The 208,444-nt window shown below is 65.8% G+C and carries 147 protein-coding genes; 57 read left to right on the forward strand and 90 right to left on the reverse strand.

Going from position 1 to position 208,444, the window contains the following annotated elements:
* Nucleotides 1-565 precede the first annotated feature (565 nt).
* From R2834_11290 to uxaC, 8 genes are all read right to left on the reverse strand, one after another.
* On the reverse strand, nucleotides 566-1,459 hold the full coding sequence (locus R2834_11290) for an alpha/beta hydrolase (protein ID MEZ4700906.1): 894 nt from the start codon (nucleotides 1,457-1,459) through the stop codon (nucleotides 566-568).
* A gap of 66 nt (nucleotides 1,460-1,525) precedes the next feature.
* Nucleotides 1,526-2,554, reverse strand: coding sequence for a sugar kinase (locus tag R2834_11295; GenBank protein ID MEZ4700907.1), 1,029 nt, complete (start codon nucleotides 2,552-2,554; stop codon nucleotides 1,526-1,528).
* 36 nt (nucleotides 2,555-2,590) lie between these two features.
* Nucleotides 2,591-3,235: a bifunctional 4-hydroxy-2-oxoglutarate aldolase/2-dehydro-3-deoxy-phosphogluconate aldolase gene (gene eda / locus R2834_11300; GenBank protein MEZ4700908.1), complete on the reverse strand. Its 645-nt coding sequence runs from the start codon at nucleotides 3,233-3,235 to the stop codon at nucleotides 2,591-2,593.
* Nucleotides 3,236-3,706: 471 nt separating this feature from the next.
* Nucleotides 3,707-5,188, reverse strand: a complete 1,482-nt coding sequence (locus tag R2834_11305; protein ID MEZ4700909.1) for a tagaturonate reductase — start codon at nucleotides 5,186-5,188, stop codon at nucleotides 3,707-3,709.
* A gap of 32 nt (nucleotides 5,189-5,220) precedes the next feature.
* Entirely contained in the window at nucleotides 5,221-6,516 is a 1,296-nt protein-coding gene (locus R2834_11310) for a TRAP transporter large permease (protein ID MEZ4700910.1), read from the reverse strand.
* 7 nt (nucleotides 6,517-6,523) lie between these two features.
* Nucleotides 6,524-7,057, reverse strand: a complete 534-nt coding sequence (locus tag R2834_11315) for a TRAP transporter small permease (protein ID MEZ4700911.1) — start codon at nucleotides 7,055-7,057, stop codon at nucleotides 6,524-6,526.
* Between the two features lie 115 nt (nucleotides 7,058-7,172).
* On the reverse strand, nucleotides 7,173-8,159 hold the full coding sequence (locus R2834_11320) for a TRAP transporter substrate-binding protein (protein ID MEZ4700912.1): 987 nt from the start codon (nucleotides 8,157-8,159) through the stop codon (nucleotides 7,173-7,175).
* A 128-nt stretch (nucleotides 8,160-8,287) separates the two neighbouring features.
* Nucleotides 8,288-9,700, reverse strand: a complete 1,413-nt coding sequence (gene uxaC / locus R2834_11325) for a glucuronate isomerase (GenBank protein MEZ4700913.1) — start codon at nucleotides 9,698-9,700, stop codon at nucleotides 8,288-8,290.
* A gap of 155 nt (nucleotides 9,701-9,855) precedes the next feature.
* Here uxaC and R2834_11330 point away from each other — a divergent pair, with 155 nt between their 5' ends.
* The 8 genes from R2834_11330 to R2834_11365 all read left to right on the forward strand — a co-directional run bounded on the left by R2834_11330 (nucleotide 9,856) and on the right by R2834_11365 (nucleotide 16,440).
* A complete protein-coding gene (locus R2834_11330; GenBank protein MEZ4700914.1) occupies nucleotides 9,856-11,205 on the forward strand; it encodes a DUF1080 domain-containing protein in 1,350 nt (449 codons plus the stop codon).
* Nucleotides 11,206-11,209: 4 nt separating this feature from the next.
* Nucleotides 11,210-12,304, forward strand: a complete 1,095-nt coding sequence (locus R2834_11335) for a hypothetical protein (GenBank protein MEZ4700915.1) — start codon at nucleotides 11,210-11,212, stop codon at nucleotides 12,302-12,304.
* Nucleotides 12,282-13,214, forward strand: a complete 933-nt coding sequence (locus R2834_11340; GenBank protein ID MEZ4700916.1) for a hypothetical protein — start codon at nucleotides 12,282-12,284, stop codon at nucleotides 13,212-13,214. Before R2834_11335 ends, R2834_11340 begins: the two co-directional genes overlap by 23 nt.
* A 97-nt stretch (nucleotides 13,215-13,311) precedes the next feature.
* Nucleotides 13,312-13,545, forward strand: a complete 234-nt coding sequence (locus R2834_11345; protein MEZ4700917.1) for a hypothetical protein — start codon at nucleotides 13,312-13,314, stop codon at nucleotides 13,543-13,545.
* 1,046 nt (nucleotides 13,546-14,591) lie between these two features.
* Nucleotides 14,592-14,891, forward strand: a complete 300-nt coding sequence (locus R2834_11350) for a hypothetical protein (protein MEZ4700918.1) — start codon at nucleotides 14,592-14,594, stop codon at nucleotides 14,889-14,891.
* A gap of 104 nt (nucleotides 14,892-14,995) precedes the next feature.
* Nucleotides 14,996-15,337: a sulfatase-like hydrolase/transferase gene (locus R2834_11355; GenBank protein MEZ4700919.1), complete on the forward strand. Its 342-nt coding sequence runs from the start codon at nucleotides 14,996-14,998 to the stop codon at nucleotides 15,335-15,337.
* Nucleotides 15,310-15,969 carry a sulfatase-like hydrolase/transferase gene (locus R2834_11360; protein MEZ4700920.1) on the forward strand — a complete coding sequence of 220 codons (660 nt, stop codon included), beginning with the start codon at nucleotides 15,310-15,312 and terminating at the stop codon, nucleotides 15,967-15,969. The genes R2834_11355 and R2834_11360 overlap by 28 nt, the downstream gene beginning before the upstream one ends.
* Nucleotides 15,970-16,074: 105 nt before the next feature.
* Nucleotides 16,075-16,440, forward strand: coding sequence for a hypothetical protein (locus R2834_11365; GenBank protein ID MEZ4700921.1), 366 nt, complete (start codon nucleotides 16,075-16,077; stop codon nucleotides 16,438-16,440).
* A gap of 6 nt (nucleotides 16,441-16,446) precedes the next feature.
* Here R2834_11365 and asnB read toward each other — a convergent pair whose 3' ends face one another.
* From asnB to R2834_11400, 7 genes are read right to left on the reverse strand one after another with little or no spacing between them, the layout of a single operon-like run.
* Complete coding sequence (gene asnB, locus R2834_11370) at nucleotides 16,447-18,468, reverse strand: asparagine synthase (glutamine-hydrolyzing) (protein ID MEZ4700922.1); 2,022 nt, start codon at nucleotides 18,466-18,468, stop codon at nucleotides 16,447-16,449.
* A gap of 49 nt (nucleotides 18,469-18,517) precedes the next feature.
* On the reverse strand, nucleotides 18,518-19,609 hold the full coding sequence (locus R2834_11375; GenBank protein ID MEZ4700923.1) for a hypothetical protein: 1,092 nt from the start codon (nucleotides 19,607-19,609) through the stop codon (nucleotides 18,518-18,520).
* The gene (locus R2834_11380; protein MEZ4700924.1) at nucleotides 19,603-19,725 is read right to left on the reverse strand and encodes a hypothetical protein; all 123 of its coding nucleotides are present in this window, start codon (nucleotides 19,723-19,725) and stop codon (nucleotides 19,603-19,605) included. Before R2834_11380 ends, R2834_11375 begins: the two co-directional genes overlap by 7 nt.
* Nucleotides 19,722-21,173 carry a sodium:solute symporter family protein gene (locus tag R2834_11385; GenBank protein MEZ4700925.1) on the reverse strand — a complete coding sequence of 484 codons (1,452 nt, stop codon included), beginning with the start codon at nucleotides 21,171-21,173 and terminating at the stop codon, nucleotides 19,722-19,724. Before R2834_11385 ends, R2834_11380 begins: the two co-directional genes overlap by 4 nt.
* A gap of 18 nt (nucleotides 21,174-21,191) precedes the next feature.
* Complete coding sequence (locus tag R2834_11390; protein MEZ4700926.1) at nucleotides 21,192-21,671, reverse strand: hypothetical protein; 480 nt, start codon at nucleotides 21,669-21,671, stop codon at nucleotides 21,192-21,194.
* Nucleotides 21,664-21,999 (reverse strand): P-II family nitrogen regulator, encoded by a 336-nt coding sequence (locus tag R2834_11395; GenBank protein MEZ4700927.1) that lies wholly within the window; start codon nucleotides 21,997-21,999, stop codon nucleotides 21,664-21,666. The genes R2834_11390 and R2834_11395 overlap by 8 nt, the downstream gene beginning before the upstream one ends.
* 21 nt (nucleotides 22,000-22,020) lie before the next feature.
* Nucleotides 22,021-23,367, reverse strand: a complete 1,347-nt coding sequence (locus R2834_11400) for a hypothetical protein (protein MEZ4700928.1) — start codon at nucleotides 23,365-23,367, stop codon at nucleotides 22,021-22,023.
* Between the two features lie 601 nt (nucleotides 23,368-23,968).
* Here R2834_11400 and R2834_11405 point away from each other — a divergent pair.
* The 3 genes from R2834_11405 to pckA all read left to right on the forward strand — a co-directional run bounded on the left by R2834_11405 (nucleotide 23,969) and on the right by pckA (nucleotide 28,812).
* Nucleotides 23,969-25,111, forward strand: a complete 1,143-nt coding sequence (locus R2834_11405) for a DUF2911 domain-containing protein (GenBank protein ID MEZ4700929.1) — start codon at nucleotides 23,969-23,971, stop codon at nucleotides 25,109-25,111.
* A 33-nt stretch (nucleotides 25,112-25,144) separates the two neighbouring features.
* Nucleotides 25,145-26,617 (forward strand): hypothetical protein, encoded by a 1,473-nt coding sequence (locus tag R2834_11410; protein MEZ4700930.1) that lies wholly within the window; start codon nucleotides 25,145-25,147, stop codon nucleotides 26,615-26,617.
* Between the two features lie 584 nt (nucleotides 26,618-27,201).
* On the forward strand, nucleotides 27,202-28,812 hold the full coding sequence (gene pckA / locus R2834_11415; protein MEZ4700931.1) for a phosphoenolpyruvate carboxykinase (ATP): 1,611 nt from the start codon (nucleotides 27,202-27,204) through the stop codon (nucleotides 28,810-28,812).
* A 101-nt stretch (nucleotides 28,813-28,913) separates the two neighbouring features.
* Here pckA and R2834_11420 read toward each other — a convergent pair whose 3' ends face one another.
* Both R2834_11420 and R2834_11425 read right to left on the reverse strand, forming a co-directional pair.
* On the reverse strand, nucleotides 28,914-30,029 hold the full coding sequence (locus R2834_11420; GenBank protein MEZ4700932.1) for a DUF3500 domain-containing protein: 1,116 nt from the start codon (nucleotides 30,027-30,029) through the stop codon (nucleotides 28,914-28,916).
* 83 nt (nucleotides 30,030-30,112) lie between these two features.
* Nucleotides 30,113-33,487 carry an FG-GAP-like repeat-containing protein gene (locus R2834_11425; protein MEZ4700933.1) on the reverse strand — a complete coding sequence of 1,125 codons (3,375 nt, stop codon included), beginning with the start codon at nucleotides 33,485-33,487 and terminating at the stop codon, nucleotides 30,113-30,115.
* A 368-nt stretch (nucleotides 33,488-33,855) separates the two neighbouring features.
* On the opposite strand from R2834_11425, the gene R2834_11430 reads away from it, so the two are divergent.
* Both R2834_11430 and R2834_11435 read left to right on the forward strand, forming a co-directional pair.
* The gene (locus R2834_11430) at nucleotides 33,856-34,344 is read left to right on the forward strand and encodes a thioredoxin fold domain-containing protein (GenBank protein ID MEZ4700934.1); all 489 of its coding nucleotides are present in this window, start codon (nucleotides 33,856-33,858) and stop codon (nucleotides 34,342-34,344) included.
* Nucleotides 34,341-36,578 (forward strand): TonB-dependent receptor, encoded by a 2,238-nt coding sequence (locus R2834_11435; protein MEZ4700935.1) that lies wholly within the window; start codon nucleotides 34,341-34,343, stop codon nucleotides 36,576-36,578. Before R2834_11430 ends, R2834_11435 begins: the two co-directional genes overlap by 4 nt.
* Before the next feature lie 11 nt (nucleotides 36,579-36,589).
* Here the strand turns inward: R2834_11435 and R2834_11440 are convergent, their stop codons facing one another.
* Complete coding sequence (locus R2834_11440) at nucleotides 36,590-39,922, reverse strand: UTP--glucose-1-phosphate uridylyltransferase (protein ID MEZ4700936.1); 3,333 nt, start codon at nucleotides 39,920-39,922, stop codon at nucleotides 36,590-36,592.
* Nucleotides 39,919-40,791: a sugar phosphate nucleotidyltransferase gene (locus R2834_11445; GenBank protein MEZ4700937.1), complete on the reverse strand. Its 873-nt coding sequence runs from the start codon at nucleotides 40,789-40,791 to the stop codon at nucleotides 39,919-39,921. Before R2834_11445 ends, R2834_11440 begins: the two co-directional genes overlap by 4 nt.
* A gap of 310 nt (nucleotides 40,792-41,101) precedes the next feature.
* Here R2834_11445 and R2834_11450 point away from each other — a divergent pair, with 310 nt between their 5' ends.
* Nucleotides 41,102-42,427 carry an asparagine synthase-related protein gene (locus R2834_11450; protein MEZ4700938.1) on the forward strand — a complete coding sequence of 442 codons (1,326 nt, stop codon included), beginning with the start codon at nucleotides 41,102-41,104 and terminating at the stop codon, nucleotides 42,425-42,427.
* A complete protein-coding gene (locus R2834_11455; protein ID MEZ4700939.1) occupies nucleotides 42,411-43,358 on the forward strand; it encodes a radical SAM protein in 948 nt (315 codons plus the stop codon). The genes R2834_11450 and R2834_11455 overlap by 17 nt, the downstream gene beginning before the upstream one ends.
* A gap of 27 nt (nucleotides 43,359-43,385) precedes the next feature.
* Here the strand turns inward: R2834_11455 and R2834_11460 are convergent, their stop codons facing one another.
* The 3 genes from R2834_11460 to R2834_11470 all read right to left on the reverse strand — a co-directional run bounded on the left by R2834_11460 (nucleotide 43,386) and on the right by R2834_11470 (nucleotide 49,601).
* Nucleotides 43,386-44,903: a T9SS type A sorting domain-containing protein gene (locus R2834_11460; protein ID MEZ4700940.1), complete on the reverse strand. Its 1,518-nt coding sequence runs from the start codon at nucleotides 44,901-44,903 to the stop codon at nucleotides 43,386-43,388.
* 76 nt (nucleotides 44,904-44,979) lie between these two features.
* On the reverse strand, nucleotides 44,980-46,686 hold the full coding sequence (locus R2834_11465) for a T9SS type A sorting domain-containing protein (GenBank protein MEZ4700941.1): 1,707 nt from the start codon (nucleotides 46,684-46,686) through the stop codon (nucleotides 44,980-44,982).
* 68 nt (nucleotides 46,687-46,754) lie between these two features.
* Nucleotides 46,755-49,601, reverse strand: a complete 2,847-nt coding sequence (locus R2834_11470; GenBank protein MEZ4700942.1) for a TonB-dependent receptor — start codon at nucleotides 49,599-49,601, stop codon at nucleotides 46,755-46,757.
* 491 nt (nucleotides 49,602-50,092) lie between these two features.
* Between R2834_11470 and R2834_11475 the strand changes: the two genes are divergently transcribed.
* A complete protein-coding gene (locus R2834_11475; GenBank protein ID MEZ4700943.1) occupies nucleotides 50,093-51,565 on the forward strand; it encodes a tryptophan 7-halogenase in 1,473 nt (490 codons plus the stop codon).
* Nucleotides 51,566-51,721: 156 nt separating this feature from the next.
* Here R2834_11475 and R2834_11480 read toward each other — a convergent pair whose 3' ends face one another.
* The 14 genes from R2834_11480 to R2834_11545 form a co-directional block, all read right to left on the reverse strand.
* Nucleotides 51,722-53,854 (reverse strand): YCF48-related protein, encoded by a 2,133-nt coding sequence (locus tag R2834_11480; GenBank protein MEZ4700944.1) that lies wholly within the window; start codon nucleotides 53,852-53,854, stop codon nucleotides 51,722-51,724.
* A gap of 199 nt (nucleotides 53,855-54,053) precedes the next feature.
* The gene (locus R2834_11485) at nucleotides 54,054-54,893 is read right to left on the reverse strand and encodes a polysaccharide deacetylase family protein (GenBank protein ID MEZ4700945.1); all 840 of its coding nucleotides are present in this window, start codon (nucleotides 54,891-54,893) and stop codon (nucleotides 54,054-54,056) included.
* A gap of 11 nt (nucleotides 54,894-54,904) precedes the next feature.
* Nucleotides 54,905-55,270, reverse strand: coding sequence for a hypothetical protein (locus R2834_11490; GenBank protein MEZ4700946.1), 366 nt, complete (start codon nucleotides 55,268-55,270; stop codon nucleotides 54,905-54,907).
* Nucleotides 55,267-55,539 (reverse strand): DUF2164 domain-containing protein, encoded by a 273-nt coding sequence (locus R2834_11495; GenBank protein MEZ4700947.1) that lies wholly within the window; start codon nucleotides 55,537-55,539, stop codon nucleotides 55,267-55,269. Before R2834_11495 ends, R2834_11490 begins: the two co-directional genes overlap by 4 nt.
* A 10-nt stretch (nucleotides 55,540-55,549) precedes the next feature.
* Nucleotides 55,550-56,071: a signal peptidase II gene (lspA, locus tag R2834_11500; GenBank protein ID MEZ4700948.1), complete on the reverse strand. Its 522-nt coding sequence runs from the start codon at nucleotides 56,069-56,071 to the stop codon at nucleotides 55,550-55,552.
* A gap of 46 nt (nucleotides 56,072-56,117) precedes the next feature.
* Complete coding sequence (locus R2834_11505) at nucleotides 56,118-57,041, reverse strand: sugar phosphate isomerase/epimerase family protein (protein ID MEZ4700949.1); 924 nt, start codon at nucleotides 57,039-57,041, stop codon at nucleotides 56,118-56,120.
* A gap of 207 nt (nucleotides 57,042-57,248) precedes the next feature.
* Complete coding sequence (locus R2834_11510; protein MEZ4700950.1) at nucleotides 57,249-57,638, reverse strand: tautomerase family protein; 390 nt, start codon at nucleotides 57,636-57,638, stop codon at nucleotides 57,249-57,251.
* A 42-nt stretch (nucleotides 57,639-57,680) separates the two neighbouring features.
* The gene (locus tag R2834_11515) at nucleotides 57,681-58,535 is read right to left on the reverse strand and encodes an alpha/beta hydrolase (protein ID MEZ4700951.1); all 855 of its coding nucleotides are present in this window, start codon (nucleotides 58,533-58,535) and stop codon (nucleotides 57,681-57,683) included.
* Nucleotides 58,536-58,659: 124 nt separating this feature from the next.
* Nucleotides 58,660-59,094, reverse strand: coding sequence for a hypothetical protein (locus R2834_11520; protein MEZ4700952.1), 435 nt, complete (start codon nucleotides 59,092-59,094; stop codon nucleotides 58,660-58,662).
* Nucleotides 59,095-59,120: 26 nt separating this feature from the next.
* The gene (locus tag R2834_11525; protein ID MEZ4700953.1) at nucleotides 59,121-59,636 is read right to left on the reverse strand and encodes a DinB family protein; all 516 of its coding nucleotides are present in this window, start codon (nucleotides 59,634-59,636) and stop codon (nucleotides 59,121-59,123) included.
* A gap of 34 nt (nucleotides 59,637-59,670) precedes the next feature.
* Nucleotides 59,671-60,882 (reverse strand): serine hydrolase, encoded by a 1,212-nt coding sequence (locus R2834_11530; protein ID MEZ4700954.1) that lies wholly within the window; start codon nucleotides 60,880-60,882, stop codon nucleotides 59,671-59,673.
* 140 nt (nucleotides 60,883-61,022) lie between these two features.
* Nucleotides 61,023-61,685, reverse strand: a complete 663-nt coding sequence (locus R2834_11535; GenBank protein ID MEZ4700955.1) for an HAD family phosphatase — start codon at nucleotides 61,683-61,685, stop codon at nucleotides 61,023-61,025.
* Between the two features lie 75 nt (nucleotides 61,686-61,760).
* Complete coding sequence (locus tag R2834_11540; GenBank protein MEZ4700956.1) at nucleotides 61,761-62,912, reverse strand: MFS transporter; 1,152 nt, start codon at nucleotides 62,910-62,912, stop codon at nucleotides 61,761-61,763.
* 868 nt (nucleotides 62,913-63,780) lie between these two features.
* The gene (locus tag R2834_11545; protein ID MEZ4700957.1) at nucleotides 63,781-64,038 is read right to left on the reverse strand and encodes a hypothetical protein; all 258 of its coding nucleotides are present in this window, start codon (nucleotides 64,036-64,038) and stop codon (nucleotides 63,781-63,783) included.
* 258 nt (nucleotides 64,039-64,296) lie between these two features.
* Here R2834_11545 and R2834_11550 point away from each other — a divergent pair, with 258 nt between their 5' ends.
* Both R2834_11550 and R2834_11555 read left to right on the forward strand, forming a co-directional pair.
* Nucleotides 64,297-67,008 carry a PQQ-binding-like beta-propeller repeat protein gene (locus tag R2834_11550; protein ID MEZ4700958.1) on the forward strand — a complete coding sequence of 904 codons (2,712 nt, stop codon included), beginning with the start codon at nucleotides 64,297-64,299 and terminating at the stop codon, nucleotides 67,006-67,008.
* A gap of 18 nt (nucleotides 67,009-67,026) precedes the next feature.
* Entirely contained in the window at nucleotides 67,027-68,061 is a 1,035-nt protein-coding gene (locus tag R2834_11555; GenBank protein MEZ4700959.1) for a DUF6588 family protein, read from the forward strand.
* Between the two features lie 6 nt (nucleotides 68,062-68,067).
* Here the strand turns inward: R2834_11555 and R2834_11560 are convergent, their stop codons facing one another.
* The 3 genes from R2834_11560 to R2834_11570 all read right to left on the reverse strand — a co-directional run bounded on the left by R2834_11560 (nucleotide 68,068) and on the right by R2834_11570 (nucleotide 71,274).
* Nucleotides 68,068-68,622 carry a hypothetical protein gene (locus tag R2834_11560; protein MEZ4700960.1) on the reverse strand — a complete coding sequence of 185 codons (555 nt, stop codon included), beginning with the start codon at nucleotides 68,620-68,622 and terminating at the stop codon, nucleotides 68,068-68,070.
* A gap of 226 nt (nucleotides 68,623-68,848) precedes the next feature.
* A complete protein-coding gene (locus R2834_11565) occupies nucleotides 68,849-69,925 on the reverse strand; it encodes a hypothetical protein (GenBank protein ID MEZ4700961.1) in 1,077 nt (358 codons plus the stop codon).
* Nucleotides 69,926-69,972: 47 nt separating this feature from the next.
* Nucleotides 69,973-71,274, reverse strand: coding sequence for a CsgG/HfaB family protein (locus tag R2834_11570; GenBank protein ID MEZ4700962.1), 1,302 nt, complete (start codon nucleotides 71,272-71,274; stop codon nucleotides 69,973-69,975).
* Nucleotides 71,275-71,680: 406 nt separating this feature from the next.
* Between R2834_11570 and R2834_11575 the strand changes: the two genes are divergently transcribed.
* On the forward strand, nucleotides 71,681-72,925 hold the full coding sequence (locus R2834_11575; protein ID MEZ4700963.1) for an HDOD domain-containing protein: 1,245 nt from the start codon (nucleotides 71,681-71,683) through the stop codon (nucleotides 72,923-72,925).
* Nucleotides 72,926-73,229: 304 nt separating this feature from the next.
* Complete coding sequence (locus R2834_11580; protein MEZ4700964.1) at nucleotides 73,230-75,293, forward strand: FlgD immunoglobulin-like domain containing protein; 2,064 nt, start codon at nucleotides 73,230-73,232, stop codon at nucleotides 75,291-75,293.
* Here R2834_11580 and rmuC read toward each other — a convergent pair.
* The 4 genes from rmuC to R2834_11600 form a co-directional block, all read right to left on the reverse strand.
* Nucleotides 75,265-76,842: a DNA recombination protein RmuC gene (gene rmuC / locus R2834_11585; protein ID MEZ4700965.1), complete on the reverse strand. Its 1,578-nt coding sequence runs from the start codon at nucleotides 76,840-76,842 to the stop codon at nucleotides 75,265-75,267. The genes R2834_11580 and rmuC overlap by 29 nt on opposite strands.
* An 81-nt stretch (nucleotides 76,843-76,923) precedes the next feature.
* Nucleotides 76,924-77,769, reverse strand: a complete 846-nt coding sequence (locus tag R2834_11590; protein MEZ4700966.1) for a molybdopterin cofactor-binding domain-containing protein — start codon at nucleotides 77,767-77,769, stop codon at nucleotides 76,924-76,926.
* Nucleotides 77,770-77,919: 150 nt separating this feature from the next.
* Nucleotides 77,920-78,453, reverse strand: coding sequence for a hypothetical protein (locus R2834_11595; protein ID MEZ4700967.1), 534 nt, complete (start codon nucleotides 78,451-78,453; stop codon nucleotides 77,920-77,922).
* A 93-nt stretch (nucleotides 78,454-78,546) separates the two neighbouring features.
* Nucleotides 78,547-80,244, reverse strand: a complete 1,698-nt coding sequence (locus tag R2834_11600) for an NAD-binding protein (protein ID MEZ4700968.1) — start codon at nucleotides 80,242-80,244, stop codon at nucleotides 78,547-78,549.
* Nucleotides 80,245-80,508: 264 nt separating this feature from the next.
* On the opposite strand from R2834_11600, the gene R2834_11605 reads away from it, so the two are divergent.
* Together R2834_11605 and iolB are read left to right on the forward strand one after the other, a co-directional pair.
* Nucleotides 80,509-81,480 carry a class II fructose-bisphosphate aldolase gene (locus tag R2834_11605; protein MEZ4700969.1) on the forward strand — a complete coding sequence of 324 codons (972 nt, stop codon included), beginning with the start codon at nucleotides 80,509-80,511 and terminating at the stop codon, nucleotides 81,478-81,480.
* Nucleotides 81,455-82,327, forward strand: a complete 873-nt coding sequence (gene iolB / locus R2834_11610) for a 5-deoxy-glucuronate isomerase (protein ID MEZ4700970.1) — start codon at nucleotides 81,455-81,457, stop codon at nucleotides 82,325-82,327. Before R2834_11605 ends, iolB begins: the two co-directional genes overlap by 26 nt.
* 34 nt (nucleotides 82,328-82,361) lie before the next feature.
* Here the strand turns inward: iolB and R2834_11615 are convergent, their stop codons facing one another.
* A complete protein-coding gene (locus R2834_11615) occupies nucleotides 82,362-82,739 on the reverse strand; it encodes a four helix bundle protein (protein ID MEZ4700971.1) in 378 nt (125 codons plus the stop codon).
* 155 nt (nucleotides 82,740-82,894) lie between these two features.
* Between R2834_11615 and iolC the strand changes: the two genes are divergently transcribed.
* The 5 genes from iolC (at nucleotide 82,895) to R2834_11640 (ending at nucleotide 89,569) form a co-directional block, all read left to right on the forward strand.
* On the forward strand, nucleotides 82,895-83,911 hold the full coding sequence (gene iolC / locus R2834_11620) for a 5-dehydro-2-deoxygluconokinase (protein MEZ4700972.1): 1,017 nt from the start codon (nucleotides 82,895-82,897) through the stop codon (nucleotides 83,909-83,911).
* Nucleotides 83,912-84,037: 126 nt separating this feature from the next.
* Nucleotides 84,038-84,961 carry a universal stress protein gene (locus R2834_11625; protein ID MEZ4700973.1) on the forward strand — a complete coding sequence of 308 codons (924 nt, stop codon included), beginning with the start codon at nucleotides 84,038-84,040 and terminating at the stop codon, nucleotides 84,959-84,961.
* A 285-nt stretch (nucleotides 84,962-85,246) separates the two neighbouring features.
* On the forward strand, nucleotides 85,247-87,106 hold the full coding sequence (gene iolD / locus R2834_11630) for a 3D-(3,5/4)-trihydroxycyclohexane-1,2-dione acylhydrolase (decyclizing) (protein MEZ4700974.1): 1,860 nt from the start codon (nucleotides 85,247-85,249) through the stop codon (nucleotides 87,104-87,106).
* A 58-nt stretch (nucleotides 87,107-87,164) separates the two neighbouring features.
* A complete protein-coding gene (locus R2834_11635) occupies nucleotides 87,165-88,181 on the forward strand; it encodes a Gfo/Idh/MocA family oxidoreductase (GenBank protein MEZ4700975.1) in 1,017 nt (338 codons plus the stop codon).
* Between the two features lie 359 nt (nucleotides 88,182-88,540).
* Nucleotides 88,541-89,569, forward strand: a complete 1,029-nt coding sequence (locus tag R2834_11640) for a hypothetical protein (protein MEZ4700976.1) — start codon at nucleotides 88,541-88,543, stop codon at nucleotides 89,567-89,569.
* 10 nt (nucleotides 89,570-89,579) lie between these two features.
* Here the strand turns inward: R2834_11640 and R2834_11645 are convergent, their stop codons facing one another.
* From R2834_11645 to nhaA, 13 genes are all read right to left on the reverse strand, one after another.
* Entirely contained in the window at nucleotides 89,580-90,602 is a 1,023-nt protein-coding gene (locus R2834_11645; protein MEZ4700977.1) for a radical SAM protein, read from the reverse strand.
* Nucleotides 90,577-91,023, reverse strand: coding sequence for a PH domain-containing protein (locus R2834_11650; GenBank protein MEZ4700978.1), 447 nt, complete (start codon nucleotides 91,021-91,023; stop codon nucleotides 90,577-90,579). Before R2834_11650 ends, R2834_11645 begins: the two co-directional genes overlap by 26 nt.
* 127 nt (nucleotides 91,024-91,150) lie before the next feature.
* Nucleotides 91,151-92,176: a phosphotransferase gene (locus R2834_11655; protein MEZ4700979.1), complete on the reverse strand. Its 1,026-nt coding sequence runs from the start codon at nucleotides 92,174-92,176 to the stop codon at nucleotides 91,151-91,153.
* Nucleotides 92,173-92,973, reverse strand: a complete 801-nt coding sequence (locus R2834_11660; GenBank protein ID MEZ4700980.1) for a 5'-methylthioadenosine phosphorylase — start codon at nucleotides 92,971-92,973, stop codon at nucleotides 92,173-92,175. Before R2834_11660 ends, R2834_11655 begins: the two co-directional genes overlap by 4 nt.
* 65 nt (nucleotides 92,974-93,038) lie before the next feature.
* Complete coding sequence (locus R2834_11665; GenBank protein MEZ4700981.1) at nucleotides 93,039-93,716, reverse strand: hypothetical protein; 678 nt, start codon at nucleotides 93,714-93,716, stop codon at nucleotides 93,039-93,041.
* A gap of 24 nt (nucleotides 93,717-93,740) precedes the next feature.
* On the reverse strand, nucleotides 93,741-94,370 hold the full coding sequence (locus R2834_11670) for a hypothetical protein (GenBank protein MEZ4700982.1): 630 nt from the start codon (nucleotides 94,368-94,370) through the stop codon (nucleotides 93,741-93,743).
* 127 nt (nucleotides 94,371-94,497) lie between these two features.
* A complete protein-coding gene (locus tag R2834_11675) occupies nucleotides 94,498-95,238 on the reverse strand; it encodes an ABC transporter ATP-binding protein (protein MEZ4700983.1) in 741 nt (246 codons plus the stop codon).
* Nucleotides 95,239-95,513: 275 nt separating this feature from the next.
* A complete protein-coding gene (locus R2834_11680; protein MEZ4700984.1) occupies nucleotides 95,514-96,299 on the reverse strand; it encodes a hypothetical protein in 786 nt (261 codons plus the stop codon).
* Nucleotides 96,289-97,149 carry an ABC transporter permease subunit gene (locus R2834_11685; protein ID MEZ4700985.1) on the reverse strand — a complete coding sequence of 287 codons (861 nt, stop codon included), beginning with the start codon at nucleotides 97,147-97,149 and terminating at the stop codon, nucleotides 96,289-96,291. The genes R2834_11680 and R2834_11685 overlap by 11 nt, the downstream gene beginning before the upstream one ends.
* Nucleotides 97,139-98,350, reverse strand: coding sequence for an ABC transporter substrate-binding protein (locus R2834_11690; protein ID MEZ4700986.1), 1,212 nt, complete (start codon nucleotides 98,348-98,350; stop codon nucleotides 97,139-97,141). The genes R2834_11685 and R2834_11690 overlap by 11 nt, the downstream gene beginning before the upstream one ends.
* Nucleotides 98,351-98,411: 61 nt before the next feature.
* On the reverse strand, nucleotides 98,412-101,414 hold the full coding sequence (locus tag R2834_11695) for a TonB-dependent receptor (GenBank protein MEZ4700987.1): 3,003 nt from the start codon (nucleotides 101,412-101,414) through the stop codon (nucleotides 98,412-98,414).
* Between the two features lie 307 nt (nucleotides 101,415-101,721).
* The gene (locus R2834_11700; GenBank protein ID MEZ4700988.1) at nucleotides 101,722-102,327 is read right to left on the reverse strand and encodes a globin; all 606 of its coding nucleotides are present in this window, start codon (nucleotides 102,325-102,327) and stop codon (nucleotides 101,722-101,724) included.
* A 191-nt stretch (nucleotides 102,328-102,518) separates the two neighbouring features.
* A complete protein-coding gene (nhaA, locus tag R2834_11705; protein MEZ4700989.1) occupies nucleotides 102,519-103,862 on the reverse strand; it encodes a Na+/H+ antiporter NhaA in 1,344 nt (447 codons plus the stop codon).
* Nucleotides 103,863-104,349: 487 nt separating this feature from the next.
* Between nhaA and R2834_11710 the strand changes: the two genes are divergently transcribed.
* Nucleotides 104,350-105,999, forward strand: coding sequence for an alkaline phosphatase family protein (locus tag R2834_11710; protein ID MEZ4700990.1), 1,650 nt, complete (start codon nucleotides 104,350-104,352; stop codon nucleotides 105,997-105,999).
* 105 nt (nucleotides 106,000-106,104) lie between these two features.
* Here the strand turns inward: R2834_11710 and R2834_11715 are convergent, their stop codons facing one another.
* Nucleotides 106,105-106,962 (reverse strand): HDOD domain-containing protein, encoded by an 858-nt coding sequence (locus tag R2834_11715; protein MEZ4700991.1) that lies wholly within the window; start codon nucleotides 106,960-106,962, stop codon nucleotides 106,105-106,107.
* A gap of 204 nt (nucleotides 106,963-107,166) precedes the next feature.
* Between R2834_11715 and R2834_11720 the strand changes: the two genes are divergently transcribed.
* The 5 genes from R2834_11720 to R2834_11740 all read left to right on the forward strand — a co-directional run bounded on the left by R2834_11720 (nucleotide 107,167) and on the right by R2834_11740 (nucleotide 111,695).
* Nucleotides 107,167-107,790 carry an outer membrane beta-barrel protein gene (locus R2834_11720; GenBank protein MEZ4700992.1) on the forward strand — a complete coding sequence of 208 codons (624 nt, stop codon included), beginning with the start codon at nucleotides 107,167-107,169 and terminating at the stop codon, nucleotides 107,788-107,790.
* 66 nt (nucleotides 107,791-107,856) lie between these two features.
* Nucleotides 107,857-108,699 (forward strand): sugar-binding protein, encoded by an 843-nt coding sequence (locus R2834_11725; protein ID MEZ4700993.1) that lies wholly within the window; start codon nucleotides 107,857-107,859, stop codon nucleotides 108,697-108,699.
* A 111-nt stretch (nucleotides 108,700-108,810) separates the two neighbouring features.
* On the forward strand, nucleotides 108,811-109,590 hold the full coding sequence (locus R2834_11730; protein ID MEZ4700994.1) for an NIPSNAP family protein: 780 nt from the start codon (nucleotides 108,811-108,813) through the stop codon (nucleotides 109,588-109,590).
* Nucleotides 109,591-109,748: 158 nt separating this feature from the next.
* Nucleotides 109,749-110,801: a DUF1080 domain-containing protein gene (locus tag R2834_11735; GenBank protein MEZ4700995.1), complete on the forward strand. Its 1,053-nt coding sequence runs from the start codon at nucleotides 109,749-109,751 to the stop codon at nucleotides 110,799-110,801.
* 93 nt (nucleotides 110,802-110,894) lie between these two features.
* Entirely contained in the window at nucleotides 110,895-111,695 is an 801-nt protein-coding gene (locus R2834_11740) for a polysaccharide deacetylase family protein (GenBank protein ID MEZ4700996.1), read from the forward strand.
* Between the two features lie 9 nt (nucleotides 111,696-111,704).
* On the opposite strand, the gene R2834_11745 is transcribed toward R2834_11740, so the two are convergent.
* The 6 genes from R2834_11745 to R2834_11770 all read right to left on the reverse strand — a co-directional run bounded on the left by R2834_11745 (nucleotide 111,705) and on the right by R2834_11770 (nucleotide 131,024).
* Nucleotides 111,705-113,549 carry an ATP-binding protein gene (locus R2834_11745; GenBank protein MEZ4700997.1) on the reverse strand — a complete coding sequence of 615 codons (1,845 nt, stop codon included), beginning with the start codon at nucleotides 113,547-113,549 and terminating at the stop codon, nucleotides 111,705-111,707.
* Nucleotides 113,550-113,785: 236 nt separating this feature from the next.
* Complete coding sequence (locus R2834_11750) at nucleotides 113,786-115,699, reverse strand: hypothetical protein (protein MEZ4700998.1); 1,914 nt, start codon at nucleotides 115,697-115,699, stop codon at nucleotides 113,786-113,788.
* Nucleotides 115,700-117,116: 1,417 nt separating this feature from the next.
* Entirely contained in the window at nucleotides 117,117-121,448 is a 4,332-nt protein-coding gene (locus R2834_11755; GenBank protein MEZ4700999.1) for a hypothetical protein, read from the reverse strand.
* Nucleotides 121,449-121,750: 302 nt separating this feature from the next.
* Nucleotides 121,751-125,119: a hypothetical protein gene (locus R2834_11760; GenBank protein MEZ4701000.1), complete on the reverse strand. Its 3,369-nt coding sequence runs from the start codon at nucleotides 125,117-125,119 to the stop codon at nucleotides 121,751-121,753.
* Nucleotides 125,116-128,538 carry a DUF6603 domain-containing protein gene (locus R2834_11765; GenBank protein MEZ4701001.1) on the reverse strand — a complete coding sequence of 1,141 codons (3,423 nt, stop codon included), beginning with the start codon at nucleotides 128,536-128,538 and terminating at the stop codon, nucleotides 125,116-125,118. Before R2834_11765 ends, R2834_11760 begins: the two co-directional genes overlap by 4 nt.
* The gene (locus R2834_11770) at nucleotides 128,535-131,024 is read right to left on the reverse strand and encodes a M64 family metallopeptidase (protein ID MEZ4701002.1); all 2,490 of its coding nucleotides are present in this window, start codon (nucleotides 131,022-131,024) and stop codon (nucleotides 128,535-128,537) included. The genes R2834_11765 and R2834_11770 overlap by 4 nt, the downstream gene beginning before the upstream one ends.
* A 519-nt stretch (nucleotides 131,025-131,543) precedes the next feature.
* Here R2834_11770 and R2834_11775 point away from each other — a divergent pair.
* From R2834_11775 to hrpB, 4 genes are all read left to right on the forward strand, one after another.
* Nucleotides 131,544-134,306 (forward strand): bifunctional acetate--CoA ligase family protein/GNAT family N-acetyltransferase, encoded by a 2,763-nt coding sequence (locus R2834_11775; GenBank protein MEZ4701003.1) that lies wholly within the window; start codon nucleotides 131,544-131,546, stop codon nucleotides 134,304-134,306.
* Nucleotides 134,307-134,375: 69 nt separating this feature from the next.
* Nucleotides 134,376-135,416 carry an acetoin utilization protein AcuC gene (locus R2834_11780; protein ID MEZ4701004.1) on the forward strand — a complete coding sequence of 347 codons (1,041 nt, stop codon included), beginning with the start codon at nucleotides 134,376-134,378 and terminating at the stop codon, nucleotides 135,414-135,416.
* Between the two features lie 131 nt (nucleotides 135,417-135,547).
* Nucleotides 135,548-136,354, forward strand: coding sequence for a hypothetical protein (locus R2834_11785; GenBank protein MEZ4701005.1), 807 nt, complete (start codon nucleotides 135,548-135,550; stop codon nucleotides 136,352-136,354).
* A 48-nt stretch (nucleotides 136,355-136,402) separates the two neighbouring features.
* Entirely contained in the window at nucleotides 136,403-138,916 is a 2,514-nt protein-coding gene (hrpB, locus tag R2834_11790; GenBank protein MEZ4701006.1) for an ATP-dependent helicase HrpB, read from the forward strand.
* A 167-nt stretch (nucleotides 138,917-139,083) separates the two neighbouring features.
* On the opposite strand, the gene R2834_11795 is transcribed toward hrpB, so the two are convergent.
* The gene (locus R2834_11795; protein ID MEZ4701007.1) at nucleotides 139,084-139,461 is read right to left on the reverse strand and encodes a hypothetical protein; all 378 of its coding nucleotides are present in this window, start codon (nucleotides 139,459-139,461) and stop codon (nucleotides 139,084-139,086) included.
* A 123-nt stretch (nucleotides 139,462-139,584) separates the two neighbouring features.
* On the opposite strand from R2834_11795, the gene R2834_11800 reads away from it, so the two are divergent.
* Complete coding sequence (locus tag R2834_11800) at nucleotides 139,585-141,093, forward strand: DASS family sodium-coupled anion symporter (GenBank protein MEZ4701008.1); 1,509 nt, start codon at nucleotides 139,585-139,587, stop codon at nucleotides 141,091-141,093.
* Between the two features lie 56 nt (nucleotides 141,094-141,149).
* Nucleotides 141,150-142,097 (forward strand): sugar phosphate isomerase/epimerase family protein, encoded by a 948-nt coding sequence (locus tag R2834_11805; protein MEZ4701009.1) that lies wholly within the window; start codon nucleotides 141,150-141,152, stop codon nucleotides 142,095-142,097.
* 4 nt (nucleotides 142,098-142,101) lie between these two features.
* Here R2834_11805 and R2834_11810 read toward each other — a convergent pair whose 3' ends face one another.
* The 8 genes from R2834_11810 to R2834_11845 form a co-directional block, all read right to left on the reverse strand.
* Entirely contained in the window at nucleotides 142,102-144,366 is a 2,265-nt protein-coding gene (locus tag R2834_11810; protein MEZ4701010.1) for an FHA domain-containing protein, read from the reverse strand.
* Between the two features lie 30 nt (nucleotides 144,367-144,396).
* A complete protein-coding gene (locus tag R2834_11815; protein ID MEZ4701011.1) occupies nucleotides 144,397-145,221 on the reverse strand; it encodes an FHA domain-containing protein in 825 nt (274 codons plus the stop codon).
* A gap of 19 nt (nucleotides 145,222-145,240) precedes the next feature.
* Nucleotides 145,241-146,800, reverse strand: a complete 1,560-nt coding sequence (locus R2834_11820) for a cytochrome c3 family protein (protein ID MEZ4701012.1) — start codon at nucleotides 146,798-146,800, stop codon at nucleotides 145,241-145,243.
* Between the two features lie 118 nt (nucleotides 146,801-146,918).
* Entirely contained in the window at nucleotides 146,919-147,782 is an 864-nt protein-coding gene (locus R2834_11825; GenBank protein ID MEZ4701013.1) for a hypothetical protein, read from the reverse strand.
* A complete protein-coding gene (locus R2834_11830; GenBank protein MEZ4701014.1) occupies nucleotides 147,779-149,410 on the reverse strand; it encodes a cyclic nucleotide-binding domain-containing protein in 1,632 nt (543 codons plus the stop codon). Before R2834_11830 ends, R2834_11825 begins: the two co-directional genes overlap by 4 nt.
* Entirely contained in the window at nucleotides 149,403-151,514 is a 2,112-nt protein-coding gene (locus R2834_11835) for a multiheme c-type cytochrome (protein ID MEZ4701015.1), read from the reverse strand. Before R2834_11835 ends, R2834_11830 begins: the two co-directional genes overlap by 8 nt.
* The gene (locus tag R2834_11840; GenBank protein ID MEZ4701016.1) at nucleotides 151,511-152,974 is read right to left on the reverse strand and encodes a hypothetical protein; all 1,464 of its coding nucleotides are present in this window, start codon (nucleotides 152,972-152,974) and stop codon (nucleotides 151,511-151,513) included. The genes R2834_11835 and R2834_11840 overlap by 4 nt, the downstream gene beginning before the upstream one ends.
* 42 nt (nucleotides 152,975-153,016) lie before the next feature.
* Entirely contained in the window at nucleotides 153,017-154,846 is a 1,830-nt protein-coding gene (locus R2834_11845) for a multiheme c-type cytochrome (GenBank protein ID MEZ4701017.1), read from the reverse strand.
* A gap of 603 nt (nucleotides 154,847-155,449) precedes the next feature.
* Here R2834_11845 and R2834_11850 point away from each other — a divergent pair.
* The 4 genes from R2834_11850 to R2834_11865 all read left to right on the forward strand — a co-directional run bounded on the left by R2834_11850 (nucleotide 155,450) and on the right by R2834_11865 (nucleotide 161,507).
* Entirely contained in the window at nucleotides 155,450-157,390 is a 1,941-nt protein-coding gene (locus R2834_11850; protein ID MEZ4701018.1) for a protein kinase, read from the forward strand.
* Between the two features lie 26 nt (nucleotides 157,391-157,416).
* On the forward strand, nucleotides 157,417-158,394 hold the full coding sequence (locus R2834_11855; GenBank protein MEZ4701019.1) for a hypothetical protein: 978 nt from the start codon (nucleotides 157,417-157,419) through the stop codon (nucleotides 158,392-158,394).
* A gap of 74 nt (nucleotides 158,395-158,468) precedes the next feature.
* Nucleotides 158,469-159,065 carry a hypothetical protein gene (locus tag R2834_11860; GenBank protein MEZ4701020.1) on the forward strand — a complete coding sequence of 199 codons (597 nt, stop codon included), beginning with the start codon at nucleotides 158,469-158,471 and terminating at the stop codon, nucleotides 159,063-159,065.
* Between the two features lie 42 nt (nucleotides 159,066-159,107).
* The gene (locus tag R2834_11865; protein MEZ4701021.1) at nucleotides 159,108-161,507 is read left to right on the forward strand and encodes a T9SS type A sorting domain-containing protein; all 2,400 of its coding nucleotides are present in this window, start codon (nucleotides 159,108-159,110) and stop codon (nucleotides 161,505-161,507) included.
* A gap of 15 nt (nucleotides 161,508-161,522) precedes the next feature.
* Here R2834_11865 and R2834_11870 read toward each other — a convergent pair whose 3' ends face one another.
* On the reverse strand, nucleotides 161,523-163,847 hold the full coding sequence (locus tag R2834_11870) for a TonB family protein (protein MEZ4701022.1): 2,325 nt from the start codon (nucleotides 163,845-163,847) through the stop codon (nucleotides 161,523-161,525).
* 421 nt (nucleotides 163,848-164,268) lie between these two features.
* On the opposite strand from R2834_11870, the gene R2834_11875 reads away from it, so the two are divergent.
* Both R2834_11875 and R2834_11880 read left to right on the forward strand, forming a co-directional pair.
* Nucleotides 164,269-165,537, forward strand: a complete 1,269-nt coding sequence (locus tag R2834_11875; protein ID MEZ4701023.1) for a DUF362 domain-containing protein — start codon at nucleotides 164,269-164,271, stop codon at nucleotides 165,535-165,537.
* A 223-nt stretch (nucleotides 165,538-165,760) separates the two neighbouring features.
* A complete protein-coding gene (locus R2834_11880; protein MEZ4701024.1) occupies nucleotides 165,761-167,137 on the forward strand; it encodes an SLC13 family permease in 1,377 nt (458 codons plus the stop codon).
* Nucleotides 167,138-167,205: 68 nt separating this feature from the next.
* On the opposite strand, the gene R2834_11885 is transcribed toward R2834_11880, so the two are convergent.
* The 3 genes from R2834_11885 to R2834_11895 all read right to left on the reverse strand — a co-directional run bounded on the left by R2834_11885 (nucleotide 167,206) and on the right by R2834_11895 (nucleotide 174,594).
* On the reverse strand, nucleotides 167,206-171,036 hold the full coding sequence (locus R2834_11885) for a DUF6807 family protein (protein MEZ4701025.1): 3,831 nt from the start codon (nucleotides 171,034-171,036) through the stop codon (nucleotides 167,206-167,208).
* 75 nt (nucleotides 171,037-171,111) lie between these two features.
* Entirely contained in the window at nucleotides 171,112-173,838 is a 2,727-nt protein-coding gene (locus R2834_11890; protein ID MEZ4701026.1) for a serine/threonine-protein kinase, read from the reverse strand.
* A 180-nt stretch (nucleotides 173,839-174,018) separates the two neighbouring features.
* Nucleotides 174,019-174,594, reverse strand: coding sequence for an ECF-type sigma factor (locus R2834_11895; GenBank protein ID MEZ4701027.1), 576 nt, complete (start codon nucleotides 174,592-174,594; stop codon nucleotides 174,019-174,021).
* A 195-nt stretch (nucleotides 174,595-174,789) separates the two neighbouring features.
* Here R2834_11895 and R2834_11900 point away from each other — a divergent pair, with 195 nt between their 5' ends.
* From R2834_11900 to R2834_11915, 4 genes are all read left to right on the forward strand, one after another.
* The gene (locus R2834_11900; protein MEZ4701028.1) at nucleotides 174,790-176,319 is read left to right on the forward strand and encodes a T9SS type A sorting domain-containing protein; all 1,530 of its coding nucleotides are present in this window, start codon (nucleotides 174,790-174,792) and stop codon (nucleotides 176,317-176,319) included.
* Nucleotides 176,320-176,383: 64 nt separating this feature from the next.
* Nucleotides 176,384-178,411, forward strand: coding sequence for a right-handed parallel beta-helix repeat-containing protein (locus tag R2834_11905; GenBank protein MEZ4701029.1), 2,028 nt, complete (start codon nucleotides 176,384-176,386; stop codon nucleotides 178,409-178,411).
* A gap of 103 nt (nucleotides 178,412-178,514) precedes the next feature.
* Complete coding sequence (locus tag R2834_11910) at nucleotides 178,515-180,557, forward strand: T9SS type A sorting domain-containing protein (GenBank protein ID MEZ4701030.1); 2,043 nt, start codon at nucleotides 178,515-178,517, stop codon at nucleotides 180,555-180,557.
* 141 nt (nucleotides 180,558-180,698) lie between these two features.
* Nucleotides 180,699-181,439, forward strand: a complete 741-nt coding sequence (locus R2834_11915; GenBank protein ID MEZ4701031.1) for a hypothetical protein — start codon at nucleotides 180,699-180,701, stop codon at nucleotides 181,437-181,439.
* Nucleotides 181,440-181,452: 13 nt separating this feature from the next.
* On the opposite strand, the gene R2834_11920 is transcribed toward R2834_11915, so the two are convergent.
* Nucleotides 181,453-181,770: a multidrug efflux SMR transporter gene (locus R2834_11920; protein ID MEZ4701032.1), complete on the reverse strand. Its 318-nt coding sequence runs from the start codon at nucleotides 181,768-181,770 to the stop codon at nucleotides 181,453-181,455.
* A 363-nt stretch (nucleotides 181,771-182,133) separates the two neighbouring features.
* On the opposite strand from R2834_11920, the gene R2834_11925 reads away from it, so the two are divergent.
* Together R2834_11925 and R2834_11930 are read left to right on the forward strand one after the other, a co-directional pair.
* Nucleotides 182,134-182,709, forward strand: a complete 576-nt coding sequence (locus R2834_11925; protein MEZ4701033.1) for an ECF-type sigma factor — start codon at nucleotides 182,134-182,136, stop codon at nucleotides 182,707-182,709.
* 98 nt (nucleotides 182,710-182,807) lie between these two features.
* Nucleotides 182,808-185,249 (forward strand): serine/threonine-protein kinase, encoded by a 2,442-nt coding sequence (locus tag R2834_11930; GenBank protein MEZ4701034.1) that lies wholly within the window; start codon nucleotides 182,808-182,810, stop codon nucleotides 185,247-185,249.
* A 27-nt stretch (nucleotides 185,250-185,276) separates the two neighbouring features.
* On the opposite strand, the gene R2834_11935 is transcribed toward R2834_11930, so the two are convergent.
* Complete coding sequence (locus R2834_11935) at nucleotides 185,277-187,661, reverse strand: choice-of-anchor B family protein (GenBank protein ID MEZ4701035.1); 2,385 nt, start codon at nucleotides 187,659-187,661, stop codon at nucleotides 185,277-185,279.
* Between the two features lie 345 nt (nucleotides 187,662-188,006).
* Between R2834_11935 and R2834_11940 the strand changes: the two genes are divergently transcribed.
* Nucleotides 188,007-188,462 carry a DinB family protein gene (locus R2834_11940; GenBank protein ID MEZ4701036.1) on the forward strand — a complete coding sequence of 152 codons (456 nt, stop codon included), beginning with the start codon at nucleotides 188,007-188,009 and terminating at the stop codon, nucleotides 188,460-188,462.
* A gap of 9 nt (nucleotides 188,463-188,471) precedes the next feature.
* Here the strand turns inward: R2834_11940 and R2834_11945 are convergent, their stop codons facing one another.
* The gene (locus R2834_11945) at nucleotides 188,472-189,842 is read right to left on the reverse strand and encodes a Gfo/Idh/MocA family oxidoreductase (GenBank protein ID MEZ4701037.1); all 1,371 of its coding nucleotides are present in this window, start codon (nucleotides 189,840-189,842) and stop codon (nucleotides 188,472-188,474) included.
* Between R2834_11945 and R2834_11950 the strand changes: the two genes are divergently transcribed.
* Nucleotides 189,828-190,259 (forward strand): GIY-YIG nuclease family protein, encoded by a 432-nt coding sequence (locus R2834_11950; protein ID MEZ4701038.1) that lies wholly within the window; start codon nucleotides 189,828-189,830, stop codon nucleotides 190,257-190,259. The genes R2834_11945 and R2834_11950 overlap by 15 nt on opposite strands.
* 327 nt (nucleotides 190,260-190,586) lie before the next feature.
* On the opposite strand, the gene R2834_11955 is transcribed toward R2834_11950, so the two are convergent.
* From R2834_11955 to R2834_11965, 3 genes are all read right to left on the reverse strand, one after another.
* Nucleotides 190,587-191,411 (reverse strand): NYN domain-containing protein, encoded by an 825-nt coding sequence (locus tag R2834_11955; GenBank protein MEZ4701039.1) that lies wholly within the window; start codon nucleotides 191,409-191,411, stop codon nucleotides 190,587-190,589.
* 118 nt (nucleotides 191,412-191,529) lie between these two features.
* Nucleotides 191,530-192,087, reverse strand: coding sequence for a hypothetical protein (locus R2834_11960; GenBank protein MEZ4701040.1), 558 nt, complete (start codon nucleotides 192,085-192,087; stop codon nucleotides 191,530-191,532).
* 99 nt (nucleotides 192,088-192,186) lie between these two features.
* Nucleotides 192,187-193,461 carry a T9SS type A sorting domain-containing protein gene (locus R2834_11965; protein ID MEZ4701041.1) on the reverse strand — a complete coding sequence of 425 codons (1,275 nt, stop codon included), beginning with the start codon at nucleotides 193,459-193,461 and terminating at the stop codon, nucleotides 192,187-192,189.
* Nucleotides 193,462-193,610: 149 nt separating this feature from the next.
* Here R2834_11965 and R2834_11970 point away from each other — a divergent pair, with 149 nt between their 5' ends.
* Nucleotides 193,611-195,047: an aminopeptidase P N-terminal domain-containing protein gene (locus R2834_11970; GenBank protein MEZ4701042.1), complete on the forward strand. Its 1,437-nt coding sequence runs from the start codon at nucleotides 193,611-193,613 to the stop codon at nucleotides 195,045-195,047.
* Between the two features lie 4 nt (nucleotides 195,048-195,051).
* Here the strand turns inward: R2834_11970 and R2834_11975 are convergent, their stop codons facing one another.
* From R2834_11975 to R2834_11985, 3 genes are all read right to left on the reverse strand, one after another.
* Nucleotides 195,052-195,603, reverse strand: coding sequence for a tail fiber protein (locus tag R2834_11975; GenBank protein ID MEZ4701043.1), 552 nt, complete (start codon nucleotides 195,601-195,603; stop codon nucleotides 195,052-195,054).
* Nucleotides 195,604-195,638: 35 nt separating this feature from the next.
* A complete protein-coding gene (locus tag R2834_11980; protein MEZ4701044.1) occupies nucleotides 195,639-196,892 on the reverse strand; it encodes a T9SS type A sorting domain-containing protein in 1,254 nt (417 codons plus the stop codon).
* 190 nt (nucleotides 196,893-197,082) lie between these two features.
* Nucleotides 197,083-198,684: a S8 family serine peptidase gene (locus R2834_11985; protein ID MEZ4701045.1), complete on the reverse strand. Its 1,602-nt coding sequence runs from the start codon at nucleotides 198,682-198,684 to the stop codon at nucleotides 197,083-197,085.
* Between the two features lie 284 nt (nucleotides 198,685-198,968).
* Between R2834_11985 and R2834_11990 the strand changes: the two genes are divergently transcribed.
* Entirely contained in the window at nucleotides 198,969-200,006 is a 1,038-nt protein-coding gene (locus tag R2834_11990) for an LLM class flavin-dependent oxidoreductase (protein ID MEZ4701046.1), read from the forward strand.
* Between the two features lie 56 nt (nucleotides 200,007-200,062).
* Here R2834_11990 and R2834_11995 read toward each other — a convergent pair whose 3' ends face one another.
* Nucleotides 200,063-201,817, reverse strand: coding sequence for a sodium:solute symporter (locus tag R2834_11995; GenBank protein ID MEZ4701047.1), 1,755 nt, complete (start codon nucleotides 201,815-201,817; stop codon nucleotides 200,063-200,065).
* A 304-nt stretch (nucleotides 201,818-202,121) separates the two neighbouring features.
* Nucleotides 202,122-203,123, reverse strand: coding sequence for a DUF1593 domain-containing protein (locus tag R2834_12000; protein ID MEZ4701048.1), 1,002 nt, complete (start codon nucleotides 203,121-203,123; stop codon nucleotides 202,122-202,124).
* 127 nt (nucleotides 203,124-203,250) lie between these two features.
* Between R2834_12000 and R2834_12005 the strand changes: the two genes are divergently transcribed.
* Nucleotides 203,251-206,472 (forward strand): GDSL-type esterase/lipase family protein, encoded by a 3,222-nt coding sequence (locus R2834_12005; protein ID MEZ4701049.1) that lies wholly within the window; start codon nucleotides 203,251-203,253, stop codon nucleotides 206,470-206,472.
* Between the two features lie 90 nt (nucleotides 206,473-206,562).
* Nucleotides 206,563-207,012: a GatB/YqeY domain-containing protein gene (locus R2834_12010; GenBank protein MEZ4701050.1), complete on the forward strand. Its 450-nt coding sequence runs from the start codon at nucleotides 206,563-206,565 to the stop codon at nucleotides 207,010-207,012.
* A 113-nt stretch (nucleotides 207,013-207,125) separates the two neighbouring features.
* On the opposite strand, the gene R2834_12015 is transcribed toward R2834_12010, so the two are convergent.
* Together R2834_12015 and R2834_12020 are read right to left on the reverse strand one after the other, a co-directional pair.
* The gene (locus R2834_12015; GenBank protein MEZ4701051.1) at nucleotides 207,126-207,653 is read right to left on the reverse strand and encodes a DinB family protein; all 528 of its coding nucleotides are present in this window, start codon (nucleotides 207,651-207,653) and stop codon (nucleotides 207,126-207,128) included.
* A 121-nt stretch (nucleotides 207,654-207,774) separates the two neighbouring features.
* Nucleotides 207,775-208,444, reverse strand: a 670-nt coding sequence (locus R2834_12020; GenBank protein ID MEZ4701052.1) for a PP2C family protein-serine/threonine phosphatase, incomplete at its 5' end; no start/stop codon positions are given.

A 208,444-nucleotide genomic window follows, 5' to 3' on the forward strand; every position in this document is an offset into this window, starting at 1 on the left:
CCGAACACGGGCGTTTCTATCGGAAGTCACAGTGTTTTCGTCGCTAGTTCTTAACGAGCCGGTTGGTCACCAGCTTGTTGTCACCAGGGGGTGGACTCGGCATCCGTTCGCCCTAGGTGGTGAAGCGAAATCGGCTGCGTGGGGATCGGGTGCAATCCCGTATGTGAAGACGCGTCGCCTGGAAACGACACGCTCTTTATCTCAAACACATGCGCACTGGCCGCTCGGAAGCAAGGGTAGATGCGAGCAAAAACCAGTCGCGCAGGCATAGGTAGCCATTTTACAAATAATTAGCAACCGAATCTGCAACTTCGCAGGGCAATTATTGTCGCCCCGCCACAGTCCTGTCGCCAATCAGGCACAAAGCGCTTTTCCACCGGATGCCGTTCCATCGCGCATACGAGCGGAAAGAGGTAAACAGAATTTAGTTAAGCGGATGTTAAGTGCACACAATAAAACCGCTTCCGGAGCCCTGTAGCTCGCCCAGTCGTCAAAAGCGGCACCTGAACGGTTAATACGGTATGACGAACCGCACCCTCCGGCACGGGAAAGCCGCGGGATGCCCCTAGAAGCCCATGAGCCGCAACCAGTCGGCGCAGCGCGCCGGCCACGTGGCCAGGATGGGGTCGTTCGGCGCCAGGCCGAAGCCGTGGGGCCCCTTCGCGTAGACGTGCATCTCCGCCGGCACGCCGGCGCGACGGAGCGCCTCGTAAAACGCCAGGCTGTTCTCGACCGGCACCGCGGTATCGGTGGTCGTGTGCATCAAAAAGGTGGGCGGTGTTTCCGCCGTAACCTGCCACTCGCTCGACATTTCCGCCACAAGCGCGGGATCGGGGTCCTCGCCGAGCAGGTTGCGCCGCGACCCCCGGTGCGTCATCGGCTCGATCATGGTGATGACCGGGTACACGAGGATCATGAAGTCGGGGCGCGCGCTCTGGGTGTCGATGGCGTCGGTCTTGATCTCGTCGTCCCAGTCGAAGTGGACACCCGTGCTCGAGGCGAGGTGGCCGCCGGCCGAAAATCCGATGATGCCCACCTTCGCGGGATCGACCCCCCACTCGCCGGCCCGGGCGCGGACCGTCCGGATGGCGCGCTGCGCGTCGCGCAGCGGCGTCGGATGCGCATACCCGGGCGCGTGCCGGTACCGGACGACAAACGCCGCAATGCCGAGGCTGTTGAGCCACTCGGCCACCTGCCGGCCCTCGTGATCCACCGCCAGATGCCCGTAGCCGCCACCCGGCAGCACGACGACCCCCGTCCCGGTGCCGCCCCCCGCCGGCAGATAGACGGTCATCGACGGCTTGTCCGCCTCCGCGTCTCCGAGCGCACCCGGTGCCCCGTTAGCCCACAGATAGAAAAACGCGGTGGAGTCGGGCGATGCCGCCGCATCGCGATGCGACATGAAGAGGGCAACAGCCAGGATGATGACGGCATCCCACCGGATCGCGCAGTTTTTCACAACATCACCTCGTACGATTTTCAGGATACCTTAAACCTCGAACCTTAATCCTAAAACCCTTCCCCCCTACCGCTCGACGCGCCCGGAGCCCGACCCCCTGGCCAGTTTCCTGACCTCGTCGGCGCTGACGAGATTAAAATCGCCCGGGATGGTCTGTTTCAGACAGGACGCCGCGACAGCGAACTCGAGCGCGTCGCGGGTATCCGACTCCGTCAGCAGCCCGTAGATCAGGCCGCTCGCAAAACTGTCGCCCCCGCCGACGCGGTCGACGATCTGGATATCGTACCGCTTGGAGCGCTGGGGCGTCTTGCAGTCCCGGTCGTCGAGCATCATCGCGCTCCATCCGTTGTGAGACGCCGAGAAGCTCTCGCGCAGGGTGATGGCCACGGTGCTGAAGCCGTAGGTATCCTTGAGCGTCCTGGCGACGCGCTCGTAGCCGGCCTCGTCGATCGCGCCGGCTTCCACGTCCGTATGCCCTGCCTTGAGCCCGAGGCTGCGTTCCGCATCTTCCTCGTTCGCGATGCAGACGTCGACATAATCCATCAGCGGCACCATCACGGCCTGCGCCTCCTCCGTCGTCCACAGCTTGGCGCGGAAGTTCAGGTCGCAGCTGATCGTCACCCCGGCCGCGCGGGCCGCCTTGCAGGCGGCGACGATGCACGCCTGGGCTTTTTTGCCCAGCGCCGGCGTGATGCCCGTCCAGTGAAACCAGCGGGCGCCGGCAAACACGCGGTCCCAATCCACCTCCCCCGGCTCCATCTCGCTCACGGCCGAATGCGCCCGGTCGTAGATGACTTTCGACGGGCGCTGGCTGGCGCCGGTCTCCAGAAAATAGACGCCCACCCGCTCGCCGCCGCGGACGATAAAATCGTCCTTCACGCCGAACCGGCGCAGGTGGTTCACCGCCGACTGCCCGATCTCGTGCTTCGGCAGTTTGGTGACGTAGTAGCTCTCCAGCCCGAAGCCGGCGAGCGCGGCGGAGACGTTCGCTTCGCCCCCGCCGTACACGGCCTCAAAGGTGTCCGCCTGCACGAACCGGGTGAACCCCGGTGTGGTGAGACGGAGCATGATTTCTCCAAAGGTGACGACTTTCATCACGGGTTACGGGTTACGGGTTGCAGGTTGCGGGCTTCAGGAGCGGGCGCGGGCGATGGTGTCCAGCAGGACCCTGGCGTTTTCCGTCAGCACGGCGTAACGGCCTTCGGCGATGGCCTTGGTGTCCAGCAGGGCGCTCCCGATGCCGACGGCGCAAGCGCCGGCCTTCAGCCAGTCGCCGGCGTTCGTCAGCGTCACGCCGCCGGTGGGCATGAGCTGGAGATGCGGCATCGGGGCCTTGACGGCCTTAAAAAACGGCATTCCGAGGACGTCCGCCGGAAACACCTTCACGACGTCCGCGCCGGCCTCGTGGGCGGCGAGGATCTCCGTGGGCGTAAAACACCCCGGCATCGCAGGCAGATCGTACCGGTGGGCGGTCTCGACGATCTCCGGCTTGAACACCGGGCAAACGACGTAGCGCGCGCCGGCGTTGATCGCCATCCGCGCCGTCATCGCATCCAGGACGGAGCCGACGCCGAGCACAATCTCGTCCCCCATCGCGCGGGCGGTCGACTCGATGATTTCGAGGGCGCGCGGCACGGTCATCGTCACTTCGATGGCCGACATCCCGCCCTCCTTGAGGGCTTCGATGATATACTTCAACCGGTCCGGGTTGTCGGCGCGAACGACGGCGACAGCGCCTTCGGCCACGATGCGTTGTACGATAGCAGAACGAGACATGGGGCGTTAGTGCAAATTGTAAAATGAAAAAGGCAAAATACGCTGTATTTCGATCAAGACCATGGCCGTCGGCCGGGTTTGGTGACCGTTATATGAGCCGTAGGTCGGGTTTGGTGACCGTCATGTGAGCCGTAGGTCGGGTTAGGTGACCGTCGCGTGAGCGCAGTAGGTCGGGTTAGGTGACCGTCGCGTGAGCGCAGTAGGTCGGGTGGTGACCGTCGCGTGAGCGCGGCGAACCCGACGGTCACCGTTGACATCCCATAACCCGACGGTCACCGTAACCCGGCATCCCCACATAACCCGACGGTCACCGTAACCCGACATCCCACATAACCCGACGGTCACCGTAACCCGACATCCCCACATAACCCGACGGTCACCGTAACCCGACATCCCCACATAACCCGGCGTTCACCGTAACCCGACACCCCCACATAACCCAATGGCGCAACCCCACACCACGAACCCGAATCACGCCAGCGATTCCATAACCGCGCGCGGACCAACCTCCTCGATCTTAACGAGAAATCCGGCGACCGTCTCGGAAAAGCCGGCGAATTGATTCAAGTCCATCCCCCAGAACGCGTCGTGGCCGGCGACGCGGCGCACGAGCGCCTCCAGATCGCCGGCATCCTGCCAGAGCGCATGGAAGTAGCCGGCCTGGGCGTCGTTGATCGGGTAGTCCGACCCGTTGCGCGTTCCGTACCGGGTGCCGTCCCGCTCTCCTGTGGCCCGCATGAAAAGCAGGTAGGCCGCAAACCCGAAGCAGATCCGCCGGGGGAGCGCCCCGCGCTTCTCGTAGTAGCGTTGTAGCGAGGGCACAAGCCGCATCCGCCATTTGGACGTCGACTGGAACGTGATGTCGATCAGCTGGTGGCGGAGGTACGGATTGCTGAACCGGTCGATGACGTCGCGCGCAAACGCGTCGCCCCCGTCCACGTCGAGGCTCGGGACGATTTCTTCCATCATGACGTCGTGCACGAAGCCGCGAACCACGGGGTCGTCCATCATCTCCACGACGGTCGAGAAGCCGGCCAGAAACGCCGCCGGCACGCTGACGGTATGCCCGCCATTCAGGATGCGCACCTTGCGCTCCCGAAACGGGGTGATGTCGTCGGTGAGGACGACGCCCGGATCGGCGGCGGCAAACCGAAGGCGGGGTCGCGCCTCTGCCGGCGCCTCGATGGCCCAGAGCCGATACACCTCGGCGCTGGTGAGCATGGCATCCCGATATCCCAGGCGCGCCTCCACCTCCCCGTGCGCGGCCCCGCGAGGGATGCCGGGCGCGATCCGATCCACCAGCGTATTGCAAAACGGCACGGCCCGTTCGACCCAGTCCGCAAAACTCGTCCCGAGCCCCCACCGCTCCGCCAGTTGCAGCACGATGGCCTTGAGCGTGGCGCCATTCTGCTCGATCAGCTCGCACGGCAGCACGACGAGGCCCCGGTCACGGTCGAAGTCGAATGCACGGCCGCGTTCGTACAAAAATGCGGTGAGTTTTCCCGGGAAGGAGCGGGGAGCCATGGGGCCAGGTCGGTCGTCGGGGTCGAACACGATGCCTACTTCCGTCGTGTTCGATATCACGAGGTCGAGCGCCGGATTGTGGGCGCACGCCAGCACATCCACCCAGTGTTCGGAGGCCGACAGCGCGCGGCTGATGGACGAGACGACGGTAAACGTCTCGACCGGCCGGCCGTCCTGCAGCCCCTGCACCCGCAGGGTATAGAGCCCGCCCTGTTCGCCGAGCGTCTCCGAGCGGCCGCTGGGCGTGGTGCCCACCATGACAACCCGCCCGTCATACTGGCCGCTCCGGTTCGCCGCGTCGATAAAATAGTCGGCGAAGGCGCGCAAAAAACTGCCCGTCCCGAATTGCAGGACGCGTTCCGGCAGCGCCAGCAGCGCCGGCGGCGGAATCAGCAGGTACTGCCGATCCCCAAAGGCTGGGTCGGACAACAGGCGGGGGGTCAGTACAGGTAACTCCATGATCAGAATCCAAACAGCGAGGGCAACCAGAGGCTGATCGCCGGAATGTACGTCACGAGCAGCAGGGCCACGACCATGGCGACGAACATGGGCAGCAACGGCCTGATCACCTTTGCGATCGTCGTCTGCGCCACGCCGACGCCCACGAACAGCACGCTGCCCACGGGCGGGGTGCAGAGGCCCACGCAGAGGTTGAGCACCATGATGATCCCGAAGTGGATGGGGTCGATCCCGATACGGGTGGCGATGGGCAGGAATATCGGCGTAAAGATGAGCACGGCCGGCGTCATGTCCATGAAGGTGCCCACCGCCAGCAAGATCATATTGATGATCAGGAGGATGATCACCGGGTTGTCGGTCAGGGCGACCAGCGAGGCCGTCACATTCTGGGGGATGTTTTCGAACGCCATGATCCACGACATCCCGATCGACGTCCCGATGAGCAGCATCACGATGCCCGTCGTCGCGGCGCTATCCACAAAGATCTTTGGGAGATCGGACACGCTGATTTCCCGATACGCGAAGCCCAGCACGAGGGCGTAGAGCACCGCGACCGCCGCCGCTTCCGTGGCCGTGAACACGCCGCCGATGATGCCGCCGATGACGACCACGATGAGCAGCAGACTGGGCAGGGCTTCCCACAACTTGCGGAACACCATCGCGATGGGCGTGCGCTCGGAGACCGGGTATTTCTTGCGGACCGCAAACACGGCCGCGACGAGCATCAGCCCGAGCCCCACCAGGATGCCCGGCAGGTAGCCGGCCAGAAACAGCGCCGCGATCGACACCCCGCCGCTCGCCAGCGAGTAGACGATGAGCACGTTGCTCGGCGGAATCAGCAAGCCGGTTGTGGCCGATGTGATGTTGATCGCCGCGCTGAATTCACGATCGTAGCCCTCCTCCTCCATCCGGGGCCCCAGCACCCCACCGATGGCCGACACCGCCGCCACGGCCGATCCGGAGATGGCCCCGAACAGCATGGCGGCAACGATATTGACGTGCGCGAGTCCGCCCGGCAGCGTACCGAGGAGCGCCTTGGCAAAATCGATCAGCCGGCGCGCCAGACCGCCCCGGTTCATGAGCTGGCCGGCGAGGACAAAAAACGGAATCGCCAGCAGCGCGAAGCTGTTCAGCCCCGTCGCCATGCGCTGCGCCATCGTCGTGAGCGAGGGATCGGTCTGGATCGCCATCAGCATCGTGGCGACCGTCGACAGCCCGATCGAGTAGGCGATCGGCACGCCGAGCCCCAGCAGGATCACAAACGTGAGCGACAGCACGAGCACTTCCGTCCATTCCATGGCGGTTTCAGTCTACGTTCAGGGATGACGGATCCACGGCCGACTCCGGCGCCAGCGGCGGCTTGCCCGACAGCGCGCGGAAGGTGTCCACCAGCGCGAGCACGGTATAAAAGGCGATGAGCAGCCCGCTCAGCGGGAGCACGAGGTAGATGTAGCCGAGGGGCATCGGCAGCGCGGCCGCCATCTGCCCCAGAAAGAGGGTCACCCACACCAGCCGTGCGCCGCCGTAGATCATGACGGCGACCACGAACAGGAGCACCAGGCTGTAAATGAGCACGTCCAGGTACAGCCGCGAGGCGCCTTTCAACTTCGTGGGCAGCAGATCCACCGCGAGATGCATGTGCCGGCCCGACGCGTAGGCCGCCCCCAGCAACCCCACCCAGATCAGCAGAAACCGGGCGAGCTCCTCCGTGAACGAACTGGGCGCCCCGAGCACGTAGCGCGAAAACACCTGCCAGAGCACATCGACGACCAGGAGGCCCAGCAGGGCGACGAGGAGGCCGGCGAGCACCCGGTCTATGGCGAGTTTGAGTTTCTGCATGGTGCGTGGGTGGGTATGGGGGTGTGGGAGTACGGGGGTGTGGAGATGTGGGGGGTGAGAGTAGAGGTACCTTTTTACTCCCAAACTCCCATACTCTAATACTCCCACACCGCTATCACGGCGTGGCCTGGATGCGTTTAATGAGATCGTAGACGACGGGCTCCTGCCGGAACGATTCGTAGATCGGCTGCACGGATTCCACGAACGGCGCCTTGTCGGGCCGGATGATTTCGACGCCGTTTTTGGCCAGCTCGGCCAGGGCCTCGTCGCTGGCTTCCTGCCAGAGCTTTTTCTGGTACTGCGCCGATTCGTCGGCCGCCGCCTGGAGCCAGGCCTGCTCCTGCGGCGTGAGCGTCTCCCAGACGATCGTGCTGATCAGCAGCACATCGGGGATGGTGGTGTGCTCATCGAGCGAATAATACTTGCAGACCTCGTAGTGGCGGGCGGTGAAAAACGAGGGGGGATTGTTCTCGGCGCCGTCGACGACGCCTTGCTGCAGGGCGGTGTAGAGCTCCCCCCACGAGATGGGCGTGGCCGATCCGCCCATGGCGTTCACCATGTCGACCTGCGTCTTGCTTTCGAGCGTGCGCACCTTCAGGCCGGCCAGATCCGCCGGCGACGCGATGGCGCGCGGCTTGGTGTAGAAGCTACGGCTGCCGGCGTCGTAGTAGGCGAGTCCGCGGAGCCAGTACGTCTGGCTCGCCAGCAGCAGCTCCTTGCCAATCTCGCCCTCCAGGACGCGGAAGTGGTGGTCCCGGTCGCGAAACAGATAGGGCACACTGAAGGCCTTGTATTCGGGGGCAAAACTCTCCAGCACCGCCGCGGTCACCTTCGTCATGCCGAGGCTCCCGAGCTGCAGGAGTTCGAGCAGTTCGCGTTCGGTGCCGAGCTGCTGGCTCGGGTAGATGTCGATGCGCATCTTGCCGTCCGACAGCGCGGCCACCCGTTCCGCCATGAACTCCATCCCCTTGTGGACGGGATGCGAGGGATCGAGCCCGTGCCCCAGCTTGACCACCGTGACATCGCTCTGGACCCCGCATCCGAGCAGACCGGCGAACAGAAAAAAGAGCAGCAGGCGTGGCACGAGGAGCGCGCGTGGCATCGTGTCGAGGTGGGATGATGGGTTGGGGCTGAAGTTTAATCGTTTAAGGGGTAAGGTTCAATGTTCGAGGCGCTCTTAAGCTAAGTTCCGTCTCCCGAGCCTTGAACCTTGACCCCCAAACCTTGAACCTACAATCGATACGTCTCCTTCACCAGATCGTAGGCCAGGGCGCGGGCGATGCGGCGGGCGTCGGACAGGTCGATGATGTGGCGGGCGACCTGGTCGGCGAGGACGTTGGCGTCGACGCGCCGGCTGAGGTCGTGCCGGGCCGGGATGGAGGGGAAGGCGCGGGTGTCGTCGTTGAAGCCGGCGGTATTGTAGTAGCCGGCGGTTTCGGTGACGAGCTGGCGGTAGCGCGTCATGCCCTCGATGCTGTCGTAGAACCACCACGCCGGCCCGAGGCGCAGCGCCGGGTAGTGGCCGGCGAGCGGGGCGAGTTCGCGGGAATAGGTGGTCTCGTCGAGCGTAAAGAGCACGACGGTGAGGCGGGGGTCGCTGCCATAGGCGTTGAGGAGCGCGTGCAGGTTGCGCGTGTATTCGGTCGCGACCGGGATGTCGCACCCCTTGTCCGGCCCGAAACGGTCAGCCACGGCCTGGTGGTGGTTGCGAAAGGATCCGGGGTGGATCTGCATGACCATGCCGTCTTCGATGCTCATCCGGGCCATCTCCATGAGCATGTGCGCCTGGAAGTGGTAGGCGTCGGTCTCGTCGGCCTGGCCGGCGAGCGCCTTCTGGAAGAGCCGCTCCGCCTCGGCGGGCGTCAGCGCGTGGGTATAGGGCTCGACGACGGCATGATCGGTCGACACCGCCCCCATTTCCTTGAAAAACGCCCGTCGTTCTTCCAGCGCCCGGATGAATGCCGGATAGCCGCCGATCTCGAACCCGCACGCGCCGGCGAGCAGTTCGATCTGCGCCCGCCAGTCGGGCGCGGCGATGCGCATCACCGCGTCGGGGCGAAAGCACGGAATGACCCGGGCGTTCCAGTCCGAATCCCGGATCGCCCGATGGTGGCGCAGGTCGTCCGACGCGGCGTCGGTGGTCGTGAGCACCTCGATATTGAACCGGTCGAACAGCGCGCGCGGCCGGAACGCCGGCGTGCGGAGCTGGTCGGCGATCTGATCGTAGATCGCCATCGCCGAGTCGCTGTCGAGCTTGTGCCGCACGCCAAAGACGTGGTACAACTCGTGGTTGAGCCAGGCGCCCGTCGGGGTGCCGGCAAAGAGGTACGCATGATCCGCGAACCGCTGCCAGATCGCCCGCGGGTTGGTCTCGACCGGCGTCCCGTCGCGCGTGGGGACGCCGAGATCTTCCATCCGTACGCCGCGCGAGTACAGCATCCGGAAGATGTAGTGATCGGGGACGATGATCAGCGACGCCGGCTCGGGGAACGGCTCGTCCTCCGCCAGGATACGCGGATCGACATGCCCGTGAGGCCCTACGATGGGGAGGTCACGTACCTCCGCGTAGAGCTCTCTCGCGATGGCGCGGCGCGTCGGATCGGGATCGAAGAACCGGTCTTCGTGCAATATCAAGGGCGACATGACGTTGGGGATTGTACGTTCCACAGAGTACTTTAGGCCACAGAGTACTTTAGGCCACAGAGTACTTTAGGCCACAGCGTACTTTAGGCGATGGAGTACTTTAGGCGATCAGCCTGTAAACTAGGGCACATCCAGCACATAAAACCCTCGGAACGATGCGCTTTCTTTTAATCTTGACCGCCCTCGCCCTTTTCAGCGACGCGTCCGCGCAGGACGCCGGCTGGACGTCCCTGTTCAACGGACGCGACCTCGACAACTGGGTCCAGCGGAACGGCACCGCAACCTACCGGATCGAGGACGGCGCCATCGTCGGGGTGTCGGTCCAGAACACACCCAACAGCTTCCTCTGCACGCGGGAGACGTACGGCGACTTCATCCTCGAATTCGAGGTGCAGATCGATCCGCTCCTCAACTCCGGCGTGCAGATCCGCAGCGAGAGCTACGAGGCCTACCAGAACGGGCGCGTCCACGGCTACCAGATCGAGCTCGACCCCAGCCCGCGCGCCTGGACGGCCGGCATCTACGACGAGGCGCGCCGCGGCTGGCTGTACAGCCTCACCCGCAACGAACCGGCGCAGCGCGCCTTCAAGCAGGGCACCTGGAACGCCATCCGCATCGAAGCCATCGGTTCGACGATCCGGACCTGGATCAACGGCGTCCAGGCGGCGCACGTCGTGGACGACCTGACGCCGGCGGGGTTCATCGCCCTCCAGGTCCACCAGATCGGGAGCGCCGAGCAGGCCGGCAAGACGATCCGCTGGCGCAACATCCGCATCAAAACCGACCACCTCGCCGCCGCCTCGTGGCCTTCCGACCCGACGGTGCCGGCGTTCAGCTATCTCGCCAACACCCTCACCGACGACGAGGCGCGCAAGGGATGGCGGCTGCTCTGGGACGGCGAGACGACGGCCGGCTGGCGCAGCGCCGGCGGCGACGCGTTCCCGGCGGCGGGCTGGGCGTTCGATGACGGGATCCTGCGGACCACCGGCGGCGGGGGCGACCTCGTCACCGACGCTGTGTTTACCTCCTTCGAACTCGAATTCGACTTCCGGCTCGACGCGCCGGCCGCGAACAGCGGCGTCAAGTATGCCTATGGGGCGTACGAAAGCCCGGACGGCCCCGCCCAACTCGGCCTCGAATACCAGCTCATCGACGACCGCGGCTACGCGGCGGCGCACGACGGCATCCCGCCCTACGGAACGCTCGCGTCGCTGTACGACATCATCCCGGCGGGCAACGTGTCGCTCCCGGGCGGGGGCCGGCGGTTCAACGGCGTCGGCCAGTGGAACCGCGCCCGCATCGTCGTCGACGGCGACCATGGCGAGCACTGGCTGAACAATGAGCTCATCGTGGCGTTCGACCGCGACTCACCCCTGTTCGACGCCCTCGTGGGCCGCAGCAAGTTTGCGCCCTACGCCGATTTCGGCAAAAAGCCGGGCCGCATCCTGCTGCAGGATCACGGCGATCCCGCGTCGTTCCGGTCCATCAAGATCCGCGAATGGTAAACGGATGCACGTAGTAACCCCGCGATATAGCACCTGGCGATCCGGCGCGTTCTGCCTCGCCCTCCTCCTGCTCACCCACACCGCATTCTCCCAGTCCATCCACCGCTTCGATTTCGGGCCTGAGGCCTCGGAGATCGAGCCCGGCCACACCCTCGTCACGCCGGCGAGCGTCTTCGACGCCGGCCGGGGGTTCGGGTGGAGCACGCCGCCGGCCGCCGCCTTCGCGCGCCCCGACCTGTACCTGTCGCGCTCCGTCGCCACCCAGGACGGCGTGTCGGGCAACGACCTCGCGTTCGACGTCCGCGCCGCCGCCGGGGACTGGTGGGTCACCCTGTGGATGGAGGCCGGCCTGGAGGACTCGTCGACCGTGCGCATCGCGATCAACGACGAGGAGCGGCCCGCCGGCTGGCTCGCCGTGCATCCCCAGGCCGAGCCGCGTTCGGAGATCCAGGCCATCTACCGCGTCTTCCACGACCGCGTCACGCTCGACACCGACCGGTTCCGGCTGCGGCTGACGGCCGGCCAGGACTCGGTGCGCCTCCTCGCCCTCACGCTCGTCCCGGTCCAAGCGTCGACGACGCCGGAGCTGGCCGCGCGTCTCGCGGAGGCCGGCCGCTATCCGGCGAACGCGCCCATCGAGGCGCTGCTCTTCGACCTCCAGGCGCACCTGGCGACCACCCCGAATGACGCGTGGGCCGCCCAAGCGCTCATCGCATTGCAGCAGCTCTACACGGCCGAGCAACTGATCGACCTCCTCGGGTGGACGTGGGCCGACGAGATGACCGGCCTGGGCCTGAACGGTAATATCAGGCCGCGATGCCGCTCGACGCCGTCACGCCCGTCACCTCGCCCGAGGACTCGCCGCTGTTCGAGCGCGCCCGCTGGCAACGCGTCGGTCATTTACTGGCTCGCCCGGGAGCGCGGCGGGCGGCACGAAAGGGTCCGCAGCGCCGAGGACCTCGCGCTGCCGTACCGGCGCCACTCGACGACGGCGGCCTGCTCGCCATGTACAACGGGCGAGCGCATCGCGCGGACCGATGCGTGCGACGACCTGCCTATACCAATCTGGCGCCGGCATGGGCCGTCGCGCAGGTCGTGAAGCCCGCTGCCGGCTGACGGACCTCGCCCACTGGTGTCGCGGAGCGGCAGGACGAGACCGGGAACTGGGCGGCAAGCTGGATGACGACATCGAGATGCTGCGGTGGTGGGCGCCGCCGGTCCAGGCCGGCGACACGCTCACGCCAGGGCTGGAAGCGTCTGGCCGAGGCCGGTGCGTGGCAGAGCGGCCAGGTCGAGAATGGCTACGAGCCGCGTGCGCGACGTCGAGCATGCCCTCGGAACTCATCGCCGACACGGCCCCGCAGCTCGCGCTCTTCGACGACGACCCTGCACCGCGACCGCCTCCGCCCGACCGTCACGCTGTTCGACTCGTTCTGGACCGACGCAGCGACGCCGGCGCCGTTTCTTCCGGTCGGCCTGGTTCAGCGCCTCCGAAGTCGATACCTGGAGCCCAGAAACCGGGATGTGGAGATGAATACGCGGGCCGCAAAGGCCCTGCGCTACCACGCCTACCTCACCCGGATACGACCGCGATCCGCCTGCTCCACGAATGGTCGACGAGCTGGGTCAACGCGGCGATGCGCACCGACAAGGGCAAGCCGGCCGGACTCATCCCCGCCTCCGTCCGTTTCCCGGACGAGGCGATCAACGGCGACGGCGCGACCTGGCACGAGGCCGGCATGTTGTGGGATTATTACGACCGGCGCCACAGCGCCGGCAGCATGATGCTCGACCAGCTGTATTTCACCTACACCCTGACCCGCGACGATCGCATGCTGGCCCCGATGAAGGCCGCGCTCGATCTGGTGGCCCGCCATCGAAACGAGCCGGCGGCGGACCAGCTGCCGGCGGGCACAGCGCGCCTGGGCCGCCGCCGTGTTGCGCGCGTCGAGCGCCTTCTGGAGCGTGGTCGAGACGTGGCGCCTGCAGACCGGCGATACGACCCATGACGCGTTGATCCTCGCCTACGGTACCCCTATGTACCCGGTACCGCATCACCGGCGACGCGCGTCATCTCGTGGCCGGCCTGATCGATGTGTTTCCGATGTGGTTCGTTTCAACACGCCGCTGCTCACCGACCAGGCGCTCCACACCGACCGCGTCTACGTCGCCAGGCCGAACACCCCCGGCGCGGCGCATCTGGCTGCAATGTTGACCGGCGACGGCACGCCCGGAGGGATGACGCCCTACCCCGTCGTCGCCTATTCCCAGCTGAACAAGACCACGGCGGCCCTGGTGACGGACAGCGCCGCGCGCTCGGCGTCGATCTTCACGAACTGACGACCGAACGTGAACTCGTCGAGTTTCGCCTCTGGCACCTGTCGCCGGGCGACTACCGGCTGCGGTGGCTGAGCGCGACAAGGAACTCCGGGACCCGACCTCCACTGCCGCCCGACGCGGCCAGCGCCTCCCTGCTATCCATCCCGGGGCAGACGCTGACGCGGATAGAAATCGAGCCAAAAAACTGACCTGCCGGCCGGCTCATCCTGTGATTCGTAGGCCGTTCGGATCCATGCGATCAACCCGCATCGACCTCGCCGGCGTCGGTGAGCTTCACCTTGTAGTTGCACATCTGCCCTGCCGGCAGCGCCTGAAGCTGCTCGGTGGGGCCGATGCCCTTTCATATTGAGGCCGACTTCCACACGGGTGTTCGTGGCCGGGCCGATCATCGCAAACTGCTTTTGCGCCGGTAGCCACGTACGTCTTTTTCGGCGCCTCCTCGTAATCCTGGTGTCGCGCAGCGTCTCGAGCAGGCGGTCGTGGATGGGCCGGAGCGCCGCTTTCGGCCCAGTATAGAGGCCATCGAGTACGTCGTCCGTCGAAAGTCCCGGCGCCGGGGTGACGCCTCGCCCATCGGACTGGCGCGCGACGTGACGAGCAGATTTGCGTCGCCGTGCCCCATGCCCAGCGCCGTTTTGAGCATCGCGACCAGTTCACCGTGTTTGGTCAGGCCGCTCGCCTGGACGATGGCCTTGAGTTCTTCGAGCGACTCTACCGCTTCTGCTGGAGGCTGGCCAGCTGGGTGGCCACGGCCTTGTCGAGATCTGGCATGCGCGTAGGGTCCTGCGTGACAAAACTGTTTCGCCATGTGGACGAACTGATCTTACGCACTCTTGGCCACCGGTCATTCGATGCAGGATAAAGGGATACAGGATCCCATAACCAGCTAAGGGCCGTGGGACGATCCTGCATCGTGCATCCCGTATCCTGATATCGCTTCGATCGCTTTTTACCGTCGTGCCTAACGTCAGCATTTAAGTTCGTTTCGCGCCGGACGGCCACCCCTCCTACCCACCACTGGTCTGACGACTAGCCCCCCACCGAGCATGAACAAGCTCATCGAAGCGATCACCGCCTTCCTCGTGCGGCCCTTCCGCCCCGACCCGACCATCGTATTGCATGAAGTAAACAGCGCGCGCAGCAGCATGGGTCTTCCCGAGCTCGCCACGCTGCCCGCCGGCTCGAAGGGCAACGCCAAAGACTGCCCCCTGGCCGTGGCACTCGGCGGGTTCGTCGGCGTCGACGGCATCTGCTTCGAATCGCCTTCGATGGCCGACCGCGTCGCCCGCGTGCGGTGGACCGGCGTGCGCCATATGAGCGCCAGCCGGCACGTCGTCACCTCCTAACATCCCCAGCACTTCGTACGCGATTCGATCTCGGCGCCTACGGCCGCCTCGCCGCCTGATCCGGGTTGCATTTCGTTACGCCGGCAGGCTAACATACGGCTCGATTGTCCGGGTCCCTTCGGTCCGAGCCCCATGCGCACCTCCTCGCCGTCTACCTCCCGCTCTGTCTCCTCGCCGCCTGCGCGCCCGCGCCGGAACCGCCCCCGAATATCGTCCTCATCCTGGCCGATGACCTGGGATACGGCGACCCGGGCGTGTACAACCCGGCGTCCAAAATCCCCACCCCGAACATCGACCGGCTCGCCGCCGAGGGCATCCGGTTCACCGACGCCCACTCCCCCTCCGCGGTATGCACCCCCACCCGGTACGGCATCCTTACGGGCCGCTACAGCTGGCGATCCTGTCTGAAAAAAGCGGCGTGCTCAACGGCTATTCGTCCAACCTGATCGACACCGCGCGCACGACGCTCGCTTCGATGCTGCAGGACCGGGGCTATACGACGGCCGCCGTCGGTAAATGGCACCTGGGTCTGGGGACGCAAGAACCGGTCGATTACAGCCAACCGCTGGCCCCCGGTCCGCTCGCCCACGGGTTCGATTACTTCTTCGGGATCCCGGCGTCGCTGGACATGGAGCCCTACGTCTTTATCGCGGACGACCGGGTCCTCGCGGCCCCGACCGATTCGGTGGGGCCGAGCGGGTATCAATACGGCGGCCCGTACTGGCGCGCCGGCGCCATCGCGCCCGGCTTCCGGCACATCGACGTCCATCCCCGGCTGACCGAAGAGGCCGTCGCCTTCATCGAAGCGCAGACCGGCGACCCATTTTTCCTCTACCTTCCCTCGCTTCCCCCATACCCCGTGGCTGCCTACGGAAGCCTACAAGGAAAAAAGCCGTGCCGGCGACTACGGCGATTTTACGACGATGGTCGACGCCACCGTGGGCGACGTGCTCGACGCGCTCGAACGGGCCAGCGCGAACAGCACGCTCGTACTCTTCGCCAGCGACAACGGCTCGTTCTGATCCAGGCCGATCGGGAACGCTACGACCACAAGTCGAACTCGACTGGCGGGGCATGAAGGCCGACATCTGGGAAGCCGGGTCGCATCCCCTTCATCGCCCGGCGTGGCCCGGCGTCATCCCCGAGGCCGCGTATCCGACCAGTTGATGACGTTGACGGAGTCATGGCGACCAGCGGCCGCCGCCACCGGGACCGACTGTCCGACGACGCCGCGGAGGACAGTTTCGACCTGATTGTTCTGCGTGGCGACGCCGCCACCTCGGCGCGCACGTCCGCCATCCACCATTCCTCCGAGGGCGTCTTCGCCATTCGCCAGGGCCCGTGGAAGCTGATCGAAGGACTCGGCTCCGGCGGATTCAGCGCCCCGAAATTCGAGACGCCCGTCCCGGGCGGCCCCACGGGCCAGCTGTATAACCTGGACGAGGACCTCGGCGAGACGCGCAACCGCTACCTCGACGAGCCGGCGACCGTCGCTCCCGGCTCCAGGCCCTGCTGGACGCCCAGCGAGAGGCCGGCCGGATCGCGCTGACGCGGATCAGGTCATGACGCCGGCCCCCCACCCCAGGCGCTCCGCCTCGGAGCGGGCGAGCGCAGGGATGTCCCGGTCGATCAGGGTGCGCTGGAGAATCTGGACGCCCAGGCGGGCTGGCTGACGAGGGCGTCGAGCTGAACGAGGTCGCCGTGCGTGGCGTCCGCCGTCGTAGACGGCCAGAGGGCGCGCACGCCGGCGGGCGAAAGAAGCCCCGCTGCCTCGACGGGACGCGTCGCTGAGGTAGTCGTCGGCCAGGGTGTGGACCGCGTTGCGTTTTGCGGCATCGGTGTGCGCGGGCGGCGCCATGAAGGCGAACTTCTCGCGCCGGTACAACACCTCGGGAAGCAGCCCTTTCATCGCCTCGCGCAGCACGTATTTCTCGACGCGGCCGCGGATGCGGACGTCGGGCGGGAGCTGCGCGGCGAACGCGGCGAGGTGGTGATCGAGAAACGCCGGCCGCGCCTCCATGCTGTTCGCCATATCCACCCGATCCCCGCCCCAGGTCAGAATCTGCCCTTCCAGCATCGTCTTGATCCACACATACTGGGCGATATCGAGCGGATGGCGTCCGCGGATCGCGTCGCCGTCGAGCGCCGCCGCGATGGCCTCGCCGGGCCGGTAGCCGCCGAGGGCGTTCCGGATGCCGGGCGCGAGCAGCGCCGGCACGCGGCGCGAGGCCATCAGCCAGGGTTGCAGGCACGAGGGCGTAAAGCCGCACAGGGCCTCCAGCGACGGGTCCTCCACGGTTTCGGCCGCCAGCATGGCGCCGCTGAACAGCTGGTTCGACTCCTGCAGGAGCGCCTCCATCGCGGCCCGCTCGGCAGGCGGCAGGTCGTCGAGGCCATGCAGAAACAGGTCGCGGCGGAAGCTCGGGTAGCCGCCGAAGAGTTCGTCGGACCCCTCGCCGGTGACCACCACCTTGTAGCCGGCCTCGTGCACGTGCCGGCTCATCAGCAGCTTGGCGACGCCGAGGGTGTTGTAGATGGTCCGTTCGGTATGCCAGTGCGTCTCCACGAAATGGTCGTAGAGGTGCGCGGCGTCCAGGGCGAGCACATCCTGGTCGGCGCCGACCGAGGCCGCCATCGACGCCGCGATCGCGGTCTCGTCGTAGGCCGCGTCGTCGAAGCCGATCGTGAAGGCCTTCACGGGCTCCTGCCGGCTGGCGGAGGCGAGCCCCAGCATCGAGCAGGAGTCGATCCCGCCGGATAGATAACATCCTACCGGAACGTCGGCCACGAGCCGAAGCTGGACGGCCTCGATGAGCCGCTCGCGGACCTCGTCGATGTAAAAGTCGTCCGCCCTGCGCGGCCCCCGCGCGCCGCCTTCAGGGAACGGCATGTCCCAGTACCCCAGGTCTTCGATCCGAAAACCGTTCGGCCCGCGCCGGACACGGAGCGCGTGTCCTGGCTTCACCTGGTGGATGTTTTTATACGGCGTCGTGCCGGGCACCATGGTCTGCATGAGCTGGTGGAACACGCCGGCGTCCGAGAAAGCCCGCCGGACGTCCGGATGGGCGAACAGCACCTTCACTTCCGACCCGAACACGAGTGCGTCCGCCGTCTCCGTCCAGTACAGCGGTTTGATGCCGAACCGGTCGCGGACGAGCACCAGCGACTCGTCCGCCGCATCGTACAGGGCGAAGGCGAACTCGCCGCGCAGCTGTTCGAGCGTGCCTTCCAGACCGAGACGGGGATAGAGATGGAGGATGAGCTCCGAGTCGCTTTTCGAGCGGAAACGCGCGCCGCGCGCGGTGAGGCCGGCGCGGATGCGCGGGAAGTCGTAAAACTCGCCGTTGTGCGTGAGCATGAGCCGGCCGTCGGCCGAGACCATGGGCTGCCGGCCGCGTTCTTCCAGGTCGATGATGGCGAGCCGCGCATGGCTGAACCCCACGCCGCGCTCCGGCATCACGTGCCACCCGAAGCCGTCCGGCCCCCGATGCGCCTGGATGGCGGCCATGCCGACGAGGATTTCGGGGTCGGGCGGGGTGCGGGGGTCGAGGTGCATGTATCCGGCAATGCCACACATAGGCGTTCGAGATCCAGGTTGAGGTAAACGGAAGAGGACGGCGCGGGCGTCACCGCTCGAGGTCAGGCAGGGGCGCGTCGACGAGCAGGTTGATCCGCTGGGTCAGCGCCGAGAGCAGGGCCATGCGAATAAAGACGGCGCCCCGCGCCTGCGCGAAATACCAGTTGTGGGGCGTGGCGTCGAGGCTGGCGTCCAGCTCTTCGCCACGCGCGAGCGGGTGCAGCACGATGGCGCCGGGTTTGAGGGGAGAGCCGGCGTGCAGTTGCAGGTCGCCGGTGAGCCGTTCGTAGGTGTCGCCGATCCAGGCGATGGCGTTGATGTAGACGACGTCGCACGCCGGCAGGACGCCGCGCAGCTGCCGTTCGACGCACACCCGGAGACCGCCCCGCTCGAGTTCCTCGCGTTGCCCCGGGGCGAACAGCTCCTCGTTCGGGTTGACGACGACGACTTCCTCGATGGCGTCGGCAAACAGGGTCAATAGCAATAACAGGCTTCGCACCGTCCGCATCTTGCCGGGCGTCCCGACGACCGCGATCCGGATGCGGCCTCCAGGGGCTCCGAACGCGAGATCGGGGCGCCACTTGAGCAGGGCGAACAGGTCCGTCAGCGCCTGCGTCGGATGCTCGTCGATCCCGTTGCCGGCGTTGATGATCGGGATGCGCAGCCCTTCGAGCATGGCGTAGACCGAATCCTCCGCGTTGTCGCGCAGCACGACGAGGTCGCCGTAGTTGCTGAACATCTCGGCGACGTCCTGGAGGCTCTCCCCTTTCGCGATGCCGGTCGTCGCGCGGTCCGTGATCGAGATGACGTCGCCGCCGAGCCGATGCCAGGCGCTCTCGAACGAAAGCCGCGTGCGCGTGCTGGGCTCGTAAAAGGCGGAAATGAGGATTTTCCCGGGCAGCGGCGGATGGAGCAACGCCGGCTTGGTCTCGATCAGGGCCGCAAGGCGGCAGAGCTGGACCACGGACTCGCGCGTGAACTGGCGAACCGACACCACGTGGCGATGCGCGAGATCGAGCAGCGGCTCGGGCCGATCGGGCAGCGCGTCGAGCAGCGCCTGGGGGCGCTCGCTCCCGGTAACGCCGTTACGCACCTCGACCGGTCGGTCGAGCAACGGATGGAGTTCGGAGGTCGTCACCATAGTTCACCTCGCCGCGCGTCGCGTATCAGCAGACCGATCAGGGCGGCCGGCGCCACGGCGCTCGCCACGAGCGCCAGGACGATGAGTATCGAGAGGGTTGTTTCGGACAGGATCATGGGTTTTTCTCCAGGGAAAGCGCGTCGGCCGGCGTCTCGCTGAGCTGGTCCCACGCGAAGGTGGCCGGCCAGCGCCACGTGGTCAGCAGGGTGATCGTCATGGAGACGGCGGCGCCGACGAGCGCCGCGACATAGAAGCCGATCGTGAAGTAGGCGGCGAGCCCGAGCAGGCTCCCCAGCACCATGCTCCACAGGGCGCCGGCAGCATTGGTGCGTCTCCAGTAGAGTCCGGCGATGATCGGCCAGATGGTGCTCGCCACCAGGGCACCGGTAAAATGAAGCAGGCTGGCGAGGGTGGTCAGGTTGAGCAGACAGACGAGCCAGGTGACCGCCCCCAGCAGCAGGGTCGTCGTCGAGGCCGCCTTCCGCATCTGGACGGAGCTGGCGCGGGGCCGGATGTGTTTTTTGTAGATGTCCTCGACGATCAGATCGCTGGTGGCGGCCAGGAGGGAGTCCAGGCTGGAGGCCAGCGCGGAAAAGATCACCACGAACACCACCACGGCGCCCGAGGTACCCAGCAGGTGCGCCGCCACGAGGGGTCCGACCATGTCGGCCCGCGGCACGTTGAGGCCGAGGGAGGGGGCGGCGAGCGCGACAAAACCGGCCGCGATGGGGATGGGTGTCCAGAACAGGCCGGCGATCAGATAGGCCTTGAAGCCCACCCCTTCGCGGAAGGCGAAGGCGCGGCTCCACCACACGTTCGAGTGGAAGATCTCGCCGACGCCGAAGAGCAGGTTGTTGAACAGAAACATCAGCGCGGCCGGCATCAGCAGGTTGAGCAGTTCGGGGCGCTCCGCCCGCAGCGTCGCGTGCATGTCCGGGATGTCGATGGCGCGCAGCGTGAGGACGCCGAGCGCCACGACGCCGATCACGATGATGATCGTCTGCACGAAATCCGTCCCGATCACCGCCTTGAGCCCCCCGAGCAGCGTATAGGCCACGCAGATGGCGAGGATGACCGTAATCCCGACCGGAAAGGGGATGCCGCTGAGCGATTCGATGAGCAGGCCGCCGGCCATGCCGAGGCTGACGAGCCAGCCGGCGCTGTAGACGAGCGAAATCACGAGAAAGACGCGCCAGGCGGCGACGCCATAACGCAGTCGAATGAAGTCGCCGCTGGTATAACCCCGGGGCATCAGCATCCGGATGCGGGCGGCCATCGGCGCGAAGAGCAGCAGCCCGATCGATCCGAGCGAATAGCCGATCATCCCCCAGAACCCCATCTGATAGGCCAGTTGAGGCGCCACCATGGTGGTGTTGCTCGTCACCCAGGTCGCCATCGCCGTCGCGGTGCCCAGCGCGAGCCCGACGTTGCGGCCGGCGAGCATGTAGTCATCCGCCTCCGTGGCCCCCCGCCCCCACCACCAACCGAGAAAAATCCACAATAGGCTAAAAAGAAGGAGGAGCGTGCCCGCGAGCGCGGGCGATAACATCGCCTGATCAACCATGAATCCGGATTTTGTACCTCAAGAAGGGCGTTCGTCGCTCCGCGCGCCGGCGACGACGACGGCGAGCGTCGCGAGAAACACCGCCGCGCCCACGGCGAGAAAGCCGAACGCGCGACGCAGCGGGTGATGGCGCACCGACACGCAGTGCGCGGCGCTCCAGGCGCTCCACGCCTGACGATCGGCCTCGCGATAGCGGACGCGAAAGCAGCGTTCCCCATCCGGCTCGCCGCTGCGCGACGTCGCGTCATCGGGGCCCTCGTAGACCACCGCCGGCGTCTCGAAACGACGCGTGGAGTCTGCCTCGAGCTGGTAGCGCGGCGCCGTCGCGGCGGCCGGCGCGGCCCACGAAAGGGTATAGAACCCGGCCGTGGCCACCTGCTCCGCGTCCCCGTTCATGAGGACGGGCGCGTCCGGGTCCTGCGCCATGGCCGGCGCGGCGGACAGCACGAGGAGGAACAGCAGGCATCTCCAGCGGGGCCCGGCCAGGCGATCACTCATGCGCCACGGGCACTGCCGCATCGAGGTCGACGACTTCCTCGGCGTGGGTGACGATGATGCGGCCGTCGCCCGGGTGCCCGGTCTGCGCGGCGTCGCGGATGACCCGCACGACCTGCGGCGCCTCATCGTCCGGCGCGAGGACGACCAGCAGGGCCCGGGGTGTTTGGTCGACCACGTATTCCGTGCCGCGAAAGCGCTCGCTGAACGGGCGATCGCCGTTAAACTCCTGCGCGTCGGCGGTCGTGACGCAGCGGATGCCCTCGGCCAGCAGGGCGCTGCGGACGGCTTCGAGGGCGAAGGGCTTGATGAAAGCCTCGATTTTTTTCATGTTCAGATCGGGTATGGAGCCTCAGTTGACGAACGTGCCGCCCGGCACCACGTCCGCGGAGCCGCGGTGTGCGGGGCGCGACGGAAACAGGCGTTCGGAGCCCGCGACAGGCTTGAGCTGGGTGAACCACGTCGCCTCCGGATCGAAGCGGGCGAAGAAGGGACGCCGCACCCGATCTGCTTCCCGGGCCTGGATATAAGAGAGCACGAAAACGCGTTCGTCGTTCAGCATCGTCGTTCCCTCGATCACGACTTTCCCCCAGAAGGTGGACATGGATGGGCCGCGCACCGTGCGGGCGAGGCCGGAAACACGCTGATAGGCGCCCTGGAAAATGGTATACGCGCGGGCCAGCGGTACCGAGAAATGGGTTTTGCTGCCGGTGTCGCGTTCGACGAACATGTAGTAGGGCACACAGCCGAGGCGCACCTGATCCTTCCACATGCGTTGCCAGACGTCCGGGTCGTCGTTGATGTGGCGGACGAGCGGCGACTGGGTCCGGATCTGCGCGCCGGTACCGCGCACCCGGCGGATGGCCTCCTGGGCGGCCGGCGTGTCGGATTCCTTCCAGTGGTTGAAGTGGGCCATGAGCGCCAGATGTTTGCCGGCGGCGGTCACTTTTTCAAACAGACGCAGCACGTCGTCGGCATCGGCGTCGCTGAGGAAGCGGTAGGGCCAATAGGTCAGCGATTTGGTGCCGATGCGGATGGTCTGGATGTGCTCGTATCCCGGGCCGAGGAGGGGTTCGATATAGACCGCGAGGTTGCGCGCGCTCATGATCATCGGGTCGCCGCCGGTGAGCAGCACATCCGTGATTTCCCGGTGTTCGGCCAGATAATCCAGAAAACGCCTGGCCTGGTCGGTGGCAAAACGAAGGTCCGCCCCGCCGACAAACTGCGGCCAGCGGAAGCAAAACGTGCAATAGCTGTGGCAGGTCTGCCCGTTTCTCGGAAAGACGAGACACGTTTCCCGGTACTTGTGCTGCAACCCCGGCACCGGTTCGTTGTCCAGTTCGGGCACGTTGGCCGTCATCTGGCCGGCGGGATGCGGGTTCAGCTCCGCCCGAATGGCGCGAACGATCCGGTCCCGTTCGGCGCGCGGCGCCTCCCGGCGCAGCGCCTCCGAGACGAGGGAAAAGTGCGCCTCGCTCAGCATGCCCCGTTGCATGAACGTGAGCTGAAACATCGGGTCGTCGGGGACGCGCGTCCAGTCGATGAGTTCATCGACCACATAGCTGTTGACGCGAAAGGGCAACACCTGCCCCACGACGCGCAAGGCCCACTGCTCCTCGGGCGATAGCAGGCCGAACTGGGGCAGCGCATCGATGTTGCGCAGGGTATAATACGTGACTTCTCTGGGCGAAACGGACATAGGCAATAGAGACAACTTCAGGATGGTGGGAATGCGCCAACACGGCGGACCCGGTGCGGCGAGGCCGGTTGGCGAAGGCGGTAACGGAACGTCGCGCGGTGCCAGATGGCCGCAGACGGCGATAGCCGGGCGGCGCGTGGCGGCGAGGGTCCAGGGTATCCGATCCCGTCGGATGTTGAGCGCGGCAAAAGGGCTCTGACGAGCCGACACGCGGGTGGATGATAATCTGCGGACGGACGGCAGTCGGCAGCGCCGGGTAGCGTCCGAGATGAGCGGAGTGAGCTGGCATTGCGCCCGGGCATGGGCCGAATGAGCTCCGGATCTCCAGTGCGCGTCCGAAGCGGATCGCGCGGATTCTGCCGGGGGTGGCAGCGGGTTGCCGTTAAAAAACGGACCCGTCTAAAATAAGAAGTCAGCTTTTGGATGCAAGTTTTTTTGCAATTGGCGTCTCGCAGAGGGATTCTCAACCCGCCGGCGCCGATCGGGATCTTTCCGTAATCGACTTGCTTTTAAGCGATACCCCATACAGTTTTAGGACTCAGTTGAAGTAAAGCTTGAGATTCCTGATATTGTTGGAATGGAAATTGACTTTCGATCCTTCATGCTCCGCGCTGCACTCCCCTGCCTCCCGCTTCTCGTCGCGGCAGCCTGTCAGACCCCGCCGCCTGACGCCTCCGCTGCCTTTGTGACACTGCTCGGCCAGGACACCCTTGCCGCGGAGCAGTATACCCGTTCGGAGGAGGTGATCCGCGCCGAGGTCGTGCTCCGCACGCCCGTCGTCGCGCGTCAGACGTACGCGCTTTTTCTGGACGATGCCGGCCATATGACGCGTTTCGAGTCGGAGAAACGGCCGGCGCTCGGGGGCGACATCGAGTCCCAGCTGATCACCCGGTACGACGACGGCTTCGCCGTGGCCACCACGCGCCAGGGCGAAACGCGGATTGACTCCATCGAGGCGCCGGCCGAGGCCCTGCCTTTTCTCGACATGCTGCACTGGCCGTTCGACCTGATGCTCGAACGCGGCTACGCGGCGCCCGGCGGGGTGTACGAGCAGCCCCTGCTCGTCGGCAATCAGGCGCTGAACTTCGAAATCCGCCGTCTATCCGCCGATTCCGTCACCGTGACGCATCCGTTCCGTGGCACGATGGGCGTCGATGTGGACGCCGCCGGCCATCTCGAGCAGCTCGACGCGGCCGGCACGACGCGCAAACTCAAGGTATTCCGAAAACCCGCGATCGACCTCGAGGCGCTTGCCGCGCGGTTTGCCTCCATCGAGGCAAGCGGCAGGCGCTTCGGCGACCTCTCGGGGCGGGGCGAGACCGCCGCCACGATCGACGGCGCCACGATCCTCATCGACTATGGCCAGCCGCTGAAGCGAGGCCGCGTCATTTTTGGCGAACTCGTGCCCTACGGGACCGTGTGGCGCACCGGCGCCAACCGCGCCACCCATTTCCGGACGGACCGCGCCCTGCAGTTCGGCAACCTCACGGTGCCGGCCGGCGAATACACCCTCTTTACGATCCCAGCGCCCGACGGCGGCGTCCTGATCTTCAACACGCAGACCGGTCAGGGAGGCACGACGTACGATGCCGAACGCGACCTGGGCCGCGTCCCCCTGGCCGTCAACCCGCTCGAACAGGTGGTGGAACCGTTCACCATCGCCGTGGAGCCGGCGAACGACGGCGGGGTCCTCCAGCTCATGTGGGACCGCACCGCACTCGTCGCTCCATTCCGCGTACGATAACCTTTTTTCTCAACAAGGCACCCCAGCATTGCCATGCCACGCATACATCTCCCTGCAGCATACCGCAACTCCCCCGCGCAACCCGGCTGGAATCGCCGGCACTTTCTGAAAGCCGCCGTCGGCACCTCGTTCGCGATCGGCCTGTTCGGCTGCGACGTCACCGAGGAGGATCCGTTCGAGATCTACGACGGGCCGGAAATCACGGAGGCGGACTTCGTCAGCTTCAATGCCGGCTACTACGACATCGGCATCGACGGCAAGACGCAGTTCCCGCACACCGCCGTGCTGAACGGCGCGCCCTCCGGCACCACCGATCCGATCGCCATCGCCTACCGGATGCAGCGACTGATCGACCTCGACGACGCGGTGACGCTCGAAACCATCGTCGACCACCTCCTGCTCGCCCAGGAGGACGGGGCCTCCTTTATCAAATACCGCGGTCTGCTGCCCGCGCTCGACTTCAACGCGAGCAGCACCGGCTTTGAAAAGACGTCGGCCGACTTCGAGATCCAGGCCAACGCCTGCCTCTCCGCGCGCGTCGCCATGACGGCCCAGGCCTACACCGGCACGCCGCTGGGCACCAAAGCCATGCAGTTCCTCCAGAATCAGACGGAGGGCTACAACTACTATTTCGTGCAGAACGAACTGCTGTTCTCGACGGCCGGCAACGCGATCACGTCGGAGCTGAACACGGGGCGCGTCGACCTCCTCTTCGAGGAGTTTTATGCCGAGATGGCCTTCGTGCTGAGCTACTTCGTCGGCCATTCGGTCCTGCTCGACGATCCCACCATCGGGATCGAGGCGTGGAACGTGCTGATCGACCCCGCCGGCGTGCCGACGGACAGCACCAAGGACTCCTTCACCGAACTGATCACGTTCGCGACGCCCCTGGCGAAAAACGGCAGCGCCTACCAGTACTTCCATCCGCTGTTGACCCTGCCGCTCAACGCCCTGAGCACGACGATGCAAAACGGGCTGTACAACGTCCTGTACGCCTATCTCGACGCCGCCCGTTTCGGCAACCTGCCCGGCATCTATTCCGGCGGGCCGGATCTGGACGGCGCGTTCGAGGAGGAAAACGGGCTGAGCATCCTGGCCTCGGGCAAACGCTTCGAGGGCAGCCGGCAACTCGTCGTCACGGTTGACGCGCTGGCCGCCGCGCTGCGCCTTTTCCCGGCCGAATCGCAGGATCGGCAGACGGTCCGCCGCTGGATGGGCGTCTACGACGGCGTGGCCGGCGTGCGGGACACGGCCGGTCTCTTCGGCAGCATCGGCCGCAACGGCGATGTCGTGCCGGCGATGTACGCTCGCCAGAACGGCGCGATGATCCTGTTCGAGACCACGGGCCCCGCCCATCTCGAAGCCTTCCTCGAAGCCGAGGGCCGCACCACCCTCGCCGAGATGTTCGCCAGCGTCGAAATCACGCACGAAGGCCTCCCCATCGAAAAGGTCAACGCCCCGCTGCCCCTGCCTCCGATGCAGACGCAGCTGTTTACGTCGATCTAGGGGCTCGCTGGCGCTCGCGGTCATGACCTCGCTAACGCTCGAGGGCATGAGTTCGCTGACGCTCTCTGGCAGGAGCTCGCTACGCTCGCGGTCATGAGGCAGGCAGAAAGTCCTTCATGGAACTGCCCGTCTCATGACCGCTTTTTTATGTCAAAATGAGCTCCATCTCCACACACCGCATCCAGACCGTTCGCCTCCCGACGGCGCTCGCAGCAAGCCACTTACCGCGAGCGCCAGCGAGCCCATGACCGCGCCAGCTCCCGACCGCGAGCCCCAGCGAGCCCATGACCGCGAGCGCCAGCAAGCCCATGACCGCGAGCGCAGCAAGCCCATGACCGTGCAGCTCCTGACCGCGAGCGTAGCAAGCCCATGACCATGCAGCTTCTGACCGCGAGCGCAGCGAGCCAAGCACGACTTTTTTTATCGGATCGTTTGCCCTGCCGCCCGGTAGAAGTGTGGCGTTTTCACCTATACGTGACCGGCGACTTCCGCTACAGATTCGGGCGCCGATGTACTGTATATTGCTGCACCTCGCGCTGGAAGCGCTTTTTCCTTACGAGTTATACACGCATCCTTTATAGATCATGGTTACCCGGCAACTCATGAGTCTGTCCCAGTACGGGATCGACGTCAATCAGGTATTTTATTGCGCGGCGCCGCCGGCGCTGTACGAACTGGCCCTCGAACACGACAAATCGGCCGCCCTGGCGGATTCGGGGGCGCTGATCATCTCCTCGGGCAAGAAGACGGGCCGGAGCCCGAAGGACAAACGCATCGTCGAGCATCCGGACAGCCAGGAGAACATCTGGTGGGGGCCCGTCAACATCCCGGTCGACGAGCACACCTTCATGGTGAATCGCGAGCGGGCGACGGACTACCTGAACACCTGCGAGCGGCTTTATGTGGTGGACGGCTTCGCCGGCTGGGACCCGAAATACCGCATCAAGGTGCGCATCATCTGCTCCCGCGCCTACCACGCCCTGTTCATGCACAACATGCTGATCCGGCCCACGCGGGAGGAGCTGGCCGATTTCGGTGAGCCCGACTACGTGATCTTCAACGCCGGCGCGTTTCCCGCGAACCGGCTCACGCGCCACATGTCGTCGAAGACCTGCATCGAGATCAGCTTCGAGCGGCAGGAGATGGTGATTCTGGGCACCGAATACGCCGGCGAGATGAAAAAAGGCGTTTTTACGGTGATGCATTACATCATGCCGAAGCGCGGCGTCTTTTCGATGCACTGCTCGGCCAACGAAGGCGCCGACGGCAACGTCTCCCTCTTCTTCGGCCTCTCGGGAACGGGCAAGACGACCCTCTCGGCCGACGCGAGCCGGCGCCTGATCGGCGACGACGAACACTGCTGGTCCGAAGACGGCGTCTTCAACATCGAAGGCGGATGCTACGCCAAGGCCATCGACCTCTCGGCCGAAAAAGAGCCGGAGATCTACCGCGCAATCCGCTTCGGTACCCTGCTCGAGAACGTTGTGTACGACCCGGTATCGCATGCCGTCGACTACTCGGACGTCTCCCTCACCCAGAATACGCGCGCGGCCTACCCGATCGAATACATCGACAACGCCAAGATTCCCTGCGTGGGCGGGCATCCGAACAACATCATCTTCCTCACCTACGACGCCTTCGGTGTCCTGCCGCCGGTCAGCCGGCTCTCGCCGGCCCAGGCCATGTACCACTTCATCAGCGGCTACACGGCCAAGGTGGCCGGGACGGAAGATGGCGTAAACGAACCCGAAGCGACGTTTTCGGCCTGTTTTGGCGCGGCGTTCCTCGTCTGGCACCCCGGGAAATATGCCGAGATGCTCGCCGAGAACATGGAAAAGCACTTCGCCAATGCGTGGCTGATCAATACGGGGTTCACGGGCGGCGCCTTCGGAACGGGCCGGCGGATGAGCCTCAAAAACACGCGGTCTATCATCGACGCCATCCACGACGGCACCCTCGCCCAGATTCCGACGACGGAAGACCCGATCTTCGGCCTCGCGATCCCGAACAGCTGTCCGAACGTGCCGACCGAGATCCTCAATCCGCGCAATACCTGGGCGGACAAGGCCGCGTTCGATCGCACCGCCCGCAAACTCGCCAGCCTGTTCGCGAAGAACTTCCAGCAGTACAAGGACGGCTGTGGCCCGGATGTGGTCGAAGCCGCTGAACTGCTTGAAGCGGCGGTGACGGTGTGAGGGTTAGGGAGTGCGGGGGTGTGGGAGGATTAAGCGTTCTATTGCGCAAGCGTACCTGCGCAGACTCCCATCCCCCCAGACCCCCATACTACCACACTAACCTACCTCCCCTCGCCGTGCTGCTCGCGGTAGTGGACTTTCAGCCAGTCCTCGCCGTAGTCGTTGTTCGGATCGCGGACGATCGTGTGGATGTGGTTGGCCGCGCCTTCGCCGACGCCGCGTTCCCGCATGTATTCGATGAGGATGGAGGGGCCGTGCACGCGGTAGTAGTACCGTTTCGCGATGTCGTCGGACGGGCCGATCCAGGTGAAATAGAGCTTTTCCAGGCCGTCCGCCTCGATTTTTTTCATCTGGGCGTCGGCGGCGTCGAAATCGGCGTTGGCCACGTATTCGCGAACGAGATGCCAGAGCAGCAGCTGCTGGTTGGCGTTCAGCTCGCTCGCCGGCAGCCCCTCGAAGGCCTTGATGTCGCCGCGTCCGCCGGGTCCCTCCACGATGTCGCGCGGCACTTCGTCGCTGAGGATGGCCTTGCGCCGCTGCGCCGCATCGAGGGATTGCACCATCTCGTAGCCGCGCTCGACCTCGTGCGAGAGCACGCGCCAGCCGGCCATCGGCCCGCTCGCGACCTCGTACGGCTCCGCGCCGAGGAAAAGCGGCGTGAAGGCGACCTTGCCTTCGGCTACGGTGAAGTTGGCGGAGAGGTGATGCCCGGAGAGAAGCCAGGCCCAGTTCGCGTCGACCGCCGGGTCGCCGAAGAACGAGAACCAGTAGTTATCGGACGTCCAGCTCGCGATGAGGGTGTTCATGCGCTCGTTCGAGGGCATTTCGCCGCGTTGTTGCCGTTCGAGCGACTGGTCGTGGAGGATCTCGTCGAGCCACATGATGCCGGACATCTTCGCATAGCCCTGGCTGCTGGTCGAAGCCTGGATGAGCCGATGCAGCAGGATGCGCGTCGGGGCGTCGAGGTCGCCGAGACGGACGCCCTTGCGCGCCACGAACGACGCCGGCAGGTTGCTCCAGGTCGTTCGCGCCACCTCATCGTCCAGCCTGAACATCGCCGTCTGCCGCGCCTCGGGCGACAGGGCTTCGAGCAGCTGTACGGCGGCGGCGGTCATCTGGACCGCCGACGACGTGGGGTCCGGCGATTGCGCGCCGGCGATGTGGACCGCAAATACCCCGGCGATCAGGAGGGCAGGCAGTGTACGGCAGGTGCGCATGATGGGTCTGTTTGATGGCTATCCGACTGTATCGACGCCGCAGGATACGGCGCATTCCGCGATCTCCCAAAAATCTCCCCCATTCACCGCCCGGCCAGCAGCGCATCCCGGAACCGCTCCATCCCGACGTATCGCGTATGGTACGTCTGCCAGTCGGCTGCGTGGCGCTGGTACACGGGGTCGTCGAGCAGGCGCGTCGGGGCGCGGTCGTACGCCGCATCCGCATGGGAAGGCAGCGGCAGCACCGTTTTGCCGAAGACCGTGTTGTAATCGCCGTCCTTGACCCATCCGTCGCCGATCAGGACAAAATCTCGCTTCCAGCCGGCCCGCGGCGACGCCGGGGCCTGAAATTCAAACCGCATTTCATCCCCGGCATTCATGATGACGTAGCGATCGTCGACGCCGGCGAGCAGCTCGCGGACATCGCCGAAGCGGGTATAGTAGCCGACGAGATCGCGCCAGCGGGGTCCGGTGCTCTCCAGTTCGTCGTAGGCCGGCGTCTCGGGGGACGTCCGATCCGGCATGCGCAGCGCCGAGAAGCCGCGGTAACGCAGGTCGGCGACTTCGGGATCGAGCCGGCGGGTTTCGACCGCGGCGTCCGGCCGGTGCGCGGCCCACTGGATCTGATCCCAGTAAATCTCCAGGTTCGTGCGGAGCCGGATGCGCCTGGGAGCGCCGGGGTCGATGAGGCCGGTCAGGTCGATGAGCACGGTCTTGGTCTTGCCGGCCGGGAAGCCGAGGTTTTCGCGCACCATCCGCCATCCCCCCTGCCCGTCGTCGACGTCGAGGCTGAGGCCCTGCGGGCGCACGGCGCCCTGACTGATGGCCACGTTGATCGAGCTGTCCGTGGGCCGCACCCATCCGAAGGCAACGAGCGACGCCGGCGCGCCGGCGGGGAAATCGTCGCCCAGATCGATTTCGATGGCGTGCTCCCGCGTGATGCCCTGGTAGGCGCCCGGACCGAAAAAAGCGAGGTGCCGGCCGTCCCGCTCGCGCGCCAGATCCGTCAGGTCGTCGCCCCGGTCGGAAACGACCCGGGCGACCGGTCGCGGCCGATCCATCACCTGCACCTCCATGGCCGGCGCCGGGATCGCGAAGCGTTCGTCGACAAAGACCTCCGTGTCCTCGGGATGATCGACGACGAGGAGCGAAACATGGTCGAAGAAATGCGTCTCCCACAGCTCGGCCGTGATGCGGACGTCATAAACGCCGTCGCGCGGCGCAAGGGCCTCGCCCGGAATCTTGACCCAGTCCTCGGTGGTCACCACGCCGGCGGTTTCCTGGGCGTTGATCCGCAGCCCGAGCGGCGACCGCCAGATGAAGTCGGTGACGAACCGCATGTCGTGGCCATCGAACGTAAAGAGCCAGGGACAGGAGCCCTTCAACCGCTGAGGGGTGAAGACGGAGGCGCCGGCTTCGAGGTCGAATTCGCTCTGGATGTCGCCATTGGGCCAGATGAGGCGGATGACGTCCGACGTGGTGTGCTCGCCCATCCCGAGATGCACGATGGGTGCGGTGATGGGGGCTTTCTGGAACAGCATGCCGGCGCGCAGCTCCACCTCGCCGCCGATCGTGAAGGCGTTGATGCGCTGATCGCCCAGCGCCTGCCCGGCGCGGGGTCGGATGACCTGCCAGGCATAGTCGCGCGGGCTGGATGCCACAAACCGCTGCGGTGCGCCATCGGACGCGAGAGCGAGCAAGTCGAGCAGTCCGTCGCCCGTCAGGTCGGCGATGGCCGCGGTGGCGGCATCGACGCCCGAAGGCAGCACCACCAGTTGCCCCGGCGCCTCGGCCAGCCAGATGCGCGTCGCGTCGCCGATGGATGCGGCGAGATCGATCGCGCCGTTGTTGTCGAGGTCGCCGGCGAAGAGACGGGCCGCGCCGGACGGAGGAGCCGGCCAGGACGCCACCGCGCGGCGCTCCCATGTCCCGTCTTCCTCATGCGCGGTCCATGACGTCAGGTTGCCGGCCTCATCCAGCGCGATCACGTCCATGACGGCGTCGGCGTCGAGGTCGGCCACGGCGAGGGCGCGTACCGGCGCCTCCCCCGCATCGAGGGCCCGGTAGGCGAACTGCCCCAGGCGCTGGTTCAGGTAGGCGTGCAGGGCGCCGGCGGCGTCGGCAAAGACCGCGTCGGGGTCGCCGTCGCCATCCATATCGGCCCAGGCGAAGGCCCGCGCCTCGCCGACATCGGCGAAGGCCGGCAGCGGCGCAAACGTCCCGTCGCCGTTGTTGCGCAGGACGCGCGGGGGCGCGCCCGGGACGGCCAGGACGAGGTCGATGTCGCCCTCGCTATCCACATCGGCGGCCCAGACGTCGGTGTACGACCCCGGGAGCGTGACCCGGGTGAAGGCGCCGAGCGAATCCTGCCTGAAGAGCGCGACGCCGCCCGGGCCGGCTACCGCGATATCGTTGCGGAAGTCGTAGTTGAAGTCCAGCGTCGCCACACCGAAGCGGTCATCCGCCCCGATCACATCCGCGACGGCATACCGCCGGCCGCCGGCGACGAGTTCGCCGCCTTCGATCAGGATCGGCTCCATCGTCTCGCCGGTCATCGAGACGGCGTCGGTCCAGCGCACGGCCGCGGCGTGGTCAATCGGTTCCGCCCGATAGGCGAGCTGCACGTCCGCGGGGGCCGGTTCGGGCGCCGGCGCCGGCAGCCACACGAACGACGTCATCAAGTCGCCGATGGCCTCCAGCGGGGTCTGCACGACCGACAGGTCCTGCCGGTAGCTGAAGGTGCCGAGGAGCAGGTTTCGCAAGAAGCCGGTCTGCACACGGGCGGCCTGGAAGGTCCCTGCGGACAGGGCCTGGCGGAGTTCGTCGAGCGTCTGCGTCGCCTCGGCGGGCCAACGCCCGGACAGGCCGGCGAGCGTGGCGAGCATGCGCTCGGCGGCGTCCGCGTCTTCCCGGGCTGCCGCGATCCGAAGCCGTTCGATGAGGACCGCCTGGTTGGCCGGGTGCCGCACCAGGATGGCCTCCAGCTGCTGTGCGGCTTCCGCATCGAGGGAGGGGTTGCCCAGGCGCTGGATTTCCTGGACCAGCGCGTAGCGGGCCTTGTCGTTGCCGGGGTCCAGCGCGATGGCCTCCCGGAAACGCGCCATGGCGCTGTCGGCCTCGGCCTCGTTCGAGGCGAGCACCCCGAGCAGGAGTACGATGCGGCTGTTCTCCGGAGCCAGCGTGCGCGCCTTTTCGAGCAGCTGGCGGCCCTCGTCGAAGTTGTTGGACCGCAGCGCCAGCAGGCCCAGGTTGTACCACAGCGCCGGCTCGCCGGGCGCGCGTTCGGCGGCCCGGCGCAGATTCGTCTCCGCGCCGGCGCCCTCGCCGGACTGCACCGAGGCGATGCTTTTGTAGAAGGCGGTAACCGTCTCCCGGTAGGCGTCGCTGCCGGGTTCGGGGAGATCGGGAGCCTGGCAGCCGGCGAGAAAGAGGAAGAGGATCAGGCCTGCGGTACGCATAGGGTAGTTGCTGGTGAAGTAGGCTCCCAATATCCGACATCGGGCCGGCATATTCCAGAATAACCGGGGATGCGGCAGGACAATCGCATGCTCTTCAAACGCGAGCATCTCCCGGTCTGGGGGTATGGGCGTCTGGGGGTACAGGAGGTTTTGCGGTAAAAATGCCCCCATGCACCCAAACTACCATACGCTTCTCACGGCCACGGCGAGAATGCGCTTGCCCTGGGCGATGCGGGCACGATTCCGCGATCGCTCGGCGCAGACGCGTCGCCGGCGCCCCGCCCCGGACGCACAGGGCGCAGCCCATCCACAACTTGCTTTTATTCATAATTTAAATTATATATTAGTCAAGACTAAATTCGATGCGCATGATACACCTCCTCGCATACCTCCTCCTGACGACGCCGGCGTACGACATCGCTTTGCCAGATACCGTGTCATGGCGCTCGCTGGGAGCGGCGTTTGAGGAGAGCGCACAGACGAACAAACCGATCCTGGTCTATATCCGGGCGCCGTGGTGTGGACCCTGCGCGCGGATGGAGCGAGACGTTTTCCCGGCGGTTTCCCCGGCGCTTGCCCTCTTCACGCCGGCCGCGCTGCGGATAGACGATGGGGCTGCGCGGCACCGCATCGGCGGGGAGCTGCTCTCCGAACAGGCGTGGGCGAACCGACTCGGCGCCGAGGCCACGCCAACGCTCGTCTTCCTGGCCCCCGACGGCGCCGTCATCACGCGCACGTCGGGTTTTGTCGATGCCGACTCGCTGGGCCTGCTGCTCGCGTATGTCGGGACGGGCGCCTACCGCCATCGGAAGTTTGGCGCCTATGTCGAACACGTCACCGGAGGAAGGATCCCATGAAACACATGCTGTTGCAGATCGCCCTGTTGGCCGCTCTGGATGCCGCCGCTCAGACCTCACTCGAGGGACGCGTCGTCTCCGGCGACGCGCCGGTCCCGTTCGCCAGCGTGGGGGTGCGCGGCACGACGCTCGGCGCGGCGGCCAATCTGGACGGATTCTTCGTACTCCCTTCGCTGCCGGCCGGCGGGTACCTGCTGGTCGTCTCCGCAGTGGGCTATGTCACCGAGGAGCTCGCCGTCGAGGTGCGCCCCGGGCAGACCAACCGCGTCGAGATCGCGCTTCGAGAAGCCACCATCGAGGCCGGCGATATCGTGGTGACGGGCACCCTCATCGAGACGTACGTAAAGGACTCGCCGGTCAAGGTGGACGTGATAGCGGCTCGTTTTCTCGAAAAGATACCCACGGCCAACGTCATGGACGTGCTTCAGCAGGTGAACGGGCTGTACCAGCAGATCGATTGCGCTGTTTGCGGCACCAACAACATTCGCATCAACGGCATGGACGGCCCCTACACGGCGGTGCTCATCGACGGCATGCCCATCATGAGCAGCCTGGCCACGGTGTACGGGCTGAACGGGATCAGTCCGGCCCTGATCAAGCAGGTCGAGGTGATCAAGGGACCGATCTCCACCCTGTACGGTTCGGAGGCCATGGGCGGCGTCATCAACATCATCACCAAGAGCCCGCAAACGGCGCCGCGTTTCTCCATCAACACCTTTGCGACCAGCGACGCGGAATATGCCGTCGACCTGGGCGTCGTGCCGTCGCTGGGGCGCATCGCGTCCCTCCTTTCGGCGACCTTCTTTCACAACGACCGGTTTCTGGACGACAACGGGGATGATTTCGCCGATCTGACCCTGAACACGCGCGTGTCGTTGTTTGGCAAGACGTCGTTCGCCGACCGGCGCGGCCGGCAGCGACTCGACCTGTCGAGCCGGTATTATGTCGAGGACCGCCTCGGCGGGACGCGCGCATTCATCGAGCGTTTCTCGGACGCCCTGCGCGGCTCGGATACCTTCTACGGCGAAACGATACGCACGCGACGCCTCGAACTCCTCGGCTCCTACTATTTCTCCGACGCCGCCGGCGCGAAGCTGTCGTTCGCCTACAACGACCACCGGCAGGACAGCTACTACGGACGCGACAGCTATCAGGCCTCCCAGTCGACGGGCTTTGTACAGGGCTTGTGGCCCCTCCAGCTGAATGCACGGCATGCCGTGCTGCTGGGCAGCGCCTTGCGCCTGCAGCGATACGACGACAACACGGGGTCAACGGGGCGTTACGACGCGGGAGGCGAGCTGGTCCGCAACCGCCCCGACGACCGGTTCATCCCCGGGCTCTTCGCGCAGCACGAAGCCGTGTGGGGACCGGCAGTCCGTACGCTGGCCGGCATGCGGCTGGACTATCAGGGGGATGCCGGCGTGATCGCGTCGCCCCGGATCAGCGTCATGGTCTCGCCCGGCGAGCGCTCGACCGCCCGCCTCAACCTGGGCACCGGCTTCCGGGTCGTGAACCTGTTCACGGAGGATCACGCCGCCTATTCGGGGGCGCGGGCCACCATCCTCCTGGAAGATCTGAAACCCGAGCGCTCGGTCAGCGGCACGCTGAGTCTGCAACACATCCTCCCGCTCGGCATCCGTCCGTTGACGATCGATCTGGAAGGATTCTATACGTACTTCACGAACAAGATCGAGCCGAATTACGAGACCGCCGGCCTCATCCTCTACCGCAATCTGGCCGGCTCGGCGACGACGCGCGGCCTCTCGCTGACCCTGTCGCAGAGCATGGGCGATCTACCCCTCTCCTATACCGCCGGCATCACGTGGATGGATGTCTTCGTGCGTGAATCCGGCGGGCGGATGCCGCTCGAATTCGCCCCGTCGTTCCAGGGCGCCTTCAACGCGACCTACCGCCTTCTGGGCGGGCTGGCCATCGACTACACGGCCAACCTGACCGGGCCGATGAAGCTGCCGGAATACGCACCCCCCTTCAGCCGGCCGGCGTGGTCGCCCACGTACAGCGTCCACAACCTGCAGGTCACGAAAGACCTGGACCTGCCCGGCGGCTCGCTCGTGCAGGCGTATGTGGCCGTGGAGAACCTGTTCGGCTACACACAGCCGGCGCCGCTGATCGACCCGCAAAACCCGTTTGGCGACCGTTTCGACACCGCGTATGTATACGGTCCCATCCACGGCCGCTGCCTGGGCGCGGGGGTTCGGCTGATGGTGCGGTAAACGGCCCGGGCCTACTCCTCGCCCCAGTCGCAGAGGCGCTCGACGTATTTTGCCGACCCGTCGCGAAGCCAGCCGTCCCGCTGACCGGGATCCTTCAGCTGCTGGCCGCGCATGCGGGGCACGGAGACGAACCGGGTGTCGAGTTCCGGCAGCGCCGTCATGTCGCCCCAGAGCTTCTCGAACTGGGTGACCGGGAAGACGTCCTCCTGGCCCTTGCCCCACCGCTTCTTGACGTCCTTGAGCGTCACGTACGTGGGGATGTGGCTGCCGAGTTCACGGATGGCTTCGGCGACGCGCGCCGGCCGCGACAGGTCGGAGCGCGTCAGCAGGAGCGTCCGCAGCAGCCGGTCGATGTCGATCCAGGTCGTGCTCGTATTGTAGAAGGACAGGCGGTATTCGATGTCCTCGCGCGGCATGGCCAGGCCTTCGACGAGGCGCAGGTGGCCGTCGACGCGGGCGAGGCCGCCCCCCTTGTCCTCGATCTGCCGGGTGATCACCTCGGTCGTGAGGGTGGCGCTCTGCTCGATGTGGTACCCCAGGATGCCGGCATCGATGCTCGCGCCGAGCGTGTCGATGTTGTGCACCATGAGGTATTTGAGCTGCGGGCGGATTTCGAGCAGGTCCGCCAGCACGCCGTTTTTGAAGATATTCAGCACATCGTACCAGTGGCCGACCGGGTGGAGGCACTGTTGGGGGAGGTTGTCGGTATAGTCCGACCCCTCGCCGGCCTGGCGGACCCAGTTGATGAGCGCGGCGCGGCCGCTCTCGCGGACCTTCTGCGCCTGCTCGTCGAGCAGCTGCTGGGGCATCTCTTCCCAGGCGAACCGGAGGTCGCGCTCCATGGGGATGAGGCGGAGCCCGACGTTGCTGCCCGGCGAGAGCATCAGCGGGCCGGCATAGCCGTAGTGGCCCATGTAGTCGAGATGCTCCTTGATCGGGCCGTGCGTCATGTAGCTCGTCGTGATGACGTGGGGCAGGTGCGTGCCCACCTCGCGCGACACGCGCCGGCTCTTGGCCAGATGGATCTCGATAAAGTTGCGGTGGAGCCCACCGATCTTGGCGAAGGGATTCAGCGCCTTGACGACGCCGGCGCCCTTCGTCCATCGGCTGCCGACGCCGCCGGCGAGTGTGACGACGGCCACGGCGCCCTGCTGCATCGCATCCAGCCCGATGGTCTGGTACGGCGGCGGCAACTCAAGGCGGGCATCGAACACGTCGTTGGGCTCCACGTCGTCGATGCGCGACTGGGCCGGCAGCCGGTTCTGCGCCAGCCCGATGCGCCCGCTCCGCAGGTCGGCGCGAATCTGCTCGTGCTGGTACCGGTCGAAGCCGTAACGTTCGAGCAGCTCGTCCAGCGACTGGGTTTCGCCGTCGGACTCCTCCTCGTGCGGCAGCAGGCGGTCGACGAGGCCGGCCACCACGCCGGCGAGTTCGGGGCGCGTCTTCGACGCCACGCCGAAGCGGTCCAGCTCCGTCCGCCGCGACCGCGTCAGCTCGCGGGTGGCGCGGCGCACGAGGATGGGCACGACGAGCACGTAATACCGGGGCGGCATCAGCGCGTCGTCGCCCTGCATGAGCTGCGCCTCGGTGCCGGCTTCGTTGATGGCGAAGTCGTACACCACGGGGTCCATCGCAAACGGGATGGCCTTTTCGAGCCGGGTCTTCGTGTTGTTCATGATCGCCTGGAGGCGCTCGACGGCGAGCTTCTTTTTCTTCGGATCGAAGATGAAGCCCATCCCGCCGCCGGACATGCCGCCCAGCATCCAGAATCCCCAGAAATCGTCACCGAATTCCTTCCGCACCTGGTCGATGAGGGATTCCGTGTAGTAATTGCTCGCCCAGGGGATGATCGTCTGGATCGGCCAGTCGAAGTTTCGCTGGGTGATGGCGCCGATCGACTTGACGTCGCCGTCGCGCAGCGAGCGGACGATATCGTCGAGCAGCTTGATGGCCGCCTGGCGCCAGCGCCACTCCTTGTCCGACCGCAGCAGGTATTTTTCGGTCACCATCTCCAGGATGGGGCCGACATCCTGCGCCATGCCGCCGTGCACGAGCACGAGGCTGTCCTGCAGCCGTTTGCTGGTGTCGCGCGCCACGTCGCCCTTTTCGAGGATCATGTGGTGCGGCAGGAGCCGGCCGCGGCTCACGCCGAATTCCGGGTCGCCCTCGACGGCGTTGACGCCCTCGATCAGCTTGATGCCCGGCCAGATGCCGCCCGAATCCTGCCATCCGCCGCCGGAGCCGCCCAGCCATTCGCCCAGGATGGCGCGCGCAGCCACGGTCCGGCGCTCCTCCTCGCGGAGGGTGCCGGTGAGCGAGCGCGTCTGGTCGGTCGCGCGCATGCAGACCGCGATGAGCGAGGCCAGCAGGTTGGTCGACACCGCGAGGCGGGAGCCTTTCGGGATGTCGTTGACCTGGCTGACGATCTCGATGCCGAGCCCGGGGCCGACCAGCTTCTCCAGCAGGTCGGACAGCGGCTGGCTCGCCCCCTCCATGCCCGGCGGCACGATGCCCGAGGCGATGACGGCGGCCTTGAGGAGCCCGAGATGATCGCGGGCGAAATCGAACACCTCGGCGAGCGTCGAGATGTCCGCTACGGCGTTGAGGTCGACGCTGACGAGCCGCAGGATGGGCTCGTCGATCACGCGGAAATAGGTTTCGATCGGAGGCTTCGGCGTCGTCTGCCCGTTCTCGCCGCGGACGGAGAGATCGACCGATACGTTGAGCACGCGCGCGCCTTCCGGGAAGTCCATCCCGAGAAAGAAAATGTCGCTCCACCCGCTGTGCGTGAGGTCCATGCGGACCGGGGTCGTTTCGCGGATGATCGGGAAGAGGGCGTCGCGGGAGGATCGGTTGACGAGTTCCGGACGGATGCGCAGGGGATGGTCGGCCGGGTGGCCGATCCGAAACATCCACTGGTTGCCCCGCACCGAGCGCACGCTGCGCCGAACCTGGTCGGCCAGGGTCTGGAACGCCAGGCGGTGGTAGGCCGAGGCCAGCGCGCTCGACAGCGCGTCGCTCGGGCCCTGATTCCGCTGGGCCGTCAGGAAGATCTCGAGCGCTTCCTCGAACCGGCGCTTGAGGAGGTGGTTGACGCCTTCGTGCGGGATGTGCCCCGGCTTTTCGCCCTCGTAGCGGCGCGGCAGATGGAAGCGGTGGATCGCGTACAGGAAAAAGAGCGCGCGGACGCGCTCGTAGAGGTTGGCGCTCTGCCGGCGGAACCGGTCCAGCGCCACGCATTCCGCATGCAGCATCTCCGCCGACGCGCCGCGGCAAACCGAATCGAGCGAACGATCACGGTTTTCCGGGTCGCTCGCGCGGATGATGTCGACCAGTATGCTCATGCCGTCTCTCCCAGCGAAGTCGATCCCAGTTCACGGATGGCGAGCAACTCGATGATCCGCGACAGCACCTCGTCGCGGTCCTTGCCGCTCAGGGCGATGGCGAGCTGCGCGTTGAGCAGGCCGTATTTGACGCCCACGTCGTAGCGCCAGTCCTCCGTCTCCATGGCGAGATACTGCTCGCGGTGGCAGAGATCGGCGAGGGCTTCGGAGAGCGAGACCGGGCTGCGGCCGTTTCGGTCCTCAAGTTTCTGGCCGAGGATGTCCATGATCGTCGGCGTCAGCACGTGCATGCCGAAGAAACACAGGTAGTGGCCGGTGCGAAGCCCGGGCACCACCAGCCGCTGTTCGGCTTCGGTGGGCGTGGGTTTTTCGACGACGTGTTCGACGCGGTAGAGGTTCGGCCAGCTCGAGATGCGCTGGACGCCGACCGTCCCGTAATACGGCAGCAGGTTCTCGCGCGTCGCCTGGACGACCGAGATCGAGCACTGCTCCTTGTGGGCCGCCTCGACGAGCCGCGCGGCGCATCCCGTGCCGGAGCGGCTGATGTAGAGGTGATCCCCCACGAGATGGAGGAAGGGATCGGCGCCGGTAAATTCGCGCGCGCAGTAGACGGCGTGGCCGTAGCCGCGCGGCTCCTTCTGATGGACGAAGTGCAGCCGGCCGGCGTGATCGCCCGACACCGCGATGTAGGCCGCCTCGTCGCCCGGACGGACGACGATGCAGACTTCCTCGACGCCGCCCCGGAGGGCTTCTTCGATGATGATGTGCAGGACCGACTTTTCGGTGCCGTCCCGGTCGATGAGCGTTTGCAAGGGCAGGTTGCGCTGTCCCTTGCCGGCAGCCGTGATCACGGCCTTGGTAATCTTCATATTCCAGTTGCGGGCTTAACTCGTAGCTCGTAGCGCGATGGGGCAGGAGCCAGAAGATAGGCGATAACGTGCGGGCAGGATCGGACGCGAATATAAAAAACTACGGCGGGAAACGCGGGGCCGCGGGCGTCTTTCTTCCTTCATTTTGAACGTTTCGTCAACGACTCATGCCGGCGGATTGATCCGGGGGAAAACGAAGCAATCCGGTCGCCTGGGGTCGGAACTCCATCCCGCATCGGGGATTCACAACTTCCGTTCCCTACGGTATCCAGGGCCCCGATCTTTTTCCACCATCCATCCCACCCGCGTCATGGCTACCTCCGCCTATGTCGAGCGCCTGGTCAATCTGATCGATCCGGACGCCAATCTTTATTTTTCGCACTCCCGCGAAGAAGCCGAAGCGGCCGTCGCTTCGGGGGATCCGGCCCGCGTTCGCGCCATCGACGGCCAGTTCGCGATCGTCCAGAAGGAAGGCCGGCTCGTACGCATGGCCCGCTCCATCGGCCGGCCGATGCGGTACTTCCTCGCCAAGCGCATGGAGGGGCCCTGCCTGATCGTCGCCGAGCGCATGGACGAGTTGCTCGGCCAGCTCCAGAAAGAAGGGCTCGACGATCAGTTTCATCCGTCGTACACCCGCATGGTGCCGGCGCATCACGTCGTGGAAATCGAACTCATCGGCTGCCCGGACCCCAACCCGCGCTACGAGCGCTTCTTCACCCCGGAACGCAACGCGCTGCCGGCCGACCTCGACGCCATCGGCCGCGCGTATATCGGCGCCCTGTCGGACGCGTGCCACCGGTGGCTCGACGCCATCCCGGCGCGCGAACCGATCGGTGTCCTCTTTTCTGGCGGGATCGATAGCGGGGCCGTGTTCCTCACCCTCTACGACGCGCTGCTGAAGCGAGGCGAATCGCCGGCGCGCCTCAAGGCCTTCACCCTTTCGGTGCAAAACGGCCCGGATGCCCAGCAGGCGCTCAACTTCCTGGCCTCGCTCGGCCTCGGGATGTTCCTCGAGGTGATGGAGGTCGCGCTCGAAGACCTCGACTACCGCGACGCCGTAAAGGTCATCGAGGACTACAAGCCGCTCGACGTCCAGGCCGCCACCATGGCCCTCGCCCTCTGCCGCGCGATCCGCGCCCGTTACCCGGACTGGCGCTACCTCGCCGACGGCGACGGGGGCGACGAGAACCTGAAAGACTACCCCATCGAGGACAACCCGGAGCTGACGATCCGCAGCGTGCTCAACAACCTGATGCTGTACCAGGAGGGCTGGGGCGTGCACGCGATCAAGCATTCGCTGACCTACTCCGGCGGCCAGAGCCGCGGCCACGTGCGTTCCTACGCGCCGGCGCGCGCGCTGGGCTTCAGCGGCTTCAGCCCCTTTGCGCTGCCCAACGTCATCGAGGTGGCGGAAGGGATCCCGTTTATCGAACTCACCGACTGGGATCACAGCAGGCTCTACGCCCTCAAAGGCGACATCGTGCGCCGCGGCGTCGAAGCCGTCACCGGCATGGCGATGCCCGTGTACGAAAAACGCCGCTTCCAGCACGGCGTCGTGCCGGGCGATGGGTCGGGCGCGTTATTCCCCCAGGGCGACGCGGCCTACCGGCGCGCCTTCGATGCCGTCTTCCGCTGACGCGCAGGCCGGTCTTCCGCCGGCCGATCTCTCGCCGTATCGCCCCTACGCCTGGCTCGCCGAGCCCGAGCGCACCGCCGCCGGCGCGGTCGAGGAGGTCGCCACGATCTTCCTCACCAACCGCCGCTGCCCGTTTTCGTGCATCATGTGCGACCTGTGGAAGCACACGCTCGACGCCCCCACCCCGCCCGGCGCGATCCCGCGTCAGATCGACTACGCGCTCGAACGCCTCCCGCCGGCGCGCCATATCAAGCTCTACAACAGCGGCAACTTCTTCGACGCGAAGGCCATCCCGCCGGCCGACCACCCCGCCATCGCCGAACGCGTCGCGGGCTTCGAGACCGTCATCGTCGAAAACCATCCGAAGCTCTGCACGGACGACGTGCTCCGCTTTCGGGACCGCCTCGCCGGGCAACTCGAAGTCGCGATCGGCCTCGAGACATCCCACGCGCCGACGCTCGCCCGGCTCAACAAAGGCATGACCCTCGACGACGTGCGCCGCGCGGCCGACTTCCTCCTGACCAACGGCATCCGGATCCGCGCCTTCGTTCTGCTGCGTCCGCCCTTCACGACCGAGGAAGAAGGCGTCGAACGCGCCATTGCCTCGCTCGAGTTCGCCTTTTCGCTGGGCATCGGGTGCTGCGCCGTGATCCCGACGCGGGACGGGACCGCCGCGATGGATGCGCTGAGGTCGTCGGGCGACTTTGCGCCGCCGGCGCTGACGTCGCTGGAGCGCGTGGCGGACGCCGGCGTCGCGATGGGCCGCGGCCGCGTCTTCGTGGACCTGTGGGATGTGGCGCGTTTTTACGACTGCGCGGCCTGCGGGCCGGCGCGCAAGGAACGCCTCCACCGGATGAATCTCGAACAGCGCGTCCTGCCGGCCGCCCGCTGCATGTCGCCCAGGTGCGCGGCCTCCCGTTCCACAGCCTGATTCGGACCCCGGTGACGGCGTGGCCCTTTAGCGGACGAGCAGGATGGGATGGGTGGACACCTCCGCGCCGGCGGTGAGCCGCAGCACGTACATCCCGCTCGCGAGCGGTCCCTGGCGCCGGCTATCCCACACCACCTCGTGCGCGCCGGCGGGCTGCTGCCCCTGCTCGATGACGCCCAGATCCTGTCCGCTCGCCGTGTAGACCCGGAGGTCGACGTACGCCGGCTCGTCCAGGCGGTAGGTGATCGTGGTGCGATCCGCGAACGGGTTCGGGTAGTTCCCGATGCGCGCGCCGGCCGTCGGCGGAACGGGCTCCTCGACGGCCGTGCCGTCGGCATGGATGGAGACGGCGTACTGGGCGGCCCATTCGAGCGTCTCGTCCGCGCCGGTGTGGCAGCCGAGACAGGCAAAGTCGAGCGTCATGGTGTACCATCCACTTGGCCCCGGCTTGAGGAACGCGCCGTCCGCCGTGAACATCGAGTCGCGCGGACTCGCGTCGGCGCCGATGCGCCAGATGTGCGAGGCGACATCGCCCCGCGCGCCGCCGTTATCGTACGTGATCCCCACGGCCGACTTGCTCGCCGGCGCCATGTGGCAATCGACGCACGTCGTCGGCTCGGGGTGGTTCGACACGGTCGTGGTGTGGCAGTCCTGGCACATGCGCCGGATGGGGTTCAGCGGCCGGCCGTTGAAGTCCTTGCCCGCGATCTCGCTGAACCGGAGGGGGAGATGCGGTTCGTGGCAGGTCGCGCAGGTAAAAAACCCAAGCGAGCCATGGCGAGAGCCCTCCAGTTCCTGATACTGGGCGTGGTTGATCGCAAAACCGTCCGACGCCGGGATGGGGGCGTGTTTGCCCCCGTTGTTGTGGCAGTCGCCGCAGCGCTCCTGGAGCACCCGCAACTCGCCTTCGCTGGTCGAAAAGCGGCGCGTGACGTGGTCGCTACTCGGGCCGTGGCATCCCTCGCACTGGACGCCCAGTTCGGTCCAGCTGCCCAGGCTGTCGGCGGGGTTGCCGTTCCAGGAGCCGGCCTCGGTCACTCCCGTCATGTGGCACTGCGAGCACTCCACGTCGAACTTGAGCGCTTCGCCCGGGTGGTAAGGCACCCACGAGCCATCCTCCAGGTTGTACTGGGCGGACGCGTCCGTCGTGTGCTGGTAGCCGTCGGCGCGGATGTAGGTGGCCTTCCAGGCGTATCCGCCGAGGACATACGGGAAGGCGGACCAGTCGGGATTGCCGGGAGGCGGCATCAGGCCGGCGTCGTTGGTGCCGGCCGGGAAAGTCGGGTTGGATACCGTGGCGGCAAAAGGATGCGCGGTCTTGTTCGCCTCTTCCCAGATGTTGTAGCCGGCCGAGCTCAGGTCGGTCTCGGCGTGGCACGTGATGCACGCTTCGGACCCGATGAACGCCTGCGGCGCCGAGGAATACACGCGCGCCGGCTGCAGACCGAAGAACAGCAGGGCCGGAACGAGCAGGCTCAGGGTAAGACCCAGGAGGAGCGTTTTCACATCGGGCGCGAGGCTGGCGACGGGAACGATGATCGACACGCCACCCCGTTGCACAAAGGGCTATCCCCGGCCGTATGCGGAAATAGCCCCCTGTGCAACGTTCGTGGCGTACAGCTTACTTCAGCAGCACCATCTTGCCGGTCTGAGCCACCACGTCCGTGGCGCTCTTCGCGACAACCTGGTACAGGTACATGCCCGAGGCGAGCGACGACGCATCGACGTTCACCGACTGGCGGGCGCCGGCCTGGAACGACTGCGCGGCGATGGTCATCACGTTGCGGCCCAGGATGTCGTAGATGTGGACGCTGACGTCAGCCGGCGCGGCGAGGTCGAACACGACCGTCGTCTTCGGATTAAACGGGTTCGGGAAGTTGCCGTGGAGCGCGAACGCTGCAGGGACTTCACCGAATTCCTCGTTGGCGACGATGGTGCCCTGGCCACCGCCGGCAGCCAGCCATGCGGCCTTCTGCTCGGGGAACCAGTTCAGGTCGCCGATCGGGAAGCCGCCGGTGCCGCCCGTATAGGAGGCGGCCGCCATGTCGTACGAGAAGTCTTCAGGCAACGGCCAGGGGCTTCCCGGTACCGAAACGAGCGGGTCGTACTCGGCGTAGTTCGTGCCGAAGTCGCAGCCCGGATCGACCGGATCCGTCTTGCAGAAGGTGGTGTACCAGGCGGTCGCGTAGTTCACCGCGCGGTCTTCCGGCGGAGGCGCCGCGAAGCCGGGATCCTCTTCGAGGTTGTTCGCCATGGTCACGAGGCCTTCGGACATCTGCTGCACACCCAGGGGCGAAAGCAACGAGTAAATCTGGAGCGTGTCGTTGCTGTTGTAGTAGTCCTTCAGGTTGGGCGCCCAGTAAATGTTGTTGTTCGTGATCCGGACGTTGCGATCCGTCTCCGCGAAGCCGAGGCCGTCCGCCTTGAGCGAATCGAGCGGCCACAACGCACCGACGTCCGTGCGCCCGATGACCGCGCCGCCGAAGTAGTCATATTCGGTGGTGATGTCGCCGAGCGAGGCCACGTTGATCAGCTGGTTGTTGGTGAACGTCCCGTTCATGATGCGGCTTTTGTGGACGCGCGCATCGTTGCGGGAGATCGAGCCGACGTTGAACAGCGTGTTGTGGTTGAAGAAGTAGTTCTTGATGAACGCACCGCTCTCACGCGTGACCTCGGAGGTCATGTTGTAGAACGTGTTGTTCTCCAGATAGAACAGCTCGGGGTTCGTGCCGCGCGGATCGAGGAACTTGCCGTTGCCCGGGTCTGCGCCGTTGATGAGGTTGCGGACCACCGAGTTGGTGACCTTGAGCGTGACGCCCGGCGTGTTGACGCGGACGCCCAGCCAGGTAGCCACCTCGAAGATGCACTGATCGATCACGCCCGTGATCCCTTCGGTGCCGATGACGATGCCGTTGCTGTTGTCGCCGCCGGCGTCGCTCCGGTTGAGGATCCAGAGACCGCGCAGCGTGAAGTCGCCGTTCATCTGCATCTGCGGGTTGTCCGCGGTGCCGTCTTCACGGACACCCGGCTGCACCACGGGGGGCGCGCCTTCGCCATCCGCGGCGACGATCTGGAGGTGGTAACCGCCTTCGTGCCGGAGCCGGCCGTTGGTCAGGTAGCGGCCGTTCCGCTCAAGCACGTAAATGGCTTCCGGGTTGCGGCGGGTGCCGTCGGCGAGGGTATCGCCCTGGATGACGTCGTTGATGGTGCCGAAGCCCTGGGGCACCGGTACCAGTTCCTGAGCCTGGGCCTTGCCGGCGCCGAGCGTAACGCTCAGCAGCAGCAGGAACAGCCCGGCCGAGGCGATTCGAGTGAGTTTGGTAGTCATGTGCATGTGGTCGATGGTTAGGGTGAGTTGAGGTAATCGTGGTTGCGGTTTAACAAGACTGGCGCCCGCTAGTAGCGGAATCGCACGCCGAGGTCGACGGTCCACCCGTAATATTCCTGGGCGGTGGGAAAGCCCTCGATAACCTGGAAGGCACGGTCCGGTCGATCCGTGAAGTTGTTGGCGTTGAGGAACAGGCTGAGCCGCGGCGTGACCGCCTGCTTCACGGACAGGTCCCAGCGGACGTACGTGCCCGTGAACTGGTCCAGCTCCGGCACCGTCCCGACGCCGTTGAGGCTTTCGCCCTGCAGCAGCATCGACACGCGACCGGAGAACCCTTTCAGGTCGTAGCCGACGGAAAAGTTGGCGATGTTGGCCGCCTGATTGATCATGTTGCCCACGCGGAACGTGTCGACGCGGACGAAGCCGAAGCCCGACGGATTCCGCTGCAGCAGGGAGCGCGGATACTGCGTTTCGGATTCGATGCGCGTGTAGTTCACGTTAAACACGATGCCGTTGAAGGGCTTGGGCAGGAAGCTGAGGTTGGTCTGCCAGTCGACCTCATACCCCTTCACTTCGGTCGTGCCGGTGTTGTTGAACGGCTCCGTCACGGTATAGCCCCGCGTATCCGCCGGCAGATCGAGTTCCGCCGGCACGAGCACCGGCGCGTTGCGGGTGTAAATGAGGCCCTTGATATCCTTGGTGTAGCCGCCCAGGGTGAGCAGACCCAGCCGGTTGCTCTTGAAGGACAGGAAGACGTCGTAGTTGGTCGCCTCGGAAGGACGCAGCGCCGGGATGCCGCGGTTGACCGATCGGCCGTTCGTGCTGATCGTCAGGCGCGGCGAGATGTCGTAGTGGTTGGGACGCGAGATGGTCTCGGTGCGCGCCACGCGGATATCGAACCAGGAGGTCGGTTTGATACGCACGTGGATCATCGGCAGGACGTGGTGATAGCTCTGCGAGACCGTCGTGTCCAGACGCACGGCATCCGTCTGCCGGTCGTCTGCCGCACGCCCCTGCGCCGCGGTGTACTTCGTGTCGGTCTGCTCGTACCGTACGCCGGGCATCACCATGAACCAGCGGCCGATATTGAGTTCGGTCATGACGTACGCGGCGCTCAGGTCTTCGGTGTTCTGGAAGTCGTCGAACTCGCCCAGCGAGGAGCGGAAGTATTCGCCGCCGATGCGCTCGTAGGCCTGATTAATAAAGGTGAGATCGGGGGTAAAGCCGAAGGCGTACTGACCGTCCAGAAAATCCCCCGCGTCGTACCCGGTATCCAGGATGCGCTCCATGCCCAGGAAGCCCTGGCTGGCGAAGGTGAAGTCGATGTCGGGGAACGCGGCCTCGATCAGGTCCGCCCCGGGCCCGAACGTAAAGGGCATCAGCGAGCGCGATTCGTCGTTGAGGCGGTCCTTGTTGCGCAGCTTGCCGCCGGCTTTCACATAGCCGGCCATCTGCTTGCCGATGACGTACGGCACCTTGATATCCAGCTGGGCGAGCAGGTCGCGCTCGCGCAGCTTGTTCGTGCGGAAGTTGCCCGACGAGAAGGCCGTCTCGGACAGGGTATTGCGCGCCGCGGCCGGGATCAGCTCGGGGCCCTGGTCCTCGACGAGCGTCGCGGTGTCGAATCCGTTCCGTTCGTCGAACGTGAACTCGTTGTCGTACGGCGTCTCCCGGTTGGAGATGGCGCGGCTCAGGCCCCAGGTGATGAACGCCGGCCCGAGCTGGTATTCGCCGCTGATCTCGTTCGAGAGCAGGTCGGTGGTGATGTCCTGATCGCGGAGCCCGTAGCCCACGATGCGGTCCGAAATGCCGTACGACTTCCGGTGCGTCACCACGTCGCGGTCGAGCCGGCTGAAGAAGTTGGTGAATTTGATCTTGCCGTGCGGCAGCCGGTAATCGAGCAACACCGACGCCCCGTAGCGCTTCCGGGCCTCGATACGATCGTTGAGGGTGAGCGAGCTGATGTACAGCGGCGCCAGCTCTCCTTCGACGGTCGCCTGGCCTTCCCGGCGGTACGACGCGTTGAAGACGTCCGAACTCCGGTTTACATCCTCGGCATTGCCCTGGACGATCACCCCGAGCCGGTTGCCCAGGAACCGGTCGCTCACGCTGATACTACCCTTGAACTGCCCGAACTGCGTCTGCTGGTTGTTGTAGCCGCCCTGGATCCGCGCGTCGCTGTGAAAGCCCTCCGGGGCATCGGCCAGCTTGAAGTTGACCGACCCGCCGAGGTAGTCGCCGTCCTGGTCGGACGTGTGCGCCTTGGTCAGCTCGATGCCCGCGAGGAGGTCGGACGAGACCAGGCTGAGGTCGGTGCTGCGGTCGTCCGATGTCGCCGGCAGCTGCCGGCCGTTCACCGTCACGGTGTTGTACTGCGGCGCGAGCCCTCGGATGACGACCTTCTGCCCCTCGCCGGCGCTGCGTACCATGGATACGCCGGGCAGCCGGCCGACCGACTCGGCCGCGTTGGCGTCCGGCAGCTCCTGGATGCGCGCGGCGGAGACGACGTTGATGATCGTGTTCGACGCCAGCTGCGCGTTGATGGCGGCGATCTGCCCTTCCGCCTGCGCGGTGACGATGATTTCCTGCCCCTCGATCACATCGAGTTCGAGTTCGACATCCAGCTGGATCGTCTCGTTGGGCACGATCGTCGCCGGCACGCGGACGGACCGGTATCCGACATAGGAGACGATCAGCGTCTGCGGCCCATCCGGAACGCCGGTCAGCCGGTATCGGCCATCCGAATCGGTAGCGGTTCCGAGCGCCGTCCCATCGACGACCACGGTGGCGCCGGGAAGCAGCTCGCCGGTGGCCCTGTCTTTCACGACGCCTTCGACGCCCCCGTTGACGGGGCGCTCGGGGCGGTCGAAACGGAAGCCGGGCGCCGGCGCGCCGAAGGAGGGTAGTGCCAGCATCAGGCACAGGAGGGCAAAAACAACAGACTTCATTCGGGAGGGATCCGTGCTTGGTACGTTCGCGCAAATCCTGTCGGATGCCGCGAATGGTTCAAAAATCAACGTGCCGTATTTCAGGCAACCGCCCCTGGGCCTTCAACTTGCGCCCCGTAACGGCAAACCCATGCATTCCCCGGAACGCATAGGTCTCACCGGGGTGTGGCACCCGGCAAAACATACCGACGGCGGACGGTGGATGCCCATCAGGAACGAGGGCGACCGCCTATCAGCAAAAAACGGTTGGTCAACCTAGGGAAAAATGAGGTATGCAGCAAGCGAAGCCGCTTCTTTTGTAGGGGAATTTCCTTCGACCCTACAGGCCGGCCCCGGCGCGCCGGCGTCCCGGCGATGGACCGGCCCGGGAACATCCCGCCGCGCTGTTTTTACCCCATCGGTGATGCGAATGCGTGCATCGCGTTTCCTGCATCGACCACCCATCCTACGCCGCTTCCATGCCCCGCCGATCTCCCCGGATCGCCGTCCTCGGCTCCGGCTTCGCCGGCTCCCTCTGCGCCCTCATCCTGAACCGACTGGGGCACGACGTGCTGGTGATCGACCGCGCCCGGCACCCGCGGTTCGCCATCGGGGAATCGTCCACACCCACCGCCAACCTGGCGCTCCTGGCGCTATGCGACCGGTACGGGCTGCCGGCCATCCGGCCGCTCGCCAAATACGGATCCTGGCAGGCGCGGTATCCGCAGATCGCCGGCGGGCGGAAGCGCGGCTTCAGCTATTTCCAGCACACGCCCGGGCGGCCGTTCGAGCCGGACCCCGCGCACGGCAACGAACTCCTCGTCGCCGCCAGTCCGGACGACCTCCAGAGCGACACCCAGTGGTTCCGCGCCGATGTCGACGCGTTTTTTGCGGACCAGGTGCGCGAGGCCGGCATCCCGATCTGGGAGGATACCTCGCTGCTCGCCGCCACGCCTGGCGCGCGCTGGCGACTGGAGGTCGTCCGCGACGGCCGCACGGTCGACCTCGACGCCGCCTTCGTCATCGACGCCACGGGCCCCGGCGGCGCGCTCGCGCAGGCCCTGCACCTACCCGACGAGCGCGACCTCCTCCATACGCAGTCGCGCGCCCTGTACACGCACGTCGAGGGCCTGCCCACCTGGGCATCGCAGCTGGCGCGGGCCGGCGCATCGCTCCAAGACCATCCGTTCGCCTGCGACGACGCCGCCCTCCACCACCTCCTCGAGGCCGGCTGGATGTGGTGGATTCGGTTCAATAACGGACTCACCAGCGCCGGCTTCGTGCTCGACACGCGCAGCGCCCCCGCCGAATCCGACTGGGCGTCCCTCCTCGCGCCCTATCCCTCCCTAGACGCCGGCTTCGCCGAAGCCCGTCTCGCCGACCGCCCGGGCGCCGTCGTGCAGACAGGCCGGCTCCAGCGGTTGTCCGCACGCATCGCCGGGGACACCTGGGCGCTCCTCCCCCACGCCGCCGGCTTCGTCGACCCGCTCCACAGCACGGGCATCGCGCATACCCTCCTGGGCATCGAACGGCTGATGCGGATCTTCGAGCGGAGCTGGGGCCGGCCCGCCCTGCCGGCCAAGCTGGCCGGTTATGCCGCGTCGGTGCGCGAAGAGCTGCGGCATGTCGACCGCATCGTCGATGCCGGCTACGCGGCGATGGGCGACTTCCGGCTCTTCACCGCCACCACGATGCTCTATTTCGCCGCCGCCATCGCCTACGAGGAGCGCCGCATCAAGGCCGGCGTCGAGGACGACCTGCTGCTGATGGCGAACGACCCGGGGCTGCGGGGCATCGTCGCAAACTTCCACCGGAGCCTCCGGGAGGCCGGCCCGCGCGACGTGCCGGCGATCGAGGCCGCCATCGAGGCCGCCATCAGGCCCTACAACACGGCCGGCCTCTTTGCGCCGGCGGCGCCAAACATGTACGCCTATACCGCCGCGACATTCTGAGGCGCCCCGTCTCGATCGGCGTGAAGCCCGTCCTACCCGATCGGGGTCGGGGATGACGGTACGGAAAGGGAGCCACACCCTTGAACCTCGAACCTCAACCCTCGAACCTCAACCCTCGAACCTCAACCCTCGAACCTCAACCCTGGAACCGCTCCTTTACCGAACGCGGGCGAGCCGGATCGTTCGGCTGCCATCCGGTGTGTCGAGGCGCGCCAGGTACACGCCGGCGGCGAGGCCGGTGGCATCCCAGGTTGCCTCATGCCGGCCGGCCGGCAGCACGCCGTCGACGAGCCGGCTCACTTCCCGCCCGAGGATGTCGTAGATCCGGAGCGAGACCGGGCCGGCGGTCTGCAGGGTGAAGGGAATCTGCGTGCTCGCCCCGAATGGGTTCGGGTAATTCTGCGCCAGCGCGGCGGACACGGGCGCCGGCGCCGGATCCTCGACGGCGACGGGCACCGGCTCGCCGGCGGAGGCCGTGTAGAGGATCGACCCGAATTCCCCGACGATGCCAGCCCGGTCTGCATCGATCATCGAAATGCCGCGCAGGACCTGCGACGTGCGGCTGACCTGCGCACGCCAGCTCTGGCCGCCATCGACCGTGCGCAGCAGCGTCCCGAGCCGGCCGACGGCGATGCCGTTGTCGAGGTCCACGAACTGGATCCGGTAGAGCGACTGGGGCGAGCCGCTCGGCTGGGCTTCCCACGTCGCCCCGCCGTCGTCGGTGTGCAGGATCGTTCCGTTTTCGCCGGCGGCCCAGCCGTGATCCGCGTCCACGAAGGAGACGGCATGGAGCGTCCAGTTGGTCCCGTTCGACTGCGGCGTCCAGGTGGCCCCGCCGTCCGTCGTGCGGAGGATCGTCGCCTCCTGCGAGACGGTGGACCCGACGATGGTGCCCACGTTGGCATCGACGAAGTCGACCCCGTTGAGCGTCTGGATCCCCCCGCTCACCTGCTCCGCCCAGCTCGCTCCCCCGTTCGTGGTCCGCAAGATCTTGCCGCCGGTGCCCACGATCGTGCCGGTGTTCGCGTCCGTGAAGTCGACATCCTGAAACTGGATCGTGACGAGTCCGCTCGGCTGCACCGCCCAGGTCGCGCCGCCGTCCGTCGTGCGGTAGATGACGCCGCTCTGGCCGACGGCCGTGCCGGTGTTCGCATCGACGAAGGACAGGGCGAAGACGGTGCCGAGGTTAAAGCCCGTCTGGGGTGTCCACGTCGCTCCGCCGTCGGCCGTACGGAGGATTTTCCCGCCGGCGCCGGCGACGACGCCGTGCTGCGCGTCGCTCCAGTGCGTGTCGTAATAAAAATCGTACGGGCCGGCGGACAGCTCGGTCCAGCCGGCGTCCACGCTGCCGGCGTAGGCGACCGTGCCGAGCCCGCCCACGGCCATCGCCGAGCCGTCGCCGGCAAAGGCGACATCGGAGAGCGACTGCCGCCCGCAATTTTCGCCGGCCGGGATGACCCAGGTCGCGCCGCCGTCGGTCGTCCGGAGCACGTTCCCGCAGACGATGCCCAGCCCCACCGCGACGCCGTTGAGGGCGTCGGAAAACGCGATGCCCAGCACGGCGCCCGAGGTGCCGCTCGTCTGCGACGTCCACGTCGCCCCGCCGTCCGTCGTGCGGCGGATGATGCCCGTGAAGCCGGCCGTGGTGGCCGTCTGCGCGTCGATCAGGTCGATGGCGTTGAGGGTGGCCGCCGTGTTGCTCTGCTGAAACGTCCACGTCGCGCCGCCGTCCGTCGTCGCATAGATGGCGCCGCTCTGCCCGACGGCCATGCCGTGGTCCGCATCGACGAAATCGACATCGTAAAAATAGTTCGTGGTGCCGGCGGATTGCTGGGTCCAGTTCTGCCCGCCGTCCTCAGTGCGCACGATGCCGCCGTTAGAGCCCACCGCGACGGCGGTGGATGCGTCGATCATGACGACACGGGAGAAGATGTTGAAGCCCAGCCCGCTCGGGGAGCGATCGCTCCAGGACACGCCGCCGTCCTCGGTATACAACGCGGTCCCCAGATCCCCAACCGCCATGCCGTGATCGGCATCGGCGAAGTCGACACCGCGCAGCCACCTCGTCGTGCCGGATGGGACCTCCGTCCACGTCGCGCCGGCGTCGGTCGTCCGCTGGATCGTTCCGAACGCGCCGACGGCTACCGCGACTTCGTCATCGACTCGATCCACCGCGAGGAGGTCGCTCCCCTGGGGATTGGGGTTGAGCCACTGCCAGCCGTACTGGGCCTGGACACGTGAGGGAAAGGCAAAAAAAGACAGGCAAACCAGCACACAAAGGGTCTTCATGACACGCACCGGCCACGTTAAAAAAACCATCCAGAAACGTAACAACAGCGTTGCCGGCGCCTCCGGGGTACGAGGCGATCGACAACTGACCTGTTATGTACGATAGCCGGCGTTTCGCGCCAATAGGCCGCGCCGGCGCGACGGGATTTTTTTGTGCCGAGCGCCGGACCCTGCGCCGCGACGCATCGACCGGATGGCCTTATTTCAGGTCGTCGTACCCGATGAGCTGGATTCCTCTACGCTGGATCGTTTCGCGGATGCGCGGATCGGTAAACAGGTCGGTGACGCCCTGGCGGTCGATGGCCACATCATCGTAGCCGATGTGGTGGATGGCGCGCAGTTCGGGCGTGTCGAGACCCGGGTGATCCACGAACAGATAGGTTTTGCCGGCTTCGAGTCCCTCGAGCATCGCCGTGAAGCCGGCGATCTTTTCGTCGAACGTTTTGTGAGGGCCCACGTAACTCGCCCGCTCGACACCCATGTCTTCCGGGAAGATGGCGATGCCGTATTCCGCGCAGATCCGCCGGACCATCGCCGCCACATCCTCCCGGATGCCGGTGCTGCCCATGTGCCCGGACACGTGGCTGACGCCGGGAATGTGCCGCATCGCCGTCTCGATCTGAGCCCGGAATTCCTGCTCCAGCTCCTCAATACTCCACTCGTTTTCCGTCAGGGCGCCGCCCGGGTAATTTTTATTGGGATAGATCATGGGGCGGAAGTACCCGTCCGCGTCGCGCAGGCCGGGCGCCGCGGTCATCGGGCGCCATTTCATGTTGTCCCATTCGCTCGTGATGGCGAGATGGACGCCCACGTCGAGGTCGGGATGATCGGCCAGCATCCGGACCGCCTCCGGAAACCAGGGCGACGGCACGATGACCTCCACGGACGTCATGATCCCATCCGTGTAGCTCTTGACGATCGCCTCGTTGCCGGCGTGGGCGTAGCCCATGTCGTCGCCGCGGACGATGAGGCGCGGCGCCGGCTGGGCGCAGGCGATGTCGGCCAGAAAAATCAGGAGGATAAGGAGCGCGCGGGACATCGGTTTGGGGATCAGGGTGGGGTCATGGTGAAGCGGGCCCACTTGCCTGCGGCGTCGGCGCAACGGCCGTCGAAACCGGATGCGGGCGCGCCGGCGAGCGCGCACTGCAGGGGCACGTCCGCTTCGGGCTCATTAAATCCAAAATACAGCGTATCCGGGGCGAGGCGGACGTCGTGCGCCGGCAGCAGGCCGCCATCGGGGCCTACGATGGCGATGCGCAGCGCGCCACCCTCGTAGCGGATGTCGTACGCGATGGGGCTGGGCCGGTCGGGATGGTTCGCCGGCGTGACCTCGCCCGTCCACCGCCCTTCCGGGAGCCGCTCTGCGGCGCAGCCGGCGGCCACGATCCACACCACGAGCGCAGCGCGCGCCCTCATCGCCCCCGCCTCCGCTGGGCCTGCCGGGCCCAGTAGGTGAACGGTTGTTGATGCAAGGCCACATCGATTTCAGCTGTGTAGGCCTGCAGGCGTTCCTGGACGTCGGCTACCGCCTGGTTGTAGATGCACGGGCCGATATCTTCCAGAAAAAAGTTCAGCAGCGCATCGGCGGCGAGGCTGCCGATCGGTTCGGGAAAGTTGTCCCGGGCATAGGTCATGATGGAAGCGATTGCTTCCTCGCGCTGTTCGCGCGGCAATTCGATGGCCATGGGCGCTCGTTCAGTGTTCAGGGGCCGCCAGCGGCGCGTGGGGCCGGCCGGCGCGGTAGTGATGCCAGCCCAGCAGGGCCACGCCGCCCAGGATGAGCATGTCCGCCACGTTAAAGACGGCGGTATTAAAAAATCCCAGCTTGAGCATCATGAAATCGACGACGCCGTGCTCCCGCAGGAGCCGATCGAGCAGGTTGCTCACGCCGCCGCCCAGGATAATGCTATACCCGAGCAGCGCCACGGGCGACGCCGGCGTCTTGATCAGCACGCCCACCAGCACGCCGAGCAACAGGATGCCGGCGAGCACGACGGTAAGCAGAAACCGGCCGGTGTCCGACCATTCCGCCCCGATGCTCATCGCGATGCCCGGGTTCTGCGTGTAGAACAGCCGCACGGTATCGCCCAGCAAGGACACCATCGGCTGATGCTGCAGCTGCTCGCGCGCCATGTATTTCGTCGCCTGGTCACAGCCGACCGAGGTGGTCAGCACGACGGCGATGAGCAGGTAGCGGGTCCATCTGGATTGAAGCATCGGTGCAATTCGAATGGGGGCCGGAGAGACACGATGGATCGTGTCCCTACTCGAAGGCTTTTCGCAGGAGCGAGAGGCTCTTTGGAATCGCGGTCGACTCGTGTTCGTTCCCCTCGAACTCCAGGGACACGTAGCCGGCGTAGCCGTGATTCTTCAGCATGCGGGCAATGCGCATGTAATCCAGTTCGAGCGAGTACCATTTGCCCCCGCCGAAATACGTCTTGGCCTGCACCAGGGCGGTGTAGGGCGCGAGCATTTCGAGCTTGTCGTACGGATCCTCCAGGAAATTCCCGGTATCCATCGTGACCTGGAGCCACGGCGAGTCGATGGCCTTCACGATGCGCAGGACGCCTTCCGGCGTGCGCCCGAGGCCCCAGTGGTTTTCCAGCCCGAGCACGACGCCGCACGTCTCCGCCGTCGGCAGACATTTCTCGATCGCCTCGATCACCCAGCTGAATCCATCCTCTTCGGTGTATCCTTCCAGCGCCGGCTCGATGCCCCGGTTGGCCATCAGCGCGTCGAACGAGGCCGACGTCCCCCATCGGCCCGTGTTGAGCCGCATCGTCGGGATGCCCAGCTTGTAGGCCAGCTCGATCTGATGGATGGTTTTGTTCACCTCATCCTGCCGTTTCACGGGATCCGGGTACAGAAAGCCCTGGTGCGTGGAAAATCCCATCAGATCGATCCCGTGCGAAAAGGCGCGGCGCTTGATGTTCTGGAGGTAGCGGTTTTCCTCCGAGGCCATCTGCATGAGGAGGAGTTCGACGCCGTCGAAGCCCATCTCGGCCGCCTGGTCAATGCAGGTCTCGATCGGGTAGTCTTCCCTGGGGCCGTTGAAGCGCCAGAAGGAGTAGGTAGAGACGCCGAAGCGCGTCGGTCGGGACTCGGCGGGAGCCTGCGGCGTGAGCGGGGCGACGGCGGCGGCGCCGGCGAGCGCGGCGGTATGGAGGAACTGGCGACGGGAAGACATAGCGGGGTGAGTGAAATGTGAAAAGTGAAAAAAGCAAAGTAAGCCATAATCGCGCATCGATCCATCCAGCCGCCGGCCTCACCAGGACAATCGCATTCTCGCCGTAGCCGTGCGAAGCGTATGGGAGTTTGGGTGCATGGGGGCATTTTTTATCGCCCCCCCCATACCCCCATACTCCCATACCGGGATGCGATTGCCCTGCCGGCCTCACACGTCGACGCGGTAATCGAGCATGTGCTCGTCGCCCGGCCGGCCGCGAAAGCCCCAGTTGTGTTTCGGCGTTTCAAAGATGGTCATCTCCAGATCCATCGGCTCGATGCCGCAATCGGCCTGGACCCGCTCGAAGAGCAGCCGGATGAGGTGTTTTTTCGCCTCGACGCTGCGCCCCTCGAACAGGCTGATCTCGAGGATCGTGTAGCGGTCCGTGCGGCCGGCGGGATAATAAAATTCATCGGGCTCCAGCGGAAAGAACCGGTGCGCCCGCTTGTCGACGGGGTAGGCGAGCGCCTCGACGACGCACGCGTGGATGGCATCGGACAACGCGGCCTTGATGGGGGCGAGGCGCTCGCGCACGCCGAAGATCTTGATCTGGGCCATGAGGTGGCTGGGATGATTCGAGGCCCGGGACAGACGGGCTCGTCACTGTTCGAGGAACGATAACACGGCCTGATTATACGCCGGCGTGTTGTCTTCGTGCATGATGTGGGACGAAAACGGGATGCTGGCGCGCCGCGTATGCGGCAGGACCTCGCTCAGTTCGTCGAGCAAACAGGCGAACACGTTCGGACTCCGGCTGGCGCCCACCAGCAGCGCCGGCGCCCGCACGCTGCGCACCGCGTCGACGGGCAGGCGCGGCATAAAGCCGGGGCTGAGCAGCTCCTCCCGGATCAGGTTGTCTTTCACCTGCTGGAGGCGTTCCGGCGACAGGGCGCGAAAGGCTTCCTCCCCGAGGATCGCAGTGCCGGTCAGCCGCAGGACGGCCTCCATGTCGCCCCGCCGGCTCGCGGCAGTCGCCGGCCCGAGCCCGAACGCGCCGAGTTTAAAGATGCCGGCGGCCGTGCGCGGGCTTTTGATGGCGAGCCGCAGCAGTTCGATCGGGTTCGGGGGGACGCCCACGAGCATGCCGAGCACCGGCGGCTCGGCGAGCACGATGGAGCGCACCAGGTCCGGGGATCGCGCCGCGAGCATCAGGCAGATCACCCCGCCGTACGAGTGACCTACCAGATGGGCCGGCGCGGCATCGAGCGCGCGCAGCACAGCCTCCAGATCCTCGATGTGTTGCCGCAAGGTGTAATCGCCCCCTTCGGCGATCGGGGCGTTGGGCCAGTGGTATCGCCGGCTGTAGGCGATGGCGCGGTAGCGCGACGCGAAGAAGGCCAGTTGCCCGCCCCAGGTCCGCATGTCGCCGGCCGATCCATGGACAAAAACGATCGGGTCGCCGGCGCCGCGTTCGGCGTAGTGCAAGGAGGCGCCTGAAATGGAGAGCGTTTCCATGGGATCGTCGCGTCGTCCGCCGGGGGTGGCCGGCGGGTGAAACAAACAAGGCGGCTGTAATATCGGGAAAACCCACCAGAATCGCGCGTGGGCATCCACAGGATATCGCGGCGGCGAAACGCCGTCAGGTCAGCACGAGAACCAGGCGATGGTTCTTGATGAATCGAAAAGCGTCTTCAGGCACGACGACCAGGTCCACCTCGGCCGTCTGAACGTCGGGCACGCCGGCGCTTCCGTCATCCCACACATCCACACAATCCACCCGGTGTCCGCCGGCGAGCAGGTCGCGCGCGATGGCGACGAACTGCCGCGTCGCTTCGATGTCGTCGGGCTCTTCCGGGTACCAGTCTTCCGGCGGCCCGAAGCCCAGCTCCGGACTCTCCAGGTGGCGAAAACCGCAGCTGCATGCCGAGCGGGAAGCAAGGCGCCAGGCGTGCGGGAAGGCGAGCGCCTCGCGCTCGAACGCCTCCGGCACATCCTTGCAAAACTGCATGAGCCCGGTGTTACGGATGGCAAGATCCTCGTCGGACGTGGTGCTCAGGTACACGGCATAACACATGGCGGCATCCTCGAAAAGCAGGTCCCTTACGTCGCGGCTGCGCGCAGACGCTGCGTGATCTGGCTGCGGTGCAGGCGCAGGTGCACCTCCAGCAAGCGCAGGGCCTGCGGAAGCGTGATGGGGCCGGAGACCGGGTGCACAAAAACCGGGCGAGACCGCTCGTTGGGCGCGATCTTTTCGACATAGGCGCGCAACAGGCCGTGCCGGCGCTCCCAATCTGCCCGGAGCTGCGCCAGCGTCCGCTCGCCGCGCGGGCTCATGGCGCGGGATGGGACCCGAACCGGGATCCGGAAGGCCAGGACGAGGAGCACGAGCAGATAGGATATCCGATTCCGGACCGTCCTGGGGCGGGCTTCGAGCGTCTCCGGGCGGTCGATGCCGGCCAGCACCTCCTCTTCGGCCAGCACGAGGTGCTCGACGATCTCGAGGACCGACCACACGCCGGGCGCCGGGGAGACACACAGCGTGTCGGGCGGGCGCCGGCTCAGGTCGTCGAGCAGTTCCGCCCGGATGCGCTCGATGCGGCGCAAGCGTCGGTTCATGCGGTTGGGGTTGCCGTGTTCAGACGGAGAAACGTTATTCCAGCGCCGCGAGCACGCCGGCCACAAAGGCGTCCATCGCCGCGCCCTCGATCCAGCGGGCGACCACGACGAGGTCGTTCTCCGGGTCGCAGTAGATCATGTTCGTGCCGGCTCCGATATGCACCCAGGCCGAAGCCGGCGCGCTCGGCAGCCGCTGGAGGTCGGCGTTGAGAAAGAAGTTCATGAAGCCGTACCCCGACTCGGATTCGGTGGGGGTCGTGGCGCGTTCCCACCAGGCTTCCGGGAGGATCTCCCGGTCGCCCCAGCGGTAGCGCCGAAGCGTCAGGAGCCCGAAGCGGGCCTGATCATACGCGTTGATAAACATCCCGCCGCCCCAGTGGCTTCCGCCGCTCGGCACCTGCACGTTCAGCCCGTCCAGCAGGATCCAGGAATTTTCGTAGCCATGCCACTGCCAGGTGCCGGAGGCGCCGATGGGGCGCATCACGCGGTCGAGCAGCACCTGCTGGAGTGGCCGGCGGTGCACCAGCGTGGCGGCGAGGGCGAGCAGGTTGACGCGCGTGTCGTTGTATTCGTAGCGCGTCCCCGGCGGAGGCCGGTCGGCGCCGCGCCATGCGTCCGGATCGCTGGCGGGGCGGTCCGACCAGTCGGGCTTGCCCCACAGCGTGCCTTCCCAGTCGCTGACCTGGCGCAGCATGTGATTCCAGGTGATGAGGCGGTTGTGTTCCGATGAAAAAAGATAGACCGGCCGGCGCGCCCCGAACCCGGTGCCCGATTCCATGCCCGGTTCGCCGTCGCCCGGCGGGAGCAGGAGGGGCGGCAGGTAGGGCCCGACGGGGTCGTCGATGTCCCGTATCAGCCCATCGGCCCAGGCGAGCCCCACCACGGTGGACAGAAAGCTCTTGGCGACGCTGAACGTGAGGTCGACCCGTTCCGGCTCGCCCCATTCGGCGACGATGTACCCGTGCCGGATGACGATGCCCGTCTGCGGACCACGCTCCTTGAACGGCCCGATCGCTTCGCCGAAAGGCTCACGGGCGAAGGTGCGGTAGTGGGCCTCGAGCAGGTCGCGCGGGGCGGTCGACTCCGCCTCCCGCGCCAGGGCGATGGCCGCCTCAAGCCGCGCCGCGTTCATCCCGACGGCCGCCGGCGCGCGGTGCTCCCAGGCGCCTGCCGGCGGGACGTAGTCCTGCGCGCGGACCGCACCAGAAAAGACCGTCAGGAAACCCAGTACCAGGATGAGTCGCATGAGTGAGCGGGATACGTTCGACATGATCGGATCAGGTTGCGGAGCGGCAACGCCCGCAATATACGCCCCGTAGATCGGGTTAGCCGGCATAATCCGATATGCCGGCGTAACCCGACACACCATGCGAGATCCGCGTCACCTCACGGCATCAGCCAACCGCGTATCTCCGCAAACCCGGCGGCCACGTGGGCGACGCCGGTGGCGCGCAGCGCCTCGGCGCTCGAGGTGGTCGTGATGGCAATGACCTGGCAGCCGGCGTCGAGGGCGGATCGCACCCCGTTTACCGAGTCCTCGAAGACGAGGCATCGGGCCGGCTCGACACCGAGCCGCTCGGCTGTCACGAGGTACGGCTCCGGATCCGGCTTGTGCCGCGTGATGTCGTCCGCCGTGATCACGACCTCGAAATACGCGTCCAGCCTGAATTTATCAAACGCCAGCCGCTGGTTCGGCCGGCCGGCGGACGTCGCCAGCGCCAGCCGGTGGCTCCGCGACAGGGTGTCGATGAAGGGGAGGACATCCGGTATCGGATTCAGCTCGTCGATGATGGACGCGTACAGCGCGCGCCGCTCTTCGAGCAGGGCGTCCTCGTCGAGCGGCCCCGGGGCGTGGTTGGCGATCATATAGCGCACGATCTGCCGATCCGTCCGCCCCTTGAACTGCTCGAAGAGGTCCGGAGGGATCGTCATGCCGTGCGCGGAGAAAACCATCGTCGCCGTCCGTTCGTGCAGCGGCTCCGAGTCGATGATCACACCGTCCATATCGAAGATGACGGCGTCCAGGTCGGCGAGGCGAGGTACGGGCATACGGATGGTTGCAGGTTGCGGGTTGACGGTTCGTGGCTATGTTGCCTGAACCTTGCACGTAGTTGGATATACGGCTCAGGCGCCGGCGAGGCGACTGCGGACCGAGAGGGTCAGCAGAAGGCCCGTGACGAGCAGCGTACCCAGCAGGACGAGGAAGGCGGGCCAGCCGGCGTGGACGAACACGAGGCCGGGCAGATACGACCCGGCCGCGCCGCCGATGTAATAAATCGCGATGTACATCCCGTTGACCGTGGCCGGATCGATCCCGGTGCCGTCGCTCACCGATGCGGCGATTACGGCGTGCATCAGGAAAAACCCCGAGGTAATCATCGTGACAGCCACAAACAGCGCCGCCACGGCCGGCAACGAAGCGATCAACGCGCCGGCGACCATGACGAGGAGGCTGGTCACGACCGTCGGCCAGACGCCGCCAAGCCATTCGGAGACGCGCGGGGCATTGCTGGAAATGACGAGGCCGACCAGAAACCCCAGATAATACAGCGAGATGCGCCCTTCGCCGATCGAATGATCGAGGGATTCCAGCCGGAACGGCATGTAATTGAGGATACCCGTCATGGCGAAAAAGCCGGCGAAGACGATCCCGTACATCCGCAGCAGCCTCGGGTGCCGCAGCGTATCCAGGTATCCGTGCAGGGAGCCGCGCCGCGGAAGGTCCAGGTTTCTCGCCGGCTCCGCCGGCAGCCGGCTCGTGAGCAGGCCGACCAGCACGGTCACCGTCCCGAGCAGCACGAAATACGCCGGCCACGCAATGGCCTGGGAGATGTAGCCGGCGACGATCCGCCCGCACAGACCGCCCGCGACGGACGAGGCCACATAATACCCCATCGTCTGCCGGACATGGGTCGACACGAGGGTGATATACGTCATGGTCGCGGCCAGCAACCCGGAGATGAGCAACCCTTCGACGAGGCGGATGAGCTTCAGCACCCAGAAGGCCGCGCCGGTCGCAAAGACGAGTTCACTGAGCCCGAGCAGCAGCAGGCAAAGCCGCAGCAGCCGGCGCGGCGCCATGTGCTGCATCGCCCACCCGGAAATCAGCGGCCCCACGCTCATCGCGATCAAGCTCCACGTGATCAGCGAGGCCGACGCGGTCTCCGAGACCTGAAACGCCCTCCCGAGCAGAGGCAGTAACGGCTGAATGCCATACAGCGCCCCCATGGCCACGAAGGTCCCAGAAATCACCAGAAACGTAAGGACACGCGGCATGCCGTACCCGACCGTGAACGAAGTGCTGAACGGCTCCCAAGGTACGCACGCCCGCCCCGGAGCGTTGAGAAGATGGCGTAAAATGGTTTAAGGTTTGAAGATCAAGGTTTAAGGGACTTGAAGGCCTTTCCCTTGAACCTTCATCCTCAAACACAAAAAACCATCCCCTCAACGGGAGGGACGCTTTTTGAAGGTCCAGCCATGGAGCGCCGAGAAGATGGCGTAAAATGGTCTAAGGTCTGAAGATCAAGGTTTAAGGGGCATGACGGGCTTTCCCTTAGAACCTTCATCCTCAAACCTCAAACACAAAAAACCATCCCCCCCAACAGGAGGGATGCTTTTTGAAGGTCCAGCCATGGAGCGCTGAGAAGATGGCGTAAAATGGTTTAAGGTCTGAAGATCAAGGTTTAAGGGACATGACGGCCTTCCCTTAAACCTTGATCCTCAAACCTTAGACACAAAAAAGCATCCCCCCACAGGAGGGATGCTTTTTGAAGGTCCAGCCACGGAGCGGCCCTCTGGCATTGTCTGACTTACCGCCGATCGACTAATTGGGAGAAGCGTAACCCTGAACTCACACTATAACCCGAACGATCGCGATACTAAAAGTCTGCAGTGACAGAGCGTGAGGACCGCTCCATGGCTGAAGCTACGCGCCAGAGAACATCTTCATTTGTGAGTTTCTCGTACCGCAGCACAACCATCCCGGAAATCGGAGGTTTCTGCACCGTCAATTCACACGAAGTGCACCGGACGCCGTATCGCCACACCTCCCTCCCGAGGACAGCACAAAACAGGTGGCCCGAAACGCAAAGCGGCTTCCAAACCTGTCAACCCGCAACCTGCCAACCTGCAACCTTTCCGCCCTTCATCGCCCGAAGAGCGCTTCGAGGTCCCGATCGAAGGCCGGCAGGTCGTCGTCGGACACGGCGTCGCGGAAGCTCTGGAAGTCCAGATCGTCCATATCGTACTGCACCTGCTCGTCCAGCCACTCCTGCTCGATCAGGCTCATCAACGACACCCCGTACTCCTGCTCGAAATAGCGCAGGAGATGCATGCCGGCAGCGCCCTCTTCGGCCGCCTCGTAACCTACCTGATCCAGAAATTCCTTAATTTTGTCGTTCATCGTCGCGCTGCGTTGGTTTCGGGTAGTATCGGAACCACGGGCTCTCTTCTAAACCGCAATGGCTGCCCGTTGGAATGACTGTCCGTTGAGTCGCAGCATGATCCATCGCGCCTGCATTAACGGCTTACTCGTACGAGCGGCGCGCCACGATCGGCCCCTCCTGGGCGAATGCCGCGACGTCGACGCACGCTGCGTTCGCCGCAGGGCGCCGATCCGGGTCCCTGAACCTGCAACCTGGAACCTGTAATCCAACACGCCATGCCCCACTCCGGCATCCGTTATTTATCGTATTGCGCCGTGCTCCTGGTCCTGCTCGCCGGCGCGCGGCCGGCGGCCGCGCAAGACAATACGCTCTGGCCCGGTTTCCGGCACGACAACCAGCGCACGGGCCGCAGCCCGCTCGCCGGCCCGTCTTTCCCCGACGCCCTGTGGCAGCGCGACCTGCGCGGCTACGCCTATGCCTCGCCGGCATTCGGCCCCGGCGGCATCATCTACGCCGCCTCCGAACGACGGCTCTACGCGTACGACCGCGGCGGCACGCTCCAGTGGTCGTACGACTTTCTCGACGTCGTGCCCGCCACGATCGACATCCGGGGCATCGTGTCCTCCCCGGCCGTCACGCCCGCCGGCGTCGTCTACATCGGCTCGCTCGACGAATACCTCTACAGCATCGACGCCAACGGCAACCTCCGGTGGCGCGTGGACACGGGCGGGCAGATCTTTTCCTCGCCGGTCTACGACAACGGCGCCGGCCGCGTCTTCGTGGGCTCCCGCTCCGGATCGCTCTTCGCCTTCAACGCGGACGGCACCTCCGCCTGGACGCCTTTTTCCACGACGGGCGAAATCTTCGCCTCGCCGGCGCTCGGCGCCGACGGCAGCCTCTTTTTCGGCTCGACAGACGGGGGACTCTACGGGCTCAACAGCGCTACCGGCGCCCTGTTATGGACCCCGTTCACGGTCGGCAGCGAATTCGTCTCCTCGCCCGTCATCGGGAGCGACGGCACCGTCTATGCCGGCTCGCTCAACGACGTGCTCTACGCGGTCAACGGGACGACGGGCCGGCAGATCTGGAACTACGACACGCGCGGCGACATCGTCTCCTCACCCGCGCTCGGCGCCAACGGGGTGATCTATGTCGCCACGCTGGACGGCGCCCTGCACGCGGTGGATGCCGCCACCGGGCAGGCGCGCTGGACGCAGCCGTTCCAGGCTTCGGATCGCGTCGCGTCGTCGCCGGCGATCGGGCTCGACGGACTGATCTACTTCGGCGCGCTCGACGGCACGTTTTACGCCATCGAGGACACGGGCAGCGCCCCGTCGGTGGCCTGGACCTACAACGCCGGCACGCCGGTGTGGTCGTCGCCGGCGATCGGCACCGGCGAGACCCTCTATTTCGTCTCCGCGGGGCTCAACAACGACCGCGGGCTGCTGCACGCCATCGGCCCCTCGGCGTTCGACGTGCGGTTTCAGGGCGTCCCCTCGGCCGGCCAGGACGCGCTCATGACGATCAACCAGGCCGGCACCAACCTCGCCGCCGCCGGCACGATCTTCTACCGCCGCGCCGGCGATCTCACCTTCGCCTCCCAGCCCTTCGCCGGCCAGGCCACGATCCCCGGCGCCTCCGTCACGGAGAGCGGCCTCGAATATTACATCGTCGACGACGAAGGGGCGGTCTATCCCACCAACACCCCGCAGCAGCGACCGGCGTCGCAGACGGTCCGCGTCGCGAGCGCGAGCCCGCCCTATGACCTGATCCCGCGCACCTACAAGATGGTCGCCGTCCCGCTCTTGCTCGACGACACCTCGCTGGCGGATGTGCTCGGCGACGACTACGGCGACTACGATCCCCAGGCCTGGCGCCTCCTTCGCTGGAAAGACGACGCGTTCGTGGAATTTCCGACGCTCGACGACCCGGTGCGCCCCGGAGAGGCCTTCTTCCTCATCACGCGCGACGGCGCGCCGTTCGATGCCGAGGCCGGCTTTTCCGTACCGACCGGTCTCCCCTACCCGATCACGCTCCAGCCCGGCTGGAACATGGTGGGTAACCCCTTCGCCTTCCCCGTCGCGTGGGCGGACGTCGACCGCGACGCCGGCGTCGTGAATGCCATCGCCTATTTCAACGGGGTGGAGATGGTCCAGGACCCCGCCGCGATCGGCACCCTGCTTCCCTGGGAGGGCTATTTCGTCTTCAACGCCGGCGACACGCCGGTGACGATCGCCATCCCGCCCATCCCCGCGCCGGCGGAAGCCCAGCCCGAAGGTGAGACGACGGCCTTCGCCCGGATCACCGCGGCGATCCCCGGCCGGTCCGGCATCGACTCGCAAAACTGGATCGGCACGAGCGACGCACCGTTCGCCATGCCCGAGGCGCCCGCCTTCACGCCCGACGTGACGCTTTCGCTCCTCGAGCGCGACGAAGCCGTCGCGGTCAGCGCCCGGCCCGACGGGGCGTCGGGCCAGGTGTGGTCGATGCGCCTCCGGGCGCCGGCTGACGCCGAAAGCGCCGAACTCCGGTTCGCCGGCCTGCGCGAGGCCTTCGGCCAGGAAGCGATTTACCTGATCGACGACGATTATGGCTACGCCCGTCCGATCGAAGACGGGACGACCCGGATCGCCCTGTCGACCGACCTCCCCGAGCGCCGGCTGCGCCTCGCCGTCGGCGGCACACTCGACGCCGTGCTGGGTGACGCCGTCCTCGCACCCGAACGGACGGCGCTCCTGCCGAACTACCCCAACCCGTTCTCAGGCTCGACGACCATCGCCTACGAACTCGCCGAGCCGGCGGAAGTCGACCTCACCGTCTATAATGCGCTGGGACAGGCCGTCGGCACCGTGGTGCGCGGGTGGCAGACGCCCGGGCGGTATGCGATCGACTGGACCAGCGACCGCGCCCCGGCCAGCGGCGTCTACCTCTACCGCCTCCGCGCCGGCTCGTTTACCTCGACGGGCAAAATGATTGTCGTAAAATAGCCGTCACCCCGAACGCTGATGCCTACACGTTGCTTATTTCTTGCCGCCTTCGGGCTGGCGCTGCTCGCCGCGCCGGCCTCCGGGCAGGATCTTCAGGAAACCCTCGGCCAGGTGGGCGAGGTGTACGCCCGCGCCTACGTCGATCCGCTGGCCGACGCGCTCGGCTCCGACCTCAACTCGGGCCTCTTCCACACCGCCCGGGTGGGCAACAAGCGGATAGGCCTGCACTTTTACCTCGGGGTGAAGGCCTCCGCGACTTTCCTGGCGGCGAAGAGTCAGACCTTCGACCTGACCTATACCGGCACCGTGCCGCTCGATTTCGATATCGGGTCGGAGACGATCACGCTCGATGTGCCGGCGACGTTCACGGTCACCGACGCGCCCAGTATCTTCGGCGCGGAGGACCCGGCGTTCGCCACCGTCCGCGTCGCCCACGACACCACCTTCAGCACGCTCGGGCTCATCCTGCCCGTCCGCTTCGACTCCACGCTCGCCCCGCGCGAAACCATCGGCGGGCTGCTGCGCACGGATGTCGCTCCGCTGATGGTCCCGCAGGCCGGCATCGGCACGCTCCTCGGCACCGACCTCATGGTCCGCTGGCTGCCCACAATCACCGTGACCGACGTGGGATCGGTCGGCCTCTTCGGCTTCGCCGTCCGCCACAGCATCAACCAGTATCTCCCCCGGCTCCCGGTCGACCTCGCGATTCAGGCCGCGTGGCAGAAGGTGCGGGTGAACGACGCCTCCGACCTCACCGTGATCGACGCGCGCACCTTCGCCGTCAACGCCGCGGTCAGCAAACGCATCGGCGTGCTCACGCTGTACGGAGGGATTCAGACCGAGCGATCGGACATCGGCTTCGCCTACAACTTCGAGGTGGACGACCCGGATGTGGATGTGCAGGTGATTCCCGTCGACTTCGTCGTCGACGGCGGGGGCAAGACGCGCGGCATCTTCGGGATGGGGTTGAGCCTCGGCCCGGTGCTCCTCAACGGCGACGTGAGCGTGGGCCCGACGACGGTGGTGTCCGCCGGCTTCGGCTTTGCGTTCTGAGGCCGCTCAGCAGGCCGTCCCGGTGCCCTGAAACAGACAGAAACAGGCCGAGCCGGCCTGAACGGGCGCGACGAGCTGGCAGCGCCGGTTGCCGTACATGTCGCAGCAGAAGTTGACGTACGCCGGCGCGTCGATCGTGAGGGAAGGGTCGTACGCTCCGGCCTGCTGGTTGTAGATCTGGATCTGTCGGAGCAACTCCTCCATGTTGGCGCTGCGGTCGTCCAGGATATCCTGCCACTCCGAATACTCTTCGCCAACCGCCTGCGGGCCCTGCCCGTCGGACGGCGCGGCCTCCTCCGCCAGCTGATTCAGCTGCGCATCCTGCGCCTTCAACGCGGCCAGCTCCTTCTCCAGCTTCAACCGCTCGATCCGCAGCTTCTCCAGCTCCGTTTCCTGCGCGGGATCCCCCGGACGCTCCACCAACGGCGCCACCGCCTCCTGCGGCCCCTTGATCTTGATGCCCAGGAAATTCACTTCATCGACGCGGCCGCCGTTTAACAGCAGATAGGCCGCCAGAAAGACGGCGACAACGCCTCCGATAACGGTCAGGGTGTTCTTCATGGCGGTCTCCGTGAGGGGGACGGGGGATGGAATCGGGATGCGGGATACGGGATGAAGGATACGGGATGAAGGATACGGGATGAAGGATACGGGATGCAGGATACGGGATGAAGGATACGGGATGCAGGATAGCGCATCAACATCATCCAGCAGCCTGGATTCCGAATCCTGCATCAACACCATCCAGGATCCCAGATCTCAAACCCCGGATTCCGCACCCTGCATCTTACAACGTAAACGCCAGCCCGCCGCCGATCTCGACACCGGGGAAGCTGCCGAACGTGTACACAAAGCGGCTGGTGAGGCTTACCTCGCGCGTGAGGACGAATTCCTGGCCGGCGCCCACGTCGAACAGGGTCTTGGCCCCGAAGAGATCGGTCTCTTCGAAGTACCGGCCCTGCGCGATGAGCGTTGCATAGACGGTCTGAAGCACCCGGACGCGGTACGTGGCGAGAAGCCGGCCCTGGCTGGGCTCGGTCCGCGGCGCGGTGATGGCGAGGCCCTCGACGGGCAGGGTGCTCTTGCCTTTATTCCGGTACCGCGCGAAAAAGCGGAGCTGGTTGAATCCGAGGTTGCCGAGCGTCTGGATCGAGACGGCGATCTGGTCGCCGGTTTCGAACACCTCGGCATCGCCGAGCCGGTCGGCCTGGTAGAGCGTGTAGGTGACGTCGCCCGAGAGCGCCCAGCTGTCGCTGAGCCGGACGTCGGCGCCGCCGGTGAGGAGGATCTCGTCGCCGGGCTTGAACGTCTCGGTCATATCGACCAGCGGCTCGAAGCCGCCCCGGTACTGATAGGAAGCGCCGATGCCCACGACGGCCTGGTCGCCGGCGGGGAACGCCAGCGTCACGCCCGGCGACAGGTTCAGCCCCTGCCCGAATACCGGCAGCCGGAAGCCGTAAAAGTTCTGGCTGAGCAGCGTGGAGGTCGCGAACTCGTCCTGCGTAAGTCCGCGTTTTCCGCTCGGCAGGTTGGCGCTCAGGCTGAATACGGCGCTCGCGGCGCCCAGCCGCTGGTAATACGAAACCGCGAGTTGCGCGTCGCTCAGCCCGCCGAGCGACACAACCTCTTCCCCGGACGACAGCGCCGGGCTGAACGAGAGGGACACGGCAAACGGCCGGCTCACCGGCACAAAGGCCGTGACCGGAAAGCTGACCTGCTGCAGCCGGCTGTCCGCGTCGGCGTATTGCTGGTAGACCGCGCCCGTGGTGATCCGAACGGGGCGGGGAGCGCTGCCGATGTAGGCGTCCTGCGCAACGGCAGCCGGCGCGAGCACCAGCAGGGCAATCCAAACGAGGTATCGCATAGCGAAGAAAGACGTCAGGGGTTCTTGCGTACGGCGGGAGGAGCGGATCAATTTCCGGGCGGTCCGGGCGGGTCGGGAAGGTTGATGGCGGAGCCGCCGGTCTCCGGAGCCGGCTCCCGCGAGTCGTCGCCCGGGAAAAAGCCGTTGCCGATCGTCGCGTTGAGCAGGCTCAGCCGGAGCGCCATGAGGTCGATGGATGCGCCGTCGGCCGAGCCGTCGGCGCCGGCGTTTTCGGCGATGAAGGACTCGATCTCCTGATCCGCCTCCGCCATGGCCGCCGTTTCTTCGGCCTTCGCGGCGGCCTGGCTGAAGCCCGGATCCAGCGACGCGGCCTCGCCGTACGCACGCGACGCCAGCTCGAAGTTGTCGTTATCCTCCTCCAGCAGCCCGCGGCTGAACGCGAGGAAGGCCTGGAGATTCTGCGTCGGGACGAACTCGATGCCCTGCCGCTCCTGCGCGGTCAGCTCGATGCCGAGGCGGTCGATGAGGTCGAACACCACCGCCTTCTGGGCGAGGAACAGGTTGCGCAGGGTTTCGGACTGCGGGTCCAGCTGCGTCAGCTCCGACGACTCCATCGCCACCAGCGCGCTCTCGAGGCGGATATCATTGCCCCCCAGGACGTTATAGGCGCCGCTGACCAGCCGGCCGGCGCCGAGCAGCCGGCCCACGCGCGGCGCCGTCGACGCGTCCGTGTACTGCGACTGGGAAAGCTGCAGCTCGTCCAGCAGCGCCTGCAGCCGGATGCGTTCCACGACGCGGAGCGCGTTGACCCGGGCGAGATCGACCGACATCATCTCGGCCAGTCCGCGGGCCAGCGGCTGGAAGCGGGCTTCCGTGCCCTGGTATACCAGCGGAAACACCGCGACGATGCGCGGCGATGCCGCGCTGTCGGCGATGGCCGATTCCTCGGAAACGAGGCGCGCCATGTCGTCCCGCAGCATCCGGCGCGACAGCCAGGCGTAGCGCCCCTGCATCAGCCGGCGATAGGGCGACTCCCGCGACACGGTCGCGTATTTCTCGTACAGCCGGATCGCGGTGTCCCGCCGGGCCAGCGTCTCGTTCGCCATGCCCAGGTGAAACAGCGTCTTCGGATCCGTGGCGTTGCGCGCGTAGGCCTGCTCGAGATAAGCGTTGGCCTCCGTGAAATGCCTCGTTTTGAGGTAGATCACGCCCAGATCCCGCAGCGCGTCGGCATCCGAGGCGTTAGCGGCGAGCCGGCGCTGGAGGGCGTCGATCTCTTTCTGATAATCCGACAGCTCCCCGACAAAGACCGTTGGCGCGCATCCCCAGAACAGGAATAGCAGCGCCAGCGGGGCGAGGACACGCGACGAGATTCGTTGAATGGTCATGCAGCAGCGCGTTACGTGTGGCTGATAGCTCAATACTCGTTTTCCTACTGTCGTTCCTTCCGCCCTCTTTTTCAGAAGGTGGATCCCGAAGGACACGCGGACCGGAAGCACCGGATCCTCCTACGGCGATATCCCTGTTTCACAGGTACCTCAATTTGCCTACAAAAAGGTACGCAAACCTCGCGTGAACGGCACACAGGGAGGTCCCTGCTTGTCCCCCCCGGCACAGATCGAATGTGAGAACCCGGCAAAACATTTTATATATCTGCAGGCCAGTCGATCAGACGGGTATGTCCGCTCCGAACACGGACGCGCCTTTTCGATCAGCTAACCATACATTACACCACCAATGGGGTCACGAACCAACATTGCGTTGCCCCTGCACATTGAGCAGGGACTGAAAAGTGTGCGGCCATTACCCTTTGTCGTACACAAGGTTCTGGAGCTCGCCAAGGAAGATCCGGTCGATTTCCAGGCGATGTCCCGTACGGTGGCATCGGACCAGACGTTGTCCGCACTGATCATCAGCGTGGCGAATTCCGCCGGCGTCTCCAATCGGTATAAGCAGATAACGTCGCTGAAACAGGCCATGATCATGCTCGGCCGGCAGCACGTCGTCCAGATCGTCATCGCCTACACCTTTCAGACGATGCAGACGATCGGCGCGACGAAATGGCCGCTGGGGGGCGAGCGGTTCTGGAAGCACTGTCTGGCCGTCGGGACGATGGCGAGCCAGCTGGCGGTGAAGATCGGTCTGCCTTATCCCGAGGAAGCGTTTATCGCCGGCCTGGTGCACGATATCGGCAAGATCATCATGCTGAACGAGTACAAGACGCCGTACGCCCAGTTGCTGCAGTCGACACGAAACAACCTGATGCCGCTCTTCCTCAACGAGAAGAAGATTTTCGGCTGCCATCATGCGGAGGTAGGAGCCGCACTGTGTATCCGGTGGAAGATCCCGTCGCCGCTCACGAGCGCCGTCGAGGAGCACCACGTGAATCCCACGTCCGTCTTCGCGGCCATCGTCAACCTGGTGGGCACAGCCAACCGGGTAGTCAAGCTGCTCGGATTCGGCGACGGCTCCAATGCGTTCGTGAGCACGCATCCGCATGCCGCCCTGGCCCTCACGCGTCTTTCCGTCGCCGACAAGATCGATCTGTACAAAAACCTCGGCCCGACGGTGGCGAACCTGGGCAACATGACGCTCGACCACGAAGAAGAGGCGGAAGCGAGCCCGAAAGTGAATCCGCTTGACGGGAAGGCGCTGTATCTGGACCTGACGAACCCGAGCGAACAGGAATTCCTGCTCTGCCTGGCCGTCCGGATGGGCTACACGAACCTCCATTTCGCCCAGTCGATCGACGACGCCAGCGACATGCGGGTGGACCTCCAGAACATCCTGATCACGGACAAGCCGGAGAAATGGAGCGGGAAGACCACCGCGTGGCACAAGATCGTGGCCTTCAACGACTGGCGCGTCAAGCAGCCGGCCATCCAGGGCAACCGGGTCAGCTTCGTCCGCCTCATGCAGTGGCTGGAGGCGTGGCTGAAAGATGACGCCTCCCCGGCCGCGCCCCCGGCACCGGAGCCCGAAGTTAAGATCGAGGCCGAGATCGAGGCCGACCTCGAGGCGCCCGCGCCGACCGAGTGACGATCCTGCAGCCCGGATGCGCGCCGGCCCCCGCGGCGCCGCGTCTGGCGCGAACCTAACCCCATAGCGCAGACCGAATAACCCGTCGGCGCATGCGCTTTTCTTCCCTCCGACCGGGTAACATACGCGCCAATGTCGGCGCCGTATGGCGCATTGTGGCCGGCCGTGTTGGCATCGCGAAGCGGATGCCCTATCATCGCCTGTCCATGTCCGGGACGCCCCTCTCCCGCTCGTTTACCGGTCCAACTCGCCCCGTTCCTTCTGCACCGCCTGACGTCTGCCTGCAGGCGCCAATCCGCTTCGTATGACCTTCCCGCGTCGTTCCCTTTGCCAGCCCGGCATCGTGCTCCTGCTCTCGTGCGTTCTCGCGCTTCCGTCCGCCGCACAGACGATCGATTGGGCGGGAAGCGCCGGCGGCACCAGCCTCGATTCCGGCGCCGTCCTCGCGGCGGATTCGAGCGGCAACATGCTGGCGATGGGCCTCTTCCATTACACGGTGACGCTCGATCCGGGCGGCCCGGACCAGACGACACTCGCCGGAGGCCCGAACGCGATCTATCTGGCCCGCTACGCTCCGGATGGCCGCCTCCTACGCGCCGTGCTGGCAGCCAACGGATCCGACTGGCTCGTGGCCGGCGACCTGGCCGTCACACAGGATGGCGAAACGATCGTGGTGGGTGAATTCCGGAAAACGGCGGTCTTCGGGGAAGGGACTCCCGGGGAAGTCCAGCTCGACACGGGCGCGAACACCGGCCTGTTCATCGCCCGGTTCGACACCAGCGGAGCGCTTCTCTGGGCGAAAGAAGCCGGGGGCCTGAACACGACCGGCACCCTGCTGGGCAAGACCGTATCGGTCACCGATGACGGAACGATCCACGTGTCGGGCTACCTGAGCGGAGCCGTCGTGCTGGACGAGGGGCTGCCGACCCAGCAGGTGCAGGGCAACGCCTCCGTGCACGGATTTATGCTCGCGCGGTACACTCCAACCGGCGCCCTGGCCTATTTCAGTTACTGGCCGGCTTCCTACACGTATATTCCGACGTCGATGCATATCGACGAGGCCGGGTACACGTATCTCACAGGCTATTACCTCCTGAACGACGCGGCAGGACGCTACAGCGGATTTATCGCCCGACTCAACCCCGACGGCGGATTGCGCTGGCTCAAAAGCATGAGCGGGACGGCGCTCGGCCGGGGCGATGCGATTTCGGTGGACGGCAACGCCTACAGCTACGTGACGGGATTTTTCACCGGATCGCTGACGCTGGGTAGCGGAGAGGCCGGCGAAACGACCCTTCTATCCGCGGGCGATCGGGATATTTTCGTCGCCAAATACAATCCCTCCGGGGCGCTCGTCCGCGCCACGCGGCACGGCGGGACGGGGGACGACCGGGGCGCGGCCGTGGTGGTCCGGCCGGCCGGCGATGCGCATTACGTGGCCGGCTCGTTTACCGGGACGGCTTCCATCGCCGGATCCTCCTATGTAGCGCATGGCGCGCAGGATATCTTCCTGGCCCGCTTTGACGCAACCAGCACGCCGATCTGGCTCGAGCAGTACGGCGGTCCGCTCGCCGATACGCCCTCCCGCATGACGCAAGACCGCGATGGCAACCTGTATCTCACCGGGAGTTTCTTCGACACCCTGACCTTCCCCGGCAACGGAGCGTCGCACACCCTCGTCAGCAACGGCCTGAGCGACGCGTTTTTTGTGCGGGTGACGGCACCGGGTCAGGAAATCGACCGCGAGCCGCCGGTCTGTGAACTGGGCTACATCAGCGACCTCCCCCCCTATCAATTCGACATGATCTTCAAGGATTTCGGCTCCGGGCTGGCTTCCCTCCGGGTCAGCAATGGAACCGGCTTCCATTTCGAGATCGACAGGGGTTCGGGCGAATTCCTTGCGCTAAACGATATCGTGTACCTCACCGGAGAATCGAGCATCCAGGTCAATGTCGAGCCCGTGCACGCCGTGCGCAACCTGAATCGGTTCTACGACGCCCGCCGCGCCATCGTCTTCGAGGTGACCGACAAGCTGGGGCATGTCACCCGGTGCGATCCTGCCGGCGGCGTTATCACGACGAGCGCGCCTTCCCCCCTCGCCCAGAACTATCCGAACCCGTTCAACCCGACCACGACGATCCGCTTCGACCTAACCGACCTGCCGGGCGAATCGATTCGACTCACGGTGTTCGACGTCACGGGCCGGGCCGTCCGGACGCTGGCGCGCGGCGCGCGGGCCGGCGGGGTGTATGAGGTGGAATGGGACGGCCGCGACGACGCCGGCCGGGTGATGGCCTCGGGCGTCTACCTCTACCGCCTGGACGTCGACGGCCAGGTGTTCACTCGAACGATGCTTCTGATGAAGTAGCGTCGCCGGTTCCATCGCCGGCGTCCTCGCCGGCCGGCGGCTCGGTCAGGCTGAACTCGGGCGCGTGCAGCATGCGCGCCGAGCGGTCGATCAGGTCGATGGCGTCCAGCTCTTCCCGCGTCGCCGCGCCCAGCTCCTGAAACCGCCGCGCCGTCACGAGCACCCGCGACTCGAGCGACCCCATCGCACTGTTGTAGCTGCCGACGGCCCGGTCGAGCCCGCGCCGCATCTCGACGAAGTGGCTCGTCATGGTCCGCAGCCGGTCGTACAGCTCCTGGCCCAGCTTGCTGATGTCGAGCGCGTGCCGCGCGATCTGTTCGTGGCGCCACCCATAGGCGACCGCCCGGAGCAGGGCGATCAGCGTGGTGGGCGTGGCGAGGACGACGCCGTTTTTCATCCCGTCCTCCAGCAGGGTCGCGTCGTGCTGGAGGGCCGCGCTGAAGAACATCTCGCCGGGCAAAAACAGCACGACGAATTCCGGCGAGAGGTCGAACTGGGCGTGATAGGCCTTCTGCCCCAGCTGCCGGAGATGCGCGCGCACCTGGAGGGCGTGGTCGCGCAGGAATCCTTTCGCCTGCTCGTCGTCTTCCGCCTCCACCGCGTCGAGGTACGCTTGGAGCGGCGTCTTGGCGTCGACGATGATCTGTTTGTTGTTGGGCAGGTTGACGATGAGGTCGGGCCGCAGCCGGCCGCTCGCCGTGTCCACGCTCACCTGCTCGTCGAAGTCGCAATGCTCCACCATGCCGGCGAGTTCGACCACCTTCCGCAGCTGCATCTCGCCCCATCGGCCGCGCACCGACGGCTGGCGCAGGGCCTTGACGAGGTTGCCGGCCTCCTTCTGGATCTGGTGCTGGGCGACGGCCATCGAGGCGATCTGCTCGGTCAGCGACGCGTACGCCGCCGTGCGCGCCTCCTCGACTTCCCGGATCCGCCGGTTCACCTGTTCGAGCGAGGTATTGAGCGGCTTCACCAGTTCGCTCATGGCCGCCTCGCGCTTCTGCATTTCGGCGCCGGCCTTGGTGTAGAAGTGCTCCAGCGTGGATTTCGCCAGCTCCGAGAAGGCCCGGCTGTTCTGGTGCAGCGCCTCGGAGGAGAGCGCCTTGAAGGTGTCCGTCAGTTTCTGCTGCGCCAGATCGAGCAGTGCGGCCTGCTCCGCCCCGGTCCGCCGCTCCTCGTCGAGCTGCGTCTGGCGGACCGCCAGCTCGCTCGTCAGCTTCGTGACGCGTTCCTGCAGCTGCCGGCCGGCCGATCGCTGCCCCTCCAGCTCCTGCTCGAGCCCGCGGACCCGCTGCTCCTGCGCCTGCAGGGCGGCGCGCGCGGCGGCATAGTGCTGCGTGAGCTGCTCGCGGTCGCGGGTGAGCTGTTCGACGTGGGTCTTGCCGGCCTCCGCGCCGGCGCGGGCGCGAGCTAGTTCGTCCTCCTGGTAGCGGACCCGCTCCTGCAGCGCCGCCGTCTGCGACTGCGTCTGGCTCCGCAGGAGCAGCCATATAAAAACCGCCCCCATCGCCGCGCCGGCGAGGAGGGGTCCGAGAAGAGTCGTGAGTTCCATCAGATGTGCCTGGTATCGGTTACCCGCACATAAGTTACACATCGCTTCATTAACTACCCAGCGCCGGCGGGAAAAAGATGCTTATCCCGCAAACGCATCCAGATGCGGCCCGAAGGGCTGGTCGTACCCCCGCTTGCCGGTCGCCTTGTAGATGGCGTTGGCGAAGGCTGGGAACGTCGGCGGAAAGGCCGGCTCGTCGAGACCCGTCGGATCGATCGTATTCTCCACGAAATGAACCTCGATCGCTTTCGGCGCCTCGCTATGCCGGATCATGCGGTAGGTGTCGAAATTCTGGTGCTCGGGCACCCCGTCTTTGAACGTCAGTGCGCCGTAGAGCGCATTGCCGACCGCATCGACGATAGCGCCCTCGACGAGGTTGGTCGCGGCGTCGGGGTTGATGACTATCCCGCAATCGACGGCGGTGCAGACGTTCCGGATGACGGGCTTGCCGTCCTCGATGGCCAGATCCAGCACGTGCGCCGCGTACGAGTTGCGGCAGAAATAGGCCGATACGCCGCGATGCACGCCGGCCCGCTCGTGTCCCCAGCCCGACTTTTCCAGCACCAGTTCCAGCACCCCGGCATACCGGGCCGCGTCGTCGTAACGGGGGCCGACAGGGTTCATCCGGGCGCGCTCCAGCAGGCCGAGCCGGAAATCGATCGGATCCTGCACCATCGCCTCGGCGAGTTCGTCGAGGAAGGACTGTTCGGCGGCCGCCATGAAATTCGACCGGGGCGCCCGGAACGCGCCGGTGGTGATGTTGGACGGGATGTCCCATCCCTCGGCGTGGTACTTGTCGACCGCGCCGGCCGGAAAGCGGTCGGCGAACAGCGGATATTCCGGGAGTCCACCGGCGCGGACTTCGGGGAGAGCATCGTCACCGTCCCGTCGCTCGCGATCATCAGGTACCCATTGAGCCGGTGCCACTCCGCGCGATTCCCGTTCGCTTCCCCGTCAACCGGCTGACAGCCCGCCAGCCAGTTGAAACCGATGAGCAGACCGCCTCCCGGGAGGGAGGATACCTTTAGAAATGACCGCCTGTCGAGGCCGGTTTTTATCGTAGGCGTGGCGGTTCATTCAGGGATCATTCGAGATTTTTCGATACGCCGGCGCCTCTGGATCTCGACCGTTGCACCGGGCCTCCAGTTCGACCCCGTTGAGTCCTTCCGGCCGATTGCCCTCCATCCACATGTCGCGCGTCAGCAGCACCGGCTGGCCGTCCTGCATCACGGTCATCGGGCTCAAATCGATCGTCATCGTCAGTACGCCGGCTTGCGACGCCGGCCGTGGAAGCCAGGCCACGTAGCGATCGAGCGAAACGATGCTCTCATCCGGCTCGCCCGATGACCGTACGCGCAGGTTGACCCCGCTCGTCCGACCGGTGCGTTCCCGCGTGATGCGACTGGGCTCGGTGGAAAATCCCAGCTCGGGGCGTGCGGCGTCATCGCATTCGATCGGTACCGTGTATTCGGCCTCCGCGACGCGAACCACGGCCGTCCCCTCGAAGCGCGTCTGGGCGAAGGCATCTGCGATGGGAGCCAGCCAGAGCATTAGCAGAACAAACGCCATGACATGGCGCACGGCGTGGCCGAATCGGACGATCTGGTTCATGAGCCCTCCGGTCGGGTGGATGCGTCGTTGAACGGTGCGTTCCTCCAATATACGCGATCGCGACGGCGGAGTCGCGCGCCCCGGGCGGATGCGTCACCCAAACGCCTTCTCGAACGCGCGCTGCTGGTCGATATCCCCCATGAGAAACAGCTCGCTGTGTTTCGGGATCAGGGCGGAAGGGGGCGGATTGGTGACGATGTGGTCCCCTTCCTGGATGGCGATGACGTTCAAACCGCTTTTCGTGCGGATACCGCTGTCCTTCAGCAGCCGGCCGGCGATGGAGGCCGGCGTGGGGACCGAAAACAGATTCACCCCCTCGCTGACGAGGAACGAAGGCCGTTCGCGCAGGATGGAGTCGATCAGCGAGACGCCCAGGGAGGTGTAGCTGAGCGCGAAGTCGGCGCCGGCGCGGTGGATCGAGGCGACGTTGCGCTCCTCGTTGAGCCGGGATACGATGCGGATGCCCGGGTTCAGCCGGCGGCAGTAGGACGTCAGGTAGATGTTGATCCGGTCGTCGTGGGTGGTGAGCAGCACAGACGGCGCCTCCGCGATCCCCACCTCCTGCATGAGCGTGTAATCGGCCGCGTCGCCCTGATGGACGTGCTCGAACTCCCGCGCGAGGACCGAGCATACAAACCGGCTCTGGTCGATGATCCGCACCGGGACGCCCCTCGCCTTGAGCACGCGCGCGGCCTGCGCACCGACCGTTCCGCCCCCGATGACGATCACCGGGTTGGGATTGACGTCGTAGATCATCATCAACGCATCGAGCTCGTCCAGCTGCTCGCTGGCGCCCACGACGACGAGCACCGACGACGAGGTCAGCTGCGTCTCCGGGCGGGCCGGCAGCAGCGTGCCCCGGTCCCAAACGCCGATCACTGTGACGCCGGTCAGCTCGCGCAGCCGCGTGTCGCGCACCGTCTGGGCCGCCAGCGGGGTGCGGTGCACCGGAAATTCGGCGACCTGCAAATCATGGAACTCACCCAGCTGGACGACGCGGGCGTGCATCCCCTTGACCCGGGACGCCAGCTGTTCGCCGAGTTGATTGCGAAGCGCCAGAACCCGCGTGGCGCCCGTGAGCTGCAACACGTCGACGGCGTCGTCCCGCGACGCCAGCGCCACGATGGGCACCTTTTCGGCCGCTTCGCGGACGGCGAGTATCGTGCTGGTGTTCACGGCGTCGTCGCGGTTGACGACCACCATCCGCGCCGACGCCACCGCGAGCGCCTCGTAGGTCGCCCGCAGATCGATGTCGCCCGTGACCGCCGGCACGCCGCGGAAATACAGCTGGGCCGCCTTGTCCGCGTCCGGTTCGAGGACGAAGACGTCGATGCTTTCGCGCTCCAGCCGGGCGATGAGCGCCGGCGCGATCATCTCGTCGTACGCCGTGAGGATGACATGCCCCGCCGTCCCGCGCGGCACGGACCGGGGCGCCCGCATGCGGAGCCGGGCATCCAGCCAGGGCCCGAAGCGGATGAAGGCGACGGGAAAGAGCACGAAAAACAACGTGATGCCCGATACGAGCACCACGATCGTGTAGAGCCGGCCGATCTCGCTCTCGAACACGATGTCCCCAAAACCGAGCGTCGTCATCACGGTGAGGGTCCAGTAATAGGCCGTGAACCAGGAATACGAGCGCCCCTCCACCCCGATCATGATCACGTGAAACAGGATGGCGAACACGGAGACGAGCAGAAATATCCCGCCTACGTACCCCAGGATGATGCGCAGATTTTGATGCGCCGGGCCCCTCGGCCGCCGGCTGGCGCGCAGAAATGAACGGAGTGACATACGAAATCGGACCCTCACGCTGGCTTCCCATGTGTGCCCCTCTAACCCATGGCCGGAGGTCGGGTTCAGCACGCCGGCGCGCCGGGCGACGGGCGAGCGGCGGCGCGACGAGATGCACACTTTCCGCCAGCAGAAGAAAAAAATCTTCCTAGGCAGATCCGCCGGATAGTTTGTATTCTTGCGACGAAACGATTCGGTGTTGCCGTCGTCGGGGCGGTGCCCACGGCAACCCCTGAACCCAGAACCCCAACTGCTGAACGCTCCATGCGCGTTTCCACCCGCACCATGTTCGAGGACTGTTATGGCGCCTACGCCATCGCCGCGGTCAACGTATTCAACATGGAACAGGTGCTCGCCCTGTTTCAGGCGGCTGAAGAAGCCGATGCGCCGTTTATCGTCCAGGCCACGCCCTACGCCCGCAACTTCGCCGGCCCGCCGATGCTCGCCGCGATGATCGGAGCCGCCGCCGAACTGTTTCCGGACGCCGTCTATGCCTTTCACCTCGATCACGGGGACGAAAGCCATTGCCGCGACGCGATCCCTACGGGCGACTACGCGTCGGTGATGATCGACGCCTCGCACGACCCGTTCGATGATAACGTGCGGCGCACGCGCGCCGTCGTCGAGCTGGCGCACGCCCACGGCGTGGCGGTCGAGGCCGAGCTGGGCGTCCTCAGCGGCGTCGAGGACGGCATCTCGGTGGAAGAGCGGCTCGTCCGCTACACCGACCCCGCCCAGTGCGAGGCGTTCGTCAACCAGACCGGGTGCGACAGCCTGGCCGTCGCGGTGGGCACGAGCCACGGGGCGTACAAGTTTTCGGGCGGCAACGGCCTGCAGTTTGATATCCTCGAAGCCATCGGCCAGCGTCTGCCGGGTTTCCCGCTCGTGCTGCACGGGGCGTCCACGGTGAACGAGTCGGAGATCGACCGCATCAACGGCGCCGGCGGCCGGCTGCTGCCGGGCGCGCGCGGCGTCTCGCCCGACGAGCTGATCCGCGCCATCGAACGGGGCGTCTGCAAGGTGAACATCGCCACGGACACCCGCCTCCTCTGGGCCCGCACCTACCGCGAGTTTTTCCGCGACCAGCCGGACCAGATCGACCTCGTGCTGCCGGCGAAGCAGTACATCGACGAATACGTCGTCATGATGAAACAGAAATTCGAACTGCTCGGCGCCTCGCACCGGGCGTTCGGCGTACGCAAGAAACACGATGCCTCACTCCCCTCTGCTTCGTAAGCCGCTCGCGTCGGAAGGCGTGTACCAGCGCATCACGCGTGAGGAAGCCGGCTGGGAATTCCTGAATTTCGAGGCCCGCATCATGCGGCGCGGCAACACGTGGTCGGCGAATACCGGCGAGAACGAATACGCCATCATCCTGCTCGGCGGCTCCTTCTCCGTGACTTCGGACAAAGGCTCGTGGCGCACGGAGAACGGTCGGAAGGATGTCTTCAGCGGCATCGCGCACGCCCTCTACCTGCCGCGCCGCACGACGTTCACCCTCACGGCGGAGAGCGACCTGCTCGACATCGCGTACGGCTGGTGCGAGACGGATGAGGATCACCCGGCCCGTTTCAAACGCCCCGAGGAAGCCGCCATCGAGCTGCGCGGCGGTGACAACGCCAACCGCCAGATCAACAGCCTCCTTCAGCCCGGGTTCGACTGCCACCGGCTGGTCTGCGTCGAGGTCTACACCCCCTCCGGCAACTGGAGTTCGTTCCCGGCCCACAAGCACGACGAGCGCATCGTCGCGCCGGACGGAACGCTCAAGGAGGCCCGGCTCGAGGAGACGTATTTCTACAAGATCGACAAACCGCAGGGATACGCCATCCAGCAGGTATACACCGGCGACCGCTCGCTCGACGAAATCGCCCGCGCGCAGCACAACGACGTGGTGATGGTGCCGAAGGGGTACCACCCGGTCGTCGCCGGCCACGGCTACAACGTCTACTACCTCAACTTCCTCACCGGCAGCGACCAGTCGCTGGCCAACACCGACGACCCGGATCACCAGTGGATCTACGGCACCTGGAAAGGCCAGGACCCGCGGCTCCCGCTGGTGACGGCGGAGATGAATGGGAAGTAGTTCCTGGATGCAGGATGCTGGATGCAGGATGGCTTTATGCTCCGGTTCGATGCTGACGTTCAACGGCCAACTTGAATGCATGGAGTTGTTTTCCAAGTGCTAGCATGCCTCCCCTGAGTTGTTCAAATTGCTGGATGTCCGTAAGAGAGCGCGTCTCGGCCAGTGTTTCGAGATGATCGATCGATTCATCCAACGAGGCGCTTGCATAGGCCAGAAAACGCAGAAAATCCCGCTTGTACATACGCCTTCCGTACCCCTCGACAATGTTTGCCTTGACGGATTTTATGGACCGACGAAGTTGTGCTCCCTGTTCGTAGCGCTCAAAAAGCGGCAAGGCCGTGAACGTCATCTGATGCGTCTCATTGACGAGAACACGGGCTTTTTGCCAGATTTCCAACTTTTTATAGCTCATAAGCGGCATGCGATTCAGGTTTACATCTACTAGACACGGCTACATGCCCCGGCATACCCCGATGCTGGACCGCCGCGGGCATTTTTCACCCGGGTCGAAGTATCCTGCATCCTGCATCCTGCATCCCTGATCCTCACCACGCAACGGCCACTCCTATGCCCAATAGCCGCCCCTATGACGTCATCACCTTCGGGCGCACGTCCATCGACCTGTACTCCAACGACATGGGGGCTCCGTTCGAGGAGATCACGTCGTTCGGGGCGTTTGTCGGGGGGTCGTCGACCAATATCGCTGTCGCTTGCCGGCGGCTCGGGCTCCGGACCGCGCTGCTGACGGGCTTCGGGAACGACCAGGTCGCCCGATTCGTCCGCCGCTTCCTCGAGCGTGAAGGCATCGAGACGAAGTTTATCCCCACGATCGACGGCACGCGGACGCCGGCGGTGATCCTGGGCATCGAGCCCCCGGCCCGCTTTCCGCTGGTGTTCTACCGGGACAATGCGTCGGACCTCCATCTGACGATGGACCATGTGCTGGCCGCGAACCTCGCGGACTTCAAGGTGGTCGTCCTCTCCGGCAACGCGCTCAGCCGCGACCCGAGCAAGACCGCCACGATGTATGCGGCCGAGGTGGCGAACGAGGCCGGCACGACCGTCTTCCTGGACCTCGACTTCCGCGCCGACCAGTGGTTCGACCCCCGCGCCTACGGCGTGATGGTCCGCGCCCTGCTGCCCCGCGTGCAGGTGGTGATCGGCACCGAGGAAGAGGTGATGGCCGCCAGCCTGACGGATGCCTCGCAGGTCGTGATCACCCACCAGCAGGTCTCGGCGCCCGAAATCAGGGGCAACCTGGAAACCGCGATCCAGCGCATCCTGGATGCCGGCGTCGAGGTCCTGATCGTCAAACGCGGACCCGACGGCTGCTCGATCTTCGAGCAGGGCAAGCCGGAAGTGCGCGTCCCCGGCTACCCGGTGGAGGTGCTCAACGTGCTCGGCGCCGGCGACGCCTTCGGCGGCGGGCTCACCTACGGCTTCGTGCAGGGCTGGGACTGGTACAAGGCCTGCCGGCTCGCCAACGCCTGCGGCGCCATCCTCGTCACGAAACACGGCTGCGCCAACTTCATGCCCACGCTGGATCAGGTGATGACGTTCGTGTCGGATAAGGGAGGGCTTTAGGTAATGGTTGGCAGGTTGCAGGTTGGCAGGTTGTTGAGGAAGTGAATGCGTTTTCGTGGGCGGGGGCTGGATCGTAACCGATCAAACCTGTAACCTTCAGCCTGAAACCTGCAACCTGTCATCGCCATGTACAAGTACAACCGGGTCCTCGTCGCGCTCAACCTGCTCAGCGATCAAGACGAGACCACGCTGCGCTACGCCGGCATGCTGAGCCGGCTGGGCATGCCGAACACCATCTATATCGCCCACGTGGCGGAGACGCTCGACCTGCCGGATGCGGTGCGCGAGGCCTATCCCCAGGCCATGCGCCCGGTGGATGAGACCATCGAGGCCGAATTGCAGCACCGGGTCGCGACGACGTTCGGCGAGTTGCCCGCCGGCGCCGAGATCCAGTACCTCGTCGGCGAAGGGACCACGGCCGAGACGCTGTTGCGGTGGACGCGGCTGAAGGACATCGACCTCGTGATCGTCGGCTCGAAACGCCGGGATCGGGACGGCGGCTCGACCCCGGAAAAGATGGCGCGGCGCGCGCCGTGCTCGGTCCTGTCGATCCCCGATGGCGCCGCCCCCCGCATCACGCGCATCCTGGTGCCCATCGACTTCTCCGAGCATTCGATGGACGCGCTGACGAAGGCGATCGCCATCGCGGCCGCCGCCGGCCACACGGAACTCGTCTGCCTCCACGTCTTCAACGTGCCGCTTGGCTACTACAAGATCGGCAAGACCTACGAGGAGTTCGCCGCGATCATGCGGCTCCACGCCGAGGAGAAATACAGGCAGTTCATCGAAGGCGTGGATCGGATGGGGCTGGACTTCGTGCCGCTGTTCGAGCCGAGCGAGCGGCCGGCGCGCCGGATCCCCGAGATCGCCGAACGCGAACGCGCCGACCTCATCCTGATGGGCGCCCGCGGCCGCTCCAACAGCGCCGCCGTCATGCTCGGCAGCGTCACCGAACGCGTCCTCCTCAACGCCTCAATCCCCGTCATCGCCGTAAAACAGAAGGGCGAAGAAGCCAACATGGGCTTCCTGGAGGCGCTGCTGGAGTTGTGAGGCCGCCAGCCAGCCATACTCACCCAATGTCATCTCGACCGAAGACCCCGCGTATGCGGGGACGAAGCGGAGAGACCTCCCCAGGTACGACTGCCTTATTCATGAGGTCTCTCCGCTTCGGCATCGGTTAACACCGATACCTTCGGTCGAGATGACAAAACGCAGTGTAATAACACCACTTTTTAACGCTCCGTATGATTTTGCTGGCATTCAATGCCCGCCACGGATAATTTCCCGGCACCTCCGCACGCCATTTTCTTTAGCCAAAGCCTTCTCATTCCTGCCATGTCAACCCGCCGTCTTACGGTCGCCCAGGCCGTCATCGAGTATCTCAAGCATCAGTTCGTCGTGCGCGACGGTCATGAGAATCGCTTTTTCGGAGGATGTTTCGGCATCTTCGGGCACGGCAACGTCGCCGGCCTGGGCCAGGCGTTGCATCAGACGAGTGGACTGCATTATTATCAGTTCCGGAACGAGCAGGCGATGGTCCATACCGCCGTCGCCTACGCCAAGATGAAGAACCGGCTGGGCGCGTTCGCGTGCACGACCTCGATCGGTCCGGGCGCCACCAACATGATCACCGGGGCGGCCCTCGCGACGATCAACCGGATCCCGGTACTCCTCCTTCCGGGCGACATCTTCGCCCGGCGTCATGTGGCTCCGGTGCTCCAGCAGCTCGAAATGCCGTACACGCAGGACATCGGCGTGAACGACGCCTTCCGGCCCGTGTCGCGGTACTGGGATCGCATCAATCGCGCCGAGCAGTTGATCACGGCGCTGCCGGAAGCGATGCGGGTGCTCACCTCGCCGGCCGAGACCGGCGCGGTCACGCTCTGCCTCCCGCAGGACGTTCAGGCCGAGGCGTACGACTTTCCGGAGGCCCTCTTCGACAAAAAGGTGTGGCCGATCTCCCGCCCGCGGCCCGACGTCGATCTGGTGCGCAAGGCGGCCGACTGGATCCGCGAGGCGAAGCATCCGATGATCGTCGCCGGCGGCGGCGTCCTCTACAGCGAGGCCTCCGAAACGCTCCGCCGCTTTTCGGCCCGCACCGGCATACCAGTCGCCGAGACGCAGGCCGGCAAAGGCTCGATGCTGTACGACGATCCGACCGCGCTCGGCGCCGTCGGCGCGACGGGGACGCAGGGAGCGGTCGCCATCTCGAAAATCGCCGACCTCGTCATCGGAATCGGCACGCGGTACAGCGACTTCACGACGGAGTCCAAGTCGGCCTGGCAACACGACGGCGTCCGGTTCATCAACATCAACATCGCCGAGTTCGACGCCTTCAAACACGGCGCCCTACCGCTCACCGGCGACGCGCGCGTCACGCTCGAAGAACTCGACGCCCTCCTCCCCGCCTACGAGGTGTCCCACCCGTACCGCCAGCAGGTGGCCGGCTATAACCATTCCTGGGACGCGCACGTCGAGCAAATCTACAACCTGGGACACGGCGTGCCGGTAAGCCAGGGCGAGGTGATCGGCGCCGTGAACACCTTTTCGGATCCGCGCGACGTGGTGCTCTGCGCCGCCGGCAGCGCTCCGGGCGACCTGCACAAGCTCTGGCGGACGCGCGACGCAAAGGGGTACCACATGGAATACGGCTATTCGACGATGGGCTACGAGATCGCCGGCGGCCTCGGCGTCAAGATGGCCGACCCCACCCGCGAGGTCTACATCGTCTGCGGCGACGGCAGTTATCTGATGATGAGCTCCGAAATCGCGACATCGATCCAGGAAGGCTACAAGCTTACGATCCTCCTGCTCAATAACCACGGCTACGCGAGCATCGGCGGCCTCTCACAGGCCGTGGGCGCCGAACGGTTCGGCACCCAGTACCGCTTCCGCGACGACGCCCAGAAGAGCTTCACCGGTGCTCCATTGCCGCTGGATCTGGCCGTCAACGCCCAGAGTCTCGGCGCCTATGTTTTCCGCTGCGTAACGATCGAAGATGTGCGCTCCGCCCTCGCCGAAGCCAAAGCGATCGACCGGACGACCGTGATCTACGTCGAGACCGACATCCTCAAGGGCGTACCCGGTTACGGCTGGTGGGAGGTCCCTATCGCGGAAGTCTCGACCACCGAGTCCGCCAGAACGGCCCGTCAGGCGTATGTCGAGGAGCGGAAAAAACAGCGGCATTACCTCTGAGCGCTATGCGCTCAGAGGAATGCAAATCGCACCTTGTAAAATGCACCCCCCTGCCCCCATGGCCCAACCGCTTCGCGTCGCCGCCGTCGGCCTGGGCCGGCTGGGGCGGCTGCATGCCGAAAACCTCGCGACCCGCATCCCGGGCGTTGACCTGACGGCCGTCTGCAGCGTCGTGCTGGACGAGGTGCTTGCGGCGCGCAAGGCGCTCGGCGTCCGCAACGGCTTTCTGTCGTTCGACGAGATGCTGGAGCGGTGCCCGCTCGACGCCGTGGTGCTCACGACCCCATCCGACCTCCACGCCGGCCAGATCGAGGCCGCGCTGGACGCCGGCCTGCATGTCTTCTGCGAGAAGCCGCTGGCGACGATGATGGCCGACTGCGAGCGGGCCGCCGCCGCGGTCGCCCGACATCCGCACAAGGTCTGCATGCTCGGCTTCATGCGGCGCTACGACCCCTCGTACCGGTTCGCCAAAACGCAGATCGACGCCGGCGCCATCGGCCGGCCCATCCTCTTCCGCGGATACAGCGTCGACCCCCTCTCGGCCATCGAGGGAGCGCTTAAATACGCTCCGCATAGCGCCGGGCAGTTCCTCGACATGGCCGTGCACGACATCGACCTCGCCCGCTGGTTTCTGGGCAGCGACCCGCGCGAGGTATACGCAACAGGGGGCTGTTATGCCTTTCCCGAATTCGCACAATACGGGGATGGGGACAACGTCGCCGCGCTGATGCCCTTCGAGAACGACGCGATGGCCTTTTTCTTCGCCGGCCGCACCGCCCCGCACGGCTACAACATCGAAACCGAGATCATCGGGACGAAGGCGGCGCTGCGCATCAACAGCGTGCCGGCGAAACACCGCGTGGAGATCCTCGACGCCGGCGGCGTGCGCCAGGCGTGCGATCAGCACTTCATCGACCGCTTCGGCGACGCCTACCTGAACGAACTCATCGAATTCGCCGCCTGCATCCGGGAAGAACGCCAACCGGAGATCCGCGTGGAGGACGGTGTCGCCGCGACCCGTATCGCACTGGCGGCGACGCGTGCCTTCCGCGAACGCGTGCTGATTTCGCTCTAGGCAGGGTCTGTAATATCGTTCTGGCTGTCCCGGTGGATCCCCGAAACGCCCAAACCGCGTCGGATCCTGCACCTCGTCAAGGATGCGTTTCGGTCCAAAAATTTCCCGGGCAGAACCTGACACCTCACCCTTTCGCCCTTCATCGGCGAGCCGGCGGCCAGGGGCGCCACATTTTTTATGAAGTTCACGTGAACTTCCTCACATTATGTTTCGTTATCAACAATAACCAACTGTAACCAAGGCGCCACCGGGTGTCCGGATGCCCGTAAGCATCGAGATAGCTCCATGATGTACACACACCGTCCACATTTACGCATGACAGGCCTCAGTCCTCCTGCCCCACTCGACTCCGTCAGACCATGCCCTCCCCATCCAGGAAGCACTCAAGCAAGTTTGATCAGGCCGTCCGGCTGATCAAGGAAGTTGACGCCGAGATTGACGATCTGAACGAACGGTTTCAGGTCGATCTGGCCAACCCGAGCGTCATGGCGCTCTTCGATCGCGCCGCCAGGGCCTTTAGAGAGGGCCGGGCGATTGAAAGAGATCCGTCGGTCGCGCCCGAAGAAGCCTTTGCCAGGGCAGCTCCGCATCTGGATGCTGCGATAAAGCTGACGAATCAGCTGCGCATTGAAAGCTGGCGGGTGCTGGCAGCCCATCAAATAAGATCCGCCATTCGCGCGGTCGAACGTCTGTCCAGCCGGGACATGCCCATGGAGGATGTCGTGTTGCTGGGCAGGGCCCAAAAACATTTTGCGCGGGGCGTGAAGGCCGGCGCGGCGGAAGATCTGAACGAGAGCATTTCGCACTTCGTCCACGCCATCCACGGGGCTCGCCGCGTGAGGATCCATGCCGTCGCCGCGGGACTGGCGGCCAGGAATCCCGTAAAAACGTTTATCCGCTTACTGATGGCGGGTATTATGCTTGCCTACTTCCTTGGCCATTGCGGCACAGGCGACGATGAGCGTAGCAAACGATCCTTTAATAGTGTCCAGAACCGTGGCGGTTCGCGAAGAACGGGCGCGCGAAGCACCTCTTCGTCGGCGATGTCTTCGGTAATAACCCGTCTGCGCGTGATGCTGCCGTCCAGGGAATTTGCCGGGGTATCGGGCATCCCGGCGGCGGCGAATTCATCTTCCTCAAGCAGTATGTCGCGTACTCGTAGACGTCTCATGGGGGTTGATTCCATGGCTGGATATCATAGGGTTTCCGGCAGAATCCGGAAGACAGACGCCGGAAATCCGGTAAGAGAAGGGCACAAAAAGGGGTACGGACTGCTAAACATACGACCGCGAGGCCCCGAGCGCAAAATGTGCCTGAAAATTGCCCTGGCAGAGGGCGATCCGTCAAACCCATCAAGGATCAGGCCGCAACCAGGCATAAAAATGTAACGCCGGCCGGTCAAGAAAGAACCGGAAGCCAGATCGGGGGCTCGCCATCTGCACCGTAACGTGGCGACAGCGTCGTGACATCGAAGTGCCGGTCGAAAAACTCGTCGCACCAGCGGCAGATATTTTCCAGTTCGCCGCCGCGTTGCCGGGCGTAGGCTTCGGATATCCCGATCGATTCGCCCATTGCGTAGGGGTCGCCGGCGTTGATCCGTTGAAAAACCGGTGAGCCGGCGACGCGCGCGAGCACGTCCGACACCTTCTCTTTCCTCGCATCGCCCATCGGATGCAGGGTGCCCGGGCAACACGGGTTGATTTTCCAGAGCTGGATCGAAATTTCCTGCGGCAGGTCGGTGCCGCCCAGAAAGCCGCGTCCGCCCGACAGGATCGCGCAGAAGTTGTGATCGGGATCGCGTTTCCAGAGGCCGGTCTCGATCGCCCGTCCCCGCGCCCAGTTGCCCCCGAGCCACATGTCCTCGGTCGCGCCCCAGAACCCGTAGCTGACCGCATCCCGCTTGAGGTACGTGTCTTTCTCGATGAGCGGCTGCGTGTTGTCGCCCACCATCCCGCGCGAACGAAACAGCGCCTCGAGATCGGCCCGGCGGGCGCCGGCTTCTTTGTGGAACCGGTCGATCGAGGCGATATCGATCCGCGTTACGCCACGGGCGAGCAGGGTGTCGAGCCGGGCGGGCGTGAGCAGGTCGCCGTTGGTCTGCAGCATGATCTGCGTGGCGTCGTCGTAGCGGGCGCGGAGGGCGTCGAGGATCGCGTAGAGCTTGTCGCGCTCGGTGAGGGGCTCGCCGCCGGAGAGGATGACGCGGTCGCACCGGGCCGGCAGGTTATCCACGACGGCGAGGCACTCGTCGGTCGTCATCGTGTCGCCATCCGGACCCGACGTGTTGTAGCAGTGCGCGCAGGCGTCGTTGCAGCGGTGCGTGAAGACCCAGTAGAGCGACTCGCACCGATCGAAGGGTCCACGTGCGGATTCAGGCGCGGATTCAGGCGCGGATTCAGGCGCGGTGATAGCGGTCTCCATCCTTAACCAGTCCAGGGGTCCGGCGGACGAGCTCCGCCAGGAAGCCGTCGCGATCCGCCGGCGAAATCAGCAACACGAGCCCGCCCCCTCGCACGCGAATGCCCAGCCGGTGGATCGACAGCGCGGGCGCCGAAAGGGGGTTGCGGGTGGGATAAACCTCCTCGATCTGATCCAGCGCGACATGCCACTGAAGTGGGCCGGAGCGGGCCGTCAACGTGGTATCCGTCAGTTCATACCGGGTCGAAGCGAAAATCCACCCCACAAAGGCAAAGGTCGCGACCATCAGCGCCGGCAGGCCGTACCGGACGAAAGCCGGCTCCGACGAAGACAGCAGTCCGAACATGCTTATGACGGTGCCGAGAAAACCCACGCCCACGAGGGCGAGCAGCCAGGCATCGCGTCGGGATGGAAACGTCGTCATAACCCGTTCCGAAAAGGTGGAGGCTTCAGGATGCGCCAGTATACGAAACGCCTCTGGATCCCGAAACAGCGGCGGGGGGCAATCAGGGCAATAGCGCAATCGGTCAAGGCCGGAGCCCGGAAATCCTTCAGTCCACAAACCCCTCCCGCCAGCCGATGGCCCCGCCTCGAAGGCGGTCTACCGCGCGCCGGACCGCCTCCTGCACCGCCGGCGCGTCGGCCGGCAATCCATCGTACAGATAGCCCCCCTGAAACGCACCGGCTGCCCTGACCAGGATCTCGGCGGCGTAGTGCACGGCGGCGTCGCGCTCCGTATCGGCGTCCCACAGCGACTCCCGCACCGGGCAGACGGCCATCGCGTAGGCGCCACGGAAGCCCCGCCAGCACGCGGCGGCGTGGGACTCCGGTCGCCGGTGTCCGATCATCCACAGGTGCGCGGCGAGATGGGCGACGTCCTGCGCCGGGTTGCCGAAGTGGGCGAACTCCCAGTCGATGACCCGCAGCCCGGCCGGCGTCACCAGCACGGACGGCGGCCAGAGGTCGCCCATGACGAGGCATCGCCCCGGTCGCAGCAGCCGCTCGCCGAGGGCCTCGGCTTCCGCGCCCAGCGCCTCCGCGTCGGCCACGCCGCAACGATTCAGGATCGCGCCGATCGCGCGGTACTGGACCTGCAGCCGCGTTTCCTGGATCGATCGGTTGTCGATGTCCGCCCGCAGCGCCGTATCGCCGGCCGTCTCGCGATGCAGCGCGCCGATGAACGCTCCGAGGTGCGCGCCGGCCTGGCCGGCGGCGTTGCCGGCTTCCTCTAACCAGACGCCGAGGTGCGGCGCGTCGCCGACATCTTCCATCGCGAGGCGGTGCGCCTCCGCGTCCATCGCCAGCAGCCGTGGAGGGCGCGCCGCGTCGGTGGCGATCCGCTCCAGCGCGCCGCCCGGCCCGAGCAGCTCCAGGCAGCGTCCCTCGATCTCGATCCGATGGGGATCGAGCGGTATCTCGGGGGCGGACGCGATATGGGGCGGGGCATGCTTCACGATGACGCTCGGCCGGCCCGGCACGCGCCAGACCTCGTTCATCAGACCGCCGGCCAGCCGCGCGGGAGCCCCGGTGACGGCGACCGATTCCGCGGCATACGCGCGCGCCTCGGCATCCGTCATGCGTGTCCCTCGCCCGGATTCGTAAATCGAAACAGGTGGTTGCCGAACGCGACCGGCTCGGCCCGTTGCAGAAAAGCCAGCACGGCGCGCTCGAAGGCGAGCCGCGACCGCTCCAGCGTTTCGGCGACGGCTTCCCTGTCCCCGGGCGCGTCGATGTCGGGCACCGAATACTTGTGCCCCACCACGAGGCCGGCGCACGGGATCTCCAGTTCGTTCGCGAGGATGACTTCCGGCGCGAGGGTCATCGAGTTGACGTGCGCCCCGAGGTCGCGCCACATCCGGTTTTCGGCCGGCGTCTTCGTACGCGGCCCGCCCACGTAGCCAAACACCACCGCCTCATCGCGCGCGCGGCCCGCGAGGGCCGCGGCCTGCCGGCTGAGTGCCCCGGAAAACAGGCCTTCGTTCAGGACGAGATGCCCGTGCCGGGCATCGGGCTCGGTGAACATCGTGCAGGCGCTGCCGTCGGGCAGGCGGTTGTCGAGGGTCAGGATGTCCGTCAGCACCAGCGGCTCGTAGAGCGGCAGCGACGCCGTCAGCACGCCGACCGAACTCGTCACCAGCAAACCCCCGCAGCCCACCTCACGCAGCGCCCAGGCCTGCGCCCGGTACGGGATCTGGTTGGGAAGCAGGCGATGGGGGTAGTCGTGCCGAAACGAGACGTACGTCGGCCGATCCGCCCGTTCCACTCGGTACAGCGTCCACGGCCCCCACGGCGTCTCGACGCGCACCGGTTCGGGCCGGCCAAACGCCCCCATCTGGATGGCGCTCCCGACGATGACGGCTATGGCTGGAGACATCGCAAATCGAAAAACGTAACTCGGAAATCGATCATCGCTAATCTGTAATCGCCAATCTTTAATCGCTAATCGCTAATCTTTAATCCCTCTGCCACCCCATACGCGTTTGCCTCAACCACAAACGATCCTTCGGGGCGGACGCCGCAGAGCCACTCCGTCAGCCGGTCGCAGTAGTTATCCAGGTGGCGGATCTGCTGGATGCCGTGTTCGACGATCGGATCCAGCGTGGAGGCGAACAACACGCCGCCGTACGCGGTCGTCTGCCACGTGATCGGTTCGCCCATCTCGTTTTCCTGGATCACAACGGCGCTTTCCGGAATGCGGGTATAGATGCCGTGGATGTGCCAGCACGCATGCCGGGGCTGGAGTCCCCGGTACACCGGATGGTCAAAATCGGTATGTGAGATGGGCGGACGCGTGGGGTCCTTGACCCACCAGTAGTTGTCGACCGGCCGATCTTCCCACTGGGCGTCGAGCCAGAGCGGCTGGGAGTCGCCGAAGACGGCGATCTTTTTGTCGTCGGCCAGGAAGCGATAGAGGATGTCCTTCCGTTCGGCGAGGGCCGGCTGGTTCGACTGGAACGGGATCACCAGTGCGTCGAGGTTGCGGATGGCGTCGTACGTCAGGTCGTGGACATAGATCAGCGTGTAGAGGTCCCGGTACTTGGGCGCCATCGCGAATGCGTACTGGCTCCAGACGCCGTTGAAGACGAGACCGATGCGGGGAGATGCGGGTGCTTGCATGGCAGGTTGGGGATGGAAGGTAGATCAGGATTTAGCCCATTTCAGGGCGTTACGATACAACGCCGTGAGGCCGGCGAGTTCGCCGTCGGTCCCGTATTCGCCGAGGGGGCCGCTGGCGGTGAGCAGCATCCGCCCGGCGGTCGTCGTCTCGTCGAGCACGATCATCGGCCGGCCCCAGGTGTCGCGCATCAGCACGTCGGCTCCGGGCGCCGCCTCGATATAGCCGCACGCCCACCAGCCGCTGATGCCGTGGTTGAACTGGAGATCGTCGAACGCCACGCCGTCGAACAGCCCGTGGCGGTCGACATCGATCGCGTAGCGGATATCGCGCGTGGCCTTGCTGTTGTCGTGGATCCAGCGATTGCCGGGCACCCAGTCGGTGAACCAGCCGTCGAAACACAGCAGGGTCCCGCCGGCGTCCAGAAAGGCGCGCACGGTCTGTTTCGCCCGATGCATCGCGACGTGATCGCTGCCGTTCGGGACGATGAGGAGGTCGACGCCGGCGAGGTCGAGGTTGAAGTCCGGTCCGGTCTCCACGAAGCGGCAGGCCATCGTGTCGGTGGATGGAAAGACCTTTTCCAGCCCGAAAATCCCGTTGTTGACGATGAGGGCGTTGAGCATCTCGAAGACTTTGAGTACTACATATGTTGTCATCTCGACCGGCTCCCCGATCTTTTCGGGGAACAGCGGAGAGATCTCCTGATAAGGGCAGGTGCCATTGTCGAGGAGATCTCTCGACTACGCCCCGCATACGCGGGGTTTCGCTCGAGATGACAAGGCGTTATTCGCTAATCAACCCTTTCCAGAACGCGATCTCGTCCAGCACCCCGATCTCGGGATCCCGGATAAAGGCTTCCTTGGAGTCGTAGGCGTGCAGCCGGCCTTCCTTCATGAAGGCGATCCGGTCGCCCATCAACAAGGCTTCCTTGAGGTCGTGCGTGACGAAGATGGACGTAATCTCGTACCGCTTCACCAGGCGTTTGAACAGGTGCTGCATGGCGCCGCGTATTTCTACATCCAGGCTGGCGAACGGCTCGTCCAGCAGCAGGAGCGCCGGCCGGATAATGATCGCCCGTCCGAACGCCACGCGCTGCCGCTGCCCGCCGGAAAGCTGGTTGGGCATCTTGCGGGCGTGGGTCGTCAGTTCGAGGTCTTCCAGCATCTCCTCCACCCGGAGGGCGATCGCGGCTTGCGGCTCGTCGCGAAGCCGGAGGCCGAACGCGATGTTCTCCCACGCGTTGAGATGCGGAAACAATAACGGCTCTTGATAGAGATAGACCGCCCCCCGCGTCTGCGGCTCGGCGTAGGTCACGTCCGTGCCGGCGAGCTGCACCGTCCCCGACTCCGGCATCTCCAGCCCCGCGATCAGCTTCAACAGCGTCGTCTTCCCGCACCCGGATCGCCCAAGAATACTCAACGTCTCCCGCGGCGCCAGCGCAAGATCCAACCCGCGCACCACCGCCTCCCGACCGAAGGTTTTATATAAGCGATGTATCTCGACAAACACGGAAGAAACGCGCATTCAAATTGAAAATCGCAAAATAGAAATCGCAAATCGGTTCTCCCAGCACCGCCCTACCCGATTCGATCACCAGTGACCCGCCCGTAGGGAGTCATGACCCTCTCGAAGGGAGTCATGACCCTCTCGAAGGGAGTCATGACCTGCCCAAAGGGCGAATGACCAGTGACCCCGCCCAAAGGGCGAATGACCCTCCCAAAGGGAGTCATGACCCGCCCAAAGGGTGAATGACCCTCCCAAAGGGAGTCATGACCCGCCCAAAGGGCGAATGACCCGCCTCACACCTGCTTGAACACGAACCGCTTGTTCGCCCACAGGAGCAACGCCGGCGGCAGAACGAGCAGGCAGCTGGCCAGGGCCGCGTAGTACACGTTGGCCTCGCCGATGTATTCGTAGACTTTCACCGGCAGCGTCTGCACCTTGCCGGAGCCGATCAGGATCGTCAGGCCGTACTGAAACCACGAGATCAGGAAGGTCTGAAAAAAACAGATAAGAAGCGCACTGAGCGACACCGGGATGAGGACGCGCCGGTACGCCTGGAATGCCGAGCCGCCAAGCGTATAGACCAGGTCCTCCAGCGCCTTGATCTCGGCGTTCCAGAACGCGCTGAAAAACACGATGCTGAAGCCGTAGGCGAACATCGTTTGCGCCAGCATCACCCCGAGGACGCTGCCCGTGAGGTCGGCCTTGATGTAGAGATACATCAGGCAGGTGCCGAGGATGACGGGCGACATGACGAACGGGACGTAGGCCAGAAATAAAAGCGTCGATTGCCGCGGGTGGTAGGCGATGAACTTGCCCGTGATGAAGCCGGCGATCGTCGACGACGCCGCCACGACGCTCGAAAGCCCGAGCGAGAGCAGGAAGCTGCTCCCCAGCGCGCTGGACCCGCCCAGCACGCGCCGCCACAGATCGAGACTCAGCGCGCTCGGCAGGACGGAGGGGAACGACCATTCGCTGACGAGCGAAAGCACGATCAGGTACAGGAACGGGAAGATGCACAGCGCCGCAAGCAGCGCCGCGGCCGCCGGGCGGAGGCGGAGTCCGATAGCCCTAATGCTCATGCCGCACCTCCCCTTTTCGGAAAGCAACGACGATGAATGTGACCACCAGCACCGTGTACAGCAGCGCGATGATGAAAGCCTCGGGCTTCTGGTGGATGTCGAACATCGCGTACTTCCGCATCGTCAGCACCGAGATCATCTGCGGCGACTGCCGGCCCAGCAGCAGCGGCACCTCGTAGCTCCCCAGCACCGCGATAAAAAAAAGCACGATGTTGGTAAAGCAGCGCTTGAGCAGGATCGGGACGTGGACGCGGTACAGCACCTGCCGCCGGCCCGCGCCGAGCGTACGCGCCAGCCGGCCGAGCGCGTCCAGCTTCTCGCTGTTGTAGATCTCGACGAAGAGCAGGATAAAAAACGGCACCGCGAGCCCGACGTGCGCGATCACGATGCCGATGCCGTACGCATCGTTCACCAGGTCCGGAAACTGCGCGATGTCGTCGATCACCCCGAAACCGATCAGGATACGGGAGACGTACCCGGCCCCCGAGAACAGCTGAAACACGATAAAGGCCGCCACCGTCGCCGGCAGCGCGAGCGGGAAATAGATGATGTACGACAGCGCCCCATATCCCAGGGGACGGCGCAGGTACAGCGCGAGGGTGAGGGACAGGCTGATCGTCAGCACGACGGATGCCGCGGCGATGTAGAGGCTGAGCCCGAAGGATGCCCATATTTCGCTCCCCTGCCCCAGCTTCGCCCAGTGATCCCAGGTGAACCCGTCGCTGAGGAGTCCCGACAGCCCGGTGCTGTACGCCACCGCGTACCCCAGGCTGAACAGGATGGGCAGGATAGCCAGCGCCATAAAAAGCAGCAGCCCCAGCCGGCCCAGGCTGTTGCGGCTACTCAGCAAGGATTTCGGTCCGGAAATCTTCATAGAGCCGGATCATGTATTCGGGGGCGAGTTCGGGCAGCGCATGCGGCTGGATCGCCTCGCGGGGCGGCGCATGCGTGCGGCCCGGGACGCTGCGAAACCGTTCCTGCCACTCCGCCGGCAGCCGGTCGATCGCCAGCACGGTCCCGTCGCCCCAGACGGCGGGATCGAACTTGCGGAGCTGGGCTTCGGGAGAGATCAGAAAGTTTATCGTCACCAGGGCGCCGGCCTTATGCGAGGAGGTCCTGACAATCCCCATGTAATGCGAATTCTGGATGGTCCCGCCCTCGAGCACGAAGGCCCGGGCCGATTCCGGAAAAAGCCCCTGCAACACTTTATTGTCGACTTCGCCGTCGTTGTTACTCATGGTGAAGTCCACTTCCCCGCTCGCGAACATCTGGTGCAACTGCGCGACGCCGGCCGGATACGTCTCGCCTTCCTTCCACAGGTACGGCTTGATGTCCCTGACATACGCCCAGAGCTGCGGCGCATAGCGCCCGTACAGGGTCTCGTCGAACGGGCCGGCCAGCGCGTCGGGGCCGCCGGCGATGTCCATCAGCCACGACTTCAGCAGCGTCATCCCCGTAAAGCCGTTGTCGAACGTAAACCGACCCGGGTGGGCGCGGACCCATGCGGCGAGCGCTTCGCGCGTCGTGGGGGGCGCTGGCACACGCAGCGTATCGTAGATGAGGGTCAGCTGCACGTTGCCCCAGGGCGCCTCGAAGCCCTCGACCGGCTGCTGGAAATCCACCCCGATGTAGGGGTTGTCCAGATCGATGTACTGCGCGTTCGGCAGGCGCTGCGTGAAGGGGCCGTAGAGGGCGTCGATCTGGCGGAGCTGATAAAACGTTTCGCCGTTGATCCACATCATGTCGACCTCGCTCTCGGCCTTGCCGGCTTCGATCTCGGTCATCAGCATCGAGACGATCTGGTTGCCCTGTCCGGAGCTGATCGTCAGGTTGACGGCGTAGCGCTCGGCCACCACCGGCGCGACGTAGCCGCGCATATACTCGTTGATGAACGGGTCGCCGGTCCACATCACGAGGTTGACGTCCTGCCCGCGCGCCGCGGCCTCGATGGCCTCCCACGACGCCGAATCGACGTCCACGCCGGCATCTCCTTTCGGAGACGCGCCGCAGGCGGCGGCGATCATCGATAGAACGAGGAAGATGCGTTTCATGCTAGATCTCACCGGCATAGGCGGCCCTGACTGCGCGGACACGCCCTGGCGTGTCCCGTCATCAAAACACGACGCGGACGCCGAACTGGAACTGGCGCGGCGGAGCGGCATTGCGGCGGACGATCTCCCGGGCGCCGCCGACCTGTATCTGGTTGCTCTGCGTCGCGTTGTTCGAGTAGCCGCTCAGGTTCTCGGCGTTGAACAGGTTGAAGATGTCGGCGCGAAGCTCGACGATCTGGCCGGCGACCGGCAGGTTGTAGTGCACGCCGAGGTCGAACGTCGTAGCCCAGGGCAGGCGGTCGCTGTTGCGGTCCTCGCCCGGCGCGCGGTCGCTGTTGCCCTGGTAGGCATCCGCGAAGGAGCGTCCGTCGCCGTTAAGGTCGGTGGTGCCAAAAATCGTCGCATCGGGAATCCGGTTGATCGGCTGGCCGCTCTGGACGAGCGCCGCGACCGATACGGCCACGTCGCGCACCGGGTAATAATAGACGATCCCGTTGATCACATGCGTGCGGTCGTTGATCGACGGCCCCCATTCGTCCTCGAAATTATTGGCGTCCTGCGCGCGGAAGTTGATGTCTTCCGTGTTGTTGCGCAGGTTCGAGAGCGTGTACGAGAAGCGGTAGGCGTAGGTATCGTCGTGGCGATCCTTGAGGAGGTTGAACGACGCCGCGTAGTAGCGCGACTCCCCGCCGGCCTCGCTAACCACGATGTTGCGCGCCCCGCCCGGGACGATCGGTACCGGCCGCGTGGCGTCCGCCTCGGCCGGCGTGCGGACATAGTCGCTCGGATCAAACGCCGGGTCCGTTGGCACCGGATCCAGGTCCCACGGCGCCGGCGGGTTCAGGCTGCGGAGCCGGTAGAGATTAAACGACCGGGTGTGCACCAGATCGACATAAAACAGCCGATCCGTGCCCAGCTGCCGCTGGTATCCCAGCGAGAACTGGTGTGTGTACGGGTTGTCGTAGCCGTTTGGATTGAGGATGCGCAGCTCGTTGCTGAACACCTGGTCGCGCTGCGCCAGCACCTCGAACGGCCCGGGGCCCTGCAGGTACCCGGGCGTGAGCGCAGTGGCGTCGACCGTCAGGTTGCCGTCGAACGTGATCCGGTCGAGGTCGGTATCCGCCGGCAGCACCCCCGTGTCGATCAGCTGCTGCAGCTGCTGCCGGTAGCCCTCCGCCGTCGAGTTCTGCTGGAGCGCATCCGAATAGATGGCGTAGAGCACCTTGTCGTAAAAGATGCCGTACCCGCCGCGGACGACGCTGCGGTCGTCGATGAGGTAGTTAAAATTGAGGCGGGGCGCGAAGTTATTCAGGTCGCCTTCGGCGGCGCCGCCCTTCGAGAGGTTGTCGTAATCGTACCGCAGCCCGACGGTCAGGTTGAGCCGGCTGTTGACGGCCACCTGGTCCTCGGCGTAGAGCGAGTAGTAGTTCTGCCGGGCGCCGAAGCGTGTCGGACGCAGCTCGATCGAGTAGGCGAGCACCTCGGCGTCCGCCGGGATGTCGGTGACGCCCAGCTCCGAGCCGAGGGCCCGCTCGCGGAGCGCGTCTTCCTGCGCCTGGTTGAGCTGCACCAGATAGGCGCCCGCCGGCGCGCCGCCGCCCGCTAGCTCGAAATTCGACGTGATGATTTCGCCGCCGAACTTGAACGTGCTCTGGCCGACGGACAGCGTCACCTTCTGCTGAATCTGGAACGTGTTCTCGATGTCGTCGAACACATAGCCGGGGTGTCCGAGGCCGGCGAGGCTCAACCCGTCGGCGCCGAGCACGTCGACGCGGGGCGTCGTGTTGTCCTGCGCATCGGCGTAGTTCCAGCGAAACCGGCTGAACTGTGCATTGCCCTCCCACACGAAGCGGTCGCCCAGGTACGTATTCTGGGCCCCGATGAGCGTCGCGTTGCGGTCCTGGGTGTTTCCGGTGGAGGGGAACTCGGTGCCCCCCTCGAGCCCGCCGCCCTGCCGCTCGATGCCCACGATGCCGACATTGGCGCGGAAGGTGGAGCGAAACCGGTCCGACCAGCGCTGGTCGACCCGGGCCGACGCGAGCGAAAAGGTATTCTGGCCACGGACCGTCTCGTTCACGCCGAGCGCCGGCACGTTGAGCAGGTTATCCTTGAGATCGTACGTCTGTTCGTAGTTGACGAAGAAGAAGGTCTCATCCTTCCGGATGGGGCCGCCGATGGCAAAGCCGGCCTGGTGCCGCTGGAAGCCGTCCTTCACCTGGTTACCGGAGAGGTCGCGCTGGGCGTACGGACTGCTCGCGTCGATCACCGGACCCGGCCGCGTCACGTAAAACGCCTCCCCGCTTACGGTATTGCCGCCGCCTTTCGTCGTCACGTTGAACACCCCGTTGCCGGTCCGACCGTACTCGACCGAGTAGTTGTTCGTCAGCACGGTCACATCCTGCACCGATCCCACGGGAATGGGGAATTTCTGGCCGCCGAGAAAATTCTCGTTGTTATCCATCCCGTCGATCATGTAATTGACGAAGAGGGAGTTCGCGCCGTTGATGCTGACGTTGGGCGCCTCGGGGAAAAAGCCGGTCGCCAGCGTCACGTTGGGCAGCCGGTAAAGCGCTCGCGTGATGTCGCGACCTTCGATGGGCAGCATCTCGACTTCCTTCGCCGCCAGCGTCGAGGCCACTTCGGCGGACGTCGTGTTGAGCTGCGCGAAACCGGAGCCTTCGACGACCAGCTCGTCCAACTGCACCTCGCTGACCGGCCCAACGAGCAGCACGACGCTGCGTTTTTCATTGGAACGGAGCCTGATCTGGCCGGCACGCGCCTCGTTGTAGTCGGCACTCTGCGGTACGAACGCCTCGTAGACGCCGGCGGTGGTGAGGCCGGCGAAAAAGACCTTACCGAGCGCGTTGGTGGTTTTCTGCTCGGAGTAGCCGATCTCCTCGTTTTCGAGCCAGATCGTAATGCCCTCGATAGGCTGGTTGGTCTTCAGATTGAACACCGTCGCCTCCAGGCTCGCCTGCGCCGCGACGCGAAGGGGAGATGCAGCGAGGAAAAGCAGCGAAAGAACGCACAGCGGCACAAACCGCCTGAATCGGGAAGCGATCATGGATATGGATGGTGGATCGAAAGTCGGTGGAGCGCACGCCCTCTGCCGGTCACGCCGGCACGTCGGGGATTAGTACGTACGCGGAGCGACGCGTTACGGGCGGCGGTGCTTGGACGAACAGACCTGCCCTGGGCCGGGCGCGTCAGGGCGGGCGCGGCGGCAAACAGGTGGTGGCAAGGTACGGTTCACCGCATTTTACGACAATACAGTCCCCGTAGCGGGCTGATCCCACGCGATCCGCAAGGCCGGCGCGATCGCAAAGACGGGCGCCAGGAGAGGAAATCCGGGCCGGCGGGCGTCCGGGCGGCTATTTCTTGTTCAAGAGTTCATGCACGACCTGACTCGCGTGCAGATAAGCACGATACTGCCCGAACTGGAAGGCCGAGGCCTCGCTGTCCCGTTCGAGATCGGATCGGTGCGAGGCCTCCTGGCTGAGCTCCTTGAGCCGGTCCGCCAGGTGCTGAATCTCCTCCGGAGCGATCGCCGGCTCCGCCCCGCGCGGCGTTTTCGGCTGTGCGTCCCAGTTAGACTTCATCAGTCCGATGCCGTACGACATGACTTCCCGCCACGCCTGACCGATGGATGCATCGTACTGCGCATCGCACTCCTCGACCGTCTTGAGCAGGCTGTCGAGCCAGAGGTCGTACAGCGCCGGCGGAATCTGGTGCCCGTGTTTGCCGTGCGACGCACCCAGTTCCTGAATAAACGCGCGCGCCTTGTCGTCGCGCTTTTCGTACAGGTTCATCAACTGATACAGCGACGCATTGAGCATCGCCATCTGCCGCTCCATGTCCGAATGCGCGAACGCATTGCGGACCTCGGGGGACGACGCCATGAAGGTGTCGTAAAAACGCTCCAGAAAGTGGATGTTGCTCAGGCAGCGCAGGAGGCTGGACCGAAACTTCGCTTGCATAGGGTATCGGCTGGGTCGATCGGCGGCGCGCGCGGGCGCTGCCGGTTATAGAGGCCGGTAAGGGACTGAACACGACGGGATATCGACTACCTGTCGTCGCAGCGTTTCTCATAAACAGAGGAAGCCGGCCGCATCATGCGCGGTATGCCGCTTTCGAGCGCCACCGGAACACCACGGCTGCCGCGCATCCGTCAGGCCTCTTCCGGCACCGGCTTCAAGCGGGCGAGCCACAACCAGCCGACGACGCCGGAGAGCAGCGAGGCGCCCAGGATGCCGATCTTGGCGCTGTTGAGCATCGTGGCGTCGCTGAACGCGAGGTTGGCGATAAACAGCGCCATCGTGAACCCGATGCCGGCCAGACACGCGGCGCCGAAAATATGATGCCACGTCAGCCCGCTCGGCAGCACCGCCACCCCGGCACGGACGGAGAGCCAGGTAAAGGCGAACACCCCGATCGGCTTGCCCAGCATCAACCCGAGCGCGACGCCGATCAAAATGGTGTTGTCGCCGATGGGGCCGAGCCCGCTGCCCCCGAGCGCCACGCCGGCGTTGGCGAGCGCAAAGATCGGCATGATGCCGAAGGCCACCCAGCCGTGCAGCGCGTGCTCCATCCGCTGCAGCGGCGACTCGCTCACCTTGCACAACACTTCCAGCCCGTGGATCGCCGCCCGCTGGTCGCCGGACGGCCGGCCGTTGGCCTGGTGGCTCCCGCCGCGGATGTGATCCATCATGAGTTTTCCTTTCTCCAGAAAGAGGGGGACGTCGACCCGCGTGTGGACCGGGATCGTGAGCGCCAGCAGCACGCCGGCGACCGTCGCGTGCACGCCCGACTTCAGAAACATCACCCACACGCCCAGTCCGAGCACCACATAAACGGCCGTCCGGCGTATCCCGAACCGGTTCGCCATCAGCGAAACGGCCAGCAGCGTCCCGCCGATGGCGAGATACGTCATGGAGATCTGCTCCGTGTAAAACAGCGCGATGACGAGCACCGCGCCGAGGTCGTCGACGATGGCCAGGGCGGAGAGGAAGATCTTGAGCGACAGGGGCGCCTTCTTGCCCAGCAGCGCCAGCACGCCAAGCGCGAAGGCGATGTCGGTCGCCATGGGCACGCCCCATCCGGCGATATACGGCGTGCCGGCGTTGAGCAGGGCGTAGATGCCGGCCGGGACCAGCATGCCTCCCAGGGCCGCGGCCATCGGGAGCGCCGCCTGGCGCGGCGAGGCCAGCTCGCCGTCGAGCAGCTCGCGCTTGATTTCAAGCCCTACGAGAAAAAAGAAGATGGCCATCAGTCCGTCATTGACCCACAGCAGCACCGGCTTGTTGATCTGGAACGCCCCCACGCCGACGGTCATGTAGGTCTCCCACAACGCGAAATAGCTGCTCGACGCCGGCGAATTCGCCCAGATGAGGGCGACGGCGGAACAGAGCAGCAGCAGGATGCCGCCGGCGGCCTCCAGCTTGGTGAATTCCTGAAACGGCTTGATGTACGCCGGCACGGGGCGCGAAGGGAGGTCGAGCTTTACGGATGCCATAACGGGGCTGGAATCAATCGGTGAAGGGGGTTCCGCAGCGCGAGCCGGCGGCTCGAAGCGGTTCCAATGACACAGGAAACCTCGCATCGGCCGCACGGAGCGGCATGGAAACGAAGGAGAAAAAGCGAATCGTAGCGGGCAGCAGGCCGGCGCTCACCCGAGGTGACGGGGTTCCGACAGCGCGTGAAATGAGGCGATCCAGGCTGCCTGAGGGCAGGGAATGGCGTGTATCCAGGAAAGCGATCGGCAAGGAATCATCGTCGTAGTCATCGAAAGGCAGATGGCTGCGCCGCAGGGCGCAAGGCGAGGTCCTTCTGGCAGTCGTCCATGTACCGGCAGCGGCGAGGCAGGATCCCGGTAATCCCCGATTTTTGCCCCCTCTGCGCCCGCAAGACGCCGCAACCCTTCACGGTTCCATCATTTCCTTTTAGGTCGAAACGCGTACCTTTCACCACGCTCTTTTTTCAACGCCCGAACTCCTTGCCGCATGAAGCTATCCACGCTGTCGTCCGTCCTTCTCCTTGCGCTGCTCGCCGGCTGCCAGCCCGCCCCATCCCCCACGCCTTCCGGCATCGAACACGTCTTTGTGATCGGCGTCGACGGCATGAGCCCCGACGGCATCCGCAACGCCGACACGCCGGTCATGGACCGGATGATGCGTGAAGGCGCCTATACGCTCCAGGCGCGCGGCGTGCTGCCCACCAGTTCCAGCCCGAACTGGGCCTCGATGATCTCCGGCGCCGGCCCCGCGCTGCACGGCGTCACCTCGAACGACTGGGAGAAGGAAGTGCATTCCCTCCCGCCCGTCGTGAACGGAGACGAGACGATCTTCCCCACCATCTTTTCGCTCGTCCACAACCAGCGCCCCGGAGCGGAGGTGGGTGCGATCTACCACTGGACCGGTTTCGGCCGGCTGTTCGAGAAACAGGCCGTCAACTACGACCGCTCGCCCGACACCGAGGACGAAACCGCCGCGCTCGCCGCGGCCTATATCGAGGATAAAAAGCCGACCTTCGCCTTTGTGCATTTCGACCACGTCGATCACGCCGGCCACACTTACGGCCACGGCACCGACGCCTATTATGCGTCGGTCGGCCGCGCCGACTCCCTGATCGGCGTCGTCCTCGCGGCCATTGAAAACGCCGGCCTGCTCGAGCGCAGCCTGATCATCGTCTCGGCCGATCACGGCGGCATCGGCCTCGGACACGGGGGTGAGACGACGGAGGAACTGGAGATTCCGTTCCTCATGATGGGTCACGGCGTCAAGCGGGGCTTCGCCATCGAGGCGCCCGTCAACACGACCGACAACGCTGCGACGGTCGCCTTCGCCCTCGGCCTCAAGACGCCGTATGCGTGGACCGGCCGGCCCGTCGCCAGCGCGTTCGAAGGGTTCTCGACGCCCGACCTGATGTACACGGCGGCGTCGTACCTGCGGAGCCCGGTGATCCACCCGCCCCGCAACGGCTACGACCCCGCCGGCGGATTGTATGTCGACACCCAGCCCACGGTCCGCATCACCAACACGGCCGACCGGGGCGTCATCCGCTACACCCTCGACGGGACGAAACCGACCGCGGCCTCGCCGATCTACGACGCGCCGTTCACCCTCGACGCCACCACCGTCGTGCAGGCGACCGCGTTCGAGGAGGATGCCCCGATCAGCAAGATGTCCACCGCCTATTTCCGCGTGCTGTCACAACCCGCGTCGCGCGGCTACGGGATCCGCTACGCCGCGTATGCCGTGGACGACCTGAGCGCATTGCCCGATGTGAGCCGGCTCCGGCCCGACACCCGGGGCACGACGTATGAGCTGAGCGGCGCGGGGCTGACGCTGCCCCGGGACGAACACGTGGTCATCGTCTTCGAGACCAACCTCGCCATCCTGGAGCCCGGCACGTACCGCTTTACCACCGGCTCGGACGACGGCAGCAAGCTCTACGTCGACGGCAAGGAAGTGGTGAACAACGACGGCGACCACGGGGTCATCGAGCGCTCGGGAGACATGGACCTCACCGCCGGCCGGCACGCCCTGCGCGTCGAATGGTTCAACGGCGGCGGCGGAAAATGGCTGGGCGTCTTCTACGAAGGCCCCGGCGTCCCCAGACAGATCATTCCGGGGGATAGGATGCACCGTTGAAGGGTTTAAGGATCCAGGTTCCAGGTTCAAGGGGCTTTCCTGTGGCCTAAATCCTTAATCCTAGAGCCTAAATCCTTGATCCTTTATCCTTGATCCTCACCCCCCTCACCGCCCCATCCCCTCGGCTTTCTGGACGAACGATTCGGCTTCGTCGATCAGGGCTTTGAGGGCGGCGTCGGAAATGCCGGCGGTGACGATGACGGACTCGTTGAGCAGGCTCTTCGCGTCCTCCGTGTCGGCGTCCCTGAAGCTCAGCGCGAGGCGGTGCGCCACGTGTACGATGGACACGACGCGCGCGGTGTCGACGGGGGATTCCGTGGGATCCTTGTAGTGCAGACAGCTCTGGCGCACGACCGGCGGCAGGGACCAGGCTTCGGCCACCTTGAAGCCCACCACGCAATGAAACTCCTCCGCCAGGGCCGACTCTTCCGCCGGCGTCACGTCGATCATGCCCTTCCCCTTCAGCTCCTCGATGGCCTGGAAGACGGACGGCTTGCCGATCGAATGGAGGAGCCCGCAGAGATAGGCTTCCTCCTCGTCCAGCCCGCACTGCCGCGCCACTTCGTTGGCGATCAGGGCCGTGAGCTGGGCGTGGGACCAGATGTCCGCCATCTCCTGTTCGTGCGCGTGCGCGCTGAATACCTTACCGCGGACGATGTGTGACACGGCGATGCGCCCGAGCACCCGGATGCCGAGCCGGGCTATCGCCAGCTGGAGGGACGTGATCTGACGGACGCCGCCGTAGGCCGCCGAATTGCACACCCGCACCACGCTGCCGACGAGGCTCTGATCTTTCTGGATGAGATCCGCCATCGCCCGCGCGTTCGTATCCGGATCCTTGTACATCCGCAGCATATCGATCGCGACGGCCGGCAGCACGGGAATGGTCAGCTGTTCTGCGTCGATATAGCCCTGAAGGATGCTACGCGGCTCAGCCAGGTTCAGATCAACGTCGATAGGCATAGGGCAATGGGGATGGCGACGCCTGTACTGCGGCGCAATGGGTCGGTAGCCAGAAGCGAGTGGAAACGGTCTTAGTTTCGGCCAAAAGCCGTCAAACTTTAGATGAGAAAGGGCACATCGAACGGCCTGCGGGTCGAAGAAACTCCCCTCCGCCGGCCGTCGTAATCACGCCCTATGACCCTTCAGCCACGCCGTTTCTCCATCATGTCGCTTCGCAAGATCGTCGTCCCCGTCGCCCTGCTCCTGGCGAGCGTTTCTACCCCGGCGGTCGCCCAGATCGCCTTCAATCCCCAGGCCGGCCTCAGCGCGTCGCGGCTATCGACCGACCCGCCCGACACGGAGGGCCAGGCCCGCCTCGGCTACCAGATCGGCGCGACGCTGCGGATCGGGGGCCGGCTGCACCTGATGCCCGGCGTGTTCTGGCAGCGGTCGGGCACCCAGCTGAGGATGCGGCCCACGTTCCAGGACCCCTTCAACGACGGCGAAATCGCCGACATCACCCGGCAAACCGACCTCAGCGCCGCGATGGTTTCGCTCGGTTTCGGCTACAACGTCATCCACGAATCGATCTTCAAGGTCCGCGTCCACGCCAGCGCCGCCGCGACGAGCATTTATGAGGTGGATTCGGAAGATAGCCGCCTCTCGAAGGACAACTTCAAAACCCTGCTCCTGGGCGTGCCCATCGGCGCCGGCGTGGATATCCTGAACCTCATCACCGTCGACCTCAGCTACGAGACGGGGGTCACCGACCTGTTCGAGGACTACCTCGGGATCCCGATCGACGCCACCAACAACGTCTTCCGGTTCAATGTCGGCGTGGTGTTCTGATCGGTTGACAAGACGCGTGCCTGGCGGCTACCTTGGGGAACACCCCTGAGGACACCAGCCAACCGCATGCAACGACGTTCCCTACTGATTCTGGCGCTGACGCTAAGCGCTTCCACCGCGCTCGCGCAGTCCCGCTCCATCGTTCCCGAACGCCTGCTCGTCCCCTTCCTGCCCACCGCTCCGTCCATCGACGGCCGGCTCGACGACTGGAAGGACGCCGCGTTCAGCGACGGGCTCTGGGACATCGCCCGTATCCGCCACGAACCCTGGTACGACGAAGGCCGGCGCAACCGGCTCACCGACCACGGCAACAACGAGCCGGGCCTGGAGGACGACCTCAGCGCGCGGTACTACATCGCCTGGGACGACACCTACCTCTACCTCGGCGCCGAAGTGCACGACAACGTCAACGACATCGTCGACCCCGAGCCGGCGGACCGGCGCTGGATGTACAAGGACGCCATCTGCTGGTTTATCGAGGCCCCGCGCGACGAGGCGCCCGAGTGGTTCGGGCAGGGCGACAACAGCTTTTGCTTCGTCGCCGACGCCAGCAAGCCGTCCTATGGCGCCTGGTGGCGGCATGGCGCCGCCGGCCAGACTTATCTGGAGGAGCCCATCCCGCCCGCGGCGGTGAACTGGGCCGTCCGCATGAACCCGTGGGGGCAAAGCGCCGGCGACTTCATCCTCGAGGCGCGTGTGGCCATGGCGCCCACCCTCGGCGCGAGCGACCCCCGCTGGAAGCCGCCCGTCATCGGCGACGAATACGGCCTCGAAATCGTCCACACCGACCCCGACGGGGGCGACTACGGCGGCCACTTCATGATCTACGGCACCGGCGACGACGACACGACGTGGGGACGGATGATCCTGAGCCCCGCGCAAAAACCGATCGAGCGATTGCCAAAATGAGCGCGGAATGCGCACGGCACGCGGTACCTTGCACAACGCATGGGTTGTGGCCGACAGGGATGAAGCGGCGCCCTCGAACCTTGAACATCCAACATTGAACCCTTACCCATCATGAATCGACGAGATTTTGTAGCCGCGGCCGGCCTTTCGCCGCTGGCAGCCGTCCCCGGTCTGGCCTCCGAGCCGAAAGCGGGCAACCAGTACTTCGAGTTGCGGCATTACCAGCCGCTCGTCGGCGCCGGCCGGCAGCGGCTCGAGACCTACCTGAAGGATGCCGCCATTCCGGCCTGGAACCGGCACGGCATCCCGGCGGTCGGCGTTTTCAGCGTCGTCTACGGGCCCAACGCCCCGTCCCTGTACGTGCTGCTGAGCCACGACTCGCTGGAGTCCGTCGCCACGCTGAATGCGCGCATGGCCGCGGACGCGGCATACCAGGAGGCCGGCGCCGATTTCCTCAGCGCCCCCCTCGAGAGCCCGGCGTTCGTCCGCTTCGAAAGCTCCCTGCTCCGCGCGTTCGATGCGATCCCCCGGCTGGAAGTGCCGGCCGAGGCCGCGAACAACGAACCGCGCATCTTCGAACTCCGCATCTACGAGAGCCACAGCGATACCGCGGCCCGGCGCAAGGTGGAGATGTTCAACGCCGGCGAAATCCCCATCTTCCGGGATACCGGCCTCAACCCGGTGTTCTTCGGCGAGACCGTCGCCGGCGGCATGATGCCGAACCTGATCTACATGGTCTATTACAAGGACATGGCCGCCCGCGACGCGGCCTGGGACGCCTTCCGCGTACACCCCGACTGGAAAACGCTCAGCGGCAATCCCTATTACAAGGACACCGTTTCGAATATCTCCGATTACATCCTCCGACCGACCGCCTACTCGCAGGTTTGATGCGGGCGAGGTTCAAGGTTCAAGGTTTAAGGTTCCAGGTTTAAGGGCGTGAGCTCGTGGAGAGCGATTTCCCCATCCTGCATCCCGCATCCTGCATCCCGGATCCCGCATCCTGCATCCCGCATTCAGCCCCAGCATCCTCCAAACACATAACCACGATGAAAAACCTGTACTACGTTCTCACGCTTGCCGTGCTGGCTTTCGTTGCCACGCCGGCGGCGGGCCAGAACCATGACATGCACGGCATGGCCGGCATGGAAGAAATGCACAAGATGCATGGCTACATGGGCCGCTGGACGCTCGACATCCCCGGCGGCGCCGGATGGCTCAACGTGCACCACAAAAACGGCTACCTCGACGCCGAACTGCTCTGGATGGGCGGCAGCGTCCTTCCGGTCGCCAGCGCCTATGAGGAGCACGGCAAGCTCGTCGTGACGCGCGTCAACAACGTCGTTAAGGAGCGCGACGCGATGGACAAGCCGCTGCGCACGCATCAGGTCACCGAGCGCTACGAATTCGTGCTCGGGCACGACGAGCTGGTCGGCACGGCCTACTTCCCGGCGGCCAACGGCCTCAGCACGAATGTCGTCCGCTTCACCGGCATGCGGCTGCCGGCCCTGCCGCCGGCGCCCGACCTCGCCGCGGCCAAAAAAGGCACGCCGATCAACCTGCTCAACGGGCGCGACCTGACGGGCTGGAAGATCATCAATCCCGACCACAAGAACGGATTCAGCGTCGAGAACGGCGTCCTGGTCAACAACCCGGCCCAGCCGGCCGACGACCCGCACCGCTACCACTACGGCAACCTGCGCACCGAGCAGGAATTCGAGGACTTCAACCTCAAGCTGGAAGTCAACGTCCCGGCCGGCGGCAACAGCGGCGTCTACCTCCGCGGGATCTACGAGATCCAGGTCGTCGACAGCTACGGCAAGGCGCTCGACCCGCACAACATGGGCGCGCTCTACAGCCGCATCACCCCGTCGATGTCGGCCGAGAAGCCGGCCGGCGAATGGCAGACGATGGACATCACGCTGTACAAGCACCATGTGACGGTGATCCTCAACGGCAAGAAGATCATCGACAACGCCCCCGTGCAGGGCGTGACGGGCGGCGCCATGTCGGCCGACGAGTCGAAGCCGGGCCCGATCTATCTCCAGGGCGATCACGACAAGGTCATGTACCGCAATATCGTGCTCACACCCCTCAGCTGAGTATCCGGGATCGAGGTTCGAAGTTCAGGGCTTGTTCGAGCCGGCCCCGGGCTTCGAACCTCGAATCGTTAACCGCTAGCTCCATCCCATCGCATGCGACGCGTACATGGTATTCTGTTCGTCCTGCTCCTGACGCGCCTGGCGGCCGCGCAACCCGAGCGGCCGCGTATCACCTGGCCCGACGGCATCCAGGCCGCCGTCAGCCTGTCCTTCGACGACGCCCGATACAGCCAGGTGGACGTGGGGACGGCGGTGCTCGACAAACACGGGTACAAGGCCACGTTTTACCTCGTCCCGAGCCGCGCGGCGGAGCGGCTGGACGGATGGAAGGCGGCCGTGGCGGCCGGCCATGAAATCGGCAACCACTCCATCAACCACCCGTGCACCGGCAATTTCGTGTGGATCTCGGACAACGCCCTCGAGGCCTATTCGATGGATCGGATGCGGGGCGAACTGGTCGAGACAAACCGCCTGATCGAAGAGATGCTCGGCGTCTCGCCGGTCTCCTTCGCCTACCCGTGCGGGATGACCTTTATCGGACGCGGTCGGAATACGCAGAGTTATGTCCCGCTCATCGACGAGCTGTTCCTGACCGGCCGCGGCTGGCTGGACGAAGGCCCGAACGACCCGCTCCGCGCCGACATGGCGCAGCTCCTCGGGATGGAGATGGACGGCAAGGAATTCGATGCGATCGAGGACCTGATCGACTTCGCGAAGACCTACAACAGCTGGCTGGTGCTCGCCGGCCACGAAATCGGCAGCAGCGGCAAACAGACGACGCACGTGACGATGCTGGAGGACCTCATGACCTACGCCGCCGACCCGGCGAACGGGATCTGGCTGGCTCCCGTCGGCGAAGTGGCGCGGTACGTCATCGCGCAGCGCGGCCGGTAGCCGGACGCCTCAGCTCCCCCGTCGATCCGCCGGCGCGACGGGCTTTCGGCCGATGGTGAGCTGGAGCGGCAGCGGCGCGCTCAGGCCGTCGCCGGCATGCGGCGCGGCCGGCGTGTCCTCCGGTTCGGGCTCGGCGCCCTCCGTCAGACTGCGCGAATCCAGAAACCGATCGAGCACCTTGTTGAGCGCCTCGTGCGTGAAAGGCTTGGAGAGGTAGTCGTCGAATCCAAGTTCGAGGTATTTCTCCTGATCGGTCGGCAGGGCGTAGGCCGTGAAGGCAATGCAGTACGGCGCGCGTTCCGGGGGGTGCGCCATGACGTACTGAAGCAAATCGATCCCGGTCTTCTTCTCTCCCAGGTTGATGTCGATCAGCAACGCATCGTAGGAGCCGTTGCGGTAATGTTCGAGCGCTTCGTCGTAACAACGCACGGCATCCACCCGCATCTGTTTGCCCAGCAGGATTTCCACGAGCATGCGCGTCTCGCGGTTGTCTTCCACGGCGAGGATCCGCTTATCCTTCAGCAGGAGCTTGCGCTCTTCCGATTGCACTTCCGCGAGGGTCGGCGTCTCCTGGGCGTTTTGCTTCTTCAACAGCGGGAAACGTACCCGAAAGACGCTGCCCTTGCCCTTTTCGCTGTCCACCTCGATCTCGCCGCCCATCAGCTGGACGAGCCGATTCGTGATCGCAAGGCCGAGGCCGACGCCCTCGTAGGGCCTGTCGCTGCCCATGTGTTCCTGATGGAACGGCTCGAAGAGATGCGGCCGGAAGTCCGTGTCGATGCCGATGCCCGTATCGCTCACCACGATCTCGGCCCAGTCCTCAAGCCGATTGGCGTCGACGTGGACCGCCCCCTGCTCGGTGTACTTGATGGCGTTGCCGATCAGGTTGTTCAGGATCCGATCCAGGAAATTGCCGTCGAGCGAGGCGATGATGTTGTGGCTGTTCGTGGCGAAGGTGAGTTCGACGTCCTTGCCCCCGAGTAGTGGCTGCATGAGCCGGCACTGGTGCTCGACGCGTTTCGAGACGTCCGTGGGTTTGAGCACGACGCGCGTCCGGCGGGACTGCAGCCGCGCGAAGTCGAGCACGGAGTTGAGCGTATTGAGGAGGCGGTTTCCGCCGCTCGAAATGAGCTCGGCCATCTCCTTGTATTCGTCCGGCAGCTCGTCCACCAGCAGATCGGCGAAGCCGATGACGCTCGCGAGAGGGGTGCGGATTTCATGGCTCATGTTGGCCATGAACTCATTCATGAAGCGGGCCGACTGCAGGGCTTTTTCGCGCTCGCGGATGAGGTCCTGCTCCATCGCGGTGCGTTCGCTCTGATCGATGAGGGCCGTGCGGACGAGGACGTCGTTTTCGCTGCTCGAGAAGATCACGGAGCTGACCATCTCCACGTGATGGGTTTCGCCCTGCGAACTCTGCACCTCGATTTCGCAGCGCAGCGTCTCTTTCGACGCGATCACGTCCTGAAGATGGCGGATAAAAACGCGCCGGTCCTTCGTCGCCACGAACGGCAGCAGCGGCTGGCGGTAGAGATCGCGGTCCGTCACGCCCAGCATTTCCCGGGCGGTGGCGTTGATGTCCATGATGACGCCATCCGCGTCGAACACCAGGTAGCCTACGGGGGCGAAGTCGAAGAGATGGCGGTACTCGGAGCGCATCTGGGCGAGGCGATCCTGGGCGACCTTTAGTTCGTCTTTCTGGGTTTCCAGCTCGAGTTGAAAGGCGTGCAATTCATCCAGCACTTCGGTCAGTTCCGGGATATGCTGGCCGGCGTCGGCTCGCCGTGCGGCGTCCGTCAGGCTGGTCGTTTTTGCGCGTAACGCCTCGAACTTCGTGCGTGTTGCCTTTTTCATGGGCCACTTCGGGCTCGTTTCCGGATGTGTCGAATCCGATCCATGAGGTGCATGCGCTGGATCGGATGTGCGGCCAGAGATCGTCGCCGGCCAGGCCGAGTCGTGTCGACTTCGGGCTGCCGGGAGGTAGAAAGGCATCTGGCGCCGGCAGGCCCGTTGGTGGGCGTGCTACGTATGCGGGGCGGACGGGTTCCGGGGATGGGTGGCCGCGCGCCGGCGGCACGGCGGCATCAGGTTCACACCGGGGCGGCATCGGGCGGGGGTTCGGGGGCGAACGGGACCTCCACCACCCGGTCGAACGCCAGCCCGCTGGACCCTTCGCCGCGGCCGGTCTGTTTTCGGGCGCCGAACCAGGTCACAACCTTGCCGCCGTACCACCGGGTGCGCTGGTAGGCCTGCGTCACCCGGATGCCGGCGCGCGTCACCTCTTCCTCGTGCAGGAAATACGGCTGCGACGCGTCGAGCCCGTGGCGCAGCAGCAGGCTCCGAGGCTCCACCTTCACCGGCGGCTGATCCGCCGGCGCGCCGTCGAGCACACGCGGCAGCGCGGCGCGCTGGAGCTGGATCTCGCGGTTGCTGCCCGGGACGTGGACCGGAACGAACGGAATCCAGTGCTCGGGGACGGTATTCATCACCTCATACCGGATCGGCGCCCTGTACACGTTCTCGTCCGGCAGGATCGACCCGTCCTCCAGCCCCTGCCGCAGCAGGCGCTGGTGGAAGCCGCGCGTTTCGTAGCCGGCTTCGTTGCCGGGCTTCGACGCCCCCGACGGCAACGGGATGCGGCGCTCTACGCCCCACACCATGTTGGCCATCTCGTCGCGGATCAGCAGCACGTCGTCGACCGGCGGCCCTTCCTGCACCTTGGGCACCGTGGGCAGCAGCAACAGTCTCGTGTCGGCCTGCGCGTCGTCGATGCCGCGCCGGCTGACGGTGAACATCGCCCACCGCTGCCAGGCGTCGTCGGGCCCCTTGCCCGCCGGCTCGATCCAGATCCGCTCGCCAAACACGTTCGTGACCGCCATCCCGCGCACCGAGGCGATGCTGCCCGCCGGCAGCGTATGCGGCACGAGAAACCAGTCGTTCGCGAACACCAGCCCGAACTCCATGAAGAGCAACTTGCCGATATCCGTCGTATCCGGCGCGATGTCGCCGAAGTTGGTCTTCCGGTCCTCGAACGCCCACCAGCGCGTGTTGGGCATGCCGTCGTAGGTCACCTGGGTGGGCACGAACGAGGTGGTCGTGGGCGGCGGCGGAACGTCCGCCGGCGGCGGGACGGGCGGCTCGCCGTCGATGGTCTTTTTATCGGGGTCGATGTCGACGCTGTACCAGTCCAGCCGGCCCTGGTAATACGCGTCGGCCGTGTACACCTTCTCGGCGCTGCCCTCCGGGGCCGAGCAGGCGAACTGATATTCGAGATAGCTCGGCTTCCACGCGTTTTCGTCGGGCTCGTCGGGCTGGAAAAACAGCGCCTCGTACCAGGCCGCGAATCGGGGCGCGAGTTCGGCGAGCTTCAGCGCATCGGCCGGCGAGGGCGGGGCCGGCAGTCCGTCGGCGGGATCGCCGCCGGCCTTGAGGTGCGCATACAGCGCATACCCGTCCATCGCCCGCTCGCCGGCGACAGCCGCCACCTGCTGCCACGCGTCGCGATGCGCGACGACCTGCGCCTGGGCCGCATCGTCGGGATCGGGTTGATCGATGGCATAGGCCTGCCGGTAGCCGGCGGCCAGCGCCAGGCCGGCCTTGTTGAGCAGCTTGATCCACTGCCGACCCATCGCGAGCCGGAGGTCGAGCGAGACGTACTGGTCGCCGACGTGGAACGGGATCGGCCGCTGCTCGACCTGCGCTTCGAGGGGGACGTCCTCGGAAAAGGCCCGCGTCGGATGCTCCGCCGCCCGGTATCGCGTGAGACGGGTCGTCGCCATGTGGATCTTGGCGAAGATGGGCGAGCCGGCGTCGTCGCCCTCGAACTCGCCCATCTGCCACTGGCGCGTCAGCATCCAGAGCGGGTCGCGGATTTCAGCCTTGAGGGCCCGGTCGAACTGGTCGGACCGCGGCCGCGCCTCGATCCGGTTCCAGAGCGTCACCGTAGGCAGCTCGCGCGCCTCGAGCGCAAGCGGCATGTCATCGATTTGGACGTATTCGAGCATGGGATTGCAGCCGTAGGTCGGGTTAGGTCCCTCCGGGGACCGTAACCCGACATGAACATAAAAAATGGTGTTAACGATGTGTCGGGTTACGGTCCCTGAGGGGACCTAACCCGACCGACGCATGGTGCCTATTGGCTGGGGATGTCGATCAATCGATTGTTTTCCGCCAGGTTGAGCATGATGGTGATCGGGTGGCGGGTGACGGCCATCACGGCCGCCGGCAGGAAACGGGCGTAGGCGGTGTCATCCACCTGCGCCGGCTCCACGGCGCGCAGCCGCGCCTCATCCATCGTCTCGCGGAGGGTGTCGACGAGGTCGGCCCACGTCCATCCCCCGCTGAAGACCGGCGAGGCGGCCAGCAGGATCGTCTGGGGCGGCTCGCTGTTCGGGCGGTCGTAATGAAACGTCAGGCCGGTCGTCTCCTCTTTCGACGGCACGATCTCGGTCCACTCGTCCAGCAGGAGCCCGCATTGAGGCCGGCTGCGGTCGAATGGCGTCGCAAAATGGGCGGTATAGAGCAGCCGGTCGCCATCGAACACATAGTCTTCGGGGAACGGCATGGCCAGCCAGCGGTCGTCCGCCCGGTACGGCAGCTGGAGCGGCGTGAGCGCCGGCTCGGGCCGGCCGAAGGCGTCGGCGAGCAGGGTCGTCTGCTCCCAGTGTTTGATTTTTTCGCGGACGCGGGCGACGCCGTAGAGCCAGTCGTCGACCGGGAAGTCGAGATCGGGCCCGGCCGGGTCGACGAGGTGCGTCATCAGCACGTCGCGGTCGGTCCAGGCGTTGTGCAGCTCGTCCGCCTGTTCCTCGCCGAGGCTGAACTCGGGCACGACGACAAAGTCTTCCCCGAACAACTCCTTGCCGGCGCGGACGCGGGCGTCGGCGCGCCTCGCGAGGTCGGCTTCGGCGTTCGCCTCGTCGAGCGCCGCCTGCGCCACGGCGAGGCGGCGGGCGATCTCCGTGGCGAGGGAAGCGACCCGGATGCGCAGTTCCTGCACATAGCGGACGATGGCGTCTTCCTCCCCTTCCAGGTCGGGCGTCTGGATGTCGAACGCATCGACGGGCAGCAGCGCGGCGATCGCCTGGGCGAGGCCGCTCACCGTCATGGGCGGCGCCGCGCGGAGGTTCTGGACATCCTGCAGGCGGGCGTCGAACGCGACGCGTTTCGGCTGGATGGCGAGCGCGTACGCGGCGCGGGTCGCCGGCCGCGGCGTGGTGTATTCGGTCGAGATCTGCGCCTCCGCCCGGGTCATCAGATCGACCCCCTCCTCCTCGCTGGACGCGGCGGCGGCGTCCGCCATGAGGTCGAGGTGCGCCGTCTGTTTCGCCGACCAGCGCATGGCCAGGTCGTCGAGCAGCGCCAGAAGCCCGGTGTAGCGCGTCTTGCGGCCCTGATACACGAACCCCGGCGCGGCCTGTGTCATCCCGAACCGGCCGGCGGCGCTCGCAAGCGGCATAAAGCGGCCGGACCACAGGTCGACGCCGGCCAGCACTGCCGCCCGGTTGGCGACGGGATCCGCCAGCGACGCGTCGAGGTCGGCCAGGAGTTTGGTGAGGTCGTCGCCGGCGGCGGCGAGGAGTTCGGTGAGTTTTGCCTTCGGCCCGAGGATCCGGGCCTCATCCACCGATACGGACTTCGTGTCCGACCGCGTCGCCTCGTTGACCAGCGCGATGTCGGACGCATCGAGCGGGCGCGACCGCAGCAGCAGACCGCGGAGCCGCGCAGCATCGCGCCCACTTCGAAGAACGCATACCGCCCACCCGACGGGCGCGTCGTGTAGTCGATGCGGACGGCGATATCCGGGCGCAGCACCTGCGCGCCCACGACGTGCTGGACGATGCGGTCGTCCAGATCCGCCATCGCCTGATCGAGATCGGCATTGGCGCCGTAGAGCAGGTCGATGGGCTGCATGCCCAGATGCTGCTGGTTGACTTCCACGACGCGCTCGACACCGGCGGTGTCGACGTACCGGGCGTGGCAGACGACGGAGGCCGGATCCGGCAGGATGCCGTTCAGCCAGGCGTTCACCGCCGGCTCGGCCTCGGCGCGGGGCGTCACGGCGAGGAGGTTCGGGGATACGGTGCCGTCGAGGCCGGCCTGGAAGTGCAGCCCCACCCGATGCAACAGCGTCTGGCCGCTGCGGGGGGTCTGGACGACCTGCGGCTCGGGCGGGAAGGTGCCGCGCGCATACGCTTCGAGCGCGGCGCCCGTGCGGCCGTAGTTGCCCTGCACGGCCTGGTAGACGCCCTCCGCCATCGCGAGGTCGGCGACGGCGTCGTTCACGTCGAGCATCCGGTCGACCTCCTCGTTGATCGCCGCGAGCGCGCCGGCCGGGTTGGCCACGCCGAGCTCCGCCATCGTCGGCAGCGTCTTCCCGAACGGATACGTCCGCTGACCCGACGTGCGGATCTGCTCCGCCAGGGCGAGGCCGTCGATGACGTTGCGGGCCTCGACCGACTCGATGGCTTCGTCTTCGGTCTTCGTATCCTTGATCCGGCCCGAGGCCAGCGGAAACGCCTGGCGCAGGGCGTAGATCGCCACATCGATCTCCACATCGTGCCGGTCGTGCAACCCGCGCTCGAGCTGGTAGCCGAGCAGCGCCCCGAGCGTCTGGCCGTTGCGGATCCCCTCGATGACGCCGAGCGCCGCGCGGACGCGGGCGGACGAGAGGTTGACCTTCAGCGCGTCGGGCGTCGCCGGCGTGGCGTTGCTGATGTAGCCGTTGCGCAGCACCGCCGCCGTGATCGCATGATCGATCGAGGGGGCATGGATGTAGCCGCCGTTCGTACTGTCGCGCAAGAGCACGGGCTCCTCCGCCGGCCTGAACACGTCGGTCAACTCGGCATCCAGCGTCACCGGCGTCAGCACCTTGTTCTCGGAGCGCACATTTTCCAGATAGCCGAACGCGCCTACATAGACGCCGCGGCGAACCGGCGATTCCTCCTCCCCGCGATACCGCATCGACGCAACCTGGTAGTTCAGCATCCCCCACCGCCACGCGTCGAGCCGGTAGGTGACGAGGTCGAGGTGTTCGGCGAGGGCGCGTTCGAGCCGGGCCGTGGGCGTCGCGGCGAGGTGATCCAGCGCCTGGAGCTGTTCGGTCAGGTACCGCGTAGCGAACACGTCGCCGATGACGCGGGGGATGTAGTCCCCGACGAGCAAGACGTCGTCGTTCGTGATTGCCGGCTCCGCGCGGTAGAGGTATTCGTACCGGCTCTCGCTCCGCTGCTCGAACTGGAGCGGTTTGCTGCGGGCGGCCGGCGCGGGCGTCACGGGCGTGCCGACATGGATGAAGCTCGGATCGAGCCGGGCGACGGCCAGCTGCTCGGCATTCAGCACCGCGAACTGTTCGTAGAGGCGGAGGCCGGCGTCGTAATAGCCCTGCTCGATCGCGTATTTGAGGAGGAGATAGAGCAGCGCGATCGGGCGCTTGTTGTCGGTGAACCCCTCCTGCTTGCGCACCCGGTCGAGCGACGTACGGGCCGCGTCGGCGAGCCATTCGATGTAGTTTTTCCCATCGTCGGTATACGCCCGGATCGGGTCGACCTCGGAGAGCTTGACGTCGTCCACCACCGGGCCCGTCAGCTTGTTGGGCTCCTGGAGGAAAAACTTTTCGAGGATCTCGGGGGTGATGTCGCCCGTGTAGCCGAGCTTCGCGAGCAGATCCATCCCGGAGCGGGAGTACGAAAGCCAGAACGGGACGGACTGAAACCACGTCCAGAAACCCGCCAGCTTGAGGCGGTTGACGACCTCGTCGATGCTCTCGGCGTAGCGCTGGTAAAACTCGATGGACGACGGCGTGAGGCCCACGATGTCCAGCAGCAGCTGATGGGGGTCGCCAGCCTTGCCCACATAGGGCACCTTCGCCGCCATAGCCGCCCAGTCCACGCGCATCGCGCGCAGGATCTGGTCGAGGCGCTGCATGAACGCCCGGTACCCTTCGGGGTGTGCCACGCCGTCCGGTGTGCGCCATTTTCCATCCTTGAGCCAGCTGACGCGGCTGAAGGCGGTCGTCGGGAGGATGCCGTAGGGTTGATCGCCGATACGGATGGCCGGCGCCAGGCCCCGGCCCGTGACGAACTGGGTGAAGAACCACCGCGTCTCGGCGATCGTCTCGTCGCCGAACACCGGCTTCATCATCGTCTCCATGGTGTAGCCGAGCGTGGCCGGCCAGAGGACGGTGTTCATGGCGCGCGCCTCGCACTGGTCGCGCCCGCGGCTGTTCGGCGTCCGGTCGAACGTGGCGAGGTCGAGCCCGAGCGTATCCGCCAGCCATTGACCGTCGAGCCGGGTCCGGAAGTCGGCGTCGTGGACGAGCGGCGTCCCGGCGAAGACCGTCTCGAAGGTCTCGTCGGCGTCCTCGTTTTCCGAGAAGGCCGAGCCAGCGCCCTCGGTGTTGTTCGTGGGCGAGCCGTTCGGCAGGATGCTGAATCCGTTGGTGCCCTGTTGATGATGCAGGAGCAGGTTCTGGATCAGACGCTGCCCATCGCCCTCGTCGGCGCTGAGGCGGACGCCGAGGACGAGCAGCTGGTCGAAGCCGGCCTGGGCGTCGAGCGACGAAAGCGGGATGCGAAACGCCATCCCGACGCGCACGGCCTCGTCAAAATCGACCATCCACTTCATCGGCTCCCCCACCACAATGTCGCCGTCCTCGAGCCGGAGCTGATCTTCCGGCGGCGCGAGCGGGTCGGGGCCGGCCACCAGCGGCGACGGTATCGGCTCGCCGAGCCGCTCGAGCACCACCTGGTTGTTCCGGTACCCGAGCAGCACGAACCGCTCGGGCAGGATGTCGACCCGTGGCGCCTGGGCCCAGGACTGCTGCTGGGTCGCGGTGGCTTCCACCGCCGGCAGATCGACCCACACCACCTGCACCGCGGCGTCGCTTTTCGCCTTCGTCGCCGGCGCGTCGGTCAGGTTGACCGGCGCATACTCCAGTGCAATAACGGAGGCCTGCTCGGCGCCGACGGCGGCTTTGAGGGTCGACTGCGCCGCGGCCACCGCGCCGGCCTCGCCGTCGGACCGCCAGATCGCCTCCCAGTACACGGCCGCCGGCCCGCGCTGGGCAGGCGGCAGCGGCGTCGCCGGGGCAATCGCCAGGACGATGTCGTCCGCATCCGCCTTGGCCGGCCAGGCGGCGGCATCCGCCGGCCGGTACTGCTCGATCAGCCACGCCGCCCGGCCCGAGCCGAACGATCCCACCAGCGCCCGCCACGCCGATCGCTGCTGCTCCTCCACCCCGCCGGCCTTCGCCCAGTTGACCCAGAACAGCCGCGTGCTCTCGCGCTCGCTCTCGGAGAGGAACGACTCGAACGTGTCCACCATGCACGTGTCCGGGTACACGCGCACCCAGAGCTGCGGCGCCGTCACCCCGTCCGACACCACCGTCTTGAACCGCGTCTCGATCCGGACCGGAAACAGCATGAACGGCAGCGTCGCATCCTTCTGCCCGAGGTGCTGGCGCGGGTCGGAAAACGGCAGGAACTGTTCGAGCAGCAGCCCCTCCGCGGTCCGTATCCGATCCAGCGCGGCCGCCAGCTTGACGCCGGCGCCGGCCAGCTCCTTCTGCTCCGTCTCCAGGGCGTGCAGCCGCGCCTGGTGCGCCTCGCTCTCCGGGTCGAATACCCGGTCGAGGGCGGCCCGGGCCGCCTCGTTCTGCCGCTGCCGCTCCCGGTTGAGATGCAGCGACAACCGCGCCTGCTCCTTCTGGCGGCGCGTCTGTTCGAGATCGGTGCTGAGTTGATGGAAGGACATGGCGATGGGCGATGGATGACGGTCGATGGTCGATCGTCATGGGTGAGGATCGTAACTGTCATTTTAACCAGGATGTTATCTCGACCGAATCCCCGCATCCGCGGGGAGTAGCGGAGAGACCTCCCGCCGCCTGGCATGGTGCCAAACCCGAGGAGGTCTCTCCGCTTCGCGCCCACATGCGTGTGCGCTCCGGTCGAGATGACATGGCGGTTTGAAATGGCATGGCGCTGATGGTTATACATTCAGACGATGCAGCATGCTTCGTCCCCGTCCTCTATCCTCCATTCACTATCGATTATCTGCTACACATCCGGCAGCATCTCCGAGGCGTGGACCCCGACGAGCACCGGCACCTGATACAGGATGTAGGCCATCTCGGCGGCGCTGACGCTGGCATTCCAGGGGATCTGGATGTCCTCGTTGTGCTGGGCGACGAGTTGGGGCAGCGGCGAGCCGGCCGGCGCTTCCAGCGTCACCGCCGGCGGAGGCAGCGGCGCCAGGAAGGACCCGGGCGCGACGCCGACATCCGTCCACGACAGGTCGTTCCAGACATTTTTGGTCCCTCCAGGCTCGCCATCCTGGTCCACATCCAGCCCGAAACGCGGCTCGCCGGGGCGCTCCTTGATGACGAAGAACCAGCCCGGATCGTCGGGATCTTCCTCGGTCTCGCCTTTCGCTTCCAGGGCCGTCAGGTCGAAGCCGAAGAAGTAGATGTCGGGATCCACTTTCGCTTCGTAGAGCGGCGTGCGGATCTTGCTTTCGGGCGGATTCTCTTCTTCCGCCGGCGTGACGGCGATCAGCCGGCGCGGCTTCGTCTTGTCCGGTGTACCGTCGCCCTTTTTCTCCCACGCCGCGCGCTGCGCGTAGATGACGGCGGTCGGGTATTTCTTGAGCAGCTCGCCCCGGATGACCAGCACCAGCTCCTCCTCGTTTTCGCCGGGCTTCTCGCGGTTGTCGTGGTCGCCCAGGTTCGAGAACTTCGACCACCGGTGGATCGGCGGGATGTCGCGGAGCGATTCCTTCAGCGCCTCGGGGTCGGCGCCGGTGCGGTCCAGGAACGAGCTCACGTCCCAGAACTGGCGGAAGTAGCTCCCGCGCTGGTCGGTCGGGTACTCGCGCCAGAGCAGCTCGCGCCCGAACTCGTGGTTGAGGCCCACCATGTAGGATTCGATGAACCGCTGGTTGGTCTCGAGCAGCGAGATGCTATTTTCGGCGACGAACTGGATGTTGGGCAGGAAGAGTTCGGACGAGAGGTCGACGAGCGGCTTGTACATCGGGGTGTCGAACTCGGGGTAGGCCATCGCCTCCACGAACTGTTCGATCAGTTTGCCCTTGATGCGATCCGGGATGATGACACGGACGAGCGTGCGCCGGGGGATGGTGACCGCCGGGTCGATCGACACGAACGTCTGCCGCGACACCGCCGGCAGATCCATCGGCACCGGCGTCGGCAGGGCCGACACCGCCTTGCTGGCCTGGATGAGCTCGAACGCCCCCGACAGGCCGGCCTTGAACCGCGTCGCCTCCGCGCTGTCGCTCCCGCCCCGCACCGGCTCGAACGCCGCGTCGATGGGCGTGAGGACGAAGTTCGGGCTTCGCGGCAGCGTGTTCACGGCATCGGGCGTCAGGCTGTCCTCGCCCAGCGTATCGGCCGCTTCCTGCTGCTCGATGACGCGGCCGGAGCGCTGGAAGAGCCAGAGCAGCCCGATCGCGACCGCCAGCGCGATGCCGGCGAGCGAACCGAGCCCCGGCGTGAGGCCGGCGAGGTCGGGACCGACGAACAGCAGGAGGAGAATCAGAATGATGAGCGCGATCGCCAGGAAGAGCCACCGGAGCCAGCGCGCGCGGCGGAGCCAGTCCAGCAGAAAACCCGGCAGCCCGGTCGGCTGCGCGGCGTCGGCGATCTGGTCGGGCGTGGGGAGCGACGGCGGCGTCACCTTGGGCGGCGCGGGGTGGATCTCGCCGGCGTTGATCCGGGAGACCATCGCCATCGGGCCGGCGCCGGCCGGGAAGCCGAGCTTCGTCACGGCGCGGCTCCGCGGGCGCGCGATGCGCCGCATCGGCGCGGCGACGACGGCGCGCGGCACCGGGCTGGCTTTCTGCACGAAGAAGCGCGTCTTGCCGTCGACGAGCACGCGGCGGTCGAGCGGGGCGGTGAGGGCGAAAAACTGGTCGGGCTGCTGCGCCTGTATGGGCTTGAGGTGCGTCTCGTACCACACCCACGACGTCTGCACCGCCAGCTGCGCCCACTTGATCTGCTGGTTGGCTTTCAGCACGTCGCCCACCTGTTTCCAGGCGGCCTCCATGTAGGTCTCCTGGTTTTGCTGGACGACCCTGGTCCCGAAGCCGGCGGCCGTCCGGAACCGCGGGTCGAGGTTGAGTTCGTGCACCCAGTTCCGGGTCTGCGGCAGCGGGTCGCCGGCGGGATCCTTGAGCAGCCGTTCGGTGAGGGCGTGCCACCGGCCGTAGAGCGGCGCGGTGATGAGCGGGTCCGGGTTGGTGCGGACGCTGTCCGGCAGGCCGGTGCCGGCGTTGGCCGCCGCGGCCGCCTGCCGGGCGTAATCGTCCGTCAGGTTGATGAACTCGGCCAGCCGCTGCTGGAAGACGTGCGGGTACGGCTCGTCCCAGTTTTCGTACTTCTGGACATCGGCCCGGTCTTCGTCGCCGAGCGTGTCTTCGGGGATCTGGAGCGCGCCGCCGAGCTTGAGGATGCCGCCGAGGTCGGCGTCGTCGATCCCCGGCAGGTTGACGCCCGGATCCTGCACATCCATCGGCCGGCGCCCGACGCGGCGGTCCATCGGCTGCGGCTTGAGGAGGCGGACGAGGTACTCGAAGTCCCCCACCGTGCTCGTCCGGAAATACCAGCGGTAGTAGTACGGGAACGAGGTGCCCTCGGGCCGGCCGGCGGCTTCCCAGGCCGAGGCCGTCGCGCCGGGCGCGGTTTCGGGGTCCATGCCGAGGCCGGCGAGCCGACCCGTCTCGAAGACCGGCATCAGGAAGGCGTGATACCCGGTGTCGGGCTCGAGCTGGCGGGGGCACAGGATGCGGGAATAGGCGAGGTCGGGGTCCTCGGCGAGCGTGTCCTCGAAGCCGTCGAGCACGGCGCCGTTTTCGTTGGCGCCGACGAACACATCGCCCGGCGCGGCGATCAGGCCGCGGTTGACGTGGACGTGCGCCCACGCCCAGAGGTCGCTCGCCTTCGGGAAGACGGTGAGGTCCTCGACGACGACGTACGGCAGCGGCCGGCCCGCGACGCCCACGCCGTCGGTGAACTCGTCTTCCTTGAGCACGACGAGCATGATCCAGGGGCGCAGCCGGCTCTTCGTGGCCGCGTCGGGCGCGGCCGGCGTGTAGCGCCAGGGGAAGTCCTCGTCGTAGAAATCGATCCCCGGCAGGTAGTTCGTCTCGAAGTTGGTGATCCAGTTGCGCGGCTCGGTCTTGACGATGGCCTTCGCGTCGATGCCGACGATATCGCCCGGGCCGTAGAGCTGCACGGGTTTGACGATGTCCTGCACCTCATCCCCGCCGCCCGTCTTCTTCCCGGTGATGCGCAGGGTCACGTTGACGGTCGCGCGGCTGCTGCCGGCGGCGCCGTCGTCGGCCTGCGTGATCTGGTTGGCGATGCCCTGGCGCAGCCAGGGGAGGAACGTGTAGATGCCTAGCTTGCTCATGCCGCCATGCTCAGTTCAAATTGGGGGATCACATGCAGCGCGTCGGCCATCGCCGGGTCGCCGGCGACGGTCCGGTTCATGAACTCGCGCGCCTGCGCCTCGCTGGTGAATACGGCCTGCCCGTCGTACAGCGTGTTGGTGCTGTTGAAGGCCACCGCGTAGCCGTCCGTCCCCACCGCGATCCGCTCGTCGAACGGCTGCAGCTGCTTCTTGTAGCTGTTCGAGAGGACGGATTTCGTGACCGCGTTGCCCCGCAAAAACAGGGTGAAGAGGCTGGATAGGAATTCGAACAGCGGAACGACGTACCGCTGGTAGTTCGTGTCGATGATGATGGTCTCGTAGCGGACGTTGCGCTCGGTGACCTTGCCGGTCTGGTAGGCCCGGTCGGCCGTGGCCAGTTCCAGCCCGCCGTGCTGCGGCTGGAACGCCGGCTTCGAGAGCTTCTCGGCGTCCTTGAAGTCCTGGTACTGCGCGATGGCGAACGACGCGTCGACGTCCTTCACCTTCGCCAGCCCGCCCAGCGCCGTCACCGACACCGACTCGACGTCGCTCGGCTTCTGGCTGCCGATCTTGTTGAGCGTGATGTCGAACGGCACCGCCCGCTGGGCCACCGTCAGCGTCCCGACCGGATGCAGGACGAGGTCCGTCGTCCCCGCCGGCAGCGCGCGCAGCGCCACCTGGAGGCTGTTGGACGCCGGCACCGTCGCGGTCCAGTTGTCGATCTTGTCGAGTTCGCCCGACACGAGCGACATGACGGCGATCGGCGGCAGCGCGGTGTTCTCCGCCTCGCCCCAGGTGTAGTCGAAGTTGACCTTGATGGAGAAGAAGAGCAGCGACAGCTTGCCGTAGCCCTTCGCACGCCACGGCGACGTGCCCTCGAGCGTGAACTTGAGCGAGATGCTCCACAGCCCCACGCCGAAGACCTTGAGCGACACGCCGGCGGAGATCTCGACGATGAAATAGAACGGGTTGAACTGGAAAAGCGCGTCGAACCCGATCCATCCCTCCACCTTGAAGTCGCTGAACCCGAAATACAGCTCGGCCCGCGCGCCCAGCTGGACCGTGTTCGACGTCACGGCGAAATACCCCGAGACGCTGATCCGCCCGTAGGACGTATTCAGGATATCCACCGAAACCCGCTTCGGACTCGGGAACGGCAGCGGTGGCGGGGTGAACTGGGGATGGAAGCCGCCGACGGAAACGACAAAGTTGCTGTCGCTCCCCCACGCCATGAGGACGCCCATTTCGCCCTCGATGGTCATGAAGATGATGCGCGAGTCGAACAGCGCGGCGAAGAAATACGCGCGCTCCTTGTCGAACTCGATCGCCCCGATAAAATTGACCTGAAGCCGGATGAGCGCCGCGTCTTCGTCCGGCAGCACCACCTTCAGCACGCCCAGGATGGCGATGTTGCCCGGGATTTCGAAGATGACGCCGAGCGAGAGGCTGATGAGCGTCGGGGTGCCCCAGCCCAGCTTCGCCATCGGGCCTATCAGGAAGACCCCCTCCTCCACCGGGAAGAAGGTGCGCAGGTCGGAGATGATGCGCGGGGCGTTGGCCACCACATCCTCCGGAAACATGACGCTGTCGATGGCCCCGGTCCGGATGCCTTCGACCAGCGGCTCGAGGTTCATCCGCCGGTTGAGGCCCAGGATGCCGCCCACACCCAGCAGCGTGAACCCGAACCCGAGCTGCAGCCCGGTGCCAAACTCGGCGGTGATGACGATCAGGAGCGAGAAGCCCTGCGAGCCGTCGGGCATGCGGGTGGTGATCAGCCCGATGGCCTTGAGCGTCAGGAAGCCGCTGAACTCCAGCTCCAGCGCGCCGGCATATTCCTCGTTGTCGAAATCGAAATACAGATACCCGCCGCCCTTCACCACGCCGGCGTCGATCGAGAGCCCGACGCCGTTCGGCGGCTTGAAGCCCAGCGAGAGGTCCATCGGACCCAGGTTGCCGGGCTCGAACGCCGCATAAACCCCCAGCCCGATTTGCTCGACGACAAACTGGAGCGGCCCGAGGTCGCCCTGGATGTTTACGCCGGCCTCCAGCTTGAGCTGGTTGCTGCTCCCCGCCGGCAGCCCGAGCGAGAGCCGGAACTCCGGCACCTGGATGAAGCCGAGGTCGAAGTGCGGGTTAAACGACAGCTCGAAGTTCATCGAGCCCTGGAAACCGAAGCCGTGCTTGTTGGACCACGACATCCCCAGCGGGATGCTGATCCGCTTCTCGGCATCGCCGAGGATGGTCTGGAGGAAGCCGTCGCCCTCGCCGGCCGTCAGCACCAGCGTCAGGTCCTTCATCCCCAGGTTGAGGATCACCTCGAGCTCGCCGCCCACGAACTGCGCCTCGCCGCCGACGGTGCCGCCCTTCCATTCGAGCCGCAACCCGCCCGGCGATCCGAACAGCAGGATGGGCTCGGCGGGATGGAAGTCGATCGTGAACCCGAAGCCGGCGGACGGGAAGGTGCCGTCCTGGAACGGGTATTTAACGTCGAACACGCCCGGACAGAGGAGGATGCCGAACTGCGACCCGATGTCGGTGCCGGCGCGGATCTCGAGGTCGACCTCCTCGCCGAGCTGGTAGCTCAGCGGGATGACGGAAGGGATCGCCGGCTGGATGACGATGCCCGGCAGCTTGCCGCCGGCGCCCGGCAGCGCGTGAAACTCCACCGCCAGTTCGATCGGCGTGTCGCCGATCTCGTTGTAATACAGCGGGATCTTGAGCCCGCGCGCCGGCTGGAGCCCCGGCAGGTCGAGCTCGCCGGTATACCCGAGGGTCAGCTCCTCGTCGATCTCCAGCAGCCGGACCGAGAAGCCCAGCCCGTACATCAGGTTGGCGAGCTGATTGAAGAGAAAGCTGTAATTCGGCGCCGGCGTCCCCCATCCGGTGACGCCCTGGAGGATGGCGACGGGGTTGGTGAGCAGATCCGGGATCCGGTCCCAGTGGAACCGGGTCTGGATGTGCGGCCCCTTGCTCCCGGTGGCGTCGTGGTGCTCGACGGTGATGACGTTGAGGGCCGACAGGAATCCGAACAGCGCCGTCTGACGCCGGTTGAGGTACTCCGTCAGCAGGCACTCGAACAACCGCTCGCCGATTTCCGCGAGGAAGGCGCCGGCGTCGACGCCCGGCGGGGCGACGGCGATGCCCTGGATGCGGTCGTAGAGGTCCTGCGCCGTGGCGATCAGCGCCTGGATCTCCGACGCGCCGGGCGTGCCCTGGGCGAGGTCGTCGACGAGGTCGACGGCGTCGGCGATGGCGGACGCGAGGCCGGCGTAGGCGTCCGGGAGGGCGGTGGCCTCCCAGCCGAGCTTGCGCATCAGCGCCACGAACTGGTCGGGGTCGGTGAAGGCCTCGCGGAGCGGGTCGACCGCCAGGATGAGTTCGCCGGCGATCAGCTGAAAGGTGTCCTGCGCTTCGTTCATCGCTGCGGGTAGATAAGGGTGTAGTTGCGGTCGATCTCGGCATGCCGCGTCGGATCGATCATGTCGACCAGCACGTAGCGGCATACCGCGCAGAATTCCATCCCGTCGGTATGGCTCTCGCGCATCACGCACGACCCCGTGGGATGGTACAGCCCCTTGTGGTAGGCCTTGCCGCCCGAATACAGCCCCACGATGCGGGGGCGATTCTTGCTGAAGCAGTCCGGCAGGTTGACGTTGCGCTTGAAGATGGGCGCCTGCACGTCGTCGTCGTCCTTGTCGGCCGGCTCCTTGGTGAGCGGCTTCTTTTCCTGGGTGATGTAGTCCTTGATATTTTTCGCCACCATCTCGGCGTACGGGTACGCCGCGGAAAGCACCGAGGCCGGCGCGGGGGTTGGGATGTAGACGACGGAGCCGGCGGGAAACTCGGCGATGTAGTTGGCGGGGTCGACCAGGTTCGGGTACGGAAGGGCCGCGCCGGCCTTGACGCGGACGTGGATCGCGCTGTCGGTCGGCGCCGGATCGACGACTTCCAGCGGCGCGGATAACTTGGGGTTTTTGATGAGCGGCTTCGGGTACTCCCGGAAGCGCAGGTGCACCGTATCCCCCTTCGCGAACCGGTAGCCGTGGCCGAGGCGCAGCGGCAGCCGGAAGGTGCCGCCGCCGGCATCGACGATCGCCGCGGCCAGCACGCCGGCGTTGCGCACGCGGTGCCAGTTCCATTTGACCTCGTCGCCGTGAAAGTCGCCCGCCGCATTTTTGGCGTCGGCCTCCAGGGTGAGGTTGCCGTACTTCTCGTCGATGTCGAGTCCGCCGGGGTCCACCGGCGGCCCCAGCCGCTCGCCGTATTCGTCGCCGATGCCGAAGGAATGCGTGAGTTCGTGGGCGAGCACGCGGCCCCGCTCGTTGTCCGACGCGGCCGGCAGGTCGGCGGTCGAGTAGTCGAGGTCGAGCGCATTGGTGCCGGCCATAGGCTTCACCTTCAGGGCATCGATCACGCTGACGAAGAAGTAGCCGTCGCTGTTGAGGGCGCGGCCGGGCGCGGGCACGAGGATGCACACGAGGTCGTAGTTGTTGGGCCGCGTGCGGTCGGCCCGCTCCGCCCAGAGGTCCTGGACGGGGATGCCGCGCGGATCGCGGAGGGCGCGGAGGAGCACGTCCAGGTTGTCCCGGTCGATCCGATCGCTCCGGTTGAGCTGGATGTCCTTGTAGTCGCCCGAGTCCGCCATGGCGGCCCCGACCCGTACGCCCAGCGGCGTATCCACGTCGTTGATGACGGTCCGCTTCGCCAGCCGCCGCCAGCGGTTGATGAGGTCGTCGTTGACCTTCGGGGCGGGGTCGGGATCGACCTGCGCGGCCCATTCGGCCTTGATGGCGGCGTTGGTGCGCGCCGCGATGGATGGGTCGTCCGTCGGCACGGGCAGGCCGGCCATGTAGATCAGATGCTCCAGCGTCCACCGCCCGGTATGCGAGGCCGGCACCGGCTTCGGCGGCGGCACGAAACGCATCGTCGTGCCCGAGGCATACACCTCCGAGCGCACCGAGACGCCGATTTGATCCGACGGGATGAAGGCGGACCAGAAGTTCATCGACGTGGACAGCACGTCGTAGGGATGGTTGACCGGATTGGTCTTCAGGAAGTGCACCAGCGAATTGACGTAGCCCTCGAAGCGGGTCTTGTCGGCCGGCGTGCTGCCGAATCCATCCCCCAGAAAAAGCACGTTCGGCACCACCTCCGGGTTGATCGTGCCCGGCCATCCGCCGCCGACGACGATGGACACGTCGATGGGGTTGGCGGGCGACCAGTCGGCCGCGACGACCATGTTCGCCGTCGCCGACCGCGCCGCGGCGTCGGCCTGGACGGCGGCAGGGAGGTTGACGGTGATCGGGATGGTGTCGCCCGGGTTGTCGCCGGCGTTGATCCGAAGCCGGCCGCTGCCCTGGACGCGCCCCACGGGCGTCCAGCTCAGCCCCGGGAGACCGCTCAGGTCCCCCACCGTGCCGTCGTCGAACTGCGCGCGAACCGCGAAGCGGTAGGGCGAGAGGGTCGGGCGGATGGTGTCGTACGGGCGGACGGTCAGCCGGCCCGGCGTAAGCCACAGTTTCGTGATGGACTGATGGACGTGGTAGCGGATTTCGTCCCGGTCGATCTCATCCCCGCTCGCCGCGTCGCGGGCGACGACCTCGACGATAAAATTCGATTTGCGCGGGGACGGCAGCGCGTTGGCGAGCGTCGCCACGCCGGTCGTGGTATCGAACGTGATGCCGTGCCCCGTCACCGTGTTGCCGGCGACGACGCCTTTGAAACGCGGGGTGAAGGTGACGGTGGTGTCGGCGTTGGTATCGAGGTAGTTCTTCGCGAAATCCGTCGTCCCATCGTCCTTCTCGAGGACCAGATGGCCGACGCGCAGGTCGGGCGAAGGCGCCCCGGCGATCACGTGGATATCCACGTCGCGATCGCGGGCCCAGAAAAGATCCACTATAGGCATACCTATCCTCCCGGCAGAAGCCGGCGGGGCATGGCGCCAGTCAGGATCGCATCTTCCTACGAAGGCACAAACGAAGCGACGGGGCCGGCGAATGGGAGCCCCTTAAGACGTTATTCCAGGGTGTGAGCGTGCGTGCGAGAAAGGACAGCAAGACCGGAAGTGGGCACTACCCGGCCCTGCCCCACAATCTAGCTCATCCGATTCACAGAAGCTTCACGCCCCATAAAAAATGTTGGATGGGGGATGTTGGGTGCGGGTTTTGGGATGCAGGATGCGGGTTTTGGGATGCAAGATGCAGGATGCAGGATGTTGGATGCGGGTTTTGGGATGCAAGATGCAGGAGTTGGATGCTAGCTGCGGTATCTTGCATCCTGCATCCTGCATCCTGCATCATCCCCCATCCCCCAAGCCCCTTTCCCGTAATGGCGCTAAAAACGTCGGGAAGTGGCCATACCCGGATCCGTCTATCGCGCCTCGCGTTTCGCACCTCTCCGCGAACACCCTTTTTTTGATACATAGATGGACATCTCCTCAGCCCCCTCGCTCGCCGAACTGACCTCGCGCGACCCGTCGCACGACGTCCTTCGCCACGAGCCCCGCTCCCTCAAGCCGCTTTTCGAGCCCCGGAGCGTCGCCGTCATCGGCGCCACCGAAAAGCCCCACACCGTCGGCCGGACGTTGCTCTGGAATCTGATCAGCAGCCCGTTCGGCGGGACGGTTTATCCCGTCAACCCCAAGCGCCCGAGCATCCTGGGCATCAAGGCGTACCCGACCGTGGCCGACGTGCCGGAGCAGGTCGACCTCGCGGTCATCGCCACGCCGGCCCACACGGTGCCCGACGTCATGCGCGAGTGCGCGGCGGCCGGCGTGAAGGGGGCGATCATCATCTCGGCCGGCTTCAAGGAGCGCGGCCCCGAGGGCGTCGCGCTCGAGACCGAGGTGATGGACATCGCGCGGCGGGGCCGCATGCGCCTCATCGGCCCCAACTGCCTCGGCGTGATGCACCCCCCGACGGGGCTCAACGCCACTTTCGCCAGCGCGACGGCGCTGCCGGGATCCGTCGGCTTCATCAGCCAGAGCGGCGCGCTCTGCACCTCGATCCTCGACTGGAGTTTTCAGGAAAACGTCGGCTTCAGCGCCTTCATCTCGGTCGGCTCGATGCTCGACGTCGGCTGGGGGGACCTGATCTACTACCTCGGCGAAGACCCGAAGACGCGGAGCATCGTCATCTACATGGAGTCGATCGGCGACCCGCGCTCGTTTATGTCGGCCGCCCGCGAGGTGGCCCTCAGCAAGCCGATCATCGTGATCAAGGCCGGCCGGACCGAGGAGGCCTCCAAGGCCGCCTCCTCCCATACCGGCGCCCTGACCGGCAGCGACGAGGTGCTCGACGCCGCCTTCCGCCGCTGCGGCGTGCTCCGGGTGGACCGGATCTCGGATCTCTTTTTCATGTCGGAGATCCTCTCGAAGCAGCCGCCCCCGAAAGGCCCACGCCTGACCATCGTCACCAACGCCGGCGGCCCCGGCGTGCTCGCCACCGACGCGCTCCTGACGAGCGGCGGGAAGCTGGCCTCGCTGTCCGATGCCGGCATCGAGCGGCTCAACAAGGTGCTGCCCGAGACGTGGAGCCACGCCAACCCGATCGACCTCATCGGCGACGCCTCGCCGCAGCGCTACAGCGACACCCTCAAGATCCTGGCCGACGAAAAGGACAGCGACGGCATCCTCGTCATCCTGTCCCCACAGGCCATGACCTCCCCCACGGAGACGGCCCGCGAGATCCGCGACCTCATGCACGCCAGCAAGCTGCCGACGCTCGCCAGCTGGATGGGCGGCGAGAGCATCGAGCAGGGCGAGAAGATGCTCAACGAGGTGGGTATCCCGACGTTCAACTACCCGGATACCGCCGCGCGCATGTTTTCCTACATGTGGCAGCACGCCTACCGGCTCGCGGCGCTGTATGAGACGCCCGACTTTCCCGTGCACCCCGGCGAGGCGCCGCCGGCGTTCGACGCGGCCAACGCCCTCATCGCCTCCGTCCACGCCGACGGCCGCGCCCTGCTCAACGAATACGAATCCAAACAGCTGTTGGCGGCCTACGGCATCCCGACCGTGCCGACCGTGCTCGCCCTCGACGCCGACGCCGCCGTCGCCCACGCCGAAACGCTCGGCTACCCGGTCGTGCTGAAGCTGCTTTCCAACACGATCACGCACAAGACCGACGTCGGCGGCGTCCGCCTCAACCTGGGCGCCGAAGCGCAGGTGCGCGAGGCCTTCGAGGCGATCCGCACCGCGGTAACCACGCACTACAGCGCCGGCGATTTCCTCGGGGTGACGGTGCAGCCGATGATCCCGCTCGACGGATACGAGCTGATCGTCGGCAGCACGATGGACCCCCAGTTCGGTCCGGTGATGCTGTTCGGGACCGGCGGGTCGCTCGTGGAGGTCTTCAAGGACCGCGCGCTGGGGCTGCCACCGCTCAACACCACGCTCGCGCGGCGCATCATGGAGCGGACGAAGATCTACCGGGCGCTCGAAGGCGTCCGCGGCCGGCCGCCGGTGGACCGCGGCGCGCTGGAACGCCTGATGGTGCGGTTCAGCCAGCTCGTCGTGGAGAACCGGCTCATCAAGGAGGTCGAGATCAACCCGCTGCTGACCAATCACGAGCGGATCCTCGCGCTCGACGCCCGCGTGGTGCTGCACCCGCCGGGCACCGAGCCGGCCTCGCTGCCCAAGCTGGCCATCCGCCCGTATCCACAGCAATATGTTAGCACGTGGAAGATGGAGGACGGCTCGGACGTGATCCTCCGCCCCATCCGGCCGGAGGATGAACCGATGATGGTGAACCTGCACCACGACCTGTCCGAACAGAGCGTGTATTTCCGATACATCCAGAACCTCTCGCTCGAGCACCGGACCGACCACCGCCGGCTCGCGCGGCTCTGTTTCATCGACTACGACCGCGAGATCGCCTTCGTCGCCGAACACCAGAACCCGGCGACGAACCGGGCCGAAATCGTGGCCGCCGCGCGCCTGAGCCGCAACCCGGATCCCGTCGAGGCCGAGGTCTCCATCCTCGTCCACGACGACTACCAGCAACGCGGCGTGGGCACCGAACTGCTGCGCCGGCTCCTCGACGCCGGCCGCGCCGAAGGGCTCCAGCGCGTGACCGGCCAGACCCTGCCGGAAAACCACGGTATGCGCCGGCTGTTCGAAAAACTGGGGTTCACGGTGAAATACCTGCCCGACGAGCGGATCGTCCAGGCGGAACGACACCTGTGATGTCCATCCGAAAGGCCGCGCAACCCGCGGATGCCACCATCCAACCGTACAGGTAACACCATAAATCGCGTGCACCCGGTCCCGATCGTATTCCATCCCGACTACCTGAAGTACTGTTTCGGGCCGGGGCATCCGTTCAGCCCGAAGCGGCAGGAGGCCCTGATCGACCTGTTCGAGGCGTTCGGCTATCCGCTGGAAACGACGCCTCCTCCGCCGGCGACCGACGCGGATCTGCTCCGCATCCATACGCAGGACTACCTCAACGCCGTCGCCTCGGCGTCCGTGCTGGCATGGACGCCCGGGGCAGCCCGCTTCGGACTCGATACCGATGACGTGCCCATCTTCCCGGGCATGGACGAGGCGGCGCGCGCGATCGTCGGCGGCACCCTGGAGGCGGCGCGGATGGTGGCAGATGGCGAGGCGGACCGCGTGCTCCAGCTCGGAGGTGGGCTCCACCATGCCTTCCCGTCGCGCGCGGCCGGCTTCTGCGTGTACAACGACCTCGCGGTGGCGATCGCGATGCTCGGCGAACGCGGGCTCCGGGTAGCGTATGTCGACATCGACGTCCATCACGGCGACGGCGTGCAGTGGGTGTTCTACCGGCAACCCAACGTACTCACCATCAGCCTGCACGAGTCCGGCGAGTTCCTCTTCCCCGGTACGGGCATGGAAAACGAGCGGGGCGTCGGCGAGGGGGTCGGCACGGCGGTGAATGTCCCGTTCGCGCCGGATACCACGCCGGCGGAGTACCTCGCCCGTTTCGAGGCCGTCGTCCCCGCGGCGCTGGAAGCGTTTCGACCCGACCTGCTGATCGTCGAGGCCGGCGCCGACGCCCACGTCAAGGATCCCCTCGCCCATCTCTCCCTCACGACCCACACCTTCGAGCGGCTGTACCGGCTGCTCCTCGACTACGCGGACCGGTATGCCGGCGGCCGCTCCGTGTTCACCCTCGGCGGCGGGTACGACCTCGACGCCGCGGTCCGCTGCTGGGCGATCCTGATCCACGTCCTGCAGGAACGCCCGCTGCCCGAGCGGATGCCGGCGGCGTGGCTGAAACGATGGGAACCGGCGTATCCGCCGGGACTAACACGCTCGGTACATGACCCATGAACCGACTTCCACCGGCATGATGTAACCCGATACGGTTTGTTGATCAAACAGCAATTACCACGTGTCGACCGGCACGACATGAGACAGGCATGGCGTCGACACACCCCATCATCAACAGTCCATGTCGATCTATGAAAAGCATGTTCCGATGCAGCGCCGGCGTGATCATGCTGGCATGTTACGCCCTTTTCAGCACGGGATGCGACGCCGAAGACCCCGATGAGGGCACGCTGAAGGCCATCGCGTTTGCACCGGGCGGGACATTGCGCTATCAGACCACCCTGACGACAACCGTTACTGGCTTCGACGGCGTCGTACGCTCCACGTCGAGCGACATCGACACGTTTGCGGTAAACGTCTCGCCGACTTCCGAAGACATCCCCGGCATCCCCAACACCCTGCAGCTCGACCTGTTCGACCCTGCCGAGCCGGCACTGAGGGACGCGGTCTGGTACATCCAGAATGACAGCCAACTCGTGGAAGTCGCGTACCGTAACGGCGAAACCGGTGCTCCGGCCCTCGGCATCAAGCGCTCGCCGGCGTTCGAACGGTTTGTAACGGCGTGGCGAACGGTGGAAGGCCGGGTTGCCGGCACACCGGGGGACATCCAGATACGCGCCGATCCGCGCGTCGTCGTCACGTTTCCGCTGGAGATCGGGTCGCGGTGGACATCCTTCACGGATCCCTGGCTACAGGTCCGAGAAGCCCTGAGAGAGGAACCGCTGGACGTGCCGGCGGGAACGTTCGACTGCGTGGTCGTCGAAACAATCACCATGGAAGACAACCCGGAGAACGGACACTTCACGGATCATGTCACCTCGGCCGGCCTGGTCCAGCGCGTCTATCAGTACGATTCCGACGCACGCGACGCGGAGAATCAGCTGATAGGCACGCTGTTCTTCGAGACCCGGTTTGTGCTGATCGGCCGGGACCGCTAGGGATCGTCGCAGTGCCGACCACCCTCCTGGCCAGGCCGGAGCCGTACGATGAGCCCGAGAACGCCACGTTTCCCTGAACTCCCCATCGACAGCGCGCTACCCGGCCTGCTCGCCTCTCTCGGCGACGAAGCCAGCTGCGTGCTCCAGGCGCCGCCGGGGGCGGGCAAGACGACGCATGTCCCCCTCGCCCTGCTGGATGCGCCCTGGCTTGCCGGCCAGCGCATCGTCCTGCTCGAGCCGCGCCGGCTCGCCGCCCGCGCGGCAGCCTACCGTATGGCGGACTTGCTGGGGGAAGATGCCGGACGCACCGTCGGCTACCGGATGCGGCAGGAGACCCGCGTGAGCCGGCACACCCGCATCGAGGTCGTCACCGAGGGCGTCCTCACCCGCATGCTGCTCGACGACCCGTCGCTCGAAGGCATCGGCATCGTGATCTTCGACGAGTTTCACGAACGCAGCCTGCCCGCCGACGCCGGCCTCGCGTTTTGCCGGCAGACGCAGGACGTGCTCCGCCCCGACCTGCGGCTCCTCGTGATGTCCGCCACCCTCGACGCCGACGCCCTGGCCCAGCACCTCGGGGAGGTCCCGGTCGTGCGCAGCGAGGGCCGGATGCACCCGGTCGAGACCCACTACCTGGGCCACGCCCTGCGCGGCCTCCGCCCGGAAAACCCCACGGCTGAGGCCGTCCGCCGGGCGCTGCGCGAAACCGAGGGCGACATCCTCGTCTTCCTCCCCGGCACCGCCGAGATCCGGCGCACGCTCGACCTGCTGACCGACGCCGGCGCCGCGGTGGACGTGCTCCCCCTGTTTGGCGACCTGACGCGCGAGGAGCAGGACCGGGCCCTGAAGCCGGCCGCGTCGGGCCGGCGCAAGGTCATCCTCGCGACCTCTATCGCGGAGACCAGCCTCACGATCGACGGCGTCCGCGTCGTCGTCGACGCCGGCCTGATGCGGGTGCCTCGCTTCGACGCCTCTTCGGGGATGACGCGCCTCGCCACCCTGCCCGTCGCCCGCGACGCCGCCGACCAGCGCCGCGGCCGCGCCGGCCGGCAGGCGCCCGGCGTGTGTTACCGGCTCTGGTCGGACCACGAGCAGCAGCACCTCGCCGATGCGCGTCCGCCCGAGATCCTCGACGCCGACCTCGCGCCGCTTGCGCTCGACCTCGCCGCCTGGGGCGCCGCCGACCCGTCGGAGCTGGCCTGGATCGACCCGCCGCCCGCCGCGGCGTTCGCCCGGGCCAGAAAGCTCCTGGCCGACCTCGATGCCCTCGACGCCGCCGGCCGCCTCACCCCGCTCGGGCGCGACATGGCGGACCTGCCGACACATCCGCGCCTCGCCCACATGCTGTTGCGCAGCCCCGACAAACCCCTGGCCGCCGACCTGGCCGCGCTCCTGGAGGAGCGGGATCTCCTGCGCGGCGCGGACGGCATCGCCGCGACCGACCTTCGGCTGCGGGTCGAATTGCTCAACCGCGTCCGCGCCGGCGAGCGACCCGGCCCGATGTGGCACCACATGAAGGTCGACCGCGGCGCGCTGCACCAGGTGCTGCACGGCGCCGCCCGGTGGCGAAAGCGCCTCGGCGCGGGGGACCGGCCGGCGGACCCGTCCCATGCCGGCGCCGTCCTCGCCCTCGCGTACCCCGACCGCATCGCGCAACGCCTCGCCGAGGGGCGGTACCGCATGCGCGACGGCCGGCGCGCCATCCTGGATCCGCACGACCCGCTGGCCTCCGCCCCGTTTCTGGCTGCCGCGTCGCTCGACGGCCGGCCCGAGGGCGCGCGCCTGTTTCTGGCGGCGCCGCTATACCGAGAAGAAATCGAGGCCGTGCTGGGGGGGCAGGTGGACACGGTGGACGCGGTGGTGTGGGATCGTACAGGCGACCGCGTGGTGGCGAAACGCGAGCGCCGACTGGGGGCCGTCGTCCTCGCCGAAACGCCGCTGAACGACGCCGCGCCGGAGGCCATCGCCCGGGCCCTCCTCGGTGAAGTCGCCGCGCGGGGCCTCCACCTCCTCGACTGGAGCAAGGAGGCCGAGCGCCTCCGCGCGCGGATGGCGTTTGTCCATCACCATTTCCCCGACTGGCCCGATGCGTCCACCGAGCACCTCACCGCCACCCTCGCCGACTGGCTCGCCCCGTTTGTCCAGCACATCCACCGCCTCGACGAGCTCAAAAAGATCGACCTCGTCCCCGCCCTCACGGCCCTGCTCGGGTGGGAGCGGCAGCGCCAGCTCGACACCCTCGCCCCGGAGCGCCTCGAGGTGCCCAGCGGCTCGGCCATCGCCGTCGACTACAGCGACCCGGCGAAACCCGTGCTCGCCGTCCGCCTCCAGGAAGTGTTCGGGATGATGGAAACGCCGCGCCTCGCCGGCGGCCGGGTGCCCGTGACGATGCACCTGTTATCCCCCGCCCAACGCCCCGTGCAGGTCACCCAGGACCTCGCGAGCTTCTGGCGGGACACCTACTTCGACGTCCGCAAGGACCTGCGCGGACGCTATCCGAAACACTACTGGCCCGAGGACCCTTCGCAGGCCGAGCCGACGCGGCGGGTGAAACCTCGATGATTAGCGATTAGCCATCAAGGAGTAGCGATTTGAGAAGGGGTAGGAGCCCGTTTTTTCAGCTGTCGTCTATAGAAATAATCCCCTCGCTAATCACTAATCCTTGATCGCTAATCGTTCCTCCTTGATCGCTAATCCTTGATCCCTAATCGCCAATCCTTGTTCGCTAATCACCACTCCGCTGCCGGCGCCACCCCTACCTGAAACCCCATGGCGTGCACGAGACGCTCGCGCTCGGCAGGCACCCGGATGTAGAGCCGGCCGCCGGGCGCGTCGCAGTCGCAGGACCGACAGGTCGGGCGGGGCAAGGTCTGGTTTTCATAGACGGCCACGTCGACGTCGGCCAGTTGGAGGAGCAGCGAATCGGTCCGGGCCTCGAGTTCGCGTTCGAGCCCGGCCGGCTCGGGCGCATCCGGATTGCATGGCCGGTCGACGGCGATGTCGGTGCGCATCCAGACCGTGACCGGATCGCCGGCGACCAGACTGCCGGCGGGGTAGCGCATCGTATGGCAGCCGGCGAGCGCGAGGAGTAGCAGGGCGTATCGCATAATGTGTTGCATTGGTTTAGCTGCGTTCAGCATCCTATCTTCGGGAGCGATACCGGGCGACACGACAAACGCCCACCACGCCCCTGCCCAGCGTCCGATGCACTGTGACCGAACCCGTGACCGATGACCCGTGACCCCTCGCGAAGCGCGCTGTCTCCCCAATCCGCCGGCCTGATACTCGGACCGCTGCTCTTTCTCGTATTCGGGTACTTCGTGCACCCCGAGGGCCTTACCGACGAGGGGCGCATGGTCATGGCCTCCACGGTATGGATCGCCGTCTGGTGGATCACAGAAGCCGTGCCGATTGCGGTCACGTCGCTGCTCCCGATCGTACTTTTTCCCCTCACGGGCAGCCTCAGCCTCAGCGCGACGACGGCGGCGTTCGGCGACAAGTTCGTTTTCCTCTACGTCGGCGGCTTCATCATCGCCATCGCCATCGAGCGGTGGCGCCTCCACCGGCGCATCGCGCTGTCGATCATCAACGTGATCGGGACCAACGTCTCGCGGATGATCCTGGGCTTCATGGTCGCGACCGCGTTTTTGTCCATGTGGATTTCCAACACGGCCACGGCGGTCATGATGCTGCCCATCGCCATGGCCATCGTGGCACAGCTCAAGGACAATCCGGCCACGCTCGAGGACGAAAATGCCATCTTCGGCAAGGCGCTGATGCTGGCCATCGCGTATAGCGCATCGATCGGAGGGATGGCCACGCTGATCGGCACGCCGCCCAACCTCGTGCTGGCCGGCGTGATCAAGGAGACGTACCAGGTCGAGATCACCTTCGCGCAGTGGATCGTGATCGGCCTCCCGATTTCCTTGCTCCTCCTCTTCATCTGCTGGCAGTACCTCACGCGGGTGGTGTTTCCGCTGCGGCACAAGACCATTCCCGGAGGCCGCGCGGAGATCCGCGAGCACCTGCGCGCCCTCGGCCCGCTGTCGTTCGAGGAGAAGATGGTGCTGCTCGTGTTCGTCGGCACCGCCCTGGCCTGGATCAGCCGCTCCTTCCTCCTCGCCCGCTTCCTGCCGGCGATCGACGACACCATCATCGGCATCGCCGGCGCGATCGCGCTTTTCCTGCTCCCGGCCTCCCGCGCGACCGGCGGGAAAATCCTGGACTGGGAGACGGCCGTGAAGCTGCCCTGGGGCATCCTGCTGCTCTTCGGCGGGGGCCTCGCCATCGCCAACGGGTTCCAGTCGACCGGCCTCGCCTTCTGGATCGGACAGCAGATGACGCTGCTCCAGGGGGTATCCCTCTTCCTGATCCTGCTCGTCGTGATCGCCAGCGTCAACTTCCTGACGGAGATCACCTCGAATCTCGCCACTACCGCGATGATCCTGCCGGTCCTCGCCGCGCTGGCGCTGTCGCTCGACGTCCACCCCTACATCCTCATGATCGGCGCAACCATCGCGGCATCCTGTGCCTTCATGCTCCCCGTGGCCACGCCGCCCAACGCCGTCGTCTTCGGCTCCGGCCACCTCGGCATCCAGGACATGATCCGCGCCGGCATCGGGCTCAACTTGCTGTCCATCGCGCTGGTGACGGTGATCGCCTACTTCATCCTGCCGGCCCTGTGGGGCTTCACGCCGGACGCTTTCCCGGAAGCGTTTCGCGCGCTCCTCGCGCCCTGATGTATTTTCCTTCCCGGAAGCGCTATCTTTCCGATCCCCCGCTACCCCGCACCGCCATGCCGCTATCGCGACGCCATTTCCTACGGACGACCGGCTCCGCGCTGGCCGCCGCCGGCATCCTCCGCCCGGAATTCCGACCGCTGTTCGCCGCGGGCCGGATCGGGATGTGCGACTGGAACCTCGGGCGCTCCTGCGACCCGGAAGATATCCCCAGGGCCGCCGCGGCCGGCCTGGCCGGCGTGCAGGTGAGCGTCGGCACCCGGCCGGATTTTATGCCCCTCCGGCTCGCCGCCGTCCGCGAGCGGTACCTCGATCTGGGCAAGGAGCACGGCATCGCGTTTCCGTCGGTCGCCGCCGGCAACATCCTCAACCGGATCCCGCTGAAGTCGGAGCCGCAATCGGCCGTCTACGTCATCGACGCCGTCGAGGCGGCGGCCGCGCTCGGCTCGTCCTGCATCCTCGTCGCCTTCTTCGGTAACGGCGACCTGCGGCTTCGCGACGGCATGGGGGCGTTTCGCGACCTCGGTACGGAGGGGTTCAGCACCTACGAACTGGACGCGGCGGGCGTCACCCGCGTGGTCGAGGCGCTCCGGCAGATCGCGCCGCGCGCGGAAGACGCCGGCGTGATCCTCGGGCTCGAAAACACGCTCACGGCGATGCAGAACCTCGAGATCCTCGACCGCGTCGGCTCCCCGATGGTGCAGGTCTATTACGACGTCGGCAACTCCACCGCCTACGGGTACGACGTGCCCACCGAACTGCGGCTGCTGGGCAGCGCGCGGATCTGCGAGATCCACATCAAGGAGACACTCGGACTGGACGATCCGATGACGCCCGTCCTCGGCGGCCCCGCCTCTCGCGGCGTCGACTTCGCCGGCGTCGCGGCGGCCTGCCGCGACATCGAGTACGACCGGTGGTTCATCCTGGAGACCAGCGGCCGCGACGGACGCTTTCAGGAAGATACCCGCGCCAACGTCGGCTTCATCGCGAACCGGCTGACCTGAGGCCCTACTTCTCGACGATCTGAACGACGACCGGGCCCCGGGCTTTGAGCATGCAGGCGAGGCGATGTTCGCCCGGCTTGAGCTTGCACACCTCCTCGACCGTCCACCCCTCCTCGTCCTCATCCATCTCGTTGAGGTGTTCGGCGCCGGAGAGAATACGGACCGGGTCGTAGCCGCAGCGACCGCTCTCGCATTCGTAGTTGATGGGGATGTCGTGTTTTTTTGCCGCCGCCAGCACCGTCTCCGAGGCGCCGAGCGCGAAGGGGCCCCCCCGGCCCTCGAATGTGACGGATGGCCCCCCGGCAACGGCGGGCGCAGCGACCGCCGGCGACGCCGCGGCCGGCGGCGCAATGGGCTCAGGAGGCAGGGTCCCGACAAAGGAGACCGCTTTCGCCGGCTCGTTCCGGTGTTCGCTCAACCGGAAGAGGACCTGCCCGAGGCGAATCACTTCGTCGTGCCGGATCGGGTAATCCGAGCGGATGCGCAGGTAGGTATGGTTGAGGCTGTTCAGGTCCTTCACAGCCAGGCCCCCGTCTTTCACCTGCAAGGCGATATGCCGCCGCGAGACCATCCGGTCATCCGGCCCCAGCACGATATCCGGCGCTTCGCGCCCCAGGACGATCGTGCCGTCGGCCAGGTCGTGCCGGCCCACGACGGTGCCGACGTGATCGTAATGCGTGCACTGCCAGGCCTCGTTCTGCCGCGTGAATACCAGGAACTGGCGGCCGATCTGGAGCAGGTCCCCGTTCGCCAGGGGACGCAGCTGCCCGGAGGGGAGTTGGAGGAACGTGCCGGCCTTGCTGCCCTCGTCTCGCAGGTGGAAGACGCCGTCGACCCGGGTGATCGTGGCGTGGTGCTCGGCGATGGACGACTCGCCGGGCAACGCCACATCGTTCGACGCCGCCTGTCCGATCGTGATACGGTCGCCCGGGAGGGCGTACTCGTCTTCTTCGACGCCGGCGAGGGTCACGCGTATCAGCCTGGGGCTGGTCGCGGGCGGAACCTCGTCGGGCTGCACGCTGTCGCGCAGAAACGAGGCGCTCGCCTCACCGCCGGCTGACGGCGATTCAAGGTCTTCCGCGAAACGAAGGGCGACCTCGACCTGGGCGCGCCCGTCGACCTTCTGGCGCACGACCTCGGCGATGAAGACGCCGTCGCGCAGGGCCGCCTTGATGTTGCCGGCGCGGCGGATCTCCCGAAATCCGGCCGGGTCGCCCGCATGGTCGTCGGTCTCGAGGTAGGCCGGGCTCAGGATGTCTCCGATCAGATAGACATTCGGCACCCGCGTCTCGAGCAGCGGCGTAACGGCCATCCGCTTTTTCGCCTTCGGGCCGCCGGTGACCATCGAAACGCCCAGGCTTTCGAGGAAGGCCTCCGGGATGTCTTCGCCGATGCAGGCGATGCACTGCGTTTTGGGGAATTCCAGATGCGTCGTCTCGATGGATCGCCCGTCGATAAGCCGGCGGTCGACGCGGATGGAGACGTATTCCTCGCGATCCGGCCCCACGAGCACCGCCACCGGTTCGCTGCCCGGGTAGTAGCGGATGTTGCCGTTGCCGAGATAGGCCTCGAAAAAGACTTCGGACAGGGCGCGGGAAACCTTGGGCATGCTGTTGCCGCGGTAGGACCAGTATACCGGACAGGTATCGCCGGCGGCGGCCTTCGCATTCGAGATCGCAATCACGGCCTCGGCAGCGGAGGTGCCTCCGCCGATCACGCATACCGGAGCGCCCACGTACGTCAGCGCATCGTCCAGGCGGTACGTGATGCCGGCCGTGTCGCCGGGGATGTCGAACCGGCGGGGCACGCCGCGACCGATGGACAGGGCGACGTGGCGCGTCGTAAACAGCGCCTCGACGCGGCCGCGGTGATCCCAGGTCCGCGCCGTGATGAGGCCGTCCGGACGGGACTCCAGGCCGGTGAGTTCAAGACCCGCGCTCCACGGAATGCGGTGCGATTCGTACAGACCTCGCCATCGCGCGCACAGGTCGTCCTTGTCGATCGGACCGAATTGCAGCGCGGCGATGAGGTCGCCGCCGGCCGGAAACTGCATGGCGTCGCCCCCGCCAAAATGGGGCAGGATGAGCTTCTCTTTTGCGTAGTCACGGATGCGCTTCATGAGGTCATCGTAGTCGATGACCCGAACTGCGAGGCCCAGTTCGCGGGCGCGGAACGCCGCGGCGGTGCCGGCCGGGCCGCCGCCTACGACGAGAAGATCCAGCACCTCGGGGGATGCGTCGGTAGAACCCGGCCGTTCGTTCTCAGGCATGTTCGTTTGGAGCTGTCGCGACACCCCGCTTCAGCGCAGGGTAGCCGTTGTTTTGGGTCCGAATCGCACGGTGTCGCCCGGCTCAAGCCGCGTCGCCTCGCTGATCTGGACGTCGTTGACGTACGTGTGATTGCTGCTGTTGAGATCGGTGATCGTGACGACGGCGCCGTCGACGCGGAGTTCGGCATGGCGCGAGGAGACAAAGCTGTCGGCCACGACGATATCGCTCGACGGCAGCCGACCGATGAGGTAGATCCCGGACTTGAGCGTCGTGGACGCCGCGCCGCCATCGGCCAGTTTCACCTCGAAGGTGCGCACGACCGGTGGAGGGGGCGCAGGAGGTGCCGGCGGCGGGGCATCTTTGCCCATGCTTCCCAGATCGGGCTGGGCAAGATCAGGAAGGGCGTCGAACGATTGGCCGAACGAGGTCCGCATCCCCGGATCGTCCGCCGGCGGCGGCGAGCCGAGATCCGGCGGAGGGACAAACGCCTCGCCGAGCGAGGTGTGGGCGCCCGTCGGGCGAGACCGAGCGGACGGCGCGTGCGCCGGCGCACTGGCCATCACCTGAAAAACAAAAAAGATGTCGCTCGCGAACGTGATCACGTTCAGGTCATCGAGTCGCGCAGGACCGCTCAGGGGCACACGATCGACCTGCGTGCCGTTGCTGCTGCCGAGGTCTTCGATGTAATACGCCTGCTTCTCCTCGCTGAAGTAGATCCGCGCGTGCCGGCCCGATATCGTGTGGGGAAAAAGCACGAGGTCGCACTTCGCATCCCTCCCGATCACGGCTTCCCGTTCGATCAGGTGGTCGGTGCCGGCGAGCGCGCCGGTTTTCGAAAAGAGCCTGGCTATCATATCGTGCGGCGGCTGGCGGTCACTCCAGATAGAGGAGCAGGTTCGATCGTTGTTCGGTGTCGGGATGGAAAACGTGGCACGTTGCGCATGTATTCGATGCCTTGTCGTCGGCGTGACACGTCTGGCAGGTAGCGATGTGGGGCAGGTTGTGGATCTCGGCGCGGTCGACCTCGGGTGGCGGGATGCTGTCGATCGCCGCGAACTGCCGGATCGGGAGTTCGCCGTGGCAATCCAGACAGCGTGCCTGGATGATGTGCGCACGGTGGTCGAATTCGGCGCGGATAAAGGTGCGCTGGTCGGTCTGGACCCGCTTGATCGTCGCCTTCTCGACGACATGGCATTCCTGGCACGGCTGGGTGAGGTCGCTGACGACCTTCTGATAGGCTTCCACCTGCGCCGGCGACAGGGCGGGATTCAGCTCCGCCGCGCTCACGAGAAACTGGGTCTCGTCGCGGGGGCTCAGGGGGTCTGCGAGCTGGCGTTCGACGCGCGTGAGGAGCTCGCCGGCCCGCTCGAGTTCGGCCTGCACCGCCCGGTCCGGCTGGTTGCGTAACTCGTCGATGTACGTGCGCAGCGTCTGAATGGCTTCTTCGTACAACACATTCGCATCGCGCGGAGCCACGTCCGCCGACGTGGTCAGCAGATCGGCGAGGTTGCTGGCGGGATAGAGGACCTGGCGCAGGCTGCGGAGGTTCTCGATGATCCACGGGTCGGCGTGATAGACGGGGCGCTTGCGAACGGAGGCGCCGCGGGTCTGGAATTCATCGGGGTTGGCGAAGAAAGCCCACCGGTTGCCGGCACGTTGTGCGCTCACTATGGTCTGGAGCGTCCTCACCCCGGGCGTGGCGCCGGCCGCGACATCCAGGAAGGGTGTCGCCGTACTGGTCGTCAGGTGACACGCATCGCAGTGCGCCTCGAAATCGATCGGCTGGAACCCCTTGCCGTCGGCATCGGCGTTGTGGCAGTACAGACACGCCTGCTCGATATCGACGAGGGATTCACGCCGTCGCAGCTCGCTCACGTGCAGCGTGTGCGGAAAGTTGAGGTTCGCGGCGTCGGTGTCGCTGGTGGTGACGGCTTCGAATTCCGGGTGCGTGTCGAAGCCACTGACGTCATGGCACGAGCCGCACGTCGCGTCCGGTACGGCGGCGATGTCCGCGTGGGGGCCTTCGTGTTCGCGATGACACGAGGCGCAGGTGACGTCGGTGGATGCGGGGACGATCCGGCTGTAATCGCCGGAGCGATAGACGTAGTGCGCGTCGAGCGAATGGAGCCCCAGGTTATCGCCAAACTTTTCATGGCAGACGGCGCACTTGTCGTCGGTGACGCCCATCGTCGGGGTGTGGCAGCTGGCGCAGTCGCCGCCGAAGCCGGCGTGGTTCGACGAAAGCGGTCCATCGGACACCAGCGTACCGCCGCCTACAGCCGCATCGAAGGCAAACACGCCGCCCAGGATCAGGGCGCCCGCTACGCCCACCGCATACAGCGGCAGCCGGCGCCGGCGCGACGGATACGTGGTGGCGACGGGAAAACCAAATCGCCCAAATCGGCCTTTTTTTCTGGCGTTGTCCTCAGCCATGGAAATCGGTCACAGCCGCCGTGCGGCGTTCAATGAAGGGGTCGGTGGCGTGCATCAGGCCAGGCGATGGAAGGCTCGGCCGGCATCCGGCAGCGCGCGTTGTCATGTTACCGGTCGTTTAATAGTAGAATACGGTAGCCACATGCAATGCGACGAGGCCAAGCACGATCATCGCCACGGGGACATGGAAAACCAGCCACACGCGCAGCGTCCGCTGGAGCGTGTAATGGGCGTCGAGTTCGAGCTTGGCCCGGTAGAGCCGGGCCAGGTCGTCGAGTTGTTCGAGCTCGGCGCCGCCAAGGTACCGGCGCATCGCATCAAAAAAGGCGCTCTGCCGCTGGATAAAACCGGACGGGTCGATAAAATACGCGAGTTGGGGGCGTAGCGACGCCAGGTGGCCGGCGATGCGCTCCCGGTACAGATCCTGCATCCGTTCCGTCCCGCGCGTCGACAACGCTTCGCCTTCTTTCCGGATCGCCTCCAGCAGCTCCGGAATGCGCTGAAGCTGCACCTCGTTCGAGAGTCCGCCCTGGATCAACCGGGGCACCCACTTCTGAAGCGCGCTCCCGATCAGCCCCGTCGCCACCAGCCACAGACTCAATGCCCAGAGCCACCAGGTCAGCACCCCGCGGGGTACGTGAAAGTTGGTGTGCATCAACATCAATACGAGGAAGAGCACGCCGCCGTACACATGAAACTGGAGGTAGTACCAGACGCGCTGGAGCCGTGGCAAGCGGACGACCTTGCGCCGCAGTCCGTACAGGCTGAGCGCGACCAGCAGTACCGCCGCGCCGATGCCGTAGGCCAGGCCCCAAACGCTCCCGGGCGAGAGCCGCCCCAGCATGGCGTTCGCGGCGTAGACGACGGCGCAGAGCGCGAGGCTCACGCCGGCGCCCAGCAGCCACGTGGGCGATTGGATCCAGGTGTTGATCCAGCCGGGAGCCTCAGAGCGCTTCTGTTGGTAGATCGCCGTCTTTTTCATGCCGCACCCCCTCCGCCTGCCAGCAGGGTTTGAAAGTCCTCGAGGCTGCCAATGCGAAAGGCGCACGAATGCGGGCAGCTGTTCACGCACGCCGGCCCGGCCTCCGACGTGTGGCAGAGGTCGCATTTACTCGCCACCTTGCGGTCGCGCCCGCTGAGCCAGGCCGGCGTAGCGTCCGCCGGCCACTTCGTCCCGGTCTCGTGCATCACGATGGCATCGTAGGGGCACTTGTTGGCGCAGTTGCCGCAGCCGATGCACAGATCGTCGTCGATGGCGACGACCTCCGCCACGTTCGTGCGGCGGATGGCGCCGGTCGGACAGCCAATCAGGCATACCGGATCCTCGCAGTGATAGCAGGATCGGGCGATGAGGAACTGGCCATATTTATCGCCCTCGCGGACAAACCGCGGCCGGCCGCCGTGCGTACTCGCACACCCCTCCACGCAGTCGTCGCACCGCGTGCACACGTCAAGGTCGATGACGAGCATGCTGTTGCCCTGTACGAGCCCCTTCGACAGGGCAAACTCGATCAGGTCGGCCTTGTCCAGCCGCTTTCGGGTATACCCCGTGTCCTGGATCCGCGCCACGGCCACCTCCCAGAGCTGACGAACGACCGTCGGCTCCTGGTCGAGCAGCATCTGCAGATCCGCCCGTTCGATGCGCACCAGTTCGCTGTATCCAACCGAAGTCGCCGAGAAACGGGATCCGTCGAGGCCGTCGACGAGCAGCTCAACCTCACCGAGGGTCATCCCCTTGCTCAGGTAGGTCACCGTCGCCTCACGGTCGCCGATTTTCTGACCGAGGCGGACAAAGCCGGAGCGCACCATGTACAACGCATCGACGGGCGCGCCTTGCTCGATGATGCGGTCCTCGGGCGACAGCGAGATCAACTGCACCCGCTCGGCCAGCTGCCGCACGAATCCCGGATCCACCTGCGCAAAAAGCGGCGTGCTGGACAGCTGGTTGATCAGCGTCCGGGCGCGATAGAGGGCGTCGAGCCGATCTTTGAAGGCCTTCGACCGCTTCTTGAGTTCTCGCAGCGCCGGCAAGCGGATTTGCACCAGGGTAGCCTCCTGCGAGACCCTCGCCGTAGCCGACTGCGGCCACCCGTTCAGGCTGCCGATCTCACCGAAAACCTCGCCGGCGCCGAGCGAAAGCGACTCGCCGCGCGGGATGTCCACGTCCATGTTGGACAGGAAGGTGATGGGCCGGTCGGGACGCGACGCCGGCTGTACGCGCGGCGCGGGTGGCGCGGCCTGCAGGGCTGCCTCTTCGCTGCCCGTCAGGACGGTGCTGTTGAAGATCGGCCTGACCGATTCGCTGTGCTTGTCCACGTACAGATCGACCGTACCGGAGATCACGTAGAACGCGAGATCCAGATAACTGCCTTCCTCGAAAAGCACTGCCCCGCGCTCCCAGGTAGCCACTGAAATGTCGTGGGCGATGGGGATCAGCGCCTCCGGCTCGAAATCCCTGAACAGCTCCAGCTTCTGGAGTTCGGACACCGACAGCTGATCGGAGAACCGTTTGATGCCGGATTGGCTTCCGTAACCGGACCACCGGTCCTCGAACAACTTTTGCTCCGCGCCTTCCTTCACGCGCATCGTCGGACGTTGTTGTTTACTCATCACGACCCAGGGCTTTGTACAGGGCTTCCAGCCGTTCCTTGACGATGCGGAGCACCTCTTCCGCCGACGCAGAGTCTGCCACGGCCGGCAACGGTGGTAACGTGACGTTGGAGGGCGCGGCGGTCGGCGCGGCTCCGCGCGCAACCGCCCGGGGACGCGGCGGCCGAGGCGGGGCGCTTGCCACCGGGTCGCCGACGGTGGTCCGCGTCGCCGGCGCACGCACGGGTGCTGCGGCGGGCGGCGACGGCGGTGGCTCCGGTGCACGCGCTACCTCAACCCGCGGCACCGGGCGCTGCTGCTTGATTCGGTCGAACGCCGCGCGCAGGGCGCCGGAATCGATGTCGGGTTGCGCCGGTCGCTCCAGATCCGGATCGGGCCAATGCTTGATCTTGCCATTGCCCTCCTGGATGTTGTAGCCCTCGCCCGACGAGTGCCCCGAGGCGAGCAGACGCTCGTCCGTTATGTGGTGGCACCGGGCGCAGTTCGCGGCGCGCACGTCGATGTCGCGCAAGTCGACCAGGCCGTTCTGGAAGCCCTGGCCCCGCTTGTGCGGCGACAGATAGCCGGAACTCGGCCCGTGGCAGCTTTCGCACCCGACGCTTTCGAACACCTGGGCGCTGCCGCTGCCGGACTCGACCGTACCGTGGCACTGCATACAGATCTGGTCGCCCTGCTTCATCTGCGCCGGCGTGAGCCCATACAGCTGTGCGATCTGGAGCGCCTTGCGCGTCCCGTTCGCCACCGGCGCAGCGCTGCGACCGTGGGCATCGGAGAAGAGCCAGTCCTCGGCCGCACCGTGGCAGTTGCAGCCGGGCAGGGTGACTTCGTACGTCTCGTTCGGAAACCACGCCGGCTTGCTGCGTTTTTCGCCGGCGACACGGACGGCGACGGGAGCGGACGGAGCCGCGGTCGCGGGCGCCTGCTCCCCTGCGGCCGGGCTGGGCGTGGCCGTGGGGGCGGGTTCGGAGGCCGGCAATTCAGCAACTTCGGCGGCCGGCGCGTCGTCTGGTTCCGGCACCGGGGCGCCACGGCCTTCGATGAGCGGGTCGAGCGCGGCGAGTGTGCCGCCGTCGAGGCGCGCAGCGGCGCGCTGTCCGGCATCGCGCACCTTCTCGGCGGTAGCCAGCAGGCCCGCCCGGTTGTTGGGGGCGAGGCGCACGTCCTTGTGGAGCCGGAGGATTTCGCCCAGCTCGGGGATCGGGCTGGCCTGCATCACCCGCTCCAGTTCGCGCACGGCCGAAGCCACGCGGCGTTCGTTCGCCTTCGCATAACTGCCGGCCTCGGTCGCCTCGGCGGCCGCCCGGATGCTGTACTCGTAATCCAGCATCCGGCCGACGACGTAGAGCAGGCGTTTCCGCTCGGGCGTCCGCTCGCGGTTCTGCTCGTCGTTGCTCCACTGCGCCTGCAGGAAGTTGTGGCTGATCTCGCCCGTCCATTCGACGAGTTCGATCTTGCTCCCGCTCGGGTGGCGGCCGACGTTGATGAGTTTCTCCGAAGGCACCGTGTGACACTCGAAGCAGTTGGCCGCCACCGCATAGATGTTCTCGGAGGGACGCAACATGCCGGCGGCGGCGCTGGCCTGTGCGCGCTGTTGCCGATGCGCCTCGGTCTCGGTCTCGTGGGTCGCCCCGTCATAATTGTTATGAAGGTCGAGCCAGTCCCGTGCCGCGCCGTGGCACGATTCGCAGGATACGCCGGCGATGGCCCTGGCCTGGCCGTTCTGGATCTCGGCCGTATAATGGCAGCGCAGACAGAGGCTCTCGCGTTTGGACAAACGAAAATCCATTCGCTCCAGGATGCTCTGGGCCTGCTGGGAACGATGCATCGTGTCGAAACCCGTGGCGTGCGGCGTAGCTTTCCAGGTGTCGTATTCCAGACTGTGGCACTCGCCGCAGGGCACCCGATCGTCGCCGGGCGCGAGCACGATCTTTTCCGGATCCGTCCGGAGGTACGGCGAATCCGCCTCCTGCGGGGGCCTGAGCGCCAGCGCTCGCAGCGCCGGATAGGCGAGCCCGAGTCCGAGGATTGCGGCGGAAAGCACGATGCCCGCGGCATAGGTGCGCATCAAGCGCGTCAGGTAGGCGCGTATCCGAATCCCCTTCATAGTTTAAGTACCAGTTCCAGACGCGCCGCCGTCGTCACGTCGCCCTCGGTCGTCGAGACCGCCAGCCCGTCGATGACGAGCACACCCCGCCGGCGCAGCGCGATCTGGTAGCGGGCTGTGCCGCCATAGGCATCGACCTGGGGCACCCCCTGCGTGTCGTCGTATTGCGACCGTCCGCCGACTTCCAGAATGAGCTGGTGCCGGGTTTCACGGAAAAACATCTGGTATCCGACGCTGCCGCCCACGGAGTAGTCGGATTGATTGCCGAGCGGTGCGCCGAAACGGCCGAGACCCACGGAGGCGAACAACAGGCCGGCGCCCCCGAGCGGTCCGCCCGAGGACGGGCCGCGAGCGGCCGAGCGGTACTCGCCGAGTCCGACAAAGCCGCTGATATAGGCGAAGTTATGGGTGTGATGCGGGGTCCAGGACAGCTGTTCGGTCAGCAACACGCCGTTCCCGGTATGAAGCCCCTCGTCGCCGATCGTCGCCGAAGCCACCGCGCGCCACACGTTGCCGAAACGCCCGAATCGGCGGGTGCTCCCCAGGCCGGCGTAGGCGCCATCTCCCCCGATTTCGTCGGCCATCACCACAGCCAGATCCGCCTCGACCGTCCGTTTACGGGTATCCGTCTCGGTGAAAAGGCCGAACAGCATGGCCGATGCGTCGCCGGTATTCCCGCCCCCCGAGGTGAAAAAGTTCGGGCTGACGGTGCGGTCGATATCCCCCCACCCGAAGATCAGGGTAGCCCGCATGTTCACCAGACCGGAGAATTTCATGTTGGCTTTGGTCAGACCGACCATGTCGATCGCGTCTTCATTGAGCATCAGGCCATCCTGAAAGCTCAGGGGTTGCCGGCCGACCGAGATGCCGATATCGAGCCCCTTGCTGTCCTTCCAGTCCGCGGCAGGAAACAGTTCGCCGAGATCCCCCTCGAAAAAGAGGGTGCGCAGTCCAAAATTGAACTCGTCCTCGAAATCCTCTTCCCCCAGTTCGAGGTTGGTATCGAGCGTATACCGGGTGAACCGCCCCCCCTGATCGAGCGGGCGAAACCCGATGATCACCCGTTCGGTGGAGGTGAGGTAGAGGTTGCCGAAGAGGTCGAACCGGAAGGCGGCTTCCGTGAGGCTGACCTCCTGGTCGCCCACGCCCGCATTAAATCCCTGGACGGCGGAGCGAAGCGTGCCGAACGCCATCAGCGCCGGCTGCCATACGGCGCCGGTAGGCAGGCGCACGCCTTGCTTCAAGGTACCCGTGCCCAGGAACGGTTCGCCCAGTTCGAGGATCGGACGGGGACGTTCGGGGAGGTCGGCCAGGGGGATCGGTTCGTCGGAATAGCGGCTCTCGCTATGATCTTCTTCGGATTCCTGCCGATGCTGGGCGTTTGCCGTCCCTCCCGCCATGAGGATAAGGACGCAAAACAGGAGGCCGATGCGGCGAGCGGACAGAGAGGCTGGAGGCACAAAACGCTCATTCATGCTCAATACGACAGATGACATGCCGGATTATCGGTTGGATGCGACAGACTCGGCGCTCAGGGTGACGTCGCGTTCCCAGAGCACCTGGGCGCCTTCGACGACCCGGGTAGCGACCGAGCGCGGCGACATGAAATAGTCGAAACCGACGTGCTGGATCTCATCGATCAGATTGACCGGAACCATCTGTGCGATAAGTTTGATGTTGGCCCGATAGGGCGGCGAACTCCCGATCAGGTCGGCGCGCGAGACCTCATACTTGGCCCATTTGCTGTCCATGGGCGCGATGGTCGTACGGTGCTTGCGTGCACCGACCGGCCGGCCCAGCAGGACCGTCGACCGCGTCGATGGGCGCAGGAAGGGTAACGGATCCGGCGAATAATTGAGGGCCAGCACCTGCTCGCGCTCCCCTCCGCGCACCATGCGGGTGAGGAATTTCGATTGCAGGCTGAAGAGGTATTTATCCAACGGCAACTCGCCGTTGTGGACGTAGAGCGAGTGCAGGTCGCGGAGGTCGCCATTCGGATCGCGGTCCCCGGAACGAAACACGACGTTATCGTTGGCGTCCGTCACCGTCACCTGGAGGAATACGAGACGCTCGGCGTCGAAGCCCGTCGGCACGTTGTGGCCATTGGTGCCGTTTGCGACCTCGACATGAAACACGACGCCGCCGGCTCCCGATTTTTCGAGTTCCACGTCGCCCAGCAGATAGCCGGCGCGGAGCACCGCGAGGCGTTGCTCGGCGATCTGGTCCAACAGCGCCTGGTTCTCATTGAGGATCTCGCGGGCGTCGTACCGGTCGTCCGCGAAGGTCCAGCGTTCAGGGAAGACAAACCCTTCGGGCACGTTGTCCTCGAAGGCGTCCGTTCCCCAGCCGGCTTCAATATCGAAGGTCAACCACTCGCGGATCGAGGCCATTTCGGCGGCGCGGACATTGTGCGGGAAAAAGCCGGGATGGACGATCGAATAGTCGGGGCCGGCGAACATATGGTTGGTGCGCTTCCGCTCCCGCGTCGGCTTGCCGCCGACGACGGCGATGGGGGCCATGGCGTAGCCGGACGGTTTGCCGGGCTCCTTGCCCATGTGGCAATCCTGGCAGGACACCTGATTCCGGGCCGCTTCCGTGGATTTGTATTCGCTGAAGGCCTCTTCGAGCCTGAAACCATTGACCAGGTTCACGTCGTGGCAGGTGCCACAGAACGCCGATGTCGTGATCTGCTCGAGCTGGCGGGCGTCCGTGTGAATCGACCGGCCCGACTTCCCGCGTTCGGTATTTACACTGTAGCCGCTGCCGTCGGCCGTGACTTCGGAAAGGATTTCGTTTCCGAGCGAGCCATAGACCGGGTCGAAAATGTCCCCTTCGACGATCGCGAGCCGGCCGCTCACCTTGCCGTATGCGTTCTGGACCCGATGACATACGATGCAGGTGATGCCCTCCCGCGAAGTCGGATTTCGGTCCATGTTCGACATGAACTCCGGCTCTCCGAGGTTCATCCCCACCGGAGTATGGCAGCGAATGCAGAAGTCACCGTTCGTCCCGTTGGTCAGTTTCAGGATCGTGCCGTGCATCGCGTTGAAGATGGGGCTGATCTGCGCATACGCATGCTGGGAGACGGACCACTCCCGGAAATGATCGGGGTGGCAGGTAGCGCAGGTATTCGCCGACGGGAAACGATCTTCGAGGGTGAGGGCCACGTGGACCGAATCGACCCAGCGGGCCCGCTTCAGGCTGTCGGGGTCGGCGAATCCATACCGGACGTCATCGACGAGCACGGCCTCATAGACCGGCCGGGCGGTTTTTCCGGGGTCGGCCGGGTCAGGCGGGTCGACCGGTGCAAAAGCCAGTAACAGGACCGGCAAAAAGGAAAGGGCTAGCGCGACGAAGCCCGTGACCACATTACGGCACGCACGATGCGCGTGCGCACACGAACGATAAACGTGGAGCATATAAGGTAAAGGGCCAGGGATCTTCCCCAGATCACTGGCAGCATGAGGAGATGAAGGCACAGTGCCGTTTCGCAGCCGAGAAACGGCGCACCGGAAGACAAACCAGTTCAGGGACCATCCAATATAGGGCAAACAGCGAAAAAAACGACGCACCCGAAACCATCAATCGCCACGTTTTTTTACACACGCACCGAAATATCCCTTAATAAAAAGGCATATCCAACGGATCCTGCATCGTGCTGAATGAAATTTTCGTAACCAATCGCCGAAAAAAAACAGCTAGAGACGTGATAAACCATTATGATCGGGTGATAGCGTACAGATCTGGTCGCCATGCCCTATCTTGACGTTGTGGCAAAGCGCGGTCACCGAGCCCGGACGGAAACACGAGGCGTCCTATGCTGTAGGTTCTGCGCTTGCCGCGCGATCTCTCCGATCGACTCCCCGGCAAATGCCCCCTGCGCAAAAACGCCACGCGAGGAACTTCCACACGAGGATACCTGGTCTAGTAGTACCATGATAGGTCAGTCCATCGAGAATTATGCCATAGAAGCCGTGTTGGGGCATGGCGGGATGGGTATCGTGTACAAAGCGCTCGACACCTCGCTGGACCGTGTCGTCGCGTTGAAGGTCATGAACCCCGGTGTGGCGACGAACGAGGAGTTCCTCTGGCGTTTCAAATCGGAAGCCCGGGTACTCGGCCGGCTTCAGCACGCCAACATTGTCAATGTCTACGCCTTTCGCCATGTCGAGACCCACCTCTTCATCGTCATGGAGTACGTGGGCGGCGGGACGCTGAGCCATCTCATCGAGCGCCAGGGCATCGTCCCCCCCAAGCAGGCCCTCCCGATCATCAAGCAGAGCCTGCTGGCGCTCGAAGCCGCGCACGACGCGAACATTATCCATCGCGATATCAAGCCGCACAATATTTTATTGACCGAGCGGGGGGATGTGAAGATAAGCGACTTCGGGTTGGCTAAAATTCAGGAAGAAAGTTCCTCCATGATGACCCGCGTGGGCGTTACGGGAGGGACCCTCTACTACATGCCGCCCGAACAGTCGGAGGCCCTGAGCAAGGTCGACCATCGCGGCGACCTGTACGCGCTCGGTATGACGTTGTACCAGATGCTCGCCGGCCGCATGCCCTTCGACGCCGGCAGTTCGGCCTATTCGATCCTGAAAGCCGTCGCCGAAGAACAGATCCCCACCCCGAACACCTTCAATCGGCACATGCCGCCGGGGCTGGTCGAGATCGTCATGCGGGCGATCAAGAAGGATCCCGATCAGCGGTACCAGAGCGCCCGCGAGATGCGCGAGGCCATCGAGCAGTTCGAGCGCAGCACCGGCGCCCCACCCGCCCGCCCGACGGCGGAGCGCCCTGTCGGCGTCGACAAAACGATGATTTTCACCGCGCCCAAGGCCGCCCGACTCAAACCCGAGGCGGCCCCGAAGCCGGAGCTCCATACCCTGTTGCCCGGCGAGCACACCGCGACGGCGGCGCCCGGCGGCCGGATGAAACGCTACCTCGGCGGCGTGCTCCTCCTCGCGCTCGTCGGTTTCGGGGTGTTCCTCTTCAGGCCGGACGATGACGCGCCGACGCGCCGGGCGGATACGTCGGCCCAGACGCCCCCGCCGACCAACGAGAACACGGCGCTGCAGGAAAACGATCCGACGCCGGCCAACGAGTCTGCCGGTGAGTCGACCAGGGAATCGGGCAGCGAGTTGGCCGGGCCCGCCGGCACGGATCCGGTTAGCTCGCCCGCCGCGACGCCGCCGCAACCCGCATCGCAGGAGGTCCCGGCAACCCGCACCGAAACGACGTACACGGTCAACATCCGATCCACCCCCTCCGGCGCCACCGTGCTGTTCGACGGCAAGTCGCGGGGAACGACGCCGCTCCAGATGCCCGGCGTGTCGGCCGGAAACTACCCGGTGCAGCTGCAACTCGACGGCTATCAACCCTTTTCCGGGACCCTGCAGCCGCAGCGGCAAGCCAGCCTCACAGCCACCCTGCAACCCCTGAACGGGTCACTGCGGGTGGTCATCCATCCGTGGGGCTCCCTCGACATCAACGACGTGCGGAAAATGTCGGGGTCGAGCGTACCGTATGCGGAAGAGATGGGTCCGGGCTCCTACAGGCTGCATGCCATGCACCCGTCGTTCGGCGAATGGGACAAGGTCGTCACGCTGCGCCCGGGCCAGCATCAGGATGTTTTCTTCGATTTCCAGAAAATGTACCGGGTCATCGTTACGACGCCGCCCATCACCAATGCAGAGATCGTGGTGGACGGCACCGGTACCGGCGTATTCACGCCCCTTCCCGTCGTCCTCCGGGCCGGCAACCATACCATCGCCGTGCGCAAAGAGGGCTATCGCATGGAAGGCCAGCCCAAAAAGATCACCCTGGAGGAAGACCTCCAGGAGCCTATCGCATTTACCCTGGTCCCGGAGAATTGAGTCGTCAATCCCGACAAGCCTGCACGATGCATCGAAACTTCAGATCCCTTCTTCGTTTTGCCTCCCTCTTCGCGCTTACGGTCTGCAGTGCACTGCCTGCATCCCGGGCGTATGCCCAGGCGGCCAATTGCACCGATGCGCTGCAGCGGGCGCAGGAAGAATACGCGCTCGGTCGGTTCGACGAAACGATCGTGCACGTCGACCAATGCCTGGCCCTGCCGGACGTGCCGGAATCCACGCGCCGGCTCGCCTACCGGCTCAAAGGCCTCAGCTACATTGGAAAAGGGCTGGAGTCCGACGCCCGTGAGGCCGTACAGCGTCTCCTGGAAGTAAGTCCGAATTTCGAAGTCGACCCCGCTCTTGACCCGCCGGCGTTCGTCCAGCTCCTCGAAGACGTCCGTGCCGAGCTGTCGGAGCAGCCCGCCGCCGGCCCGCCGTCCGCGGGCACCACACAACCCCGGCTCCGCTCGAATACCCGCTATGCCGGACGCAATAAGCGTGAATCCTGGTACACGAACTGGGGGCTTGGACTGCCGTTCATCTCCTATCCCGGCGAACTCGGCGACGTGCTCGACGGGCTCAAGGACCTGGGAGTGGACAATACGCGCATCTCGCTCGACCTCCTCGGCTTCTACCTGCCGGCGGGCGATCAGACGATCGTCGGGGTTTCGATCAACGCCTGGGGAGACCGCTACGACGATGGAACCGCCACCCTGCAGATCAACGCCTACACCGTCGGCGCCAGCGCGATGTACTTCATCCAGAAAGGTATCGGTGAAGGCCCCTTTGTCCGCGCCGAACTCGGACCCGCCCGGCTCGTCCTCGATTCCTCCGAAGACATCAACAGTTCCTCCGATTGGGGACTCGGCGTACTCGTCGGCGCCGGCTACGGCATTCCCGTCTCCGCCGGCACCCGGATTCTGATCCACGTTACCTACGCCAGCCGACGCGTCGAGGACGAGTCCTACGGCACGTTCGGGCTCGGTGTAAGCGGTCTCTTCTGACGCCGAGACGCCACGGCATTCCGTTTTTTCGAAATCCCTACATGCTCCATATGACGCGCTTTATCCGCCATACGATGACCCCACGCGCCACGCTGCTGGCCCTGCTCTGCCTGATGTGCTGGACCACGGCCGAGGCGCAAAACGCACGCTGCAGCGACCTCCTCGTCGAGGCCAACCAGACCTACTCGCGTGGTGCATTTGATGAGACCATCGCCCTGCTCGACCGCTGCATGGCCCTGCCGGACGTCACCGAAGCGGAGCGGCGGACGGCCTACCGCCTCAAGGGGCTCTGCTACATCGGCAAAGGCCTGGAGGTCGATGCCCGCGAATCCGTGCGTCGATTGCTGACGCTCGTACCCGATTATGAGCCGGACCCGGCGATGGATCCTCCGAACTTCGTTACGCTCATCCAGGAGGTTCGCCAGGAACTCGACACCACGTTGACCCCCGAGACCCAGGCCGCCGCGCCGGCGGAGCAGCCGGCGCAGACCCGGCCGCCAGTCACGCAACCCGTCGTCACCTCGCGACGGAGCCGGGGAGGCGCGGGCAAATATGTCCTGGCCGGGCTCGGCGTGGGGGCCGTTGGCGGCCTCGCCTATCTGTTGCTCAAAGGCGACGGATCAAGCTCCGGAGGCGAACCCATCTCGAGTCCGCCCGCCCTTCCCCAGTGATTGCCGTTTCCCGCCTCCGGCCCCGTTATTCGAGCAGTGCATATGTTATCCAATCCTAGATTTCACCTCGCCGTCCTCCTCGTCCTTTCGATCCTCTGCGTCCCGTCGGCGCAAGCTCAGAAACGCGCCGGAGACCGCGCCATCCCGACGATATACGCCACCCCGCACGCGCCCGTCGCCCCCATGCCGGCGGGCGCCTCACCCAAAACGAGCATGGCGCGCGACACGCTGCGCAACTTCACGCGGAGCAACACGGTGTTCAGGGTCCCATCGAGCGCGCTCGTCGACGGTTCGACAGGCTGGATCCACGGCACCAACTCGTTCGAGGACCAGAGCAAGGCGACCCGACTCACCCTCCCCGCCGGCGCCAGGAACGGATCGGTGGAGCAGGTCTTCGTCACCTTCATTCACAAAGCGAACGAGGTCACCACGGAACAGTACGCCATCGAGATTTTCGATGTAGATGGCACCACGGGCGGCCCGGGGACCCTGCTCGGCGGGCAGATCTTCAGCTTCGCGTTCGTCGATGCGGACGAGGATCTGAACACCCCCGCGTTTACGACGATCCACGTCTTCGACACCCCTATCGATGTCCCGGATGAGTTTTTTGTCGTCGTCGATTTCGGTGCGTACACGCCGGCCGATTACGAGCGCGCCGCCATCGCGTCGACCGATTTCCTGGGGCGTTTCGTCTCGGAGGACTGGGAACAGCTCAGCGGCGGCGGTTGGATCAATATGTCCACCTCCTGGTTTTCCGAGGCCAATAACGGCTGGCTGATGTGGCTCGAAGCCATCGTGCAATACGACGCCGCCGTCAGCGCACCGCCGGTGATCACGCATACCCCGATCACGACGGCGCCAGCCGGCGAGGACCTGACGATCAGCGCATCGATCACGGGCAGCGCACCCATTTCGGTCGCCCTGCTGGCGTATGCCCCCGGCGGCACCACGACCACGCCGCCGATCCTGAACATGACCAATGTCGGTGGAAATCAGTGGCAGGTCGTCGTCCCGTCGGCCAATGTTGATCTGCGCGGTCTACGCTACGCCATCGGCGCGGCCGACCAGACGGGGGCGACCTCTAACACGCCTGATTTCAACGTCGCCGTGACCGACGCTGAAGGCCTCTCGCAGCCGCTTGCCGTGAACGGCACCGGCGAATCGGCCTATCGGCTCGTGTCGATCCCGGTGACCGTGAGCAACGCCTCGCCAGGCACCCTCTTGGAGGACGACCTCGGTGCCTATGACCCGGCGTCCTGGCGCCTTTTCGGGCTCCGCGCCGATCAAACGTACGCGGAATTTCCGTCTTCCGGCTCGATGACGCCCGGCGCCGCCTTCTGGCTCGCCAGCAGCGAAGCCGGTCGCTCGATCACGACCGGGCCGGCCACATCGGTGTCCATCGCCGGCGAATACGCCATCCCCCTCAACCCGGGATGGACCTTCGTGGGCACGCCGTTCAACTTTCCGGTGGGCCGGCAACAGGTGCGCCTCGCCTCTGGCGGCACGCTCGATATTCGGGCGTTCAACGGGAGCTGGGGGGCGCACACCGGTGCGCTTCAACCCTTCAGCGGCTACGCCGTGGCGGCCGTCGATTCCGATCAATTGCTCGTGGCACCGTTCGGAGCCGACATCCTCGCGCGGACGAGCGCAACGCCCCGTGAAGCGGAAGCGGCCGTGGATGAGACCGGACGGATCGACTGGCAGATCCGCATCCTCGCCCAGGCGGAAGGCGCGTCGGACACCGACAATGCCGCCGTACTTGCTTCCACGTCGAGCCCGCAGTGGGACGCTCTCGACCGACCGGAAGCGCCTGTCATCGGGGACTATGTCTCCGTCTATTTCGGGCATGCCGACTGGTCTGTCCCGTTCCGCCGCTTCACGACCGATGCGCGCCCCTATGAAGGCAGCCGCGCCGTGTGGACGTTCGAGTTGAGCGCCTCCGTCGATTCGCCGATCACGCTTACCTTCGACGGGGTGGCTGATGTGCCGGCCGACCAGGAGGTGTGGCTGATCGACCATCTGGAAAAAACGACCCTCAACCTGCGCGAAACGCCGAACTACGTGGTCACGGGGTCCGTGGAGGCCTATGCAGACCGGTTCAGCCTGCTCGTCGGCGAGGCCGCGGCGCTTTCGCCGGCACTCGACGCCGCCGCCGAATTGCCGCAGGATCTCGTGCTGGAAAGTTACCCCAACCCGTTCCGTTCGTCGACCACGATCCGTTTTGCGCTACCCGCCGACGATGTCGTGACGCTCAAGGTCTTCGACCTCCTGGGCAAGGAAGTGGCCACCCTCCTGTCGGAACAGTCGACGGCGCGCGGGTACCACACCGTGACGTGGGACGGGTTGAACCAGGCCCGCCAGGAAGTCCGGTCCGGCATGTATCTCTACGTCCTGGAAAGCGGTACGGGCCGCGCCACCGGACGCGTCATCGCGCTCCGCTAGCAGACGCACCTTCTTTTACCGCCGGCCGAACACCACGCTGAACCGCCCCCACGCCGTGACGGCCTGGCCGTTGAAGGTCGCCGGCGTGAACCGGGCGCCCTGCAGCGCGCGGACGACTTCCTCATCGCACCCGGCCCCGATCCCGTTGAGGACGCGCGCCGTCACAAAACGGCCGTTGGCATCCACCAGGTACTGGACGGTCACGCGCCCCGTGATGCCGGCGCTCGACGCCGCGAATGGATATTTGATGTTGCGCCGCACGTCCGCCTCGCCGATCACCGCGATCGGGGTGTCCGGGGCGACGAAGTAGCCTTCGCCGTCCGTCACCTTGCCGATGCGCACCTTGAGCGAATCGGCAATCTCCTGCTGCCGGACATCGTCCTTCAGCTTCGCTTCGATGCGGGCCAGCTGGTCCGCCACATAGGTATCCATGGGCTTGATGCGCTGGGCCGACTGATACAGGTGCAGCGCGGCGGCGTGGAATCCGAGACGGATGAGGCTGTCGCCCTGGGCCCGGTAGTAGTTGAACTGCTCGTTCCGGATCTCGGCGGCCAGCTGTTCCGGGGTCAGCTGCGGCGGAACCGGGATGGAGTCGGCTTGCGCCGGCGCCGGCGTCGCTTCGGGCTCAGGCGGCGTGGCGGCGGCGGACGTCAGCTCCTCGCGGCGCACGGGAGGAGGCGCCTCGACCGGCTCGGGGCGAGACCCGGTTTGCTCGGGCGCGGGATCGGAGGCCGGCTCGGGCTCACGCCGGGTAGGGCTCGACTCGTTGCGGGTCGCCTCGTTGCGGGTCGACTCGTTGCGGGTCGCCTCGTTGCGGGCAGGCTCGGTGCGGGCCGGCTCGTCTTCGCGGTCGACGGCGGCGATAGGCGGTTCGGGGAGGTCGATGACCTCGTCCGGCACCGCCTCGGCCGACGCCTCGACCAGCGTGTCCACCGCCGGCAGCGCGGGCGCCACGATCGGCGCGATAGCCGCCGGCGCCGGCTCGACGGCCGCCTGCGCCTGGGCGGACGGGCCCGGAACCGGCTCCTGAGACAGGAAACGCTGCGAGATGCCCGGGGCGAAAAACACACCGCCGATGACGCCGATCATCGCCAGGAACACCACAGCCAGGATGCTCCCCACGAACACCTGCTGCCACTTCACCATTTTCACGACGAGCTGTTCGAGCTCTTTTTCACGACCCGGGGCCGCGTCGGACGCCCGCGCACTCACGCGCTCGTGGCCGTTCGAGGCGACATAGGTGGGCGTGGTGGGGACGATTTCTGAAGATTCACGTTGCATGGGCCTTTCCCCCTCTTGTTTTGCGGATCGGACGGGGCTGGTGGTTTCCATGTGCTCGACGGGGGCGGCGGGGGCGGCCGGCGTGGTGGCCACGATTTCGACATCGCTGTGCCAGATGGCGTCGCTGCTTGCTTCCTCGAGATCGACACCGACATGCAGCACCGGGCGCGACGCGTTGGCGCGCAGCCGGCGCGACGTCGTCTCGACGACCTCGCCAAGCAACGCGTTGAACGCGGCGGCCGACGAGGGCCGATCCGCCGGGTGATAGGCCAGCCCCATCTCCAGGACGCTCCTCAACTCGTTGGATATGCCGGAAGCCCGGTGCAGCGCCGTCTGGATGCGGCCGGCTTCCGAGGCCATCGCCAGGGCGGGCGGCACGCGGCCGGAAAGCATGTAGAGCAGCGTGGCGGAGCATCCGTAGACGTCCCACCAGGGTCCGTCCGGCGCGTCGTTGCCCGAAAGCTCCGGCGCGGAGAAGCCGGCGTGGATCGCTTCGGCGAGCGTCTCGCAGCGGCGCGCCAGCTTGAAGCGCGCGGCCTGGAACCCGAGCAGCACCGGCTGGCCGCTCATGGTCATGTAGATGGATTTCGGCGTGATGCCCGCATGGAACAGCCGGCGCGCGTGGCACACATCGAGCGCACCGAGCACGCTGCGGATCACGCCCAGCGCGTCTTCCTCGGCGATCCGCCCCTGATGCTGGCGGATGTAGGCCGACAGCGAGGCGCCGGAGACGTAGTCGCTCACGCGGTAAACCGTCCCATTCTGCTTGAACTGGTCGGTGCACGATACGACGCGCGGGTGGTTGACCTCCATCAGCAGGGCTCCTTCCGCCAGGTAGGCGCCGAGGCCGTACTCGAAGAGCCTGGGGTTGCTCACCTCCAGGTTGGCGCCGTCGCGGGAGCGCTTGGCGAGGTGCAGCGGGTAATACTCGCGTACGACCGCCTCACGCTCCGTTTTCAGATCCCAGGCCAGGTAATTGACATCGTAGGGACCTACGTCGCCTACGACGCTCTGGATGGTATACCGACCGTTCAGGATACTTCCGTTGGAAAGGATCATGGTTTCCGTAGAAGACTCGATGTGGATGTGTTTGCGAGGGGAAGCACCCGGCCACGCAGCCCCACGGGAGCCATGCGGCGCGTATCGAATCGGGCGGAAGGCATGCCTGAGTACCCACGAGATGTGCAAGCCGGCGCAACGCGTCGAGCGACGCAGCGCCTGCTGGTGGGAACTAAACGAAAAGCCCTGCCTCCGCTACAGCCCGACGGCTCCGGGAGCACAAATGAACAGCTACCTACAAATAACGGCACGCCTCCCCCACGCCGGCGTGGTTATTTAGGCATTCACTTACGTAACCTTAGGCGTATCCACGGGATGCTTTTGGCGCAGGCGCCGGCGCACGATATGTCGGTCGATTTCCTCGGGAATCGTATCTTGGCCCTCAGCCCTCACCTGCCGGCTCTCCCACCAAAGCGCTCCCATGTTCGATACGTCACGCCTCACCATCTCGGGCGGTCTCGCGATCCCCATCCCCGCCATGGCCCGCGTACGGCAAACGTTCGAGGCCCGCGAGCTGCCCGATGTGGCCGCCGCCGTACGGTCCGAAGTGCTGTCGCCGGCCATCCGCAGCCGCATCACCCCCGGCGCTTCCATCGCCGTCGGCGTAGGCAGCCGGGGCATATCCAACCTGGAAGCGGCCGTCGGCGCGCTGGTGGCGGCCATCAAGGAGGCCGGCGCGAACCCCTTCATTTTCCCCGCCATGGGCAGCCACGGCGGCGCCACCGCCGCCGGCCAGACGCAGGTGCTCGCCGACTACGGCATCACCGAAGCCCGCGTCGGCGCGCCGATTCGGGCGACGATGGATACCGTCGAGATCGTCCGCATGGCTGACGGCACCCCGCTCCACATGGATCGCCACGCCCACGAAGCCGACGGCGTCGTGCTCATCAACCGGGTCAAGCCGCACACCACCGTGCGCGGCCCCATCCAGAGCGGGGTCATCAAGATGATGGTGATCGGGATGGGGAAGATCGCGGGAGCCACCATCATGCACACGGACCACGGGATGGACCGGTTCGCGGAGGTGTTGCCCCGTGCCGCCGCGGCGCTGATGGAGCGGATCCCGTTCCTCTTCGGCGTCGCGCTCGTCGAGGACGCCTATGAACACACGGCGCACGTCGAGGCCATCCTGCCCGAGCGCTTGCTGGACCGGGAAGTCGAACTCCAGGCCCTCGCCAACGACCAGATGCCGCGTCTCCTCTTCGAGGAGATCGACGTGCTGGTGATCGACCGGATAGGCAAGGAAATCAGCGGCTCCGGGTTCGATCCCAACGTCGCCGGCCGCAACAGCCGCGGCGTCACCGGCTTCGACCGGCCCCGGGTGCAAAAAGTGGTTTTGCTCGACCTCACCGACCAGACGCACGGCAATGCCACCGGCGTCGGGCAGGCCGATGTCATCACCCGCCGGCTGCTCAACCGGATCGACTTCAGCACGACCTACGCGAACGTGATCACGAGCGCCTACCTCGACGGCGGCGCCATCCCCATCGTGATGGACACCGCCGACGACGCGGTGCGCCTCGCCGTGAAAACCCTCCTCCGCGTCAAACCGGAGCGCGCCCGCATCGTCCGCATCCAGGACACGCTCCACATCTCGGAGATCCACGTCTCCGAACCGATGCTGGACGAGGTGCGCCGCAACCCGAACCTGGACCTGATCTCCCCGCCGGCACCAATGGACTGGGGGTGATCGGTATGGTAGATCGTACATCGAATATTGTGACCGATCATACGCACCATAGCCTCAGGTCTTCCGATGGAGGGCACAGGGATGCAGGATGCAGGATCACGATAAACACACGGTTTTTCGGTAAACATCCTGCATCGTGTATCCCGTATCCATAGATCGCCTCGCTACCGTGCATAACGTCACATCGGAAATCGGAAATCGCTAATCTGTAATCCCTAATCCCATGACCGCCGCGCCCTACTGGCCTTTTGTCGTGCTGATCCTCGGGATCGCCTTTGTCGTGTACCTGATCGCGGTCGCCCGCATCCATGCGTTTCTGGCGCTGATGCTCGCGGCGGTGTGCGTGGGGCTGCTGAGCCATACGCTGCCGGGCGACGCTTCGCTGGCGCACATCGTGCGGGCGGTGGAGATCCCGATGCGGGAATTCGGGGTGGTCGCCGGCCAGATCACCTTTGTCATCGCGCTCGCGGCCATCATCGGCACGGCGATGCTCGAAAGCGGGGCGGCGGACCGGATCGTCAACTCCCTGGTCGGCGCGATGGGCGAGTCGCGGGCCGCCATCGCGCTGTTCGCGAGCGGCTTCATCATCAGCATCCCCGTGTTTTTCGACACGGTCTTTTTCCTCCTCCTCCCCCTCGTGCTCGCGCTGCGGATGCGGACGGGCAAGGACTACATCCTGCTCGTGATGGCCGTCGCCGGCGGCGCCGCCGTCACCCACCACCTGGTGCCGCCTACGCCGGGCCCGCTCATCATGTCGGAGACGCTGGGCGTCGACCTCGGGGTGACGATCATGGCCGGCCTGGCCGCCGGCATCCTGCCCGGCATCGCCGCCTATGCCATGGGCGCCCGCATCAACCGCAAACTCGGCGTCACCTTCCAGCCGTCCGGACTCGTCGCGCTGGAACCCCGGCCGCGGGAGGACGGGTGGACGCCCGGACTCCTCCTGTCGCTGGCGCCGGTGGTGCTGCCGGTCCTCCTCATCAGCTCGGCGACCGTGGCGACGGCGATGGGGACGGACGTGCCGGCGATCGCCTTTGCCGGCAACAAGAACGTGGCGATGTTTGTCGGCACGGTGATTTCGCTCTGGCTCTGGGCCCGGCGGAAGGGCTGGGGGATTCGCGAGGTAGGAGGAGCGATGGGCGAGCCGTTGCAGGTGGCCGGCGTGATCATCCTGATCACCTGCGCCGGCGGCGCGTTCGGGGCGATGATCAAACTCTCCGGCATCGGCGACGCCATCCAGTGGGCCACGGCCGACCTGCCGGTCAGCTACATCCTCCTCGCGTGGCTCATCGCGGCGGTGATGAAAATCGCCCAGGGGTCGGGGACGGTGTCGATGATCACAACCTCCAGCATCATGTTCGCGCTGATCGGGAACGGCGCCGACCTGCCCTACCATCCCATCTACATCCTGCTCGCCATCGGCTTCGGCGCCATGGTGGTGACGTGGATGAACGACAGCGGCTTCTGGGTCGTGGCCCGCATGAGCGGCCTCACCGAACGCGAAACCCTGCAGACCTGGACAGTCACCCTGGCCACCATCGGGGTGGTCGGGCTGCTGGAGGTGCTCATCATGGCCGCGGTCTGGCCCATGAAGGTTTGAGGTTTGAGGTTCAAGGTTCGAAGTTCGAGGTTCAACGTGTTTTTCCCTTGAACCTTGAACCTCGAACCTTAAGCCTTGACTCTCATCAGGAACGCGATCAGATCGAGCACTTCCGCATCCGTGAGGGTATCCAGCAGTCCTTCCGGCATCAGCGAGGCGGTGGAGGTTTCGATCGACTGGATGGCCGAGCGGTCGACGACCACGGCATCCTGGCCGACCACGCGGAGGGTGACCGCGCGCTCGGTTTCGCCGGTAAGGTTGCCCATGTAGGTCCGCCCGTCGTGCGTCGTGACGATCACCATCCGGTAGTCGTCCTGGATGACCTCGCTCGGGTTGATGATGTTATCGAGCAGGTAGTCGATATTCGTGCGATTGGAGCCCGTCAGGTCTGGCCCGACGGCGCCCCCCGCGCCGTTGATCGCGTGGCACGCGCCGCAGGTGCGCTGGAAGACGGCCTCGCCGCGATCCGGATGCGCGCCGGCCAGCGCCTGGTCGGTCAGCAGCGCGCGGTACTTCCGGTAGGCCGCCTCGTTGCGCAGCGCGAGGTCGTCGATCGGACCCCAGACTTCTACAAACCCGTTGCCCACCACGCGGCGCAGCTGCCGGGCGATATACGCCGGCACCTCGGCCCTGGGCACCGTGCCCAACTTCAACGCCTCGGTGAGGACGCGGCCGTGCACGGGGCGCGAGGCGAACGCCCGGAGCGCTTCGGCTTTTTCCGCCGCGTCGAACCCGGGGTAGCGCTGGAGCAGCATCTGGCTGAGCGCGCCGTCGTCGTAGGCCCCGACGGCGCGGATCGCCTGGATGCGCAGGGCGGGGTCGTCCATGAGCCGGCCGATTTCCGGCGCCAGTTCGGGCCGTTGCCGGCCGGCGAGGCCCGCGATGGCGTTCTGCCGCTGGTCCGCCGGCGCGGAGGGGTCGGATAACGAAGCGAGCATGGCCTGCACCGCCTCGGCGTCGCCGAAGAGCTGGGCCACTTCGAGCGCGAGCGGCGCGGCGTCCGCCTGTTTCTGCAGTCGGGGATACAGCTCGGCCCATCCGGCCGGCGTGTCGACGTCGGCGCGGCCTTCAAGCGCGTCGCGGAGCCCTTTCAGCATCGCCGGACGCGCCGAGGCGTTGGCCTCCAGGCCGTCGAACAGCGGCTCGAACAGGTTGCCGTCCGCCGCGCGGCGGGCGATGTATTCGGCGATCAGGGGGATCTTCGCGAGGCCGGCGAGCTCCATCGCGCGCGCGGGATCGCTCGGCACCAGCGGCTCGATCCCGAACCACAACATGAGCGGGATGTTGGCGTCGCCGGCATCCTGTGCCTGCTGCACGAGGCCGCGGGCCATATCCCAGCGCGACGCCAGATCGATACGCTGCAGGGCCGCCGCGAGGTATTTGCGCACCACCGGCGACCGGTCAAGCCGGCCCATCCGCATGAACTGGTTCAGCGCCTCGCTGTCCGGCGTTCCATCTTCGGTAAGCAGCTGAATCGCCCAGGCGCGGACGTATTCGTCGCGATCCTCCAGGGCTTCCTTGAGCAGGTCGGGCGTGGCGAGGCCGGTCACGTGGAGCGTCCACAACGCGCGCAGGCGATGATCCGCGTTGGACTCGTCGTCGTAGATCGAGGCCAGGGCCGACTGCGCCGCCTCGCCGAGCGGGCGTTGCGAGGCGCGGTACTCGAGGATGACGCGGGCGCGGCGGGCGTGCCAGTCGCTCGGGCTGCGCTGGAGCCGCACGAGGTCGAGGTCCGATTTCTCGCCCAGGTCGTCATACCGCCCTTCCCACGGCTCCGCGAGGGATGCTTCGGGGGCGATGCGGAAGATGCGGCCGGTGTCCTTGTCGAGGACGTCCTTGCCGCAGATGTCGGCATCGTGCCAGTCGAGCACGTACACGTCGCCTCCCGGACCGATCTCCATGCTGAAGCCGATCCACTGCGCGTTGTTCGCGAGCAGGAAGTCCTCGCCGTGGCTGGCCACGAAACCGGAGCCTTTCGGGGTGAGGATGTCGGTCAGGACGGCGTGTTCGTGGATGTTGGCCATGAAGAGCCGGCCGCGCTGCTCCTCAGGGAAGGCGTCCGACTGATAGATCCGCGCGCCGCCGTGGGCCGAGCGGTGGCGGTGGTCGACGATGGTCTGGATGTCGCTGTAGACATAGGGATTGAAGTGCCGGCCGCCCTGGCGCTGGTAGATCCCGCCCGGGATCACGTGAAACATGTGCGGGATGACGCACGCGCTGATGAAAAGCTGCCCCTTCGCGTCGTAGTCGATCCCCCAGGGGTTGCTGAATCCGTGCGCGACGACCTCGAACCGGTCCTTCACCGGATGGTAGCGCCACACCCCGCCGTCGATGTCGACGCCGTCGCGTTCCAGCAGATCGTCCGGAAACGGCTCGCCGTGTCGGTAGAGCCGGTCGTTCCCGTCGGGCTTGCGGATCTTCGACGGCGTGGCGAACCCTTCGAGCCCGTAGAGCCAGCCATCTGGCCCCCAGTGCAGGCTGTTGATCGTCTCGTGCCGGTCGCGGATGCCCCATCCCGTCAGGAGGATCTCGATGTCGTCTTCATCGGCCCGGTCGTCGCGGTCGCGGTCCGGCACAAAGAGCAGGTTGGGTGGCGCGCCCAGGAAGAGGCCGTCGAAGCCGACAGCGATGGCGGACGGGAACGGGATGCCTTCCAGAAACACCTTCCGGCTGTCGGCCACGCCATCGTGATCGGTATCTTCGATGATGAGGATGCGGCTGTCGCCCGAGTTGGAGAAGCCGGAGCCGCGGGATTCGTAGTCGCGGTTTTCGGCGACCCACATCCGGCCGCGATCGTCCCACGCGAAGGCCATCGGCTGGGTGATCATCGGCTCGGCGGCCCAGGGGTTGACGGTATAGCCTTCCGGTATCGTCATCTCCTCGACGGCCCGCTGCGGCGTCAGGAACTCCGCGTCGAGCCCTTCCTGCTGGGCGATGCCCCAGAGGGAGGCGGTTGAATACATCCCCTCGTCGCCGCTATAGGTTTGCCAGGCCTGGGTGAGCGCGATGTCGCTCATCTCGCCGGTGTACACGAGCAGTTCATGCCGGATGGTCTCGGTGTGGCCGGCGGGGATCGTCCAGTCGCCCATCCGCGCCCGCACGGGCCCGACGCCGAGCTGGTCGTCGACGCGCCACGGCTGGGGGAAGCCGGCGTTGTCGGGATGATCGAAGACGGCGATATGCGCCATGTCGTCGCGGCCGTCGACCTTCATCCCCAGATCCACCCACATGGCGCGCTGCCCCTCGGCGCGCGCGTTCTGCTGCCGTGCCGCGTTGACCACGCGCCCCTCGATGCCCTCCTTCCACGGCATGCGGATGAAAAGACCGCCGTAGTCGTATTCGCCGATCGTGACGTCGGTGCGCCCGGTGCCCTGCCATTCGAGGTCGAGCACATAGCGGCCGTCGACTTCCTGCATCGCCCAGGTCTGCGTCTCGGTGAGCACGACGCCGCCGTCCTCGCCCAGGAGATCGTACACCGTGCGCCACTGCACGTGCGGCCCTTCGGGGATCAGCACCTCGGCGGACACGCGGCGCCAGTAATCGCCCTCCGGATGATGGAAATAATCCCGTCCGTTTACGCGGGTGAAGCCCCAGTAGAGGCCGGTCTGGTGCCGGTGATGCTCCGGGCTGAATTCGGTGAGGACGCCGTTGCCGTCGGGCGCTGCCATCGGGTGGAGATAGGGGCGGAAGTCGGGGCGGGCGTTCTGGGTGAGGATGGGCGTGCCGCCGCCGGCCCGGAAGACGCTGATGGTGCCGGCGGCTTCGTCCTGGCGCAGCACGAGCGTCGTGGCGACGGAAGCCGGCGCGGCCGGCTCTCCGCCCGGCGGCGTGCAGCCGGCGGCCGGCAGGAAGAGGAGTAGCAGGCAGATTGCGCGGAATGCAAGCGTGGGTGCGGACATGTTGCAGCGGGGAATCTTCGGAAAGGCGTTGGAGCAGCATCCATGGTACGCACTTTTCCGAAGGAAAACACCGTACTAACCGTTGGTGCCGGCCTGCGCCAGAAGCGCACGATACGGCTCGGCCTTCGCGTCGGCGCCCGCGCGATCGTAGATCTCCACCAGCGTGCCGGCCACCTTCCTCACCCGTTTGTCGTCGTCAGGCAGCGTCTTGCGCATGATGGTCATCGACTCGACGAGCAGCGGTTCCGCTTCGCCGTCGTTGCCGAGCCGATGGAGGAGATCCCCCAGGGTTTCGAGGGTGATCCCGAGGCGGGGGTGGTCCGGCTTGAGCAACTGGCGGTTGATCGCCAGCGCCTCGCGGAGGATGGGCTCGGCGCCGGCCAGGTCGCCCTGCTCCTTGAGCAGGTCGCCCAGGTTGTTCAGCGTCGCCGCGACAGAGGGATGCACGTCGCCGAAGACCTTGCGCTTGACGGCCAGCGATTCGAAGAAAAGGAGCCGGGCTTCGTCGTACTGGCCGATTTCTTTCAGCAGCGACGCCAGGTTGTGCTGGCCGACCGCCACCGCGGGATGTACATCGCCGTAAAAGGCCCGCTGCATCGCCAGGGAACGGCGATACAGCGGCTCCGCGGCGTCGTAGTCGCCTTTGGCCTTGAGCACCGCCGCCAGGTTATGCAGGCCGGCGGCGACATCGGGATGGTCGCTGCCCAGCGTCTGCTCCCGGATGGCGAGCGCCTCCCGGTAGAGGGGTTCCGCCTCGTCATACCGGCCGGTCTGTTGCAGGATCACGGCGAGGTTCGACATCGAGCCGGCGACATCCGGGTGCATGTCCCCCAGCGTGCGCCGGCGGATATCCAGTATCTGCCGGAAAAACGGCTCCGCCTCATCGTAGTTGCCCTGCTGATAGAGCAGCGTGGCGAGGTTGTTCAGATCCGTCGTCACCGCGAAGTCTTCGGAATCCAGCACGGCCTGGTGCAGCGCGAGCGCCTCGCGGTACAGCGATTCGGCCTCCTTGAAATCCCCCTTGTCGTGCAGGACCGTGGCGAGGGCGTTGATGCTCTCCGCGATGCCGGGGTCGCCGGGGGGCAGCAGGGCGCGCCGGAGGGCCACCGCCTCGACCAGCAGCGACTCGGCCGGCGCATAGTCGCCCGTCTCCTTGAACAGCAGGCCCAGCGACGTCTGGCTTTCGGCCAGGTCGATCCGGTTGTCGCCGGGCGTCTCCTGCCGGATGGCGAGCCCTTCCTCCATGAGCTGGCGGGCGACGTCGAACTGACCCAGCGATTTATATACGGCGCCGAGGACATTGAGCAGCTTGGCCTGCACCGCCGGCTGGCTCGCCAGCTCCTCGCGCACCTTGTCGGCCCCCTGGGCCAGAAAATCGCGGATGCGCAGCGTATCCCGCCGCGTCGAGGCCGTGGCGAACGGGTCCGGCGCCGTGAAGAGGTCTTCGAGGAATCCGGCGACCTGGACGGCCTTTTCGGCTTCGAGCCGCGCCCGGTCGCGCTCGATCGCCAGCTTATCCGCCTGGATCGACATGGCGACGCCGAACCCCAGGATCAGCGCGAAGACGCCGGCGACCGCCACGACGGCCGTCCGGTTGCGGCGGACGAACTTGCGCAGGCGATAGCCGGCCGTGTCCTTCTGCGCGGCGACGGGCCGGCCGCTGAGGTAGCGGCGGATATCCTGCGAAAACTGATCGACCGAGCCGTAGCGGCGATCCGGCTCCTTGCGCAGCGCCATCATCACGATGTTGTCCAGATCGCCCTGGAGCACGCGCTTGAGCCGGCTCAGCTCGGTGCGTCTCGCGCGGCTGAGCGCCTCGGGCGTCGTGGCGGGTTTCGCGCGGTCGGCTTCCGCGGCCTCCGTGACGGCGGTGCTGGGGCGGATCGGCGCCTCCTCGCAGATGGCCCGCTCGATCTCCGCCTGGACCCGTTTGCCGAGCCGGTACGGCCGCCGGCCGGTGAGGATCTCATACAGCAGCACGCCCAGCGCATACACATCGGTGGCCGTCGTAATCGCATCGCCCCGCACCTGTTCGGGGGCCGCGTATTCCGGCGTCATCAGCCGCACATGCGAGCGGGTGACCGCCACCGAGAAGTCCCACTCCGGATCGAGCAGCTTGGCGATACCGAAATCGAGGAGCTTGACCCGTCCGTCCTCCGTCACGAGGATGTTCGACGGCTTGAGATCCCGATGGACGACCAGGTTGGCGTGGGCGTACTGGACGGCGGCGCAGACGGTCCGGAACAGCCGCAGCCGATCGTCGATCGAGAGCATGCGCTTGTCGCAGAACTCGGTGATGGGGACGCCGTCCACGTACTGCATCACGAGATACGGCCGGCCCTCGCTGTCCATGCCGCCGTCGAGCAGCTGGGTGATGTTCGGATGGTTGAGCCGGGCAAGCACCTGGCGTTCCACCCGGAAACGGGCGATGAGCTCGCTGTTCCGGTACCCCGGCCGGATGAGCTTGAGCGCCACCTGCTGATCGTACTGGTCGTCGTCGCGCCGCGCGAGGTAGACGTCCCCCATGCCGCCCTCGCCGATCAGCTTTTCCAGCCGATACGGGCCGATGTGGGCGCCCGTGAGATCGGTCACCCGATCGTCGTCGCCCTCGTCGGACAGCAGCCGGCTTTCCAGGGCCAGCGCCATGCCGTCTTCCTCGGCCGCGAGCATCGACGCGAGCTCCTGGCGCAGCTCCGGGTCGTCGGCGCAGGCGTCATCCAGAAACGCGGCGCGCTCGGCCGGGTCACGCTCCTGCGCTGCGAAAAAAAGCTGTTCGAGCCTGTTCCAACGATGCGGATCCATGGCGTCAACGGTGTGGTGTGGAGGGGGATGTACTCTTCTGGCGACATCGCCGGCCGGGAGTGGACAAGGGGAGTTCAAGGATCAAGGATCGAGGGTTAAGGTGGGTACTCCATTGAACCTGCTACCTCGATCATTGAGCCTGTAGGTCCGCCCCCCGATGCACAACATCGGGGGGCGGACCTACAGCGAGATCTCCCCCGCGATCTCCTTGCGGAGCCAGGCGCGCGCGAACATCCATACGCGCTGGACGCTCCGTTTCGAGATCCCCATGGCGTCCGCGGTTTCGTCGAGCGTGAGGCCGCCGAAGAACCGGTACTGGACGACATCCGCGGCGCGCTCGTCCGACAGCCGGAGGCGTTCCAGCGCGGCGTCCAGCACGAGCACTTCCTCCGCCTCTCGATCCGACAGGAAGGCCGATACGTCGTCGAGCGGCACCGGCGCCTGGCCCCCGCCCCGCTTGAGGCGGTTGCGGGTGCGGGCGTAGTCGACGAGGATGTTGCGCATGATCCGGCTCGCGACGGCCATGAAGTCGTTGCGGTCGTCGAGGTCGAGCAGACGATGGTCGACCAGCTTGAGGTAGACCTCGTTCACCAGCGCCGTGGCGCCCAGGGTATGGCTGGGCCGTTCCCGGCGCAGACGCATCCGGGCGATCTCGTGGAGTTGGTCGTACATCACCGGCATCATGTCGTCGAGGGCGGACGCATCGCCCTGACGCAGCCGGCGCAGACAGTTCGTCACGATTCCAGGTTCGTGCATCTCAGGGATCCGGATAAGTGGGCGGATACTCCCGGTTGAAAGATACATTATTTGCGGGATCGAACGCACAATCCCGTCATGACCTCGCGTCAGGCGATCCGCCATGGACTGGCCACATCCGTCGATTCCTGTCGCCAGTGGATAGAAAGAGCCTGCACGGGCTCTGGTATTCCGATCCACGATCCCATACGCGTCATGTCCCATCACCTTCGATTACTGAGCATCGTATCGCTCGTGCTTTTCGCGCTCACGCCGGCAACACTTCTCGGTCAGGCGCCGGCCTACGCCCAGTTGATTCCCTCCAACACGAACGCCGACCAGGATTACGGCTATTCCGTTGGCCTCGACGGCGACGTGGCGGTCGTCGGAGCGTTCCGCGATGGGGCTTCCGTGCCCCTGGAGGCCGGCGCCGCCTACGTGTACCGGTATGGCAACGGCGTCTGGTCCGAGGAGGCTCGGTTGCGGGCGACCACGCCAACCAACCTCAACTGGTTCGGCTGGAGCGTAGCCGTTTCCGGCGACGCCATCCTGGTCGGCGAGCGTTTCGGCGACGAGGCCGGCACAAACTCCGGCGACGTGTATGTCTTCCGGCATGGGGCCGGCGGATGGGCACAAGAAGCCGTGTTGACGTCCCCAACGGCATCGAGCGGCGAAGATTTCAGCTACGCGGTGGCGCTCTCCGGCGACATCGCCGTCGTGGGCGCCCCAGCGGCCGATGCGACGGGACAGGTGTTCGTCTACCGGCACAGCAACGGCAGCTGGAGCTACGAGGCGACACTGACGGCGTCCGACGCCTCGCCTCAGGCCATGTTCGGGTATTCGGTGGCGATCGACGGGCGCCGCATCGTGGTGGGCGCCCTCAGCGCGCCGGACGGCATTTCGAACCAGGCCGGCAAGGTGTACATCTACGAATCCATCGACGGGCAATGGCGCGAACGCGCTGATCTGTTCGCGGAGGACTCCAACAACCTCGCGGGGCTCGGCGTCTCGGTGGGGATCAAGGGCGACTGGGTGGTCGCCGGCGCCGCGCTAAACAACGAGCTGGGCGGCGGCGCCGGCGCCGCGTACGTGTACCACTACGATCTCGGGGTATGGTCCTTTCACAGCAAGCTGACCGCCCTGGCCGGCCAGGGATTTTTCCTGTTCGGCTCCAGCGTGGCGATCACCGAGGGCCAGATCATGGTCGGCGCCGATAACTGGTTTGCGTCTGGCGAGGGAAGCACCGGCAAGACCTACCTCTTCGACTACGACGGCACGACGGACGTCTGGACCGAGAGCGCCGGCTTCGTGCCGGACGAGGCGACGGTGGGCGGCAAATACGGTCACGCCGTCGCTATCGACGATGGGGTGATGCTGGCCGGCGCGCCCGACAACGACGGGACGCTCGACGCCCAGGGCGCCGCGTTCATCATCGGCGTACCGAACGTCCCGACGGCCATCGAGGACGCGCTGCCCGCCCCTGCCTTCCGCATCGAAGCGCCCTACCCCAACCCCTTCAGCAGCGAGACCTCGTTCACGATCACACCGGCGGATGACGGGCCGGTTCGGGCGCGCCTCTTCGACCTGCTCGGCCGCGAAGTGCGCTCCGTCTACGACGGCCGGCTGCCGGCCGGCTCGCCCGCCACGTTCCGCATCGATGCCGGCGAGCTGCCGGCGGGGGTCTACCTGCTCCGTATCGAGGGCGGACGGGGCTCCGAAACACACAAACTCGTCCGCACGCATTGAGTCCCGGCACGTCGCCGGAGCGCCGGCGACGTGCCATCCATCCTTCACCTGACGGCACATCCCCATGGCGTTTACATCTTCCAGCAAACGCGGTCTCGACACCCGTTTCCCGATTCTCCTCTTCACATTCTGGTGCCTGGTACAGGCGCCCCAGCCCGCCGCGGCACAGGCCCTGTTCGAAGTCAACACGACAGGGTCCGCCCGCGACCTCGTGCCCGGCGACGGCATGTGCCTGACCTTTCTCGGGCGATGTTCGCTGCGCGCCGCCATCGAGGAAGCCAACGCGACCCCAAATGGCGCCTCACCGGACGTCATCCGGTTTACCGGCATCCCCGTAACCGGCGGCCTTGCTGTGATCAGCCTGGCCGGCGACGGGTTGCCGGCTATCACCGACGCCGTGGTCATCGACGGCACAACGGCGGCCGGCGAGGTCGTGCTCGATGGCACGTCGGTCACGTCGCCCGGCGAGGCGCTGACAGCCTCGGGGCTGGTGCTCGATGCCGGCTCGGAGGGCAGCACGGTGCGCGGGCTCACCGTCGGGAAGTTTCCCTGGTTCGGAATCCTGCTGCGGAGCGACAACCACGTGATCGTTGAAAATCGGGTGGGCGTACGAGGCGACCGAACCGACATCGGCAACGGCAAGGCCGGCGTGTATCTCGCCAGCGACAACAACATCGTGGGCCGGGCCGGCGAAGGCAACGTGATCGGGTTTAACGGCTCCGCCGGCATCCATCTGCTCAACGCCCAAAACAACACGATCCGGGGCAACTATATCGGCACGGACGATACGGGGTTCGCGATGGGCAACTATCACCTGAACGGGTTCGAGTTTGCCGGCGGGATCACCGTCAATGCTGACAGCAACATCATCGGCGGCCCGATGCCAGGGATGGGCAATATCATCGGGTTCAACAACAGATCGGGGATTTATGTCGATGGCGTCGGCAACAAGATCCGCGGCAACTACATCGGCGCGGACACATCCGGGAGGAATATCGCAAATACGTTTCGCGGCATCCTCATCCATGACGGGGGAGGCAATACCATCGGAGGCATCGGGGACGGGATGGGCAACGTCATCGGATTTAACCCCTACGGCATCCTGCTGTGGGCTCCGGAAACGAAAATCCAGGGCAACTATATCGGGACGAACGACGCCGGCGACGATCTGGGCAACGGGGTCGCCATCCTCATCGGCACGGATGGAGGGTACGGCAACGTGATCGGCTTCGGAAAAAATGCGGCGATCGATTTATCCGTCGACAAGGGCAACGTCATCGCGTTCAACGAATCCGGCATCCTCATCGGTGAAGGCCTGATCGGCGCGGCGCCGACAAACAACACGGTGCGCGGCAACAGCTTTTACAATAACGACGAGCTGGCTATCGACCTCGGAGCGGATGGTCCCACGGTGAACGATACCGGCGATGCCGATGCCGGCGCCAACACCCTGCTCAATTTCCCGGACGTCACCCGCGCGTTTTACCGTCCGGGCAGCGACGCGATCGTGGTCGAGTACAGCATCTCGACAGCCGGCACCCAGGCGTATCCGCTTACCGTCGATGCGTACCTCGCCGACGACCCTGCGAGCGGCGAGGGAAAAACCTTCATCGGCTCCAGCAGCTATACATCCTCCGGCGCCATCGCCCAGTGGGAAATCCCAGCCGGGGGCATCGCCTGGGATCCGATGGATCATGTGGTTCTCACCGTTACCGATACGCTGGGCAATACCAGCGAATTCAGCCCCGCCCAGGGGCCACTGGATCCCCTCTCGATAGCCGCAGCCAGACGCGGAGGAAGCGCGCCCGCGCTGGAGTTCGAGACCGAGGAACGTGGTGTTTCGGCCCCCTACCCCAATCCGTTCAGCGGCATCGCATCCGTTACGATCACGCCGGCAAGCGACGGGCCGGTTCGCGCGCGCCTGTTCGACCTGCTCGGCCGGGAAGTGCGCCCGGTGTTCGACGGCCGGCTGCCGGCCGGATCGCCCGCCACGTTCCGCATCGATGCCGGCGACCTGCCGGCGGGGGTTTATGTACTCCGCGTTGAAATGGATGGATTTGCCGCCACGCGCCGGCTCGCCCTGGTGCGCTGACCGACGCTCCCCGGTCGGCCGGCGCGGACGAGCCGGGGGCGCATAAAAAAATCTCTCGTGCTTCTGTCATCCTTTTCGGACCGACATCGCAAGGGGATAAACAGTGATTTCAGTTCCCCAACCCAATCACATCATCATGACACAGCCATTGATTACCCGCCTTTTTGTACTGATCCTGGCGCTCACCGCCTTTACCACGGCCCAGGCCCAGCATACCTTCGTAGTAGACTACGAATTGGATCTCGCCGACACCAACCCCGGCGACGGGATCTGTGACACGGCGCACAGCGCCTGCACCTTCCGCGCGGCGATCGAGGAAGCGAATGCCTCCGCGAACGTCGGCGCTGCTGCGGACACGATCCGATTCGGCCACTTCACTCAGACCAACGGCTATCAGCAGATCACGCTCACGGCAGGCCTGCTCCCCGCTCTTGTCGAAAAAGTATTCATCGACGCCACTACCGCCGACGCGCCGATCGTCGTGGACGGTTCGGGTTCGTTCATGAACGGTATCCAGCTGGGCGCGGGCTCAGGTGGAAGTGTCGTCCGCGGGCTCTACCTGGTCAATTTTGGAAACAGCGCGGTCCACATCACCAGCAACAATAACAAGATCCAGCACACTGTCATCGGGATTTTTCCAGACGGCACTGCAACGAGCGGTGGACAATACGGGATCGTCATCGACGGCGGTAATTCGAATGCGATCGGCGGCGAGGACTGCGGCAACGTCATCGGAAACGTCTTTATAGCAGGGGTGCAGATCGAAAACGCGATCGGCACCGTGGTGCAAGGCAACTTCATAGGCACGGATGAAACCGGCGTGCAACTCGGTAGCCAGAATCGCGGCGTGTGCGCGTGCGACGGGGCTGTAAACACGCTGATCGGCGGACTCACCGCCGCGAAAGGCAATACCATCGGGTTCAGCCAGAGCAGCTTGATTGCCGTCGACGGCGCCGCCGGTACCGTCATCCAGAACAATCTTCTGGGCACGAACACAAACGGCGACTATCTGGGCGGCGTAGGCGTGGGGATCTGGGTAGAGCATACGGATCCGGCCCTGACGCCGACCCTCATCGGGGGCCTGTCTGACTGGGGAAACACCATCGGATCGATGGCCCATGGCATCTACATCGACCGCACAGAGGGCCACATCATTCAGGGCAACTTCATCGGAGTCACCCGTACGGGCCAACCTGTGGGCAATGTACGGGACGGCATCATGGTCACCGTGCCCTCGTTGGACATTACGATCGGCTATGGACCGCTGGCGACCATCCCGGCCGGCGCCCCGAAGGGAAATACGATCGCTTATAACGGCTATACCGGCATCACGCTCGCAGTCGACTCAACCGAGATAGCCAAAAAGATCGACATGCGCGGCAACAGCCTGTTCGCCAATACGAGCCACGGGATCGCCTTGCACGGCGGTCAGCTGGAGCCCAACGATGCAGTCGATGGCGACGCCGGCAACAACCGGTACCAGAATCATCCGGTGTTCGCGTGGGCAGCGATCAATGCGACCAACGGGAAGCTGAAATTCCGGTATTCCGTGCCGTCGCTGAACTTTTATGCCGCCTACCCTCTGAAGGTCGATGTGTACGTCGCGGATGACTCGACCAGCGGTGAAGGCAAGCGATACCTGACGACACACACCTATACGGCTGCGACGATGATGTCGGAAGTGAGCGTTGCCGTAGACACGACGGGCATGAACCTGAACCCCGGCGATTTCCTGGTGGCGACTGCGACCGACAACGTCGGCAACAGCAGCCAGTTCAGTCTGCCGGTCGCCATCGCCTTCCCAAGCGGCGGCTCGCGCGTGGCGGCGACAGCGGATGAGATGCCAGGCCTTTCGGTCGAGAAGGCGGGTTCCGGCGAAAAGGTGGCGGATGCCCTCGGCGCACCCTACCCCAACCCCTTCAACCCGCAGACAAGCTTCACCCTGTCGCTGGCCGAGGCGACCCACGCGCGGATCGCCATCTACGACCTCATCGGCCGGCAGGTCGCCCTGCTCCACGACGGCGAGCTGTCCGCCTCGACGCACACCTTCCACTTCGACGGCGCCGGCCTGGCCACCGGCGTCTACCTGCTGCGCGTCCAGACCCAGCGCTTCAACGAAACGCGCAGGCTGATCCTCGCGAAGTGATCCCGGCGCGCCCCATCGTCCACCGATCCGATCGGACGATGGGGCGCACCCCGGTCTTCGGTCCAAAATCCATCCCCACGCAACAGCGCGGGCGCAACGGCGTAGCCGGATTACACGATCCTGCCCCTGCACCCTGCCGCCATGCGTTTCCCGCTCTTCCTCGTCATCGCCGCCCTCAGCCTGACCACCTGCGGCGACGCGACCGGGCCGGCGGAGGAGGATTACGCCATCCTCTTCGTCGGCAACAGCCTCACGTACACAAACGACCTTCCGGGCATCCTGTCCGACCTCCTCGACGCCGCGTCCGACCGGGAGCGTATCGTGATCGAGTCCATCGCCGAGCCCAACTACGGGCTCGAGGACCACTGGGCGAACGAGGGAACGCGCAAGCGCATCAGCCGGGGTACGTGGGATGTGGTTGTGCTGCAGCAGGGCCCGTCGGCCACGGAAGGCCGGCCCTCGCTGCTCCAGTACACCGCGCTCTTCTCGGACCCGATTCGCGAAGGCGGCGGCGTGCCCGCCCTCTACATGGTATGGCCGGCGGCGGAACGCAGCTTCGACTTCGCCGGCGTACGCGACGCCTACCAGACGGCCGCCGTCGATGTCGACGGCTACTTCTTTCCCGCCGGGATCGCGTGGCAGGAGGCCTGGAAGGCCGACCCCGGCCTGGGCCTCTACGGCGCGGACGGCTTCCACCCCTCCATCTACGGCACCTACCTCGCCGCCGTGGTCATGTACGAACAGCTCGCGGGGCGCAATGCGCTGCTGCTCGACCTGGCGATCCCAGCGCGGTACGGCATCGACGCCGAAAAAGCCGGCATCCTCCACGCCGCCGCGCACGACGCCAACCTGCGTTATGCGCGGGTGCCGGACTCGAACTGACGGACGACGCCGGTCAGTCCTGCGCGAGATTGAGTCCGACGATGCCGAGGATGATCAACCCCAGGGAAACCACCTTCAGCGCCGTCACCGGCTCCTTGAACATCCAGATCCCCACGAGGACGGTCACCGCCGTCCCCACGCCGGCCCAGAGTGCATAGGCCAGGCCCAGATCGATCGACTTCACCGCGCCTGCAAGCGCTACCAGCGAAAAGAAAAAACACGCCACCATGGTGAGCGTGGGTCCCGGATGCGAACAGCCATCCGACATTTTGAGTGCCACCGTGCCCACGATATCCAGTATGATGGCGATGGTAAGTAATGCCCAGTGCATGATTCCCTGCGTTCAGTTGTAAATCGTTCTCGCATGCCCGCCGCGTGCCGGCCGGCGTGTTGGAAGAGCGCTCAGCAGGCGCTCCCCCGCTAAGGGCTCGCCTGCTCAGATCCGTCCCGCCGGGCCATCTCCCGAAAGGGATGCCCGGGACATGCTTTTCTTTATTGCGACAAGGATCTGCAAAACGTGCCAGACCCAAGATAGAAGCAGGGAACGCGGGCCGGGCGGATCAGCGGGCCAGGGCGACGGACGGGTCGAACGCGGAGGATCCGTACTTTTTTCTGTGAGATTTTTGGCCGATAGGATACTATAACAAATGCTTGGTGCTGATATTCCGTATTCGCAGACCTTCAACCATGCCTGATGCCGTCAAACGGACAGATCACCGCACTCCTGCAGCGCTACAAGGCCGGCGATGAAGAGGCGCTGGAAAGCATCGTACCCATCATGTACGATGAGCTTTACGAGGTCGCCCGCCAGCACATGCAGCGCGAGTTCCGCAAGGGCCATACCCTGAGCGCGACGGCGCTCGTGAACGAGGCTTATCTGAAGCTGGCCCGTCAGCACGACCTCGACGCGTCCCACCGGTGCGATTTCATGGCGATCGCGAGCCGGACGATGCGCAACATCCTCGTCGATCACGCCCGCTCCAAAAAGCGCCTCAAGCGCGGCGCCGGCCAGGCCGCCCTGCCGCTCGACGAGGCCGCGTTCCAGCTCACCGACCAGGAGGCCTCGGAAGTCCTCGAACTCGACGCGGCGATAGACCGCCTCGCGGCCCTCAACGAGCGGGCGAGCGAGGTCGTCCAGTTCCGGTTCTATGGCGGGCTCACGGTGGAGGAGACGGCGGAGGTGATGAACATCTCCGAACGCTCGGTGCAGCGGGCCTGGACGGTGGCCAAAGCGTGGCTTCGAAAGGAAGTATCGCAACATATCGGCTGATGCATCCGGCGTATGGCCGGTTTCGCGCCCGCGTGTCGCAATAGAAGACGCACCCTCCCGCCGGCACCCGCTGCCGCGCAGCGAACCCAACCGAACGTATGGATTACTGGAACAGACTCGAAGCCATCCTCCTCGCCGCACTCGAACTCGATGACGCCGATCGGCCCGGCTATCTCGATCAGGCCTGCGCCGGCGACGCCGCGCTTCGACAGGAAATCGAGGACATGCTCGCGGCCCACGAAGACGCGCAGGCCCTCTCGATCGAGAGCCGCCTGCTCGCCGATCGCCCCGAATTCCCTTCCCCCGAAGCCCTCATCGGATCCCACATAGGCCCCTACCGCATCAAACAGATGCTCGGCGAAGGCGGCATGGGGATGGTCTACCTCGCCACCCGCGACGACGCCCACTACACGCAGGATGTGGCGCTCAAGCTCGTCCGCCCCGGCTACCAGAACGCGGAGATCCACGCGCGCTTCCGGACGGAGCGGCAGGTCCTCGCGCGGCTGACGCACCCGAACATCGCCGCGCTGCTCGACGGCGGGATGAGCGCCGACGGCCGGCCGTATCTGGTGATGCCGTACATCGAAGGGACGCCGATCACCACCTACTGCGACGAGCAAATGCTGTCGATCGCCGACCGGCTCCGGCTCTTCCGCACCGTCTGCGCCGCCGTCCAGCACGCCCACCAGAACCTGGTGGTGCACCGCGACCTCAAGCCGTCCAACATCCTCGTCACACGCGACGGCACGGTGAAGCTGCTCGACTTCGGGATCGCCAAGCTGCTCGATCCGGAACAACTCGGCGTCTCGGTCGCCGTCACGCGTTCCGAACTGCGCCTCATGACGCCCGACTATGCGGCCCCCGAACAGGTCCGGGGCAGCGACGTGACCACGGCGACGGACGTCTACGCCCTCGGCGTGCTGCTGTACGAGCTCCTCACCGGCCATTCGCCCTATCGGATCGAGCGGCGCGTGCGGCAGGAGATCGAGCGCGTCATCCTGGAGGAAGAGCCGGCGCGCCCCAGCGCGGTGGTCACGGAAGTCCGCGCCCTCACCTCGTCCGACGGAACGACCCACAGCCTCCAGCCCGCCGAGATCAGCCGTTCGCGCCGCACCTCGGTGGCCCGCCTCCGCAGCGCCCTGCAGCAGGACCTCGACAACGTGGTCATGATGGCGCTGCGCAAGGAGCCGGAACGCCGCTACGCCTCGGCGGAGCAGTTCTCGGCAGACATCGAGCGGTACCTCGAGGGCCGGCCGGTCATCGCCCAGAAGGACACCCTCGGGTACCGGATGCGCAAGTTCGCCTCCCGCAACCGCACCGCGCTGAGCCTGGGCGCCGGCGCGCTGCTCATCCTCCTGGCGCTCAGCACGGTGACGACCTACCAGGCGCTGCGGCTATCCCGCCAGTCGACGGCCCTCGCCGCCCAGCGCGACCGCGCCCGCGACGAGGCCGACAAGGCGCGCCAGACGACCGATTTCCTCCTGAACATCTTCAACAAGGCCGATCCCAACGTCAACGAGGGCACGCCCGTCACCGCGATCGACCTGCTCGACGAAGGCACCCGGCAGATGCGCGTGGAGTTTGTGGATCAGCCCGACCTCAGGGCCGAGCTGCTGCTGGAAATGGGGCGTATCTACGATGAGATCGGACGTTATGCGACGGGCGACTCGCTCATTCACGAGGCGATCGACGTGCTGCGCGACCTGTTCGGTCCGGAACACCGCCGTTACGCGCTCGGCGTATCCCGCCTCGCCATGCACCACACCCTGACGGGCGAACTCGCTGATGCCGACTCGCTGTACGACATCGCCATCGCCATCCAGAACACGCTGCAAGGAGAAGATCGGAACGATCTCGCCAATACGTACATGTCGCTCGCAGTCGTCCGCTTCGAGCAGCGGCAGTTTGCGGTCGCGGAGTCGTTGTTCACGGTTTCACTGGACATCAAACGCGCCCTCTTCGGCGACGTGCATCACTCGGTGATGCAGGTGCTCAACGGCCTGGGCGGCACCCTGGTGGCCCAGCAGAAGACGGACGAGGCCGAGCCCGTCCTCCGCGAGGCCCTGGCGATCGCGGACAGCCTGGGGCTGGAAAAACAGCTGGCCGTGACGGCCACCAAGAACCACCTCGGCGCCCTCCTGATCGGACGCAAGGAATACCCCGAGGCCGAGGTGCTCTTCCGCGAGACCCTGGCCATCCGGCGCGAGTTGTACGAACCCGGACATCCGGCCATCGCCACGGCCGTCAATTCGCTGGCCGTGGCGCTGCAGAACCAGTACAAGTTCGATGAAGCCGAGCCGCTTTTTGCCGAATCCGTCGAGATCCAGCGCAAGGTGCCCGGCCCCCGCCTGGGCTTCGCGCTCCGGAATTTCGCGATGCTCCGACGGGACCAGAAGCGGTGGGACGAGGCCGAAGCCCTCTTCAAGGAGGCGATGGACGTGCTGGTCGAGCAATTCGGGCCCGACCACGCCCAGGTCCAGCTGACGCAGAGCCGGCTGGAAGAGTCCTACCGCATGCGGAAGGAGGATCAGGGCGGATGACCGCTTCGTCCTCGCAGGCGGACACCCTCAAATATCCGCATCCTTCTTCTTCACCAGGAACAGCCCCTCGTTGCCGCTGCTGACGGCGATGACGCCGCTCTTGAAGTAGGGATAGTTGCTCCAGGACCCGCCGAAGCCGGGAATGTCGTCCCCGTACGGAACGGTGTCGAACCGGGCGACCTCCGTCGGATTGAGCGGATCCGCGATGTCGAGGATGCGCAGGCCGGCGAGGTAGTTCGACTGGTACATCAGGTTGTCGCGGATGTACAGGTTGTGGTCGCTGGCGCCAGAGGCGAGGCGGAATTCCTTGACCAGGATCGGATCCTCGAGTTCGCGCACATCCCAGATCAGCGTCCGCGTGCTGTCGACGTAGCCGTACATCTCATCCAGCTCGTCATTCATGTAGAAGTAGCGGTGATCTTCGGAGAGCCACCCCTGATGGGTGTAGGCGAGGTCCGGATAGGTCACCTGCGCGAGCGTCGCCGGGTTCTGTTTGTCGGTCACGTCGGCGATGATGAACGAGGAGCCGTTCGAGTTGAAGCACACCTCGTGGCCGGCGTACTGCGTATCCGGCCCCCGATAGACCACGCACTGGGCGTCGTGTGTCCCACCGGCGCTGGGCTGCGCATAGCAGCCGGCGAACGTCGGATGCGTCGGGTCCTGGATGTTGATCATGTGGAGCTGACCGCCGCAGGTCTCCCCGCCGGCGCGGTTGCCCACCGCGTAGGCGAAGCCCGTCTCTTCGTTGATGACGATGTTGTGCGTGCTGTGCACGCCGGCGTAGTGAGCCGTCTCGGAGAACGAGACCGGCGCCTCGGCGGGGTTCACGTTCCGGAGCTGCCGCAGATCGAAGATCTGCACGCCGTGCTCGCCGGCGCCGTCCGCCACGATGAAGGCGTGGTCCTTGTATACCTTGATATCCCGCCACGTGCTACCGGGCGAACCCTCGGTGCGCAGCAATTCGCCGAGGTAGACCGGCGACATGGGGTTGCTGATGTCGACGAACACCGTCCCGTCCGTCCGGCCCTGGATGACGTATTCCTTGCCGGTTTCCGGATCGGTCCACCCCCACAGGTCGTTCAGCTTGACGCCGCGCTCGGTGGAGAGGTCCTTGACGGAGAGCATGGAGAGGAGGTCGACCTTGTCGCAGTCGAAGAGGCTGGCCTCGCCGTCCTGGCAGTCGATCTGTCCGCCTGTGATCGATTCCATGTGGGTGAGCGACGTCGCGAGCATGTTCGCCGCCGTCCACGTCGCCCCGTCCCGCTCGAACACGAGCGCCACGCCCTGCTCGTAGTCGGCCCGCGGCGATCCCACGACCGCCACCTCGCCGGCCAGCCCGAGGCCCATCCCGAAGCCGTCGGCGGTGCGGTCGTCGATGGCGGCCAGTTCGCCGGCCGGCTCCCAGGAGCCCGCCCGGAAGAGATGCACCGTCCCGCCGCCGCGATTACCGACCATCAGGTCGTTCCCGGACACGAGCACGCGGCCGCCGAAGCCGCCGCGCGGCCGGCGTCCCGGCGTTTCCTCCTCGGCGGCGGCCGTGACCCGCGCGCTTTCCACCCAGCTATCACCCGAGCGCTCCATCACCCGCACCGCGCCGCCGGCGACACCCGGCATCCCCAGCAGCACGTGGGGGCCGTGGATCGCCACATCGTAGCCCTGCGCGCTCTTCTCTTCGCTCGCCTCGATCCGCGTGGACTTCCAGACACCGGCAGCGGCATCATAGTCGAAGACATAGGCGCTGCCCGTGCCGTCGCCGGCGCGCCACGCGCCGACCACCAGCCGGTCGCCCTCGGCCGCCAGGGCGTATCCGAAGGCGTCGCCTTCCAGCGCCTCATCCGGTTTGAGCACCGTGTCCTGCATCCACATCCCGTGTTCTTTTTCGAAGACGTGGACCTGGCCGCTGAAGCGCTCGGCATCAAACGCGGTGACGAAGATGCGACCGTTCGCCATGGCGATGGCGCTGGTCCGGTTGGCGGCGCGTTCGACGGCGCCGGCGAAGAGCGCGCCGTCCGGCAGCGCGGTCGGCTTGAGCACGCCCGACGGGCTCCAGGAGCCGTCCGCCTGCTTCTCGTAGAGATAGGCCGCGCCGAGCCCGGGCGCCCCGATGACCAGCATGTTATCCTGCACGAGAATCGCCCGCCCGAAGACGTCGCCGATGCGTCCGTCCGGCGCCTGAAACTCGCCGGCTTCGACCCATTGCCCCGCGCTGTTGCGGGTATAGCGATACACCGATCCCGGCAATTCGTCGCCCTCGGGCCATCCCACCGGAGCGGAACCGACGAACAGTTCGCCAGCGCCGACGGCCGAAACACCGCCGAAGCCGGCGCCGGAGGGCCGGAGGCCGGTGTACATCGTCTGGGCGGAAACCGGAGCAACCAGCAACGAAGCAACTAGGACGAGGAGATAGCGCATGATATTTTTTAGGGTATTGATGGGATCAGCATGAGGAAATATAAGGCAATCCCACGAATTCCGTAGGGCCACGATATATCGAGGCCGGGATTGCATGATGGCTGGCCGTGTATCGTGGACAGCATTGCATGATGGCAGGCCATGCATCGTCGGCAACGTTGCACCATATCCCACCCATGAGCTGCCACCGTATGTTGGCCATGGAACGGTGTCGTACATTGACGGGTCAGGATGATCCCATCCGACCCAGCGTAAATCGGCCACGACCTAACGATGCGCTCGCTATGAAACGCAGCGGGGCCACGGACTTTCTTGACCCCGCGTCCATTGCACCGAACACGGGATATGCCTCACCGCCATACCGCGAACACCCTCGTCGCGACGGTCGACACCGCCGCCGCACACCTCATCCAGCTCGACGACGCCACGGTTCGCATCCGGCCGGCGCCGGAGAAATGGTCCATCGCCGAGATTCTCGGGCACCTGCTGGACTCCGCCGTCAACAACCACCACCGATTCATCCGGGCCCAGCAGGACGACCCGCTGGTTTTCCCGCGCTACGAGCAGGACTTCTGGGTCGAGGCCCAGGACTTCCCCGGACGCCCCTGGGGTGAACTCGTCGCGTTGTGGCGGCTCTACAACCACCACCTCGCCCACGTCATGCGCCGGGTGCCGGCGGACCGCCTGGGCGTGGAATGCCGTATCGGGCCGTACGAACCGGTCACCCTCGGCTATCTGATCGAGGACTACCTTACGCATCTGGAGCATCACCTGCGCCAGATCGAAGCGCTGGCGAGCTGAGCCGCGGGGTCAGACCGTCGTCGGCTCGGGGTGCTCCCAGGGGCCGCGGTACGGCCGGCGCAGCTTGTGCGTCGCCTCCGGATCTCCGACCACCGTCCGCGTCACCGGATCGTAGACGAGCGGGCGCCCGCCGAGGCCCATGGACACATTCGCCATGATGCAGCTGGCCGACGAAATGTGGCCCTGCTCGATGTCGGCCACGGGCCGGCCGCCGTCGTCGATGGCGGCGAGGAAATCGATCATGTGCCGGCGCATCGCCGGCGCGGCGAAAAGCTCGATGTCTTTTTCGGTGAGATCTTCCGGATACTGCTCGCGCTCGAAGAGGCATTCCTGATCGATGCGCTCGCCGCGTCCGTCCGGGATGAACGTGTATTTCTGCGGGCTGGCCGCCAGCGTCCCCTTGTCGCCGTAGATCTTGTACGACCAGGGGTATTCCGGATCGGCCGGCGTCCCCCAGCTGCGGTGTTGCCAGACGCAGTTCAATTCGTTGTGCTCGAAGACGGCGTGCTGGGTATCCGACGTCGTCGCCTTGGACTCTTTCTGGACGTAGATCCCGCCCGTGGACGTGATGCGGTCCGGCCAGCCCAGGTTGAGGGTCCAGCGGACGGCATCGTACATGTGGACGCACATGTCGCCCATGATGCCGTTGCTGTACTCCATCATCGCGCGCCACCAGCCGCGGTGCGGGAGGCCGTCGTATGGACGCTTGGGCGCGGGGCCGGCCCACATCTCGTAGTCGAAGAAGTCGGGCACCGGCTCCAGCTCCGGCGCGCGGTTGGCGCGCATGTGGTAGTAGCAGCACATCTCGACGTGCGAGATCTCCCCGAGCATGCCGGACTCGACAAACCGCTCCTTCGCCTCGATCAGGTGGGGGGTGCTGCGGCGCTGGGTGCCTACCTGCACCACCTTGTTGTATTTGCGCGCCGCGGCCAGCATGGCCTCGCCTTCGATCACATCCACACTGACGGGTTTCTGGACGAAGACGTGCGCGCCGGCGCGGATCGCATCGATCGTCGGCAGCGCGTGCCAGTGATCCGGCGTGCCGACGAGGACGATATCGAACTCGTGCTGGGCCAGCATCGTCCGGTAGTCGCCATAGGTCTGCGGCTTATTGCCCGATTTCTGGCGCGTCGCGATGAGATCGGCGGCGGCGGAAAGCTGGTTTTTATCCGGATCACAGATGGACACCACGTCGATGTCGCTCACCTGCATCAACCGGAAGAGATCGCTCTTGCCGTACCAGCCGGTCCCGATCAAGCCCACCTTGCGCGGGGCGACCGGATAGATGGCGTCGAGCCCTCGGGCGCCCAGCATGGAGTAGGCCAGCGAGGCGGAAGCGGACTGCAGAAATCGGCGTCGGTTGATGTGGAAGGTTTTCATCGGTCTCCGGGATGGGGTTTGGCGTTCAGTGGAAAGTATGAAAGCGCCGATGAAAAAACAGCACATGCAGGTATGCCGGCGGGAAGCGAAACGTCTGGAAGAGAAAAGACGCGCACCCGCTCCTGCAACACGATGCCGGGCTTCACCTATATCCTCGCCAGCAAACCCTACGGCACGTTATACATCGGAGTGACAAACAACCTGCGCCGCAGATTGTCCGAGCACCGATCGCCCCAAAACCGCGGTTTTTCCGGACGCTACGCGGTGCATCGCCTGGTCTGGTACGAGGCATTTGACGACATCAGGGATGCGATCGACCGGGAGAAGCAATTGAAGAAATGGTACCGATCATGGAAAATCGCCCTGATCGAGGAGGTGAATCCAAAGTGGGAGGATCTCGCGGAGGACCTGTTATGAGTCCACCCGCACGCGTCATCCCCAGGGCACATCCTCGCGCATCGTCATCCTCGGGCACATCCTCGCGCATCGTCATCCCCAACTCGATTGGGGATCCATGCGACACGCCAAAATGGCAACACCTACGCCATGCGATCGGCACCTGCTTGGATCCCCACTTGCGTGGGGAGGACGAACCGGAAGCGGCACCTGCTTGGATCCCCACTTGCGTGGGGAGGACGAGCCGGACGCAGCACCTGCCTGGCCCCCACTTGCGTGGGGAGGACGAACCGGAAGAAGCACCTGCGGCCCCCCCGGTAGCGCGAGCCGTAGGCGACACCAGGACGCTCAGCTCACCAGCGAATCCACGATGATGTACCCGCCCGACTTCTGGTCGCGCTCGAGCTTGACGATCTTGTATTTTTCGGCGTCTTCCAGGAGTTCGCTGAACGAGCGGTAGCCGTAGTGGGATTCGGAGAAACCGGGCTTCCGGCGCTTCAGCGTCTGCTTGACCATCGATCCCCAGATCTTCTCCTGTTCGCCGCGCTCCTCGACCAGCGCTTCGTAGGTCTCTACCAGCAAGTCCATCGCCTCCTGCTTCGACTCATCCAGCACCGGCTCGTTTTTGGTCTTCGTGCCCCGCGCGGCAGTCTTGCGCGCCCTGGTCTCGGCGCGCTTCTTGGTGCGCCGGCCGTCGCGTTGCACGAGGTCGTCGTAAAAGATGAACTCATCGCAGTTGGCGGTCAGCAGATCCGACGTCGAGTGCCGCACCCCCACCCCGATCACGGTTTTGTTATTCTCGCGCAGCTTGCTGACGAGCGGCGAAAAATCCGAATCGCCGCTGACGATGACGAAGGTATCGACGTGCTCCTTCGTGTAGCACAGGTCCAGCGCGTCGACCACCATGCGGATATCCGCCGAGTTCTTGCCGGACTGCCGGACGTGCGGGATCTCGATCAGCTCAAACGAGGACTCGTGCATCGCCGCCTTGAAATCCTTGTAGCGCTGCCAGTCGCAATAGGCCTTTTTGACGACAATATTGCCCTTGAGCAGCAGGCGCTCCAGGACTTTCACGATGTCGAACTGCGCCTTGTCTGCCTCGCGAACGCCGATCGCGACGTTTTCAAAGTCGCAGAAAACGGCCATGATCTTGGTTTCGTCGGAGACGGACATAACGGCGAGGGTGCTGTGTTGAAAAGGTTTTCGGTTCCATAGCGCCAGGTTGACGTCAGGAACGTAACGCTAACCCGACCTGCCCTTTTCTGATCCATCGACCCCGTTTTTATGCGACTCAGGGCCAGAGCCAGCCGAAAACGCCGCCGGTGAGGAGCGCAAATACCAGCGCGTCGAATACCGACTTGAGCGTGGAGCTCCACTTCCGGCCATACCAGATCGAATTCTGGAGGAGAGCCAGTCCGTAGCCGGCGAAGGCTACCGTGCCGGTGATCCGAAACACCTCCATATAGTCCGCTCCAGGCCCAAAAAAGCGGCTGCCGAGATAGGCGGCGAAAAAACCGACCACGAGACAGTACCCAAACCACTGGCTGAGCATGGCCACCATCACGACCTGCCCCTTCGGACGAACATTGATGAAAGCCACGGGGCCTTCCTTCATTTTTTCGATATGCGCTGGGCTGTTGCGCTCCGCCGCGGTCGGCGCATAAGGAACGACGTAGTCGCCCGGCGGCACCTCCTCATTTCTGAACGCGTCGCGAAATCTGGCCTCGTTGGGAAGCCCCACCCAGTCGCCGGCATGATAGCCCAGCGCCATGTGGATGATGGAGCTTACGACAAACACGATGAGGGCCGCCACAACGACGGGCAGCCAGAGGGATAACAGGGGTATCATGGTTCCGCTCGGTTGGGGAGTGTGCACGCATCGAACCGGGGGCGGTCATCGCCCCATCACAAAGGTACTATGCGGGATCAACTCGAACAACCCGTGGCGTCACCGGCCTACGATGATGGGCCGGCTCTCGACGCGTCCCCCGGCTTCGAGCCGGCAAAAATAGACCCCCGCCGGCAGCGCCGCGCCGTTGAAGTTCACCGCGTGCTCGCCCGCCGGCATCGTCCCGTCCGCCAGCACGGCGACCGGGCGACCCATCAGGTCGTACACCGCTAGACGGACTGGACCCGGTTCGGCCAGCGAGAACGCGAGTCGGGTATCCGATGCGAACGGGTTCGGATAATTGGGCGCCAGGCGCGGCGCGGCCGAGGCGCGCTCGGGCGTCTCGAGCGCCGTACCCATCGAAGCCTCGAAGCGATACGCATGGGTTTCGGTATTCACCTCGATCACGCCGGCATCCGTCTCGCGGCGCACGAGCGGCAGGGAGACGGTGGCGACGGACACGTACGCCGACCCCAAATCGACGGCGGGGCGGACTCGAAACGGCGCCTGGGCGTCGACCGACGAGAAGGACGGCTCGCCCCAGCCGATGGCCGTGTGCCCGTCGATCGCGGCGGCGTGCCACGCGTAATGAAACTGCTGCTCGTCGTAGGTCCCGCCGGGTGTCGTCACCGACATCACTCCGACCCCGAACGTCTGGCGATACGCATCGAGCTTGTCCGCCTTCTCACGCCAGAACGCGGCGTCAACGTAGGCGCCTTCCTGAATCATGTAGCTCTCGGAGAAATAAAAATCGCCGGCCTGCAACGCGGCGCGCCGCTCGTTCGGGTTGTACGTCGGGTCCGCCGCGCGCGAAAAGGCATCGTCGGGATCCCAGGCGTTGACCATCACCGGCACCTCGAGCGCATGCGCAAAGTCGACCGCATCGTTCTGCCGCTCGCGCGTGACGCCGAAATCGTAGCCAAAATCGTCCAGAAAGATGCCGTCCGCCCCGATATCGGTCCACCACACCATCCGCAGCTTGTACTCCGACACCGGCAGGTTCTGCGTCGTCACGCCGAGGTCGATGTACCCGAACACCTTCGTATCCGCCATCGCGGGATGCGCGAGCAGCGCCACGGTGTTGGCATAATCGGGATGGGTGTCGATTTCGAGGCCGTCGCCGAGCACGACATAATCGTACTGCCCGAGCGCCTCCGCCGCCAAATCGACGCTGCCGGCGCCGTTGATGACCGACGGCCATCCATAATAAACGAGCAGGGTACCGGGGCTGACCGACGCCGGATCGGCATCCTGGGCGAACAGGCCGGTCGGCTGCAGGCCGGCCAGCGCGAGCGACAGCAGCGGCGCGATAGCGCGAAGAGAAAGACGACTCATGGTTTTGGCGACGACTGGTGATCGGATCTCTTCGTTCGTCGCGAAGACCGGGCCAGACAGAGCCGGCGCTGCCTTCATGCTTCTTTCCGTCTCATCGACTACCTTCTTCTGCCCGATAACGCTTTCAAACTGAAAAGATGTACAGGTTTATGGCACTGTTGTCCCGATCCGTCCTCGTGTCGATCCTGCTCCTGGTGGGCCTGCGGACTGCGCTCGCCCAGCCGGCCTATCAGTCGGACTTCCCCGCCGACGAACTCGCGGCACGACGGCACGCCGTCATGGACACGATCGGCGCCGGCGCGATCGCCCTGTTTCAGGGGCAGCAGGCGGTCGAAGGCTTTTATGTCTTCCGGCAGACGAACAACTTCTATTACCTCACCGGCCTGGAAGTAGCCCACGCCTACCTCCTGCTCGACGGCACCAGCCGGCAAAGCGTGCTCTACCTGCCCCACCGGAACGCCGCCCAGGAACGCAACCAGGGCAAGGTGCTCTCCGCCGAGGACGCCGAGGAGGTCCGGCGGCTGACGGGGGTGGATCGCGTGGAGCCGATCGAGGGCATGGCACGCGATTTCATCTGGTCGTACCTCGTCCGCATGCCCAACCCGGTGCTGTACACCCCGTTCAGTCCGGCAGAAGGCCACTACCAGAGCCGCGACGAGATCCTCGGCGGCGTCGCCGCGCACCTGGCCGACCCGTACGACGCGGCCCCGCACCGGACCACGCGGTTCGTCAACCTGCTCCGCGAGCGCTACCCGCAGCTCGCCCTCCGCGATCTCACGCCGGCGATGGACGCCATGCGCCTCATCAAGAGCCCGCGCGAGATCGACCTGATCCGCACCGCCAGCGAACTCGCCGGCCTCGGCATCATGGAGGCCATCCGATCCACCGAGCCCGGCGTGATGGAATACCAGCTCGACGCCGCCGCCAACTTCATCTTCTCGATGAACGGCGCCCGCAGCGAAGGCTACCGCTCCATCACCGGCGGCGGCACAAACGCCTGGATGGGGCACTACTTCCACAACAGCGACGCCCTGAAAGCCGGCGACCTCGTGCTGATGGACGTCGCGCCGGACTACCGCTACTACACCTCCGACGTCGCCCGGATGTGGCCGGTCAACGGGACCTACTCGAAAGACCAGCGCGATCTGTACGGGTTTATCATCGCCTACCGCAACGCGCTCCTGAAACACATCCGCCCCGGCGTCACGCCGGCGCAGGTGATGGACGAGGCCGCCGCCGACATGAGGCCGGTGTTCGAACGCATCGCGTTCTCCAAACCGATCTACCGGGCCGCCTGCGAGGCCGCCTTCGCCTTCCGGGGCCACCTCTCCCACCCCGTCGGCATGACGGTGCACGACGTCGGCGTCTACCGGAACCAGACGCTCAAGCCCGGGATGGTCTTCTCCATCGACCCGATGATCTGGGTGAACGAGGAGACGCTGTATGTCCGGATGGAGGATGTGGTGGTCGTGACGGAGACGGGCGTCGAAAACCTGTCCGACAACATCCCGGCCGAGATGGACGCGCTCGAGGCGCTGATGCGTGAGGAAGGCGTCGTCCAGCTGCGGCCGGCGATGTTCCGGTGACGCATCAGTTCCGCGACGGGTAGATCCCTTCCAGCGCCACACAGTAGCGCATCACAAGGTAGGGCGGGCGGTTTTCGTGTCCCTGGGAGCCGCCCACCGACGTGGTGGACGCCTGCTGGTCGCCGGCGCCGCTGCGGAGCACAATCCCCTCCTCCGTCCCGTTGGCGCTCGACAGCTCGGTGAAGGCGTGCGCGTGCGACGGTATCTCGTTCGGCGTCAGCGTGATGGACTCCGCCCCGCCCCGCTGCCCCATGGTGTACGTCTGCAGGCCGGCGCCCTGGCCTTCGTGGATCGGCGCCCGCCCGCGCAGATCGGGCAGCGCGAACGTGGTCTGGCCGTCGCCGCCGTAGATCGTCCCGTAGAGCGAAAAGAGCGCCTGGTACTGGGCGATCGGGAGCAGCTGGCCGCTGGCCTCGGTCCACCCGCGCGGGCAAAAGTTGAACCCGACGAGGCGGACTTCCCCGACAAACGGGTCCTGCGCCAGGGCCGGACGGGTGGATGCCGCGGATACGGCGAGCAGCAGGCAGATGAAGAGGGAAAGCGTGGAGCGTTTCATGCGATGCGAAGGGTTGGGGTGGGATGCAGGACCGCTCATCGGAGCAGCACCATGTGCCGGACCTCGGTGAAGGCGCCGGCGGTCAGCCGATAGAAATAGACGCCGCTCGGCAGGGCCGTGGCGTCGAAACGGGCTTCGTGCCGGCCGGCGGCCTCGACGCCCTGCACGAGCACGGCGACCCGCCGGCCCGTCGCGTCGAACACGCCGAGGGTGACCGGCGCCGCCTCGGGCAGCTCGTACCGGATGCGCGTCGTCGGGTTGAAGGGATTGGGATAATTTCCCTCCAGGCGGTAGCGCGACGGCAGGCCGGCCGGCTCCTCCGACGCGACCTCGGTGGCCACGTCCCGGCGAAAGACGCCGCCGCCGCCGGTGCCGGCGAAAAGAACGCCCTCCGCGGAGACGGCGAACGCGTGGATGTCGAGATCGGTGAGCCCATCGTTCACTTCCTCCCACGTCGCGCCATTGTCCAGCGTCCGAAAAACGCCTGCGTGGTGCGTGCCGGCAAACAGGGCATTCGCCGGCGTGACGACGAGCGCCCGCACGTTGGTCGCGCCGAGCGCGTCGGTATGGACCGCCGACCAGCTTCCGCCGCCGTCGAGCGAGCGGTAGACGCCGGCGTCGGTGCCGGCGAACACCGCGCCGTCGGCCCCGATCGCCAGCGACTCGACATACGGGTTGTCTAGGCCTTCGCTTGCCGGCTCCCAGGTAGCGCCGGCGTCCTGCGAGCGGAGCACGCCGTCGTCGGAGCCGGCGAACACCACGCCGTTCGCATCGATCGCAAACGCCGGGACGAGCGGACTGAACAAGCCGGCGTCATGGACTTCCACCCAGCTCTCGCCAAAGTCGAGCGAGCGATAGACGCCGCCCAGCAGGGCGCCGGCGTAAAGGGCGCCGGACGGGGCCGCCACGACGTCGCCCAGCGACAACACCTCGGGGTCGACGCCGGCAGGGCTCCAGGTCGCCCCCCGGTCGTCCGAACGAAACAGGCCGTCCTCGTGGGTGGCGGCGAACAGGACGCCGTCGGGCGAGACGGCGAGGCCGGTCACGAGGAGGGAATCCAGGCCGGCGTGCGCCGGCGCCCAGCTGGTGCCCTGGTCGTCGCTCCGGTAAACGCCAAACGACGTCCCGGCGAACAGCGCACCGCCGCCGTCGAGCGCGAGCGACCAGATGTCGAGCCCGGGCAGCCCTTCGCTGGCGGACGTCCAGGGCACGCCGCTGTCCTGCGCCCGTACCGCCGCCGGAGCGGCCGCGAGAAGCAGGGCGAGGGAAAAAAGGATTGATCGTAACATGGGGGATGGAGGGATGTGGGATGCAGGATGCGGGATGTGGGATGAACGGACAGTTTTTTGGGAAAACATCCTGCATCCTGCATCATATATCCCATTCGCTAGAGCGCAACAGCACGTCAATAAACAAAACGAGGCGGAACCGTGCTGCACGGCTCCGCCTCGTAGGGTCATCTATCGGAAAAAAGACGTTTTATTTTCGGCCGCGCGCCGTGCTGGAGGCGCCCTTGCCGCCCCGGGTCGAGGTGTCGGTGGTGCTCAACTCCTCGACGGCTATGGCCGCCGGCTCGATGTAGCCTGACAGCGCGGAAGGCGAAGACACGATGTCGCCGACGTACACGCTCCGGTTCGTCGTGCCGGCGGGAACGTGGCTGATGCCCGCCTTGCCCATGTCGACCAGAGCCTGCTGCACCTCGTACGGCGAAGCGGCCGGGTGGCGCGTCAGGTACAGGGCGGCGGCGCCGGCGACGTGCGGAGCAGCCTGCGACGTGCCCGCCTGGATGGCGAGGAATTTATTGTTCACGTTCGAGAGCGACACGATGAACTCGCCCGGCGCGAGGAGGTCCACCACCGAACCGTGGTTCGAGAACGAAGAGAAGGTGCCGGACTCGTCGAAGGCACCGACGGTGATCGCGTCGCGGACGTGCGCCGGCGAATACGTCGAAGCATCCTTCCCGTTGTTGCCGGCAGCGACCACTACCACGATGCCGTCCTCGATCGCATGCTCGATGGCCTCGTCGAGCGCGTTGTACCCGGTGGTCCCGATGTCCGCGCCCAGGCTCATATTTACGACGATCGGCATATCCGGGTGATGATGTTTGACCGTCGTCACATACTCGAGCGCCGCGAGCACCGTCGTGATGTCCGTGCGCCCGTCGTTCGCGAGCACCTTGATATTGTGGATCGCCACGTTGGGCGCCACGCCGGCCACGCCGTTGCGGTCGTCGATGGCGCCGATGATGCCGGCGACATGGGTGCCATGCCCGAGCCGGTCTTCGCTGCCAACCGAACCCGAAACCGTCTCGCCCGGGGTTACCGCGCTCCAGTCGGCCGTCCAGTAGGTCGACCAGTAGTCGTCCTGCTCCAGCCAATAGGTGCTGATCACGTCCGACCAGTTGCCGTCGATGTTGCCGCGATAGAGCCGGGTAAAATCGACGGATTCGACGACGTTCACGTCATCGTTCGTGACGCCGGAATCGAAGACGTACACATGCACGAGGTCGTTGCCGGTGTAGATGTCGGTCTGCCGGGCGCCAACATGCTTTACGCCCCAGCTGATATACTGGGTATTGCTTACGGCTTCCTGCGACGACGTGCCGGGCCCGTCGAGCAGCGCGTCGGGCTCGACCCATGCGATGTCGGGGTCTTCGTCGATGAAGTCGATCAGGCTTTCGAGGGAGTCGGCGTCCAGCTGGACCGTGATGGCCGGCAGCACGTCCTCGGTTTCCACCTTGGGACGGATGCTGTCGCCATAGCGGGAGAGCAGGCGCTTGGTCACGGCAAAACGGTCCATCAGCCGGCGGGTCACGCCGTCGGCCTCGTACTCGTTGAAGCCGATGACCAGGTTGACGGCATCGGTACCGATCTTACCGGCTCCGATGCGCGTCTTATCGAGCAAGTGGGCATGGCGGAATTTTGACGCGCCGCTGACGGCACTCACCGCCGCGACACCGTCTGGCACGCCGTCATCGGCCCGCTCCCCGACCAGGGCATCGCACCCCTGGAGGAAAGCCGGGCTCAGAAAGAGCGCCAAGATGATCAGCGTCATGAGGCGCTGTTTATGGGTAGGAATCATGGTTCAAAACCTGAATACTGACCGGGGGGGTAGGGTCGTTACCTGTTGCATCCACCCCGTTTCGTTTGGTGGGTGCTGGCAGGCGAGCCGATCGTTAACAAGGAGCCTGCCAAGCCGAAAGCAGCCTGAAAGCGCGGATTCATGCCCCGAAGCGGGTAACGAAACGAAACCCGCGTTCCGAATTGTAACGGCCTGCCACCCTGCCGGGACACGATCCCGGCCTGATGCGTTGGAGTCGCGACGCACCCGTCATACATTCTCCATCGCTCAGCTTCGATACGTACGTGGAACTCGGCATATATACCTTCGCGGAAGCCACCCCCGACCCCCGCACCGGGCACACCGTCAGCGCCGAACAGCGGCTACGGGATTTGCTGGAAGAAATCGAACTGGCGGATCAGGTGGGGCTGGATGTGTTTGGCGTCGGCGAGCACCACCGGCCGGACTATACCGTCTCGTCGCCGGCGGTCGTCCTCGGGGCGGCGGCGGCGCGCACGAAACGGATCCGGCTCACAAGCGCCGTTTCCGTGCTCAGCTCGGACGACCCGGTGCGCGTCTTTCAGCAATTCGCCACCGTCGACCTGCTTTCCGGCGGACGCGCCGAGATCATGGCCGGCCGGGGCTCCTTCATCGAGTCCTTCCCGCTATTCGGGTACGATTTGAGCGATTACGACGACCTGTTCAAGGAAAAGCTGGAGCTGCTCCTCCAGCTGCGGGACAGCGAACGCGTCTACTGGCAGGGCAAGCTGCGGCCGGCGCTGAGCGGTCAGGGCGTCTATCCCCGTCCCGTGCAGCAGCCCATCCCGGTCTGGATCGCCGTCGGCGGCACCCCGCAGTCGGTGATCCGCGCCGGCGTGCTCGGCTTGCCCCTCGCCATCGCCATCATCGGCGGCCAACCCGCCCGGTTCGCCCCGCTGGCCGAATTGTACCGGCGCGCCGCGACCGAGGCCGGCCACGACCCGGACACGCTTCAGCTCAGCATCAACTCGCACGGCTTCATCGCGGACACGACCGAGGACGCCGCCGACCAGTCCTATCCCTTCTTCGCCGAAGTCATGAGCCGCATCGGCCGCGAACGCGGCTGGCCCCCCACCACCCGCGCCGACTTCGACGCCCAGCGCGGCCCGACCGGCGCGCTCCTCGTGGGCGATCCGCAGCACGTCATCGACAAGATCCTCTACGAACACTCGCTCTTCGGGATGACGCGCTTTTTGATCCAGTTCAGCGTGGGCACGCTTCCGCACGACCAGATCATGCGGTCCATCGAGCTGTACGGCACCGTGGTGGCGCCGGCGGTGAGAAAGGCGCTTTCCAATGGCTGATCGTCGACGGGTGCACGTTTGCCCGTCGACGATCAACCATCGACCCGCTCCCGCGATCAGCCCGTGAAATACAGGTAGGCGGCGAGAATGAGCACCAGCACGAGCGCGGTCGACGCCACATCCTTCATGTCCCAGCTGGCGCGCGTGCGGGCGCGGTCCTCGGCGGTGAGGGTGCCGTAGGTCAGCCCGCTGATCGCCTCGTACGAGGGCGGCGGGGTCATGTAGCTCACGCCCATCATCACCGCGATACAGATCAGGAAGATCGCGAGGCTGTAGTACTGGAAGAAGATGTTGTTGATCACCCACAGGAACGAGCCCGGCTCGTAGGCGAACCCGTCGCCCAGCGCGACCGGCGTGTCGACCGCCAGCCGGAACAGGCCCAGCGCGAACCCGACGACGAGCGCCGCCAGACAGCCTTCCTTGTTGAGCCGCTTGTTGAAGACGCCGAGGAAAAAGACGACAAAGATCGGCGGCGCGAGATAAGCTTGCACGCCCTGCAGATAGTCGTACAATCCGCGGCCTCCCTGGATGACCGGGATCCACGCGAGCCCGACCACCACCATCACGGCCGTCGCGACGCGCCCCATCCACACCAGGTGCCGTTCGGAGGACTCGGGCCGCAGCCGGCTGTAGAAGTCCATCGTGAACAGCGTCGACGAGGCGTTGAACACGCCGGCCAGCGAACTCATCAGCGCCGCCAGCAGCCCGGCGACGACGATGCCCCGGATACCCACGGGCAGGATATGCGCCACGAGTAGCGGGAAGGCGGCCTGCGCGTTCTCGCGGATCAGGTCCCCGTTCGCATCGATGAGGGTCTCGGAAAACACGGCGATCTTGCCGGACTTCGCCAGCGCGAACGTGATGATGCCGGGGATGATGAAGATGAAAACCGGCAGGAGCTTGAGCACGGCCGCCGCGATCGAGCCGCGCCGGGCCTCGGTCTCGTTGGGCGCGCCGAGCGTGCGCTGGACGATGTACTGGTCGGTCGTCCAGTACCACAGCCCGATGATCGGCGCGCAGAAGAGCATGCCCAGCCAGGGATATTCGTTGTTGAAATACCACGCCATCTGGCCGGCTTCACGCACCGGCGCCCAGGTCGCGGCGACGCCGTCGGGCACCATCGGCTTCCAGAGGTTGAACATCTCGGAGCCGGCGATCGCGTAGAGCTGGTCCCATCCCCCGATCGCCTTCAGACCGTAGATCAGAACCAGGAACGAGCCGAAGACCAGGATGAGGGTTTGAAGCGCTTCCGTATAGGCGACGGCCCGCAGCCCCCCCAGCATGGTGTACATCCCGGTGAAGAGGATTACGAGAATGGATCCCAGCCAGAAGCTGTTCATCCCCATGAAGGAAAGATCCGGCAGCAGCACGCTGAACACGATGCCGCCGGCGAAGATGCCCACCGCGATCTTGGTCAGCACGTAGGCCACCAGCGAGATGACGGACAGCAGCGTCCGCGCGGCCGGCGAGAAGCGGCGCTCCAGGAACTCCGGCATCGTGAACACCTGGGACCGCATGTAGAACGGCACCATGATCCAGCCGAGCACCAGCAGGCACCAGGCGTGCAACTCGTAATGCGCCAGCGCGACGCCGTCCGTGGCGCCGGAGCCGGCCAGCCCCACGAGGTGCTCCGAGCCGATGTTCGAGGCGAAGATGGACGCGCCGACGATGAGCCACCCGAGGTGGCGTCCGGCGAGGAAGTAGTCGGTGGCGGTGTCGGTTTTTTGGCGGATCACCCACCAGGCCAGGCCCAGGATGATCATGAAATAGCCGGCGATGATGACCCAGTCCAGGGTCGCGAGCGTGCTCATAAACGGCGGGCAACGACGCGCCACGGCGCCGCTGAATTGATGGGATGTTCGGTGGGTGATGGCAAAGTATAGCCCGCCCGGGCGCAATGATGCAACGCCGTCTGCCGATTGATCATATCACTCGTGTTACGCAAGGCATCGTGTCCATCTGTGGATGCAAGATGCAGGATGCAGGATGCAGGATTTCGTCCGAAAAGCCTGTTGCCCGGTACAAAATCCTGCATCTTGCATCCTGCATCAGATTACCAGGCACACGGCTGCGTAAGATCAGTCATATCAATTTTAACACCCGCGTTCGCCGGCTTCAGCGGTTGGATGGAGGGGGCGCCAGCCGATCCATGCGCCGCTGCCAGTCGCGCAGATAGGCTTCGCGGTGCCGGCTCACCGTGCCGGCGCCGGCGCGGTCCTCCACGGCCCAGGCGGGGTCGGGGTCGTCGATCCACCACGCCGGCCGGCCGTCCCGCCGCACGAAACGGCCGCCCCAGTGGTCGGATTCCGGGTCGTCGGGGTCGCCGCGCAGCAGGTAGGCGACGGACGGCGAATCCCCCATCTTGATGCGGCCGGTGGCCTCGCCCGGCAGGGCCGGCGCGATGCCGCAGAAATACGCCCCCAGGGCCCCGTGACCGCAGACGTGCTGCTGGACAAACGTCTGGTTGCCGAGATCGCCGGCCTGATCGCCCCCCATATACCATCCCCGAAACGTCGTATTCGACCGGATAAACCACAACTCCGGAAACGCCGCGTCGACGTAGGCATACGCCGCCGGATCCTGCTGCTCGTTCCAGCTGGCGATAAAATACACACGCAGTCTGGCCGCGATGGACGGGTCGTCGTGGAGCGCCTGGGCCACGTCGGTGATGGCGCCCCAGACCAGGACGTAGAGCGGCCGCGGGTCGTCCTCGTGGGCGCGCCGGACGATCCAGCGCGAGCCTTCCGTCGGCGCGCTCCAGCCGGCCGCCGGCGCCGGGTCCGTCGCGCCCTGCTTCGTCAGGGCCCGGAGCGTGTCGGGATGCGGATAGGCGGCATTGGACACCCACAGCCGCGGATAGTCGCGGGCGTAGACGTCGATCACGTCGAGGATATCCGATGCGCGGCCGGCGTGCGGAGGCGAGGCGATCAACCCCTCCACATCGAACAGGTCGGCGTAGAGCAGGAAGTGAATCATTGACTGGATGTCGTCGCCGTCCGACCCGCCGAGATCCGTGGACACGATGACCCGATACCGCTCTCCGGCGACCGCGCCTCCGCGCAGCGGCTGTCCGATCGCCGGGTGGACGAGAAAGAGGAGCAAGAGAACGCAGCGCATCACGGGCAAAAGGCGTTGGGCGTTGAGGGACGCGGGTAAGATAAACCGCACGTTTCGTGCATCCAGTATCTTTCCCCAAAATGCGTATCTTCATCCGGTCCAACCCGCCCTACTTGCCGGCACAGCCATGACTACCCACCGTATCCACCCGCTCCGCGCCCTCGCCACCGTGGCCGCGGCCCTCCTCATCGTTCTTTTCGCATCGCAGTGCACGCCCGAAAAGGGCCTGCCCGTTCGCGCCGGCGACCACATCGTGCTCATCGGCAACAACCTGTGCTCGCGCATGATGAACTACGGGTATTTCGAGACCGAAATGCAGGTCCGCTACCCGGACAGCCTCCTCACCATCCGCAACATGTGCGACGGCGGCGATACGCCCGGTTTCCGGCCGCACTCCGCGCGCAACTCCCCGTGGGCCTTTCCGGGCGCCGAGAAGTTCCAGACCGAAAACGCCACGCCGTCCGGCAGCGAGGGCTTCTTCCCCTATCCCGACGAATGGCTGACCAGCCTCGGCGCCGACGTCATCGTAGCGTTTTTCGGCTTCAACGAGTCGTACGCCGGCCCCGAAGGCGTCGACAACTTCAAGGCCGAGTTGGACGCGTTCATCAAACACACCTTCGCGCAGACCTACAACGGCGAGGCGCCGCCGGCGCTCGCGCTCGTGTCGCCCATCGCGTATGAGGACCTGACGGACCGCTACGACATCCCCGACGGCACCCGCGAAAACGCCAACCTGGCGCTGTACACCGACGCCATGCGCGAGGTGGCCGCGGCGAACAACGTGCATTTCCTGGACGTCTTCGCCCCCACCAAAAAATGGTTCGCCGGCGCCGACCAGCTCACCATCGACGGCGTCCAGCTGAACGACGACGGCTACGCCCGCTTCGCCACCCTCCTGACGGACGGCGTCTTCGGCAAGACGAAGGCGAACGCCGAATCGAACCGGGCGCTGATCCATGAAGCCGTGGCGGAGAAAAACTGGTTCTGGCACAACGACTACAAGATCCCCAACGGCGTGCACGCGTACGGGCGGCGGTTCGAGCCCTTCGGGCCGGACAACTACCCGTACGAAGTCGAAAAAATCCGCCAGATGACGGCCTACCGCGACACCGCGATCTGGGAGGCGACGCAGGGCCGGCGGATGGACCTCGCCGCCGCCGACGCGAAAACGCGCCCCCTCCCCCCGGTGCAGACCAACTACGACGACCCGAACGGCGGCAACGGGTCGACCGAATACCTCTACGGCCAGGATGCGCTCAACAAGCTGAAGGTCCCGCCCGGCTACCAGATCGACCTCTTCGCCTCCGAGGTCGAATTCCCCGATCTCGCCAACCCCGTCCAGATCTCGTTCGACAACAAGGGCCGGCTGTGGGTGGCCGTGATGCCCACCTATCCCGCCTGGAAACCCGGCGACCCGAAACCGAACGATAAACTCCTCATCTTCGAGGACACCGACAACGACGGCAAGGCCGACAAACAGACGGTCTTCGCGGATCACCTCAACATCCCCGTCGGCTTCGAGTTCGCCCCCGAGGGCGTGTACGTTTCGCAGGGCACCAACCTCATCCTGCTGACCGACACCGACGGCGACGACCACGCCGATAAAAAAGAAATCATCCTCAGCGGCTTCGACGACCACGACACCCACCACGTCATCAGCGCCTTCGCGGCCGACCCTTCCGGCGCCATGTACATGGGCGAGGGCGTCTTCCTGCACACCAATGTCGAGACGCCGTACGGCCCGGTTCGCGCGACGAACGGCGGCTTCTTCCGCTACAGCCCGCAGCGCAAATACCTCGAACGCACGGCCCAGCTTTCCATCCCCAACCCGTGGGGCATTGCGTTCGACGACTGGGGCCAGAACTTCTTCGCCGAGACCTCCGGCCCCGATGTGCGCTGGATGGAGCCCGGGACGGTCAAGCCCCGCTACGGCGAGGCCACGCACAAGTCGAAAAACCTGATCGAGGAAGCGCACCGGGTCCGCCCGACCTCGGGCCTGGAATTCGTGTCGAGCCGGCACTTCCCGGACGAAGTCCAGGGCGACCTGCTCATCAACAACACGATCGGGTTTCTGGGGATGAAGATGCACGCCGTATCCGACGACGGCACGGGCTTCACCACGCGGCACCGCGTCGACCTCGTGACGTCGACCGACCCGAACTTCCGGCCGGTGGATATGGAGTTCGCGCCCGACGGGTCGCTGTACTTCATCGACTGGCACAACGTGCTGATCGGCCACATGCAGCACAACGCGCGGGATCCCCTGCGCGACCATGTGCACGGCCGCATCTACCGGATCACCTACCCGTCGCGCCCGCTCGTCGTGCCGGCGAAGGTCGACGGGGCCAGCGTCGAGGAACTCCTCGAAAACCTCAAGCTCCCCGAATTCCGGACGCGCTATCGGACGCGCCGCGAGCTGCGCGAGCACCCGGTTTCCGAGGTCATGCCCAAGCTCAAGGCCTGGGTCGCCGGCCTGGACGCGAACGACCCGCGCTACGAGCACAACGTCCTCGAAGCGTTGTGGGTGACGTGGGGGCTGGATCAGATCGATGAAGACCTGCTCCGCCAGAACCTGCAGGCCAAGGACTTCCGTGCCCGCGCGGCAGCGGCCCGCGTGCTGCGCTACGCCGGCCACCAGATCCCCGACCAGGTGGAACTGCTCAAGACCGCCGCCCGCGACGAACACGGACGCGTCCGCCTCGAAGCCATCGTCGCCGCCTCGTGGCTCGACAGGGAGGACGGCCTCGCCATTCTTGAGGAAGCCGCGTCGTACGCCGGCTCGCGCGACCTCGCCGAAGGCATCCCCGGCGACATGCCGATCGACGCGCCGTTCGACGACTGGACCATCCACGCCTACGAGACGGCGCTGGCCCACCTGAACGGCCAGTCACTCATCGAACGCGAGAACGAGCTGACGCAGACGACGCTGCAAGGCGCCGACCGCGACCGGTTCCTCGCCGGTAAAAAGATCTACGACCGCGAGGGCTTCTGCCGGACGTGTCACCAGATCGGCGGCGAAGGCCTCTCCGCCTCGGGCTTCCCGCCGCTGGCCGGCAGCCCCTGGGTCACCGGAAACGAAGAACGCCTGATCAAGTTGACGCTGCACGGCCTGATGGGTCCGCTGGACCTGATGGGCAAGCAGTACACCGGCCAGGTGCCCATGACGCCCTTCGGGGGCATGCTGAACGACGAAGAAGTGGCCGCCGTGCTTACGTACGTGCGCAATGCCTTCGGAAACGCGGCGCCTGTGGTGCAGCCGGAGACCGTCGCCCGCGTCCGCGCCGCGACGGCCGGCAAGACCGGCTTCTACTCGCCGGACGAACTGCTCCGCGAACATCCGATGGAATAATCCCCGGTCCATCGGCACCGCCGCACGGACGCGGCGTGCCGTGGCCCTGATTTCGCCCATGGATGCGGCATCGCCGTGTCCCGATACACCATGCTACAGGAAAAAATAGCCAACGCCATAAAGGACGCCATGCGCGCCAGGGACCCGCTGCGCCTCAACGCGCTGCGGAGCATCAAGACCGCCTTCACCAACGAACTCGTCGCCCAGAAGCGGACGCCGCAGGACAGCCTGTCCGACGAGGAGGCGATCGGCGTCATCGCCCGGCTCGCCAAGCAGCGTAAAGACTCCATCGACCAGTTCACCCAGGGCGGCAGGCCCGACCTCGCCGAAAAGGAAGCCCAGGAACTGACCATCCTGGAGGAGTTCCTGCCTCGGCAGATGTCGCGTGACGAGATCCTCGCCGCCGTCACGGCCAAGCAGGCCGAGATGGGGGTGACCGACAAGGCGAAGGCCGGCATGCTGATCGGCGCGCTGATGAAGGATCTGAAAGGCAAGGCCGACGGAAAAGTCGTCAAGGAGGTCGTGGAAAGCCTCTTTTGATGCCGCGTAGTCAGGCGCCCATGAGACGCCCGACGATGCCGACAGCACAACGCAAAAAAAGGCCGGACTCCAGATGAGGAGCCCGGCCTTTTGCACAGAAAATGACGCCGACGTCACATCGACGACGGCGGCGTGATGCCCTTGAGACGCATGTACGTCACCAGGTTGCCGTAGTGCTCGTAATTGTGCGCCGAGTTGAACGCCAGGATGCCGGATGCGGCCATGTCGTTGCCGAAGAAGTTACGCATCTCGGCGCCGGCGGCGTCGGTCATTTTGCCGTACACGCTCGAGCAGTAGCCGAGGCCCTTCTTCAGGGCCGCGACGATCTGCGGCTTGGTCTTGGCCGTTTCCTCGTAGTTTTCCGAGTTGGGACTCTGCTCGCCGGCGGCCGCCGAGCAGAACATGAACTGCGCGTTGGCGATGTGGGCGAAGATGGAGCCGGCCGTGCGGACGTCGTCCGTCGGCTTGAAGGCGTAGATCGACTCGTCGAGCATCTCGGCCGCCTTCAGGATGTTGTTAGCCGTAATGTCGTGAAGCCCTTTCAGCGAGCCGATGACCGGCTGGCCGTCCTGCGCCAGCACAGCGGCGGGAAGGCTAATGAGCGCGGCAAAAAGAAGCGCGATAAAGCGGTAGCTTTTCATGCGTGGATATTCCTCTTTTGTCATTATTTGGATAGGTGGATCGTGCGGGGCCTACAAGTGGGGATCCCTGCAGGTTCCTGAACGGGCAACGGAATGGACCGGTCGGATCGCCTCGGCCGCGTTATGCGCCCCCCCGATACCGCAGCGCCATCACCGTCAGGTCGTGCGCGAGTGGGGTGTCGCCGGCGTGCTCCATCACGGCGCGGACGACGCCGCGGATGAGGCGGGCCGGCTCGGCGTCCGGATCTTCGCGGAGCCGGGTGGCCAGACGCTCGGCAGCGAAGACCTGCCCCTTCCCGTTCGCCGCGCGGAGCGCGCCCTTGGTGTAGAGGAAGAGGCCCTCGCCCGGCCGGAGATCGCGGGTCTCCGTGGGGTAAACGTATTCGGGTGTGCGCCAGATCGCCGGCGCGTCCGGCTCAGCGAACGGGGCCACGTCACCGCCGCGGCCGAGCAGATACGGCGCGGGATGGCCGGCGTTGCTGTAGGCGAGCCGGCCCGTTTCCGGGTCGAGGATCCCGTAAAACACCGTCACGGCCTGGTCGGAGAAGCCCTCCGGGAAGAGCATCTGGTTCATGGCCGTCAGGCAGGCGCCGGGCGTGTCGTAGTGCCGGCCGGCGCTCTTGAGAAACGTGTGGCTCATCGCCATGAACAGCGCCGACGAGACGCCCTTGCCGGACACGTCGCCCATCACGAAGCCGATCTTCCCGTCTTCCAGTTCGAAGACGTCGTAAAACGTGCCGCTCACGTCGCGCGCCGTGGTCGTGAACGCGTAGATGCTGCACTCCCGGCGC

This window comes from Rhodothermales bacterium, assembly GCA_041391505.1.
Taxonomy (GTDB): domain Bacteria; phylum Bacteroidota; class Rhodothermia; order Rhodothermales; family JAHQVL01; genus JAWKNW01.

Bases quoted from the DNA above. Each gene is read 5' to 3' on its own strand.
- R2834_11295 (MEZ4700907.1), bottom strand. From the start codon at position 2,554: ATGAAAGTCGTCACCTTTGGAGAAATCATGCTCCGTCTCACCACACCG.
- eda (MEZ4700908.1), bottom strand. From the start codon at position 3,235: ATGTCTCGTTCTGCTATCGTACAACGCATCGTGGCCGAAGGCGCTGTC.
- R2834_11310 (MEZ4700910.1), bottom strand. From the start codon at position 6,516: ATGGAATGGACGGAAGTGCTCGTGCTGTCGCTCACGTTTGTGATCCTG.
- R2834_11315 (MEZ4700911.1), bottom strand. From the start codon at position 7,057: ATGCAGAAACTCAAACTCGCCATAGACCGGGTGCTCGCCGGCCTCCTC.
- R2834_11320 (MEZ4700912.1), bottom strand. From the start codon at position 8,159: ATGCCACGCGCGCTCCTCGTGCCACGCCTGCTGCTCTTTTTTCTGTTC.
- uxaC (MEZ4700913.1), bottom strand. From the start codon at position 9,700: ATGTCGCCCTTGATATTGCACGAAGACCGGTTCTTCGATCCCGATCCG.
- R2834_11330 (MEZ4700914.1), top strand. From the start codon at position 9,856: ATGCGCTTTCTTTTAATCTTGACCGCCCTCGCCCTTTTCAGCGACGCG.
- R2834_11335 (MEZ4700915.1), top strand. From the start codon at position 11,210: ATGCACGTAGTAACCCCGCGATATAGCACCTGGCGATCCGGCGCGTTC.
- R2834_11340 (MEZ4700916.1), top strand. From the start codon at position 12,282: ATGGGCCGTCGCGCAGGTCGTGAAGCCCGCTGCCGGCTGACGGACCTC.
- R2834_11350 (MEZ4700918.1), top strand. From the start codon at position 14,592: ATGAACAAGCTCATCGAAGCGATCACCGCCTTCCTCGTGCGGCCCTTC.
- R2834_11365 (MEZ4700921.1), top strand. From the start codon at position 16,075: ATGGCGACCAGCGGCCGCCGCCACCGGGACCGACTGTCCGACGACGCC.
- asnB (MEZ4700922.1), bottom strand. From the start codon at position 18,468: ATGTGTGGCATTGCCGGATACATGCACCTCGACCCCCGCACCCCGCCC.
- R2834_11375 (MEZ4700923.1), bottom strand. From the start codon at position 19,609: ATGGTGACGACCTCCGAACTCCATCCGTTGCTCGACCGACCGGTCGAG.
- R2834_11380 (MEZ4700924.1), bottom strand. From the start codon at position 19,725: ATGATCCTGTCCGAAACAACCCTCTCGATACTCATCGTCCTGGCGCTC.
- R2834_11385 (MEZ4700925.1), bottom strand. From the start codon at position 21,173: ATGGTTGATCAGGCGATGTTATCGCCCGCGCTCGCGGGCACGCTCCTC.
- R2834_11390 (MEZ4700926.1), bottom strand. From the start codon at position 21,671: ATGAGTGATCGCCTGGCCGGGCCCCGCTGGAGATGCCTGCTGTTCCTC.
- R2834_11395 (MEZ4700927.1), bottom strand. From the start codon at position 21,999: ATGAAAAAAATCGAGGCTTTCATCAAGCCCTTCGCCCTCGAAGCCGTC.
- R2834_11400 (MEZ4700928.1), bottom strand. From the start codon at position 23,367: ATGTCCGTTTCGCCCAGAGAAGTCACGTATTATACCCTGCGCAACATC.
- R2834_11405 (MEZ4700929.1), top strand. From the start codon at position 23,969: ATGCTCCGCGCTGCACTCCCCTGCCTCCCGCTTCTCGTCGCGGCAGCC.
- R2834_11410 (MEZ4700930.1), top strand. From the start codon at position 25,145: ATGCCACGCATACATCTCCCTGCAGCATACCGCAACTCCCCCGCGCAA.
- pckA (MEZ4700931.1), top strand. From the start codon at position 27,202: ATGGTTACCCGGCAACTCATGAGTCTGTCCCAGTACGGGATCGACGTC.
- R2834_11420 (MEZ4700932.1), bottom strand. From the start codon at position 30,029: ATGCGCACCTGCCGTACACTGCCTGCCCTCCTGATCGCCGGGGTATTT.
- R2834_11425 (MEZ4700933.1), bottom strand. From the start codon at position 33,487: ATGCGTACCGCAGGCCTGATCCTCTTCCTCTTTCTCGCCGGCTGCCAG.
- R2834_11430 (MEZ4700934.1), top strand. From the start codon at position 33,856: ATGATACACCTCCTCGCATACCTCCTCCTGACGACGCCGGCGTACGAC.
- R2834_11435 (MEZ4700935.1), top strand. From the start codon at position 34,341: ATGAAACACATGCTGTTGCAGATCGCCCTGTTGGCCGCTCTGGATGCC.
- R2834_11440 (MEZ4700936.1), bottom strand. From the start codon at position 39,922: ATGAGCATACTGGTCGACATCATCCGCGCGAGCGACCCGGAAAACCGT.
- R2834_11445 (MEZ4700937.1), bottom strand. From the start codon at position 40,791: ATGAAGATTACCAAGGCCGTGATCACGGCTGCCGGCAAGGGACAGCGC.
- R2834_11450 (MEZ4700938.1), top strand. From the start codon at position 41,102: ATGGCTACCTCCGCCTATGTCGAGCGCCTGGTCAATCTGATCGATCCG.
- R2834_11455 (MEZ4700939.1), top strand. From the start codon at position 42,411: ATGCCGTCTTCCGCTGACGCGCAGGCCGGTCTTCCGCCGGCCGATCTC.
- R2834_11465 (MEZ4700941.1), bottom strand. From the start codon at position 46,686: ATGACTACCAAACTCACTCGAATCGCCTCGGCCGGGCTGTTCCTGCTG.
- R2834_11470 (MEZ4700942.1), bottom strand. From the start codon at position 49,601: ATGCTGGCACTACCCTCCTTCGGCGCGCCGGCGCCCGGCTTCCGTTTC.
- R2834_11475 (MEZ4700943.1), top strand. From the start codon at position 50,093: ATGCCCCGCCGATCTCCCCGGATCGCCGTCCTCGGCTCCGGCTTCGCC.
- R2834_11480 (MEZ4700944.1), bottom strand. From the start codon at position 53,854: ATGAAGACCCTTTGTGTGCTGGTTTGCCTGTCTTTTTTTGCCTTTCCC.
- R2834_11485 (MEZ4700945.1), bottom strand. From the start codon at position 54,893: ATGTCCCGCGCGCTCCTTATCCTCCTGATTTTTCTGGCCGACATCGCC.
- R2834_11490 (MEZ4700946.1), bottom strand. From the start codon at position 55,270: ATGAGGGCGCGCGCTGCGCTCGTGGTGTGGATCGTGGCCGCCGGCTGC.
- R2834_11495 (MEZ4700947.1), bottom strand. From the start codon at position 55,539: ATGGCCATCGAATTGCCGCGCGAACAGCGCGAGGAAGCAATCGCTTCC.
- lspA (MEZ4700948.1), bottom strand. From the start codon at position 56,071: ATGCTTCAATCCAGATGGACCCGCTACCTGCTCATCGCCGTCGTGCTG.
- R2834_11505 (MEZ4700949.1), bottom strand. From the start codon at position 57,041: ATGTCTTCCCGTCGCCAGTTCCTCCATACCGCCGCGCTCGCCGGCGCC.
- R2834_11510 (MEZ4700950.1), bottom strand. From the start codon at position 57,638: ATGGCCCAGATCAAGATCTTCGGCGTGCGCGAGCGCCTCGCCCCCATC.
- R2834_11515 (MEZ4700951.1), bottom strand. From the start codon at position 58,535: ATGGAAACGCTCTCCATTTCAGGCGCCTCCTTGCACTACGCCGAACGC.
- R2834_11520 (MEZ4700952.1), bottom strand. From the start codon at position 59,094: ATGTGTTATGCCGTGTACCTGAGCACCACGTCCGACGAGGATCTTGCC.
- R2834_11525 (MEZ4700953.1), bottom strand. From the start codon at position 59,636: ATGAACCGACGCTTGCGCCGCATCGAGCGCATCCGGGCGGAACTGCTC.
- R2834_11530 (MEZ4700954.1), bottom strand. From the start codon at position 60,882: ATGCGACTCATCCTGGTACTGGGTTTCCTGACGGTCTTTTCTGGTGCG.
- R2834_11535 (MEZ4700955.1), bottom strand. From the start codon at position 61,685: ATGCCCGTACCTCGCCTCGCCGACCTGGACGCCGTCATCTTCGATATG.
- R2834_11540 (MEZ4700956.1), bottom strand. From the start codon at position 62,912: ATGCCGCGTGTCCTTACGTTTCTGGTGATTTCTGGGACCTTCGTGGCC.
- R2834_11545 (MEZ4700957.1), bottom strand. From the start codon at position 64,038: ATGAACGACAAAATTAAGGAATTTCTGGATCAGGTAGGTTACGAGGCG.
- R2834_11550 (MEZ4700958.1), top strand. From the start codon at position 64,297: ATGCCCCACTCCGGCATCCGTTATTTATCGTATTGCGCCGTGCTCCTG.
- R2834_11555 (MEZ4700959.1), top strand. From the start codon at position 67,027: ATGCCTACACGTTGCTTATTTCTTGCCGCCTTCGGGCTGGCGCTGCTC.
- R2834_11560 (MEZ4700960.1), bottom strand. From the start codon at position 68,622: ATGAAGAACACCCTGACCGTTATCGGAGGCGTTGTCGCCGTCTTTCTG.
- R2834_11565 (MEZ4700961.1), bottom strand. From the start codon at position 69,925: ATGCGATACCTCGTTTGGATTGCCCTGCTGGTGCTCGCGCCGGCTGCC.
- R2834_11570 (MEZ4700962.1), bottom strand. From the start codon at position 71,274: ATGACCATTCAACGAATCTCGTCGCGTGTCCTCGCCCCGCTGGCGCTG.
- R2834_11580 (MEZ4700964.1), top strand. From the start codon at position 73,230: ATGACCTTCCCGCGTCGTTCCCTTTGCCAGCCCGGCATCGTGCTCCTG.
- rmuC (MEZ4700965.1), bottom strand. From the start codon at position 76,842: ATGGAACTCACGACTCTTCTCGGACCCCTCCTCGCCGGCGCGGCGATG.
- R2834_11595 (MEZ4700967.1), bottom strand. From the start codon at position 78,453: ATGAACCAGATCGTCCGATTCGGCCACGCCGTGCGCCATGTCATGGCG.
- R2834_11600 (MEZ4700968.1), bottom strand. From the start codon at position 80,244: ATGTCACTCCGTTCATTTCTGCGCGCCAGCCGGCGGCCGAGGGGCCCG.
- R2834_11605 (MEZ4700969.1), top strand. From the start codon at position 80,509: ATGCGCGTTTCCACCCGCACCATGTTCGAGGACTGTTATGGCGCCTAC.
- iolB (MEZ4700970.1), top strand. From the start codon at position 81,455: ATGCCTCACTCCCCTCTGCTTCGTAAGCCGCTCGCGTCGGAAGGCGTG.
- R2834_11615 (MEZ4700971.1), bottom strand. From the start codon at position 82,739: ATGAGCTATAAAAAGTTGGAAATCTGGCAAAAAGCCCGTGTTCTCGTC.
- iolC (MEZ4700972.1), top strand. From the start codon at position 82,895: ATGCCCAATAGCCGCCCCTATGACGTCATCACCTTCGGGCGCACGTCC.
- R2834_11625 (MEZ4700973.1), top strand. From the start codon at position 84,038: ATGTACAAGTACAACCGGGTCCTCGTCGCGCTCAACCTGCTCAGCGAT.
- iolD (MEZ4700974.1), top strand. From the start codon at position 85,247: ATGTCAACCCGCCGTCTTACGGTCGCCCAGGCCGTCATCGAGTATCTC.
- R2834_11635 (MEZ4700975.1), top strand. From the start codon at position 87,165: ATGGCCCAACCGCTTCGCGTCGCCGCCGTCGGCCTGGGCCGGCTGGGG.
- R2834_11640 (MEZ4700976.1), top strand. From the start codon at position 88,541: ATGCCCTCCCCATCCAGGAAGCACTCAAGCAAGTTTGATCAGGCCGTC.
- R2834_11645 (MEZ4700977.1), bottom strand. From the start codon at position 90,602: ATGGAGACCGCTATCACCGCGCCTGAATCCGCGCCTGAATCCGCGCCT.
- R2834_11650 (MEZ4700978.1), bottom strand. From the start codon at position 91,023: ATGACGACGTTTCCATCCCGACGCGATGCCTGGCTGCTCGCCCTCGTG.
- R2834_11655 (MEZ4700979.1), bottom strand. From the start codon at position 92,176: ATGACGGATGCCGAGGCGCGCGCGTATGCCGCGGAATCGGTCGCCGTC.
- R2834_11660 (MEZ4700980.1), bottom strand. From the start codon at position 92,973: ATGTCTCCAGCCATAGCCGTCATCGTCGGGAGCGCCATCCAGATGGGG.
- R2834_11665 (MEZ4700981.1), bottom strand. From the start codon at position 93,716: ATGCAAGCACCCGCATCTCCCCGCATCGGTCTCGTCTTCAACGGCGTC.
- R2834_11670 (MEZ4700982.1), bottom strand. From the start codon at position 94,370: ATGACAACATATGTAGTACTCAAAGTCTTCGAGATGCTCAACGCCCTC.
- R2834_11675 (MEZ4700983.1), bottom strand. From the start codon at position 95,238: ATGCGCGTTTCTTCCGTGTTTGTCGAGATACATCGCTTATATAAAACC.
- R2834_11680 (MEZ4700984.1), bottom strand. From the start codon at position 96,299: ATGAGCATTAGGGCTATCGGACTCCGCCTCCGCCCGGCGGCCGCGGCG.
- R2834_11690 (MEZ4700986.1), bottom strand. From the start codon at position 98,350: ATGAAACGCATCTTCCTCGTTCTATCGATGATCGCCGCCGCCTGCGGC.
- R2834_11695 (MEZ4700987.1), bottom strand. From the start codon at position 101,414: ATGATCGCTTCCCGATTCAGGCGGTTTGTGCCGCTGTGCGTTCTTTCG.
- R2834_11700 (MEZ4700988.1), bottom strand. From the start codon at position 102,327: ATGCAAGCGAAGTTTCGGTCCAGCCTCCTGCGCTGCCTGAGCAACATC.
- nhaA (MEZ4700989.1), bottom strand. From the start codon at position 103,862: ATGGCATCCGTAAAGCTCGACCTCCCTTCGCGCCCCGTGCCGGCGTAC.
- R2834_11710 (MEZ4700990.1), top strand. From the start codon at position 104,350: ATGAAGCTATCCACGCTGTCGTCCGTCCTTCTCCTTGCGCTGCTCGCC.
- R2834_11715 (MEZ4700991.1), bottom strand. From the start codon at position 106,962: ATGCCTATCGACGTTGATCTGAACCTGGCTGAGCCGCGTAGCATCCTT.
- R2834_11720 (MEZ4700992.1), top strand. From the start codon at position 107,167: ATGTCGCTTCGCAAGATCGTCGTCCCCGTCGCCCTGCTCCTGGCGAGC.
- R2834_11725 (MEZ4700993.1), top strand. From the start codon at position 107,857: ATGCAACGACGTTCCCTACTGATTCTGGCGCTGACGCTAAGCGCTTCC.
- R2834_11730 (MEZ4700994.1), top strand. From the start codon at position 108,811: ATGAATCGACGAGATTTTGTAGCCGCGGCCGGCCTTTCGCCGCTGGCA.
- R2834_11735 (MEZ4700995.1), top strand. From the start codon at position 109,749: ATGAAAAACCTGTACTACGTTCTCACGCTTGCCGTGCTGGCTTTCGTT.
- R2834_11740 (MEZ4700996.1), top strand. From the start codon at position 110,895: ATGCGACGCGTACATGGTATTCTGTTCGTCCTGCTCCTGACGCGCCTG.
- R2834_11745 (MEZ4700997.1), bottom strand. From the start codon at position 113,549: ATGAAAAAGGCAACACGCACGAAGTTCGAGGCGTTACGCGCAAAAACG.
- R2834_11750 (MEZ4700998.1), bottom strand. From the start codon at position 115,699: ATGCTCGAATACGTCCAAATCGATGACATGCCGCTTGCGCTCGAGGCG.
- R2834_11755 (MEZ4700999.1), bottom strand. From the start codon at position 121,448: ATGTCCTTCCATCAACTCAGCACCGATCTCGAACAGACGCGCCGCCAG.
- R2834_11760 (MEZ4701000.1), bottom strand. From the start codon at position 125,119: ATGAGCAAGCTAGGCATCTACACGTTCCTCCCCTGGCTGCGCCAGGGC.
- R2834_11765 (MEZ4701001.1), bottom strand. From the start codon at position 128,538: ATGAACGAAGCGCAGGACACCTTTCAGCTGATCGCCGGCGAACTCATC.
- R2834_11770 (MEZ4701002.1), bottom strand. From the start codon at position 131,024: ATGCCTATAGTGGATCTTTTCTGGGCCCGCGATCGCGACGTGGATATC.
- R2834_11775 (MEZ4701003.1), top strand. From the start codon at position 131,544: ATGGACATCTCCTCAGCCCCCTCGCTCGCCGAACTGACCTCGCGCGAC.
- R2834_11785 (MEZ4701005.1), top strand. From the start codon at position 135,548: ATGAAAAGCATGTTCCGATGCAGCGCCGGCGTGATCATGCTGGCATGT.
- hrpB (MEZ4701006.1), top strand. From the start codon at position 136,403: ATGAGCCCGAGAACGCCACGTTTCCCTGAACTCCCCATCGACAGCGCG.
- R2834_11795 (MEZ4701007.1), bottom strand. From the start codon at position 139,461: ATGCGATACGCCCTGCTACTCCTCGCGCTCGCCGGCTGCCATACGATG.
- R2834_11800 (MEZ4701008.1), top strand. From the start codon at position 139,585: ATGACCCGTGACCCCTCGCGAAGCGCGCTGTCTCCCCAATCCGCCGGC.
- R2834_11805 (MEZ4701009.1), top strand. From the start codon at position 141,150: ATGCCGCTATCGCGACGCCATTTCCTACGGACGACCGGCTCCGCGCTG.
- R2834_11810 (MEZ4701010.1), bottom strand. From the start codon at position 144,366: ATGCCTGAGAACGAACGGCCGGGTTCTACCGACGCATCCCCCGAGGTG.
- R2834_11815 (MEZ4701011.1), bottom strand. From the start codon at position 145,221: ATGATAGCCAGGCTCTTTTCGAAAACCGGCGCGCTCGCCGGCACCGAC.
- R2834_11820 (MEZ4701012.1), bottom strand. From the start codon at position 146,800: ATGGCTGAGGACAACGCCAGAAAAAAAGGCCGATTTGGGCGATTTGGT.
- R2834_11825 (MEZ4701013.1), bottom strand. From the start codon at position 147,782: ATGAAAAAGACGGCGATCTACCAACAGAAGCGCTCTGAGGCTCCCGGC.
- R2834_11830 (MEZ4701014.1), bottom strand. From the start codon at position 149,410: ATGAGTAAACAACAACGTCCGACGATGCGCGTGAAGGAAGGCGCGGAG.
- R2834_11835 (MEZ4701015.1), bottom strand. From the start codon at position 151,514: ATGAAGGGGATTCGGATACGCGCCTACCTGACGCGCTTGATGCGCACC.
- R2834_11850 (MEZ4701018.1), top strand. From the start codon at position 155,450: ATGATAGGTCAGTCCATCGAGAATTATGCCATAGAAGCCGTGTTGGGG.
- R2834_11855 (MEZ4701019.1), top strand. From the start codon at position 157,417: ATGCATCGAAACTTCAGATCCCTTCTTCGTTTTGCCTCCCTCTTCGCG.
- R2834_11860 (MEZ4701020.1), top strand. From the start codon at position 158,469: ATGACCCCACGCGCCACGCTGCTGGCCCTGCTCTGCCTGATGTGCTGG.
- R2834_11865 (MEZ4701021.1), top strand. From the start codon at position 159,108: ATGTTATCCAATCCTAGATTTCACCTCGCCGTCCTCCTCGTCCTTTCG.
- R2834_11870 (MEZ4701022.1), bottom strand. From the start codon at position 163,847: ATGATCCTTTCCAACGGAAGTATCCTGAACGGTCGGTATACCATCCAG.
- R2834_11875 (MEZ4701023.1), top strand. From the start codon at position 164,269: ATGTTCGATACGTCACGCCTCACCATCTCGGGCGGTCTCGCGATCCCC.
- R2834_11880 (MEZ4701024.1), top strand. From the start codon at position 165,761: ATGACCGCCGCGCCCTACTGGCCTTTTGTCGTGCTGATCCTCGGGATC.
- R2834_11885 (MEZ4701025.1), bottom strand. From the start codon at position 171,036: ATGTCCGCACCCACGCTTGCATTCCGCGCAATCTGCCTGCTACTCCTC.
- R2834_11890 (MEZ4701026.1), bottom strand. From the start codon at position 173,838: ATGGATCCGCATCGTTGGAACAGGCTCGAACAGCTTTTTTTCGCAGCG.
- R2834_11895 (MEZ4701027.1), bottom strand. From the start codon at position 174,594: ATGCACGAACCTGGAATCGTGACGAACTGTCTGCGCCGGCTGCGTCAG.
- R2834_11900 (MEZ4701028.1), top strand. From the start codon at position 174,790: ATGTCCCATCACCTTCGATTACTGAGCATCGTATCGCTCGTGCTTTTC.
- R2834_11905 (MEZ4701029.1), top strand. From the start codon at position 176,384: ATGGCGTTTACATCTTCCAGCAAACGCGGTCTCGACACCCGTTTCCCG.
- R2834_11915 (MEZ4701031.1), top strand. From the start codon at position 180,699: ATGCGTTTCCCGCTCTTCCTCGTCATCGCCGCCCTCAGCCTGACCACC.
- R2834_11920 (MEZ4701032.1), bottom strand. From the start codon at position 181,770: ATGCACTGGGCATTACTTACCATCGCCATCATACTGGATATCGTGGGC.
- R2834_11925 (MEZ4701033.1), top strand. From the start codon at position 182,134: ATGCCGTCAAACGGACAGATCACCGCACTCCTGCAGCGCTACAAGGCC.
- R2834_11930 (MEZ4701034.1), top strand. From the start codon at position 182,808: ATGGATTACTGGAACAGACTCGAAGCCATCCTCCTCGCCGCACTCGAA.
- R2834_11935 (MEZ4701035.1), bottom strand. From the start codon at position 187,661: ATGCGCTATCTCCTCGTCCTAGTTGCTTCGTTGCTGGTTGCTCCGGTT.
- R2834_11940 (MEZ4701036.1), top strand. From the start codon at position 188,007: ATGCCTCACCGCCATACCGCGAACACCCTCGTCGCGACGGTCGACACC.
- R2834_11945 (MEZ4701037.1), bottom strand. From the start codon at position 189,842: ATGAAAACCTTCCACATCAACCGACGCCGATTTCTGCAGTCCGCTTCC.
- R2834_11955 (MEZ4701039.1), bottom strand. From the start codon at position 191,411: ATGTCCGTCTCCGACGAAACCAAGATCATGGCCGTTTTCTGCGACTTT.
- R2834_11960 (MEZ4701040.1), bottom strand. From the start codon at position 192,087: ATGATACCCCTGTTATCCCTCTGGCTGCCCGTCGTTGTGGCGGCCCTC.
- R2834_11965 (MEZ4701041.1), bottom strand. From the start codon at position 193,461: ATGAGTCGTCTTTCTCTTCGCGCTATCGCGCCGCTGCTGTCGCTCGCG.
- R2834_11970 (MEZ4701042.1), top strand. From the start codon at position 193,611: ATGGCACTGTTGTCCCGATCCGTCCTCGTGTCGATCCTGCTCCTGGTG.
- R2834_11975 (MEZ4701043.1), bottom strand. From the start codon at position 195,603: ATGAAACGCTCCACGCTTTCCCTCTTCATCTGCCTGCTGCTCGCCGTA.
- R2834_11980 (MEZ4701044.1), bottom strand. From the start codon at position 196,892: ATGTTACGATCAATCCTTTTTTCCCTCGCCCTGCTTCTCGCGGCCGCT.
- R2834_11985 (MEZ4701045.1), bottom strand. From the start codon at position 198,684: ATGATTCCTACCCATAAACAGCGCCTCATGACGCTGATCATCTTGGCG.
- R2834_11995 (MEZ4701047.1), bottom strand. From the start codon at position 201,817: ATGAGCACGCTCGCGACCCTGGACTGGGTCATCATCGCCGGCTATTTC.
- R2834_12000 (MEZ4701048.1), bottom strand. From the start codon at position 203,123: ATGCGCTGCGTTCTCTTGCTCCTCTTTCTCGTCCACCCGGCGATCGGA.
- R2834_12005 (MEZ4701049.1), top strand. From the start codon at position 203,251: ATGACTACCCACCGTATCCACCCGCTCCGCGCCCTCGCCACCGTGGCC.
- R2834_12010 (MEZ4701050.1), top strand. From the start codon at position 206,563: ATGCTACAGGAAAAAATAGCCAACGCCATAAAGGACGCCATGCGCGCC.
- R2834_12015 (MEZ4701051.1), bottom strand. From the start codon at position 207,653: ATGAAAAGCTACCGCTTTATCGCGCTTCTTTTTGCCGCGCTCATTAGC.